This is a genomic window from Micromonospora sp. WMMD1219, assembly GCF_049315215.1.
Lineage (GTDB): Bacteria > Actinomycetota > Actinomycetes > Mycobacteriales > Micromonosporaceae > Micromonospora > Micromonospora tulbaghiae.
In genome coordinates this window covers 6,035,001-6,258,423 of the sequence record NZ_CP186057.1, presented here as the reverse complement: position 1 = coordinate 6,258,423, position 223,423 = coordinate 6,035,001, and the positions used below count along the sequence as shown (strand labels likewise).

The 223,423-nt window shown below is 74.1% G+C and carries 219 protein-coding genes, 2 pseudogenes and 1 riboswitch (2 of these 222 only partly in view); of the genes and pseudogenes, 141 read left to right on the top strand and 80 right to left on the bottom strand.

The features are described from left to right. Nucleotides 1-110 carry the 3' end of a UBP-type zinc finger domain-containing protein gene (locus ACN27C_RS29250; RefSeq protein WP_120570632.1) on the top strand. 148 nt of this gene lie to the left of the window's left edge, so the window shows 110 of its 258 coding nt (coding positions 149-258); the start codon falls outside the window, past its left edge; the stop codon is at nt 108-110. Nucleotide 111: 1 nt separating this feature from the next. On the opposite strand, the gene ACN27C_RS29245 is transcribed toward ACN27C_RS29250, so the two are convergent. Together ACN27C_RS29245 and ACN27C_RS29240 are read right to left on the bottom strand one after the other, a co-directional pair. Continuing rightward, complete coding sequence (locus ACN27C_RS29245) at nt 112-645, bottom strand: GNAT family N-acetyltransferase (protein ID WP_120570631.1); 534 nt, start codon at nt 643-645, stop codon at nt 112-114. Between the two features lie 23 nt (nt 646-668). Beyond that, the gene (locus ACN27C_RS29240; RefSeq protein WP_121684312.1) at nt 669-1,931 is read right to left on the bottom strand and encodes an MFS transporter; all 1,263 of its coding nucleotides are present in this window, start codon (nt 1,929-1,931) and stop codon (nt 669-671) included. Nucleotides 1,932-2,124: 193 nt separating this feature from the next. Here ACN27C_RS29240 and ACN27C_RS29235 point away from each other — a divergent pair, with 193 nt between their 5' ends. Then, on the top strand, nt 2,125-2,652 hold the full coding sequence (locus ACN27C_RS29235; RefSeq protein WP_233585669.1) for a GNAT family N-acetyltransferase: 528 nt from the start codon (nt 2,125-2,127) through the stop codon (nt 2,650-2,652). A 215-nt stretch (nt 2,653-2,867) separates the two neighbouring features. Here the strand turns inward: ACN27C_RS29235 and ACN27C_RS29230 are convergent, their stop codons facing one another. After that, complete coding sequence (locus tag ACN27C_RS29230) at nt 2,868-3,092, bottom strand: hypothetical protein (RefSeq protein ID WP_422749433.1); 225 nt, start codon at nt 3,090-3,092, stop codon at nt 2,868-2,870. Between the two features lie 268 nt (nt 3,093-3,360). Here ACN27C_RS29230 and ACN27C_RS29225 point away from each other — a divergent pair, with 268 nt between their 5' ends. Then, nucleotides 3,361-3,897, top strand: a complete 537-nt coding sequence (locus ACN27C_RS29225) for a DinB family protein (RefSeq protein ID WP_422749431.1) — start codon at nt 3,361-3,363, stop codon at nt 3,895-3,897. A gap of 12 nt (nt 3,898-3,909) precedes the next feature. Here the strand turns inward: ACN27C_RS29225 and ACN27C_RS29220 are convergent, their stop codons facing one another. Both ACN27C_RS29220 and ACN27C_RS29215 read right to left on the bottom strand, forming a co-directional pair. Further along, nucleotides 3,910-4,230 carry a DMT family transporter gene (locus tag ACN27C_RS29220; protein WP_120570628.1) on the bottom strand — a complete coding sequence of 107 codons (321 nt, stop codon included), beginning with the start codon at nt 4,228-4,230 and terminating at the stop codon, nt 3,910-3,912. A gap of 44 nt (nt 4,231-4,274) precedes the next feature. After that, nucleotides 4,275-6,881: a glycoside hydrolase family 9 protein gene (locus tag ACN27C_RS29215; RefSeq protein ID WP_422749428.1), complete on the bottom strand. Its 2,607-nt coding sequence runs from the start codon at nt 6,879-6,881 to the stop codon at nt 4,275-4,277. Between the two features lie 213 nt (nt 6,882-7,094). Here ACN27C_RS29215 and ACN27C_RS29210 point away from each other — a divergent pair, with 213 nt between their 5' ends. After that, complete coding sequence (locus ACN27C_RS29210; RefSeq protein WP_120570626.1) at nt 7,095-7,820, top strand: PP2C family protein-serine/threonine phosphatase; 726 nt, start codon at nt 7,095-7,097, stop codon at nt 7,818-7,820. A gap of 3 nt (nt 7,821-7,823) precedes the next feature. Here the strand turns inward: ACN27C_RS29210 and hrpB are convergent, their stop codons facing one another. Both hrpB and ACN27C_RS29200 read right to left on the bottom strand, forming a co-directional pair. Further along, complete coding sequence (gene hrpB, locus ACN27C_RS29205) at nt 7,824-10,433, bottom strand: ATP-dependent helicase HrpB (RefSeq protein ID WP_422749426.1); 2,610 nt, start codon at nt 10,431-10,433, stop codon at nt 7,824-7,826. A gap of 133 nt (nt 10,434-10,566) precedes the next feature. Further along, nucleotides 10,567-11,388, bottom strand: a complete 822-nt coding sequence (locus tag ACN27C_RS29200; RefSeq protein WP_120570625.1) for a SigB/SigF/SigG family RNA polymerase sigma factor — start codon at nt 11,386-11,388, stop codon at nt 10,567-10,569. A 333-nt stretch (nt 11,389-11,721) separates the two neighbouring features. Here ACN27C_RS29200 and ACN27C_RS29195 point away from each other — a divergent pair, with 333 nt between their 5' ends. Continuing rightward, complete coding sequence (locus ACN27C_RS29195; protein ID WP_422749424.1) at nt 11,722-12,459, top strand: hypothetical protein; 738 nt, start codon at nt 11,722-11,724, stop codon at nt 12,457-12,459. Here the strand turns inward: ACN27C_RS29195 and ACN27C_RS29190 are convergent. Beyond that, a complete protein-coding gene (locus tag ACN27C_RS29190; protein ID WP_422749422.1) occupies nt 12,408-13,997 on the bottom strand; it encodes a phospholipase D family protein in 1,590 nt (529 codons plus the stop codon). The two genes, ACN27C_RS29195 and ACN27C_RS29190, sit on opposite strands and share 52 nt — an antisense overlap. Nucleotides 13,998-14,137: 140 nt before the next feature. Between ACN27C_RS29190 and ACN27C_RS29185 the strand changes: the two genes are divergently transcribed. Then, nucleotides 14,138-14,263, top strand: coding sequence for a hypothetical protein (locus tag ACN27C_RS29185; protein WP_255498982.1), 126 nt, complete (start codon nt 14,138-14,140; stop codon nt 14,261-14,263). A gap of 44 nt (nt 14,264-14,307) precedes the next feature. On the opposite strand, the gene ACN27C_RS29180 is transcribed toward ACN27C_RS29185, so the two are convergent. Both ACN27C_RS29180 and ACN27C_RS29175 read right to left on the bottom strand, forming a co-directional pair. Continuing rightward, nucleotides 14,308-15,294: a pirin family protein gene (locus ACN27C_RS29180; protein WP_120570622.1), complete on the bottom strand. Its 987-nt coding sequence runs from the start codon at nt 15,292-15,294 to the stop codon at nt 14,308-14,310. A gap of 11 nt (nt 15,295-15,305) precedes the next feature. Beyond that, a complete protein-coding gene (locus tag ACN27C_RS29175) occupies nt 15,306-15,788 on the bottom strand; it encodes a MarR family winged helix-turn-helix transcriptional regulator (protein ID WP_073827571.1) in 483 nt (160 codons plus the stop codon). A 113-nt stretch (nt 15,789-15,901) separates the two neighbouring features. Here ACN27C_RS29175 and ACN27C_RS29170 point away from each other — a divergent pair, with 113 nt between their 5' ends. After that, nucleotides 15,902-16,486, top strand: coding sequence for a DUF1684 domain-containing protein (locus tag ACN27C_RS29170; RefSeq protein WP_281578374.1), 585 nt, complete (start codon nt 15,902-15,904; stop codon nt 16,484-16,486). Nucleotides 16,487-16,539: 53 nt separating this feature from the next. On the opposite strand, the gene ACN27C_RS29165 is transcribed toward ACN27C_RS29170, so the two are convergent. Beyond that, complete coding sequence (locus ACN27C_RS29165) at nt 16,540-17,127, bottom strand: general stress protein (RefSeq protein WP_120573859.1); 588 nt, start codon at nt 17,125-17,127, stop codon at nt 16,540-16,542. Nucleotides 17,128-17,238: 111 nt separating this feature from the next. Here ACN27C_RS29165 and ACN27C_RS29160 point away from each other — a divergent pair, with 111 nt between their 5' ends. Together ACN27C_RS29160 and ACN27C_RS29155 are read left to right on the top strand one after the other, a co-directional pair. Then, on the top strand, nt 17,239-19,041 hold the full coding sequence (locus ACN27C_RS29160) for a glycoside hydrolase family 15 protein (protein WP_422749418.1): 1,803 nt from the start codon (nt 17,239-17,241) through the stop codon (nt 19,039-19,041). An 83-nt stretch (nt 19,042-19,124) separates the two neighbouring features. Beyond that, nucleotides 19,125-19,625, top strand: coding sequence for a metallophosphoesterase family protein (locus tag ACN27C_RS29155; protein ID WP_121685429.1), 501 nt, complete (start codon nt 19,125-19,127; stop codon nt 19,623-19,625). Between the two features lie 2 nt (nt 19,626-19,627). Here the strand turns inward: ACN27C_RS29155 and ACN27C_RS29150 are convergent, their stop codons facing one another. Beyond that, nucleotides 19,628-19,852 (bottom strand): DUF3072 domain-containing protein, encoded by a 225-nt coding sequence (locus ACN27C_RS29150; RefSeq protein ID WP_120573858.1) that lies wholly within the window; start codon nt 19,850-19,852, stop codon nt 19,628-19,630. 101 nt (nt 19,853-19,953) lie between these two features. On the opposite strand from ACN27C_RS29150, the gene ACN27C_RS29145 reads away from it, so the two are divergent. Then, nucleotides 19,954-20,892 carry an NAD(P)/FAD-dependent oxidoreductase gene (locus tag ACN27C_RS29145; protein ID WP_422751687.1) on the top strand — a complete coding sequence of 313 codons (939 nt, stop codon included), beginning with the start codon at nt 19,954-19,956 and terminating at the stop codon, nt 20,890-20,892. 10 nt (nt 20,893-20,902) lie between these two features. On the opposite strand, the gene ACN27C_RS29140 is transcribed toward ACN27C_RS29145, so the two are convergent. From ACN27C_RS29140 to ACN27C_RS29130, 3 genes are all read right to left on the bottom strand, one after another. Next, the gene (locus tag ACN27C_RS29140; RefSeq protein ID WP_120570616.1) at nt 20,903-22,192 is read right to left on the bottom strand and encodes a cation:proton antiporter; all 1,290 of its coding nucleotides are present in this window, start codon (nt 22,190-22,192) and stop codon (nt 20,903-20,905) included. A gap of 101 nt (nt 22,193-22,293) precedes the next feature. Continuing rightward, nucleotides 22,294-22,971, bottom strand: coding sequence for an HAD family hydrolase (locus ACN27C_RS29135; RefSeq protein ID WP_357828001.1), 678 nt, complete (start codon nt 22,969-22,971; stop codon nt 22,294-22,296). Between the two features lie 9 nt (nt 22,972-22,980). Next, nucleotides 22,981-25,134 (bottom strand): SpoIIE family protein phosphatase, encoded by a 2,154-nt coding sequence (locus ACN27C_RS29130; RefSeq protein ID WP_422749415.1) that lies wholly within the window; start codon nt 25,132-25,134, stop codon nt 22,981-22,983. Nucleotides 25,135-25,333: 199 nt separating this feature from the next. On the opposite strand from ACN27C_RS29130, the gene ACN27C_RS29125 reads away from it, so the two are divergent. Further along, nucleotides 25,334-26,191 (top strand): mechanosensitive ion channel family protein, encoded by an 858-nt coding sequence (locus ACN27C_RS29125; RefSeq protein WP_358172898.1) that lies wholly within the window; start codon nt 25,334-25,336, stop codon nt 26,189-26,191. 60 nt (nt 26,192-26,251) lie between these two features. Here ACN27C_RS29125 and ACN27C_RS29120 read toward each other — a convergent pair whose 3' ends face one another. Beyond that, nucleotides 26,252-26,614: a DUF6401 family natural product biosynthesis protein gene (locus ACN27C_RS29120; RefSeq protein WP_121685426.1), complete on the bottom strand. Its 363-nt coding sequence runs from the start codon at nt 26,612-26,614 to the stop codon at nt 26,252-26,254. Between the two features lie 163 nt (nt 26,615-26,777). On the opposite strand from ACN27C_RS29120, the gene ACN27C_RS29115 reads away from it, so the two are divergent. Then, complete coding sequence (locus tag ACN27C_RS29115; protein WP_422749412.1) at nt 26,778-27,224, top strand: hypothetical protein; 447 nt, start codon at nt 26,778-26,780, stop codon at nt 27,222-27,224. 1 nt (nt 27,225) lies between these two features. Here the strand turns inward: ACN27C_RS29115 and ACN27C_RS29110 are convergent, their stop codons facing one another. From ACN27C_RS29110 to ACN27C_RS29090, 5 genes are all read right to left on the bottom strand, one after another. Beyond that, nucleotides 27,226-27,438, bottom strand: coding sequence for a hypothetical protein (locus ACN27C_RS29110; protein WP_018784964.1), 213 nt, complete (start codon nt 27,436-27,438; stop codon nt 27,226-27,228). A 163-nt stretch (nt 27,439-27,601) separates the two neighbouring features. Continuing rightward, nucleotides 27,602-27,862 (bottom strand): hypothetical protein, encoded by a 261-nt coding sequence (locus ACN27C_RS29105; protein WP_162959122.1) that lies wholly within the window; start codon nt 27,860-27,862, stop codon nt 27,602-27,604. A gap of 99 nt (nt 27,863-27,961) precedes the next feature. Then, entirely contained in the window at nt 27,962-28,423 is a 462-nt protein-coding gene (locus ACN27C_RS29100; RefSeq protein WP_120570609.1) for an SRPBCC family protein, read from the bottom strand. 56 nt (nt 28,424-28,479) lie between these two features. Further along, nucleotides 28,480-28,896, bottom strand: coding sequence for a DUF2795 domain-containing protein (locus ACN27C_RS29095; RefSeq protein ID WP_120570608.1), 417 nt, complete (start codon nt 28,894-28,896; stop codon nt 28,480-28,482). A 57-nt stretch (nt 28,897-28,953) separates the two neighbouring features. Continuing rightward, entirely contained in the window at nt 28,954-29,985 is a 1,032-nt protein-coding gene (locus tag ACN27C_RS29090; protein ID WP_350816024.1) for a YihY/virulence factor BrkB family protein, read from the bottom strand. A 138-nt stretch (nt 29,986-30,123) separates the two neighbouring features. On the opposite strand from ACN27C_RS29090, the gene ACN27C_RS29085 reads away from it, so the two are divergent. Beyond that, nucleotides 30,124-30,528 (top strand): ChaB family protein, encoded by a 405-nt coding sequence (locus ACN27C_RS29085; protein ID WP_030499864.1) that lies wholly within the window; start codon nt 30,124-30,126, stop codon nt 30,526-30,528. A gap of 73 nt (nt 30,529-30,601) precedes the next feature. On the opposite strand, the gene ACN27C_RS29080 is transcribed toward ACN27C_RS29085, so the two are convergent. Next, a complete protein-coding gene (locus tag ACN27C_RS29080) occupies nt 30,602-32,035 on the bottom strand; it encodes an aldehyde dehydrogenase family protein (RefSeq protein ID WP_350816023.1) in 1,434 nt (477 codons plus the stop codon). Nucleotides 32,036-32,107: 72 nt separating this feature from the next. Between ACN27C_RS29080 and ACN27C_RS29075 the strand changes: the two genes are divergently transcribed. Next, nucleotides 32,108-33,700, top strand: a complete 1,593-nt coding sequence (locus ACN27C_RS29075; protein ID WP_422749408.1) for a phytoene desaturase family protein — start codon at nt 32,108-32,110, stop codon at nt 33,698-33,700. Between the two features lie 380 nt (nt 33,701-34,080). Here the strand turns inward: ACN27C_RS29075 and ACN27C_RS29070 are convergent, their stop codons facing one another. Next, nucleotides 34,081-34,848, bottom strand: a complete 768-nt coding sequence (locus ACN27C_RS29070) for a polyprenol monophosphomannose synthase (protein ID WP_121685420.1) — start codon at nt 34,846-34,848, stop codon at nt 34,081-34,083. 90 nt (nt 34,849-34,938) lie between these two features. Further along, a complete protein-coding gene (locus tag ACN27C_RS29065; protein ID WP_422749406.1) occupies nt 34,939-35,385 on the bottom strand; it encodes an SRPBCC family protein in 447 nt (148 codons plus the stop codon). Nucleotides 35,386-35,568: 183 nt separating this feature from the next. Here ACN27C_RS29065 and ACN27C_RS29060 point away from each other — a divergent pair, with 183 nt between their 5' ends. The 8 genes from ACN27C_RS29060 to ACN27C_RS29025 are packed head-to-tail and all read left to right on the top strand — an operon-like array spanning nt 35,569 to nt 44,286. Beyond that, nucleotides 35,569-37,233 carry an HAD-IIIA family hydrolase gene (locus ACN27C_RS29060; RefSeq protein WP_422749404.1) on the top strand — a complete coding sequence of 555 codons (1,665 nt, stop codon included), beginning with the start codon at nt 35,569-35,571 and terminating at the stop codon, nt 37,231-37,233. Beyond that, nucleotides 37,230-38,204: a glycosyltransferase gene (locus ACN27C_RS29055; protein ID WP_422749402.1), complete on the top strand. Its 975-nt coding sequence runs from the start codon at nt 37,230-37,232 to the stop codon at nt 38,202-38,204. The genes ACN27C_RS29060 and ACN27C_RS29055 overlap by 4 nt, the downstream gene beginning before the upstream one ends. Next, on the top strand, nt 38,189-39,406 hold the full coding sequence (locus ACN27C_RS29050; RefSeq protein WP_422749400.1) for a glycosyltransferase: 1,218 nt from the start codon (nt 38,189-38,191) through the stop codon (nt 39,404-39,406). The genes ACN27C_RS29055 and ACN27C_RS29050 overlap by 16 nt, the downstream gene beginning before the upstream one ends. Continuing rightward, entirely contained in the window at nt 39,406-40,113 is a 708-nt protein-coding gene (locus tag ACN27C_RS29045) for a D-sedoheptulose-7-phosphate isomerase (RefSeq protein WP_120570600.1), read from the top strand. Before ACN27C_RS29050 ends, ACN27C_RS29045 begins: the two co-directional genes overlap by 1 nt. Then, nucleotides 40,110-41,600, top strand: coding sequence for a PfkB family carbohydrate kinase (locus ACN27C_RS29040; RefSeq protein WP_120570599.1), 1,491 nt, complete (start codon nt 40,110-40,112; stop codon nt 41,598-41,600). Before ACN27C_RS29045 ends, ACN27C_RS29040 begins: the two co-directional genes overlap by 4 nt. Nucleotides 41,601-41,655: 55 nt before the next feature. After that, complete coding sequence (locus tag ACN27C_RS29035; RefSeq protein WP_252448598.1) at nt 41,656-42,357, top strand: SDR family oxidoreductase; 702 nt, start codon at nt 41,656-41,658, stop codon at nt 42,355-42,357. Then, nucleotides 42,354-43,313, top strand: coding sequence for a glycosyltransferase family 9 protein (locus tag ACN27C_RS29030; RefSeq protein ID WP_121685413.1), 960 nt, complete (start codon nt 42,354-42,356; stop codon nt 43,311-43,313). The genes ACN27C_RS29035 and ACN27C_RS29030 overlap by 4 nt, the downstream gene beginning before the upstream one ends. Next, the gene (locus tag ACN27C_RS29025) at nt 43,297-44,286 is read left to right on the top strand and encodes a DNA topoisomerase IB (protein WP_120570596.1); all 990 of its coding nucleotides are present in this window, start codon (nt 43,297-43,299) and stop codon (nt 44,284-44,286) included. The genes ACN27C_RS29030 and ACN27C_RS29025 overlap by 17 nt, the downstream gene beginning before the upstream one ends. A 176-nt stretch (nt 44,287-44,462) precedes the next feature. Here ACN27C_RS29025 and ACN27C_RS29020 read toward each other — a convergent pair whose 3' ends face one another. From ACN27C_RS29020 to ACN27C_RS29000, 5 genes are all read right to left on the bottom strand, one after another. Continuing rightward, complete coding sequence (locus ACN27C_RS29020; RefSeq protein WP_422749397.1) at nt 44,463-45,506, bottom strand: helix-turn-helix domain-containing protein; 1,044 nt, start codon at nt 45,504-45,506, stop codon at nt 44,463-44,465. A gap of 124 nt (nt 45,507-45,630) precedes the next feature. After that, nucleotides 45,631-46,134: a hypothetical protein gene (locus tag ACN27C_RS29015; protein WP_121685410.1), complete on the bottom strand. Its 504-nt coding sequence runs from the start codon at nt 46,132-46,134 to the stop codon at nt 45,631-45,633. Between the two features lie 63 nt (nt 46,135-46,197). Beyond that, on the bottom strand, nt 46,198-47,829 hold the full coding sequence (locus tag ACN27C_RS29010; RefSeq protein WP_350816016.1) for a RecQ family ATP-dependent DNA helicase: 1,632 nt from the start codon (nt 47,827-47,829) through the stop codon (nt 46,198-46,200). Between the two features lie 49 nt (nt 47,830-47,878). Continuing rightward, nucleotides 47,879-48,829 carry a TIGR03557 family F420-dependent LLM class oxidoreductase gene (locus ACN27C_RS29005; protein WP_357898880.1) on the bottom strand — a complete coding sequence of 317 codons (951 nt, stop codon included), beginning with the start codon at nt 48,827-48,829 and terminating at the stop codon, nt 47,879-47,881. Nucleotides 48,830-48,944: 115 nt separating this feature from the next. Further along, nucleotides 48,945-49,067, bottom strand: coding sequence for a hypothetical protein (locus ACN27C_RS29000; protein ID WP_422749394.1), 123 nt, complete (start codon nt 49,065-49,067; stop codon nt 48,945-48,947). Between the two features lie 139 nt (nt 49,068-49,206). Here ACN27C_RS29000 and ACN27C_RS28995 point away from each other — a divergent pair, with 139 nt between their 5' ends. After that, nucleotides 49,207-50,706 carry a glycoside hydrolase family 3 protein gene (locus ACN27C_RS28995; RefSeq protein ID WP_120570592.1) on the top strand — a complete coding sequence of 500 codons (1,500 nt, stop codon included), beginning with the start codon at nt 49,207-49,209 and terminating at the stop codon, nt 50,704-50,706. Nucleotides 50,707-50,751: 45 nt separating this feature from the next. On the opposite strand, the gene ACN27C_RS28990 is transcribed toward ACN27C_RS28995, so the two are convergent. After that, a complete protein-coding gene (locus ACN27C_RS28990) occupies nt 50,752-51,039 on the bottom strand; it encodes a GNAT family N-acetyltransferase (RefSeq protein ID WP_393159244.1) in 288 nt (95 codons plus the stop codon). Beyond that, nucleotides 51,036-52,262: a cysteine desulfurase-like protein gene (locus ACN27C_RS28985; protein ID WP_422749391.1), complete on the bottom strand. Its 1,227-nt coding sequence runs from the start codon at nt 52,260-52,262 to the stop codon at nt 51,036-51,038. The genes ACN27C_RS28990 and ACN27C_RS28985 overlap by 4 nt, the downstream gene beginning before the upstream one ends. Nucleotides 52,263-52,360: 98 nt before the next feature. Here ACN27C_RS28985 and ACN27C_RS28980 point away from each other — a divergent pair, with 98 nt between their 5' ends. From ACN27C_RS28980 to ACN27C_RS28950, 7 genes are all read left to right on the top strand, one after another. Then, nucleotides 52,361-52,720 carry a hypothetical protein gene (locus tag ACN27C_RS28980; RefSeq protein WP_121685405.1) on the top strand — a complete coding sequence of 120 codons (360 nt, stop codon included), beginning with the start codon at nt 52,361-52,363 and terminating at the stop codon, nt 52,718-52,720. Between the two features lie 65 nt (nt 52,721-52,785). Then, a complete protein-coding gene (locus ACN27C_RS28975; protein WP_422749389.1) occupies nt 52,786-53,607 on the top strand; it encodes a DUF1206 domain-containing protein in 822 nt (273 codons plus the stop codon). Nucleotides 53,608-53,683: 76 nt separating this feature from the next. Next, nucleotides 53,684-54,880 (top strand): mechanosensitive ion channel family protein, encoded by a 1,197-nt coding sequence (locus tag ACN27C_RS28970; RefSeq protein WP_120570587.1) that lies wholly within the window; start codon nt 53,684-53,686, stop codon nt 54,878-54,880. Nucleotides 54,881-55,120: 240 nt separating this feature from the next. Continuing rightward, nucleotides 55,121-55,555, top strand: a complete 435-nt coding sequence (locus ACN27C_RS28965) for a phage holin family protein (protein ID WP_013285414.1) — start codon at nt 55,121-55,123, stop codon at nt 55,553-55,555. Next, on the top strand, nt 55,552-55,893 hold the full coding sequence (locus ACN27C_RS28960; RefSeq protein WP_013285415.1) for a DUF3618 domain-containing protein: 342 nt from the start codon (nt 55,552-55,554) through the stop codon (nt 55,891-55,893). The genes ACN27C_RS28965 and ACN27C_RS28960 overlap by 4 nt, the downstream gene beginning before the upstream one ends. After that, complete coding sequence (locus tag ACN27C_RS28955; RefSeq protein ID WP_120570586.1) at nt 55,890-56,162, top strand: DUF4235 domain-containing protein; 273 nt, start codon at nt 55,890-55,892, stop codon at nt 56,160-56,162. Before ACN27C_RS28960 ends, ACN27C_RS28955 begins: the two co-directional genes overlap by 4 nt. Nucleotides 56,163-56,450: 288 nt before the next feature. Beyond that, nucleotides 56,451-56,654: a cold-shock protein gene (locus tag ACN27C_RS28950; RefSeq protein ID WP_007075740.1), complete on the top strand. Its 204-nt coding sequence runs from the start codon at nt 56,451-56,453 to the stop codon at nt 56,652-56,654. A gap of 82 nt (nt 56,655-56,736) precedes the next feature. Here ACN27C_RS28950 and ACN27C_RS28945 read toward each other — a convergent pair whose 3' ends face one another. Next, nucleotides 56,737-56,928 carry a hypothetical protein gene (locus tag ACN27C_RS28945; protein WP_120570585.1) on the bottom strand — a complete coding sequence of 64 codons (192 nt, stop codon included), beginning with the start codon at nt 56,926-56,928 and terminating at the stop codon, nt 56,737-56,739. Nucleotides 56,929-57,010: 82 nt separating this feature from the next. Next, entirely contained in the window at nt 57,011-57,994 is a 984-nt protein-coding gene (locus tag ACN27C_RS28940; protein ID WP_120570584.1) for an aldo/keto reductase, read from the bottom strand. A gap of 84 nt (nt 57,995-58,078) precedes the next feature. Between ACN27C_RS28940 and ACN27C_RS28935 the strand changes: the two genes are divergently transcribed. Together ACN27C_RS28935 and ACN27C_RS28930 are read left to right on the top strand one after the other, a co-directional pair. Then, nucleotides 58,079-58,870, top strand: coding sequence for a trans-aconitate 2-methyltransferase (locus ACN27C_RS28935; RefSeq protein WP_120570583.1), 792 nt, complete (start codon nt 58,079-58,081; stop codon nt 58,868-58,870). Then, nucleotides 58,867-59,892 (top strand): adenosine deaminase, encoded by a 1,026-nt coding sequence (locus ACN27C_RS28930; protein WP_120570582.1) that lies wholly within the window; start codon nt 58,867-58,869, stop codon nt 59,890-59,892. Before ACN27C_RS28935 ends, ACN27C_RS28930 begins: the two co-directional genes overlap by 4 nt. Here the strand turns inward: ACN27C_RS28930 and ACN27C_RS28925 are convergent. The 3 genes from ACN27C_RS28925 to ACN27C_RS28915 all read right to left on the bottom strand — a co-directional run bounded on the left by ACN27C_RS28925 (nt 59,849) and on the right by ACN27C_RS28915 (nt 62,463). Continuing rightward, on the bottom strand, nt 59,849-60,124 hold the full coding sequence (locus tag ACN27C_RS28925; RefSeq protein ID WP_162958996.1) for a hypothetical protein: 276 nt from the start codon (nt 60,122-60,124) through the stop codon (nt 59,849-59,851). The two genes, ACN27C_RS28930 and ACN27C_RS28925, sit on opposite strands and share 44 nt — an antisense overlap. A gap of 228 nt (nt 60,125-60,352) precedes the next feature. Next, the gene (locus tag ACN27C_RS28920; protein ID WP_422751686.1) at nt 60,353-61,744 is read right to left on the bottom strand and encodes a HAMP domain-containing sensor histidine kinase; all 1,392 of its coding nucleotides are present in this window, start codon (nt 61,742-61,744) and stop codon (nt 60,353-60,355) included. 29 nt (nt 61,745-61,773) lie between these two features. Beyond that, entirely contained in the window at nt 61,774-62,463 is a 690-nt protein-coding gene (locus tag ACN27C_RS28915) for a response regulator transcription factor (protein WP_013285422.1), read from the bottom strand. A gap of 73 nt (nt 62,464-62,536) precedes the next feature. On the opposite strand from ACN27C_RS28915, the gene ACN27C_RS28910 reads away from it, so the two are divergent. Further along, on the top strand, nt 62,537-63,466 hold the full coding sequence (locus ACN27C_RS28910) for an ADP-ribosylglycohydrolase family protein (RefSeq protein WP_120570579.1): 930 nt from the start codon (nt 62,537-62,539) through the stop codon (nt 63,464-63,466). Between the two features lie 110 nt (nt 63,467-63,576). On the opposite strand, the gene ACN27C_RS28905 is transcribed toward ACN27C_RS28910, so the two are convergent. Continuing rightward, complete coding sequence (locus ACN27C_RS28905) at nt 63,577-64,518, bottom strand: YcnI family protein (protein WP_422749386.1); 942 nt, start codon at nt 64,516-64,518, stop codon at nt 63,577-63,579. 203 nt (nt 64,519-64,721) lie between these two features. Here ACN27C_RS28905 and thrS point away from each other — a divergent pair, with 203 nt between their 5' ends. The 4 genes from thrS to ACN27C_RS28885 all read left to right on the top strand — a co-directional run bounded on the left by thrS (nt 64,722) and on the right by ACN27C_RS28885 (nt 69,339). Further along, on the top strand, nt 64,722-66,740 hold the full coding sequence (gene thrS / locus ACN27C_RS28900) for a threonine--tRNA ligase (protein WP_422749384.1): 2,019 nt from the start codon (nt 64,722-64,724) through the stop codon (nt 66,738-66,740). A gap of 75 nt (nt 66,741-66,815) precedes the next feature. Next, the gene (locus ACN27C_RS28895; protein WP_043325006.1) at nt 66,816-67,376 is read left to right on the top strand and encodes an HIT family protein; all 561 of its coding nucleotides are present in this window, start codon (nt 66,816-66,818) and stop codon (nt 67,374-67,376) included. A 32-nt stretch (nt 67,377-67,408) separates the two neighbouring features. Further along, nucleotides 67,409-68,062, top strand: coding sequence for a CG0192-related protein (locus ACN27C_RS28890; RefSeq protein ID WP_350816008.1), 654 nt, complete (start codon nt 67,409-67,411; stop codon nt 68,060-68,062). 218 nt (nt 68,063-68,280) lie between these two features. Next, nucleotides 68,281-69,339: an aldo/keto reductase gene (locus tag ACN27C_RS28885; RefSeq protein ID WP_252448576.1), complete on the top strand. Its 1,059-nt coding sequence runs from the start codon at nt 68,281-68,283 to the stop codon at nt 69,337-69,339. 142 nt (nt 69,340-69,481) lie between these two features. On the opposite strand, the gene ACN27C_RS28880 is transcribed toward ACN27C_RS28885, so the two are convergent. After that, a complete protein-coding gene (locus ACN27C_RS28880; RefSeq protein ID WP_358172869.1) occupies nt 69,482-71,638 on the bottom strand; it encodes an elongation factor G-like protein EF-G2 in 2,157 nt (718 codons plus the stop codon). A gap of 252 nt (nt 71,639-71,890) precedes the next feature. On the opposite strand from ACN27C_RS28880, the gene pgsA reads away from it, so the two are divergent. The 7 genes from pgsA (at nt 71,891) to ACN27C_RS28845 (ending at nt 77,829) form a co-directional block, all read left to right on the top strand. Next, nucleotides 71,891-72,511 (top strand): phosphatidylinositol phosphate synthase, encoded by a 621-nt coding sequence (pgsA, locus tag ACN27C_RS28875; protein ID WP_120570572.1) that lies wholly within the window; start codon nt 71,891-71,893, stop codon nt 72,509-72,511. Continuing rightward, nucleotides 72,508-73,440: a phosphatidylinositol mannoside acyltransferase gene (locus ACN27C_RS28870; RefSeq protein WP_422749380.1), complete on the top strand. Its 933-nt coding sequence runs from the start codon at nt 72,508-72,510 to the stop codon at nt 73,438-73,440. Before pgsA ends, ACN27C_RS28870 begins: the two co-directional genes overlap by 4 nt. A gap of 8 nt (nt 73,441-73,448) precedes the next feature. Then, nucleotides 73,449-74,609, top strand: coding sequence for a glycosyltransferase family 4 protein (locus ACN27C_RS28865; RefSeq protein WP_422749378.1), 1,161 nt, complete (start codon nt 73,449-73,451; stop codon nt 74,607-74,609). Nucleotides 74,610-74,692: 83 nt separating this feature from the next. Further along, entirely contained in the window at nt 74,693-75,196 is a 504-nt protein-coding gene (locus ACN27C_RS28860; protein ID WP_120570569.1) for a hypothetical protein, read from the top strand. Nucleotides 75,197-75,324: 128 nt separating this feature from the next. After that, nucleotides 75,325-76,236: a pyridoxal 5'-phosphate synthase lyase subunit PdxS gene (pdxS, locus tag ACN27C_RS28855; protein WP_121686013.1), complete on the top strand. Its 912-nt coding sequence runs from the start codon at nt 75,325-75,327 to the stop codon at nt 76,234-76,236. 7 nt (nt 76,237-76,243) lie between these two features. Beyond that, nucleotides 76,244-76,849, top strand: coding sequence for a pyridoxal 5'-phosphate synthase glutaminase subunit PdxT (gene pdxT / locus ACN27C_RS28850; protein ID WP_422749376.1), 606 nt, complete (start codon nt 76,244-76,246; stop codon nt 76,847-76,849). A gap of 230 nt (nt 76,850-77,079) precedes the next feature. Beyond that, nucleotides 77,080-77,829, top strand: coding sequence for a YebC/PmpR family DNA-binding transcriptional regulator (locus ACN27C_RS28845; RefSeq protein ID WP_043324998.1), 750 nt, complete (start codon nt 77,080-77,082; stop codon nt 77,827-77,829). A gap of 68 nt (nt 77,830-77,897) precedes the next feature. Here the strand turns inward: ACN27C_RS28845 and ACN27C_RS28840 are convergent, their stop codons facing one another. The 4 genes from ACN27C_RS28840 to ACN27C_RS28825 form a co-directional block, all read right to left on the bottom strand. After that, nucleotides 77,898-78,959, bottom strand: coding sequence for an ABC transporter permease (locus ACN27C_RS28840; protein ID WP_422749374.1), 1,062 nt, complete (start codon nt 78,957-78,959; stop codon nt 77,898-77,900). Next, entirely contained in the window at nt 78,956-79,849 is an 894-nt protein-coding gene (locus ACN27C_RS28835; protein WP_422749372.1) for an ABC transporter ATP-binding protein, read from the bottom strand. Before ACN27C_RS28835 ends, ACN27C_RS28840 begins: the two co-directional genes overlap by 4 nt. Before the next feature lie 81 nt (nt 79,850-79,930). Further along, entirely contained in the window at nt 79,931-80,608 is a 678-nt protein-coding gene (locus ACN27C_RS28830; protein WP_422749370.1) for a response regulator, read from the bottom strand. Continuing rightward, nucleotides 80,605-81,894, bottom strand: a complete 1,290-nt coding sequence (locus ACN27C_RS28825; RefSeq protein ID WP_422749368.1) for a sensor histidine kinase — start codon at nt 81,892-81,894, stop codon at nt 80,605-80,607. The genes ACN27C_RS28830 and ACN27C_RS28825 overlap by 4 nt, the downstream gene beginning before the upstream one ends. An 87-nt stretch (nt 81,895-81,981) precedes the next feature. Between ACN27C_RS28825 and ACN27C_RS28820 the strand changes: the two genes are divergently transcribed. Next, nucleotides 81,982-82,542, top strand: coding sequence for a GNAT family N-acetyltransferase (locus ACN27C_RS28820; RefSeq protein ID WP_121686008.1), 561 nt, complete (start codon nt 81,982-81,984; stop codon nt 82,540-82,542). Between the two features lie 46 nt (nt 82,543-82,588). Here the strand turns inward: ACN27C_RS28820 and ACN27C_RS28815 are convergent, their stop codons facing one another. Then, the gene (locus tag ACN27C_RS28815) at nt 82,589-83,191 is read right to left on the bottom strand and encodes a hypothetical protein (protein ID WP_121686007.1); all 603 of its coding nucleotides are present in this window, start codon (nt 83,189-83,191) and stop codon (nt 82,589-82,591) included. Between the two features lie 83 nt (nt 83,192-83,274). Between ACN27C_RS28815 and ACN27C_RS28810 the strand changes: the two genes are divergently transcribed. Continuing rightward, entirely contained in the window at nt 83,275-84,684 is a 1,410-nt protein-coding gene (locus ACN27C_RS28810; RefSeq protein ID WP_422749365.1) for a serine/threonine-protein kinase, read from the top strand. A 9-nt stretch (nt 84,685-84,693) separates the two neighbouring features. On the opposite strand, the gene ACN27C_RS28805 is transcribed toward ACN27C_RS28810, so the two are convergent. The 4 genes from ACN27C_RS28805 to ACN27C_RS28790 all read right to left on the bottom strand — a co-directional run bounded on the left by ACN27C_RS28805 (nt 84,694) and on the right by ACN27C_RS28790 (nt 87,249). After that, on the bottom strand, nt 84,694-85,263 hold the full coding sequence (locus tag ACN27C_RS28805) for a hypothetical protein (protein WP_422749363.1): 570 nt from the start codon (nt 85,261-85,263) through the stop codon (nt 84,694-84,696). Continuing rightward, a complete protein-coding gene (locus ACN27C_RS28800) occupies nt 85,256-85,795 on the bottom strand; it encodes an RNA polymerase sigma factor (RefSeq protein WP_120570558.1) in 540 nt (179 codons plus the stop codon). Before ACN27C_RS28800 ends, ACN27C_RS28805 begins: the two co-directional genes overlap by 8 nt. A 171-nt stretch (nt 85,796-85,966) precedes the next feature. After that, the gene (locus ACN27C_RS28795) at nt 85,967-86,911 is read right to left on the bottom strand and encodes a permease prefix domain 1-containing protein (RefSeq protein WP_358192520.1); all 945 of its coding nucleotides are present in this window, start codon (nt 86,909-86,911) and stop codon (nt 85,967-85,969) included. Beyond that, nucleotides 86,908-87,249 (bottom strand): PadR family transcriptional regulator, encoded by a 342-nt coding sequence (locus ACN27C_RS28790; RefSeq protein ID WP_357798466.1) that lies wholly within the window; start codon nt 87,247-87,249, stop codon nt 86,908-86,910. Before ACN27C_RS28790 ends, ACN27C_RS28795 begins: the two co-directional genes overlap by 4 nt. Nucleotides 87,250-87,433: 184 nt before the next feature. Here ACN27C_RS28790 and dnaE point away from each other — a divergent pair, with 184 nt between their 5' ends. Then, nucleotides 87,434-90,967 (top strand): DNA polymerase III subunit alpha, encoded by a 3,534-nt coding sequence (dnaE, locus tag ACN27C_RS28785; RefSeq protein ID WP_120570555.1) that lies wholly within the window; start codon nt 87,434-87,436, stop codon nt 90,965-90,967. Between the two features lie 39 nt (nt 90,968-91,006). On the opposite strand, the gene ACN27C_RS28780 is transcribed toward dnaE, so the two are convergent. Next, nucleotides 91,007-91,957, bottom strand: coding sequence for an N-acetylmuramoyl-L-alanine amidase (locus ACN27C_RS28780; protein WP_422751685.1), 951 nt, complete (start codon nt 91,955-91,957; stop codon nt 91,007-91,009). Between the two features lie 793 nt (nt 91,958-92,750). On the opposite strand from ACN27C_RS28780, the gene ACN27C_RS28775 reads away from it, so the two are divergent. Both ACN27C_RS28775 and ACN27C_RS28770 read left to right on the top strand, forming a co-directional pair. Continuing rightward, a complete protein-coding gene (locus tag ACN27C_RS28775) occupies nt 92,751-93,626 on the top strand; it encodes a DUF2268 domain-containing putative Zn-dependent protease (RefSeq protein ID WP_422749360.1) in 876 nt (291 codons plus the stop codon). Nucleotides 93,627-93,830: 204 nt separating this feature from the next. Next, nucleotides 93,831-94,868 carry an aminotransferase class V-fold PLP-dependent enzyme gene (locus ACN27C_RS28770; RefSeq protein ID WP_422749358.1) on the top strand — a complete coding sequence of 346 codons (1,038 nt, stop codon included), beginning with the start codon at nt 93,831-93,833 and terminating at the stop codon, nt 94,866-94,868. 150 nt (nt 94,869-95,018) lie between these two features. On the opposite strand, the gene ACN27C_RS28765 is transcribed toward ACN27C_RS28770, so the two are convergent. Together ACN27C_RS28765 and ACN27C_RS28760 are read right to left on the bottom strand one after the other, a co-directional pair. After that, nucleotides 95,019-95,468 (bottom strand): peptidoglycan-binding domain-containing protein, encoded by a 450-nt coding sequence (locus tag ACN27C_RS28765; protein ID WP_422749356.1) that lies wholly within the window; start codon nt 95,466-95,468, stop codon nt 95,019-95,021. Between the two features lie 90 nt (nt 95,469-95,558). Continuing rightward, entirely contained in the window at nt 95,559-96,731 is a 1,173-nt protein-coding gene (locus ACN27C_RS28760) for an acyl-CoA dehydrogenase family protein (protein ID WP_120570551.1), read from the bottom strand. A gap of 87 nt (nt 96,732-96,818) precedes the next feature. Between ACN27C_RS28760 and ACN27C_RS28755 the strand changes: the two genes are divergently transcribed. The 4 genes from ACN27C_RS28755 to ACN27C_RS28740 all read left to right on the top strand — a co-directional run bounded on the left by ACN27C_RS28755 (nt 96,819) and on the right by ACN27C_RS28740 (nt 100,761). Continuing rightward, the gene (locus ACN27C_RS28755) at nt 96,819-97,472 is read left to right on the top strand and encodes a TetR/AcrR family transcriptional regulator (RefSeq protein ID WP_121683425.1); all 654 of its coding nucleotides are present in this window, start codon (nt 96,819-96,821) and stop codon (nt 97,470-97,472) included. 45 nt (nt 97,473-97,517) lie between these two features. Further along, nucleotides 97,518-98,960, top strand: a complete 1,443-nt coding sequence (locus tag ACN27C_RS28750; protein WP_422749353.1) for an aldehyde dehydrogenase family protein — start codon at nt 97,518-97,520, stop codon at nt 98,958-98,960. After that, entirely contained in the window at nt 98,957-100,033 is a 1,077-nt protein-coding gene (locus tag ACN27C_RS28745; protein ID WP_364812996.1) for an alcohol dehydrogenase catalytic domain-containing protein, read from the top strand. Before ACN27C_RS28750 ends, ACN27C_RS28745 begins: the two co-directional genes overlap by 4 nt. Nucleotides 100,034-100,122: 89 nt before the next feature. Beyond that, nucleotides 100,123-100,761, top strand: a complete 639-nt coding sequence (locus ACN27C_RS28740; RefSeq protein WP_422749351.1) for a transcriptional regulator — start codon at nt 100,123-100,125, stop codon at nt 100,759-100,761. 77 nt (nt 100,762-100,838) lie between these two features. On the opposite strand, the gene ACN27C_RS28735 is transcribed toward ACN27C_RS28740, so the two are convergent. Beyond that, a complete protein-coding gene (locus ACN27C_RS28735; protein ID WP_120570547.1) occupies nt 100,839-101,396 on the bottom strand; it encodes a TetR/AcrR family transcriptional regulator in 558 nt (185 codons plus the stop codon). Nucleotides 101,397-101,450: 54 nt separating this feature from the next. Here ACN27C_RS28735 and ACN27C_RS28730 point away from each other — a divergent pair, with 54 nt between their 5' ends. From ACN27C_RS28730 to ACN27C_RS28720, 3 genes are all read left to right on the top strand, one after another. Beyond that, nucleotides 101,451-102,512 (top strand): FAD-dependent monooxygenase, encoded by a 1,062-nt coding sequence (locus tag ACN27C_RS28730; RefSeq protein WP_422749349.1) that lies wholly within the window; start codon nt 101,451-101,453, stop codon nt 102,510-102,512. 120 nt (nt 102,513-102,632) lie between these two features. Then, nucleotides 102,633-104,198, top strand: coding sequence for an MFS transporter (locus ACN27C_RS28725; protein ID WP_422749347.1), 1,566 nt, complete (start codon nt 102,633-102,635; stop codon nt 104,196-104,198). Between the two features lie 11 nt (nt 104,199-104,209). Continuing rightward, nucleotides 104,210-104,818: a TetR/AcrR family transcriptional regulator gene (locus tag ACN27C_RS28720; RefSeq protein WP_422749345.1), complete on the top strand. Its 609-nt coding sequence runs from the start codon at nt 104,210-104,212 to the stop codon at nt 104,816-104,818. Nucleotides 104,819-104,842: 24 nt separating this feature from the next. On the opposite strand, the gene ACN27C_RS28715 is transcribed toward ACN27C_RS28720, so the two are convergent. Both ACN27C_RS28715 and ACN27C_RS28710 read right to left on the bottom strand, forming a co-directional pair. Further along, entirely contained in the window at nt 104,843-106,762 is a 1,920-nt protein-coding gene (locus tag ACN27C_RS28715) for a helix-turn-helix domain-containing protein (protein WP_121683421.1), read from the bottom strand. Between the two features lie 14 nt (nt 106,763-106,776). Next, nucleotides 106,777-107,559 (bottom strand): 3-hydroxybutyrate dehydrogenase, encoded by a 783-nt coding sequence (locus tag ACN27C_RS28710; RefSeq protein WP_120570542.1) that lies wholly within the window; start codon nt 107,557-107,559, stop codon nt 106,777-106,779. 184 nt (nt 107,560-107,743) lie between these two features. Between ACN27C_RS28710 and ruvC the strand changes: the two genes are divergently transcribed. From ruvC to ACN27C_RS28670, 8 genes are all read left to right on the top strand, one after another. Then, on the top strand, nt 107,744-108,271 hold the full coding sequence (gene ruvC, locus ACN27C_RS28705; protein WP_422749343.1) for a crossover junction endodeoxyribonuclease RuvC: 528 nt from the start codon (nt 107,744-107,746) through the stop codon (nt 108,269-108,271). Then, nucleotides 108,268-108,870, top strand: a complete 603-nt coding sequence (gene ruvA, locus ACN27C_RS28700; RefSeq protein WP_120570540.1) for a Holliday junction branch migration protein RuvA — start codon at nt 108,268-108,270, stop codon at nt 108,868-108,870. The genes ruvC and ruvA overlap by 4 nt, the downstream gene beginning before the upstream one ends. Further along, the gene (ruvB, locus tag ACN27C_RS28695) at nt 108,867-109,931 is read left to right on the top strand and encodes a Holliday junction branch migration DNA helicase RuvB (RefSeq protein WP_120570539.1); all 1,065 of its coding nucleotides are present in this window, start codon (nt 108,867-108,869) and stop codon (nt 109,929-109,931) included. Before ruvA ends, ruvB begins: the two co-directional genes overlap by 4 nt. A 140-nt stretch (nt 109,932-110,071) precedes the next feature. Continuing rightward, nucleotides 110,072-110,416: a preprotein translocase subunit YajC gene (gene yajC / locus ACN27C_RS28690; protein ID WP_199733067.1), complete on the top strand. Its 345-nt coding sequence runs from the start codon at nt 110,072-110,074 to the stop codon at nt 110,414-110,416. 224 nt (nt 110,417-110,640) lie between these two features. Further along, nucleotides 110,641-112,542, top strand: a complete 1,902-nt coding sequence (gene secD / locus ACN27C_RS28685) for a protein translocase subunit SecD (RefSeq protein ID WP_422749340.1) — start codon at nt 110,641-110,643, stop codon at nt 112,540-112,542. Between the two features lies 1 nt (nt 112,543). Beyond that, nucleotides 112,544-113,731 carry a protein translocase subunit SecF gene (gene secF / locus ACN27C_RS28680; protein WP_120570536.1) on the top strand — a complete coding sequence of 396 codons (1,188 nt, stop codon included), beginning with the start codon at nt 112,544-112,546 and terminating at the stop codon, nt 113,729-113,731. Between the two features lie 97 nt (nt 113,732-113,828). After that, nucleotides 113,829-114,395, top strand: a complete 567-nt coding sequence (locus ACN27C_RS28675) for an adenine phosphoribosyltransferase (protein ID WP_120573853.1) — start codon at nt 113,829-113,831, stop codon at nt 114,393-114,395. A gap of 226 nt (nt 114,396-114,621) precedes the next feature. Further along, nucleotides 114,622-117,093, top strand: coding sequence for a RelA/SpoT family protein (locus tag ACN27C_RS28670; RefSeq protein WP_013285470.1), 2,472 nt, complete (start codon nt 114,622-114,624; stop codon nt 117,091-117,093). A gap of 72 nt (nt 117,094-117,165) precedes the next feature. On the opposite strand, the gene ACN27C_RS28665 is transcribed toward ACN27C_RS28670, so the two are convergent. Both ACN27C_RS28665 and ACN27C_RS28660 read right to left on the bottom strand, forming a co-directional pair. After that, nucleotides 117,166-118,008 (bottom strand): peptidylprolyl isomerase, encoded by an 843-nt coding sequence (locus ACN27C_RS28665; protein WP_121683429.1) that lies wholly within the window; start codon nt 118,006-118,008, stop codon nt 117,166-117,168. Between the two features lie 94 nt (nt 118,009-118,102). Then, nucleotides 118,103-118,972, bottom strand: a complete 870-nt coding sequence (locus tag ACN27C_RS28660) for a peptidylprolyl isomerase (protein ID WP_120570534.1) — start codon at nt 118,970-118,972, stop codon at nt 118,103-118,105. 236 nt (nt 118,973-119,208) lie between these two features. Here ACN27C_RS28660 and ACN27C_RS28655 point away from each other — a divergent pair, with 236 nt between their 5' ends. The 3 genes from ACN27C_RS28655 to ACN27C_RS28645 are packed head-to-tail and all read left to right on the top strand — an operon-like array spanning nt 119,209 to nt 122,299. Then, on the top strand, nt 119,209-119,928 hold the full coding sequence (locus ACN27C_RS28655; protein WP_047892832.1) for an MBL fold metallo-hydrolase: 720 nt from the start codon (nt 119,209-119,211) through the stop codon (nt 119,926-119,928). 40 nt (nt 119,929-119,968) lie between these two features. Then, nucleotides 119,969-121,309, top strand: coding sequence for a histidine--tRNA ligase (gene hisS, locus ACN27C_RS28650; RefSeq protein ID WP_422749336.1), 1,341 nt, complete (start codon nt 119,969-119,971; stop codon nt 121,307-121,309). A gap of 51 nt (nt 121,310-121,360) precedes the next feature. Further along, nucleotides 121,361-122,299 (top strand): acyl-ACP desaturase, encoded by a 939-nt coding sequence (locus ACN27C_RS28645; RefSeq protein ID WP_120570531.1) that lies wholly within the window; start codon nt 121,361-121,363, stop codon nt 122,297-122,299. Nucleotides 122,300-122,410: 111 nt separating this feature from the next. Here ACN27C_RS28645 and ACN27C_RS28640 read toward each other — a convergent pair whose 3' ends face one another. After that, the gene (locus tag ACN27C_RS28640; RefSeq protein WP_350815990.1) at nt 122,411-122,911 is read right to left on the bottom strand and encodes a PaaI family thioesterase; all 501 of its coding nucleotides are present in this window, start codon (nt 122,909-122,911) and stop codon (nt 122,411-122,413) included. Between the two features lie 56 nt (nt 122,912-122,967). Here ACN27C_RS28640 and ACN27C_RS28635 point away from each other — a divergent pair, with 56 nt between their 5' ends. After that, nucleotides 122,968-123,444, top strand: coding sequence for a winged helix-turn-helix transcriptional regulator (locus ACN27C_RS28635; protein ID WP_252448536.1), 477 nt, complete (start codon nt 122,968-122,970; stop codon nt 123,442-123,444). A gap of 201 nt (nt 123,445-123,645) precedes the next feature. Continuing rightward, entirely contained in the window at nt 123,646-124,695 is a 1,050-nt protein-coding gene (locus ACN27C_RS28630; RefSeq protein ID WP_120570529.1) for a S1 family peptidase, read from the top strand. 59 nt (nt 124,696-124,754) lie between these two features. Here ACN27C_RS28630 and ACN27C_RS28625 read toward each other — a convergent pair whose 3' ends face one another. Continuing rightward, a complete protein-coding gene (locus ACN27C_RS28625; RefSeq protein WP_422749333.1) occupies nt 124,755-125,453 on the bottom strand; it encodes a DUF998 domain-containing protein in 699 nt (232 codons plus the stop codon). 151 nt (nt 125,454-125,604) lie between these two features. On the opposite strand from ACN27C_RS28625, the gene aspS reads away from it, so the two are divergent. The 4 genes from aspS to ACN27C_RS28605 all read left to right on the top strand — a co-directional run bounded on the left by aspS (nt 125,605) and on the right by ACN27C_RS28605 (nt 130,309). Beyond that, nucleotides 125,605-127,410 (top strand): aspartate--tRNA ligase, encoded by a 1,806-nt coding sequence (gene aspS / locus ACN27C_RS28620; RefSeq protein ID WP_422751684.1) that lies wholly within the window; start codon nt 125,605-125,607, stop codon nt 127,408-127,410. A gap of 64 nt (nt 127,411-127,474) precedes the next feature. Next, nucleotides 127,475-128,284, top strand: coding sequence for an SDR family oxidoreductase (locus tag ACN27C_RS28615; protein ID WP_422749331.1), 810 nt, complete (start codon nt 127,475-127,477; stop codon nt 128,282-128,284). Nucleotides 128,285-128,345: 61 nt separating this feature from the next. Then, on the top strand, nt 128,346-128,960 hold the full coding sequence (locus ACN27C_RS28610) for a helix-turn-helix domain-containing protein (protein WP_422749330.1): 615 nt from the start codon (nt 128,346-128,348) through the stop codon (nt 128,958-128,960). Next, a complete protein-coding gene (locus ACN27C_RS28605; protein WP_422749328.1) occupies nt 128,957-130,309 on the top strand; it encodes an MFS transporter in 1,353 nt (450 codons plus the stop codon). Before ACN27C_RS28610 ends, ACN27C_RS28605 begins: the two co-directional genes overlap by 4 nt. Nucleotides 130,310-130,404: 95 nt before the next feature. On the opposite strand, the gene ACN27C_RS28600 is transcribed toward ACN27C_RS28605, so the two are convergent. Further along, nucleotides 130,405-131,145 (bottom strand): GNAT family N-acetyltransferase, encoded by a 741-nt coding sequence (locus ACN27C_RS28600; protein ID WP_422749326.1) that lies wholly within the window; start codon nt 131,143-131,145, stop codon nt 130,405-130,407. Between the two features lie 132 nt (nt 131,146-131,277). Between ACN27C_RS28600 and ACN27C_RS28595 the strand changes: the two genes are divergently transcribed. From ACN27C_RS28595 to ACN27C_RS28545, 11 genes are all read left to right on the top strand, one after another. Further along, the gene (locus ACN27C_RS28595; protein WP_013285485.1) at nt 131,278-131,490 is read left to right on the top strand and encodes a hypothetical protein; all 213 of its coding nucleotides are present in this window, start codon (nt 131,278-131,280) and stop codon (nt 131,488-131,490) included. 74 nt (nt 131,491-131,564) lie between these two features. Next, the gene (locus ACN27C_RS28590) at nt 131,565-133,055 is read left to right on the top strand and encodes a replication-associated recombination protein A (RefSeq protein WP_422749323.1); all 1,491 of its coding nucleotides are present in this window, start codon (nt 131,565-131,567) and stop codon (nt 133,053-133,055) included. Between the two features lie 3,077 nt (nt 133,056-136,132). Beyond that, a complete protein-coding gene (locus tag ACN27C_RS28585) occupies nt 136,133-136,750 on the top strand; it encodes a hypothetical protein (protein WP_091424570.1) in 618 nt (205 codons plus the stop codon). 146 nt (nt 136,751-136,896) lie between these two features. Then, entirely contained in the window at nt 136,897-137,358 is a 462-nt protein-coding gene (locus tag ACN27C_RS28580; protein ID WP_422749321.1) for a DUF948 domain-containing protein, read from the top strand. A 32-nt stretch (nt 137,359-137,390) separates the two neighbouring features. Further along, the gene (locus tag ACN27C_RS28575; protein ID WP_013285491.1) at nt 137,391-137,696 is read left to right on the top strand and encodes a hypothetical protein; all 306 of its coding nucleotides are present in this window, start codon (nt 137,391-137,393) and stop codon (nt 137,694-137,696) included. Continuing rightward, complete coding sequence (gene alaS / locus ACN27C_RS28570) at nt 137,693-140,374, top strand: alanine--tRNA ligase (protein ID WP_422749319.1); 2,682 nt, start codon at nt 137,693-137,695, stop codon at nt 140,372-140,374. The genes ACN27C_RS28575 and alaS overlap by 4 nt, the downstream gene beginning before the upstream one ends. Nucleotides 140,375-140,501: 127 nt before the next feature. Continuing rightward, the gene (gene ruvX / locus ACN27C_RS28565) at nt 140,502-140,963 is read left to right on the top strand and encodes a Holliday junction resolvase RuvX (RefSeq protein ID WP_252448521.1); all 462 of its coding nucleotides are present in this window, start codon (nt 140,502-140,504) and stop codon (nt 140,961-140,963) included. Further along, nucleotides 140,960-142,159, top strand: a complete 1,200-nt coding sequence (gene mltG, locus ACN27C_RS28560; RefSeq protein ID WP_120570518.1) for an endolytic transglycosylase MltG — start codon at nt 140,960-140,962, stop codon at nt 142,157-142,159. The genes ruvX and mltG overlap by 4 nt, the downstream gene beginning before the upstream one ends. After that, complete coding sequence (locus ACN27C_RS28555; RefSeq protein WP_422749316.1) at nt 142,159-142,995, top strand: shikimate dehydrogenase; 837 nt, start codon at nt 142,159-142,161, stop codon at nt 142,993-142,995. Before mltG ends, ACN27C_RS28555 begins: the two co-directional genes overlap by 1 nt. 85 nt (nt 142,996-143,080) lie before the next feature. Continuing rightward, nucleotides 143,081-144,259 carry a chorismate synthase gene (gene aroC / locus ACN27C_RS28550; RefSeq protein ID WP_422749314.1) on the top strand — a complete coding sequence of 393 codons (1,179 nt, stop codon included), beginning with the start codon at nt 143,081-143,083 and terminating at the stop codon, nt 144,257-144,259. Between the two features lie 55 nt (nt 144,260-144,314). Further along, a complete protein-coding gene (locus ACN27C_RS28545; RefSeq protein ID WP_091424298.1) occupies nt 144,315-144,824 on the top strand; it encodes a shikimate kinase in 510 nt (169 codons plus the stop codon). A 223-nt stretch (nt 144,825-145,047) separates the two neighbouring features. On the opposite strand, the gene ACN27C_RS28540 is transcribed toward ACN27C_RS28545, so the two are convergent. Then, nucleotides 145,048-145,869, bottom strand: coding sequence for a cytochrome c oxidase assembly protein (locus ACN27C_RS28540; RefSeq protein ID WP_422749311.1), 822 nt, complete (start codon nt 145,867-145,869; stop codon nt 145,048-145,050). After that, on the bottom strand, nt 145,866-146,408 hold the full coding sequence (locus ACN27C_RS28535; protein WP_422749309.1) for a DUF2243 domain-containing protein: 543 nt from the start codon (nt 146,406-146,408) through the stop codon (nt 145,866-145,868). The genes ACN27C_RS28540 and ACN27C_RS28535 overlap by 4 nt, the downstream gene beginning before the upstream one ends. A 92-nt stretch (nt 146,409-146,500) precedes the next feature. Here ACN27C_RS28535 and aroB point away from each other — a divergent pair, with 92 nt between their 5' ends. From aroB to nusB, 4 genes are all read left to right on the top strand, one after another. After that, entirely contained in the window at nt 146,501-147,577 is a 1,077-nt protein-coding gene (gene aroB / locus ACN27C_RS28530; protein WP_120570514.1) for a 3-dehydroquinate synthase, read from the top strand. Beyond that, nucleotides 147,574-148,014 (top strand): type II 3-dehydroquinate dehydratase, encoded by a 441-nt coding sequence (gene aroQ, locus ACN27C_RS28525; RefSeq protein WP_121683044.1) that lies wholly within the window; start codon nt 147,574-147,576, stop codon nt 148,012-148,014. The genes aroB and aroQ overlap by 4 nt, the downstream gene beginning before the upstream one ends. Before the next feature lie 112 nt (nt 148,015-148,126). Then, nucleotides 148,127-148,684 carry an elongation factor P gene (gene efp / locus ACN27C_RS28520; RefSeq protein ID WP_073827682.1) on the top strand — a complete coding sequence of 186 codons (558 nt, stop codon included), beginning with the start codon at nt 148,127-148,129 and terminating at the stop codon, nt 148,682-148,684. Between the two features lie 23 nt (nt 148,685-148,707). After that, the gene (nusB, locus tag ACN27C_RS28515; protein ID WP_199733039.1) at nt 148,708-149,118 is read left to right on the top strand and encodes a transcription antitermination factor NusB; all 411 of its coding nucleotides are present in this window, start codon (nt 148,708-148,710) and stop codon (nt 149,116-149,118) included. Between the two features lie 61 nt (nt 149,119-149,179). Here nusB and ACN27C_RS28510 read toward each other — a convergent pair whose 3' ends face one another. Continuing rightward, nucleotides 149,180-149,668, bottom strand: a complete 489-nt coding sequence (locus ACN27C_RS28510) for a transcriptional regulator (protein ID WP_013285505.1) — start codon at nt 149,666-149,668, stop codon at nt 149,180-149,182. Nucleotides 149,669-149,954: 286 nt separating this feature from the next. Between ACN27C_RS28510 and pyrR the strand changes: the two genes are divergently transcribed. The 20 genes from pyrR (at nt 149,955) to ACN27C_RS28410 (ending at nt 174,277) form a co-directional block, all read left to right on the top strand. Beyond that, nucleotides 149,955-150,536, top strand: a complete 582-nt coding sequence (gene pyrR, locus ACN27C_RS28505) for a bifunctional pyr operon transcriptional regulator/uracil phosphoribosyltransferase PyrR (RefSeq protein WP_422749306.1) — start codon at nt 149,955-149,957, stop codon at nt 150,534-150,536. A 58-nt stretch (nt 150,537-150,594) separates the two neighbouring features. After that, nucleotides 150,595-151,521, top strand: coding sequence for an aspartate carbamoyltransferase catalytic subunit (locus ACN27C_RS28500; RefSeq protein WP_120570510.1), 927 nt, complete (start codon nt 150,595-150,597; stop codon nt 151,519-151,521). Then, the gene (locus tag ACN27C_RS28495; RefSeq protein ID WP_334462583.1) at nt 151,518-152,795 is read left to right on the top strand and encodes a dihydroorotase; all 1,278 of its coding nucleotides are present in this window, start codon (nt 151,518-151,520) and stop codon (nt 152,793-152,795) included. The genes ACN27C_RS28500 and ACN27C_RS28495 overlap by 4 nt, the downstream gene beginning before the upstream one ends. Then, nucleotides 152,792-153,964, top strand: a complete 1,173-nt coding sequence (gene carA, locus ACN27C_RS28490; protein ID WP_355116862.1) for a glutamine-hydrolyzing carbamoyl-phosphate synthase small subunit — start codon at nt 152,792-152,794, stop codon at nt 153,962-153,964. Before ACN27C_RS28495 ends, carA begins: the two co-directional genes overlap by 4 nt. Beyond that, nucleotides 153,957-157,304, top strand: coding sequence for a carbamoyl-phosphate synthase large subunit (carB, locus tag ACN27C_RS28485; protein WP_422749303.1), 3,348 nt, complete (start codon nt 153,957-153,959; stop codon nt 157,302-157,304). Before carA ends, carB begins: the two co-directional genes overlap by 8 nt. Before the next feature lie 112 nt (nt 157,305-157,416). Next, nucleotides 157,417-158,430 (top strand): quinone-dependent dihydroorotate dehydrogenase, encoded by a 1,014-nt coding sequence (locus tag ACN27C_RS28480; RefSeq protein ID WP_422749301.1) that lies wholly within the window; start codon nt 157,417-157,419, stop codon nt 158,428-158,430. A 136-nt stretch (nt 158,431-158,566) separates the two neighbouring features. Beyond that, nucleotides 158,567-159,841 carry an adenosylmethionine--8-amino-7-oxononanoate transaminase gene (locus ACN27C_RS28475; RefSeq protein WP_422749299.1) on the top strand — a complete coding sequence of 425 codons (1,275 nt, stop codon included), beginning with the start codon at nt 158,567-158,569 and terminating at the stop codon, nt 159,839-159,841. 87 nt (nt 159,842-159,928) lie between these two features. Next, on the top strand, nt 159,929-160,768 hold the full coding sequence (gene pyrF / locus ACN27C_RS28470) for an orotidine-5'-phosphate decarboxylase (protein WP_252448505.1): 840 nt from the start codon (nt 159,929-159,931) through the stop codon (nt 160,766-160,768). A gap of 175 nt (nt 160,769-160,943) precedes the next feature. Continuing rightward, entirely contained in the window at nt 160,944-161,261 is a 318-nt protein-coding gene (gene mihF / locus ACN27C_RS28465) for an integration host factor, actinobacterial type (RefSeq protein ID WP_013285515.1), read from the top strand. Between the two features lie 25 nt (nt 161,262-161,286). Then, a complete protein-coding gene (locus ACN27C_RS28460; RefSeq protein WP_120570503.1) occupies nt 161,287-161,838 on the top strand; it encodes a guanylate kinase in 552 nt (183 codons plus the stop codon). A gap of 3 nt (nt 161,839-161,841) precedes the next feature. Beyond that, complete coding sequence (gene rpoZ, locus ACN27C_RS28455; protein ID WP_013285517.1) at nt 161,842-162,108, top strand: DNA-directed RNA polymerase subunit omega; 267 nt, start codon at nt 161,842-161,844, stop codon at nt 162,106-162,108. Between the two features lie 14 nt (nt 162,109-162,122). Beyond that, nucleotides 162,123-163,331 carry a bifunctional phosphopantothenoylcysteine decarboxylase/phosphopantothenate--cysteine ligase CoaBC gene (gene coaBC, locus ACN27C_RS28450; protein WP_422749296.1) on the top strand — a complete coding sequence of 403 codons (1,209 nt, stop codon included), beginning with the start codon at nt 162,123-162,125 and terminating at the stop codon, nt 163,329-163,331. 97 nt (nt 163,332-163,428) lie between these two features. Next, nucleotides 163,429-164,619: a methionine adenosyltransferase gene (metK, locus tag ACN27C_RS28445; RefSeq protein ID WP_422749294.1), complete on the top strand. Its 1,191-nt coding sequence runs from the start codon at nt 163,429-163,431 to the stop codon at nt 164,617-164,619. 59 nt (nt 164,620-164,678) lie between these two features. Continuing rightward, nucleotides 164,679-166,646: a primosomal protein N' gene (locus ACN27C_RS28440; protein ID WP_422749292.1), complete on the top strand. Its 1,968-nt coding sequence runs from the start codon at nt 164,679-164,681 to the stop codon at nt 166,644-166,646. A 225-nt stretch (nt 166,647-166,871) separates the two neighbouring features. Beyond that, nucleotides 166,872-167,852: an AAA family ATPase gene (locus tag ACN27C_RS28435; protein ID WP_120570499.1), complete on the top strand. Its 981-nt coding sequence runs from the start codon at nt 166,872-166,874 to the stop codon at nt 167,850-167,852. Nucleotides 167,853-167,914: 62 nt separating this feature from the next. Continuing rightward, complete coding sequence (locus ACN27C_RS28430; RefSeq protein WP_422749290.1) at nt 167,915-169,210, top strand: cytochrome P450; 1,296 nt, start codon at nt 167,915-167,917, stop codon at nt 169,208-169,210. A gap of 42 nt (nt 169,211-169,252) precedes the next feature. Beyond that, nucleotides 169,253-169,813 carry a peptide deformylase gene (gene def, locus ACN27C_RS28425; protein ID WP_030271057.1) on the top strand — a complete coding sequence of 187 codons (561 nt, stop codon included), beginning with the start codon at nt 169,253-169,255 and terminating at the stop codon, nt 169,811-169,813. A 5-nt stretch (nt 169,814-169,818) separates the two neighbouring features. Continuing rightward, nucleotides 169,819-170,745: a methionyl-tRNA formyltransferase gene (gene fmt / locus ACN27C_RS28420; protein ID WP_120573849.1), complete on the top strand. Its 927-nt coding sequence runs from the start codon at nt 169,819-169,821 to the stop codon at nt 170,743-170,745. Beyond that, nucleotides 170,742-172,292: an RsmB/NOP family class I SAM-dependent RNA methyltransferase gene (locus ACN27C_RS28415; protein ID WP_422749288.1), complete on the top strand. Its 1,551-nt coding sequence runs from the start codon at nt 170,742-170,744 to the stop codon at nt 172,290-172,292. The genes fmt and ACN27C_RS28415 overlap by 4 nt, the downstream gene beginning before the upstream one ends. Nucleotides 172,293-172,528: 236 nt before the next feature. Beyond that, nucleotides 172,529-174,277 carry a M28 family peptidase gene (locus tag ACN27C_RS28410; protein ID WP_422749286.1) on the top strand — a complete coding sequence of 583 codons (1,749 nt, stop codon included), beginning with the start codon at nt 172,529-172,531 and terminating at the stop codon, nt 174,275-174,277. 43 nt (nt 174,278-174,320) lie between these two features. Here the strand turns inward: ACN27C_RS28410 and ACN27C_RS28405 are convergent, their stop codons facing one another. Both ACN27C_RS28405 and ACN27C_RS28400 read right to left on the bottom strand, forming a co-directional pair. Further along, on the bottom strand, nt 174,321-175,211 hold the full coding sequence (locus tag ACN27C_RS28405) for a septum formation family protein (RefSeq protein ID WP_252448497.1): 891 nt from the start codon (nt 175,209-175,211) through the stop codon (nt 174,321-174,323). A 77-nt stretch (nt 175,212-175,288) separates the two neighbouring features. Further along, nucleotides 175,289-176,176: a septum formation family protein gene (locus ACN27C_RS28400; protein WP_121685678.1), complete on the bottom strand. Its 888-nt coding sequence runs from the start codon at nt 176,174-176,176 to the stop codon at nt 175,289-175,291. Nucleotides 176,177-176,437: 261 nt separating this feature from the next. Between ACN27C_RS28400 and rpe the strand changes: the two genes are divergently transcribed. The 7 genes and pseudogenes from rpe (at nt 176,438) to ribH (ending at nt 182,626) form a co-directional block, all read left to right on the top strand. After that, nucleotides 176,438-177,118 (top strand): ribulose-phosphate 3-epimerase, encoded by a 681-nt coding sequence (rpe, locus tag ACN27C_RS28395; RefSeq protein WP_128137820.1) that lies wholly within the window; start codon nt 176,438-176,440, stop codon nt 177,116-177,118. Between the two features lies 1 nt (nt 177,119). Beyond that, nucleotides 177,120-178,076, top strand: a complete 957-nt coding sequence (locus ACN27C_RS28390; protein ID WP_091424366.1) for a response regulator — start codon at nt 177,120-177,122, stop codon at nt 178,074-178,076. 74 nt (nt 178,077-178,150) lie between these two features. Beyond that, nucleotides 178,151-178,323, top strand: a riboswitch (FMN riboswitch). 169 nt (nt 178,324-178,492) lie between these two features. Next, a complete protein-coding gene (gene ribD, locus ACN27C_RS28385) occupies nt 178,493-179,554 on the top strand; it encodes a bifunctional diaminohydroxyphosphoribosylaminopyrimidine deaminase/5-amino-6-(5-phosphoribosylamino)uracil reductase RibD (RefSeq protein WP_422749283.1) in 1,062 nt (353 codons plus the stop codon). Nucleotide 179,555: 1 nt separating this feature from the next. After that, nucleotides 179,556-180,177, top strand: a pseudogene (locus ACN27C_RS28380) (riboflavin synthase); the annotation flags it as partial. Continuing rightward, complete coding sequence (gene pnuC / locus ACN27C_RS28375) at nt 180,167-180,862, top strand: nicotinamide riboside transporter PnuC (RefSeq protein ID WP_013285533.1); 696 nt, start codon at nt 180,167-180,169, stop codon at nt 180,860-180,862. The pseudogene ACN27C_RS28380 and the gene pnuC, both read left to right, overlap by 11 nt. Next, nucleotides 180,859-182,124, top strand: a complete 1,266-nt coding sequence (locus ACN27C_RS28370) for a bifunctional 3,4-dihydroxy-2-butanone-4-phosphate synthase/GTP cyclohydrolase II (protein WP_120573848.1) — start codon at nt 180,859-180,861, stop codon at nt 182,122-182,124. The genes pnuC and ACN27C_RS28370 overlap by 4 nt, the downstream gene beginning before the upstream one ends. Before the next feature lie 4 nt (nt 182,125-182,128). Then, complete coding sequence (ribH, locus tag ACN27C_RS28365; protein ID WP_422749281.1) at nt 182,129-182,626, top strand: 6,7-dimethyl-8-ribityllumazine synthase; 498 nt, start codon at nt 182,129-182,131, stop codon at nt 182,624-182,626. Nucleotides 182,627-182,718: 92 nt separating this feature from the next. Here the strand turns inward: ribH and ACN27C_RS28360 are convergent, their stop codons facing one another. Together ACN27C_RS28360 and ACN27C_RS28355 are read right to left on the bottom strand one after the other, a co-directional pair. Beyond that, complete coding sequence (locus ACN27C_RS28360; protein WP_422749279.1) at nt 182,719-184,200, bottom strand: MFS transporter; 1,482 nt, start codon at nt 184,198-184,200, stop codon at nt 182,719-182,721. Between the two features lie 197 nt (nt 184,201-184,397). Then, nucleotides 184,398-184,583: pseudogene (locus tag ACN27C_RS28355) on the bottom strand (winged helix-turn-helix domain-containing protein); the annotation flags it as partial. 81 nt (nt 184,584-184,664) lie between these two features. Here ACN27C_RS28355 and ACN27C_RS28350 point away from each other — a divergent pair. The 19 genes from ACN27C_RS28350 to argH all read left to right on the top strand — a co-directional run bounded on the left by ACN27C_RS28350 (nt 184,665) and on the right by argH (nt 203,052). Then, a complete protein-coding gene (locus ACN27C_RS28350) occupies nt 184,665-185,357 on the top strand; it encodes an alpha/beta fold hydrolase (protein ID WP_422749277.1) in 693 nt (230 codons plus the stop codon). Nucleotides 185,358-185,403: 46 nt separating this feature from the next. Next, nucleotides 185,404-185,685: a phosphoribosyl-ATP diphosphatase gene (locus tag ACN27C_RS28345; RefSeq protein ID WP_198039659.1), complete on the top strand. Its 282-nt coding sequence runs from the start codon at nt 185,404-185,406 to the stop codon at nt 185,683-185,685. 43 nt (nt 185,686-185,728) lie between these two features. Continuing rightward, entirely contained in the window at nt 185,729-186,574 is an 846-nt protein-coding gene (gene hisG, locus ACN27C_RS28340; protein ID WP_120570489.1) for an ATP phosphoribosyltransferase, read from the top strand. Then, nucleotides 186,571-187,533, top strand: coding sequence for a DMT family transporter (locus ACN27C_RS28335; protein ID WP_358172798.1), 963 nt, complete (start codon nt 186,571-186,573; stop codon nt 187,531-187,533). Before hisG ends, ACN27C_RS28335 begins: the two co-directional genes overlap by 4 nt. Further along, nucleotides 187,530-188,003 (top strand): PH domain-containing protein, encoded by a 474-nt coding sequence (locus ACN27C_RS28330; RefSeq protein WP_422749274.1) that lies wholly within the window; start codon nt 187,530-187,532, stop codon nt 188,001-188,003. Before ACN27C_RS28335 ends, ACN27C_RS28330 begins: the two co-directional genes overlap by 4 nt. Before the next feature lie 325 nt (nt 188,004-188,328). After that, nucleotides 188,329-188,979, top strand: a complete 651-nt coding sequence (gene infC, locus ACN27C_RS28325) for a translation initiation factor IF-3 (RefSeq protein ID WP_120570487.1) — start codon at nt 188,329-188,331, stop codon at nt 188,977-188,979. A 19-nt stretch (nt 188,980-188,998) separates the two neighbouring features. Then, the gene (gene rpmI / locus ACN27C_RS28320; RefSeq protein ID WP_007075851.1) at nt 188,999-189,193 is read left to right on the top strand and encodes a 50S ribosomal protein L35; all 195 of its coding nucleotides are present in this window, start codon (nt 188,999-189,001) and stop codon (nt 189,191-189,193) included. Nucleotides 189,194-189,225: 32 nt separating this feature from the next. Then, nucleotides 189,226-189,618, top strand: a complete 393-nt coding sequence (gene rplT / locus ACN27C_RS28315; protein ID WP_043324928.1) for a 50S ribosomal protein L20 — start codon at nt 189,226-189,228, stop codon at nt 189,616-189,618. A 60-nt stretch (nt 189,619-189,678) separates the two neighbouring features. Continuing rightward, nucleotides 189,679-190,563 carry a TrmH family RNA methyltransferase gene (locus ACN27C_RS28310; protein ID WP_422749271.1) on the top strand — a complete coding sequence of 295 codons (885 nt, stop codon included), beginning with the start codon at nt 189,679-189,681 and terminating at the stop codon, nt 190,561-190,563. 168 nt (nt 190,564-190,731) lie between these two features. After that, entirely contained in the window at nt 190,732-191,793 is a 1,062-nt protein-coding gene (gene pheS / locus ACN27C_RS28305; protein ID WP_013474913.1) for a phenylalanine--tRNA ligase subunit alpha, read from the top strand. A 26-nt stretch (nt 191,794-191,819) separates the two neighbouring features. Beyond that, nucleotides 191,820-194,381: a phenylalanine--tRNA ligase subunit beta gene (locus tag ACN27C_RS28300; RefSeq protein WP_422749269.1), complete on the top strand. Its 2,562-nt coding sequence runs from the start codon at nt 191,820-191,822 to the stop codon at nt 194,379-194,381. A 172-nt stretch (nt 194,382-194,553) separates the two neighbouring features. Then, entirely contained in the window at nt 194,554-195,555 is a 1,002-nt protein-coding gene (gene argC / locus ACN27C_RS28295; protein WP_422749267.1) for an N-acetyl-gamma-glutamyl-phosphate reductase, read from the top strand. Continuing rightward, nucleotides 195,552-196,724, top strand: coding sequence for a bifunctional glutamate N-acetyltransferase/amino-acid acetyltransferase ArgJ (gene argJ / locus ACN27C_RS28290; RefSeq protein WP_121685667.1), 1,173 nt, complete (start codon nt 195,552-195,554; stop codon nt 196,722-196,724). Before argC ends, argJ begins: the two co-directional genes overlap by 4 nt. Before the next feature lie 57 nt (nt 196,725-196,781). Then, nucleotides 196,782-197,669, top strand: coding sequence for an acetylglutamate kinase (argB, locus tag ACN27C_RS28285; protein ID WP_120570481.1), 888 nt, complete (start codon nt 196,782-196,784; stop codon nt 197,667-197,669). Then, on the top strand, nt 197,666-198,940 hold the full coding sequence (locus ACN27C_RS28280; protein WP_422749264.1) for an acetylornithine transaminase: 1,275 nt from the start codon (nt 197,666-197,668) through the stop codon (nt 198,938-198,940). Before argB ends, ACN27C_RS28280 begins: the two co-directional genes overlap by 4 nt. Further along, the gene (argF, locus tag ACN27C_RS28275) at nt 198,937-199,863 is read left to right on the top strand and encodes an ornithine carbamoyltransferase (RefSeq protein WP_121685665.1); all 927 of its coding nucleotides are present in this window, start codon (nt 198,937-198,939) and stop codon (nt 199,861-199,863) included. Before ACN27C_RS28280 ends, argF begins: the two co-directional genes overlap by 4 nt. Then, the gene (locus ACN27C_RS28270) at nt 199,860-200,372 is read left to right on the top strand and encodes an arginine repressor (RefSeq protein WP_013474917.1); all 513 of its coding nucleotides are present in this window, start codon (nt 199,860-199,862) and stop codon (nt 200,370-200,372) included. Before argF ends, ACN27C_RS28270 begins: the two co-directional genes overlap by 4 nt. Continuing rightward, nucleotides 200,369-201,574, top strand: a complete 1,206-nt coding sequence (locus ACN27C_RS28265) for an argininosuccinate synthase (protein ID WP_121685664.1) — start codon at nt 200,369-200,371, stop codon at nt 201,572-201,574. Before ACN27C_RS28270 ends, ACN27C_RS28265 begins: the two co-directional genes overlap by 4 nt. Before the next feature lie 14 nt (nt 201,575-201,588). Further along, nucleotides 201,589-203,052, top strand: a complete 1,464-nt coding sequence (gene argH / locus ACN27C_RS28260; RefSeq protein WP_030271078.1) for an argininosuccinate lyase — start codon at nt 201,589-201,591, stop codon at nt 203,050-203,052. 86 nt (nt 203,053-203,138) lie between these two features. Here the strand turns inward: argH and ACN27C_RS28255 are convergent, their stop codons facing one another. From ACN27C_RS28255 to ACN27C_RS28245, 3 genes are all read right to left on the bottom strand, one after another. Next, nucleotides 203,139-203,492, bottom strand: coding sequence for an MmcQ/YjbR family DNA-binding protein (locus ACN27C_RS28255; protein ID WP_120570476.1), 354 nt, complete (start codon nt 203,490-203,492; stop codon nt 203,139-203,141). A gap of 72 nt (nt 203,493-203,564) precedes the next feature. After that, nucleotides 203,565-203,999 (bottom strand): hypothetical protein, encoded by a 435-nt coding sequence (locus ACN27C_RS28250; protein WP_030271080.1) that lies wholly within the window; start codon nt 203,997-203,999, stop codon nt 203,565-203,567. A 146-nt stretch (nt 204,000-204,145) separates the two neighbouring features. Then, on the bottom strand, nt 204,146-204,784 hold the full coding sequence (locus ACN27C_RS28245; RefSeq protein WP_121685663.1) for a DNA-3-methyladenine glycosylase: 639 nt from the start codon (nt 204,782-204,784) through the stop codon (nt 204,146-204,148). Nucleotides 204,785-204,922: 138 nt separating this feature from the next. Here ACN27C_RS28245 and ACN27C_RS28240 point away from each other — a divergent pair, with 138 nt between their 5' ends. After that, nucleotides 204,923-206,023, top strand: a complete 1,101-nt coding sequence (locus ACN27C_RS28240; RefSeq protein WP_121685662.1) for an LLM class flavin-dependent oxidoreductase — start codon at nt 204,923-204,925, stop codon at nt 206,021-206,023. Next, entirely contained in the window at nt 206,020-206,646 is a 627-nt protein-coding gene (locus tag ACN27C_RS28235) for a CE1759 family FMN reductase (protein ID WP_120570473.1), read from the top strand. The genes ACN27C_RS28240 and ACN27C_RS28235 overlap by 4 nt, the downstream gene beginning before the upstream one ends. 36 nt (nt 206,647-206,682) lie before the next feature. Here the strand turns inward: ACN27C_RS28235 and ACN27C_RS28230 are convergent, their stop codons facing one another. Beyond that, nucleotides 206,683-207,567, bottom strand: coding sequence for a universal stress protein (locus ACN27C_RS28230; RefSeq protein ID WP_121685661.1), 885 nt, complete (start codon nt 207,565-207,567; stop codon nt 206,683-206,685). A gap of 70 nt (nt 207,568-207,637) precedes the next feature. After that, nucleotides 207,638-208,546, bottom strand: coding sequence for a universal stress protein (locus tag ACN27C_RS28225; RefSeq protein WP_121685660.1), 909 nt, complete (start codon nt 208,544-208,546; stop codon nt 207,638-207,640). 157 nt (nt 208,547-208,703) lie between these two features. On the opposite strand from ACN27C_RS28225, the gene ACN27C_RS28220 reads away from it, so the two are divergent. Then, nucleotides 208,704-209,174, top strand: coding sequence for a cyclic nucleotide-binding domain-containing protein (locus tag ACN27C_RS28220; protein WP_120570470.1), 471 nt, complete (start codon nt 208,704-208,706; stop codon nt 209,172-209,174). 3 nt (nt 209,175-209,177) lie between these two features. Here ACN27C_RS28220 and ACN27C_RS28215 read toward each other — a convergent pair whose 3' ends face one another. The 6 genes from ACN27C_RS28215 to ppdK form a co-directional block, all read right to left on the bottom strand. Continuing rightward, on the bottom strand, nt 209,178-209,462 hold the full coding sequence (locus ACN27C_RS28215) for a hypothetical protein (RefSeq protein WP_120570469.1): 285 nt from the start codon (nt 209,460-209,462) through the stop codon (nt 209,178-209,180). A gap of 32 nt (nt 209,463-209,494) precedes the next feature. Further along, the gene (gene pflA, locus ACN27C_RS28210; RefSeq protein WP_120570468.1) at nt 209,495-210,277 is read right to left on the bottom strand and encodes a pyruvate formate-lyase-activating protein; all 783 of its coding nucleotides are present in this window, start codon (nt 210,275-210,277) and stop codon (nt 209,495-209,497) included. Beyond that, complete coding sequence (gene pflB / locus ACN27C_RS28205) at nt 210,274-212,517, bottom strand: formate C-acetyltransferase (RefSeq protein ID WP_422749258.1); 2,244 nt, start codon at nt 212,515-212,517, stop codon at nt 210,274-210,276. The genes pflA and pflB overlap by 4 nt, the downstream gene beginning before the upstream one ends. Before the next feature lie 66 nt (nt 212,518-212,583). Beyond that, the gene (gene adhP, locus ACN27C_RS28200) at nt 212,584-213,594 is read right to left on the bottom strand and encodes an alcohol dehydrogenase AdhP (RefSeq protein WP_422749256.1); all 1,011 of its coding nucleotides are present in this window, start codon (nt 213,592-213,594) and stop codon (nt 212,584-212,586) included. Between the two features lie 168 nt (nt 213,595-213,762). After that, complete coding sequence (locus tag ACN27C_RS28195) at nt 213,763-214,206, bottom strand: hypothetical protein (RefSeq protein WP_357898728.1); 444 nt, start codon at nt 214,204-214,206, stop codon at nt 213,763-213,765. A 12-nt stretch (nt 214,207-214,218) separates the two neighbouring features. After that, nucleotides 214,219-216,879 (bottom strand): pyruvate, phosphate dikinase, encoded by a 2,661-nt coding sequence (gene ppdK / locus ACN27C_RS28190; RefSeq protein ID WP_422749254.1) that lies wholly within the window; start codon nt 216,877-216,879, stop codon nt 214,219-214,221. A gap of 133 nt (nt 216,880-217,012) precedes the next feature. Here ppdK and ACN27C_RS28185 point away from each other — a divergent pair, with 133 nt between their 5' ends. From ACN27C_RS28185 to ACN27C_RS28175, 3 genes are all read left to right on the top strand, one after another. Beyond that, the gene (locus tag ACN27C_RS28185; RefSeq protein ID WP_120570463.1) at nt 217,013-217,516 is read left to right on the top strand and encodes a GNAT family N-acetyltransferase; all 504 of its coding nucleotides are present in this window, start codon (nt 217,013-217,015) and stop codon (nt 217,514-217,516) included. 9 nt (nt 217,517-217,525) lie between these two features. Next, nucleotides 217,526-218,152: a hypothetical protein gene (locus ACN27C_RS28180; protein ID WP_120570462.1), complete on the top strand. Its 627-nt coding sequence runs from the start codon at nt 217,526-217,528 to the stop codon at nt 218,150-218,152. A gap of 144 nt (nt 218,153-218,296) precedes the next feature. Then, entirely contained in the window at nt 218,297-219,652 is a 1,356-nt protein-coding gene (locus ACN27C_RS28175) for a hemolysin family protein (protein WP_121686097.1), read from the top strand. A gap of 79 nt (nt 219,653-219,731) precedes the next feature. On the opposite strand, the gene ACN27C_RS28170 is transcribed toward ACN27C_RS28175, so the two are convergent. Genes ACN27C_RS28170 through ACN27C_RS28155 form a run of 4 tightly spaced genes read right to left on the bottom strand, consistent with a single transcriptional unit; the run spans nt 219,732 to nt 222,094 of the window. After that, nucleotides 219,732-220,049: a PRC-barrel domain containing protein gene (locus ACN27C_RS28170; RefSeq protein ID WP_252448462.1), complete on the bottom strand. Its 318-nt coding sequence runs from the start codon at nt 220,047-220,049 to the stop codon at nt 219,732-219,734. Then, nucleotides 220,036-220,416, bottom strand: coding sequence for a hypothetical protein (locus tag ACN27C_RS28165; RefSeq protein WP_357898719.1), 381 nt, complete (start codon nt 220,414-220,416; stop codon nt 220,036-220,038). The genes ACN27C_RS28170 and ACN27C_RS28165 overlap by 14 nt, the downstream gene beginning before the upstream one ends. After that, entirely contained in the window at nt 220,413-221,663 is a 1,251-nt protein-coding gene (locus tag ACN27C_RS28160; RefSeq protein WP_358172771.1) for an NRAMP family divalent metal transporter, read from the bottom strand. The genes ACN27C_RS28165 and ACN27C_RS28160 overlap by 4 nt, the downstream gene beginning before the upstream one ends. A gap of 47 nt (nt 221,664-221,710) precedes the next feature. Then, nucleotides 221,711-222,094 (bottom strand): PaaI family thioesterase, encoded by a 384-nt coding sequence (locus ACN27C_RS28155; RefSeq protein ID WP_175438812.1) that lies wholly within the window; start codon nt 222,092-222,094, stop codon nt 221,711-221,713. Between the two features lie 108 nt (nt 222,095-222,202). On the opposite strand from ACN27C_RS28155, the gene tyrS reads away from it, so the two are divergent. After that, nucleotides 222,203-223,423: the 5' portion of a tyrosine--tRNA ligase gene (gene tyrS / locus ACN27C_RS28150; RefSeq protein WP_120573845.1), read on the top strand. 63 nt of this gene lie beyond the right edge of the window; the window shows 1,221 of its 1,284 coding nt (coding positions 1-1,221); it begins with the start codon at nt 222,203-222,205; its stop codon lies off the right edge, out of view.

The following is a 223,423-nucleotide window of genomic DNA, read 5'->3' as shown; positions in this document are numbered from 1 at the left end:
CGTACCAGCACGCCACGAAGCACTTCGAGTCCGCGGGGCACCCGGTGATGCGGTCGATCCAGCCGGGGGAGTCGTGGCGCTGGTGCTTCGTGGACGAGGAGATCGGCTGACTCAGCCGACCCGGCGCTCCAGCACCTGCCCGGTCCACGTCGGACGGCCCGGCCGCTCCACCGTGAACGGCTCGGTGGCGGTGAAACCGCAGCTCTCGTAGAACCGCACGAGCGCCCGGTCCGGGCTGCGGAAGCAGTCCACCCGCAGCAGGCCGACGCCGCGCTCGCGGGCCAGCTCCGCCGCGTACGCCAGCAGCCGCGTCCCGACCCCGCGTCCCGCGTACGCCCGGTCGGTGACCAGCAGGTTCACGTACAGCTCCGGTTCGGTGGCCGGCGGCACGTACTCGGTCGCCACGCCCACCACCAGCGCGCCCACCACAGTCGCGTCGATCTCGGCGAGGTGCAGCCCGTCCCCGGCCGCCCACGCGTCGGCCTGGGCGATGCGGCGCGGGTCGATCGACGCCGGCTCGGTGCCCCACTGCTCGGTGCGCCCGCGTTCGGCCAGCCAGGCGGTGGCGCTGTCGAGCAGCCGCAGCAGCGTGGGGGCGTCGCCGGGTCCACCCGGGCGGATGGTGATGCTCTGCTGGTCGGTCATCCCGCCATGCTGCTACACCGGGCTCAGCCGGGCACCCCGGCGGGTCGTGCCTCCGGCACCGGCCGGTCCGCGATCGCCCGGCGGGCCAGCGCCGGGGCGGCCAGCCCGGCGGCGGCGAAGATCCCGCCGAGCACCAGCCAGCCGACCGGACCGCCGCCGAGCACCAGCAGCGTGAGCAGGCCCCGGCCGAGCGCCTGGGCCAGCCCGGCGGCCAGGCCGTCCGCGCCCTGGTAGGCGCCGATCGCATCCGGCGGGGCCAGGTCGTAGGCGAGGCCGGCGCCGGCCGCGCCGTGCCACAGGTCGCCCACCGTCCACACCGCGGTCGCGACGAGCAGCAGGACGACCGCCGGGAGCACCGGCAGGACGCCGGTCACGGCGTACAGCGGTGTCGCCGCCGCGAGCACCAGCCCGGCCCGGCGCAGCTTCCGGGCGGCCGGCGCGGCACGCTCCGCGCCCCGGCTCAGCCGCACCGCGAGCAGCACGGTGAGGACCGTGTTGGCGAGCAGCACCGCCGACACCACAGGCGGTGGCGCGCCGGCCCGGTCCACCGTCCACAGCGGCACGACGAGCACGAGCACCGTCACGTGCGTGCTCAGCACCGCCGACGCGCCGCTGACCGCGAGGAACCGTCCGTCCCGCAGCGGGCCGCCGCGCCTTCGTCCTCCGCCGCGCCGCGTGCCCGGCGTGCGTCGCGCGCCGGCGGCGGCCGGTTGCGGCGGCAGGCGCAGCAGCAGCGCCGCCGAGAGCAGGTAGGTGGCCGCGTTGCCCACCACGAGCACCTGGTACGCCCGGTGCGTGTCCACGGCGAGCGCGATCCCGGCCAGCGCGGTACCGACGGTGATGCCCAGGTTCGCCACCGCGCGCAGCGTGGCGAAGGCGTGCACCCGGCCGTCCGGGCCGCCCACCGCGGCGACGAGCGCCGCCCGGACCGCCAGGTTGCCGGCCGCGAGCAGCGCCTCCGGCACCGCCACCGCCAGGAACGCCGGGAACGAGCCGACCATCAGGTACGCCAGCGCGACGACCGCCTGGCCCACCTGGAGGACGGCCCGGAGCGTACGCGGATCCCACCTGTCGGCCAGCCCGCCCAGCGGCACGCTCGCGCTCAGCCCGACCAGCCCGGCGACTGTCAGCCCGGCACCCACCGAGGTGGCGGAGAGTCCCACGTCCCGGGTCAGATAGAGCGCCCCGCCCGCCAGCCACAGCCCCGCGCCGACGGTGTTGGCCAGCGTGGCGTACGCGAGCGTGCGCAGCGGCCCGGGCGGCGGGAGCGGCGAGACGCGTCCCATCAGCGGGGTCCGGCGAGGGCCATGCGGTCGACGCTAGGACTGTTCCGGCGGGCCCGGAGCCCCGCTCGGGGCGACGCCTGTCACACCGCGAGCCCGCCGGGGCGTCGTCGCCGCTGGTCACCGCCGAGCCACCCGGAGCGCGGTTCGGGAAATCCGCTCGCCCGCCGGTCCCCGCTCTGCCAGGGTCGGCGCCGTGGAGCGCAGCAGGATCGCCCGGGCCGGGGAACTGACCGAGGTGCAGCGGATCGAGGTGGCCTCCGGCGCCCCGTTCCGGGAGATCGGCATGACCCTGGTGGCCGACATGCCACCGCTGCCGGTGGAGGCGCTGGCCGCCGGGCAGCGCGCCGGACGGCTGTGGGTGGCGACCGACCCGGCCGACCGGCCGATCGCGTTCGTACTGGCCGATCTGGTCGACGGCGCGGCGCACGTGCAGCAGCTCAGCGTCGACCCGGCGTACGCCCGGCGTGGCATCGGGCGGCGTCTGCTCGACCGGGTGGCGGAGTGGGCGTCGTCGCAGGGGTTGCCGGCGCTGACGCTGACCACGTTCCGCTCGGTGCCGTGGAACGGGCCCTACTACGTGCGGTGCGGTTTCCGCGAGCTGAGCGGGACGGAGTTGACGGCGGGCCTGATCGAGTTGCTGGCCGCGGAGGCGGCGCTGGGCCTCGACCCGGCCGAGCGGATCGCGATGCGCCGCTCTGTTCCCGCGCGCCTACCCGACTAGCGGTGGGCCCGTCGACCGGGCGTCGCGGCCGTGCCACGTTCGGGTTGATCGGCAACCCGTCCGTCGCGTAGGAGCCAGTCCCACATTCCGGTTCAGGTAGAGCGCACCGCCGGTCAGCCACAGCCCCGTGCCGACCGTGTTGGCGAGGGTTGCGTACGCGCACGTCGCAGAGGCCCGGGCGGCGGGAGCGGCGAGATGCGTCCCATCAGCGCCGTTCAGCGGCCTCCGTGCACGGGGTCGGCCGCGGACGGCCGGACGAACCGGTCCTCATTCCAGCGCCGCAGCACCTGCGCCGGGCGGACGGCCCCGGCGCGGTCCCGGGCGACGCCGAGAAGCAGTGTTCGCAGGTCCGCCGCCGGGAGCGCAGCCAACGCATCGCGGCTGCCGGGCGGCATTGCCGCCCACACCCGATGTTCCGCGTCGCCGCCCACGCGGCTCACGGTCGCGCACCTGCCTGTGCGAGTCCACCGGATTCTCGGCGGAACGGTGACGCGGCCCCCAGGCGCTCGGCGGGGCGGGGCCGCGTCAAGCTCGGCGGCGGCTCCCGCGCCGGAAGGATGAGCTTTCAAGCCTTATGCCTCTCGGTCATATTTATGACTGAGAGGCATAACGGCGGCGGGGCAACTCTTCTCTTCGGGGGCGACACGCCGAGCCCGGGCGGCGCGTTAACCGGTCGACCGCGGGCGTGGGCCGTGCCACGATCGCGCGATGCCTGCCTCCGTGACCGGCCTGCTGCGCTGGCAGTTCGACCTGACCTGGGCGCTCGCCGAGTACCACCTCGACCGGCTGGAGCCGGCGGACTACCTCTGGGAGCCGGCCGCGCTGTGCTGGACCATGCGCCCCGGCCCAGGCCCGGGCGGCGGGTGGCGTCCCGACTGGGCCGACAGCGAGCCGGACCCGGTCCCGGCGCCCACGATCGGGTGGCTGACCTGGCACATCGGCTGGTGGTGGTCGGTCGCGACCGACCACGTGCGGCAGCGCCCGGCGCGGGAACGCGACGACATCCGCTGGCCCGGGCCGGGCGCGGAGACGGTCACCTGGCTGCGGGAGCTGCGGACGGAGTGGGCGGGCGCGCTGGACGCGCTGGCCGAGGACGACCTGGACGGGCCGGCCGCGTACCCCTGGCCCGCCGACGCCGGGCTCACCGTCGCGGACCTGGCCGCGTGGGTGAACGCCGAGCTGATGAAGAACGTGGCCGAGATCGGGCAGCTCCGGTTGCTGCGGGCGGCGGGGCGGCCGGTCTGAGCGGGGGCGCGCTCAGTGCGCGCCGCCGAGGTTGAGCACCACCACCCCGGCGATGACCAGTCCCGCCCCGACCACCTTCGTCACGCTCAGCGGCTCGCCCAGGAACGCCGCGCCGATCGCCATGATGGCGGCGGTGCCGAGGCCGGACCAGACCGCGTACGCGACGCCGACCGGGATGTCCTTCACGGCCAGCGAGAGTAGCCCGAACGCGGACAGGTACGCCACGGCGAGGCCGAGCGTGGGCCAGAGCCGGGTGAAGCCGTCGGTGGCCTTGAGCAGACTGGTGCCGATCACCTCGGCGGTGATCGCGCCGAGCAGGAACAGGTACGCCATCGCAGGACCGTACCCGGTCCTGCGATGGCGCCCGGTCAGCTCGGTCAGGAGACCGTGCAGGCCTTTCCGTTCAGGGTGACCAGCCCCGGATCCGGGTTCGGGAAACGGGACGCGGTGCCGTTGAAGCCGAACGTGGTGCTGGCGCCGGGCGCCAGCTTCGCGTTCCACGACAGGTTCTTCGCGGTGACCGTGGCTCCGCTCTGGCCGAGCTGCGCCGACCAGGCCTGGCTCACCTTCTGGTCGCCGAGGAAGGCCCACCGCAGGTTCCAGCCGTTCACCGCCGTCGTGCCGGTGTTGCGCACCGTCACCTGGGTGGTGAAGCCGGACGGCCAGCTCCCGTGCGTGGTGTAGGTGACCGCGCAGGACGGCGCCGGCACCGCGCCGGCGTCACCCTGGTCGGCCAGGAACGACGCGAGCCACGCCAGCGCCGAGTTCCAGTTGATCGCCACCTCGTTCGTCGCGTACGAGTTGATGTCGTCGACGTAGCAGAACATCGGCGCGCACCCGGCGAGCAGGTTCGCCGCGAACGGGTCCTGGAGCGCGGCGTTCGGACCACCGGCGAGCGAGCCGGCCGGCGGGCGCGGCAGGTCCGGGTTCAGCTGGTGGCCGAAGATCCGGCTGTGCTGGTTGCGGGCGTGCTGCTCGCCCCACCCGGTCACGTACGACATGTTCAGCGCGTTGCGGCCGAACAGGTAGTCGGCGGCCTGCACCGCGCCGTCCCGGTACTTCGCGTCCCGGCTCAGGTCGAACGCGGTGGCCAGCACGATCGCGTTGTTCACCAGGTTGCTGTTGCTGCCCCAGACGTACGCGTCGGCGCTGCCCGGGAACGGCAGCCCGTACGCCTGGCCGGCGATCGTGGCCAGGTAGCTGTCGGCGGCGGCGGTGATGGACTCGCGGATGCGGGTCTTCTCCGCGGCCGGCAGCGTGTTCGGCACGGTGGCCAGGTCCAGGCGGCCCAGCGCGGCGACGCTCTGCCAGCCGAACGCGCCGCTCGGGGCGAACACGTCGGCGGTGTGCAGCGGCGAACCGGTGACGTCGGCCAGGTACGCCTTGTCGCCGGTGGTCAGCCACAGCTCGGCGGCGGCCCAGTAGAACTCGTCGCTGACGTTGGTGTCGTCGTACGCGCCGCCGCCGGTGCTGTCGCTGGCCGGGGCGTAGATCGCCGGGTTCGCCTTGGCCGCCGCGTACGCGGTCTTCGCGGCGGTGCCGCAGCGCGCGGCGAACGCGGCGTCGTACGGGGCGTACAGCCGCTGGCACTGCGCCGCGACGGCGGCCAGGTTCAGCGTGGCGGCGGTGGACGGCGCGTGCAGCTCGCGCGGCTGCGGGTCGTCCTGGGGTGAGAGGGGCAGGCCGGTCCAGTTCCGGTCGTGGATCTTGTGGTGGACCATCCCGGCCAGCGGCTTGCCCGCCGGCACCTGCATGCGCAGCAGGAACTCCAGCTCCCAGCGGGCCTCGTCGAGCACGTCCGGCACGTCGTTGCCGCGCTCGGGCAGCCGCAGCGTGGAGTCGCCCAGGGCGGCGCCGCCGCCGGCGGTCTCGGCGGTCTTGGTCCGCTCGAAGGTGCTCAGCAGCTGGTAGGTGGCGATGCCGCCGTTGACCACGTACTTGCCGTGGTCACCGGCGTCGTACCAGCCGCCGCGCACGTCCAGCGAGTAGTCGCAGACGCCGGGCTGGCACGGCACGTCGGTGTCGCCCTGGTTGGGCTCGACGCCCAGGTGGCCGGCCGGGCGGGCGTACTCCTCGCCGATCAGGTCGCCGTCGATCTCGATGCCGCTGCGCTGGGCGTAGAAGAACTGCAGCGAGTCGGCGCGCAGCCGGTCGTAGAGCGAGCCGGAGATGTCGAACGGGTGGCTGGTCTCGCCGTCCACGGTCAGCGTGTAGCCGGTGCCCGGCTTGCGGTAGGCGGAGAAGTCGACGGTCTGCACGTTCTGCGCCGAGGCGGCGTCGGTGCCGCGCGGCGTGGTCTGCCCGCTGGCGACCACCGCGCCGGCCCCCGACTTGAGCTGCCACGGCAGCGCGTCGGTGGCCTCGGTGACCACAGTCGCGTGCTTCGGCCCGCCGGGCAGGTAGCCGACCTGGTTGACCCGGACCCGGGGACCGGTGTCCGGCTCGTACGGCGGCGCCGGCTCCCCGCCGCGCAGCGACACGTTGTCCAGGCAGAACGTCTGCGCCTGGGCGCTGCCGCCGACCTGGAAGATCAGCTGGGCGGTGGGGTTGTCCGCCGGGGAGGTGAACGTGGTGGTGACGCGCTGGGCGGTGCCGGTGGCTGTGGCGTCGACGCTGGCGTACGTGGTGTAGGGGGCGCTGCCGAGCTGGAGCACCGCCTTGACGGCCGCGCCGGGGGTCGCGGAGACGTCGAAGGACAACTCGTACTCGGCGCCCTGGGTCAGCGGCACCGCGTCCTGGCCGATGCCGGCGTCCCACGGGTTGGCGGTGCCCGCCGCGACGGAGGTGCAGAGCCGGCCGTCGACGACCGCGAGGTCGCCGGTGCCGTACGAGAACCAGGGTGAGACACCGGCGCTGAAGTCGCCGTTGCGGAGTTGTTCGGGGGCGTCCGGCGGCACCTCGGCGCTCGCCGGGCCGGCGGTGAGGCCGGTGAGCGCCAGCGTGGTGGCCGCGAGTGCGGCGAGCCGACGACGGGATCGGGTCACGGAGGTTCCTTCCGTGCTCGGGGGTGGTGGGGGAGACCGGGAGCTGGGAGCGCTCCCAATATCAGCCCGATGTTTCCATCGCGTTCCGCCGCTGTCAATCGATCCGGCCCGATGAGCGCCGCGCGCCCGCGCGCGGTTCGATTCGGCGCGCCACGTACGATGTCAGTGATCTCCTAGAGACATCCGAGCCCTCGACCTGGCAGGCTGCGACCCATGACCCTGAAGCTTCGTTCCGTCGGAGCGAGCGACCGTGGGCTGATCCGCAGCGGTAACCAGGACGCTCAGCACGCGGGCGCCTGGCTGGTCGCGGTCGCCGACGGCATGGGCGGCATGGCGGCCGGCGACCTGGCCAGCCGCATCGCCATCGACGCGGTCGCCCCGCTGGACGTGGAGACGCCGGAGGACGCGCTCGTCGCCGCGCTCCAGGGCGGGATCGAGCTGGCCACCGCGCGGATCCGCCAGGCCGTCGAGGAGGACCCGGAACGCCAGGGCATGGGTACCACGCTCACCGCGCTGCTGTTCGCCCGTACCGGCAGCTGCCTCGCGCTGGCGCACGTCGGCGACTCCCGGGCCTACCTCTACCGCGAGGGCGTGCTCAAGCAGGTCACCCGCGACGACACGTTCGTGCAGATGCTCGTCGACCAGGGCGTCATCACCGCCGAGCAGGCCAGCAGCCACCCACGCCGAGCGGTGGTGACCCAGGCGTTGCAGGGCGACGAGGTCTCCCCGTCGTACGCCACGATGGTGCCCCGGGCCGGTGACCGCTGGCTGCTGTGCAGCGACGGCCTCTCCAACGTGGTCCGCGCGGACACGCTCACCGAGGTGCTCAGCGAGCAGCCGGGACGCGACGCCTGCGCGGCCCGGCTGATCGACCTGGCGCTGCGGGCCGGCGGCCCGGACAACATCACCGTCGTGATCGCCGACGTCGTCGAGGAGTAGCCCTCACCGACGTCGTGGGCTCGCCCGGCGGGTCGGCTCGGCGGTGGTCGGGTCCTCCGGCCAGGGATGGCGCGGGTAGCGCCCGCGCAGCTCCGCCCGCACCTGCGGGTATCCGCTGCGCCAGAACGACGCCAGGTCGGCGGTGACCGCCACCGGCCGCCCGGCGGGGGAGAGCAGGTGCAGCAGCACCGGCACCCGCCCGTCGGCGATGCGCGGCACGTCCCGCCAGCCGAACGTCTCCTGAAGCTTGACGGCCAGCACCGGGGCGGCCGGGTCGGCGTAGTCGACCCGGATCCGCGAGCCGCTGGGCACGTCGAGCCGCTCCGGGGCCAGCTCGTCCAGCCGCGCCGCCTGCCGCCAGTCCAGCAGCCGCCGCAACGCCGCCGTCACGTCCACCCAGCCGAGGTCGGCCCGGCGCCGGGCGCGGGTCAGCTCCGGGCCGAGCCAGACGGGTGCGCCATCCAGCAGCGCCGCGTCGGAGACGTCCGGCCAGTCGTCGCCGAGCGCCTGGCGGCAGAAGGCCAGCCGGCGGCGCAGCCCGGTCGCCTCCGGTGTCCAGCGCAGCAGCCCCGGGCCTTCCTGCCGCAGCCCGTCCAGCAGCGCCGCCGCGACCAGCTCCGGTTCCGGCGCGGTGAGCGGCCGGTCGACCAGCTCGACCGCGCCGAGCCGGACCACCTCGCGGGCCACCACGTCCCCACCGGACCAGGCCACCTCCCGTCCGGCGCGCAGCAGCGCCGTCCCGGCCTCCCGGGCGGTCGCCTCGTCGATCGGCGCGGCCAGCCGCACCCGGGCGGCCGGCGCGCCGGGGGAGCGGTCGGCCACCGCGACGGCCAGCCATGCCGCTCCGGCCAGCCCCGACCCGGGGGCCAGCTCCGCGGCGGTCCCGCCGGCCATCAGGTACGCGGACCCGCCCGGCCGCCGCGCCCGGGCCAGCCGTTCCGGGTACGCCAGCCCGGCGAGCAGCCCCGCGGCCAGATCGTCGGGCAGGCGCTCCCGCTCGTCTCCCGCCGGCCGCCCGGCGTCGCGCCGTTGCGCCGCCCGCCCGGCGGGCGCGCCGGTCTGTCGCCGGTCCGCCGGGCCTGCGGGTGAGCCGGGGCGCTCGTCCGCGCCGTCGGCGGGCAGGGCGGCGCGCAGGCGGCGTACCTCGGTGCGCCACCGGGCGGTGGCGGCCGGGTCGGTGCCGTCCCGCAGCCGCCGCCAGCGGGCGGGCAGGTCGTCCCCCGTGCCGCCCAGCGTGTCCTCGCCGAGGATCGCCACCACCTGGGCGGCCCGTTCGGCGCCGACCCGGGGCGCGCCGTCCAGCAGCGCCCGCGCCAGCCGGGGATGTGTGCCCGCCGCCGCTACCGCCCGCCCCCGCGCGGTGATCCGGCCGTCGTGGTCCACCGCGCCGAGCGTGGTGAGCGTCTCCCGCGCCACCGTCAGCGCGGCCGGCGGCGGCGGGTCCGGCAGCGCCAGCCCGGTGCCGTCCGGTGTGCCCCAGGCGGCCAGCTCCAGCGCGAACCCGGTCAGGTCGGCGGTGGCGATCTCCGGTTCGGGCTGCGGGGCGAGTCGCTCGTGCGTCGCGGCGGACCAGCAGCGGTAGACGGCACCCGGCGCCTCCCGTCCGGCCCGGCCGGCGCGCTGGGTGGCCCCGGCCCGGGACACCGGCACCGTCACCAGCGCGCCCAGCCCTCGGGCCAGGTCGGTGCGCGGCACCCGGCTCAGTCCGGCGTCCACCACGACCCGGACGCCGGGCACGGTCAGGCTGCTCTCGGCCACCGCCGTCGCCAGCACCACGCGCCGCCCGGCGGCCGGGGTGAGCGCCGCGTCCTGGGCCGGGCCGGGCAGTCGTCCGTGCAACGGCAGCACCGCGACCTCGCGCAGGCCGCCCAGCCGACCGGCCACGGCGGCGATCTCGCCGGCGCCAGGCAGGAAGACCAGCACGTCACCGTCGCGTTCGCGCAGCGCCCGGCGCACGGTGGCGGCCACGTGGTCGAGCAGCGCCGGGTCGACCCGGCCGGCGCCGGCCGGGGTCACCGGGCGCGGCGGCGGTGCCCACACCCGCTCGACCGGGTGCAGCGCGGCCTCGGCGCGTACCACGGGGGCGGGGTCGCCGGAGCCGAGCAGCGCCGCGAACCGGTCGGTCTGCGGGGTGGCCGACATCGCCAGCAACCACAGGTCGGGGCGCAGCGTCGCACGGGCCTCGACGCTGAACGCCAGCGCCAGGTCGGCGTCGAGGTGCCGTTCGTGGCACTCGTCGAGCAGTACCGCGTCCACGCCGGGCAGTTCCGGGTCGTGGTGCAGGCGGCGGACCAGCAGGCCGGTGGTGACCACCTCGACCCGGGTACGCGGCCCGGCCCGGCGCTCGCCGCGCACCGCGTACCCGATCCGGCCCCCGACCCGCTCGCCGAGCAGGGCGGCCATCCGGTGCGCGGCGGCGCGGGCGGCCACCCGCCGGGGCTGGGCGATCACCACGCGGCCGGTGACCGCGTCGGCGACCGCGAGCGGCGCGGTGGTGGTCTTGCCGGTGCCCGGCGGTGCCACCAGGACGGCGGCGCCGCGCTCGCGCAGCGCGCCGACGAGCGCCGGCAGGACCGGACGGACCGGCAGGTCGAGCGGGATGTCGGCGAGCACCGACCCACTCTCGCACCGCGCCGCCGGACGGGCCGCGTCGCCCCCGGAACGCGGAACGCCCGGCCGGCGCACCGCCGACCGGGCCGGGTGGGCCGCCGCGCCGGGTCCGCCGACCCGGCCGCCGCCCCCCTTGCTAGTACGTTCCGTCGAGCTGACCGCGCAGCTTGGTCAGGGCCCGGGCCAGCAGCCGGGACACGTGCATCTGCGAGACGCCGATCTGCTCGGCGATCTGCGACTGGGTCAGGTTGCCGTAGAAGCGCAGCGTGAGGATCTTCTGCTCGCGCTGGTCGAGCGTGGCGAGCGCCGGGCCGAGGGCGACCCGCATCTCGGCCAGCTCGAACTCGCCGTCCTCGCCGCCGAGCAGGTCGCCCAGCTCGGTGGCCCGCTCGCCGTCGCCGGTCGGGGTGGACAGCGACACCGCGTTGTACGCGCGGGCGCCCTCCAGACCCTCCAGCACCTCTTCCTCGGTGAGCTTGAGGTGGGCGGCGATGTCGGCGACAGTCGGCGAGCGGCCGAGCGTCTGGAGCAGCGTGCTGTTGGCGTCGGAGATCGCCAGGCGCAGCTCCTGGAGCCGGCGGGGCACCCGGATGTCCCAGGTGCGGTCGCGGAAGTGGCGCTTCAGCTCGCCGATGATGGTGGGGATGGCGTAGCCGGCGAAGTCGACGCCGCGCGACGGGTCGAACTTGTCGATCGCCTTGATCAGGCCGATCGCGGCGGTCTGCGCCAGGTCGTCGTTGGGCTCGCCCCGGCCGCTGTAGCGGTGGGCCAGGTGGTTCGCCAGCGGCAGCCACGCCTCGATGGCACGGTCGCGCAGCGCGGGCCGCGACGGGTGGTCCGCGGGCAGCGCGGCCATCGCGGCGAGCAGGTCGGCGGCGCTGTCGGTGAGCGAGCGGGGGTCGAGCTTCGCGGAGGCGGCCGGCGTGGTCGCCGGGGCGCTGGTCGTGGGAGCGGTCATGGGTGGTCCTCCCTGCACCTCGTCCACGGAAGAAAAAAGACGTGACGCTTAGGTTTAGGTTTCGGTCGTACGTTCGGAAGCCACCATAGCCCGATCGTGCTGCGGAAATCTAGCCGAAAGTACGATGTACTTAAGGTGTAAGCGGCCACGAAAGGTGTGAGCCGGTCGATATCGCGCTCGGTGGGGTGGCGGGCGTCGGCGACCGGTCGGCCCCGGACGTACCCCGACCGGTCAACGTGGAACCCGACAGGCGGCCGAAGTGTCGCCTTTCTGTCGTTGTCCCGCCGACGGGACCGCCCGTACCGTCCGTAGCGACACGTCAACGGAGGCACCGTGCTCGATCCCGCCGCGCCGCAACTCGTCATCAACGCCCGGACGCTGCTGTTCAGCTGGCTCCCGGCGGATCCCCGCGCGGTCGACACGCTGCTGCCCGCGGGTTTGCGCCCGCACCCGCAGCGGCAGGTGTTCGTCAACCAGTACGTGGTCGACGACGAGACGCAGACCTCCGGCTTCGGGGCGTACTCGCTCACCTACCTGGGTGTCTCACTGGCGGACATGGACCCGCCCGACGGCGAGACACCCGGCGGCTGGTGGACGCACTACCTCTCCTCCAGCGAGCGGGTCCGGCGGTACGCCGCCGCGCGAGGCGCGCCGGCCGCCGCCGGAGAGACCCGCCTCGACCTGCGGGGCGATCAGCTCACCGCCGAGACCCGGGCCGCCGACGGCACGCTGCTGATCCGGGTCACCGCCCGGGTCGGGCACACCGGCACCGAGGCGCACATGGGCCACCACCGCTACCTCACCCGCAACGACGGCGAACTGATCGTCACCGACTACCCGTACGTGGCCGAGCCGGTGTCACCGTTCGAGGTCGAGTCGGTGGAGTTCCCGGCCCCGGAGCACCCGGTCCACGCGCTGCGTCCGGCCAACCCGCTGCACGTGTGCTGGGGCTTCTACTCACCGCGCGTGTCGTTCGCGTACCCGGCCCGTCCGAACGTGCCGGACGAGCCGGCCGGCCTTCACCAGGTGCCGGCGCGCCGGGCCCGCAGCGGCCTGCCGTCCGGGTCGTAGACCAGCCGGTACGCGGGCAGCGCCCAGAGCCGCGTACGCCAGGGCAACCGCTCCGGGCGGTGCGGCCGCAACCGGCCCGGCGGACGGGGACCGGCCCGGCCCCCGGCGTGCCAGCGGTCCAGCTCGTCGGCCGCCACGGTGATCGCCGCCACCGCGTCCGCCGGGTCCAGCAGGTCGTCGTCCTGCGCGCCGCCGGGATCGCGGTCCAGGTGCTCGCGCCACAGCCGCAGCCGCAGGTCGCGGGCGAACACGCGGGCGCCGTCGCCCAGCCCGGCCGGATCGGCCGGCGCCCGCTCGTCACGGGTGTCGTCGAGCACCGCGCAGGACAGCTCGCTGTCGTGCGTCCAGGACCGGCGGTTGAAGTTGTCGCTGCCCACGCTGGCCCAGACGTCGTCCACCACGCAGACCTTCGCGTGCACGTACACCGGCGTGCCGTCGTGGTTCTCCACGTCGAACACGTGCACCCGCTCCGGCGCGGCCCGGTGGCACAGTGACAGCGCCTGCTCCCGGCCGACCATGTTCGGCGGCAGCGCGAGCCGGCCGTCCACGTCCGGGTGCCGGGGGACGACCGCCACCAGGTGCAGGTCCGGGTGCTCGTGCAGCGCCTGCGCGAACAGCTCCGCCACCTCGGTCGACCAGAGGTACTGGTCCTCCAGGTAGATCAGCCGCCGGGCCCGGCGTACCGCCTTGGTGTAGCCGCGGGCCACTGTGCGCTCGCCGTCCGGGGCGAACGAGTAGCGGGGCCGCACCGCCGGGTAGGTGCGCAGCACCTGCACGTGGTGCGGCCCGCACGGCGGCGGGTCGGCGGGCTGCTCGGGCAGCGGATCCGGGCGCAGGTCGGAGCCGCGCAGCCGGTCCCGCAGGTACGCCATCGGGTTCTCCGAGTCCAGCGGCATCGGGTCGGTCCACCGCTCCCGGAACGTGGTGTCGAGCGCGCCGACCACCGGCCCGCGCACCGCGAGCTGCACGTCGTGCCAGGGCGGTGTGGGGCCGTACCGGGGGGACATGCCCACCGGCTGCGGGTCGCCGGCGTGGCCGGCGTCGTCGCGGCGGCTGTGACACAGGTCGATGCCACCGGCGAAGGCGATGTCCCGGCTCGGGTCGCCGGGACGGCGCAGCACCACGAGCTTCTGGTGGTGCGAGCCGCCGCGCCGGACCCGCTGGTCGAGCAGCACCTCGCCACCGGCCGCGCGGATCGCCTCGCTGAGGTCGCGGTTCTCCGCCTCGCTGTAGGAGAGCGTGTCGAGGTGGGAGCGCCAGACCAGGCCCTTGACGATCACGCCGCGCTGGGCGGCCCGGGCGAACAACTGCGCCACCGTCGGGCCGTCCGGGCGCATCCGCTCGTCCGGGTCGCCTCGCCAGTCGGTGAAGAACAGGTGGTCACCCGCCGACAGCGACTCCACCTCGCTGACCAGGCGGTCGAAGTACGCGGCACCGTGAATCAGCGGCTCGGCGAGGTTTCCATCGGTCCAGACGGGTAATTCAGAGCCCGGGTTGGCGCGTTCCTGTGCGGTGAGGAACCAGTCCCGCAGAGTCACGTTCCACCCCCCGAGGTCGACGACGTCCTCACACGGTAGGACCCCCGGCAGGGCCCCGCACGTCGAGCAGCAGGTCGGCGTCGGTGCGCGCGTCAGGGGTGCGCCGGACCCCTGGACCGCGAAACCGAGGAGGCACCGACATGCCCGCCGAGACGACGAACACCGTGACCGACCGCGAGCAGGCGGTGGAGGGGGAGCGGGGTGCGCTGGTGGCGGTCCTGTTGATGGTGATCCTCGGGGTGGCCGGGATCTTCGCCGTCTCCTGAGACCGCGGCCGGGCGCCCCGGCGAACCGGGGCGCCCGTGGCAGGTCAGGGCCGGTCGCCCTGGCCGTCGCTGTGCGGCACCCGCCCGGACGGGACCACCCCGAGCCGGCCGGCCTGGAAGTCCTCGACCGCTTGGATCAGCTCGGCCCGGGTGTTCATCACGAACGGGCCGTAGTGCGCCACCGGCTCGCGGATCGGCTGGCCGCCCATCAGGTAGAGCTCCAGCGCCGGTGCGTTGGAGTCCTGCGTCCGGTCGGCGGTGATCCGCAGCGCCTCGCCGGGCCCGTGCACGGCGAGCTGGCCGAGGTGGATCGGCCGCCGGTCGGTGCCGACGGTGCCGCGGCCGGCCAGCACGTACACCAGCGCGTTGAAGTCCGACCGCCACGGCAGGCTCAGCTCGGCGCCGGGCTGCAACGTGACGTGCGCGATGGTGATCGGCGTGTGCGTCGAGCCCGGGCCCCGGTGCCCGGCGACCTCCCCGGCGATGACCCGGATCAGGCCGCCGCCGTCGGGCGTGGTCAGCAGCGCCGACTCCCGGCCGCGGATGTCCTGGTAGCGGGGCGCGCTCATCTTCGCCACCCGGGGCAGGTTGACCCAGAGCTGGAGGCCGTGGAACAGCCCGCCGCTCATCACCAGGTGCTCCGGCGGCGCCTCGATGTGCAACAGGCCGCTGCCGGCCGTCATCCATTGAGTGTCGCCGTCGGTGATGGTGCCGCCGCCACCGGTCGAGTCCTGGTGGTCCATGATCCCGTCGATCATGTAGGTGACCGTCTCGAAGCCGCGGTGCGGGTGCCAGGAGGTGCCCTTCGGCTCACCCGGCGCGTAGTCGACCTCGCCCATCTGGTCGAGGTGGATGAACGGGTCCAGCTCGGTCATCGGCACCCCGGCGAAGGCCCGGCGGACCGGGAAGCCCTCGCCCTCGTACCCGCTGGGCGCGGTGGTGACCCGGCGGACCGCGCGGTATTCGGTCGCCTCACCGAGCTTCGGCAGGCGGGGCAGGACGAGGACGTCGTCGACGGTGATCGCGGGCATCGCGGGACTCCTTACTTGTCGGCCGGGGTGGACGACGCGGTGCGGTCGGCGCGCAGGCGCCGGCCGAGCCGCTCGAAGACCCGGGTGAGGCAGGCGACCTCGGCGTCGTCGAGGTCGTCGATCAGGTGGGCGCGGACGGAGCGCAGGTGGTGCGGCGCGGCCTCGCGCAGGGCCAGCAGGCCGGCCGCGGTCAGCACGGCCTCGCTGCCGCGCCGGTCGGCCGGGCACGCCTCCTTCGCCACCAGGCCGCGCTTCTGCATGGTGGTGACCTGGTAGGTCAGCCGGCTCGGTGAGAACACCAGCCGGTCGGCCAGCTCGCCCATGCGCAGCCGCTGGCCGGGCGCCTCGGAGAGCAGCACCAGCACGTGGTAGTCGGCGAAGCTCAGGTCGCTGTCGGCGCGCAGGTCGTCCTCCAGCCGGGTGAACAGCCGCTGGCTCGACTCGATGTACGCGCGCCAGCAGGCCATCCGCTCCGCGTCCAGGCTCTCCGTCATGGCTCCGAGAGTAGCACTATTTAAAATTTAAACAAGCCCTCCCGACACTGGGGCTTACGCTTCGCCGTGGACCTTCTTCAAACCTGAAGAGACGCCCCGGCTAGGGTCGGGGGATGGACGATCTCGACCTGCTCGACTGGCGGGAGCGGGTGGCCCGGCTCTACCTGTCCGACCTCGACCTGGCCGGGTTCCGGGCCGCGCGCGACGAGCTGTTCCGCACCCACCCGAGCAGCCCGGTGCCGCCCGCCGACCGGCCCGGCTTCACCGGCCTGCGCTGGTACCCGCCCGACCCGTCCGCAGTGGTCGAGGCGCCGCTGCGACCGGCCTCCGGTGAGCTGCGCATCGACACCGGAGGCCCGGACGGCGTGGTCGCGTACCGGCGGGTGGCGGTCGCCGCGACGCCGTGGGGACCGCTGACGCTGTGGTGGATCGAGGCGTACGGTGGCGGGCTGTTCCTGCCGCTGCGCGACGGCACCTGCGGCGACGGCTCGTACGGCGGGGGCCGGTACCTCACCGACACGGTCAAGGGTACGTTCGGCCGCGGCCTGACCGTGCTGCCCGGCGACCGGGTCCGGCTGGACGCCAACTACCTCTACAACCCGAGCTGCGCCTACGACGACAGGTGGGCCTGCCCGCTGGCGCCGCCGGAGAACCGGGTGGACGTGCCGCTGCGGGCCGGTGAGCGGGCGTACCACTGACGCGGCGAGGGAGGACCCCGGCGGGGCCCTCCCTCGATGTCACGTACCGCCGGTCAGCGGGCGGTGGCGCCGGTCGGTGTGAGGTGCATCCGGCTGAGCATCTGCTGGGCCTGACCGGCCAGCTCCGCGTCCACGGTGACCGCGTACTGGGCGGCCCGCAGCGAACTGGCGGACGTGAAGTCACGCTGCCCGCCGCTCATGGCGTGCGCGACCGCGCCGAACACGGCACCCCAGATCGCACCGATCACCAGCCCGACCAGGATCACCGCCAGCCAGTTCCCGGCGGTGAAGATGCCGAACAGCAACCCGATGAACAAACCGAACCAGGCGCCGGTGCCGGCCCCGAGCAGGGCCGCGCGGCCCGTGGTGAGCCGTCCCATCACGGTCTCCACGAGCGTGAGGTCCGTACCGACGATCGAGGTACGTTCCACCGGGAACCGGTTGTCGGCCAGATAGTCCACCACACGCTGGGCGGACGGATAGTCCGGGTACGAGCCGATCGTGACGGTCGGTGCCCCGGCGTGCGGACCGTGCCCGTCCCCGCTCGGCGGGGTCGGACGACCGCCCGGGCCGGACGGGAGGTTGTCGCTGCCCGGCATTCCGGGTTGCCAGGCCGCGGTCGGAGTCGAGGGTCTGGTCATGAGCATCCTCCTTCGTCAACTCGCCGCGTTCCCGCCGCCGGACAGCGGTAACGCGCCGGGCGGCACCGATGTGGCCAGGCATGGCGGCACCCGGGCCGGGTAGCCACAGTCGTGCCGACCCGACGGATCAGCGAGCACGGGTTCCTCGCCGACGGGCGCAGCGCGGCCCTGGTCGACCGGGACGGCGCGGTCAACTGGTGGTGCCCGCCCCGGTTCGACGCGCCGTCGGTGTTCGGGCGCCTGCTCGACGAGGACGCCGGGCACTGGACCATCCGCCCCGAGGGCGCGGCCACCAGCAGCCGGTCCTATCTGGACGACGCGCTGGTGCTGCGTACCGTCTTCACCACGGCGACCGGCGCGGTCGCCGTCACCGACGCGCTGGCGCTGGAGCCCGGCGCGCGCGGTCACGACATCGGGATGCGCTCGCCGCGGGTGCTCGCCCGGCTGGTCGAGGGGCTGACCGGCGAGGTGCCGATGCGCGTCGAGTACGCGCCGCGATTCGAGTACGGCCGCGTCGGCGCCTACCTCACCGAGCGCGACGGGGTGGTGGCCGCCACCGCCGGCGCCTGCCGGCTGGAGCTGCGCGCCGACGTCCCGCTGACCATCGCCGGGGGCGCCGCCACCGGTCGGTTCACCGCCCGCGCCGGCAGCAGGCACCGCTTCACCCTCGGGTACGCCCCGACGTACGCCGGCGCCGAACCGGCGCTGCCCGACGCCGCCGAGGTGGTGGCCGAGACGGTCGCCGGCTGGCACTCATGGTCGGCGCTGCACGACTACCAGGGCGAGTACCGCGACGAGGTGCGGCGCAGCGCGCTCGCGGTGCAGGGCATGACGTACGCGCCCAGCGGCGCCGTGGTCGCGGCGGCCACCACCTCGGTGCCGGAGCGGCTCGGCGGCGACCGCAACTACGACTACCGCTACGTGTGGCTGCGCGACTTCAGCCTCACCCTCCAGGCGCTCTGGCGGGCGGCCTGCCCGGACGAGGCGGACCGGCAGTTCACCTGGGTGGCCCGGGCGATGGGCCGGATCGGCGACGAGCCGGTGCCGATCATGTACGGCGTCGAGGGGGAGCGGGACCTGACCGAGCACGACCTCGACCACCTGGCCGGGTACGAGCACAGCCGGCCGGTGCTCGTCGGCAACGACGCGTGGCGGCAGCGGCAGAACGACGTGCTGGGCGAGGTGCTCGACGCCGCCTGGCTGATGCGGTACTACCTCGACCCCATGTCACCGGAGGTCCGCGACCTGCTGCGGACGCTCGCCGACCAGGCCGAGCGCGGCTGGCACCGGCCCGACGCGGGGATGTGGGAGGGGCGCGGCCCGGAGCGGCACTACGTGTCGTCGAAGGTGGAGTGCTGGACCGCGCTGGACCGGGCGGTCCGGTTCGGTTCCCGCATCGGCGGGCCCGCCGACGTGGCCCGCTGGGCCGCGGCGCGCGACGAGGTGCGGGCGGCGGTGCTCACCCGCGGCTGGAACGAGCGGGTCGGCGCGTACACCGGGGTGTTCGGCTCGGACGACCTGGACGCCTCGGTGCTGGTCATGCCGCTGGTCGGCTTCCTGCCTGCGAGCGACCCGCGGATGCGCGCCACGATGGACGTGCTGGAACGGCGGCTGTCCCGCGACGGGCTGCTGCGGCGCTGGGACGGCGACCCGGCCGGGTTCGTGATCTGCTCGTTCTGGCTGGCCGCGTGCCTCGCCGAGGCGGGCGAACTGGACCGGGCGCGGCGGCTGTTCGAACGCCTCGCCGCCCGCACCAACGACCTCGGCCTGTACGCCGAGCAGATCGACCCGGACAACGGCGAGCAGATGGGCAACTTCCCGCAGGCGTACTCGCACATCGGCCTGATCATCGCCGCCGGCCGCATTACGGACGCCGCCGCCCGCGCAACCGCCAGTTCTTCCCGTCGATCATGAGGTTGGCGGCGAAGTCGATCTCCCTGAGTGCCGCCAACTTCATGATCGACGCGTCGACGGGCGGGGTGGGGGAGGATGAGGGGGTGGATCTCGTGATCATGGCGGACACGCATGTGCCGAAGCGGGCGCGGGACCTTCCGGCGGTGCTGTGGGCGGCCGTGGAGGCCGCGGACGTGGTGGTGCACGCCGGGGACTGGGTGGACGTCGCGCTGCTGGACGCGCTGGAGGAGCGGTCACGCCGGCTGGTCGGGGTGTACGGCAACAACGACGGCCCCGACCTGCGCGCCCGGCTGCCCGAGGTGGCCCGCGTCGAGCTGGACGGCCTGCGGGTCGCCGTGGTGCACGAGACCGGCCCGAAGACCCGCCGCGAGGAGCGCTGCGCCGCCGCGTACGGCGACTGCGACCTGCTCGTCTTCGGGCACTCGCACATCCCCTGGGACAGCGTCGCCCCGGGCGGTCTGCGCCTGCTCAACCCCGGCTCACCCACCGACCGGCGGGCGCAGCCGTACGCCACGTATCTGACCGCGCGGGTGGCGGCGGGGCGGCTCGACCGGGTCGAACTGCACCGCCTGCCCCCGCGCTGACCTCAGCGGCCCCGGCCGGTCTCCGCCTGGAGCTCGTCGATCCGCCGGGACGCCTCGGCCTTGGTCAGGCCCTCCGGCACCGGCTCGCCCGCCTCCTGGGCCAGGGTGTGCAGGTACGACTCCTGGGCGGCGGTGGGCGGCTCGTCGCCGGTGACCCAGTCGTCCGGGTCCTTGACGGCGGCGTCCGGGTTCACGTTCCTGCCGCTGGTGTTGTTGCGGTCGGCCATGTCGATCACCTCTCCTCGAACAGGTGTACCACTACCCCCGGCCCGGCGGGTTCATGCCGCCCGCCGCCTACGATCACCTGGTGACGGCGGACCGGACGGGCGTGGTGGTGGTCGGTGCGGGCATCGCCGGGGTGGCGTGCGCGACCGAGCTGGCGCGGGCCGGTGTGCCGGTACGGGTGCGCGAACGCGCCCGGGTCACCGGCGGGCGGATGGCCAGCAGACGCTTCGACGGCCGCCCGGCCGACCTGGGCGCCGCGTACTTCACAGTCGACGACCCGGACTTCGCCGCCGTGGTGGACCGGTGGCGGGCCGCCGGGCTGGCGCGGGAGTGGACCGACACGCTCGCCGCGTACGGGCCGGGCGGGCGCGAGCAGGTCACCGGCCCGATGCGCTGGGCCGCCCCGCGCGGGCTGCGCTCGCTCGTCGAGCACCTGGCCGGCGACCTGCCGGTGACGCACGACCGGCTGGTGATGACGGTCGAGCCCGGCCCCCGGGTGGACGGCACCGACGCCGAGGCGGTCGTGCTCGCCATGCCCGGCCCGCAGGCCGCGCTGCTGCTGGACCCGGCGCTGGCCGAGGCGACCCGGGCGGTGGCCGCGCAGCGGTGGTCGCCGGCGCTGAGCGGGGTGCTGCACTTCCCGGCCCGCCGCTGGTCGGACTTCCGGGGCGCGTTCGTCAACGACCACCCCGTGCTCGGCCTGGTCTGCGACGACGGCGACCGGCGCGGCGACGGCGCGCCGGTGCTGGTCGCGCACACCACGGCCGAGTTCGCCGCCGGGCACCTGCTCCAGCCCACCGCCGCCCGGCCGGCGATCGAGCAGGCGGTCCGCGACCTGCTCGGACTGCCCGAGCCGGCCGTGTCGGCCCACGTGCACCGCTGGACGTACGCGACCCCGGCCGCGCCCGCCGGGGAGGCGACGTTCCACCTGGACGACGACGGGATCGGCCTGGCCGGCGACGCGTTCGGCCGCCCACGGGTGCAGACCGCCTGGCGTTCCGGCCGGGACCTGGGACGCGCGCTCGCCGCCCGGCTGGCCTGAACGTCCCGGCTCAGCCGGTGGCGCCCACGGGTTGCGCCGCCGAGCCGGCCCGCGTGTCCTCGCCGGTGCGTTCGCCCTCCCGGTCCAGCAACTGCATCACCGGTGTCGCGGCGATGCCGTGCGCCACCACCGACACCACCACCACCAGACCGACGGTGGCCCAGACCAGATCCGCCTGCGGGAAGTCGGTCTTGCTGGTGGCGTACGCCAGGTAGTAGAACGAGCCGACGCCGCGGATGCCGAACAACGAGATCACCCAGTGCTCGGCCGGCTTGCCCGGCGCCCCGCGCAGCGACAGCCACCCGGCCAGCGGCCGGATCACCAGCACCAGGGCCAGCCCGGCCAGCGCCGCCGGCCAGGTCAGCGGCGCGAGCAGCCCGCCGATCACGGCGCCGCCGAACAGCAGCAGCAACAGCACGGTGAGCAGCCGCTCCACCTGCTCGGCGAAGTCGTGCAGCACGGAGTGGAACTCGTGCGTACGCTCGGCGGCCCGGATCGCGCGGGCGGCCACGAACACGGCCAGGAAGCCGTACCCGCCGATCACCTCGACCAGGCCGTACGCGAGGAACGTCGCGGCCAGCGCGAGGAAGCCCTCGGAGTGCTTGGCCAGCCGCAGCTTGCTCGGGGCGCGGAAGAACAGCTTGCCGAGCAGCCAGCCGACGAGCAGCCCGCCGCCCACCCCGGCGGCGAGCTTGTAGAGCACGTCCACGGCGAACCACTCGCCCAGCCAGCCGGACGGCGCGAGCCCGGTGGTGGCGATCGCGATGGCCGCGTACACGAACGGGAAGGCCAGACCGTCGTTCAGGCCCGCCTCGGAGGTGAGCGCGAAGCGCACCTCGTCCTCCGAGTCCTCCACATCGGTCGGTTCGCCCACCTGCACGTCGGAGGCGAGCACCGGGTCGGTGGGCGCGAGCGCCGCGCCGAGCAGCAGCGCGGCGGCCGGCACCAGACCGGCCCACCACCAGCCGAGCAGCGCCACCGCGGCGATGCACAGCGGCATGGCGATCGCCAGCAGCCGCCAGGTCGACGACCAGCGGGCCCAGCTCAGCGGACGGTCGATCTTCAGGCCGGCGCCCATCAGCGCGACGATCACCCCGACCTCGGTGAGGTGTGTGGTCAGCTCCGGCCAGCGCAGCGGGTCCGGTGTGGGCAGACCGGTGGGCAGCACGAACACGAGCATGCCGAGCCCGAGGAACGCGATCGGCATCGACAGCGGCCGTCTCTCCAGGACCCGGGGCAGCACCCCGGCCAGCAGCGCACCGACGCCCAGCAGAGCGAACGCGACATCGACCGGTTCCACGACACCACCCTTCGGTCGCCCGTGGGCCGGGCGGCGGAGTCCAGCAGTGCCCCGAAGCGGGCCCGGCTAAGCCTGCGCGCGCCGGCCGATCGGACGGCCGGTCAGCCGAGCGTCGCGATGGCGCTGTCCGGCAGGGCTTCCAGTAACGCCGCCGGGTCGTCGTAGACCGCCACCGCGCCCGCGCCGGCCAGCTCCGCCCGGCCGGTGCCGCCGCAGGTCAGCCCGATGCAGGGGATGTCCAGCTTGCCGGCGGCGGCCACGTCCCAGACCGAGTCGCCGACGAACACCACCCGCTCGGCGGCCAGCCCCGACTGCTCCAGCGCGGCGACCAGGATGTCCGGCGCGGGCTTGCTCTCCTGCGCGTCGGCCGAGGAGGTGACCGAGTCGATCACGTCGTCCACGTCCAGCGCGGCGCGCAGCGCGGTCACCTCGTGCTCGGCGGCCGAGGTCGCCAGCACCACCCGCAGCCCGCGCTCCGCGCAGGCGCGCAGCAGCTCCCGCGCACCGGGCAACGGCGCCAGCCGCTCCCAGTACTCGGCGTAGAGCGCGTCGTGCGCGTCGCGCAGCCGGCCGTCGGCGTCCCGGTCCCGCTCCGCGCCGAGCAGGTGGTCGAGGAGCTTGTCCGAGCCCATGCCGATGGACCTGTGGATCCGCGCCATCGGCACCCGGTGGTCGGCCTGGCGCAGCGCCTCCCACCAGCTCACCGTGTGCAGGTACGTCGTGTCGACCAGGGTGCCGTCCACGTCGAAGAGGACACCGCGTCGCTTGTCGTCGGCCATGTCCGGCTCCTACCCGGCCGGGGCGTCGCCGACGCGCGGCTCACCCGCCGGAATCAGGATCTCGAACCAGACGGTCGAGCCGCGTACGGTCGGGTCGGTGCCCCAGGCGTCGCTCAGCTCCTCGATCAGGCCGAGTCCCCGGCCCCGGCTGCTGAGCGTGTCGGTCTGCGCCCGGGTGACCTGACCCCGGGTGCCCGAGTCGGCCACCGACACCAGCAGCCGCTCGGCGGAGAGGTCGACCTCGACCCGGGCGGCCGTGCCGGCGTGCAGCAGCGCGTTGGTGGTCAGCTCGCTGGTGCACAGCACCGCCGCGCCGATCACCGCCTCGGGCACCTGCCACTCGCCGAGCTGCGCGGTCATCCAGTGCCGGACCCGGCTCGGCGCGGTCGGCTCGGCCGGCACCTCCATGCTCGCCGACCGGCTGGGGCGTACCGCGTACTCCACCGCGAGCACCGCCACGTCGTCCTCGGTGGCGCCCGGCACCGACGCGGTCGCCACCGCGCACAGCGCGCGCGGATCGCCACCGGACGCCCCCGCCACCGCCGCGCCCAGCCCCGCCATCCCGGCCGCCAGCTCCTGCCAGCGCCGCTCCACCACGCCGTCGCTGTAGAGCAGCAGGGTGTCGCCCGGGCGGAACGGCACGGTGGCGGTACGCGCCCGCCCACCCAGGCCCAGCGGAGGAGCGGGTGGCACGTCCACGAACTCGGCAACCGCCGCGTCGGGCCCGGCGCGGCGGATCAACGGCGCGGGATGACCGGCGCTGGCGAGCGTGATCCGCTCCCGCTCCGCCTCGACCACGCCGAAGACCACTGTCACGAACAGCTCCTGGGTGCCGCCCTCGACGCCGAGGCTGGACACCAGCCGGTCCAGGCCGTCGAGCACCGCGTCCGGGCGGGGGTCGACCAGGGCGAGCGCGCGCAGCGCGGCGCGTACCTGGCCCATCCGGGCGGCGGCCTGCACGTCGTGCCCGGCCACGTCGCCCAGCACCACGCCCAGCGCGCCGGTGGGCAGCAGGAACGCGTCGTAGAAGTCGCCGCCGGCCGCGTTGCCGTCCACGCCCGGGTCGTAGCGGGCGGCGATCCGCAGCCGGGGCAGGTCCGGCAGCCGCTCCGGCAGCATGCTGCGTTGCAGCATCTGGGCGGTGCCGTGCTGGGTCTCGAAGCGGCGGGCCCGCTCGGCGGCCTGGCCGACCAGCTCCGCGGACGCGGTCAGCAGCGCCCGTTCGGCGGGGGACCAGGGACGCGGCGTCCGGTAGCCCACCGTGAGCGAACCCCGCACCACTGTGGTGCGCAGCGGCAGCGCCGCCAGCGCGCTGATCTTCTCGTCGTGCCGGTCCGCCGCGACGCCGCGCAGCGGCTGCCCGTCGGCGATGAACGAGGCCACGCCGCTGCGCGCGGTCACCACCGCCGGCAGCGCCGACTCGGCGGACATCCGGCGCCACAGCGGAGGCAGCCGCTCGTCGGCCTCGTCGAGCAGCTCGCCGCGGATGCGGCGGACCAGTCGCCAGGCGCTGCCCTCGTCCACCGCGAAGGACACCCGGTCGGCGTCGAAGGAGTGCAGGCAGTAGCGCAGCGTCACCCGCGCGACGTCGTCGAGCGTGAGCGTGCCGGCCAGCGCCGCCGCGAAGTCGCTCAGGCTCTGCAACTGCTGGGTCAGCTGGGTGGTCTGCGCCGAGACGGTGAGCACGCCGACGATGCGGCCGGTGGAGTCGCGTACCGGGCAGTGGCCCCGGGTGAACACGGCCGGCTCGGCGGGGCCCTGCCGGTCGGCCGGCAGCACCGCCTCCCGCTGCAGGAACGGCTCACCGTTCCGGTAGACCCGTTCCAGCGCCTCACCGGCGCCCGGGTCGCGCCACACCTCGGCGAACGCCTCGGCCGCCGGCCGGCCCAGCGCGTCCGGGTGCCGGTCGCCGATCAGCTCGGCGTAGCCGTCGTTGTAGAAGACCACCAGGTCGTCGCCGAGGAGCAGGGCCATCGGCACCGGGGAGGCGAGCACCACGTCCGTCACGGCGCGTACCGCGGGGTCCCAGGTGTGCGGGGCGCCCAGCGGCGTGCCGGCCCACGGGTGGGCGGCCCCGGCCGCCTGCCCGCCGACGACGGGATCGGTGGGCGCTCCCGGTGCGGGGGCGGACGGTGTGGGAACCCGACCGACGGTGCCTGGCATGACCGCAGCCTAACCGGAGCGTGGCCGGGGGGTTCCGATCATGCGTCCGTGGCGGGTGCGGGTGCCCGGTGGCGCGGACGTTCGGGCAGGTCAGGGCGGTTCGGTGGGGCATGTCGGGAAATTGCCCCGGTCCGGCCCGGCGTGCTGCCCAGGCCACCGGGTATGCGGGCGGCGCAGTTCACGCGACAGGAGGGACATCATGCCGAAAACCCTCGCGGTCGGGCAGGTCGACATCAGTGCGGCCTGGACCGACTTCTGGAGGTCGGTGCTGCTCTTCGTACCGCGGGCGATCGCGTTCATCGCGATTCTCGTCGTGGGTTGGCTCATCGCCCGAGCCGTCCTCAAAATCGTGGACGCGGCACTGGAACGGGTCGGATTCGACCGCGCCGTCGAGCGCGGCGGCATCAAACGGGCCCTGGAACGCACCAAGTACGACGCCAGCGACATCCTGGCCAAACTGGCCTACTACGCGGTCCTGCTGTTCACCCTGCAGTTCGCCTTCGGGGTGTGGGGACCGAACGCGATCAGCGACCTGATCCGCGGGGTGGTGTCCTGGCTGCCGCGGGCCTTCGTGGCGATCGTGATCGTGGTGATCGCGGCTGCCATCGCCAACGCCGTCCGGGACCTGGTCTCCGGCGCGCTGGGCGGGCTGTCGTACGGCCGCGTGCTGGCCGACGTGACGGCGATCTTCATCCTGGCGCTCGGCGTGATCGCTGCGCTGAACCAGGTGGGCATCGCCACCACGGTGACCACACCGGTGCTGGTGGCGTTCCTCGCCACAGTGGCCGGCATCCTGATCGTCGGTGTCGGTGGTGGTCTGGTCAAGCCGATGCAGGACCGCTGGGACGGGTGGCTGCACCGGGCCTCGGAGGAGTCCCGGGCGTTCCGGGAGCAGCGGCAGGCCCAGCAGGCCGGTCGTGGCGACTACGAACGGCAGCAGGCCGACCGGGGCGGGCAGCCGACGCCGGCCGGACCGCAGCCGATGTCGGGCGCGGGCACGTACCGCTCCGGCGAGGCAGGGGACCAGACGCAGCAGTTCCGTCGGCCGGGCGGCTGACGGCAACGGGTGACGGGGTGTCCGCGGGGCGATCGCGGGCGCCCCGTAGCCGTGTCCGGGTCAGGCCAGGTGACGCGGGTCCAGCCCGCGGGCCAGCAGGCAGACCGCGAGCAGGCGGGTGAGCACCCAGTCCGGCTCGGACCAGTCCACCGGCTCCGTGGGCGGCGTCCACCCGTGCTCCGACGCCGCATCGCGCAGCCCTTCGGCGTACCCGGCGAGCGCCGCCACGGTCAGCGGGCGGCGGTCGCCGTCGAGGCTGTCGCGTACCCCCGCCGCGTGCTGGTCGACCTCGGCGAGCAGCCCGGGGTTGGCGTGGGCCGCGGCGAGGCCGGCGGTGCCGACGGCGGCGGTAAGCGTGGTGAGGGTCGACCGCGCGGCCACCGCCGCGGAGCGGGTCGCGACCCGGTTGTTCGGCACGCGCATGGTGTCCGAGGCTATCGCCGGTCACCGCGGGCCGACCTCGGCCGAGCGGCGGATGCCCGGGTCGTCCGGGGGAGCGGCTGCCTCGTCCGCCGGGATTGAGTCGCCCGTGCGGGGGCAGAAGTCCGGTACGCAGACCACACGATCGGGGTCACGGAGGGACACGATGGGACAGCGGGCCGACGGACCGGACCGGGCACACCGGCACCCGGACGGAGTGAGTGACGCCACGGTCGAGGCGCTGGGCAAGCTCAGCGAGGCCCTGGAGTGCGTCGAGCGGGCCCGCGGCCACCTGTACGAGCTGCACCAGCTCATCGGCCACGCCGACCTGATGCTCGACGACGCGGTGGCGATGTTCCGCTCCGCCGGCCATCCGGCGCTCGCCGAACGGATCGACACGGAACTGCTCGGCCGCAACGTCATCGCCGGGCGCTGGACGTTCCAGATCGTCGAGGACTTCGACGACGGCTACTACGCGCTCTTCCGGGAGCTGGACCGGCAGGCCCGCGACGAGCTGGTCGAGGGCCGGCGGCACCTCTACGAGGCGGAGATGAAGGAGCGGCGCCGCAGCCGGGGGATGCCGGGGCACGAGGCGCGCCCCGGCACACGCTGACTCAGTCGGAGGAGCGTGCTTCGGCCGGGCGGCGGCGGGCGCCGTCGTCGGCGATGATCACGGTCGCGACCATCAGCGCCACCACCAGGCTGAACAGCCAGGAGCTGTCCTCGGTGAACCGGGCGGAGACCGGAGCCTGGATCGCGGCGAGCAGGAAGCCCAGCCAGGCGAGCTTGCGCTGACGGTTGGAGAGGAAACCGGAGCCCTGTTGCATCCCGAAAGTCTTGCGCGCATCGGGGGGAGTGCCGTCAGCCGTTCGGCCGATTCTAGATGGGCTGTCCGTTTTCCCGGCCGTCCGTACCGCACTTTTTGTCGTTTCGGACGAGCATGAATCCGGCGGCTGCGGGCATCGGCACTGATGCCCGCAGCCGGCGGAGTCACATGCTGTCCGGGCCGGTCCGGCCGATCGTCGACGGCCGGTAGGCCCGGTCCGCGTCGGTCATCTCACGGCGCTCGGCCTCGGCGCCCGCGCCCCGGTCCACCGCCTCCGGGCCGTGGCCGAACGCGGCCTCCTCGCCGGCGTCGTTCGCGGTGACGTCGTCGCCCTGGCCGTCCGTGGCCGACCGGGCGACGGCCTGGTCCAGCTCGTGCAGGGGAGTACGGTCCTCGTCGCGCCACTGGCGGTCGTTGTCGGTCATTCCCCTGCGGTACCCGGACCGGATGATCGCAAACGGCCGGGCACGGCGATGGCCGCCGGCATCGCCGGCGGCCATCGAAACTCGGGTACGGGGGATGGATCAGGGGGTCGGCCGGTCGACCGCGCCGCGCCAGGCGCCGGTCTCCTGACCGCGCCGCTCGATGAACTGCTTGAACCGCTCCAGGTCGCCCTTGGCGCGCCGGTCGACCACGCCCAGCTTGTCGCCGGCCTGCTCGACCACGCCGTGCGGCTCGAACTCCATCTGGAGCGTGACCCGGGTGTGCCCCTCGTCGAGGCGGTGGAACGTCACCACGCCCGCCTGCTGGGTGCCGCCGGTGGAGCGCCAGGCCACCCGCTCGTCGGGCAGCTGCTCGGTGATCTCGGCGTCGAACTCGCGCTTCACGCCCGCGATCTCGACGGTCCAGTGGGTCATCGTGTCCGAGAGCTGCCGGACCTCCTGCACACCCTCCATGAAGTGCGGGAACTCCTCGAACTGGGTCCACTGGTCGTACGCGGTCCGGATCGGGACGTCCACGTCCACGTGCTCGGTAACGCCGCTCATGTCGGGGTTCCTCCTGTTCCGCTGGGTGTCTACGTACGGGCCGTGGGCCGGCCCGCTCACCAGCGCGTCGTCTCGTTCCTGTGCCCGAGTGCGGCCCACACCTCGGAGATGGTCTGGTAACGGGTGCCCTCGGGCAGGGTCTCCAGGGCGGCGACGATGTCCGCCGGCGCCTCGTTCTCCCGCGCGTTGGCCAGCAGCGTCTCCCGGTCACCGGGCAGGGCGGTCATGGTGATGAACCGTCCCAGTCGGCTGCGCGCCTCGACGTCCTCGGAGCTCATGCCCTGCGGCGCGCCGCTGCGCAACTCCCCGGCCGGCGCGGTGGTGGCCTCCGGCTGGTCCTCGCCGGCCGGCTCGGGGATCCGGAACTCCTCGGCCCGCGAGCCGCCGGTGCCCGGTCCCTGGACGAGACCGCTGACCTCGCTGCTCATCTGGTCGTCGACCCTGGGCGAGTGCTTGCTGCTGCCACGTTCCATGCCTTGGGAGATGCCCCGGGGGGCCGCCGGTAAACCGGCGCCGGCCGGGGGAGCCGGTCATCCGGGCGGCAACCGGTCGGCCGTCTTCTCCCCGTCCGCCTTCTCCGCCTTGTCCTCGTCGGCCGGGGCACGCGGCGGCAGCACCGGGTCGTCCGGTTCCTCGACCCCGGCCTGCATCGCCCGCCCGCGTTGCAGCTCGGCGTTCACCTGCACGCCGAGCATCAGCGCGCAGTTGGACAGGTAGAGCCACACCAGGAACGCGATGACCGCGCCGAGACTGCCGTACGTCACGTCGTACGAGCCGAAGTTCGCCACGTACAGGCCGAAGCCGAAGGAGGCGAGCACCCAGACCACGAGCGCCAGCGCGCCGCCCGGGGTGAGCCAGCGGAACCGCGGCTGGCGCACGTTCGGGGCGATCCAGAACAGCAGCGACAGCAGCGTCATGGCGACCACCGCGAGCAGCGGCCACTTCGCCACCGACCACGTCGTACGGGCCACCGCGCCGGCGTTCACCAGGTCACCCACCGCGTCGGTGACCGGGCCGCTGACGATCAGCCCGGTGGCGACCACTGCCAGCAGCACCAGCGTCACCGCGGCCATGCCGATCTGCAACGGGCGCAGCCGGTAGAACGGGCGGCCCTCCCGTACCCCGTAGATCGCGTTGGAGGCGCGGGTGAACGCGCCGATGAACCCGGACGCCGACCAGAGCGCGCCGAGCAGACCGAAGCTGAGCAGCACCTTCGCCGAGCCCTGCTGCTCGACCACGTTGCGGACCACGCCCACGAACGCGTCGTTGCCGACCACCGAGCCGGCGCCGATCTCCCGGGCCAGGTCGATCACGGTGTCGACGGTGCGCGGGCCGTCGGAGACCAGGCCGACCAGCGCGACCACCACGATCGTGGACGGGAACAGCGCCAGCACGCCGTAGTAGGTGAGCGCCGCGGCCCAGTCGGCGCAGTTGTCCGTGACGAAACCCTTGCCGCTGCGCACCAGCACACCGCGCCAGGTGCGCCAGTTGAGCTGGCGGATCCGCCGCGGGAGACGCGACCGCGTCCGGCCGCCGACCGTCTGTGGTGTCGTCACGGTCATGTCCGCCTCCTCCAGGCCCCGTCACCGGGCGTGGGCGGGCGGTACCCCCGGGGGGAAATCGACAAACCGGGTGCCGGTTTGCCCGCCGGCCGGGAGGGAACCACACCAGACACCCGATCGAGACTCCAGGAGGACGAGATGCCCGGGCGCGAGGTACTGCCCAGCACGCTGCGGCGCTCCCCGGCGAAGGCGCAGCGGACCTGGGAGAAGACGCACGACTCGGCGGTCGAGACGTACGGCGAGGGGGAGCGGGCGCACCGCACCGCCTTCGCCGCGGTCAAGCACGAGTTCGAGAAGGTGGGCGACCACTGGGAGCCCAAGGGCCGCAAGGGGCCCAGCGACAAGCAGGCCGAGGGCGGCGGCCCGGCCCGGCGCGCGCCGACGGCCGGCGGGGTGGACGCCAACGCCACCAAGGACCACCTCATGGAGGTGGCGAAGAAGCTGGACGTGCGCGGCCGGTCCCGGATGACCAAGCCGGAACTGGTCAAGGCGATCGAGAAGGCCAACAACAACGCGACCCGCAAGGCCCGCGGGGGTCGTTGACCCCTGGGGTACGCGCCGAGCCCGGGACCGATGCGGTCCCGGGCTCGTGTCGTCCGGTCTCAGTCGTACGGTCTCACCAGTGGCCGCCGCCCGGCGCCTCCAGGTGCACTGCCTTCACGGTGCTGAACTCGTCCAGCAGTTCCGGGCCGTACCCGAAGCCCTGCCCGCTGCCCCGGCGCGGCTGGGCCGCGCCACCGGGCGCCCCGCCGAACACGGAGTTGATCTTCACGGTGCCGACCGGCAGCTCCCGCCAGGCGCGCTGGGCGTGGCTCATCGAACCGGTCAGCACGGTGGCGGCCAGGCCGTACGGGGAGTCGGCCGCACAGCGCAACCCCTCGCTGAACGAGTCGACCACCACCACCGGGGCGACCGGCCCGAACGTCTCCTCGCGGACCAGCGCCATGTCGTGGCGGCAGCCCTCGATGACGGTGGCCGGGTAGAACGCGCCGGGCCCGTCCGGCAGCGCACCGCCGGTGCGTACCCGGGCGCCGTCGGCGAGCGCGGCGGTGACCTGCCCGTGTACGTGGTCCCGGTGCCGCCGGTCGACCAGCGGCGCGAGCTGCGTGCCCGGGTCACGGCCGGGGCCCAGGGTGAGCGCCTCGGCGCGCGCCACGAGCGCGTCCAGGAAACCCTCGGCGACGTCGCGGTGCACGTAGATCCGCTCCACCGCCACGCAGATCTGACCGGCGTTGGCGAAGCAGCCGAGCGCCGCCTGTTCGGCCGCCCAGACCGGGTCGACGTCCGCGTCCACCACGAGCGGGTCGCTGCCGCCGTTCTCCAGCAGCACCTTCGCCCCGGTGCGCGCGCCCGCGGCGGCGATCGCCCGGCCGGTGGCACTGGAACCGACGTGGGCGATCACGTCCAGCTCCTGCCCGGCCAGCGCGGCGCCCACCTCGCCGCCGCCGGTGAGCAGCGACAGCACACCGGCCGGCAACGCCGAGTCCAGCGCGCGGGCCAGCAGCCAGCCGGTGGCAGGGGTCCGCTCGCTCGGCTTGTAGACCACCACGTTGCCGGTGACCAGGGCCGCGCCGAGCAGTCCGCAGGACACCGCCACCGGGTCGTTCCACGGGGTGATCGCGGCGACCACGCCACGCGGCTCGGGGGCCATGAAGTCCAGGGCGTCGTGCGCGCCGTGCAGCGTCCGGCCGCCCCGCAGCGGGGCCAGTTCGGCGTACTGTCGCAGCGTGCCGATGGCCGCATCCACCCCGCCCCGCGCGTCGTCGAGCGGCTTGCCCATCTCCGCCGTGGTCGCCTCGGCCAGCTCGCCGGCCGCCGCCTCGACCGCGTCGGCCGCCCGGTGCAGCGCCGCGGCCCGTTCCGCGGGTGCGGTCGCCGCCCACTCCGCCGCCGCGCCCCGGGCCGCCTCCACCGCCTTGGCCACCTCGTCGGCGGTGGCCACCGGCGCCCGCGTCACCGGCGACCCGTCCGCCGGATCGTGGACGACCAGCTCGCCGCCCTCGCCGCCGGCGCCCCACACTCCACCAATGAGCTGCGCAACCGTGTACATGCGGCCATGCTTGCCCCGGCCTGGGCGGGGCAAACGCGTTTCGCCCGGTGAGCGGCCGGGTAGGCGGATCCGATGACCTCCACCGCAGACGCCGTCGTCATCGGGGCCGGGCACAACGGGCTGGTGGCCGCGAACCTGCTCGTGGACGCCGGCTGGGACGTCGAGGTCCTGGAGGCCACCGAGGCGCCCGGCGGGGCCGTCCGCTCCGCGTACGTGACCGCGCCCGGTTACCTCAGCGACCTCTACAGCTCCTTCTACCCGCTCGGCTACGCCTCCCCGGTGCTCGACGGGCTGGACCTGGAACGGCGCGGCCTGTCCTGGACGCACGCGCCGGACGTGCTGGCACACCTGCTGCCCGACGGCCGCGCCGCGGTGGTCAACCGCGACCTGGACGTCACCGCCGCCTCGCTGGAGGCGTTCGCCCCCGGTGACGGGGAGCGCTGGCGGCACGCGTACGCGGACTGGTGCCAGGTCGCCGAGCCGATGCTGCAGACCATCACCACCCCGTTCCCTCCGGTGCGCGGCGGGCTGGGCCTGCTGCGGCAGCTCCGGGTCGGCGGCGCGCTCCGGCTCGGCCGCCGTCTCGTGCTCCCGGTCCGCAAGCTCGGCGCCGAGCTGTTCGAGGGCGAGGGCGGCACCGTGCTGCTGGCCGGTTGCGCCCTGCACACCGACCTGTCCCCGGAGGAGGCCGGCTCCGGCGTCTACGGCTGGCTGCTCGCCATGCTCGGCCAGCAGGTCGGCTGGCCGGTGCCGGTCGGCGGCGCCCAGCGGATCGCCGACGCACTCGTGACCCGTCTGGTCGAGCGGGGCGGGCGGATCACGTACGGCGCCCGGGTCGAGCGGGTGCTCACCGCCCGGGGCCGGGCGATGGGCGTCCGCACCGCCGGCGGCACCGACTGGCGGGCCCGGCGCGCGGTGCTCGCCGACGTGCCGGCGCCGGCGCTCTTCCTCGACCTGGTCGGCGCGGCGGCGCTGCCGCCCCGGATGGTCGAGGACCTGGCGCACTTCAAGTGGGACGGCTCGACGCTCAAGGTCGACTGGGCGCTGTCCGCGCCGGTGCCGTGGAAGAACCGCGACCTGGCCGGCGCCGGCACCGTGCACCTGGGCGCAGACCTCGACGGTCTCACCACGTACGCGGCCGAGCTGGCCCGCGGTGAGCTGCCGCGGGATCCGTTCCTGCTGGTGGGGCAGATGTCGGTGGCCGACCCGAGCCACTCACCGCCCGGCACCGAGTCGCTCTGGTCCTACACCCACCTGCCGTTCCGCCGGAACTGGCGGGCCGAGGAAGTGGCGGGGCACGTGGAGCGGATGGAGGAGGTGCTGGAGGCGGCGGCGCCGGGTTTCCGGGCGTCGATCGTCGGGCGGCACGTGGCCGGCCCGGCCGACCTGGAGGCCGCCGAGCCGAGCCTGGTCGGGGGAGCGCTGGGCGGCGGCACCGCCGCGGCGTACCAGCAGTTGTTCCTGCGGCCGATCCCCGGCCTGGGCCGGGCCGACACCCCGGTGGACCGGCTCTACCTGGCCAGCGCCTCCGCGCATCCCGGCGGCGGCGTCCACGGCGCGCCGGGGGCGAACGCGGCGCGCGCCGCGCTGGCCCGCGACCGGGCCGTCACCGGCGCGGTGTACGCCCGGACGATCGCCGCCGCCCACCGCACCGTCTACCGCTGACCCGACCGCGCCTCCACCCGGATGCCGCCGTAGATCTTGGTACGAAAGTGCCCCTATGGGGGCCGTTTCCTACCAAGATCTACGGGCTGCCCGTGACGGCTGACGGCCGTCCACGATGCGTCACGCTGCGTGTTCGGGGCTGCAGCGACGGTAGGACTGCAACGCCGCCTTTGCTCTGCAGCCGCATACGCATCGGTCACGCACCGTGCCCGCACCGGGAGTCGGGCGGAACGGTGCCGGGAGGTTCGCCCCTGCTCAGGGCCGTGCTGCGCCGATGGCTGCAGAGCAAAGGGGCCGACGGGGGAAGTGACGGGACGACCGCGCCCTCACGCGCGGTGACGATGACGCGGCGTGAGGGCGCGGTGGAGCTGCGGGAGCGTTCAGGTGTCGAGGTTGCGGTGCCGGCTGCGCAGCTTGAACGGCATCAGCGCGCTCTCGATCTTCGTGGCGGTGGTCATCTTCGAGTCGCCGTCGCGGCGCTCCTCGAAGCGGATCGGCACCTCGAGGATCGTGTGACCCAGCTTGGTGGCGAGGTAGTGCATCTCCACCTGGAAGCTGTAGCCGTTGGACTGCACCCGGTCCAGCCCGATCGCGCGCAGCGCGTCGGACCGCCAGATCTTGAAGCCGGCGGTCAGGTCGCGGATGCGTACCCGCAGCAGCGTGTGCACGTACAGGTTCGCCCAGCCGCTGAGCGCGCGCCGGTACAGCGGCCAGTTCTCGTCCAGCTCACCGCCGGGCACGTAACGCGAACCGATGACCACCGAAGCCTGGGTGGACAGCAGCGCGCCGAGCATGCCGGGCAGCGCCTCCGGCGGGTGCGACAGGTCGGCGTCCATCTGCGCGACGAAGTCCGCGCCGTCGTCGAGCGCCCGGCCGATGCCGTCCACGTACGCCCGGCCGAGACCCTCCTTGCCCGGGCGGTGCAGCACCGTCACCCGGTCCGGGTGCTCGATGGCCAGCTTGTCGGCGACCTCGCCGGTACCGTCCGGGGAGTTGTCGTCGGCGACCAGCACCTTCAGCCCCGGCAGCGGCAGCGCGAGGAGGCGCTCGACCAGCACCGGGAGGTTGCCCGCCTCGTTGTAGGTCGGAACGACGACGGTCAGGCGCGCATCCCCCCACGGGGAGGGTAACTGCACGGGTTCGATCATCACGGACATCCTCGGTCAGCCGACAGGTTCACCTGAGAGGGTAGCCAGTCCCTCGCGCGGCAGCCGCACAGACGCCCCGCCACCGATCGATCACCGCTCCGGCTTCTGCCGTGTCGCGATGTCGGACAGGCGGGCCAGCGTCTCCCGGTTGCGCAGGTGCAGCACCAGGTCGTTGAGTTTGGTCCGGACCCATCGCAGCGGCCCGGCGGCGAAGTCCTCGCCGATCGTCACCCGGGTCCGGTCGTCCTGCAGCGGCTCCAGGGCGAACGCCACGATCGCCTCCCCGGCCGGCCACAGCCCGGCGCGCAGCACGAGCCGGTGCGGCGCCTGGCACTCCAGCACCGTCGACTTGTCCTGGAGCGAAAACGGCCAGGGCCCGGCCCGATGGTGCAGGTTGCTGCCGACGCGCGGCCACGTGTCGTCCACGTCCCGCACGTGCGCGGTGCCCACCACCCAGTCGCTGTACGTCCACCCGTCCGCGAGCACCTCGAAGACCTGCTCCGGGGGCGCGTCGATCACCTTCTCCACAACCGCCATCATCGAGCGGTACCCCGGCGCGGGCCGTCGCTAACGGCGATCCGGGTTAGCTTCTCCGGGGCGGCGGGTATCGCCGGACACGGGCCGGTCGTGGCAGGCATGCACCCGGCTGTGCGGCACCGGCGGGGCGGCCAGGCGCCGACGTTGACGTTTACTCCTCGGGGCGTCGGGAACCCGCCGCCCGTGCGACGGGACCAGGAGCGGGATCAGTGCAGGTCAGCCCGGGTTGACCCGGGTGCTGACCGGTTCCCGTCCGGCCTGTACGACGCGGTGCTGCTGGACCGCGACGGCACGCTGGTGGAGGACGTGCCGTACAACGGCGACCCGGAGAAGGTACGGCCGGTGCCCGGCGCCCGGGAGGCGCTGGACCGGTTGCGCGCGGCTGGACTGCGGCTGGCGGTGGTGACGAACCAGTCCGGCCTGGCCCGGGGCTGCTTCACGGCGCACGACCTGCGCCTGGTCAACGCCCGGGTGGAGGAGCTGCTCGGGCCCTTCGACCACTGGGCGATCTGCCCGCACGCGGAGGCCGACGGGTGCGCCTGCCGCAAGCCCGCGCCCGGCCTCGTACACGAAGCCGCCGCCGCGCTCGGGACCACGCCGACCCGGTGCGTGCTGATCGGGGACATCGGCGCGGACACGGCAGCCGCCGCCGCTGCGGGCGCCGCCGCGATCATGGTGCCCACGCCGGCCACCCGGGCCGCCGAGGTGGCTGCCGCGCCCACAGTCGCCGCCGACCTGCCGGACGCGGTGGGCATCGTGCTGGCCCGGATGCGCCTGACGGCGGCGCCGCGGCCCGCGCACCGGTCGCGCCGGGGAACCGTGCTGGTGGTGCGCAGCGACGCGGCGGGCGACGTGCTGGTGACCGGTCCGGGTATCCGGGCGGTAGCGGCCGGCGCGGAGCGCGTGGTGCTGCTGTGCGGGCCGCGCGGCCGGGCCGCCGCCGAGCTGCTGCCGGGCGTCGACGAGATCGTCGAGGCGCCGCTGCCGTGGATCGACGCGCCCGCCCCGCCCGTCGACCCCGACGCGGTGCGCGCGCTGACCGACCGGCTGGCGGCGGTACGCGCCGACGAGGCGGTCGTGTTCACCTCCTTCCACCAGTCCGCGCTGCCCCTTGCCCTGCTGCTGCGCCTGGCCGGCGTGCCCCGGATCAGCGCCATCAGCGACGACTACCCGGGCAGCCTGCTCGACGTGCGCCACCGCGTCCCGGCCGGCGTACCCGAACCCGAACGCGCCCTGTCCCTCGCCGCCGCCGCCGGCTTCGCGCTGCCCGACCACGACGAACCGGCGCTGCGCATCCGCACCGACCGGCTTCCGCCGCCCGCTGCCGACGCCGGGGTGCCCGGCTACGTGGTCCTGCACCCCGGATCCTCGGTGGAGACCCGCGCCTGCCCGGAGGAACTGGCCACCCGCGTGGTCCGGGTGCTCGGCGCCGCCGGTCACCGGGTCGTGGTCACCGGGGGGCCGGACGAGCGGGACCTGACCGCACGCGTCGCCGCGGCGGGCGGCGTCGACCTGGGCGGGCGGACCGGGCTGGACGACCTGGCCGCGGTGATCGCCGGGGCCGGCGCGCTGGTGGTCGGCAACACCGGCCCGGCGCACCTGGCCGCCGCGCTCGGCGTGCCGGTGGTGAGCCTGTTCGCACCCACCGTGCCGTTCGGACAGTGGGGACCGTACCGGGTGCCGACGGTCCGCCTCGGTGACGCGGGCGCCGCGTGCCGGGACACCCGCGCCACGGTCTGCCCGGTGCCCGGGCACCCGTGCCTGTCGGCGGTCGAGCCGGGACGGGTGCTGGAGGCGTTGCGGCTGCTGCGCGTACCGGCGCCGGTGGCGGGCGGGGTGGCCGGATGAACATCCTGCTGTGGCACGTGCACGGCTCCTGGACGACGTCCTTCGTGCACGGCAAGCACCGCTACCTGGTGCCGGTCACCCCGGACCGGGGCCCGTACGGCCTCGGCCGGGCCCGCACCTACCCGTGGCCGGACAGCGCCGTGGAGGTCACCCCCGAGGAGTTGCGCGACACCGACGTGGATTTGGTGATCCTGCAACGCCCGGAGGAGATCGACCTGGCCGCCGAATGGCTCGGCCGCCGGCCCGGCCGCGACGTGCCCGCGATCTACGTCGAGCACAACACGCCCAAGGGCGACGTGCCCGACACCCGGCACCCGATGGCCGACCGCGACGACCTGCTGCTCACCCACGTCACCGCGTTCAACGAACTGTTCTGGGACAACGGCGGCACCAGGACCACAGTGGTCGACCACGGCGTCGTACCGCCCGCCGTCGAGTGGACCGGCGAACTCGACCGCCTCGCCGTGGTGATCAACGAGCCGGTACGCCGCTGTCGGGTCACCGGCACCGACCTGCTCGCCCGGTTCGCCGCGCTGGCGCCGCTGGACGTCTACGGGATGAAGGTGGACGGGCTCGCCGCCCACCTCGGCCTCCCGGAGGACCGGCTGACCAGCCACGACGACGTACCCCAGCACGCCATGCACGCCGAACTCGCCAAACGGCGCGCGTACCTGCACCTGTGCCGCTGGACCTCACTCGGCCTCAGCCTCATCGAGGCCATGACCATGGGCATGCCCGTGGTGGCACTGGCCACCACCGAGGCGGTGGAGGCGGTGCCGCCGGCCGCGGGCGCGCTGTCCACCCGGGTCGACACGCTCGTCGACGCCGCCCGTGGCCTGCTGGACGACAGGGAGTCCGCCCGCCGGGCGGGCGCCGTGGCCCGGGCCGCCGCCCGGGACCGCTACGGCCTGGAGCGATTCCTCGCCGACTGGGACCGGCTGCTGGAGGAGGAAGTATGCGCATCGCGATGATCTCGGAGCATGCCAGCCCGCTCGCCGTCCTCGGCGGGGAGGACGCCGGTGGCCAGAACACGCATGTCGCGGAGCTCTCCGCCGCGCTCGCAGCCGCCGGTCACGACGTGCGTGTCTACACCCGCCTCGACGCGGTGGACCTGCCGGTGAGCGTCCGCACGCCGGACGGGTACGAGGTGGTGCACGTACCGGCCGGGCCGGCCGAACCGGTGGCCAAGGACGACCTGCTGCCGTACATGCCGGCGTTCGGGCAGTGGCTGGCCGACCGGTGGCGCACCGGCGACTGGCAGCCCGAGGTGGTGCACGCGCACTTCTGGATGAGCGGGCTGGCGGGTCTCGCCGCGGCCCGCCGCGCCGGCGTGCCGGTGGTGCAGACGTACCACGCGCTCGGCACCGTGAAGCGCCGCCACCAGGGCGTGCAGGACACCAGCCCACCGGGCCGGGTCGAGCACGAGCGGAAGCTGGGCCGCTCGGTGGACCGGGTGGTCGCCCAGTGCCAGGACGAGGTCGCCGAACTGGTCCGGATGGGCGTGCCCCGGTCCCGGATGACAGTCGTGCCGTCGGGGGTGAACCTGACGACGTTCTCCCCGCTCGGCCCGGTCGCCGACCGCGACGGCGGCCGGGCCCGCATCCTCACCGTCGGCCGGCTGGTCGAGCGCAAGGGCTTCCAGGACGTCATCCGGGCCGTCGCCGAGGTGCCGGACGCCGAGTGCGTGGTGGTCGGCGGGCCGCCGGCCGGGCTGCTGGAGACCGACCCGTACGCGTTGCGCCTGCGCGCGCTGGCCCACTCCCTCGGCGTCGCCGACCGGGTGCGGCTGGTCGGCGCGGTCCCCCGGGAGGAGATGGGCCGCTGGTACCGGTCGGCCGACGTGCTCGTCGCCGCCCCCTGGTACGAGCCGTTCGGGCTCACCCCGCTGGAGGCGATGGCCTGCGGTGTACCGGTGGTCGCGACGGCGGTCGGCGGGCTGATCGACACGGTGGTGGCCGGACGCACCGGCGACCTGGTGCCGCCCCGGGAGCCGGCGGCCCTCGGCGCGGCGATCCGGGGCCTGCTCGGCGACCGGATCCGCCGCTTCGCCTACGCCACCGCCGCGCTGGAGCGGGTCCGCACCCGCTACTCCTGGGCCACCACCGCGGACCGCCTCACCGAGCTGTACGGCGAGGTGGCCACCGTGCGCCGCCCGACCCGGGTGGTCGCCTGATGACGGCCGGGACGCCGGCGGCCGGCGCGACGGTGCTGGAGGACCACCTGAGCCTGCTCGCCGCCGCGCTGCTGCCGCTGCGGGAGGCGGAACAGATGCTGGCCCGCTGGGGTGCGGAACTCGCGCAGCGGCTGGCCGCCGGTGGCCGGTTGCTGGTGGCCGGCAACGGCGGCAGCGCCGCCGAGGCCCAGCACCTCACCGCCGAACTCGTCGGCAAACTCCGCCACGACCGCCAACCCCTGTCCGCCATCGCCCTGCACGCCGAAACCAGCGCCCTCACCGCCATCGCCAACGACTACGGATACGACGAAACCTTCGCCCGACAGGTACGCGCCCACGGCCGACCCCACGACATCCTCCTGCTCCTGTCCACCAGCGGCACCAGCACCAACCTCCTCACCGCCGCCCACGCCGCCCACCAGACCGGACTGCGCTGCTGGGCCTTCACCGGACCCGCACCCAACCCCCTCGCCGACCTCTGCCACGAACACCTGGCGATCGACTCGCCGGACGGGCAGGTGGTGCAGGAACTGCACCTGGTGGCCTCGCACGTGCTCTGCGAGTACGTCGAACTCGCGCTGCCCGCAGCGCTCGCCGCCCGGCCGGCGGCCGGGCCGGTACGCGCCGGTGTCGAGGTCGTCGTCGGCGAGCCGGACCTCACCGAGCCGGACCCGACGGCGCCGGCCGGCCGGGGAGGCCCGGCATGAGGGGACCGGTGGTGGTGCTCGGTGACACGCTGCTGGACCGCGACGTCGAAGGTCTGGTGAACCGGCTCTGCCCGGACTCCCCGGTGCCGGTGCTGGACGAGACCGTATCCGTCGACCGGCCCGGCGGCGCCGGGCTGGCCGCCGTCTTCGCCGCCGCGCAGGGCGCCGAGGTCGCGCTGGTCACCGCCGTCGCCGACGACGCGGGCGGGGCCCGGCTGGGCACGCTGCTCGCCGCCGCCGGGGTCCGGTTGTACGCGCTTCCGCTGGCCGGCGCCACTCCGGAGAAGATCCGGCTGCGGGTGCGCGGACGGGTGCTGCTGCGCCACGACCGGGGCGGGACCGCCGGCGCGCCGGGTCAGCCCAGCGACGCCGTGCTGCGGCTGATCGCCGACGCGTCCGCCGTGCTGGTCAGCGACTACGGCCGGGGCGTGGCCGGGCATCCGGCGCTGCGCGCGGCGCTGGCCGCCACCCGGGCGCCTGTGGTCTGGGATCCGCATCCGCGCGGGCCGGCCGCCGTACCCGGGGTGCACCTGGCCACCCCGAACGAGCCGGAGGCCCGCGAGCTGGCCAAGACGCCGCCGGGCGGCTCCCGCCTGGCCGTCGCGTCCCGCAGCGCGCACGCGTTGCGCCGCCGCTGGCAGGCGCGCGCGGTCGCGGTGACGCTCGGTGGGGACGGCGCGCTGCTCAGCCACGCCGGGTCCACGCCTCTGGTGGTGCCGGCGCCGCCCGCCGAGGGGGACACCTGCGGGGCCGGTGACCGGTTCGCGTCCACCGCGACGTTGGCGCTGGCCCGGGGCGCGCTGGTGTCCGAGGCGGTGCAGGAGGCGGTCGCCGAGGCTTCGGCGTACGTGGCCGGCGGTGGCGTCGCAGCCGCGCTGCCCGCGCCGGTGCGCGCGGTGGCCCCGGCGGTGGTCACCGGTGGCGGGGACCGGATCGGCGCCGGGGCGGCCGGCGAGGTGGTGACCCGGGTACGCGCGGCCGGCGGCACGGTGGTGGCCACCGGCGGCTGCTTCGACCTGCTGCACGCCGGGCACGTCGCGACGCTCCAGGCGGCCCGGCAACTCGGCGACTGCCTGGTGGTCTGCCTCAACTCCGACGCCAGCGTGGCCGGGCTGAAGGGTCCGGAGCGTCCGGTCGTGCCGCAGGGCGACCGGGGACGACTGCTCGCCGCGCTCGGCTGCGTTGACGCGGTGCTGATCTTCGACGAGCCGACCCCGGAGGCGGCGCTGTCCTGGCTGCGCCCGGACATCTGGGTCAAGGGCGGCGACTACGCCAGCGGCGGCGGCCCGGAGACGCTGCCCGAGACGGAGATCCTGGCCCGCTGGGGCGGTCACACGGTGGTCGTGCCGTACCTCGACGGGCGCTCGACCACCGACATGATCGCGGCGGCGCGGGCCGGGCGGGGCAGCGGCGGCTGGCCGGCCGTGCCGGTCGACCCGGCCGAGGCCGCCGCGCAGGTCCGGTCCACGGCGAAGGGAGCACGATGAACGAGCGACGCATCCGACCCGGCGCGGTCGCGCCCGCCGGTGCGACGGTGGCGGCGTGAGCGCCGGCGCGCCCGGAGCCGGGCCGACCGTCCTGGTTACCGGCGGCTCCAGCGGGCTCGGCGCGGCGGTGGTCGCCGCGGTGGCCCGCGCCGGCGGGCGCCCGCTGGTGCTGGACCGGCAGCGCCCCGCCGACGGGGTGCCCTGGGTCGAGTGCGACCTGGCCGACACCCGCGCCGCCGAGGCCGCCACCCGCGACCTCGCGGAACGCTCCGGCGGGCTGGACGCCGTGGTCACCGCCGCCGGGATGGACGTACCCGGGAAGCTGGCCGACATCCCGGCGGAGACCTGGGAGCGGATCGTCACGGTGGACCTGCTCGCCACCGCCGCGGTGATCCGGGCCGCGCTGCCGTGGCTGGAGGCGTCGCGGGGCAGCATCGTCACCGTGGCCTCGACGCTCGGGGTGAAGGCGGTCGGCGACGCGACCGCGTACTGCGCGGCGAAGTTCGGGGTGGTCGGCTTCACCCGCGCGCTCGCCGCCGAACTGGCCGGCGCGGTCGGCGTGACGCTGCTGATCCCCGGCGGGATGCGGACCGCGTTCTTCGACGAGCGGGACGCGCAGTACCGCCCTGGCCCGGACGCGGTGCTCAACGAGCCGGCCGACACCGCCGCCGCCGTCATGTTCGCGCTGTCCCAGCCGGCCGGCTGCGCGGTACGCGAGATGGTGGTCTGCGCCGCGCAGGAGTCCTCGTACCCGTGATCCTGGTGCTGCGGGCGCTCGGGGTCGGCGATCTGGCCACCGCCGTGCCGGCGCTGCGCGGCCTGCGCGCCGGCCTGCCGGGCCGGGAGTTGGTGCTCGCCGCCCCGGCCTGGCTGGCGCCGCTGGCGGAGCTGACCGGGGCGGTCGACCGGGTGCTGCCCACCACCGGGCCGGACCGGATCGCCTGGACCGGCCCGCCGCCCGAGGTGGCGGTCAACCTGCACGGCCGCGGACCGCTGTCGCACCGGGCGCTGGCCGCCGTCCGCCCCGGCCGGCTGCTCGCCCACCGCAACCCGGACGCCGGCCACCCGGACGGCCCGGCCTGGGACGACGACGAGCACGAGGTCCGCCGCTGGTGCCGGCTGCTGCACGCGTACGGGCTGCCGGCCGACCCGGCGGACCTGGCGCTGCGGCGTCCGGCGGTGACCGGCGTACCGGCCGGGGTGACGCTGCTGCACCCGGGCGGCAAGATCCCGGCGAAGCGCTGGCCGGCGGACCGGTTCGCCCGGCTGGCCCGGGAGCTGGCCGCGCGCGGGCACCGGGTGGCGGTCACCGGCTCGCCGGACGAGCGGGCGCTGGCCGAGCGGGTCGCCCGCGACGCCGGGCTGCCGCCGGAGGCGGTGCTGGCCGGCCGGACCGGACTGGCCGAGCTGGCCGCGCTCGTGGCGGGCGCGCGGCTGGTGGTCAGCGGCGACACCGGCGTGGCCCACCTCGCCACCGGCTACGGCACCGCGTCGGTGGTGCTGTTCGGGCCGGTGCCGGCCGCGCACTGGGGCCCACCGCCGGACCGGCCCCGGCACCGGGCGCTGGGTGCGATCGAGCACACCACCGTCAACCGGGATTCGACCGGGTCGGGCCGGGTAGGAACCCACCCGACATTGAATGCCATCGGGATCGACGAGGTGGTGGCTGCGGTGGCCGACGTGGAACGGGTCTCCGGTGCGGTTGCGGCGTAGCGATCCGGGCCGGCCGGGGTACGCGCGCCGGCGGCGTGGCAGGGGCTGGCTGTTCCTCGACCCGGCCGGCGAGCCGGTGCGCGACGCCGGGGAACTGGCCCGGCTGCGCGAGCTGGTGATCCCGCCCGCCTGGCGCGACGTGTGGATCTCGCCGTACCCGAACGGCCACATCCAGGCCACCGGCATCGACGCCGCGGGCCGCAAGCAGTACCTCTACCACCCGCACTGGCGGCGCAAGCGCGACGAGGCCAAGTTCGACCACGTTCTGGAGGTGGCCCACCGGCTGCCCGCGCTGCGCGACCGGGTCACCCACGACCTGTCGCTGCGCGGACTGCGCCGGGAGCGGGTGCTGGCCACCGTCGCCCGGCTGCTCGACATGGGCGCGTTCCGCGTCGGCAGCGACCAGTACGCCACCGGCGACGACCCCACGTTCGGGGTGTCCACGCTGCGTCCCGAGCACGCCCGCTCCCGGGGCGGCTGCGTGGTGTTCGAGTTCCCGGCCAAGGGCGGCATCGACCAGGTCCGCCGGATCGAGGACGCCGAGCTGTGCCGGGTGCTGCTCAACCTGCGCCGCCGCCGGCGCGCCCAGGAGCGGCTGTTCGGCTACTGGGACGGCCGGGCCTGGCGCGACGTGCGCAGCGACGAGGTGAACGACTACCTGCGCGACGCCAGCGGCGGCGAGATGACGGCGAAGGACTTCCGCACCTGGCACGCGACGGTGCTGGCCGCCGCCGAACTGGCCACTGTGGGTCCGCAGCGCTCCGCGACCGCCCGCAAGCGCGCCGTGGCGGCGGTGATGCGTTCGGTGGCCGACCTGCTCGGCAACACCCCGACGGTGGCCCGGACCTCGTACGTGGACCCGCGTGTGGTCGACCTCTACCACGACGGGGTGCTGGCGCCGGTGCAGCCGGAGATGCCGCGCGAGGCGGTGGAGAAGTCGGTGCTGGCGCTGCTGGAGGAGGAGGCCGGCTGACGCCGACCGGCCCCGCCGGTCCTGGGGGGAAGCGCGACGGGGCCGGAAATCTCGGCCGCCGGTGCGGTCCCGGGAGGCCACACCGGGCGGGGCCGCCCGCGGCCGGGACCGCCGCGGGCGCCGCGCCCGGCCCCCCGATATCCGTGGGCCCGCCACGAACGGCACGGGCCCGGGTTTCAGTATGTACGGGACAGGTTGACGGTGGATGCCGTGCTGTTGACGATCCGTGCCGGTTCCAGGTGACGGGTCCGGTACTCCTGAGGTGTCTCGCCCTGCGCCGCCCGGAAGACCCGGCTGAAGTGCGCCTTGTCCCGGAAGCCCCAGCGGGCGGCGACGACCTGGATCGGGCGGTCGCTCAGCGCCGGGTCGGCGAGGTCGCGGCGGCACCGGGCCAGCCGCTCGTCCCGGATGTACGCGGCCACCGTGGTCTCCTCGTCCTCGAAGAGCCGGTGCAGCGAACGCACCGAGATGTGGTGCGCGTCGGCGACCGCGCCCGGATCGAGCGTGGCGTCGCCGAGGTGCTGGCGCACGTACGCGCGTACCTGGGCCTGGAGTGCCCGGCGCCGGACCTCGGTGGGCATCTCGTCCTCAGAGACGAGATTGCGGCCGAGCAGCGTGGCGATCAGGTCGAGACCGACGGCGCCGAGCCGCTCCGCGTCGGCCGCGTGGTACTGCTCGGGGTTCGCGGTGATCCGGGTGAGGAAGTCGGCGACCAGCCCGCCGATGCCCTCGGAGCCGGACATCCGGCCGGCGAACAGGGGAGCGAGCCGGCGGGGCGGCAACGGCAGCGCGTCGTACGGCACCAGGGCCGCGATCGAGCGGGCGAACTCGGGTCCGGCGGGGTCGGCGTGGTGACTGAGTTCGTGCGGCCGGGAGCAGTCGTAGAAGGTGAGGTCGCCGGGGCGGCACCGGGCGCGCTGCCCCGCCTGGTCGGCCTGGCTGGTGCCGCTGAGCGTCAGCGCGAGCATGTAGTAGTCGGGGTCGGAGCGCTGGATCAGTTTCGCGGTGCGCACGCAGTCCACCGACGGGTAGCGGTGGCGGATGAGCTGCATCGGGCCCAGTTCGATGAACTCGGCCCGCGCCACGAAGTCGTCGGCGTGCGCGCTGTACACCCGCAGCGGCGTCGGGGTGCTCGCCATCGTGTCCAGCCATATGCCGAAGCGCTCCCGAGGCGGCAGCGCCCGCGTGTCGAGGACCTGCCGGTGCAGCTTCCCGTCCATCAACGACTCCCCGTGTTCGTCACACCCTGCACAAACAGGACGCCCCACGGGGCCGAAAAGCGACACCCGTGGGGCCGTGACGTCCGTCATTGACGGATCTGCGCACGTTCTGTTAGGAGTCCGTTCAGTCGTTCAGCACCTGGGACAGCCGGTCGCGGAACCGGCGCTCGGAATCGGTCACCGCGTCGCCGCCGAGGCCCAGGATGCCGCCGGTGGAGGCCGCGCCCACCACCTGCTCGGCGATGTCCACCAGCCAGTGCCGGTACGCCCCGGCCTGACCCTCGTCCACCCGTGCGGCGAGCAGCGCGGACGCCTGCCCGGCCCGGGCCAGCACGTCCTCGATCATCGCCTTCGGGTCCTGCGGCGTGAGCACCGGCAGCTCCGCGCCGGTCTCCGGGTCGCCCACCCGGTCGACGACCTCACCGGCCACGGCGGCGACCAGCGGGCTGGCCGACTCCCGGCCGGCGGCGATGGTCTCCAGCCCGGCGGCGTTCTCGGCCATGGTGCGGCGGGTGCCGTCGGACTCGGCGGCGGCCGCCGCGGTGAGCACCGACTGCGGCAGCCCCACAAGCAGTCCCCACTCCTCGTCGGAGACGCCGAACCGGGTGTACGCCGGCTGCTCGATCACGATCAGGCCCCTTTCGCCGTGGTCGTCGTTGTCGACGGGCGCCCCCGCGGCGCCCGGGTCAGGCTAGTCCAGCTCCAGCAGGCCCTGTTCGGACACCACGCGCACGGACAGCGTCTTGTAGCCCACCTCGTCGAAGAGCACGGTCATCCGGTCCTCCTCGTAGCTGAGCACCAGGCCGGCGCCCCACTCCGGGTGGCGGACCTGGCTGTGCACCGGGAACGGCCCGACCGCGCCGTCGCCCGCGACACTGGTGCCGGCGTGGCAGTTGTCGCAGTGCCCGCAGACCTCGTTCATCTGCTCACCGAAGTACGCCAGCAGGGCCTGGCCCCGGCAGCCGGTGGTCTCGGCGAACGCGCGCATCATGTCGGTACGCGACCGGGTCACGGTCTGCTGCCGTTCCGCCTCGGCCAGCGCGGCGCGGCCGGACTCGGCGGCCGCCGGCGCGTACCGGGGTGCGCCGATGCGCTGCTTGGCGCGTGGCTCGGCGGCCCCGATCTGCTCCAGCAGGGACAGGTACTGCCCCAGCTTGCGCGGGCCGAGGCCGGTCAGCTCGCGCAGCTCCTTGCGGTTGCGGGCCTTGCCGCGCAGCACCGCGGCGAGCTCGGTCAGTTCCTTCTCGTCCGGCAGGCCGCCGCTGAAGTAGCGCTGGAGGCCGACGTCCTCGGCGCGCCACAGCAGCAGCACCCGGGCCGGCGAGCCGTCGCGTCCGGCCCGGCCGATCTCCTGGAAGTAGCTGTCCGGCGAGTCGGGCAGCGCCATGTGCACCACCCAGGCGATGTTCGGCTTGTCGATGCCCATGCCGAACGCCGACGTGGCCACCATGATCGGCACCCGGTCGGCCAGGAACGCCTCGTGCAGCTCGTGCCGGGCCGCGGTGGGCATGCCGCCGTGGTAGAAGTCGGCCGGGTAACCGGCGCCGGTGAGCCGCTCGGCCAGCTCCTCGGCCGCCCGGCGGGTCGGCACGTAGATGATGCCGGGCCGCTCGTCGTCGCTCAGCAGCGCGATCAGCCGACGCCACCGGTAGTCCTCGGTCGGGCAGTAGGCCACCTCCAGGAAGAGGTTCGGCCGGTCCAGCCCGGAGACCACCACCTCCGGCTCGCGCAGCCGCAGCCGGGCGATGATGTCGTCGCGTACCGGCGGGGAGGCGGTCGCGGTGAGCGCCACCACGGGTGGCCGGCCCAGGCCGTCGATCAGGTGACCGAGCGCCAGGTAGTCCGGCCGGAAGTCGTGGCCCCACGCCGAGATGCAGTGGGCCTCGTCGATCGCCACCAGCGCCGGCTTCAGCTCGCGGACCTCGGCGAGCCGGTCCGGGTTGCTCAGCGCCTCCGGCGTGATGAACAGGAACTCCGCGCGCCCGGCGCGGATGTCCTCGATCGCCTCGGCCTGCTGGGCGGCGCTCTCGTCCGAGCTGATCCGCACCGCGCGCAGCTCCGGACGCTGCCGTTCGTTGAGCGCGGCGATCTGGTCCTGCTGCAACGCGAGCAGCGGGGAGATCACCACCGTCGGGCCGGGGATCAGGCTGGCCGGGATCTGGTAGATCGCCGACTTGCCGGCGCCGGTGGGCAGCACCACCAGGGCGTCGCGGCGCTTCATCACGGCGCGCATGGCGGCGAGTTGGTTGGGCCGCAGCGCGGTCCAGCCGAACAGGTTCCGCGCCGCCCGGCGCAGGCTGGAGGAGTGCGTGGTCAGTTTCATCAAGCGCCTCAGCTACCCCCGGTGATCCCGCGCGAAACCGTCCGGCCCGTCACCGGAGCCGGGGCAGGACCTCGCGCTGGTAGAGGTCGAACAGGCCCTGCCAGTGCGGGCCGGTGTTCGCCACGTAGACCTCGTCGAAGCCGGCCTTGGCGTACTCGTCGATCATCTCCAGGTGGGCGTCGGCGTCCCGGCCGCAGACGAACGCCTCCCGCACCTGCTCGGGCCGGACCAGTTCGGCGGCCTGCTCGAAGTGCCGGGGGGAGGGGAGCACCTGGGACAGCTCGCCCGGCACGCCCGCGTTGGGCCAGCGCTCGTACGCGATCCGCGCGCCCTCGTCGGCGGTGTCGGCGTACGCCGCCTTGAACCCGCCCTGGCACGGCTTGTCGCCGCCGCCGGACTCGCGGAACCGGCGCACCATGTCGGCGTCGGGCATGGTGCTGACGTAGCCGTCGCCGATCCGGCCGGCCAGCTCGATCGACTTCGGGCCGAACCCGGAGACGTAGATCGGCGGGGGAGTGTCCGGCCGGGTGTAGATGCGGGCGTGCTCGACCGTGTAGTGCTTGCCGTGGTGGTTGACGAACTCGCCGCGCCACAGCTCGCGGATCACCTCGACCGCCTCCTCCAGCATCTCCAGCCGTACGTCGGTCTGCGGCCAGGCGTCGCCGAAGATGTGCTCGTTGAGCGCCTCGCCGGTGCCCACGCCGAGCACGAAGCGGCCCTCGTGCAGCACCGCGCTGGTGGCCGCCGCCTGCGCGATGACGGCCGGGTGGATGCGCATGGTCGGGCAGGTGACAGCAGTGGTCACCGGGAGCCGGCAGACCTGGCTGAGCGCGCCGATGGTGGACCAGACGAACGGGCTCTGGCCCTGGGCGTCGACCCACGGGTGGTAGTGGTCGGAGATCCACAGTGCCTCGAAGCCGGCCTGCTCGGCGCCGCGCGCCTGGGCCAGCAGCTCCGCCGGGGTGTACTCCTCGCTGGACAGGAAGTAGCCGATCTTCATGGTGTGTGCCCTCTCCGCGGTGACCGGCGGGTCCGCCGGTGCCCGGACGCCTCCGTCGTGTCCGGACAGGGCAAGCCCTACCCCCGGCGGGCGGCTCCAACCCGGCGGCGCGGGATCAGCGGCGGAACATGGCCCGGATCGCGATCAGCAGGAACAGGCCGCCGACCACCAGGCCGAGCAGGCGTACGCCGGGGATGTCGGCGGCGCTGGTGGCGTCGGCGAGCGGCAGAGGGGGCATGTGGGAACTCTCCCACGGGCCGTCCCGGTGCGCCAGCGGCTAACAGTAAGGATTGTTGACTATTTAGCTGCGCGGTGTGACCATGTCAGCACCCGCCGGCCCTGGCGGGTCCGTGGGGGAGACGGGGGTACGACAGCACATGAGCGAGCGGACCGTGGGATCGACCGGAGACCTGGCGGCGCTCGCCGCCGCCGTCCTGCAACCGGGGTTCGTCGGCACCACACCGCCGCCGTGGGTGTGCCGCTGGCTCGGCGAGGGCCTCGGCTCGGTCGTCCTGTTCGCCCGCAACGTCGTCGACCACGAGCAGGTCGCCACGCTCACCGCGAACCTGCGCGCCGAGCGGCCCGACGTCATCGTGGCGATCGACGAGGAAGCCGGCGACGTCACCCGGATCGAGTCCGCCCGGGGCAGCTCCCGTCCCGGCAACTACGCGCTCGGCGCGGTCGACGACCCGGCCCTGACCGAGGAGGTCGCCCGCGACCTCGGCGCCGAACTGGCGGCCGTCGGCGTGACGCTCGACTACGCCCCGGACGCCGACGTCAACTCCAACCCGGCCAACCCGGTCATCGGGGTGCGCTCCTTCGGCGCCGACCCGGACCTGGTCGCCCGGCACACCGCCGCCTGGGTACGCGGCCTGCAGTCCGGCGGCGTCGCGGCCTGCGCCAAGCACTTCCCCGGGCACGGCGACACCCGGGTCGACTCGCACCACGACCTGCCCCGCATCGGCGGCGACCGGGCCCGCCTCGACGCGGTCGAGCTGGCCCCGTTCCGCGCCGCCGTGGCGGCCGGGGCGCAGGCGGTGATGACCGGTCACCTGCTGGTGCCGGCGCTCGACCCGGAGCTGCCCGCCACGCTCAGCCCGCGCGTGCTCGGCGGCCTGCTGCGCGAGGAGATGGGCTTCGGCGGCGTGGTGGTCACCGACGCGGTGGAGATGCGCGCGGTCGCCGACCGGTACGGCTTCACCGGCGCCGCGGTGCGCGCGCTGGTGGCCGGCGCGGACGCGATCTGCGTGGGCGGGGAACGGGCGACCGAGGCCGACGCCCGCGAGCTGCGCGACGCCATCGTCGCGGCGGTGATCAGCGGGGAGCTGCCCGAGGAACGCCTCGCCGAGGCGGCCAAGCGGGTCGGTCAGCTCGCCGCGTGGAGCGTCGCCGCCCGCGCCCGCCGGGTCGCCGGCCCGCCGTCCGCCGACGGCTCACCGATCGGGCTGACAGCCGCCCGCCGCGCGGTACGGGTCACCGGCGACGCCGGGCTGCTGCCGCTGACCGGCCCGGCCCACGTGGTGGAGTTCGCTCCGCCGCGCAACATCGCCATCGGCGAGGAGACGCCGTGGGGCATCGCCGCGCCGCTGACCCACCTGGCGCCCGGCACCACCACCGCCCGCTACGCCGCCGACGCCGTACCGGCCGACCCGGGCGCGACGCCCGCCGGCCGGCCGCTGGTGCTCGTGGTACGCGACCTGCACCGCCACGACTGGATGCGGGATGCGGTACGCCGGGCACTCGCCGCCCGCCCGGACGCGGTGGTGGTCGAGCTGGGCGTGCCCGAGCTGGTCACCGGCGCGGTGCACCTGGCCACCCACGGCGCCACCGCCGCCGCGGCGCGAGCCGCCGCCGAGGTGCTGACCGGGGCGCGCTGACTCCCGGCCCGGCCGGGTGGGGAGGTCCCCCGGCCGGGCCGGGCCTCACGGCTTGTCGACCACCAGGTCGGCGTACTCCGGGTGGCGCTCGATGAACGAGGCCACGAACGGGCACTGCGGCACCACCCGGCCGCCCCGGGCGCGGACCTGGTCCAGCGCGCCCCGGACCAGCGCGGCCCCGACGCCCTGACCCTGGAACCGGTCGTCGACCTCGGTGTGCGTGAAGACGAGCGTCTCGCCCCGGAGCGTGTACGCGGTGAACCCGGCCAGCGCGTCGTCCACCAGGATCTCGAAACGGCGCTTCGCGGCGTTCTCCTCGACCAGAAAACTCACCGGATCATTCTCCCTCCGGGCCCGGCCAGCCGGTCCAGTTCGGCCAGCAGCCGGTCCACCTCGTCGACTGTGTTGTAGTGGTAGACGCTCGCCCGCACCGCGCCGCCGCTGCCCCGCAGGCCCATGCCCTCGAAGTACTCGTAGGCGTAGTAGTCGCCGTGCGACAGGCACAGGCCCGCCTCGCCCAGCGCCGCCGCGGTCTGCGCCGGGGTCGCTCCGGCCACCCGGAACGACACGGTCGGGCAGCGCCGCGCCGGTGCGCCGTACACGGTCACGAACGGGCGATCGGCCAGCCCGGCGACCAGCCGGTCGAAGACCGCCTCCTCGTGCGCCTGCGCGGCGGCCAGGCCGGCGCGTACCCGCTCCCGCCGGTCGCCGGTCGCGGCCGGATCCAGACCGGCCAGGTGGTCCACCGCGGCGGTCACGCCGGCCAGCAGCGGGAAGCTCGGCGTGCCGTACTCGAACCGGTCCGGCACCCCGTCGGCGGAGGGGAGCAGCTTCGCCGGGCGCAGCGCCTCCCAGCGCGCCGGGTCGGCGACCATCGCCGCCAGGTGCGGCCCGGACCACTTGTACGCGCTCGTCACCAGGAAGTCCGCGCCGAGCGAGGCCGCATCGGTCGGGCCGTGCGGCACCGAGTGCACGCCGTCCACGCACACCAGCGCCCCGGCGGCGTGCGCGGTCTTGGCGATCGCCGCCACGTCCGGCACGGTGCCGATCGCGTTGCTGCCGGCGGTCACCGCGACCAGCCGGGTGCGCTCGGTGACCAGGTCGGCGTACTGGCCGGCGGGCAGCTCGCCGGTCGCCGGGTCGAACTCGGCCCAGCGCACGGTGGCGCAGGCCGCCTGCGCGGCCTGCACCCACGGGCGGACGTTCGCGTCGTGGTCCAGCCGGGACACCACCACCTCGTCGCCCGGACGCCAGCCGGCGCCGAGCGTCCGGGCCAGCGTGTACGTCAGCGCCGTCGCGCTCGGCCCGAGCACCACGCCCGACGGCTGCGCGCCGAGCAGGTCGGCGACGGCGGCCCGCGCCCCGGCGACCAGATCCAGCGCCCGGCGGCCGGGCAGGAACGCGGTGCTGCGGTTGCCCGTCGCGGCGCGCATCGCCCCGGCCACCGCCTCGACCACGGCGGCGGCGGTCTGGGTGCCCCCGGCGCCGTCGAAGTGGGCGAATCCCTCGCCCAGGGCAGGGTAGGCGGCCCGGACCCGGGCGACGTCGAAAGCCATTCCGGAACCCTAGCGCGCACCTCGGACACCCCGCCCGGCGTGGCCGTCCCGCGCTCGCCCGCGGGACGCTGTGGAACGGGCCGCCTATCCTTGGGCGGGTGACGATCCGACGCGCCACCTCCGCCCCCGCCCGCCGCGCCGCCGGTCTGCTCGCCGGCCTCGCCCTCGGCGCCGCACTGCTCGCCGGATGCAGCTCCGAGGGCGCCGAGACCGACTGCGGCCTCGACGCCTGCACGATCACCTTCGACCGCGGCGTGGACGCCAGCGCCCGGATCCTCGGCGTCGAGGCGAAGCTGATCGGCGCCGACGGCGACCAGGTCACGGTCGAGGTCGCCGGGGAACAGCTCTCGCTCACGGTGGGCCAGCAGGCCACCGAGGTCGCCGGCTTCCAGGTCAGCCTGGACAGCGTCAACGAGCAGCAGGTGGTGGTGCGGGTCGCGCGCGACCTCAGCGCCTGATCCGTTTCGGCCGTCCCGGCGGGCGGCGACGTTTGGAAAATCGCCCGCCGGGAGATTGAGGGCTCATGTCTCTCACCCGGAACGCCGGAGCCACCGCCGCCCAGGCTCGAAACAGCCGGTGGCTCGAACTGTTGACCCGTGCCGGCTTCATCGGTTACGGAATCGTGCACCTCCTCCTCGCCTGGCTGGCGCTGCAGATCGCCTTCGGCCGCTCGGGCGAGGAGGGAAACCAGAACGGCGCGCTGCGCACCCTCGGTGAACAGCCGCTCGGGAAGTTCCTCCTGATCGCGATGGCGGTCGGCCTGTTCGCCATGGCGATCTGGCAGGCCTTCGAGGCGATCTCCGGCCACGTGTCCAAGACCGGCAAGGAGCGACTGTTCGAACGGATCGCCTCGGTGGTCCGGGTCGTCGTCTTCGTCTGGCTCGGCTGGACCGCGATCAAGGTCTTCCAGGACGCCAGCTCCAACGCCTCGGACCAGCAGCAGCAGCTCTCCGAGAAGCTGATGGCCTCCGACGGCGGCCGGTGGCTGGTCGGGCTGGCCGGCCTCGCGCTCGCCGGGCTCGGCATCGGCATGGTGATCTACGGCCTGAAGAAGAAGTTCGAGCGCAACCTCAAGACCGGCGAGATGAGCCCGAAGACCCGGCAGCTCACCCGTCGGCTCGGCATGGCCGGGTACGCCGCCCGGGGTGCCGTGTTCGCCGTCGCCGGCGTGCTGGTCGTGGTCGCCGCCGTCAACTACGACCCGGAGAAGGCGCGTGGCCTCGACGCCGCGCTGCGGACGCTGCGCGACCAGGCGTACGGGCCGTGGCTGCTGGCGCTCATGGCGCTCGGCATCGCCGCGTTCGGTGTCTACTGCTTCTTCCAGTCCCGGTACCGCAAGGTCTGATCCTGGTCGATACCCGGGCCGCCGGGCACCATTGGGCCTTTGCCCGATGCCCGCCCGTCGGAGGGAGAGAGAGTTCGTGCAGAGTTACGTCGTGACCGTCGCCGCCGCGCTCGCCGCGGCGGCGATCGCGTTGGTGCTGGCCCAGGTGGTGCACCGGGTCACCCGCCGTCTCGGCCGCCGCTCGCTGCTGATGACCGAGCTGACCGAGCACGCGCACCGCGCGTTCCAGGTCGCGGTCACGGTGGCCGCGGTGCAGTTCGCGGTCCGGTTCACCACCGCGTACGCGGTCGGCAGCCCGTGGCGGCAGTTCGTCCTGCACACGCTCGTGCTGGCGACGATCGCCGCCGCCGCCTGGCTGGTGGCCTCGCTGCTGGTCGTGGCGGAGGACACCGCGCTGGCCCGGTTCCGGGTCGACGTGCCGAACAACAGGCACGCCCGCCGGGTGCGTACGCAGGTGGTGCTGCTGCGCCGGCTCACCATCGCGGTGATCGTGATCCTCACGGTCGGCGTGATGCTGATGACGTTCCCGGCGGTACGCGGCGTCGGCGCCGGTGTGCTGACCTCCGCCGGTGTGATCGCCGCGGTCGCCGCGCTGGCCGCGCAGAGCCTGCTCGCCAACGTCTTCGCCGGTCTCCAGCTCGCGTTCAGCGACGCGGTACGCCTGGACGACGTGGTGGTGGTCGAGGGGGAGTGGGGCCGGATCGAGGAGCTGACGCTCAGCTACGTGGTGGTGCAGATCTGGGACGACCGCCGGCTGATCCTGCCCACCTCGTACTTCACCAGCCGGCCGTTCCAGAACTGGACCCGCACCGAGGCGGCGGTGCTCGGCACCGCCGAGTTCGAGCTGGACTGGGCCGTCCCGGTGCAGGCGATGCGGGAGGAGCTGCGGCGGCTGTGCGAGGGCACCGAGCTGTGGGACGGCCGGGTCTGCGTGCTCCAGGTGACCGACGCGACCGGCGGCATGGTCAAGGTCCGCGCGCTGGTCAGCGCCGCCGACGCGGGCAGCCTGTGGGATCTGCGGTGCCTGGTCCGCGAGCACCTGGTGACCTGGGTACGCGACCAGCGCCCGACCGCCCTGCCCCGGCTGCGCGCCGAGGTCGGCGACACCACCGGCCCGCTGCCCTGGCAGACGGTGCAGCCGCGCCGCCCGGTACGCCGCCCGGCCGGCACCGAGGCGCCCGACGACGCGCGTGTCTTCGGCGGCAGCGACGACGGCGAGGCCCGCAGCGAGGTGTTCGTGGGCCGGGAGGAGCACGCCGAGGCGCGTCGCTGACCCCGTACCCCGATCGGAGCCCCCGGCCGCCCACGGCGCCGGGGGTTCGGCGCGTTCGGGCGGCTTTCCGGCCGGACGGGTTTGGCCGGGCGATTGCGGGGGACGTGGTGCGCACGCCCCGGATCCGGTGCCCGGCACCGGGTTGCGGCGGCGCGCGGCCGGGCGGACCGGCCGCGCCGCGCAGGATTGACGGGCGGCGACTCCGGGCATACAGCGCGGTGATGACGAAAGGAGGACAGCATGGCTGACGTCGCGAGTCGCAGCACGTCGCGGACCGGGAGCGAACCGTCCACCGCCGAACTGGTACAGCGCGCCACCGAGCAGGTCACCCGCCTGGTGCGGGACGAACTGGCCCTGGCCCGTGCGGAGCTGACCCAGAAGGGCAAGCACGCCGGGATCGGGATCGGTCTGTTCGGCGGCGGCGGGGTGATGGCGCTCTACGGCGCCGGTGCCCTGGTCGCCACCGTGATCCTGCTGCTGGCGCTTGTCATGCCGGCGTGGCTGGCCGCCCTGATCGTGGCGGTGGCGCTGTTCCTGCTCGCCGGGATCCTGGCGCTGGTGGGCAAGAAGCAGGTCAGCCGTGCCGTCCCGCCGGTGCCCCAGGCGGCGGTCCGCAGCGTCCGGGCGGACGTCGACACGGTCACCGCCGCGGTGAAGGACGGGAGGCGGGCATGACCGGTAACGGGACCGGGGACGTGGCGGCGCTCCGGGAGGAGATCCGCCGGACCCGGGTGGAGCTCGGTGAGACGATGGAGCTGCTCGCGGCCAGGGCCGATCCGAAGGCGCTGGTGCGGCACTCCGCCGAGGCGGCGAAGGCGCGGATGCGTGAGCAGGCGTCGCTGACCGCGGCCCGGGTGCGCGGGCGGGCGGCGGAGCGGGCCCGGCTGGTCCGGGCGCAGGCGTACGAGAAGGGTGAGGCGGTCGGGCGCAACCCGTTGCCGTGGGCGGCCATCGCGGCCGGCGCGCTGGTGACCGCGGTGGTGCTGGTGATCGTCCGAGGGAGGCGCAGGTGAGCGGGAAGATCGGCAAGGCGGCGTACAGGCCGGTGGGGGTGCTGCTCGGCCTGGCCGCCGGTACCGTCGCCGGCGCGATCTTCCGCCAGGTCTGGAAGGTGACGGCGGGCGACGGCGAGGCGCCGAGCGCGACCGACGAGGACCGCCGCTGGGGCGAGGTGCTCGCCGCCGCGGCCCTGCAGGGTGCCATCTTCGCGGTGGTGCGGGCCGCCGTCGACCGGGGCGGAGCGGTGGGCGTACGCCGGTTGACCGGTCGCTGGCCGGACTGAGGTAAAGGCCGGAAAGGCCCCTTTCCCGAGCGTGGGAAAGGGGCCTTTCGCATGGCTCCGGCGGGGCCGCGTAGCGCCGTCCGCGCGACCTTCAGGTCACATGTCGGAGAATTTCGTCCGCTAGGCTGTGCGAAGTTTTTGCGTACGTGGTTTGCTGTCTCACGCTGTTGAGAGACGCGTGGGTTGAGAGAAGTCTCCTGCATGGGGGGCCGCCTCAGGCGCCGCTGCTCGAAAACGGCCAATCGGCCGCACGGCGTGCTCGGCCGCCAGTTTTAGAAGGAGATACACATGGCGCAGGGAACCGTGAAGTGGTTCAACGCTGACAAGGGCTTCGGCTTCATCACCGTCGACGGCGGGGGTGCTGACGTGTTCGTCCACTTCTCGGCCATCCAGACCAGCGGCTACCGCACGCTGGAGGAGAACCAGCGGGTGGAGTTCGAGATCGCCCAGGGTCAGAAGGGTCCGCAGGCCGAGCAGGTCCGCCCCATCTGAGTCTCACCGCACCGGCCGCGCCGGCCGGTGCCGGAAGCCCCGCATCCCGCACGGGAGGCGGGGCTTCACCGTGCCCGGCGCCTCAGCGGCGCCGCGCCCGCATGCCCCACCAGAGCCCGGCCAGTCCGATCAGGACGAGCACCGGACCGGCCGCCGCCCAGATCCGCTGGTCGCTCATGACGCTGCCCTCGACGTACCCGAGGCCCAGCACCGTCCACAGCGCACCGAGCACCACGGCGAGCAGGCCCAGGGTGAGCCGGAACCAACCCCTCATCGTTCCCCCTCCGACGACGACAGTCCCGCTCCAGCATGCCCGCCGCCGCCGGCGCCCGGCGGCGCCGCGCCCGCCGGCCGGCTCACCACCGGTCGTGCACCTGCGGGCGGATCAGCTCGTCGTAGGTGGCCCGCACCGCGGCCAGCTCCACCTCGGTCAGTGCCGGCTGCCCGGCCGCCTCGGCGTTGCGCCGCGCCTGCTCGGGGGAGCGGGCGCCGGGGATCACCACAGTCACGCCGGGCTGGTCGAGGACCCACCGCAGCGCGAACTGCGCCATCGTACGGTCGTCGCCGACCAGCGGCGCGAGCCGGCGCACCGCGGCCAGGCCGCTGTCGTAGTCGACGCCGGAGAACGTCTCGCCCACGTCGAACGACTCGCCGTGCCGGTTGAACGTGCGGTGGTCGTTCGCCGGGAACGTGGTGTTCTCGTCGTACCGGCCGGAGAGCAGGCCGCTCGCCAGGGGCACCCGGGCGATGATCCCGACCCCGGCCGCTGCGGCGGCGGGCAGCACCTGCTCCAAGGGCTTGTGCCGGACCGCGTTGAGGATGATCTGCACGCTGGCGACACCGGGCCGGGCGATGGCGGTGAGCGCCTGGTCGCAGGTCTCCACGCTGACGCCGTACCCGGCCACGCGGCCCTCGTCGACGAGCGTGTCCAGCGCGTCGAAGACCCGGTCGTCGGCGAAGACGGCGGTGGGCGGGCAGTGCAGCTGCACCAGGTCGAGCGTGTCGACGCCGAGGTTGGCCCGGGACCGGTCGGTCCAGGCCCGGAAGTTCTCCGGCGTGTACGCCTCCGGCGTCTGCTCCACCCGGCGGCCCATCTTGGTCGCCACGGTGAGCCCGTGCCCGGGGCGGGAGCGCAGGAACCGGCCGATCAGCGCCTCGCTGCGGCCGTCGCCGTACACGTCGGCGGTGTCCAGGAAGGTGACGCCCGCGTCGACGGCGGCGGCGAGCACGGCGAGCGCGTCGTCCTCGCTGACCTCGCCCCAGTCCGCGCCGAGCTGCCACGCGCCGAGTCCGATGATGCCGACGTGCCGGCCGAGCCGGTCGAAGCTGCGCTGTTCCACCCGGTCGAGCCTAGTGAGCCGCTTGCCGTGGCGCGCGGCGGGCCGTACGGTCTAACAAGACGTACGTACGGTTTGGAGGCTGTCATGTGGGATCCACGCACCTACCTGCGCTACGGCGACGAGCGGTCCCGGCCGTTCCACGACCTGCTGGCCCGCGTCGGCGCCGAGCACCCGCGCGCCGTGGTCGACCTCGGCTGCGGCCCCGGCACCCTCACCGCCACGCTCGCCGGCCGCTGGCCCGCCAGCCGGGTCACCGGCCTCGACTCCTCCCCGGAGATGATCGACCGGGCGGGCGCCGAGGGCGGTCCGGTCACCTACGCGGTCGGCGACGTCCGCGACTGGCGACCGGAGCCGGACGTGGACGTGCTGGTCGGCAACGCCGTGCTCCAGTGGGTGCCGGAACACCGCGACCTGCTCCGCCGCTGGGCACACGCGTTGCCGACGGGCGCGTGGATGGCGTTCCAGGTGCCCGGCAACTTCGACGCGCCCTCGCACCGGCTGCTGCGCTCCGTCGCCGCGGGGGACCGGTGGCGCGACGCGCTCGCCGGAGAGCTGCGCGAGGCACCGGTCGACGAGCCGGTCGGCTACGCCACGCTGCTGACCGACGCGGGCTGCGCGGTCGACGCCTGGGAGACTACGTACGTGCATCTGCTGCCCGCCGCCGGCGCCGACCACCCGGTGCTGGCCTGGATGGAGGGCACCGCGCTGCGCCCGGTCCGCGCCGCGCTGGACGCCGCCGGCTGGGCCGCCTTCCGCGCCGAGCTGGGGGTACGGCTCGCGCAGGCGTACCCGGTGCGGCATGGTCAGGTGTACTTCCCGTTCCGCCGGATCTTCATGGTGGCCCGCACCGGCGCCCGCGCAGAGGAGAACTCGTGACCGACCTGCCCACCTTCATCGCCGGACTGCCCAAGGTGGAGCTGCACGTGCACCACGTCGGCTCGGCCTCGCCCCGGATCGTCGCCGAGCTGGCCGCCCGGCACGAGGGGCGCAGCCCCGTCCCGGCCGACCCGGAGGCGCTCGCCGACTACTTCGCGTTCCGCGACTTCGCCCACTTCATCGAGGTCTACCTCAGCGTGGTGGACCTGATCCGCGACGCCGACGACGTCTGGCTGCTCACCCACGAGGTCGCCCGGGAGCTGGCCCGCCAGCAGGTCCGCTACGCCGAGCTGACCGTCACGCCGTACTCGCACGTCAACCGCGGCATCCCGGCGCCGGCGTTCTGCGAGGCGATCGAGGACGCCCGCAAGCGCGCCGAGGCCGACTTCGGCATCGCGCTGCGCTGGTGCTTCGACATCCCCGGCGAGGCCGGCCTGCCCGCCGCCGAGCAGACGCTGCGGATCGCGCTCGACGAACGACCCGACGGGCTGATCAGCTTCGGCCTCGGCGGCCCCGAGATCGGGGTGCCCCGGCCGCAGTTCAAGCCCTGGTTCGACCAGGCCCGGGCGGCCGGGCTGCGCTCGGTGCCGCACGCCGGCGAGACCACCGGCCCGGAGACGATCTGGGACGCGCTGCGCGAGCTGGGCGCCGAGCGGATCGGCCACGGCATCTCCGCCGCGCAGGACCCGGCGCTGCTGGCCCACCTCGCCGAGCGGCGCATCCCGCTGGAGATCTCCCCGACGTCCAACGTGCGCACCCGGGCCGTACCGAGCCTGGACGCGCACCCGCTGCCGCGGCTGGTCGAGGCCGGCGTGCCGGTCAGCATCAACTCCGACGACCCGCCGATGTTCGGCACCACGCTCAACGACGAGTACGCGGTGGCCGCCCGGCTGCTGCGACTCGGCCCGGACGGGGTGGCCGCGCTGGCCCGCGACGCCGTCGCCGCGGCGTTCCTGGCACCGGCCGAGCAGGCCCGGATCACCGCCGAGATCGACGCGTACCTGGGGAGCGCGGCGGGCTGAGCGGCCGTACGGGCGCCGGCCGCCGGGACATCCGGGGCGGCCGGCGCCGCACGGTCAGCATCAGCCCGGCCAGCGCCAGCGCGGTGAGCGCGGCGGCGGGACCGGGCGCGACGGGCGCGGGCCGGACGGGACCGTGCGCGAGCACCGGGTCCTGCCACACCGCGAGCGTGAGCGCGATACCCAGGCCGATGACGGCGGCCCAGCGGAGCAGACGACTGACGGCCGGTGGCATGACGGTCACCTCGCGCCCGGGATCGACGGGAGAGCGCGCGCGACGGGAGCGAGGTGTGGGGGGACCGGACTCCCGCCGCGCGCATGATCCGTCGGCCGGAAGGTCTTACGGGGCGTCCCGGCCGACGGAACTGATGGGTTCTGTCAACGATCCTGGCAGTTCACGCCGGTTTCGCGGCCGTCGTTAAACCACCTTTAAGGAGAACTTGCGCCCGTACACAGCCACGGGTCAGCGCGGGCGCGGCCAGCGCCGCCCCGGACGCGGCTCGCGTGCCTCCCGGGCCATCCGCCCGACCAGCCCGAACCGGTTCACCGGCCGGGGTGCCGCGTCCGGGTCGGCCAGCAGCATCACCACGCTCGCGCCGCCGAGCCGGGCCCGGTCGATGCTCACCGAACCGTTCGCCTGCAACGCGACCCGCTTGGCGATGTCCAGCCCGAGCCCGGTGGAGCCCTTGTCGCTCTCGCCCCGGCGCAACGCCCGGTCCGGGTCGGCGATGCCCGGCCCGGCGTCGTCGATGCGGATCGCCACCCAGCCGTCCCGGCGACTCACCGCCACCTCGAACGCGGTGCCCTGCGGTGTGTACCGGAACACGTTGCCGATCACCGCGTCCAGCGCGGCGGCCAGCTCGGCGCGGGGCACCGGCGCCGGGATGCGCAACTGCGCCCCGACCACCCGGTGCGGCCGGTTCTGGTCCCCGGCCAGTGCCGACCAGAAGACCATCCGGTCCCGGACCACCTCGCTCACGTCGCACGACGCAGGCGCCGACTCCTGGGCGACCGCCTTGCGGGTCGTCTTGATGAGCTGGTCGACCTCGCCCTCCAGCGTGACGATCGCCTGCCGGATACGCCGGATGCCGCGCCGCCGGTCCAGTTCCGCCTCGCTGAACGTGCCGATGCTCGTGTCGTCGGACTCCAGCGCCTCGGCGTCCAGCCGCAGCGCGGTCAGCGGCGTACGCAGCCGGTGCGACAGGTCGGCGACCAGTTCGTGCTCGTCGGCGCGCAGCGCCACCAGCCGTTCGGTCATCCGGTTGAACGCGTGCCCGGCCTCGGCCAGCTCACGTGGGCCGGTCGGCTCGACCCGTACCCCCAGCTCGCCGTCGCCCACCGCGAGCGCCGCCTTGACCAGGTCGCCGGTGGCGTCCACGGCCCGGGCCGCCACCCGGTCGACCACCGCGACCGCCGCGCCGACCAGCGCCAGGCCGATCGCGAGCAGCAGCAGCCACCGCCCGCCGCCGCCGGAGTCGAGCACCTCGTCGGGGACGAAGACCTCCACCACCGCGACCCGGTCACCGAGCACCACCGGGTCCAGCCGCAGCACCCCGCCGTCCACCTCGGTCACCACCGAACGCCGCTGCGCGGCGGCGTCGGCGAGCACCCGCGGGTTCGCGCGGCCGGCCGACTCGTCCGCGCCGATGCCGTGCACCACCGGTCGCTTGGCCGGATCGTCGCCGGCCGCGGCGGCCACCGCCCGCTCGATCGTCGCGGTGTCCGTGCTGACCGCCAGCGCGCCGGTCACCAGCGCGGCCCGGCGCGCGGCGTCGGCCAGCTCCGCCTCCCGGGTCCGGTCGGCGAGGGTGAGCCCGAGCGGGATGAGGAAGGCGAGCGCGATCAGGCCGCACAGGCCGGCGGTGAGCCCGGCGAGCGTGAGCCTCAGTCCGGCGCCACCAGCCGGAAGCCGACCCCCCGCACGGTGCGCAGGTAGCGCGGCTTCGCCGCGGACTCGCCCATTTTGCGGCGGAGCCAGTACAGGTGAACGTCGATGGTCTGGTCCTCGCCGACCGATGGCTGCCGCCATACCTCCTCCAAGAGTTCCCGCCGGGACACTACCCGGCCGGGACGTGCGGCGAGATACGCCAGCAGGTCGAATTCCTTGCGGGTCAGGGCCAGCGCCTCCCCGTCCAGCACCGCGCTGCGCTCGCCCACGTCGACGCGCAGGCCGCCGACCGTGTGCACGGCCGGCGCGACGGTACGGCTGGCCCGGCCCGCCCGGCGCAGCACAGTGGTGATCCGGGCGTCCAGGTGCGCACCGGTGAACGGCTTGACCATGTAGTCGTCCGCACCGGCGCGCAGCAGCCGTACCACCGACTGCTCGTCGTCACGGGCGGTGGCGATGATGATCGGCACGTCGGTGATGCCGCGCAGCATGCGCAGCGCGTCCGAGCCGTCCAGGTCGGGCAGGCCGAGGTCGAGCACCACCAGATCCGGTGTCTCCGCGGCGACCCGGCGCAGCGCGTCCAGCGCGGTGCCGACCGCGTGCACCGCGTGCCCCCGGTCGGTCAGCGATCGCAGCATGGCGCCGCGCACGACGTGGTCGTCTTCGACCAGCAGGACGGTTGCCACGTCAGCACCGTACTCGGCGTGGCAAGCCGGTCGCGTTGCGGCGGTCCGGCCAACCGGGCAAGCTGGGACGGCGATGACGTTCACGCTCTTCCCCGACACCCGCCTCACGCTCGCCCGCGACGCGCTGGCCGGCCTGTCGGTGGGCGACGCCCTCGGTTCCCAGTTCTTCGTTCCCGGCCGGCACCCGGACGACCTCGCCGCCGGGCGGCTGCCCGCGCCGCCGTGGGAGTGGACCGACGACACCGAGATGGCCTGCTCGGTGGTGGCCGAGCTGGCCGCCGCGGGCCGCATCGACCGGGACCGGCTGGCGCTGGCGTTCGCGCAGCGCTGCGAGCCGTACCGCGGGTACGGGCCGGGCGCGGTGACGGTGCTGCGGCTGATCCGCACGGGCACGCCGTGGCCGGTGGCCGCCGCGTCCGCGTTCGACGGGCAGGGCTCCTGCGGCAACGGCGCCGCCATGCGCGTCGCGCCGCTCGGCGCCTGGCACGCCGACTCCACCCGCCGCGCCGCCGAGCAGGCCCGTGCCTCGGCCGAGGTGACCCACGCCCACCCGGAGGGCGTCGCCGGTGCGGTGGCTGTCGCGGTGGCCGCCTCGCTCGCCGCCCGCGCCCGCCTCGACGGCGGCCGGCCCGACCCGGCCCGGTTGCTCACCGCCGTCGCCGGGGCGCTCGACCCGGCCGGTGAGGTGCACCGGGGGGTACGCCGGGCCGCCGCGCTGCTCGGTCACTCCGCCGCCGCGGCGGCCGACGCGCTCGGCAACGGCTCCCGGGTGACCGCGCAGGACACCGTGCCGTTCACGCTCTGGGTGGCCGCCACGCTGCTGCACGACTACCCCGCCGCGATCCGCGCCTGCGTCGAGGCGGGCGGCGACGTGGACACCACGGCCGCCATCGTGGGCGGGATCGTGGCCGCGTACACCGGGGTCGGCGCGCCGGGTGGTGTGCCGGAGGGCTGGCTGACCGCCCGCGAGCCGCTCCCCACCTGGCTCCCCACCCCCGCCTGACCGCCCGCCCTCCCTCGCCGGCCGTGGTGGTCGTGGGTACGCGCGCCGGTTCGGGGAAGTGGCGGGGTCGGCGGCGGAGGGATGCAGCCACCTCGGCGAGGTGGAGTCGATCATGCGTTCCGGCGCGCACCACCAGCGGGGACGGGCTCGACGGTCGCGGGGGTGTCGGGGGCGGGGGCCGGCTCGGGGGAGCCGGAGCGGGGGTCCGTGTCCGGACGTCCGGTGGCGGCGGGCTCGTCGGGGGAAGGGCTGTCGTCGGGCGGGAGGGTCATGGTGTCGCGCCGGCGACGGCTGAGCAGCCAGCCGATCGCCGCGCCACCGGCCAGCCCGGCGAGCAGGCCGCCGCCCAGCAGCAGGTCCGCGCTCGGCCCGTCGTCGGCCGCACCGGCCGCCGGTGCCGTGCCGCCCACCGCACCGCCCTGCGCCCCGCCGGCAGCGCCGGGGCCGCCCGCCGCGCCGTGACCGCCGTGCGCGCCGCCGTTCGTCCCGGCGCCGCCGTCGTGCGTCACGGTGCCCGGCAGCGGCGGCAGCAGCTCGACCGTCGGCGCCGGGTGCGCGCCACCCGCCGGGTCCGCCCACCGGACCACTGTGCCGTCGTCGTACGTCTGCACGACTGTGAACGTGAGCCGGTCGGTGGCGGGCATCGGTCCCATGCCCAGCGGCAGCCGGGCCGGCCCGGTGCCGGTGCCGGGCATCCGCAGCCAGCTCACCGCGTGGGTCACCTGGTTCAGCTCGGCCGCGTGCATGCCGGGGACGGGCTGGTCGAGCGTGCGGGTGGTGATGGTCGGCGCCCAGTCCGGCACCGACAGCGGGTACACCTCGCCGATCGGGGCGTCGGCCGGCATGGTCAGCTCGATCCGGGTGGTCCGCGTGCCGGGCCTGTCCGCGGGCACCAGCACCGCGAGTTCGATCGCGTCGCCCTGGCGTACCTGGGCGGGCGAGGTCGTGACCGTCACCCCGGCCGCGTTCGCCGCGCCCGGCCAGCCCACCGCCCCGGCGAGTACGGCCGTCAGCAACGCAGCCGCCCACCGGCCCTGACGGGTCATCCTCATGGTCGTCCCCATCCTCGTCGACTGGGGTCGGCACCGGCTCCGGCCCCACCTGGTAGTTCGGGCGGCGGGGCGAAAAGGTTCAACCCGGCACGGAACTCGCCGGGAACGGGCACCGGCGTCGGCGGCGGTCCGGGTCCGGGCGACCGATAGCATCGCAGGGGCCGGTCACCGGCCCTTCCGTACCGTCGACGACAGGAGTCACCGTGTCCGCACCCCGTACCCCCGTCGTGGCCGACCCCGTCGTCGTCGCCGCCGGGACCACGGCGGCCGACGCGGTGGCCGCGGCCGGCCTGCCGATGAGCGGGCCGAAGGCGATCGTGGTGGTCCGCGATCCGCAGGGCCAGCTCCGCGACCTGGACTGGCGCCCGGCCGAGGACGTCGCCGTCGAGCCGGTCACCCTGGACAGCCCGGACGGGCTGAACGTGCTGCGCCACTCCACCGCCCACGTGCTGGCCCAGGCGGTGCAGGACGTCTTCCCGGACGCCAAGCTCGGCATCGGCCCGCCGATCGAGAACGGCTTCTACTACGACTTCGGCGTCGACAAGCCGTTCCAGCCGGACGACCTGGCCAAGCTCGAGAAGCGCATGCAGGAGATCGTCAAGTCCGGCCAGCGGTTCCGCCGCCGCCGGTTCGCCGACCTGGACGAGGCCCGGGCCGAGCTGGCCGCCGAGCCGTTCAAGCTGGAGCTGATCGACGTCAAGGGGGAGGGGCTGGACTCCTCCGAGGTGATGGAGGTGGGCGGCGGCGAGCTGACCATCTACGACAACCTCGCCGCCAACGAGGACAAGGTCTGCTGGTCGGACCTGTGCCGCGGCCCGCACCTGCCGAACACCCGGCTGATCGGCGCGTTCAAGCTGATGCGCTCGGCCGCCGCGTACTGGCGCGGGTCGGAGCGCAACCCGCAGCTCCAGCGCGTCTACGGCACCGCGTGGCCGACCCGGGACGAGCTCAAGGCGTACCTGAAGCTGCTGGAGGAGGCCGCCCGCCGCGACCACCGCAAGCTCGGCGCGGACCTCGACCTGTTCAGCTTCCCCGACGAGATCGGGTCCGGCCTGCCGGTCTTCCACCCCAAGGGCGGCGTGCTCAAGCGCGTGATGGAGGACTACGTCCGGGCGCGCCACATCGAGGAGGGCTTCGACTACGTCGGCACCCCGCACATCTCCAAGGAAGGTCTCTTCCACACCTCGGGACACCTGCCCTACTACAAGGACACGATGTTCCCGCCGATGGAGATGGAGGGCAGCGACTACTACCTCAAGGCCATGAACTGCCCGATGCACAACCTGATCTACCGGTCGCGCGGGCGGTCCTACCGGCAGCTCCCGCTGCGGCTGTTCGAGTTCGGGTCGGTCTACCGGTACGAGAAGTCGGGCGTCATCCACGGCCTGACCCGGGTGCGCGGCTTCACCCAGGACGACTCGCACTCCTACTGCACGAAGGAGCAGGCGCCGGCCGAGATCAAGCACCTGCTCGGCTTCGTGCTCAGCCTGCTGCGCGACTTCGGCATCGACGACTTCTACCTGGAGCTGTCGACCCGCGACGACTCCCGGCCGGACAAGTTCGTCGGCTCCGACTCCGACTGGGCGACCGCCACCGCCGTGCTGGAGCAGTGCGCGCTGGAGACCGGCCTGGAACTGGTGCCGGACCCGGGCGGCGCGGCGTTCTACGGCCCGAAGATCTCCGTGCAGGCCAAGGACGCGATCGGCCGTACCTGGCAGATGTCGACCATCCAGTACGACTTCAACCAGCCCAAGGGCTTCGGGCTGGAGTACCAGGCCGCCGACGGCACCCGGCAGCAGCCGGTGATGATCCACTGCGCGAAGTTCGGGTCGATCGAGCGGTTCATCGGCGTGCTCACCGAGCACTACGCGGGCGCGTTCCCGGCCTGGCTGGCGCCGGTGCAGGTGGTCGGCATCCCGATCCGCGACGAGCACGGCGACTACCTGGTCGACTTCGCCGCGACGCTGCGCCGGCACGGCATCCGGGCCGAGGTCGACCTGGGCGACGATCGGATGCAGAAGAAGATCCGCAACGCGCAGCAGCAGAAGATCCCGTTCATGGTGATCGCCGGTGACGACGACGTGGCCGCCGGCACCGTCTCGTTCCGCTACCGGGACGGCTCGCAGCGCAACGGCGTACCGATCGACGAGGCGGTGGCGCACGTCCGTGAGGTGGTGGAGTCGCGTACCAACGCCGGCCCCACCGCCACCGCCGCCGAGTAGGCGGTCCGCCGACCGCGCCGCCCGGGCGGCGGCGCGGTTCGGCGGCGGTCCGGCCCGGATCGTAGGATCGCCTGTGTGACAGGGGCGGAGCGGGACACCGGGTACGGCGGCGACAACGGTCTGGCGGACGGGCTGGACCGGCTCTGGACGCCGCACCGGATGACCTACATCTCCGGCGAGGACCGGCCCGAGGGCGGCTACGAGAAGCCGGCCGGCTGCCCGTTCTGCCTGGCACCCGGGCTGCCGGCCGAGGAGAGCCTGGTGGTGGCCCGGGGTGAGCACGTCTTCGCGGTGCTCAACCTCTACCCGTACAACCCCGGCCACCTGCTGGTCTGCCCCTACCGGCACGTGGCCGACTACACCGAGCTGGACGAGCCGGAGACGGTCGAGCTGGCCGCGTTCACCAAGGCCGCCATGCGGGTGGTCCGGCACGTCTCCAGCGCGCACGGCTTCAACCTGGGCATGAACCAGGGCGGCGTGGCCGGCGCGGGCATCGCCGCGCACCTGCACCAGCACGTGGTGCCGCGCTGGGGCGGCGACGCCAACTTCATGCCGGTGATCGGCCGGACGAAGGTGCTGCCGCAACTGCTCGCCGACACCCGGGAACTGCTCGCCAAGGCGTGGGCGGCGGCCTGACGGCGGCCCGTTCCGACAGTACGATCTTGCGCATGGCCCTCCTGCACCGCGCGGAACTGCGCCCCTCGAAACTGGAGCTGCTCGTACCCTGGCTGCCCGGCCGGTCCTGGTTCGCCGGCGAGGCGGGCGCGGAGGTCACGCGCGTCGCGGCGTACCGGTTCGACGACCCGGCCGGTGAGGTCGGCGTCGAGACGCTGCTCGTGCGCGCCGGTGACGGCCCGGTGCTCCAGGTGCCGCTGACCTACCGGGGCGCGCCGCTGGACGGGGCGGACGACTTCTTCGTGGGCCTCGTCGAGCACTCGGTGCTCGGCCGCCGCTGGGTGTACGACGCCTGCGGCGACCCGGTGTACCCGCCGCTGCTGGCCGCCGCCGTGCTCGCCGACGCCGGTCAGGCCGAGGAGTACTTCGAGGTCGACGGGAAGCGCGAGGTGCGCCCGGCGAGCATGACGCTGACGGGGAGCCGCACCGGCCGTCCGGTCCCGGCCGGTCCGGTGTCGGCCGGTCCGGTGTCAGCGGCTTCGGCTCCGGCTGGCCCGGTCGACGGCGGCGTGACGGTGGTCCGGGTGGGGGACGTCGAGCTGGCGGTGGTCCGGCGGCCCGTCCCGGCCGACGTGCCGGCGGCGGGCGGGCTCACCGGTGCGTGGCCGGGCCAGGACGAGCCGGTGCTGCTGGCCCACGCCCGCTGACGGACCGCGTTGAGGCAGCGGCCCGGCGGCCCGGCGGCCCGGGCGCCCGCACGCGGACGGCCCGGCCGACGGCGCGGGCCGGGCCGGTCGTCCCTCCGGCCGGGACGAATTCCGCCCCACCACGCCTGTTCCCGTTCGGCGTCACGGGGCGTGACCGTGGCCGGGCTCGTGGGCTACGAACCGGCCCGCGCTCCCCGGGAAGGTGACAGGATGCGGCGGTGGCAGTCGACACACGACAGTTGGGGCGCAGCGGCATCGAGGTGAGCGCCCTCGGCATGGGGTGCTGGGCGATCGGCGGCCCGTGGGCCGAGGGCGCCCGGCCGCTGGGCTGGGGCCGGGTCGACGACGACGAGTCGGTACGCGCCGTCCGCCGCGCACTCGACCTGGGCGTCACGCTGTTCGACACCGCCGACACGTACGGCGCCGGGCACGGCGAGCGGGTGCTCGGGCGGGCGCTCGCCGGCCGGCGCGACGAGGCGGTGATCGCCACGAAGTTCGGCTACACGTTCGACGAGCGCACCCGGCAGGCCACCGGGGAGAACGCCTCCCCGCACCACCTGCGCCGGGCCGTGACCGACTCGCTGCGACGGCTGGGCACCGACCGCATCGACCTCTACCAACTGCACCTCGGCGACCTGCCGCTGCCCCGGGCCGAGGCGCTCGTCGGCACGCTCGACGACCTGGTCGGCGCCGGCCTGATCCGGTCGTACGGGTGGAGCACCGACCGGGCCGACCGGGCTGCCGCCTTCGCCCAGGTCGCCCGCGGCGCCGCCGCCGTGCAGCACGCGCTGTCGGTGCTCCGGGACGCCCCGGCCATGCTCGACGCCTGCGACAAGCACGACCTGGCCAGCCTGGCCCGGGGGCCGCTCGGGATGGGTCTGCTCACCGGCAAGTACACGCCGGAGTCCACGCTGCCCCGCGACGACGTACGCGGACTCGGGCCGACCTGGCTGGAGTGGTTCCGCAGCGGCCGGCCCGCCCCGGAGTGGCTGCGCCGGGTCGCCGCCGTGCGCGACGCGCTCACCGCCGACGGGCGCACCCTCGCGCAGGGGGCGATCGGGTGGATCTGGGCGCGCAGCGACCGGGCCGTGCCGATCCCCGGCGCCCGGACGGTCGCGCAGGTCGAGGAGAACGCGGCCGCGCTGGCCCGGGGCCCGCTCGCCCCGGACCACTTCGCCGAGGTGGAGCGGCAGTTGGCGGCGGTACGTTCGGCGGCCCTCCGCGACGCCGACCGCCCCCACTGGCCGATGCCCCCCGTCCCCGCCGTCCGCCCCTGACCGAAGGCCGCCCCCCGGACCCGCCCCCGCCTCTCGGCGTCGATCTTGCGGTTGCGGCCCTTGGGATGACCGGAATGCGCACCTTGTTAGGGCCGCAAGTGCAAGATCGCGGGAGCGAGGGGGTCAGGGGAGGGAGGGCGGGTCAGCGGGTTGTGGACTCCTTGCGGGCCTGGTCGGCCAGGTGGGCCGGCATGGGCTCGTGGCGGGCGAACTCGCGCCGGAACGTGCCGGTGCCGGCCGTCATCGAGCGCAGCTCGACGGCGTACCGCAGCAACTCGGTCGCGGGCACCTCGGCGCGGACCAGCGTGCGGCCCTCGGCGTCCGGGTCCGGCTCGGTACCGAGCACCCGGCCGCGCCGCCCGGACAGGTCGCCCATCACCGCGCCGACCGACGCGTCCGGCACCCGTACGGTGATCTCGTCGACCGGTTCCAGCAGCGCCGGCTGGCCCTTCTCGGCGGCGTCGCGCAGCGCCAGCGCGCCGGCGGTCTGGAACGCCGCGTCGGAGGAGTCGACGCTGTGCGCCTTGCCGTCGACGAGCGTCACCCGCAGGTCCACCACCGGGTAGCCGGCGACCAGGCCGCGTTCCATCTGCGCCCGGACGCCCTTCTCCACCGACGGGATGTAGTTGTGCGGGACCGCGCCGCCGACCACCCGGTCGACGAACTCGAAGCCGGCGCCCCGGGGCAGCGGCTCCACCTCGATGTCGCAGACCGCGTACTGGCCGTGGCCGCCGGACTGCTTGACGTGCCGGCCGTGCCCGCGCGCGGCGGCGGTGAACGTCTCGCGCAGCGGCACCCGGACCGGCTCGGTGTCCAGCTCGACGCCGCCGCCGCGCAGCCGGTCGAGCACCACGTCGGCGTGCGCCTCGCCCATGCACCAGAGCACCAGCTGGTGGGTCTCCGCGTTGCGTTCGAGCCGCAGCGTCGGGTCGCCGGCGACCAGCCGGGACAGGTTGCGGGCCAGCGCGTCCTCGTCGGCCCGGCTGCGCGCCACGATCGCCACCGGCAGCAGCGGCTCCGGCATCTCCCAGGGCGCGATGAGCAGCGGGTCGTCCTTGGCCGAGATGGTGTCGCCGGTCTCGGCGCTGCCCGACTTGGTGATCGCGCACAGGTCACCGGCGACGCAGGCGGGCACCTCGCGCAGCGTCGCGCCGAGCGGGCTGTAGACGTGGCCGACCCGCTCGTCGGCGTCGTGGTCCGGGTGGCCGCGCTCGGCCATGCCGTGGCCGGACACGTGGATCACCTGGTCGGGGCGGAGCGTGCCGGAGAAGACGCGGACCAGCGAGACCCGTCCGACGTGCCGGTCGACTGTCGTCTTGACCACCTCGGCGACGAGCGGGCCGTCCGGGTCGCAGGTCAGCGGCGGGCGGGGCGAGCCGTCCACGCCGGTCACCGCGGGCAGGTCGTGCTCCAGCGGCGACGGGAACGCCGCGACCAGGCCGTCGAGCAGCGCGTCCAGGCCGACGCCGGTCTCCGCGCAGACCGGCACCACGGGGTAGAAGTGGCCGCGGGCGACGGCCGTCTCCAGGTCGGTGATCAGCACCTCGGGGTCGATCTCCTCGCCGCCGAGGTAGCGGTCCATCAGGGTCTCGTCCTCGCTCTCCGCGATGATCCCCTCGATCAGCTCGTCGCGGGACTCCTGGATGGCCGGCAGGTGCTCCGGGTCCGGCTCGCGTACCGCCGCCGGCAGCCCGTCGGAGTAGTCGTACACCCGGCGGGTGATCAGCCCCATCAGGCCGGCCACCGACTCGCCGTCGTCGCCGAGCATGGGCAGGTAGAGCGGGAGCACGTTGTCGCCGAAGACGCGCTGGCACAGCGCCACCGCCTCGTCGAAGTCGGCGCGCGGGTGGTCCAGCCGGGAGACGGCGACCGCCCGGGGCATGTCGACGGCGGCGCACTCCTCCCACAGGGCGGCGGTGGCGGCGTCCATCCCGTCCACGGCGGAGACCACGAACAGCGCCGCGTCGGCGGCCCGCAGACCGGCGCGCAGCTCGCCGACGAAGTCGCCGTACCCCGGGGTGTCCAGCAGGTTGACCTTGACGTCGCGGTGCATCAGCGGGGCGCAGGCCAGGCTCACCGAGCGCTGCTGGCGTACGGCGGCGGGGTCGTGGTCGCAGACGGTGGTGCCCTCGGTGACGGCGCCGGCCCGGCCGATCGTGCCACCGGCGGCCAGCAGCGCCTCGACGAGTGTGGTCTTGCCGGCGCCGGAGTGCCCGACGAGCACCACGTTGCGAACCCTGCCGGGCTCGGTCACCACCGGCGCGCCGCCGGTGACACCCTTCTCGTTCTTCTGCGCCATCGCGGCGCACCTCCCTCAACCGGTGGTGGTGGCGACCGCCGCGGGCGACGGGGGAGCGGACCCGGGACGGGCGCCGCGGCGATATCTTCCGGTGATCTCCTGCTGGACGGGAACGCGGACCGGTGATCCGGTGAACTGGCTCACCTCCTGGCTCGATCTCACACCCGCACGGGTGCCCGCACAAGGGCCGCCGGGCGGGTCGTACGCCCGGCTGTGTCCCCGGCGGTTGCGGGCCGTTATCGTGGGACCGCCATGGCGAAGATCTTCCAAGTGACGGCCCGCGCGGGCATGACCCGCGTCGTGGAGCCGATCGCCCGCGCGCTGCTGCGTGCGGGCGTGTCCCCCAATGCGGTCACCGTGACCGGAACCGTCGGCGTGCTCGTCGGCGCGCTCGGCTTCGGCGCGCGCGGCCATCTGGTCGCCGGCGCGCTGATCGTCACGGTCTTCGCTCTCACCGACCTGCTCGACGGCACGATGGCGCGGATGAGCGGCGGGTCCACCCGGTTCGGGGCGTTCCTCGACTCGAGCATGGACCGGGTCGCCGACAGCGCGGTGTTCGGCGCGGTCGCGTACTGGCTGGCCACCGAGCACGACTACTCGGGCGTGGCGGCGGCGCTGATCTGCCTGGCCGCGGGCGGGCTGGTCTCCTACGTCAAGGCCCGCGCCGAGGGCCTCGGGATGACCTGCAACGTGGGCATCGCCGAGCGCACCGAGCGGCTGCTCATCGTCGGCGTCGGCGGTCTGCTCACCGGCGTCGGCGTCGATCCGGCCCTGGAGATCGCGCTCTGGCTGCTCGCCGCCGTCTCGATCTTCACGGTGGGTCAGCGGATGGCCCACGTGTACCGCCAGGCCCAGCGGGTCGGCGCCGAGTGAACCTGACCGAGGCGGGCTTCGTCGCGGGCTGGCGCCTGGTCCGGGCGCTGCCCCGGCCCGTCGCGGCGGCGGCCTTCCGGATGGGCGCCGACCGCGCCCACCGCAAGGACGGCGGGGGTACGCGCCGGCTGCGCGCCAACCTGCGCCGGGTGGTCGGCCCGGAGATGCCGGACGCGGAACTGGACGCGCTGGTGCGCGACGGGCTGCGCTCGTACGCCCGGTACTGGATGGAGGCGTTCCGGCTGCCCGGCCTGAGCCGCACGGACATCCTCGCCGGGTTCCGCCTCGACGGGCAGGAACTGCTCGACGCCGACGTGGCGGCCGGGCGGGGCGCCGTGGTGGCGCTGCCGCACGCCGGCAACTGGGACGCCGCAGGCGCCTGGGTGGCGGCCACCGGCTGGCCGATGACCACGGTGGCGGAGCGGCTGCCGGACGGCGTCTACGAGCGGTTCGTCGGGTTCCGGGAAGGGCTGGGCATGGAGATCCTGCCCAACACCGGCGGCCCGCGTCCCGCGTTCGACGTGCTGGTGGACCGGCTGCGCGCCGGATACGTGGTGCCGCTGCTGGCCGACCGGGACCTGTCCGCGCGCGGCGTGGAGGTGGACTTCTTCGGCGGCCGGACCCGGATGCCGGCCGGTCCCGCGCTGCTGGCGATCCGTACCGGCGCCCCGCTCTACGTGGCCTCGATGTGGTACGAACCGGACGCGGCGTGCGCCTCGATCGAGGGCCCGCTGCCGCTGCCGGACCCGGACAGCGCGCCGCTCGACGAGCGGGTGCGCGCGGTGACGCAGCGGATTGCCGACGGTCTGGCGGCGGGCATCGCCCGGCATCCGCAAGACTGGCACATGTTGCAGCGGATGTGGCTGGACCAGGGCCGGGACGGTACGCCCACGTCGGCGCAGCCACCGGCCACCACCGGGACGGTCTAGGGGGCGCAGTGCGTATCGGCATCGTGTGCCCGTACTCGTTCGACGTGCCGGGCGGCGTGCAGAACCACGTCATGGACCTGGCCGAGGCGCTGCTCGGGCTCGGCCACGAGGTGAGCGTGCTGGCGCCCGCCGACGAGGACTCGGCGCTGCCGCCGTACGTGGTGTCGGCGGGCCGGGCGGTGCCGCTGCCGTACAACGGGTCGGTGGCCCGGATCGCGTTCGGCCCGGTCTCCGTCGCCCGGGTGCGGCGCTGGATCACCCGCGGCGACTTCGACGTGCTGCACGTGCACGAGCCGCTGACGCCGAGCCTGTCGATGCTGGCTGTGCTCTGCGCCCGCGGCCCGGTGGTGGCGACCTTCCACACCGCGATGACCCGCTCCCGGGTGCTGTCGGCCGCGCAGGGCGTGCTCCAGATCGTGCTGGAGCGCATCACCGCCCGGATCGCGGTCAGCGCGCTGGCCCGCAAGGTGCAGGTCGAGCACATGGACGGCGGCGCGGTGGAGATCCCCAACGGGGTGGCGGTGGCGAAGTTCGCCGGGGTGCCGCCGCTGCCGGGCTGGCCGGGGGAGTGCGCCCCGGGCACCGGGGGGACGCTGGGGTTCCTGGGCCGTTTCACCGAGCCGCGCAAGGGCTTCCCGATCCTGCGGGACGCGTTCGTCGCGCTGGCGGCGCACCGGCCCGGGCTGCGCCTGCTGGTCGCCGGGCCGGGCGACGCGGACGAGCTGTACGGGCGGTTCCCGGCCGGCCTGCGTGACCGGGTCACGTTCCTCGGCCTGGTCTCCGAGGCGGACAAGGCGCGCATGCTGCGCAGCGTGCACCTCTACGTCGCACCGAACACCGGAGGGGAGTCCTTCGGGATGATCCTCACCGAGGCGCTCGCCGCCGGCACCACGGTGGTCGCGAGCGACCTGGACGCGTTCCGCCGGGTGCTCGACGGCGGGCGGGCCGGACGGCTGTTCCCGACCGGCGACGCGGCGGCGCTGGGCGCCGCGCTGTCCGAACTGCTCGACGACGACGGCCGCCGCGCCGGGCTCACCGCCTGCGGCGACCAGGTGGTGGCGAATTTCGACTGGCCCGTGGTTGCCCGCCGCGTTCTGGAGGTATACGCAGCCGCGATCGAGGCCACCGACGGCCGGGTCATGGACCAGGAGTGGGCGGGTCTGGGCTGACCGCTGTGGCCGCTGCGGCCGCTGTGACGAGCGCGTCGACCGGTGCACCGCGCCGGCCGGCCGGGATGAGGAGCAGCACTACGATGCCGGGCATGTGGTGGGTGGTGGGCGCGGTCGCGGTGCTCGGGCTGCTCTCGGCGTACCTGATCTGGACCTCCGGCCGCGTGCAGCGGCTGCAGGTCCGCGCGGACTCGGCGGCCCGCGCGCTCGACGCGCACCTGCTGCGCCGCGCGGCCGCCGCCGCGGTCCTGGCCGAGCAGCGGTACGGCGTGGAGCTGTACGCCGCCGCCCGGATCGCGCTGGACGCCGCTCCGGAGGAGCGCGAGGCGGCCGAGAACGACCTGACCCGGCAGTTGCGCGGGGTGCGGCTGGACCCGGACGACCCGGCGTGCGCGGCGGTGATCGCGGCCAGCCGGCGGCTGGCGCTGGCCCGGCAGGTGCACACCGACCTGGTCCGGGACGCCCGCTCGGCGCGGGGGCGTCCGGTGGTACGGCTGTTCCGGATGGGGCGCGGCCGGGAGTGGCCGCGCTACTTCGACATCGACGATCCCACGCTGGCCTCGCACGCGGACGTGACCACGGGCTGATCGCCACCGGCCGTGACGGGGGCCACACGGCAGGCCACCGGGGGTTCGATTGGCGCTCGGATCGGCGTCGCGCCGGTCGTAGCATTCCTGCGCAGTCACCTCCCGAGCACGCCGAGGAGCGATGTCCCGTGTCTGAATCCGCAGCCCCGACCACCGCCACCGCCGTCGGCACCGCCCGCGTCAAGCGCGGCATGGCCGAGATGCTCAAGGGCGGTGTGATCATGGACGTGGTCACCCCCGAGCAGGCGAAGATCGCCGAGGACGCCGGCGCTGTCGCCGTGATGGCCCTGGAGCGCGTACCGGCCGACATCCGCGCGCAGGGCGGCGTGTCCCGGATGAGCGACCCGGACATGATCGACGGCATCATCGCGGCCGTCTCGATCCCGGTGATGGCCAAGGCCCGCATCGGCCACTTCGTCGAGGCGCAGATCCTCCAGGCGCTCGGCGTCGACTACGTCGACGAGTCCGAGGTGCTGACCCCGGCCGACTACGCCAACCACATCGACAAGTGGGCGTTCACCGTGCCGTTCGTGTGCGGGGCGACGAACCTGGGCGAGGCGTTGCGCCGGATCACCGAGGGCGCCGCGATGATCCGCTCGAAGGGCGAGGCGGGCACCGGGGACGTCTCCAACGCGACCACGCACATGCGCAAGATCCGGCAGGAGATCCGCCGCCTCCAGTCGCTGCCCGACGACGAGCTGTACGTCGCGGCCAAGGAGCTCCAGGCCCCGTACGAGCTGGTCAAGGAGGTCGCCGAGCAGGGCAAGCTGCCGGTCGTGCTGTTCACCGCCGGCGGCATCGCGACCCCTGCGGACGCGGCCATGATGATGCAGCTCGGCGCCGAGGGCGTCTTCGTCGGCTCGGGCATCTTCAAGTCCGGCAACCCGGCCCAGCGGGCCGCCGCGATCGTCAAGGCGACCACGTTCCACGACGACCCGGACGTGCTCGCCAAGGTCTCCCGCGGCCTCGGCGAGGCGATGGTCGGCATCAACGTCGACGAGATCCCCCAGCCGCACCGGCTCGCCGAGCGCGGCTGGTGAGCCGGGCGTGACGGGACCCGTGATCGGCGTGCTCGCCCTCCAGGGCGACGTACGCGAGCACGTCGCCGCGCTGGCCGGTGCGGGCGCCGACGCCCGGCCGGTGCGGCGGCCGGGCGAGCTGGACGCGGTCGACGGCCTGGTGGTGCCCGGCGGCGAGTCGACCACGATCAGCAAGCTGGTGGACATCTTCGAGATGCGCGAGCCGATCGACAAGCGGATCGCCGCCGGCATGCCGGTCTACGGCTCCTGCGCCGGCCTGATCATGCTGGCGGCCGAGGTGCTGGACGGCCGCCCCGACCAGCGCGGTTTCACCGGCGTCGACATGACGGTGCGGCGCAACGCGTTCGGCCGCCAGGTCGACTCGTTCGAGGCGCCGGTGGCGCTCAGCGGCGTCGACGGCGGCCCGTTCCACGCGGTGTTCATCAGGGCGCCCTGGGTGGAGCGCGTCGGCCCGGACGTGGAGGTGCTCGGCCGGGTGACCGAGGGCCCGGCCGCGGACCGGATCGTCGCGGTGCGGCAGGGCAACCTGCTGGCCACGTCGTTCCACCCCGAGCTGACCGGCGACCTGCGGCTGCACCGCCACTTCGTGGAGCTGGTCCGGGCCGTCGCCTGAGCGGCCGGTCCGTCCCCGGTTGTGCCGGTTCGGGTGGGCCGGGACGGGCCGCTGCCGTGCGGCGCGTGACAGTGCCCCGGCTCCCGCCGGTAGGATTGCGGAGATTCGGCAGGGCCATCAGCCCGCCGCGGCTCCCAGCGAAGATCACGGCACCTCGACGTGCGCCGCCTTGGGAGCGGGGCGTGTGCGGTGCGGTCGATGCAGACGGCGGGTAGCAACGGAGGTAACAGATGTCCGGCCACTCAAAGTGGGCGACGACCAAGCACAAGAAGGCGGTCATCGACGCCAAGCGCGGCAAGATGTTCGCCAAGCTGATCAAGAACGTCGAGGTGGCGGCCCGTACCGGCGGCGGCGACCCGGCCGGCAACCCGACTCTCTACGACGCCATCCAGAAGGCGAAGAAGAACTCGGTCCCGAACGACAACATCGACCGCGCGGTCAAGCGCGGCTCCGGCCTGGAGGCCGGCGGCGCCGACTGGCAGACGATCATGTACGAGGGTTACGGCCCGAACGGCGTGGCGATGCTGATCGAGTGCCTCACCGACAACCGCAACCGTGCCGCCACCGAGGTGCGTACCGCGCTGACCCGCAACGGCGGCTCGCTGGCCGACGCGGGCTCGGTGTCGTACATGTTCTCCCGCAAGGGCGTGGTGATCGTCCCCAAGGGCGGCACGACCGAGGACGACGTGATGATGGCGGTGCTCGACGCCGGCGCCGAGGAGGTCAACGACCTCGGTGAGGCGTACGAGGTGGTCTCCGAGCCGGGTGACCTGATCGCGGTCCGCACCGCGCTGCAGGACGCCGGCATCGAGTACGAGTCGGCCGAGTCCTCCCTCATCCCCAGCGTGAACGTGCCGCTGGACGAGGAGGGCGCGCGCAAGATCTTCAAGCTGATCGACGTGCTGGAGGACTGCGACGACGTGCAGAACGTCTACGCCAACTTCGACGTCTCCGACGAGGTGATGGCCGCGGTCGGCTGACCCCGGCCCGAACGCGCCGAGCGCCGGCACCCCGCTACGGGGTGGCCGGCGCTCGGCGTATCGCCCGGTCAGCCGATCGGCTCGCGCTGCCGCCACGCCGCCCGCACCGAGGTCCGCCCGTTGGTGCGCAGCAGCGAGCCCTCGTAGACGCGCGCCCCGGCGAGCAGGAACCCGGCCGCCGCGAGCAGCAGCAGCGCCAGCGACACGAACGGCTCCCACGTCGCCGCGTCGCCGGCGAACAGCCGCACCGGCATCGCGGTGGGCGAGGAGATCGGCAGGTACGACAGGATCCGCATCGCGGCGGCGTTGTCGTTGAGGAACACCACGGCGAAGAACGGCGCCATCACCGCGAGCTGCACCGGCGTGGACGCCCCGGCGATGTCCTCCTGCCGGTTCACCAGCGCCCCGGCGGCCGCCCACATCGCCGCGAGCAGCAGGAAGCCGCACAGGAAGAACGGCACGAACCAGCCGACCGCCGGCGCGATCAGGCCCAGCAGGTCACCGCCGCCGGTCAGGCGCATCCCGATCAGCGCGGCGGCCGCGATCAGGGTGATCTGCCCCAGCGCCAGCGCGCCCGCGGCGAGGATCTTGCCGGCCAGCAGCGCCCGGGCCGGCACGGCGGCGACCAGGATCTCCACGATCCGGGTCTGCTTCTCCTCGGTGACGCTCTGCGCGATCTGCAACCCGAACGTCTGCGACATGAAGAAGAAGACGAACGCGAACGCGAACGGCACCAGGTAGGCGACGAGCGGGTCCACCGCGTCCGGGTCCAGCAGCTTCACCTGCGGTGCCGCGCTGAGCGCGGAGACCACGTCGTCCGGGGCCCGCTCGTCGGCGACCACGACCGGACCGGTCACCACCGCGGCGTCCGCGTCGCCGTCGCGTACCGCCTGCTCGGCGGCGCCGTCGTCGGCGACCAGCATGACGTCCAGCCCGGCCGCGCGCAGCGGTTCGGCGCCGGCGGCGGTCACCGCCACTGTGGACGGGCCGCTGCTCAGCATCGCCGGCACCACTGTGGCGACGACGGCGAGCAGCAGGAAGATCAGCGTGCTGTAGAGGAACGTCTTGTCGCGGACCTTGACCTTGATCTCGCGAGCGGCGACCAGCCGGGCGGCCTGAAACGTGTTCACTGGTTGACCTCTCGGAAGATCTCGGCGAGGGACGGGGTGACCGGGCCGAAGGCGCGCACCGAACCGCGGGTCAGCGCCGCGCGCAGCACCGACTGGTCGTCGGCGGGCGGGTCCACCTCGAACACGGCGCGCGCGCCGTCGAGGTCGACCAGCCGCACGCCGGGCTGGTCCCGCAGCCAGCCGGCGTCGCCGTCGACCACGAGCGAGAACCGGGGCAGCGTGTACGCGGCGCGCAACTCCTCGCGGGCGCCGGCGGCCCGGATCGTGCCGCCCGCGATGAGCACCAGGTCGTCGCAGAGCCGCTCCACCACGTCGAGCTGGTGGCTGGAGAACAACACCGGCGCGCCGGCGGCGGCGCGTTCCCGCAGCACGGCGACCACCATGTCGACGGCGAGCGGATCGAGCCCGGAGAACGGCTCGTCCAGGATCAGCACCTCCGGGTCGTGCACCAGCGCGGCGGCGATCTGCGCGCGCTGCTGGTTGCCGAGCGACAGCGTCTCCAGCAGGTCGTCGGCCCGCTCGCCGAGACCGACCCGCTCCAGCAGCGCGTCGGTACGCCGGCGTGCCCCGGCGGCGTCCAGCCCGTACAGGCGGCCGAGGTGGACCACCTGCTCGCGGGGCGTCATCTTCGGGTAGAGGCCGCGTTCCTCGGGCATGTAGCCGAACCGGGCCCGGGCCTCGCGGCTGAGCGGCTGCCCCCGCCACGTCACCTGGCCCGCGTCCGGGGCGAGCACGCCGAGGATGATCCGCATGGTGGTGGTCTTGCCGGCGCCGTTGCCGCCGACGAATCCGGTCATGCGCCCGGCGGTCACGTCGAAGGAGACGTCTTTGAGCACCTGACGGCCGCCGAAGCTGCGGTCGACGCCGTCGAGGCGGAGCACGCTGGTCATGATCCCGACGCTACGGCCGGTCCTCACCCCCGTCGTCCCACCACGGAGCGATCACGGGGTCCGTCGCACGGCGGACGGGCGTCATCCGCCGGGTCGCACCACCCCGTGCTCGTACGCGAACACCACCGCCTGCACCCGGTCGCGCAGCCCGAGCTTGGCCAGCACGCGGCTGACGTGGGTCTTCACCGTCGCCTCGCCGACGCGCAGGGCGTCCGCGATCTCGGCGTTGCTCGCACCGCTCGCGACCAGCTCCAGCACCTCCCGCTCACGCGGGGTCAGATCCGCCGTCGCCGCGTCGTGGCGGGGGTCCGGCGGCGCCGCGCCGGGACGGGCGAACGTGGAGATCACCCGCCGGGTGAGCGCCGGCGCGATGAGTCCCTCGCCGCGCGCCACCACCCGGACCGCCTCGACCAGATCCTCCGGCGTGCCGTTCTTGAGCAGGAAGCCGCTCGCCCCGGCGCGCAACGCGGCGAACAGGTAGTCGTCCCTGTCGAACGTGGTGAGGATCAGCACCGCCGGTCCGCCCGGCGTCGTGTCGCCGGTGATCCGGCGGGTGGCCTCCAGCCCGTCGAGGACCGGCATCTCCACGTCCATCAGCACCACGTCCGGCCGCAGCGCGGGCGCCATCGACACGGCGCGCTGCCCGTCGGCGGCCTCGCCGACCACCTCGATGTCGTCCTCGACCTCCAGGATCACCCGGAAACCGGTCCGGACCAGGTGCTGGTCGTCGACGAGCAGCACCCGCACCGGCGCGCTCACGCGGCCCGCCCGGCGGCCTCGACCGGCAGCGGCATGCGGGCCCGGACCCGGAACCCGCCGCCGGGGCGCGGCCCGGCCTCCACCTCACCGCCGTGCGCGGCGACCCGTTCCCGCATGCCGATCAGGCCCAGCCCGGCCCCGGCCGCCGGCTCGCCGCCCTGTCCGTCGTCGCTCACGTCGATCTCCAGTTCCCTCGCCAGATAGCGGATCCGCACGTCCAGCGTGGTGGCGTGGGCGTGCTTGACCACGTTCGTCACCGCCTCCTGCACGATCCGGTACGCCGCCTGCGACACCGAGCGGGGCAGCGGCGCCGGTTCCCCGTACACCCCGAGTTCGGCCCGCAGCCCGGTGTCCCGGGCCCGGTCGACGAGCGCGGCGACCTGGTCGATGCCGGCGGTGTCCTCCGGGGCGGCGGCCGCGCCGGCCGCGGCGTCCGGGTCGCGCAGCACGCCGAGCATCCGGCGCAGCTCGTCGACCGACGTGCGGGCCGTCTCCTCGATCGCGGCCAGGGCGGTCCGCGCCTTGTCCCGGTCCCGGTCGAACACGCGCCGGCACGCGGCGGCCTGCACGCCCATCACCGACACGTGGTGGGCGACCACGTCGTGCAGCTCGCGGGCGATGCGGACCCGCTCGCCCATCACCGCGCGCTCGCGCGCCTCGACCTGCGAGCGGCGCAGTTGCTCGGCCTGCTCCCGCAGTTCGTACCGGCGGCGCGCGGCCACCCAGGCGGTCTGCCCGGAGTAGTAGGCGAACCCGAAGAACAGCACGTTGTAGAGCACGCCGTTGACCACGGCGGCGAGCACCGGCGGCACCGGGCCGGCGGCGTCGGCGAAGGAGGCAGCGGAGATCTGGTCGGCCCGCAGCGCGAGGGACAGCGCGAGCCAGCCGAACATCGCCGCGATGATCCCGGCCCGCAGCCGCCCGGCCAGCCGCCGGTCGGTGCCCCACGCGCCGAGCGTGAACAGGGCGGCGAACAGCGCGCCCGACGGCAGCTGCGCCAGCGGGACCGCCCGCGCCTGCCCGGCGACGAAGGCGACGGCGACGATCACCGCGACGGTGGCGGGCCACCGCCGCCGCACGGCCAGCGGGGCGGTCACCGCGACGGTCCACCAGACCTGCTCGGCCACGCTCGGCGGCGGCCCGAGCAGGAAGGCCCCGGTGCTGTACGCCAGGGTCAGCTCGAACAGGGCCAGCACGGTGACCGCGAGCCCGACCCAGAGGTCGGCGCGGTACTGCGCGGCCGTGGGAGCCGGCCGGCGCCAAGCGGTGGTGGGTGCGGTGCTCACCGTAAGACCATGCCACCGGCCGGGCCGCCGTGGTGCCCGGGGCGTAATCGGGTGGGCCGGACGACAGCCGCGACGTAGCCTGCCGGGGTGTTCGTACCCGATCTGCCGATACGCACCGAGCGGCTGCTGCTGCGCGCCTTCACCGCCGGTGACCTGGCGGTGCTCCGGGACTACCGGGGCCGCCCGGAGGTCACCCGGTTCCTCTACCACGAGCCGTACGACGACGCCGCCGCCCGCGCGGCGATCGACCGGCTGGTCCGGCGGACCGCGCTGCGCGCTCCCGGCGACGTGCTCAACCTGGCGGTGACGCTGGCGGACACCGGCGAGTTCGTCGGCGACGTGCTGCTGAGCTGGACCAGCGGGGAGCACCGGCAGGGCGAGATCGGGTACGTGGCGCACCCGGCGCACACCGGCCGGGGGTACGTCACCGAGGCGGCCCGGGAGATGCTGCGCGTCGGATTCGAAGGGCTGGGGCTGCACCGGATCGTCGGCCGGCTGGACGCCCGCAACACCGCCTCGGCCCGGGTGCTGGAGCGGCTGGGCATGCGCCGGGAGGCGCACCTGCGGGAGAACGAGTTCGTCAAGGGGGAGTGGACCGACGAGGTGGTCTACGCGCTGCTGGCCCGCGAGTGGCGGGCGGCGGCCTGAGCGACGGCGGAGGCGGGCCCGGCGCGACGGCCGGGCCCGCCAACCCTCAGCAGCAGCAGCCCTGCCGGAACGACCGCTCGACGTACGACGCCAGACCGGCGGAGTAGAAGCCGACCCCGGGCCGGATCGGGTGGTCGCTGAACAGCTCGACCCGCGACCCGAACCGGACCAGGTACGCCTCGGCGTCACCCGCGTCGTTGCGGATCATGCTGCCGCGCGGCCCGTAGATGCGCTCCAGCTCGGCGAAGGACATCCCGACCGACCCGCCGGCCGGGGAGCGCGGCGGGGCGGTGGCCGTGCCCACCGAGACGAGCCGGCCGTCCCGGAAGGTCAGCATGATCGCCCCGGCCCAGGAGCCGGTGACGCCGGCGTGCACGATTCCGGGACAGCCCGGCGCGGTCCAGTCGATCAGCCCGGCCGCGACGAGCCGGTCCAGCCGGACGCCGATCCGGTACGGCCCGGCGCCACGGACGCTGAGCACCTCGTTCTCCGCGATGGTCGACCGGACGCGGGCCGGCGTGCCGTCGCCGTGGCACGCGGTCGCCGGGTGCGCGGGCGCGGCGGCGGCGGCCGGCGCGCCGGCGGTGACCGGGACGGTCCCGGCCAGCGCCAGCAGACCGGCGAGGATGGTGGACGGGAGACGGTTCATGGCGGATCTCCTTCGGTCGGGTTCTCCTGTCCAGTTGGTCTCCGGCCGGCCCGGTTCGGTTCGGTGGATCGTCTACCGTCGACGTGACGGCGGCCGTGGTGGCGGTCCCGGAGGTGATGCGGATGATCACGCCGGCGCGGATCGGGGCGTACCGGGTGGAGCGTCTGCTCGGGACGGGGTCCTTCGCCACGGTCTGGCTCGCGTACGACCCGGCCCTGGCCGACCGGGTGGCGGTCAAGGTCCTGGCCGAGAACTGGAGCCACGACCTGCGGGTGCGGGAACGGTTCCTCGACGAGGCGCGGCTGCTGCGGCGGCTGGACGACGACCGCCTGGTCCGGGTGCACGCCGTGGGGGAGTTGCCCGACGGCCGCCCGTACGCCGTGCTGGCCTGGGCGGACGGCGGCAGCCTGCGGGACCGGCTGGCCCGCGGTCCGCTGCCGGTGGGACGGGCGCTGACGGTGCTCGACGAGATCGCTGCGGGAGTGGCGGTGCTGCACCGGCACCGGGTGGTGCACCGTGACCTCACGCCGAGCAACGTCCTGTTCCACTCGGCGCCCGGCGGCGACCGGGTGCTCGTCGCCGACCTCGGGCTGGCCAAGGCGCTCGCCTCCGCCTCCGGGCTGACCGCGCGGGCCGGCACGCCCGGCTACATGGCACCCGAGCAGGACGATCCGCTCGCCGTGGTCGACACCCGCGCCGACGTGTTCGGGCTGGGCCGCCTCGGGCTGCGGCTGCTCGGCCGGGAACGTCCGCCGGGCGGTGCGGCCGACGGCCGGACGGCCGGCTCGCGGCTGCGTGCCGGGGTGCCCGCTGCGGTGGACACGGTGCTGCGGACCGCCACCGCCGTGCGCCCCGCCGACCGCTACCCGGACGCGGACGCGTTCCGGCAGGCGCTGCGGCGCGCGGTGGCAGGCGTGCCCACGGGTGACGACGCGCGGCGCGCATCCCGGCCACGCTTGCTCCCCGCCGTGGCGGCGGTCGCGGTGGCGCTCGCCGTCGCCGCAACGTGTGCGGCGGACGCGGTCCGCCCCGCCCCGGCCGGTGCGGTGGGCCGCAGCGGGCCGCTGACAGTGGTCCTGCCGGCCGGCTGGCGGGCCGAGGGGACCGGCTGGGCGGGACGGTACGGCGACGACGGCGACCTCGAACCGGCGCTGGTGATCTCCCCGGACCCGGAGGGCTGGGCGGCCGACCCGGCGCTGCCCGGCGCGTTCGTCGGCCTCTCCACCGGTGCGGAGGGCCGGGCCGGTCCGGCGGCCTTCCTCGCCGGACGGGCCCACGGGGACTGTGCCGCGGCTGCGCCACGTCGCAGCCGGCCGGGGGGCGTGGAGTGGACGGTCGTCACGTACACCTGCCCCACCGGCCGCCCGGTGATCGTCGAGGCGGCCGCGCCTGCCACCGGCCGGGCCGGTCTGCTCTACGTCCAGCTCGTGCCGCCGCCGGACGTGGGCGCGGACTTCGTCGACCGCGTGCTCGCCGGGGTGCGGGCCGGGTAGGCGGCGCGGTCAGACCACCACCACGGTCATCGGGTACGCGCGGCCGTCCTGCGGGACGGTGACCACCACCGTGCCGGTGCGCACGAACCGGATGTCCACCACACCGGCCTCGTAGCTGCGCGAGACCAGGCCCTCCCGGTCCACTGTGACCTCACCCGGCCCGATCCCTATGATGCGCAGGATCCCGCCGGCGGCGAAGCAGAGGGACTTCAGCAGCGCCAGCTCGGTCTCGGCGAGCACCAGGTCGTAGCGGACCGGGCCGAAGCACGCGGGCGGGGCCGTGGTGCGTACCGACGGGGCGGGCCGGGTGGCCGGGGGCACGACCGGCGGTCGTGACCGCGTACCCGGGCTCGCCGGCGCGGCCCTCGACGGTGCCGGGACCGGGGTGCTCGCGCCCCGCGGAGCCGGGGTGGGGCCGGGCGGGGTCGCGGCGGTGGGTGGCGCGATGGCGACGGCGCTGGTCACCGCCGGCCGTACCGGCAGCGGCGAGACCGGACGGTCGGCGCAGGCGGGCGCCCCGGCGAGGGCGACGAGGGCGACGATCGCGAGGCGGCGCCGGCGGCGGGCCGGGTCACGCATCGGACAGCCGCGCCCGGAGCTGCCGGCGGGCCTCGTGGATGCGGGACTTCACGGTCCCCTCCGGCACGTCGAGCAGGCCGGCGATCTCCCGGTAGCTCAGCCCGAGCACGTCGCGCAGGGTCACCGCCTCGGCGAGGTCCGGCGGGACCGCGTCGAGCGCGTCGAGCAGGTCGAGCCGGGTGCCGGCGACCACGCTGGTCCGGCGCGGGTCGGGCCGGTCCGGCAGCGGGACGCCGCCGGCCTCCCGCTGCCACCGTCGCCGCAACGTGCGGTAGGTGGAGCGGGCCCGGTTGGCGGTGACCCGGTAGAGCCAGGTGTCGAACGACGAGCGGCCCTCGAACCCGGTGATCCCGTGGGCGAGCGCGAGCAGAGCGTCCTGGCAGGCCTCCTCGGCGTCCTGCCGGTGGGGCAGCAGCCGGGCGCACTGTCGCAGCACCTCCGGCCGTACGGCGGCCAGCAGGGCGTCGAGGGCCTCGCGGTCGCCGCGTGCCGCCGACCGGGCCAGCTCGTCCGTGCCGTCGGGGAGGGGCATCAGGGCGTCCCAGTGCTCGCCGGTGGTCCTGCCACCAGGCTATGCCCCGGGAGGCGGTGCCGCCCCGGCTGAGTCGGGCAGCCGACGGCGTCCCGCCCCGGCGCCGACGGCACCGGGGCGAGAAGGGGATCCGGTCCGGCGGCCTCTCGGCCGCCGGACCGGAGCCGTGCGTCAGCGGGCGGCGCGGGCGGCCTTGACCGCGCTGTCGGCCACGTCCCAGATCGTGACGAGCACGACCACCGCGGCGGCCACCCGGGCGACCTGGTCCGTGCCGCCCTCGCGCAGCCAGGCGAACCGGTCGACCATCTCCGGGTTGAGCAACCGGTCGGTGGCGAGCAGCCAGAGCACCGGGGCGGCGAAGGCCACGCCGAGCACCGCGTTGACCGCCACCAGCGGCCAGGTCCACCGCCCGGACCGGTACTTCGCGATCTCCAGGCCGACGGTGGCCAGCAGCACCACGATCAGGGCCGGCAGCCAGAAGCTCCAGAGAGCCGGGTCGAGCACCGCCATCCGGGAACCGTCGTCGGTGGTCCAGCGCTGGAAGTGCTGACCGATCAGGCCACCGACGGTGGCGAGCAGGAACACCACCGAGGCGATGCTGTCGGAGTGGCTGATCTGCCGCTCCCGGGTCTCCTCGGGGAGCTGGTCGACGGTCCACTCGGGCAGGCCGAGCGGGGTCCGGGTGCGTTCCAGCACGGCGAACACCAGCGTGACCCAGAACGCGATCTGCACCGCCGTCTGCATCGCCGCGACGACGGCCGCCCCGATCGCCGCACCCGGCTCGCCGTCGACGAGCGCCTTGGTGACGCCGGCGAGCACGCCGACGATCGCCGGGATCCAGGTGAGCAGCAGCCGCAGCAACCGCCACCACATCAGGAAGTAGCGTGGGCCGATGAGCTGCAGCGTGCGGTCGCTGTAACGGGCCGCGAGCTGCTCGGGGTTGCCCAGCTCGGTGAGCACCTCGCGCTCGGCGGAGGCGTGGTCCTGTCCGCCGGAGGTCCGGTCGTCGATCATGTCGGCGATGGAGCCGCGCAGCTCCTCGGCGAGTTCCAGGCGGCGCTGCGCGGGCACGGAACGCATGGTGGCGGCGACGTAACGGTCGGTCAGGGAACTCATCGTTCCGCTCCTTCGATCAGTTCGGTGACGGACGACCGCACCGCGGTCATGTCGTCGAGCAGGCGGTTCAGGACGTCCTGGCCGTCGTCGCTGGTCCGGTAGAACTTGCGCGGCCGGCTCTCCTCGGTGTTCCACTCGCTGATCAGCAGGCCCTGGTCCTCCAGCCGGCGCAGCAGCGGGTAGAGCGTGTTGGCGTCGACCGCGAAGCCGTGCGCGGCCAGCCGTTGCAGCAGTGCGTATCCGTAGTCGGGACGGCGTAGGGCGACCAGGCTGGCCACCACGACAGTGCCGCGTCGTAGCTCCTGGAGGTGGGTCCGGAGGACCTCTTCGCTGACCATGTCCAACACGATAGTGTGTGTCACACACCACTGCAATAGAGAAGAACATCGCGTGGCGTACGCCAGCCGGTCGGAGAGACCCGGGCCACCCTCGGCGCGGACGGTGGAGCCCGCACGATCACCTCGGTAGGGTGGGTCGGTCGACTCCGACGCAGCTTGATCCACAACCCGGGGGGCGCCACGCATGGGCGATTCGTTCGCGCATCTGCACGTACACACCGAGTACTCGATGCTCGACGGGGCGGCCCGGCTCAAGGACCTCTTCGCCGAGGCGGCGCGACTCGGCATGCCGGCGGTGGCGATCACCGACCACGGCAACATGCACGGCGCGAACGACTTCTACAAGCAGGCCATGGACGCCGGGGTGAAGCCCATCCTCGGCGTCGAGGCGTACGTCGCGCCGGAGTCGCGCTTCCACAAGGCGCGGGTCAAGTGGGGCCGCCCCGAGCAGAAGAGCGACGACGTCTCCGGCAACGGCGCGATCACCCACATGACCATGTGGGCGAAGAACCGCGACGGCCTGCACAACCTGTTCAAGCTCAACTCGCGCGCCTCCATGGAGGGCCACTACGTGAAGTGGCCCCGGATGGACATGGAGCTGATCGCCGAGCACGCCGAGGGCATCATGGCCACCACCGGCTGCCCGTCCGGCGCGGTGCAGACCCGGCTGCGGCTGGGCCAGTTCGACGAGGCGCTCAAGGTCGCCGCCGCGTACCAGGACATCTTCGGCAAGGACAACTACTTCCTGGAGATCATGGACCACGGCCTCGACATCGAGCGCCGGGTCCGCGAGGGGCTCACCGAGATCGCCCGCAAGCTCGACATCCCGCCGGTGGTCACCAACGACTCGCACTACACCCACGAGGCGCAGGCCGAGGCGCACGACGTGCTGCTCTGCGTGCAGACCGGCAGCAACGTCGCCGACCCGAACCGGTTCCGCTTCGAGGGCGGCGGCTACTTCGTCAAGTCCGCCGACCAGATGCGCGCCGTCGACTCCTCCGAGCTGTGGCAGCAGGGCTGCCGCAACACGCTGCTGGTGGCCGAGAAGGTCGACCCGGCGGGCATGTTCACGTTCCACAACCTGATGCCGCGGTTCCCGATCCCCGAGGGCGAGACCGAGGAGTCCTGGTTCCGCAAGGAGACCTTCGCCGGGCTCAAGCGCCGCTTCCCCGACGGCATCCCCGAGGGCCACGTCGTCCAGGCCGAGTACGAACTGGGCGTCATCATCCAGATGGGCTTCCCGTCGTACTTCCTCGTGGTCGCCGACTTCATCCAGTGGGCCAAGAGCCAGGGCATCGCGGTCGGCCCCGGGCGTGGTTCGGCGGCCGGCTCGCTCGTGGCGTACGCGCTGGGCATCACCGACCTCGACCCGATCCCGCACGGCCTGATCTTCGAGCGGTTCCTCAACCCCGAGCGCGTCTCCATGCCGGATGTCGACATCGACTTCGACGAGCGCCGGCGCGGTGAGGTCATCAAGTACGTGACCGACAAGTGGGGCGAGGACAAGGTCGCGCAGATCGCCACGTTCGGCACGATCAAGGCGAAGGCCGCGATCAAGGACTCGGCCCGGGTGCTCGGCTACCCGTACGCGGTCGGCGACCGGATCACCAAGGCCATGCCCCCGGCGGTGATGGGCAAGGACATCCCGCTGTCCGGCATCTTCGACCCGAAGCACCCCCGCTACGCCGAGGCGGGCGAGATCCGCGGCCTCTACGAGTCCGACCCGGACGTCAAGAAGGTCATCGAGACCGCCAAGGGCATCGAGGGCCTGATCCGGCAGACCGGTGTGCACGCCGCCGGCGTCATCATGTCCGCCGAGCCGATCATCGAGCACATCCCGCTGATGCGGCGCGACTCCGACGGCGTCATCATCACGCAGTTCGACTACCCGACCTGCGAGTCGCTCGGGCTGCTGAAGATGGACTTCCTCGGCCTGCGCAACCTGACGATCATCGACGACGCGGTGAAGAACATCCAGCTCAACCACGGCCGGGAGCTGGACCTGCTCGGCCTGCCGCTGGACGACAAGCAGGCGTACGAGCTGCTGGCCCGCGGCGACACGCTCGGTGTGTTCCAGCTCGACGGCGGGCCGATGCGCTCACTGCTGCGGCTGATGAAGCCGGACAACTTCGAGGACATCTCCGCCGTCCTGGCGCTCTACCGGCCCGGCCCGATGGGCGTGGACTCGCACACCAACTACGCGCTGCGCAAGAACGGGCTCCAGGAGATCACCCCGATCCACCCGGAGCTGGAGGAGCCGCTGCGCGAGATCCTCGCGCCCACCTACGGCCTGATCGTCTACCAGGAGCAGGTGCAGCGCGCCGCGCAGATCCTCGCCGGCTACACGCTCGGCCAGGCCGACCTGCTGCGCCGGGCGATGGGCAAGAAGAAGAAGGAGATCCTCGACAAGGAGTTCATCCCGTTCCGGGACGGCTGCCGCGAGCGCGGCTACTCCGACGAGGCCATCCAGGCCGTGTGGGACGTGCTGGTGCCGTTCGCCGGCTACGCGTTCAACAAGGCGCACTCCGCCGCGTACGGCCTGGTCTCCTACTGGACCGCGTACCTCAAGGCGCACTACCCGGCCGAGTACATGGCCGCCTTGCTCACCTCGGTCGGTGACGACAAGGACAAGATGGCCATGTATCTGTCCGAGTGCCGCCGCATGCGCATCCAGGTGCTCCCGCCGGACGTGAACACCTCGGCCGGGCCGTTCACGCCGGTCGGCAAGGAGATCCGCTTCGGTCTCGGCGCGGTGCGCAACGTCGGCGCGAACGTGGTCGCCTCGATCATGCGGTGCCGGGAGGAGAAGGGCGACTACGCCGACTTCTACGACTTCCTGTCCAAGGTCGACGCGGTGGTCTGCAACAAGAAGACCATCGAATCGCTGATCAAGGCCGGGGCGTTCGACTCGCTCAAGCACCCGCGCAAGGGCCTGCTCGCCGTGCACGCCGACGCCATCGACGCGTACGCCGACGTCAAGCGCAAGGAGGCGGTCGGCCAGTACGACCTGTTCGGCGCCGGCTTCGGCGAGGCGGAGACCGGCGGCACCACCACGGTCATGCCGGTCATCGGCGAGGGGGAGTGGGACAAGCGCGACAAGCTCGCGTTCGAGCGCGAGATGCTCGGCCTGTACGTCTCCGACCACCCGCTGTTCGGCCTGGAACACGTGCTCGGGGCGGCCGCCGACACCACGATCGCCGCGCTGTCCGAGGAGGGCACCGTGCCCGACGGCGCGGTGGTCACGCTGGCCGGCATCCTCTCCGGCGTGCAGCGCCGGGTCACCAAACAGGGCCGGGCGTGGGCGTCGGCGACGCTCGAAGACCTCGCCGGCGGCGTGGAGACGCTGTTCTTCCCGAACACGTACGAGGTGATCGGGCAGTACATCGCCGAGGACGCCATCGTGGTGGTCAAGGGCCGGGTCGACCGGCGCGACGACACCCCGCGCATCATGGCGATGGACATGTCCATGCCGGACGTCACCAGCAACCCGGCCAACAAGCCGGTCACGCTGACCATCCCGGTGCACCGCTGCACGCCGCCGCTGGTGGAACGGCTCAAGGAGACGCTCGTGCTGCACCCCGGCGACACCGAGGTGCACGTCAAGCTGCTCAACGGCGGCAAGGTCACCACGCTGCGCCTCGGCCCGTTCCGGGTCGCGCCCACCACCGCGCTGATGGGTGACCTGAAGAGCGTCCTCGGCCCGGCCAACGTGAGCTGACCGGGCCGAGCGCCTCCGGCGCGACGCCGGGACGTACCGCTAGACGCGGGTGACGCGGATGGCGTCGGCGATCACGTACCCGGTGCTGCCGGACCACCGGCTGACACCCACCTTGTTGGCGTCCCCGGCGGCCAGGGTGAAGGTGCCCAGCGAGCGCCACGCGCCGCCGTTCGCCGTCTGGTTCACCGAGACCGTCTGGTTGCCGCTCGTCGTCGCGACGATGTACGGCGTGGACGTGTTGTAGCCGGCCACTGCCGGATACCAGACCTCCACCCGGTAGGTGGCTGTCGCCGGGATGTTCACCTTGTACCAGGCGGTGTCGCTGGCCGCGACGGGGTTGGCGTACCGGTAGTCGGCGCCGTAGCGCTGCGCCGAGTACGTCGAGGTGCTCCAGTTGGCGCTCGCGGTGAACCGGCCGGCGGTGGTGTTGTCCACGACGGTCGACCAGGCGGTCGGCGGGGGTGTGGTGCCGCCGGTGACGAGCTGCATGTAGTAGGTCCAGTTCCAGTTCGAACCCGGGTCGGTGTGCGTCGCGCCCGGCACCTGGTTGTGCCCGATGATGTTTGTGCGGGTCTTCGGGATGCCGTACTTGTCGCACAGGTACCGGGTCAGCGCCGCCGACGACCGGTACATCGCGTCGGTGTACCAGGAGGCGTTGTCGACGTACCCCTCGTGCTCGATGCCGATCGACTGGGTGTTGTAGGTCCAGTTGCCGGCGTGCCAGGCGATGTCCTTGTCCCGCACCATCTGCGTCACCGCGCCGTCGGAGGAGCGGAGCAGGTAGTGCGCGCTGGTGCCGGCGGCGGCGTTCTGGAACCAGCTGATCGAGCCGGCGTAGCTGCCCTGCATGGTGTGGATGACGATGTAGTTGATCGGGTACGCCGACTCGCGGCTGGAGACCGTGTAGTTGGACGAGTTGGCCGGCACCCAGGCCGCCGGGCCGTAGTCGGTGCTCAGGGTGCCGAAGTCGCCGGTGCCCAGCGGCGCCACGTCGGCGTACCGCCCCCGCTGGGGCGCGACCGGGCGGCCGTCCACGCTGACCTCGCCGCCGGCCGTGGTCGCGATGAAGCCCCGGGCGAGCAGGTCGTACACGGAGTCGGCGTACAGCCGGGCGGTGGCCGCGTCCGCCGAGCCGCCGTAGCGGGCGATCGGGCCGTACCACTGGTTGACGTCGTCGCGCTGCGCCGGGGTCAACCCGGCCTCGTCGGCGTAGGAGCGCAGAACCGCCGCCGCGCCGGCCACGTTCGCCGCGTCCCGGGTACGCAGTTCGGCGCGGTCCAGCCGGGTCCGGCGCGCGGCCTCGTCGAGCGTGCGCACCTTCGGGTTGCTGGTCAGGTGCATCACGCCGTATCCGCCGGAGGCGCTGGGCTCGCCGCCGTGACCGTCCAGGCGGGTCTCGGCGTACCCGAGCGCGGCGAGCAGGTCGCGCGGCACGTCGGAGCCGGCGGCGGCCCGGTCGAAGGCGGCGGCGAGCGGTTGCGCGCCGTGCTGTGGCGCGGCCTGGGCCGGCTGGCCGGTCAGGCCGATCATGAGGATCAGGGCGCCGCCGAGCAGGTGGCTCATCCGACGCGAGGGTCTCCGAATCGTCACAGGCACTCCTCGTCCACTACAGGGGGGCGACTGCGCTCACGTCGCCGGTTCGCCGCACCCTATAGCGTGACGTTTGTCTATGTCGATACCTTGCATTAACGCTCTCTTTGATGAAGACTTCCTTCAGATGCGGGGCCGGCCCCGTACCGTCGCGGTCTTGCCCGGCGCGCCACGGCCGGGCAGCATCGTGCGGATGCCGCCCACCGACCTGCTACGGATCCGCGACCTGGTGCCCGACTTCCTCGCCTGCGCCGGCCGCGGCGCGCCGGAACTCCTGGCCTCCCGTTACCCGGCCGGGCATCCGGACGTGGCGCGGGCGCTGCGCCGCGACGGTGACTGGTCCGACGCCGCCCGGGTGGCCGCCGTCCTGGACGGGCTCCGCGACCGCGCCGCCGACCTGGCGGCACGAGCCGAGACGGTACGCGTGGCGCTGCCCCACGGCGTCGCGGCGGTGGCCGACGCACTGGGCTGGTCCGGCGACGGCGGGCCGGTCGAGTGCGTCGTGCTGGTCGGGCTGAACCAGGCCAACGGCTGGGCCGGCGAGCTGAACGGCAGATACGCGCTCTTCCTCGCCGTGGAACAACTCGGGCCGCCGGAGGACCTCGACCTGCTGGTGCGGCACGAGGCCGCGCACGTGGTGCACGACCGCCGCGCCGCGATCCGCGACTGGCCCGAGTGCGGGGTGGCGAACGCGCTGTTCACCGAAGGGCTCGCCACCCAGGTCACCGCGGAACTCGACGCCGGACGGCCGGACGAGGCGTGCCTCTGGTTCGGCCGCCCCGGCCACCGCCCCTGGCTCGACGAGTGCCGCCGCCGGTGGCCGGAGATCCTGCGCCGGGTACGCGCCGACCTCGACGCCACCGACGCCGAGCACCACGCCCCGTACTTCCTGATGCGGGACTCGCCGCTCGCCGGCGACCTGCCCAAACGGTGCGGCTACCTGGTCGGCCTGACCGCGGTACGGCGCCTGCGCCGCCACCACACCCTGCGCGACCTGGCCACCTGGTCCTTGCCGAGGGTGCGATCGGAGATGGCCGCCGCCCTGACCGACCTCCCCCCACCCCCCTGACGCCCCACCCCGGCCCACCCCCCGTTCCGCTGCGCGATCTTGCAGTTTCGGCCCTGCGTTTTGCGGCTTTGCACCAATTGCCGGGGCCGAGAGTGCAAGATCGCGGGGCATGGGAGCCGGGGAGCGGGGGTCGGGGCGAGGGCGGGGCCACGGGGGTGGGATTGGCGGTGTCGGGGTGGGGGAGGGGGTGGCTAGCGTCGGGCCATGGAGCTGGAGCAGGCGCAGAAGTTGTGGCAGCCCGAGCCGGGCTGGTTGAACACGGCCACCTATGGACTGCCGCCGGAGCCGGTGTGGGACGCCGTGCAGCGGGTGCTCGCCGACTGGCGGACCGGGCGGGTGTCGTTCGAGGTGTGGGAGGAGTCGGTGGACCGCTCCCGGGCCGCCTTCGCGCGGCTGACCGGTGTGGACGTCGCCGACGTGAGCGTCGGCGCCAGCGCGTCGCAACTCGTCGCGCCGATCGCGGCCGGGCTGCCGGCGGGCGCGACCGTGGTGGTGCCCGAGACCGAGTTCACCTCGATCCTGTTCCCGTGGCTGGTCCAGCAGGAGCGCGGCGTGCGGGTACGCACCGTGCCGCTGGCCGGCCTGGTCGACGCGATCGACGCCGACACGGACCTGGTGGCGTTCAGCGTGGTGCAGTCCGCCGACGGCACTGTGACTCCGTACGACGAGATCGTCGCGGCGGCCCGGGCGCACGGCGCGTTCGTGGTGGCCGACGCGACGCAGGCGTGCGGGTGGCTGCCGTTCGCGGCGGACCGGGCCGACGCGGTGGTGGTGGCGGCGTACAAGTGGTTGATGGCGCCGCGGGGCTCGGCCTTCGCCTACCTGGCCCCGGCGCTGCGCGAGCGGATGCGCCCGGACGCGGCCGGGTGGTACGCCGGAAGCGACCCGCACGCCTCCTACTACGGACCGCCGCTACGCCTGGCCGGCGACGCCCGGCGTTTCGACATCTCCCCGGCCTGGATGAGCTACGCCGGGGCGGCTCCGGCGCTGGAACTGCTCGCCGACCTGGACCCGGAGGCGGTGCGCGCGTACGACGTGGGGCTGGCCAACCGGTTCCTGGCCGGGCTGGGCCGGCCGCCCGGCGACAGCGCGATCGTCACGGTGGACGTGCCGGACGCGCAGGAGCGGCTGGCCCGGGCGGGGGTGCGCGCGGCGGTACGGGCCGGCCGGGTCCGCGCCTCGTTCCACCTCTACACGACCGAGGCGGACGTGGACCGGGCGGTCGAGGCCCTGACCGGCTGACCCCGCAACCGGAGAGCGGCCGGGAGCGGCCCGAAGGCGGCGAGAACGGCCGGCGCGTCACTGCGCGCCGGCCGTCCCGAACCGCTCAGCAGACGTCGAAGGTCGCGGACGTGTAGGAGAGCAGTTTCCATCCGCGGTCCGGGCCGAGGGTCATGTCCCACCTGCCGTCGGTCCGGCGACCGAGCTGGAAGTAGTCGGTGGTTCCGTCGTAGGCGTACCAGCCCTCGCCCTCCAGACGACGAGCCGGGTGGCCGCCCGGGACAGGGTCCTGGCCCCGACGACGCCGTCGGCGACGAGGCCCCGGGCGCTCTGCCACCGCTTCGTGGCCGCCGTCGTCTGCGGCCCGAACCGGCAGTCGACGTCGGAGTGGGTGAGGTAGCCGTCGGCCCACAGGATCATCTGCCACATGGCGACGACGTTGCTGTACGAGCGTGTCGACGCCGAGATCGGGCCCTCGTCGCCCCAGTCGTCCCGCCAGTCGCCGGAACCCGTGATGTACCCCTGACTCACGCTCGCCGAGGCCGGTGCGGCCGAGACCGCGAGGACTCCGAGCATGGCGGCGGCCGTCGTGAGCGCGACGGCCGTGATTCGAGTACGCATGTGCATCTCCTCCGGCTGGTGGTGCCTTTGCCGGGGACACACCTGGCGCCCGTAGCCGGTTGCGCAGAGTCAGAGTCGGGACACAACGCGTCAGGCCAGGTGGCCGCCGATCTTCGTGTACCCGCGCAGCAGGTCGCGGGAGATGATCAGCCGCTGCATCTCGTCGGTGCCCTCGAAGATCCGGTACAGCCGGACCTGCCGGTACCAGCGTTCGATCGGCAGCTCACGGGTGTAGCCCATGCCGCCGTGGATCTGGAGCACCCGGTCCACCACGCGGTTGACCATGCCGGCGCCGTAGAGCTTGCCCATCGAGGAGGCGTGCCGGGGGTCGAGGCCCTGGTCGACCGTCCAGGCCGAGCGCAGGATCAGCCAGCGGGCCGCCTCCAGCTCGGTCTCCGAGTCGGCGATCATCCACTGGATGGCCTGGTTGGTGCCGATCGGCGCGCCGAACGTCTCGCGCGTGTTGGCGTGGTCGATCGCCATCTGGAGGACTCGTTCGGCGATGCCGACGGCGTGCGACGGAATGGTGTAGCGGCCCTTGCCGATCCACTCCATGCCGAGCGTGAAGCCCTGCCCGATCTCGCCGAGGATGTTGCGGTGCGGCACCCGTACGCCGTCGAAGATCAGCGAGGCCGGGCCGCCCTCGCCCATGGTCTGGATGAACTCGGACCGCCAGCCCATCGCGCGGTCCACCAGGAACGCGGTCGCGCCGCCGCGGCGGGCGCCCTTCTCCGGGTCGGTCACCGCGACCACGATGGCGAAGTCGGCGTCGTTGCCGTTGGTGATGAACGTCTTCTCGCCGTCGAGGACCCAGTCGTCGCCGTCGCGGCGGGCGCGCAGCTTGATGTTCGCCGCGTCGGAGCCCGCGCCGGGCTCGGTGATGGCGAAGCAGGAGATCCGTTCGCCCTCGATGGTGGGGATCAGGAACTCGCGCTTCTGCTCCTCGGTGGCGTGGAACAGGATGTTGTCGGCCTCGCCGCCGAAGCGGAACGGCACGAAGCTGCGGCCCAGCTCGGTCCAGATCAGCGACTGCATCACCGCGGGCAGGGCCATGCCGCCGTACTCCTCGGGCGTGGCCAGCCCCCAGAAGCCGAACTTCTTCGCCTTGAGCTGGAGTTCGCGCAGCTCGGAGCGGTCCAGGCCGGGCTGGTGGGCGCGCTCGCGGCGCAACACCTCCGCCTCCAGCGGCATCACCTCCCGCGTGACGAACGTGCGAACGGTGTCCCGGATCGCGCGTTCCTCGTCGGACAGTGCGAAGTCCACGGTGCCCCCTCAGGTCGACTGCCTATAAACTAGCGCTGGAAGTTTTCCCGCGTCCAGACCCGATGTCGAAAGGAGGATGATGACCAGGTGCCCCGACCCCGACAGGCCCTGCTCACCCGCGACCGGATCGTCGAGACCGCGCTGGCGCTGATCGACGCCGACGGGCTGGACGCGCTCTCGACCCGGCGGCTCGCCGCCGCGCTGGGCGTCCGCGGCCCTTCGCTCTACAACCACTTCGCCACCAAGGAGGAGATCCTCGACGCGGTGGCCGACGGCGTCGCGGCGACTGTCGACATCGGCGTCTTCGAGGAGCACGACTGGCTCGACGCGCTCGGCCGCTGGGCGCGCTCGTACCGGGCCGCGCTGGCCGCGCACCCGAACATCGTGCCGTACCTGGCGCAGGGGCCGGGCCGCCGTCCCGCCGCGCTCGCCATGGCCGACGCGGTCTACGGCTCACTGGTCCGGGCCGGCTGGCCGCCCGCGCGGGCCACCCACATCGGCGCCGCGATGCGCTACTTCGTGGCCGGGTCCGCGCTCGGCTCGTTCGCCCGCGGCTTCGTCGAGGACCCGTCGCTCTACGCCGCGCACCCGCACCTCAACCAGGCCCACCGCCTCGCCGGCCATCAGCGCAGCGTGGACGAGGGGGCGTTCGCGCTCGGCCTGGACGCGCTGCTGCACGGGCTGGCCGCCGAGTACGCGGCCACCGTCGCCCCGCTGGAACGGGTCGGCGGTCCGGAGTAGCGTCGAAACTCCCACCGCTAGTTTCCACCGCCCCCGAAGGACGCCATGGATCTCGCCGCCGCCCCGCCCGCCCTGCTGACACGCCGCCACCTGCACGTCGCCGGTGACTGGGTCGACCCGTCGTCGGACGACACCATCCCGGTGGAGAACCCGGCCACCGCGAGCATCGTCGGCGAGGTGCCCGCCGGCACGCCCGCCGACGTGGACCGCGCGGTCGCCGCCGCCCGCGCCGCGTTCCCCGGCTGGGCCGCCACCGCGCCCGAGCAGCGGGCCGCGCACCTGGATCGGCTGCACACCGCGCTCGCCGCCCGCGCCGACGAGATCGCCCGCACGGTGGCGACCGAGCTGGGCACCCCGCTCAAGCTCGCCACGCGCGTCCAGGCCGGCCTGCCCCTGACAGTGCTGCGGACCATGGTCGACCTGGCCGCCCGCCCGGCCGCCGAGCACACGGTCGGCAACTCGCTCGTGGTCCGGGAGCCGGTCGGCGTGGTCGGGGCGATCACCCCGTGGAACTACCCGCTGCACCAGGTGGTCGCCAAGGTCGCGCCCGCGCTCGCCGCCGGGTGCACAGTGGTGCTGAAGCCGAGCGAGCTGACGCCGCTGACCGCGTACCTGCTGTTCGACGCGATCACCGACGCCGGCCTGCCGCCCGGCGTGGTGAACCTGGTGCCCGGCACCGGCCCGGTGGTCGGCGAGGCGCTCGCCGCGCACCCCGACGTCGACCTGGTCTCGTTCACCGGCTCCACCGCCACCGGCCGGCGCATCGCCCACCTGGCCGCCGAGCGGATCGCCCGGGTGTCGCTGGAACTCGGCGGCAAGTCGGCGAACGTCGTCCTGGCCGACGCCGACCTGCCCACCGCGGTCAAGGTCGGCGTGGGCAACGCGCTGCTGAACTCCGGGCAGACCTGCACCGCCTGGACCCGGATGCTCGTGCACCGCGACCGCTACGCCGAGGCGCTGGACCTGGTCGCGGCGGCGGTGGCCGGCTACCGGCTCGGCGACCCGTTCGACCCGGCCACCCGGCTCGGCCCGCTGGCCTCCGCCGCGCAGGCCCAGCGGGTACGCGACCACGTCGACCGGGCGCTCGCCGACGGCGCCCGGCTCGTCGCCGGTGGCCCGGACGCGCCACTGCCGCCGCAGGGGCACTTCGTGGCGCCCACCGTGTTCGCCGACGTGCACCCGGACAGCGCGCTCGCCCAGGAGGAGGTGTTCGGGCCGGTGCTCGCGGTGATCCCGTTCGCCGACACCGACGAGGCGGTCGCCATCGCCAACAACTCCCGGTACGGGCTGGCCGGCGCGGTCTGGTCGGCCGACGAGGAGGCGGCGCTGGCAGTGGCGCGGCGGATGCGTACCGGCCAGGTGGACGTCAACGGCGGCGCGTTCAACCCGCTCGCCCCGTTCGGCGGCTACAAGCAGTCCGGCCTCGGCCGGGAGCTGGGCGCGTACGGCGTGGAGGAGTTCACCGAGGTGAAGGCGATCCAGCGATGAGGGCGCTCGTGGTGCGCGGCCGGGGCGAGACACCGGCGGTCGAGGACGTACGGCTGCCCGCGCCCGGCCCGGGTGAGCTGCGGGTACGCATCCGCGCCGCCGGCATCTGCCACTCCGACCTGGCCATGGTGGACGGCACGCTGGCGCCCGCGTACCCGCTGGTGCTGGGGCACGAGGCCACGGGCGTGGTGGCCGAGGCCGGGCCCGGCACGACGCTCGCGGTCGGCACGCCCGTGGTGCTCAACTGGGCGCCGGCCTGCCGGGAGTGCTGGCACTGCCGGCACGGCGAGCCGTGGCTCTGCGCCGCCAACCCCAACCCGTCGACACCCCGGGGCGAGACGGCCGCCGGCGAGCCGCTTCAGGTCACGCTCGGGCTCGGCGCGCTCGCCGAGGAGGTGGTGGTGCCGCAGCGCGCCGCCGTGCCGGTGCCGGCCGGACTGCCGCCGGAGCAGGCCGCGGTGCTGGGCTGCGCGGTGCTCACCGGCGTCGGCGCGGTCCGCAACACCGCGCGGGTCGCACCCGGCGAGTCGGTGGCGGTGATCGGGCTCGGCGGGGTGGGCCTGGCCGTGCTGACCGCCGCGCGGCGGGCCGGCGCGTCGCCGATCCTCGCCGTGGACGTGGTGGAGGCCAAGCGGGACCTGGCGCTCGCCGCCGGGGCCACCGACTTCCTCCGCTCGGACGACCGGCTGGGCAAGGAGATCCGGGTCCGCACCGAGGGACGCGGCGTGGACCACGCGTTCGAGTGTGTCGGCCGGTCCGCCACCATCCGCGCCGCCTGGCGGGCGACGCGGCGCGGGGGAGCGGTCACCGTGGTCGGCATGGGCGGCAAGGACGACATGCTCAGCCTCTCCGCGCTGGACATCTTCCACTCCGCGCGCACGCTGCGCTCCTCGGTGTACGGCTCGACCGACCCGGACCGGGAGGTGCCGGAGCTGGCCGAGGCGCTCGCCGCCGGTGACCTGGACCTGGGGCCGCTGGTGAGCGGCACGGTGCCGCTGGCCGAGGCGCCCGCCGCGCTGGAGCGGCTGGCCCGCGGCGAGGGCGCCCGCTGGGTGGTCACCTTCCCGGACTGATCCGGCTCGGCCGGATTCGCCGGTGGCGCATCCGGATCGGGCCGTGCGGACGAACCCCTGGGTAGGAGAGCTACCCGGGGGTACGTCCGTTGCTGACCGAGAACATGCCGACCTGGGCCGCCGAGACGGCCCGCAAACGGCTGACCGCCGCCGCCGAGGACCTGGACGACAACCGGGTCGCCGGGCTGGTGCTCGACCTGGCCGCCGAGGCCGGGGTGGTGCCCGCCTGGGAACAGGTCTGCCTGCCGCTGCTGGGCACGCTGCGCGGCGACAGCGCCGCCGAGATCGCCGTCGAGCACGCCCTCTCCGAGGGGGTACGCGTCGGCCTGGACGTGTTCGGCCGTGAGCCGTCCCGGCCGCTTCCCGCCCAGGGCGTGCTGCTCGCCGGCGCCGAGCACGAGACGCACTGCCTCGGGCTGCACGCCCTCGCCGCGGCGCTGCGCGAACGTGGCCGGGGCGCGCTGCACCTCGGCCCGGCGCTGCCCTGGTCCGCGCTGGCCAGCGCGGTGGTCCGGGTCCGCCCGCGGGTGGTGGTGGTCTGGTCGCAGTCGCCGCTGACGGGCCGCGCGTACCGCCTGGTCCGTCTGCGGCGGGACCTGCCCGGGGTACGCGTGCTCGCCGCCGGTCCGGGGTGGATCGAGCCGTTCCCGCCCTCGTCGGCCGTGCCGCGTCGCCTCACCACCCTCGGTGAGGCGACGCTGGCCTGCCTGGCCGGAGGCGGCGCCTGACGCCAGGGCGCCTGACCGGCCCGCGCCTGGCGCCGGCTGCCTGTGGGCCCGCCTGACGCCCGCCGCCTGGCATCCGGTCAGCCGGCGCGGAGGCCGCGCAGCAGCGTGGCGACGGCGGCCTCCGGGTCGAAGCCGTCATCGGGGGAGGCGAGCTGGTTGCTCAGCAGCCCGTCGACGAGCGCCAGCAGCATCCGGAAGTGGGCGGGCGGATCGGCCGAGCCGAGCGTGGCGAGCAGCGGCTCGCCCCAGCCGGCCAGCCGTGCCCGGGCGGCCTCGATCGCCGGGCGCAGGTCGGGCCGCACTGCCGCCTCGACGAACAGCGCGTACCGGGCCAGGGTGACCACCCGCTGCTGGTCGGTGAACTCCCGGATCAGCCGGCCGACCACGGCGGCGAACGCGGCGACGTCGCCCGGCGGCAGGTCCGCGGCGAGCCGTTGCCAGGCCGCCGTCTCCACCTCGACCAGCCGGTCGAAGACGCCGGTGACCAGCGCCTCCCGGGTGCGGAACCGGTTGGACGCCGAGCCTTCGGGCAGGCCCGCCTCCGCGTCCACGGCCCGGTGGGTGAGCTGCCGCGGCCCTCCGGTGCCGAGCACCCGGATGGCGGCGTCGAGCAGGAGCTGCCGGCGATCGGTCACCCGGTCAGACTACAGCCGTAGTGTGGCCGACTACATCTGTAGTACGGTGACCGCATGGGCGGACACGCGGTCGTGGTCGGGGGCGGCATCGGCGGGCTCGCGGCGGGCATCGGCCTGCGCGCGGCGGGCTGGGAGGTGACGGTCCTGGAGCGGTCGGCCGCGTTGCCGCACAGCGGCACCGGGCTCGGCATCTGGCCCGCCGCGATGCGCGCCCTGGACGCCCTCGGCGTCGGCGACGAGGTGCGCCGCCGGGGCAGCCGTCAGGCCGGCGGGTCGATCCGGCGTCCCGACGGCAGCCGGATCGCCACCGTCGACGTCGAGCGGCTGGAACGCCGGCACGGCGAGCCGGTGCACCTGGTCACCCGGCCGGTGCTGCTCACCGTCCTGGCCGGCGCGCTGCCCGGCCCGGCGCTGCGCCTCGGCGCGCCGGTGACCGACCCGGGGTCGCTGCTCGACGCGTACGACCTGGTGGTGGGCGCGGACGGGATCAACAGCGTGGTGCGGGCGGCGATGTACGGGCAGCGGTACCCGCTGCGCTACGCGGGCGCGGTGGCCTGGCGCGGCGTGGTCGACATGGACCTGGCCGAGGGGGGCGAGACCTGGGGGCGGGGGCGCAAGTTCGGGCTGACCCCGGCCGGGCCGGGCCGCACCAACTGGTACGCCGCGGTGCGGCTGCCCGAGGGGCACCCGGCGCCGCCGGACGACCGGGCCGAACTGCGCCGCCTCTTCGGCGACTGGCATTCGCCGGTGCCGGAGGTGCTCGACGCGCTCACCCCGGAGGGGATCCTGCGGCACGAGATCCGCGACCTGACGCCGCTGCCGTCGTACGTGTCCGGCCGGACGGCGCTGCTCGGCGACGCCGCGCACGCGATGACCCCGGACCTCGGGCAGGGCGCCTGCCAGGCGCTGATCGACGCGGTCACGCTCGCCGACTGCGTACGCGACGCCGGGGACGTGCCGGCCGCGCTGCGCGCGTACGACGGGCGACGCCGGCGGCCCACGCAGCGGATCGCGGCCGGCGCGCGGTGGGCCGGGCGGCTGTCCGGCGTGCGGCGGCTGCTGCCGGTACGGGACGCGCTGCTGCGGCTGGCGCTGGCGGCCGGCCCGCCCGCGTGACCTGAGACACATCCGATACGAACCCGTTCCGTATCGAAACCGGCTCACCTACGCTCGGCAACGTTACGAGTCTGGCCCGTATCGTATTTCGAACGCGGGTGAACCGGGGGGAGAACGGCAGTGGAATCGCACGAGAACACCGGACACCCGAGGAGGTGGGCGATCCTCGGCGTGCTGGTGATCAGCCTCCTGGTGGTCGTCCTCGACAACACCATCCTCAACGTCGCGCTGCGCACCCTGGCCGACCCGGTGCACGGCCTCGGTGCCACCCAGGGCGAGCTGGAGTGGGCGATCAACTCCTACACGCTCGTCTTCGCCGGACTGCTGTTCACCTTCGGCGTGCTCGGTGACCGGCTCGGCCGCCGCCGCTTCCTGATCCTCGGGCTGGCGCTGTTCGGCCTGTCCTCGCTGCTGTCCGCGTACGCGCAGGACCCGGGCCAGCTCATCGCGGCCCGCGCGCTGATGGGCGTCGGCGGCGCGGCCATCATGCCGGTGACACTCTCGATCATCTCCAACGTCTTCGACCCGCGCGAGCGCGCCAAGGCGATCGGCGTCTGGGCCGGCGCGGTCGGCCTCGCGGTGGCGATCGGACCGGTGCTCGGCGGCGCGCTGCTGGAGCACTTCTGGTGGGGCTCGGTCTTCCTGATCAACGTGCCCGTGGTGGCGCTCGGCGTGGTGCTCGTCGCGGCCCTGGTCCCCGAGTCGCGCGACCCGAAGCCCGGCCGGGTCGACCTGCTCGGCGTGCTGCTCTCGGTGGTCGGCCTGGTCGCGCTCACCTACGGCATCATCGACGGCGGCGAGCACGGCTTCGGTCGCCCGCAGGTGTGGGTCGCGGTGCTCGGCGGTCTCGCGGTGCTCGGCTGGTTCGTCGCCCACGAGCTGCGCAGCGACCACCCGTCGCTGGACGTACGGCTGTTCCGGGTGCCCCGCTTCGCCGCCCCGGTGGCCCTGGTCGGGCTGGTCTTCTTCGCCGCCATGGGCGTGATGTTCTTCGGCGCGTTCTACCTCCAGCTCGTCCGCGGCTACAGCCCGCTGGAGAGCGGCCTGCTGTTCCTGCCGTTCGCCGCGGCCCAGCTCATCTTCGCGCCGCGCAGCGCGGCGATGGTCCGCCGCTACGGCGGCCGGGCGGTCGCCGCCGTCGGGCTGCTGCTCACCACTGTGGCGCTCGCCGCGTTCGTCTTCATCGACGCGGACACCCCGATCTGGATCTTCTCGGCGCTCGGTTTCCTCCAGGGCGCCGGGATGGCCAACATCATGCCGCCGGCCACCGAGTCGATCATGTCCTCGCTGCCCCGGGAGAAGGCCGGCGTCGGTTCCGCAGTCAGCAACACCGTGCGCCAGGTGGCCGGCGCGCTCGGCGTGGCGGTGCTCGGCTCGGTGCTCTCCGCCGTCTACCGCGACCAGGTCGGCCCGGCGGTGGCGGCCCTGCCCGCCCCGGTGCGCGACGCGGCCCGCGAGTCGGTCTCCGGGGCGTACGCGGTCGCCGGCCGGCTCGGCCCCGACGCGCCGCGGCTGATCGACGCGGCGAACGACTCGTTCGTCTCGGCCATGCACTGGGCGGCGGGCGCCTCAGCGGTGGTGGCCGCGCTCGGCATCGTGATCGTGCTGCGCTGGATGCCGGGCCGGCCGGTCGTCGCCCCCGACGCGACGCCGGTCACCGACCGGGAGTTGGCCGGTACCGCGTAGGTTCGTGGACAATGTCTGACATGACTTCCACGGCGGATGCTCCGCGGTCGCCCGGGCGACCGCGGAGCACCCGCGCGGACGAGGCGATCGTCGACGCCACCCTCGACCTGCTGGCCGAGGGCAGCACCATAGAGTCGCTGTCCATCGAGGCGATCGCGGCCCGCGCCGGCGTCGGCAAGGCCACCATCTACCGCCGCTGGCCGGGCAAGGACGCGTTGCTGCTGGACGCGTTGCGCACGCTCAAGGGGCCCGCGCCCCGCACCGCCGGGCGCTCCGTCCGCGACGACCTGGTGCTGCTCGTCGGCGCCGTGGGCCAGCACGCCGACCCCCGGGTCCGCAAGATCATGCCCTGCCTGGTGCCCGAGGTGAACCGCAGCTCGGCCCACCGACAGGCGTACGAGGCGATCGTCGAGCCCCGGCGCGCGGCGCTGCGCGAGGTGCTGCGCCGCGGGATCGAGCAGGGCGAGCTGCGCGACGACCTCGACGTCGAGGTGACCATGTCGCTGCTCACCGCGCCGATGCTCACCCAGCGGATGCTGCGCTGGCACCCCGAGCGTGACGAGCGGATGCTGCCCGAGCGGATCGTGGACACGGTCCTGGACGGCCTGCGCGTGCGCTGATCCCGGGTCGCCGTGCCCGGCCGCTCAGCGGCCGGGCGTGCGCAGGCGGTGCAGGCGCAGCGCGAGCTGCACCTCCAGCGCCCGCTCCGGCCGCTGCCAGTCCGCGCCGAGCAGGTGCCCGACCCGCTCCAGCCGCTGGGTGACCGTGTTCACGTGCACGTGCAGCTGCTCGGCGGCGCGGGCCAGGCTGCCGCCCACCCCGAAGTACGCCTCCAGCGTCTTCACCAGCGCGGTGCCCCGCCGGGCGTCGTAGTCCAGCACCGGCCCCACCGTGGTGGCGAGGAACCGGGCCACGTCCCGGTCCCCGGCGTCACCGACCGCGCCCAGCAGCAGCCCGACGAACCCCAGCTCGGCGGTGCTCGCTCCCTGCCCGGCCCGGCCCAGCGCGCCGAGCGCGGACAGGCAGCGCTCCGCCTCGGCGAACGTGACGGCCAGCGACGCCGGACCGGTCGACGGCCCGCTCGCCCCGGCGGTCACCGGCCGGCCGGTCACCCGGGACAGGTCCCGCGCCACCGCGCGTGCCGCACCACCGGCGTCGTGGCCCGGCAGCATCAGCACCACCCGCCCGTCGCGCGCCGCGGCCAGGCCACCCCGGGTCGAGGCGTACGTGGTGGCCCAGGACAGCACCCGCTGCCGGGCCGAGCCGGTCTCGGCGAACGCGTCGTCGCCGACCGCGACCAGCACGTGCGGGGCGTCCAGGTCCACCCCGATCCGGCGGGCCCGTGCCCGCAGCGCGTCGGCGTCGCGCAGCGGCCGGGCGATCAGGTCGTCCAGCAGCTCGCCGCGGACCCGTCCCTCCGCCTCGGCCACGGTCCGGCGGAACAGCAGCAGCAACGCGGTCACCAGCGCGGCGCGTTCCAGGATCCGCTGGTCGGCGTCGACCAGCTCGTCGTCCGGGCGCAGCACCAGCGCGCCCAGGTTCTCCGCACCGGCCACCACCGCCGCGTACCAGAGCGGGCCCCGGCGCACGCTGCGCCCCTCCGTACGCGACGCGGCCACCGCCTCCACGATGTCGGCCCGGTCCGGCTCCTCGATCTCGCCGACCCGGGCCAGCCGTCGGCCCTCGGCGTCCAGCGCCAGCAGCGCGCCGCCGAGCACCTCGGTGACCGCCGCCGCCACGTCCTCCATCCCGCCGCCGCGCACCACCAGCGCGGTCATCCGGTCGTGCGCGGCGGCGGCGCGCTCCACGGAGCTGCTGTGCGCCCGGATGGTGCTGTTCGCCGCCGACAGCTCCGCCAGCGCCGCACGGGTCTCGGCGAGCAGCCGCGCGGTGTCGATCGCGACCGCCGCGTGCGCCGCGAGGGAGACCAGCAGCGACACCTCCTCGCGGGCGAACGGCCGGGCCGAGCGGTTCGCCGCGTACAGCACGCCGATCACGCTGGACCCCAGCCGCAGCGGCACGCCGAGGATGGCCACCAGGCCCTCCTCGCCCACCCCGCCGTCGATCTCCCCGGTGTGCCGGAACCGCTCGTCCTCCTGGTAGTTCGAGGTGACGTACGGCGTGCCGGTCTGCGCGACCAGCCCGCCCAGCCCGTCGCCCAGCTCCAGCCGCAGCCGCTGGAACCGGGCCGAGATCGAGCCGTCGGTGACCCGCATGTACGTGTCGCCGCGCTCGTCGTCGTTGAGCGTCATGTACGCCACGTCGGTGCCGAGCAGGATCCGCGCCCGGTGCACGATCGCGCGCAGCACGTCGTCCAGGTCGCGCAGCCCGGCCAGGTCGCTCGCGGTGTCGTACAGGCCGGACAGCTCGGTCTCCCGGCGGCGCCGGCGGGCCAGCAGCGCCCGTACCCGCAGCGCCACCACCTTCGCCTGCTCCAGCTCGGCCAGCCGTTCGGCGGGCAGGCCGGCGGCGCGCGCGGCCACCAGCGGGCCCTCGAACTCGACCGCGGCGGCCTCGCGCGCCAGCAGCTCCAGGAACTCGACCGGCGACGACATGACCGACATTGTGCGCGGGGCCACTAGTTCGCCGTCCAGCCCCCGTCGAGGGCGATCGAGGTGCCGGTGAGGAACGCGGCGGGCGGCGAGCACAGATACGCCACCAGTTCGGCCACCTCCGCCGGCTCGATCAGCCGCTTGATCGCCGCCCGGGCCAGCATGATCTTCTCGACCACCTCGTCCTCGCCGATGCCGTGGGTGGCCGCCTGGTCGGCGATCTGGCTCTCCACCAGCGCGGTGCGCACGTACGCCGGGTTGATGCAGTTGGCTGTGACACCGTGCGCGGCGCCCTCCAGCGCGACCACCTTGGACAGGCCCTCCAGCGCGTGCTTGGCCGAGACGTACGCCGACTTGAACGGCGAGGCGCGCAGCCCGTGCACCGAGGAGATGTTCACGATCCGGCCCCAGCCGTTCGCGTACATCCGGGGCAGCGCGCGGCGGATCAGCAGGAACGGCGCCTCCACCATCACCCGCTGGATGTACTCGAAGCGCTCGACCGGGAAGTCCTGCACCGGCGCGACGTGTTGCAGCCCGGCGTTGTTGACCACGATGTCGGCGTCGACGTCGAGCGCGTCCACCGCCGCCGGGTCGGCCAGGTCGATCCCGACGGCCCGGCCGCCGGTCTCGGCGGCCACCGCCTGGGCCGCCGCCACGTCGCGGTCCAGCACCACCACCGCCGCGCCGGCCGCCGCCAGGCGCAGGGCGCAGGCCCGCCCGATGCCGCCGCCACCACCTGTGACCAGCGCGGTGCGACCGGTCAGGTCGACGTGTACGACGTGGGGGACCGCCACGGGTTCTGCCGTCATGGCGCATGAACGTACGAGCCGGGTGCCCCGCGGCACATGGGGCGGCGGCACATACTCCACCGCCCGCGTGTGTGGTGCGCCGCGTCACCGCCTGCGCCCGGCGTGTCCGCCCGCCCCGCCGTCGGCGCGCACCAGTAGGGTGTGTCGAACACACGTACTGCTGGCGGCTCGGGGAGGAGGCGGCGTGCGCGTGCTGGGCGTCGACCCGGGGCTGACCCGGTGCGGGGTCGGCGTGGTCGAGGGCGTGCCGGGCCGCCCCTGCACGCTCGTGGCCTACTACGTGGTCTACACCGACCCCGAGGACGACCTCGCGCTGCGCCTGCTGCACCTGGACCGCTCGCTCACCGGCCTGGTCGCCGAGCACCGGCCGGACGCGGTCGCGGTGGAGCGCGTGTTCAGCCAGCACAACGTCCGGACCGTGATGGGCACCGCCCAGGCCAGCGGCGTCGCGGTGCTCGCCGGGGCCCGGGCCGGGCTGCCGGTGACGACGTACACGCCGAGCGAGGTGAAGGCGGCGGTGACCGGCTCCGGCCAGGCCGACAAGAAGCAGATGACCACCATGGTCACCCGGCTGCTGCGGCTGCCCGAGCCGCCGAAGCCGGCCGACGCCGCCGACGCCCTGGCGCTGGCCATCTGCCACGTGTGGCGCGGCGGCACGCGGTCCAAGCTGGCCGCGGCCGCGCAACAGGCCCGACGAGGAGGGGCGCGATGATCGCGAGCGTACGCGGCACGGTGACCGCCACCGGCCCGGATCACGCGGTGGTGGAGGTGGGTGGCATCGGCCTGGCCGTGCAGTGCGCCCCCGGCACGCTCGCCGACCTCCGCGTGGGCCAGCCCGCCCGGCTCGCCACCAGCCTGGTGGTCCGGGAGGACTCGCTCACCCTCTACGGCTTCGCCGACGACGACGCCAAGCAGCTGTTCGAGCTGCTCCAGACCGCCAGCGGGGTCGGTCCCCGGCTGGCCCAGGCGGTGCTCGCCGTGCACACGCCGGACGCGGTCCGCAAGGCCATCGCCAACGCCGACACCGCCGCGCTGACCCGGGTGCCGGGCATCGGCAAGAAGGGCGCCGAGCGGCTGGTGCTGGAGCTGCGCGACCGGGTCGGCCCGGTGCCGGTGGGCGCCGACGGCGCGGCCGGGGTGACCGCCGGCGCCTGGCCGGAGCAGGTCCGCCAGGCGCTCGTCGGGCTCGGCTGGACGGCGGGCCAGGCCGAGCAGGCGGTGGCCGCGGTGGCGGAGACCGTCGACGGCGAGACCCCGCCGGTGCCGGTGCTGCTCAAGCAGGCCATCCGCCTCCTGGGCCGGACCCGATGACCGGAGAGAACCTGGTCTCGGCGTACGTGGACGACGCCGAGCGGGACGCCGAGGCGAGCGTCCGCCCGAAGCGGCTCGACGAGTTCATCGCCCAGCACCGCGTCCGCGACCAGCTCGACCTGCTGTTGCAGGGCGCGATGCGGCGTGGCTCCCCGCCCGACCACATCCTCCTGTCGGGCCCGCCTGGCCTCGGCAAGACGACCCTGGCCAACATCGTCGCCGCCGAGCTGGGCACCGGGATCCGGGTGACCAGCGGCCCGGCCATCGAGCGCTCCGGCGACCTGGCCGCGATCCTGACCAGCCTCGCCGAGGGCGACGTGCTGTTCATCGACGAGATCCACCGGATCGCCAAGCCGGCCGAGGAGCTGCTCTACAGCGCCATGGAGGACTTCCGGGTCGACGTGGTGGTCGGCAAGGGGCCGGGCGCCACCGCCATCCCGCTCGACGTGGAGCCGTTCACGCTCGTCGGCGCCACCACCCGGTCCGGCCTGCTGACCGGCCCGATGCGCGACCGGTTCGGCTTCGTCGCGCACCTCGACTTCTACGCGCCGGCCGACCTGGAGACGCTGCTGCACCGGTCGGCCCGGATCCTCGGGGTGCCGATCACCGCGGACGGCGCGGCGGAGGTCGCCGGCCGGTCCCGGGGCACCCCGCGTATCGCGAACCGGCTGCTGCGCCGCGTCCGCGACTACGCCGAGGTCCGCGCCGACGGCGTGGTCACGCTGGAGACGGCGCGGGCCGCGCTGACCGTCTACGACGTGGACGCGCTGGGCCTGGACCGGCTCGACCGGGCGGTGCTGACCGCGCTCGTCGACTCGTTCCGGGGCGGCCCGGTGGGCCTGTCCACGCTCGCCGTGGCGGTGGGCGAGCAGCCGGACACGGTCGAGGAGGTCTGCGAGCCGTTCCTGGTCCGGGCCGGGCTGCTGGCCCGGACGCCGCGCGGGCGGGTGGCCACCGAGGCCGCCTGGCGCCATCTGGGCCGTACGCCCCCGAATGGTACATTTGGTGCGGATGCCCCTCCGGGGCCCGATCTGTTCTCGGTGCAGACCGACCAGCCGTGATCCGTTCGTGATCTGTGCCGCATTCGGTCTTCTCAGGAGCAGGGACTAGACTTCGCCGCGGTTTGTACAGGACGTGAGAATCCGCTTCCACTGCGGCGCCCTCCGGCGCCGGGGTGGAGGCCAACCGGAAGGTCTACACCGTGCTTTACGCAGCAGCGAGTGGCGGGGGAGCCGGCAGTCTGACGCCGATCCTCATGATCGCTCTGCTTTTCGTCGTCATGTACTTCATGATGATCCGTCCGCAGCAGAAGCGCCGCCGCGAGGCCGAGCAGATGCAGGCCGCTCTCGCCCCGGGCGACGAGGTGGTCACCATCGGCGGCCTGCACGGCACGGTCACCGCGGTCGAGGACGAGACGGTCCTGCTCGAGGTCGCCCCGGGCGTGCAGACCCGGTACGCCCGTCCCGCCGTCGCGCGCGTGATCAAGCGCTCCGAGGCGCCGGCCGCCGAGACGATCACCGAGGAAGCCGAGCCGGTCAAGGAGTGACCACCCGTCCCGGACGGGGCAGCGGATTCATCCGTACAAGTGGATAGTTGGGGTCGGCGCGCGGCGCCGGCATCCGGCCGGGCCGTGCGGCGCCCCCGCGCCGCGCTCCAGCCGGCGTGCCGTCCTCCGGTGCCGACCCGCCGGAGCAGTCGGGCGGACACCCCCGGCCCGACAGTTGTCGCCGCCGTGGAAGCGGCGCGACCGTACAGGGAGACAGGACAGCCGTGGCACCACCTCAGGGACAGATGCGGCCCGGACGGCAGCTCGCCGTGCTCGGGCTCATCTTCGTCGTCCTCTATCTATTGGTGTTCTTCTCGGGCGGCGCCAGCGGTGGCTGGAAGGACCGGTTGGAGCCGCGGCTCGGCCTGGACCTCGTCGGCGGCACCCGGCTGACGCTCGAGGCCACCAACACGGTGGACGGCAAGCCCCCGACCGCCGACAACCTCGAGGAGGCCCGGCAGATCATCGAGAGCCGGGTCAACGCGTACGGCGTGGCCGAGGCCGAGGTGGTCACCGAGGGCAACCGCAACATCGTCATCTCCCTGCCCGGCCAGAACCGCGACCTCACCGACGTCGGTGAGGCCGCCGAGCTGCGCTTCCGCAAGGTGCTCAAGGCCACCGACGGCAGCGGCGCCGCGGCCGCTCCCGCGCCGACGCCCAGCGCCACCCCGTCCGGAGCCGCCACCCCGTCGGGCAGCGCGTCGCCGAAGGCGAGCACGAACCCCAAGGTGAGCGGGTCGCCGAGCGCCGGCGGCCAGGGCGGCATGGCCCCCACGCCGAGCGCCAGCGCCTCCGCGTCCCCGTCGGCCTCGCCGAGCGCCGCCGCGCCGAGCCCGAGCGCCAGCGCCGAGCCGGTGCCACAGAGCATCGAGCAGCAGCGCAAGGCCGTCGAGCAGAAGGTCGGCGCGGCCGCCTGGGCCGCCGCCTCGGGCCTGCAGGCCCCGGCGGACCTGACCACCGACCCGTCGCTGGCGGACAAGCTCAAGCCCTTCGGCGCGCTCACCCCGCAGGAGATCGCCGTCCTGCCGGTGGAGATGCAGTTCAACGTCCCGACCATCACCTGCGCCCAGCTCGACAAGCGGCCCGCCGCCTCGATCAAGGACGAGAAGCAGAAGGCGGTCGCCTGCGAGTCCGGCGCGAAGTACCTGCTGGACGTGGCGAAGGTGCTCGGCACCGACGTGAAGAACGCCTCCGCCCAGCTCGACCAGACCAGCTCCTGGGTGGTCAGCCTCAACTTCACCGGCGGCGGCCAGGAGAAGTGGACCGCGCTGACCCGCGAGGCGTTCAACAACGAGGGCCAGGCCTGCGACCAGACCGCGCTCGGCCAGGACGGCAAGTGCCGGGTCGCCGTGGTGCTGGACAACGAGATCGTCTCGTCCCCGGAGATCCAGGGCGTGCTGACCGGTGACTCGCAGATCACCGGCAGCTTCGACAACAAGGCCGCGAACGCGCTCGCCAGCCAGCTGCGCTACGGCGCGCTGCCGGTGACGTTCGAGCCGCAGGAGCAGCAGAACGTCACCGCGACGCTCGGCGACAGCCACCTCAAGGCGGGTCTGCTGGCGGCCGGCATCGGCATGCTGCTGGTCATCATCTACTCGTTCTTCTACTACCGGCTGCTCGGCTCGGTCATCTTCCTGAGCCTGGTGCTCTCCGCGCTGCTGGTGTTCGGCGCGCTCGTGGTGCTCGGCCGGTCGATCGGCTTCACGCTCACGCTCGCCGGCATCGCCGGCATGATCGTCTCGCTGGGCGTCGCGGCGGACTCGTTCGTCATCTACTTCGAACGACTGAAAGACGAGATCCGGGAGGGCCGCAGTCCACGCAGCGCGGTGCCGCGCGCCTGGATCCGGGCCCGCCGGACGATCATCTCGGCCAACGCCATCACGCTGATGTCGGCAGTAGTGCTCTACATCGTGTCCGTCGGCGCGGTGAAGGGCTTCGCCTTCGCGCTCGGCCTGGCGACCGTGCTCGACCTGGTCGTCGTGTTCCTCTTCCGCCACCCGATCATGACGATGTTCGCCCGTACCCGGGCGTTCCTGTCGCCGCGGGTCAGCGGTCTGGGCCGGGCGTTGCCGGCCCGGTCGGCCGAGCCGGGCAACGCCCGCAACCCGCGTGTGAAGGAGGCCTGAGATGGCTAAGAGCGGTCTGGCCGCCCGGCTCTACCGGGGTGAGGCGGATCTCAACATCGTCGGGCGGCGCAAGCTGTGGTTCGGCGTGGCCGGCGTGCTCGTGCTGATCGCCGTGCTGAGTCTCGCGATCAGCGGCTTCAAGCTGGGCATCGAGTTCGCGGGCGGCAACTCGTTCCAGGTGCCGGCCAGCGTCGGCACGCTGGACCAGGCCGAGCGGACCGTCGACGACGTGCTGGCCGACGAGGCGCCGGGCGTCGAGGTGGTCAGCGCGCAGAAGGTCGGCGGCACCAGCGGCGAGTTCTACGAGATGCGCACCGGCCAGCTCTCCGCCGAGCAGGCCAATGCGGCCAAGACCGCGATGGCGCAGGAGTTCGGCATCCCGGCCGACCAGATCAGCGGCAGCCAGGTCTCCGAGGCCTGGGGCAGCCAGGTCACCTCGCGCGCCTTCCTCGGCCTGGTGATCTTCATCGCGGTGGTGTCGATCTACCTGGTGCTGCGCTTCGAGTGGCGGATGGCGGCCGCCGCGATCGTCTCGCTGCTGACCAACCTGGCCCTGACCGCCGGCATCTACTCGATCGTCGGCTTCGAGGTCACCCCGTCGACGATCATCGGCTTCCTCACGATCCTGGGCTTCGCGCTCTACGACGTGGTGGTGGTCTTCGACAAGGTGCAGGAGAACACGCGCGGCATCACCGCGAACAACAACGTCACCTACGGCGAGGCGTCCAACCTGGCGCTCAACCAGAGCCTCATGCGGTCGCTGAACACCTCGGTGGTGGCGCTGCTGCCGGTCGGCGGCCTGCTCTTCATCGGCGCCGGCCTGCTCGGCGCGGGCACGCTGAAGGACCTCGGCCTGGTGCTGTTCGTCGGTATGGCGGTGGCGTTCCTGACCTCGATCTTGCTGGCCACGCCGCTGCTGGTGCTGCTGAAGAACATGGACCCGCGGATCAGCGCCCACAACAAGCGGGTGCTGTCCCGCCGGGCCGCGCTCGCCCGGGGCGAGATCACGCCGAAGGGCCCGCGTACCGCAGCGCCGGCCGCCGACGCGCCGATCGACCCGGACGCGGCCGCGCTGGCCGGCGCCGCACCCAAGGTGGGCGCCCGGCCCGCGGGCAAGCGCCCCAGCGGCGCCCGCGGCGGCCGTCCCGCCGGTGGCGGCGGCAACCGGCCCGGCGGCAAGCGCCGCTGACCGCAGGGCCGGACGGAATCGGTCCGACGGCGTCCGTCATGCTGATGTCACGGCATGACGGACGCCGTCGTCGTTTCGAGAGGACATGGGACGCACCGTGACGGAGACCCACACCGCAGGGGTACGCGGAGACAGCGGCCCGGAGGTCGCCCAGCTCGTCGCCAGCCGGCTGCTGGACGTGCCGGACTTCCCCAAGCCGGGTGTCGTGTTCAAGGACCTGATGCCGCTGTTCGCCGACGGTGAGGCGTTCCGGGCGGTGATCGACGGCATCATCGCGTACCACGGGCGGGACTCGTTCGACACGGTCGCCGGCATCGAGGCGCGCGGGTTCGTGCTGGCGGCGGCGGTCGCGTACGCCACCGGTGTCGGCGTGGTGCCGGTGCGCAAGGCCGGCAAGCTGCCCCGGGCCACCCACTCGGCCTCCTACGCGCTGGAGTACGGCGAGGCGACGCTGGAGGTGCACCAGGACGCGTTCACCGCCGGTCACCGGGTGCTGGTGCTCGACGACGTGCTCGCCACCGGCGGGACCGCCGAGGCCACGCTCGACCTGGTGGAACGGGCCGGCGGGACGGTGGCCGGGTTCACCGTGCTGCTGGAGCTGGGCTTCCTCGAGGGCCGCAAGCGGCTGGCGCAGCGCCCGGTCCATGCCCTGTTGACCGTTTGACCGGGCCGGACCGTCGGGCCGGTCGGCGCCGACCGTCCGGGGGAGCGGTGGCGTACCCTGCGTACGGGTAGCATTGCCCTTTGCCCGGCCCGGCCGAGATCTCCGGGGCGGCGAAGGCGCCGGGGCCCGGCCCCGGCGACCGCGTGGAACAACACCGGCCCCCGGGCCGGTTGAACCAGACGTCGGCCGGACGGCCGGCGCATCCCGGCGAGCGGTGAGGAGGCCGGTGTCCCACGATGTCGTCCCTCCGGTGGAGGGCACGGTGCACCCGACAGGCGACGCGGACGGCTCGGTGACCGAGCGCAGCGGCAACCCGCCGGCCCGGGCGACCGGCGCCACCGGCGGCGCGTCCGACGCGACGGCCGACGGCGGGGCGGTCGTGGTGCCGTTCCCGACCGAGGGTTCCACCGAGTCCACGCCCGGCAGCGGTTTCGCCCTCTCCAACGCGCCCACCGGCCGGCGGGTACGCGCCCGGCTGGCCCGGTTCAACGCGCCCTGGCAGACCTCGCAGGTCAGCGAGGTGCTGGAACCGCTGATCGCGACGCACCGGGAGAACCACCCCAAGGCCGACGCGCGGCTGCTCCAGCGCGCCTTCGACACGGCCGCGCGGTGGCACTCGGGGCAGTACCGCAAGTCCGGCGACCCCTACATCACGCACCCGCTCGCGGTGGCGACCATCCTGGCGAACCTGGGCATGGACACCACCACGCTGGTCGCGGCGCTGCTGCACGACACCATCGAGGACACGGAATACACGCTCGACCAGATGCGCGCCGACTTCGGCGGTGAGGTCGCGCTGCTCGTCGACGGCGTCACCAAGCTCGACAAGGTCAAGCTCGGCGACGCGGCGAAGGCCGAGACCATCCGCAAGATGGTCGTCGCGATGGCGAAGGACCCCCGGGTCCTGGTGATCAAGCTGGCCGACCGGCTGCACAACATGCGGACCCTGACCTTCCTGCCCCGCCCGAAGCAGGAGCAGAAGGCCAAGGAGACGCTGGAGATCCTGGCCCCGCTGGCGCACCGCCTCGGTATGAACACGATCAAGTGGGAGCTGGAGGATCTCGCCTTCGGCACGCTGTTCCCGAAGCGGTTCGAGGAGATCAACCGGCTGATCGGGGAGCACCAGCCGCAGCGCGAGGCGCTGCTGCGCCAGGTGACCCAGAAGGTGTCCACCGACCTGAAGGCCGCCAAGATCAAGGCGGAGACGACCGGGCGGCCGAAGCACCTCTACTCGATCTACCAGAAGATGATCGTGCGGGGGCGCGACTTCAACGACATCTACGACCTGGTGGGCGTGCGGATCCTGGTCGACACGGTTCGTGACTGCTACGCGGCGCTGGGGGTCATCCACGCCAACTGGCAGCCGGTGCCGGGCCGGTTCAAGGACTACATCGCCATGCCCAAGTTCAACATGTACCAGTCGTTGCACACGACTGTCATCGGGCCCACCGGCAAGCCGGTGGAGATGCAGATCCGCACGTACGCGATGCACCGCACCGCCGAGTTCGGCATCGCCGCGCACTGGAAGTACAAGGAGCACAAGGGCACCCCGGTGGTGGGCCCGCCGGCGCACATCGACGAGATGACCTGGCTGCGGCAGCTGCTGGACTGGCAGCGCGAGGCGGCCGACCCGAGCGAGTTCCTGGACGCGCTGCGGTTCGACCTGTCCAGCCAGGAGGTGTACGTCTTCACGCCCAAGGGCGACGTCATCCCGCTGCCGACCGGGTCGACGCCTGTGGACTTCGCGTACGCGGTGCACACCGAGGTCGGGCACAAGTGCATCGGGGCGCGGGTCAACGGCAAGCTGGTGCCGCTGGAGTCGACGCTGTCCAACGGCGACGTGATCGAGATCTTCACGTCGAAGTCCGACACGGCCGGTCCCACGCAGGACTGGCTGGGCTTCGTCAAGAGCCCGCGGGCCCGTACGAAGATCCGCCAGTACTTCAACAAGGAGCGGCGCGAGGAGGCGATCGAGGCCGGCAAGGACGCGATCGTCAAGGCGATGCGCAAGCAGGGCATGCCGCTGCAGCGGATGCTCACCTCGGACGCGCTGATGGCGATCGCCCGGGACCTGCACCTGGCTGACGTGGCCTCGCTGTACGCGGCGGTCGGCGACAGCCAGGTCTCCGCGCAGTCGGTCGTGCAGAAGCTGATGGCGTCCTACGGCGGCGAGGAGGGCGCGGCGGAGGACATCGCCGAGACCGCCGTCGCCACCCGGCCGCCGCGCAGCCGGCAGAGCAGCGCCGACCCGGGCGTGGTGGTCCGCGGCGTCAGCGACGTCTGGATCAAGCTGGCCCGCTGCTGCACGCCCGTACCGCCGGACTCGGTGTTCGGGTTCGTCACCCGCTCCGGCGGGGTCAGCGTGCACCGGGACGACTGCGCCAACGCCGAGGACCTGCGCGCCCAGCCCGAGCGGGTGGTCGAGGTGAGCTGGAAGCTCACGTCCGCCTCCACGTTCCTGGTCGCCATCCAGGTCGAGGCGCTGGACCGGCACAAGCTGCTCGCCGACGTGACGCGGGTGCTCTCCGAGGAGCGGGTCAACATCCTCTCCGCGACCGTCACCACCACCCGCGACCGGGTGGCGGTGAGCCGGTTCAGCTTCGAGATGGCCGACCCGAAGCACCTCGGCCACCTGCTGGCCGCCGTGCGGAAGGTCGACGGCGTGTTCGACGCGTACCGGGTCACCTCGGGGGCCTGACCCACAGGCGCACGCGAAAGCGCCCGCCGGCTGCGATCAGCCGGCGGGCGCTTCGTCGTCGTGCGGGTGCGGTCAGCCGCCCTCGACCGGGCTCATCGTCACCTTGGTCATGGTGATCTCCTTCTTCGGGTGACCACCGCCGGCCTGCTTGGCGAACGCGCCGTCGTCACCGGCCGTGGCGACCTGCTTCACCACGTCCATGCCACCGGTGATGGTGCCCAGCACCGTGTAGTTCGGGTCGAGCGGCGAGTCGCCGTACACGATGAAGAACTGGCTGCCGGTGCTGCCCGGCTGGCCGGAGTTGGCCATCGCGATGACACCCTCCGGGTACGGCGGGCGCTTGTCGGTGGGGAGGTTCTCCTCGGCCAGGTTGTACGACGGGCCGCCGGTGCCGTCGGTGTCCCGCCAGCCCTTGCCGGTGGCGCTCGGGTCGCCGCACTGGAGCACCTTGATGCCCTCGGTGACCAGCCGGTGGCACTTGGTGTTGTCGAAGAAGCCCTTGCTGGCCAGGTGCGTGAAGCTGCCGGCGGTGCAGGGCACCTTGGCGCGGTCGATCTTGGCGGTGATCGGGCCCAGGTTGGTGTCGATCGTCATCGTCTGGGAGCCCTTGCCGGCCTGCTGGGCCGGCGGCAGGCCGACGTCCTTGATCTGCGGTGGCCGGCCCTCCTTGGGCACCTCCGTGTACGCGCACTGCACAGCGTCGGCTCCGGCGGCGGTGCCGCCCTGCTTCTCGTCGTCGTCGCCGAGCGCGGCGACGAGCCAGACCGTGCCGGCCACGACGAGCACCAGCACCGCCGCGGCCCCGACGATCGCCTGGGTCTGCCGGCGCTTGCGGGCCCGGCCGGCCCGTTCCGCCATCTCCCGCTCGAGCTTGGCCCGCGCCGCCGCGCGCTGGCGGTCTCTGGTGGACGTCACGGTCACTCCTCACCTGCTGCGTATGGGGTCGGCGCGCGCGCCGCCGGGTCACGTGTGGGTCACCGGCGGCGGGCCGCCGGATCGGGTTGTCGGGTCAGCCCGCGCTGGCGCTGGGCGAGGGCGCGGGGCTTTCGGCCGGCGCCGCGCCGGGCTCGCCGACTGTGACGCTCTGGACCAGCACCTGCGTCTTCGGCTTGACCTTGGCGCCGTTGCCATTGTCCACCGTCGGCATGGCGCCGATCTTCTCCACCACGTCGAGCCCGCCGGTGACCTTGCCGACCACCGAGTAGGCCGGCTTGGCCGGGCTGGCGTCCTTGAAGAAGATCAGGAACTGGCTGCTGTTGCTGCCGGGCGGGTTGCCGATCATGGCGACCGTGCCCTTCGGGTACGTCGGGGCCTGCCCGGGCGCCGGCGAGGCCGACGGGCTGGGCTCCGCCGCTGCCGGGACGTTCTCGTCGTAGAACGAGTAGGTCGGGCCGCCGAGCCCGGTGCCGGTCGGGTCACCGCAGCGCAGCGCGCCCTCGGCGGTGATCTCGTGGCAGGTGGTGTTGTCGAAGAACGACCGGCCGGCCAGGTAGCTCAGGCTCGCCGCGCCGCACGGTGCGTCGGTCTGGTCCAGCTCGACGGTGATCGGCCCACCCTGGTTGGTGGTGATCGTCATCGGGCGGGTGCCCGAGGTCGGCAGGCCCGTGGTGGGCGGCTGGCCGACGTCCTTGAGGTTGGTGTTGACGGCACCGTCCTCCGCGGTCCAGAGGCAGACGTCCTCGGCGGCCTTCTTCTCCGGCTCGGAGTCGAACGCGCCGAGTGCCCAGGCCGACCCGGCCACGATCAGCACGAGCACCACCGCGGCACCCACACCGGCCCGGATCTGCCGGCGGCGCTTCGCGACCGCCGCCCGCCGGGCGAGCTGCCGGTCGAGCTTGGCGCGCGCCAGTTTGCGCTGCCGGTCCCTGCTGGAAGCCACGTGCGCTCCCCTTCCTCTGCCTGATCGCCGCCGGCGCCGGGCGCCGTCCGCCGTTCCGATCGGGGTGCGCCACGCCACACGCCCGCCAGAGTGTACGGGTAGCGACTGTGAAAGTGGTGTACGAGGTCCGGTCATCTCAGCCCGGCCGGGGCGGACGGGGCCGGTGGCGGACGGAATCCGTTCGCCGCTGCGACTAGGCTGCAGGCAGACGACGACCGGACGGAAAGGGGAGCGACGTGCTCGTGGCCGGCTTTCCCGCGGACGCCTTCGGCACCAACTGCTATGTGGTGGCGACCGGGCCGGGGGAGCAGTGCGTGGTGGTCGACCCCGGCATCGGGGTGCTCGACCGGCTCGACGCCGTGCTCGCCGAGCATCGCCTGCACCCGGCCGCCGTGCTGCTCACCCACGGCCACCTGGACCACACCTTCTCTGTCGCCCCGGTCTGCGGCGCGCGGGGCATCCCGGCCTACGTCCACCCGGACGACCGGGAGCTGCTGGCCGACCCGAGCAAGGCGTTGTCGATGGACCTGACCCAGCTGTTCGGCGGCCGGCTGCCGTACGCCGAGCCGGACGACGTGGCCGAGCTGACCGACGGCGCGACGCTGTCGCTGGCCGGGTTGGAGATCACCGTCGACCACGCCCCCGGCCATACCGGCGGGTCGGTGCTGTTCCGGTTGCCCGGCGCCGGCTCGCCCTGGGAGGCGGAGCAGATCTGCCTCTCCGGTGACGTGCTGTTCGCCGGCTCGATCGGCCGCACCGACCTGCCGGGCGGCAGCATGCCCCGGATGCTGTCCAGCCTGCGGGAGAAGGTGCTCCCGCTGGCCGACGACACGGTCGTCCTGCCCGGCCACGGCCCCGCGACCACGATCGGCCGCGAGCGCGCGACCAACCCGTACCTCGTCGAGGTGGCGGGCACCGGCGGCGCGCGCCCGGCCGCGCCCACCCGAGGCCTCTAGACCCTCACCCGCGCCCGCGCGGGTTCTCAAGGAGTTCGTGATGAGCAAGCCCACGCCCATTTCCGGCTTCCCCGAGTGGACGCCGGCGCAGCGGATGATCGAGCAGTTCGTGCTCGACCGGATCCGCGCCACGTTCGAGCTGTACGGCTTCGCCCCGCTGGAGACCCGTTCGGTCGAGCCGTTGGACCAGCTCCTGCGCAAGGGGGAGACCTCCAAGGAGGTCTACCTGCTGCGCCGGTTGCAGGCCGACACCGACGGTCCGGCCGGTGACGACGCGCTCGGCCTGCACTTCGACCTGACCGTGCCGTTCGCCCGCTACGTGCTGGAGAACGCCGGCAAGCTCCAGTTCCCGTTCCGCCGCTACCAGATCCAGAAGGTGTGGCGGGGTGAGCGCCCGCAGGAGGGCCGCTATCGGGAGTTCCTCCAGGCCGACATCGACATCGTCGACCGGGACACCCTGCCGGCCCACTACGAGGCCGAGATGCCGCTGGTCATCGGTGACGCGCTGCGGTCGCTGCCGATCCCGCCGGTGCGTATCCAGGTCAACAACCGCAAGATCTGCGAGGGGTTCTACCGGGGCGTCGGGCTGACCGACACGGAGGCGGCGCTGCGCGCCGTCGACAAGCTCGACAAGATCGGCCCGGCCGGGGTGACGGAACTGCTGGCGAGCACCGCCGGGGCGAGCGAGGCGCAGGCCAAGGCCGTGCTGTCGCTGGCCGAGATCTCCGCGCCGGACGCCTCCTTCGCCGACGCGGTGCGCGGCCTCGGGGTGAGCGACCCGCTGCTGGACGAGGGCGTCGCGGAGCTGACCGCCGTGGTGGAGACCGCCGCCGCGCACGCGCCCGGCCTCTGCGTGGCCGACCTGCGCATCGCGCGGGGCCTGGACTACTACACGGGTACGGTCTACGAGACGCAGATGATCGGCTACGAGCGGTTCGGCTCGATCTGCTCCGGCGGCCGGTACGACAACCTGGCCAGCTCCGGCAACGTCCGGTTCCCCGGCGTGGGCATCTCGATCGGCGTGACCCGGCTGCTCGGCCTGTTGTTCGGCGCGGAGGCGCTGTCGGTGTCCCGTTCGGTGCCGACCTGCGTGCTGGTGGCCGTGACCGCCGAGGAGGACCGGGCGGCCAGCGACGCGGTCGCGGCGGCGCTGCGGTCGCGGGGTGTGCCCACCGAGGTGTCCCCGTCGGCGGCCAAGTTCGGCAAGCAGATCCGGTACGCCGAGCGGCGCGGCATCCCGTACGTCTGGTTCCCCGGCGCGGACGGCGACGAGGTCAAGGACATCCGTTCCGGCGAGCAGGTGCCGGCCGTGGCGGGGGAGTGGACGCCACCCCGGGCGGACCTGAAGCCGCTGGTCGGCCCGGCGGGCACTGGCGTCTGAAGACGTTTCGACCTACGGTGGCGTAAGTTACGCCACCGTAGGGAGAACGTCGTGACCGTGCTCAGCCAGACCGCTCTGCTCACCGAACTCGAGCCGGTGGTCGAGAAGAACCTCGACCGCCACCTGTCGTTGGCCAAGGAGTGGTTCCCGCACGAGTACGTGCCGTGGAGCGAGGGCCGCACCTTCGACGGCCCGCTGGGCGGCGAGGCGTGGTCGCCGGAGGACTCGACGCTGCCCGAGGTGGCCCGGACCGCGCTGATCGTCAACCTGCTCACCGAGGACAACCTGCCGTCGTACCACCACGAGATCGCCACGCTGTTCGGGCGCGACGGCGCGTGGGGCACCTGGGTCCACCGGTGGACGGCGGAGGAGGGGCGGCACGGCACGGCGATCCGCGACTACCTCACTGTGACGCGGGCGGTGGACCCGGTGGCGCTGGAGCGGGCCCGCATGGTGCACATGTCGGCCGGTTACCAGAACGTGCACGACCAGGAGATGCTGCACTCGCTGGCGTACGTGTCGTTCCAGGAGCTGGCCACCCGCATCTCGCACCGGAACACGGGCCGGGCCACCGGCGACCCGATGTGCGAGGCGCTGCTGGCACGGGTCGCCGCGGACGAGAACCTGCACATGGTCTTCTACCGCAACCTGCTCGGCGCGGCGTTCGAGCTGGCCCCGTCGCAGGCGATGCGTGCCGTCGCCGACGTGCTCGCCAACTTCCAGATGCCGGGTGTCGGCATCGACGGCTTCGCCCGCAAGTCGGTGGCGATCGCGCTGGCCGGGATCTACGACCTGCGCCAGCACCGCGACGAGGTGGTGATGCCGGTGCTGCGCCAGTGGAACCTGTTCGACGTGACCGGCCTGAACGCCGACGGCGAGGCCGCCCGCGACCAGATCGCCGCCCACCTGGACACCCTGGAGACCCAGGCGTCCCGCTTCGAGGAGCGCCGAGCCGCCCGAGCCGCCCGCGTCTCCGCCCGCACCGCCTGACCCCCGCCCCTCCCGCTCGCCCGCGCGATCTTGCACTTACGGCCCCCGCGAATGCCGCGAAACCGGCGCTGCGGGGGCCGCAACTGCAAGATCGCGCGGGATCAGGGGGGGTCAGGGGAGGGGGAAGATGAGGCAGGTCGAGGTGGCGTGGGCTACCAGGCGGTTGGCGGGGTCCGTGAGGCGGGCCTCGGCCAGGGCGGTACGGCGGCCCCGCTGGAGCACCGTGCCCTCGCAGCGCAGCAGGCCGGTGTCGACTGTGACCGGGCGCAGGAACTTCACGTTGAGGTCCAGCGACGTGTAGCCGACGCCGGCCGGCAGCGTGGTGTGCACGGCGCACGCCGCGGCGGTGTCCAGCAGCGTGGAGAGGACGCCGCCGTGCACGGTGCCGAGCGGGTTGTAGTGGAACTCCTGCGGCAGCAGTTCGACCGCCACGCGCCCCTCCTCGGCCTCCATCCGGGACATGTCGACGAGGTGCATGATCGGCGGCGCGGCCAGCTCCCCGGCGATCATCGCCTGCATCAGTTCCAGGCCGCTGCGCCGGCCCAGGTGTGCGGCGCCGGCCGCCGGGTCGGACCAGGTGAACGTACGGGTGCGCTCCTGCGTCTGCGTCATGGACTCAGCCTCGCAGCGCGTTGCTGAGTCTGTCAATCAGACCTAGCCTGGTCGGCATGAGACCCGCGGCACTGGACTGGTCGGTGGAGAACTGCACCATCGCGCGCGCCATGGAGGTCCTCGGCGAGCGGTGGACCCTCGTCGTGCTGCGCGAGGTCTTCAACGGCGTACGCCGGTTCGACGACATGCGGGTGCGTACCGGCATCCCGCGCCAGGTGCTGACCAACCGGCTCGCCATGCTCGTCGAGCGCGGCGTGCTGCGCCGGGAGCCGTACCGCGAGCCGGGCAGCCGGCCGCGCCACGAGTACCGGCTCACCGAGATGGGGCTGGACCTGTGGCCGGTGCTCGTCGCGGTGCTCGGGTGGGGTGACCGCTACCTGGCCGACCCGGAGGGCTCGCCGCTGAGCGTCGCGCACCGCGACTGCGGCGCCGAGGTCCGGGTCGCGTTGCGGTGCGCCGAGGGGCACGAGATCACCGAGGCGCGCGACGTGCTGCCCCGCCCGGGCCCGGGCGCCCGCCGCCGCGCACCCTGACCCGCTCTGACAGATGATGTCGATGTTGTTGCTTCGGCGTTACACCGGGCGCTGGTGCGAATCCGGGCAAAGCCATGTCTTGCTTACGATCTTAAATGTGTGAATACTTTGGGCACCCGGGCGGTTTCCCCAGGTCGCCCGGGTTGTCCTCGGGCGCGCCCCCATGACAGCGCCCGTTCACCCCCATTCGGAGGTTGTTACATGCGACCCACGAGGTCCACGCTCCGCCGCGCCGCCGCAGTCGCCGTCGCCGGCACCCTGGTCACCGGCTCGCTGCTCGGCGCCCCCGCGCAGGCCGCCCCCACGGCCCTCTCGCCGGACGCCGCCGCCACCCTCGTCGAGAAGCTCGGCGCCCGCGCGGCCGGCACGTACGCCGACGCCAGCGGCAAGATGGTCGTCACGGTGACCGACACCGCCACCGCCCGCCAGGTGCGCGACGCCGGCGCCATCCCGAAGATCGTGGCGCGCGGCGCGGACAAGCTCAACGCCGCCACCAGCGAGCTGGAGCGCTCCGCCAAGATCCCCGGCACCGCCTGGTGGACCGACCCGGCCACGAACCAGGTCGTCGTCTCCGTCGACAGCACCGTCACCGGCGCCAAGCTGGAGCGGGTCAAGGCCGCCGCCGCCCGTCACAACGGCGCGATCCGCATCGAGGCCGAGGCCGGCGTGCTGAGCACCCGGATCTCCGGCGGCCAGGCGATCTACGCCGGCGGCGGGGGTCGCTGCTCGCTCGGGTTCAACGTCCGCAGCGGCTCGACCTACTACTTCCTCACCGCGGGCCACTGCACCAACATCTCGTCGAGCTGGTACAGCAACTCCGCGCAGACCAGCCTGCTCGGCACCCGGACCGGCACCAGCTTCCCGGGCAACGACTACGGCATCGTCCGGCACAACAACTCGGCCAACGCGGCCGGCAACGTCTCGCTCTACAACGGCAGCTTCCAGGACATCACCTCGGCCGGCAACGCGTACGTCGGCCAGTCCGTCCGCCGTTCCGGCAGCACCACCGGCCTGCGCAGCGGCAGCGTCAGCGCGCTCAACGCGACCGTGAACTACGCCGAGGGCAGCGTCTCCGGCCTCATCCGCACCAACGTCTGCGCCGAGCCGGGCGACAGCGGCGGCTCGCTGTTCGCCGGCACCGTCGCGCTCGGCCTCACCTCCGGTGGTAGCGGCAACTGCCGCACCGGTGGCACCACCTACTTCCAGCCGGTCACCGAGGCCCTCAGCCGCTACGGCGTGAGCGTCTTCTGATCCACGCACTCCCACGAACGGGCCGCCGGGTGACCGGCGGCCCGTTCCGCGTACCCGTCTCAGGCGCCCGCCCCGAGGCGGCCCGGACCGACCGGCGGGCCGTCCGGCCGGGGCGGCTCCGACGGCCGGGCCGTCCAGTGCCGGTGGGCCCGCCGGGCGGACAGCACCGCGGCCAGCGGCCAGAGCGTCACCGCGAGCGCGGCCACCCGCTCGGCCAGCCCGGTCCGGGAGCCGCCCGTCACCTCGGCCACCGACCAGCCGAACAACGCCAGCAGCACCGCCGTGACGGCCAGCGCCACCGGCCGGCGGAACGCCCACGGCGGCCGGCCCGCCGGGGAGGCGGCCACCGCACGCGGCACCCTGCGGGGCAGGCGCAGCGCCGTGCCGGCCGGCCACAGCGCCAGCGCGAGCACCGCCACGGTGGCCACCACGCCGTGCGCCGGGGAGCCGCCCACCTGCGGCCGGGGGAACGCGATGAGCGCGACGGTGGCCACCCCGCCGACCGCGAGCAGGAAGCGGCTGGGCAGCCCGGCGGCGTGCAGCGCGGCGGCGGTGGCGCAGTAGCAGCAGCCGAGCAGCACGAGCGCGCCGCCCATCAGCCACGGATCGGTCGCGCCCTCGCCGGCCAGTTCGCTGATCGTGTCCCGCACCGGGTCGTACCCCGGCCCCTGGCGGGCGCCCGCCACCGTCCAGCCCACCACCAGCAGTGCGGGCGCGGCGGCCGCGGTGGCCACGGCCCAGGTCGGTACGGCACGCACCCGGCCACGGTAGACCGCCGGACCCGGCCCGCACGGCGCTTTGGCCACGCACCCGGGGCGGCCCGGCTCGACGGGTGCCGGGGAGCGGGCCCGCCCGTCCTGACAGAATGCGGGGGAGCAGTGAGTGGACCAGATTGAGGAGACGCCAGCCGTGATCCGTACCCACAATGCCGGAAGCCTGCGCGCCGCGGACGCCGGCTCGACGGTGACGCTTGCCGGGTGGGTGGCCCGCCGGCGCGACCACGGCGGTGTCATCTTCGTCGACCTGCGTGACGCCTCCGGCGTCGTGCAGGTGGTCTTCCGCGAGGAGGACGCGCACGCGCTGCGCAACGAGTTCTGCGTCAAGGTCACCGGCGAGGTGACCCGCCGCCCGGAGGGCAACGAGAACCCGGACCTGCCCACCGGCGAGGTCGAGGTGACAGCGACCGCGCTGGAGGTGCTCTCCGAGGCCGCGCCGCTGCCGCTGCCGGTGGACGACCAGATCGAGGCCGGCGACGACATCCGGCTCAAGTACCGCTACCTGGACCTGCGCCGGGGCGGCCCGGCCAAGGCCATGCGGCTGCGCTCGCGGGCCAACCAGATCGCCCGCGGCGTGCTGCACGAGCGGGACTTCCTGGAGATCGAGACGCCGACGCTGACCCGCTCCACCCCGGAGGGTGCGCGCGACTTCCTGGTGCCGGTGCGCCTGCAGCCCGGTAGCTGGTACGCGTTGCCGCAGTCGCCGCAGCTGTTCAAGCAGCTGCTGATGGTCGGCGGCATGGAGCGGTACTACCAGATCGCCCGCTGCTACCGCGACGAGGACTTCCGCGCCGACCGGCAGCCGGAGTTCACCCAGCTCGACATCGAGATGTCGTTCGTCACCGAGGACGACGTGATCGACCTGGGCGAGGCGATCGTCTCGGCGCTGTGGAAGGACCTCGCCGGCTACGAGATCTCCCGGCCGATCCCGCGCATCACCTGGCACGACGCCATGTCCCGGTACGGCTCGGACAAGCCGGACCTGCGCTACGGCGTGGAGCTGACCGAGCTGACCGACTACCTGCGCGGCACCGAGTTCCGGGTGTTCGCCGGCGCGATCGACGCGGGCGGCTACGTCGGCGCGGTGGTCATGCCCGGCGGCGCCTCGCAGACCCGCAAGGAGCTGGACGGCTGGCAGGACTGGGCCAAGGCGCGCGGCGCGCGCGGCCTGGCATACGTGGTGCTGGACGCCGAGACCGGCGAGCCGCGCGGCCCGGTGGCGAAGAACCTGTCCGAGGCGCACCTGTCCGGCCTGGCCGACGCGGTCGGCGCGAAGCCCGGCGACGCGATCTTCTTCGCCGCGAGCACGAACACCCGCGAGGCGCAGGAGCTGCTCGGCGCCGCCCGGATCGAGATCGCCAAGCGGTCGAACCTGGTCGACGAGAGCGCCTGGGCGTTCTGCTGGGTCGTGGACGCGCCGATGTTCGAACGCACGGACGACGGCGGCTGGACCGCCGTGCACCACCCCTTCACCTCGCCGAACGCCGAGTGGGTGGACCGGTTCGAGGAGGCACCGGACCGGGCGCTGGCCTACGCGTACGACATCGTCTGCAACGGCAACGAGATCGGCGGCGGCTCGATCCGTATCCACCGGGGCGACGTGCAGCAGCGGGTGTTCGACCTGCTCGGCATCACCGCCGACGAGGCGCAGGACAAGTTCGGCTTCCTGCTGGAGGCGTTCAAGTACGGCGCTCCGCCGCACGGCGGCATCGCGTTCGGCTGGGACCGGGTCTGCATGCTGCTGGCCGGCGCGGACTCGATCCGCGAGGTGATCGCGTTCCCGAAGACCCGGGGCGGCTTCGACCCGCTGACCGGCGCGCCCACCCCGATCACCGGGCAGCAGCGCGCCGAGGCCGGCATCGACGCCAAGCCGAAGGCGCCGGCCGGCCCGCACGCCGGCACCGCCGGCCCGGCCGCCCCGGTGGCCGACCCCACCTGATCCTCGCCTCGTCGAAAGGCCCGCGTCATGATGACGCGGGCCTTTTCGATCTTCAGGGGGACTGATGCACCTGCTCGTGGTGGGAGCCGGCGGCTTCCTCGGCGCCGAGGTGTGCCGGCAGGCGGTCGCCGCCGGGCACCGGGTCACCGGCACGTACCACCGCGCCGCCGTCACGGTGCCGGGCGTCGCGCCGCACCGGCTCGACGTGACCGACCGGGCCGCCGTGCGTGAGCTGCTGATTCGGGTACGCCCCGACGCGGTCGTCGCCACCCCCTACCGGTACGACGACTGGGCGGTCACGGCGGACGGGGCGGCCCACATCGCGGTAGCCGCCGCCGAGGTGGGCGCCCGGCTGGTGCACCTGTCCAGCGACGCGCTGCACGCCGGGCGGCCCACGCCGTACGCGGACGAGGACGTGCCCACGCCGCTGCACCCATACGGGGCGGCGAAGGCGGCGGCGGAGACGGCCGTGCGGGCGGTGGATCCGGCCGCGGCGGTGGTGCGGACCTCGCTGATCGTGGGGGAGGGCAGCAAGCAGATCCAGCTCTGCCGGGACGCGCTGGCCGGGCGGGCCACGCTGTTCACCGACGAGCTGCGCTGCCCGGTGCACGTCGCCGACCTCGCCGCCGCGGTGCTGGAGCTGGTGCCGGGCGACTACGCCGGGCTGCTCAACGTGGCCGGGCCGGACGCGGTGAGCCGCGCCGAGCTGGGGCTGCTGGTGGCCCGGCACGACGGGGCGGACGCGGGCGGGCTGCGGACGACCACCATCGCCGCCGCCGGGCTGCACCGGCCGGGCGAGGTGGTGCTGGACTCCACCCGTGCGGCGGGGATGCTGCGGACCCGGCTGCGGGGCGTCGCCGAGCTGTACGGCTAGGTGCACAGATTCTTTGCAAGCATCTTGTGCATGGAAAGTGTGCACAGATATTGTGCATCTCATGGAGGAGAACAAGGAACGCGCCGTACGGATCGACCACCGCCAGGTCCGCGCGCTGGCCCAGCCGCTGCGCATGCGGCTGATCGGGGCACTGCGCGTGGTGGGCCCGTCCACCGCCACCGCCCTGGCCGAGATGCTCGGCACCAACAGCGGCGCGACCAGCTACCACCTGCGCCAACTCGCCGACGTCGGGCTCGTGGTCGAGGACCCCGACCTCGGCACCGGCCGGCAGCGCTACTGGCGGGCCGCGCACGACGTCACCAGCTGGGAATCCAGCGACTTCGACGACGACCCCGACTCGCGGGCCGCCATCGAGTGGCTGGAAGCCGACTACGTCCGGTTCTTCGCCGGGCACGCCGAACGCTGGTTCGCCCAGCGGCACCAGTGGGAGCCGGCCTGGCGCGACGCGTTCGGCATGGGCGACTTCTTCATGCGCATCCCGGTCTCCCGCCTCGAAGCGATCAAGGAAGAGGTCTTCGCGCTCTTCGAGCGGCACCGCGACGAGACCGACCCGGACGACCCCGACGCCGAGACGGTCCAGCTCTACCTCGCCGCCCTCCCGATGGACGCGGCGTTCCCGCGGCCCACCCCGCCGTCCACCGAGGAGAAGCCGTGACCACGCTGTCCGTACGCCAGATCCGGTTGCGCTACCTCACGCTGTACGGCCTGCGCTGGCTGCCCAGCGGCCTGCTCATGCCGGTGATGATCCTGCTGATGCAGGAGCGCGGGCTCACGCTCGCCCAGATCGGCCTGGTCGCCACCGCGCAGGGCCTCGTCGTGCTGGCGCTGGAACTGCCCACCGGCGGCTTCGCCGACGCGCTGGGCCGCAAGCCGGTGCTGGTCGCCGCCTGGGTGCTCGGCCTGGGCTCGCTGGCGCTGATGGCGGTGGCCGACTCGTTCTGGATGTTCTTCCTGGTCTGGGCCTTGCAGGGCGTCTACCGGGCGCTCGACAGCGGCCCGATGGAATCCTGGTACGTCGACGCCACGCTCGCCGTCGACCCGAAGGCCGAGTACGAGCGCGGCCTCGGCTGGGCCGGCACCGTGATCGGTGTCGCGATCGGCGCGGGCGCGCTGCTCAGCGGCGGCCTGGTCGCGCTCGGCCCGGTCGGCCCGGTCAGCGCGCTGGCCCTGCCGGTGATCGTCGCCGCCGTGCTCCAGGCCGTCTCCATCGTGGCGCTGCTGGCGCTGATGGCGGAGCGGCGGCCCGCGTCCGGCCCGGCCGCGCTGCGCGCCTCGGTGGTCGACGCGCCCCGCATGGTCGGGCAGGCCGTCGGGCTGCTGCGCCGCAACCGGGTGCTGGCGGCCCTGGTCGCCGTCGAGCTGTTCTGGGGCTTCGGCATGGTCACCTTCGAGTCGCTGCTCCCGGTGCGCCTCGCCGAGGTGCTCGGTGACCCGGACCGCGCGGCGGCACTGCTCGGCCCCGCCGGCACGGCGGCCTGGCTCGCCAACGCCGCCGGTGCCGCGCTCACCCCGTTCCTGCTGCGCCACCTCGGCGCCGCCCCGGCCGCCGCGCTGATGCGCATCCTCCAGGGCGTGACGGTGGTCGGCATGGGCCTGCTGGCCGGTCCGGTCGGCATCCTCATCGCGTACCTGGCCTGCTACACCGTGCACGGCGCGTCGAATCCGCTGCACATGGGACTGTTGCACCGGCAGGTCGACGGCCCGTACCGGACCAGCGTGCTGTCGCTCAACTCGATGGCCGCCCAGCCGGCCGGCGCGCTCGGCGCGGTGACGCTGACCGCGCTGGCCGACGCCACGAGCGTCGGCGTCGCCATGATCGTCGGCGGGGTGGTGCTCGCCGTGGCCGCGCCGCTCTACCTGCCGGCCTGGCGCGCCGCCCGCCGTACCCCGCAGGACGTCACAGTGGAACCGGAGGCGGCGGCCGGCCCCGGCCACTCCGGCCTGGCGCCCGAGCCGGCCGGCCCGTCCCTCGACGCCGCCGCAGCCCCCGCCGGCCGGGACTGACCCCGGCGCGATCCGCCGGGACCGGACGAGATCCTGGTACGCGAGCGCCCCTGTGCGGGCCGTTCCGTACCAGGATCTCGGCGTGGGAGGCTGCGTCAGGCGAGCCGGATCGACGTGCGGCGTTCGGCGGCGGTGAAGCCGAGCCGGCGGTAGAGCCGGATCGCGCCCACGTTGTCCGGGTACACGCCCAGTGCCACGGCGTCGTACCGGTCGAACAGGGCACACGTCATCCCGGCGGTCAGCGCCGCGCCCAGCCCCCGGCCGCGATGCCCGGGCGCGACCGTCAGCCCGGCCAGGAAGCCGATGTCGCCCCGGCTGCGATCGGCGCCGCAGGCGAGCAGGCGGTCACCGTCGCGGATGCCGTACCAGCCGACGATGCCCGGATCGCCCGGCCGGGAGGTGGTGCTCGGGAACGCCTCCTCGATCAGCGCGGCAAGCGCGGGACGGTCGGCCCCGGTCAGGCGTACCACCCGCTCCTGCTCCGGCTGCCGCGGCGGCGGCGCGGTGGTCCAGAGGAAGTCCCACTCGGTGAGCCGGGCCACCGGCAGCCGCGCGGCCACCTCGTCCGGATCGGCGTGGGACAGGTTGATCGACTGACCGGCCCGCAGCGTCCCGTCCGCCCGGTGGGCGGCGAAGACGTCGAGTGCCGGGCCGGGTGCGCCGACCGCGCCGCCGGCCGACCACTCGCCCGGCGGGAGCAGCCACCCCACCGCGCCGCCGTGCCGCCATCCGCGTACGGCCTCGTCGCGCCGCAGCGCGTGCCGGGCGAACGGGTGACGGCGGGCCGCGGCCAGCACCCCCTCCCGCTCCGTCAGCGACTCGTCGAGCGTGATCATTCCGCCAGCGTACGAGCATCCCTGCTGGTACCGAGGGCCGAGGCACCTCCTGTTCCACGGTGGAGATTGACGAACAGACCGATTGGGTACATCCGTCGCCGACCTGCTGGGAACCCCCACCGGAGGAACGACATGCTCGCCATTCTCGCGGCCATCGTGTTCGGTTTCGCGCTGCTGCTCGACTTCATGAACACCGACCTCGGCGCGCCCGATCTGTTCAGCACCACGACGCTCATGCTCATCGGCTTCCTGCTGCTCTCGCTCTACCTGGCCGGCGTCGGCTCCGGCCCGCGCGGCGGCGGTGGCGGCCGGTGGTACCGGGGCCGGCGGCCGGGTCGCGGCTGACCGGAAAAGACCACCCGGGCCGGGGCGGCGGCGCGATTCCGGCGTCGTCGGCCCGGCCCGGTACTGTTCTCGTGATGGAATCGGACGCCCTCTTCACCCTCGGCGAGCCGGCCGGCGCACCCGCGGGCGCGGGCGGCGCCGACGGCTTCACCGACACCCGGGCGGACTCGCCCCTGCCGGTGCGGATGCGCCCGGCGGGCATCGACGAGCTGGTCGGGCAGGAGCACCTGCTCGCGCCGGGAGCGCCGCTGCGTCAGCTGGTCGAGGGCGCGGCGCCGATGTCGGTGATCCTCTGGGGTCCGCCGGGCAGCGGCAAGACCACCATCGCCCACCTCGTGGCCCGGGCCACCGACCGGCGGTTCGTGGCGATGTCCGCGCTGACCGCGGGCGTGAAGGACGTGCGCGCCGTGATCGACACCGCCCGGCGGCAACGCCGGTCCGGCGGCCCGCCCACAGTGCTGTTCATCGACGAGGTGCACCGGTTCAGCAAGACCCAGCAGGACTCGCTTCTCGCCGCCGTCGAGGACCGGACGGTCACGCTGCTGGCGGCGACCACGGAGAACCCGTACTTCTCGGTCATCTCGCCCCTGCTGTCGCGCTGCGTGCTGCTCACCCTCCAGGCCCTGGACGACGACGACGTACGCGGGCTGCTGCGCCGCGCGGTCGCCGACGAGCGCGGGCTCGGCGGCGCGCTGGTCCTGGCGCAGGAGGCGGAGGACCACCTGGTCCGGCTCGCCGGGGGCGACGTGCGCAAGGCGCTCACCGCGCTGGAGGCGGCGGCGGCCACCGCTACCGCGCTCGGCACCGGCCGGATCGACCTCGCAGTGGCCGAACAGGCGGTCGACGTGGCGGCGGTGCGATACGACCGCGACGGCGACGCCCACTACGACGTGACGAGCGCGTTCATCAAGAGCATGCGCGGCTCGGACGTGGACGCGTCACTGCACTGGCTGGCCCGGATGCTGGTGGCCGGTGAGGACGCCCGGTTCATCGCCCGCCGGTTGGTGATCTTCGCCAGTGAGGACGTCGGCATGGCCGATCCCACCGCGCTGACAGTGGCCACCGCGGCCGCCCACGCGGTCGAGTACGTGGGCCTGCCGGAGGCGCAGCTCAACCTGGCCCAGGCGGTCATCCACCTGGCCACCGCGCCGAAGTCGAACTCGGCCACCACAGCGATCGGCGCCGCCGTCGCCGACGTACGCGCGGGTCGGGGCGGTCCGGTGCCGCGCGGGCTGCGCGACGCCCACTACTCCGGCGCGCGGGGCCTCGGTCACGGCCGCGGCTACCGCTACCCGCACGACGACCACCGGGGGGTGGTCACCCAGCAGTACGCTCCGGACGACCTCGTCGGAACCGACTACTACCAGCCCAGCGGGCACGGCGCGGAGCGGGCGGTGGCCACCCGGCTGCCGCTGCTGCGCCGGATCGTGCGCGGGCTGCCGGCTCCGGCGACCCGGGCGGAGGCCGGCGCCCCGGCCGCCGCGAACGGGGCCCGGGTGGGGGGCGGCGAGCAGGCCAGCGGGGCGAGTGAGGGCGGCAGCGACGCCGCCGAGGGGGGTCAGTAGTGATGGCGCGTGGTCCGGAGCGGCCGGCGGACGGCCCCGACGAGCGGCGCGACCCGCGGGGCAAGGGCCGCCGGTGGGGACGGGGCCGGGCCGAGCCCGAGCTGGACCCGACCGTCGTCGGCGAGGAACTCGGCTGGATCGACGACCTGCGTACCGCCAAGCAGCAGGGCGGTGAACTCGGACCGGACGGGGGCGCCCCCGCGCCGCGCCCCGGCGCCGACCCGTCCTGGCCGGACGGCGAGCCGGCCCGGCCACCCCGCCCGGCCGCCGCGCCGGGTCCGGGCCCCGGCGTGCCGCCCGCCGGCCGGCAGGCTCCGCGGCCCCCGGCACCGGGCACCCAGCCGCCCTCGACCGGCCAGCCGGTTCCGCCGCCGTCACCCGCCGGCCGGCCCGGCACTCCGTCGGCAGGTGCACCCCCGGCTCCCGGCCGGCCCGTTCCGCCGTCGGCCGCCGCGCCCCCGGCTCCCGGCCGACCGGTTCCGCCGCCGGCCGCCGCGCCGCAGGCTCCCGGCCGGCCCCATCCGGGCGGGCCCGCTCCGGCCGGCCGCACCGACCCGACGATGCCGCCCGTGACCGGCCGTCCCGGCCCGGCCGCGCCCCCGGCCGCCGGGCGTCCCGGCGGGCCGGTCACCGGACGACCCGGTACCGACCTGCCCCCGGCTCCCGGCCGACCGGGCGTCGACACGCCTCCGCCTGCCGGACGGTCCCGGGTGGACACCGCCCCGCCGTCCGGCCGGCCCGGCGTGGACATGCCTCCGGCTCCCGGGCGCCCGCCCGCGGACACGCCGCCGGGGGTCCGCCCGCCGGTCGTGGACGCGCCCTCCGGCGGTGGCCGTCCCGGCCCGGAGACGCCGCCCGGTGGTGGCCGGCCCGGTCCGCGTCCGCCGGTCATGCGCCGCCCCGACACGCCCGGTCCGGCCGCGCCGCCGGTGCGCCCCGGCGGTCCCGAGACCGGTGCCCCGCGCCGGGCCGCCGACGGCCCGTGGCCCGGCGGCCCCGAAGCCGGCGCCCCGCACCGCCCCGTCGACGGTCCGTGGCCCGGCGTGCCCGAGGCACCCCGTCCCGCGGACGCGCCGTACCGCCGCCGCGTGGACGGACCCACCGGCCAGCAGCCACCCGTGGCCGGCACCCGCGTCCCGCCCGCCCCACCGACCTCCGGCCGGGCACCCGCCGACCCGGGCCGGCCGCCTGTCGACGGTGACACCCGGGTACCGCCGACGCCGCGCGGCCGGCACGGATCCGGACCCGAGGTTCCGCACCAGGCCGATCCGACGATCGCGCCGCCGCCCGTCGGCCGACGCGCCCGGGCGGACGACACCGCCGGCATCCAGCCGGTCTCCGGTGGTGCCCGCCGGGCCCGCGCCGAGGACACCGACGCCGTCCAGCCGCTCCCCGGTGGAGCACGCCGGGCACGGCCCGACGACGTGGCACCCGGCACCCAGCCGGTGTCCGGTGCGGGCCGCCGGGTCCGTCCCGACGACGTTCCGCCCGGCACCCGGCCGGTGTCCGGTGCGGGCCGCCGGGCCCGTGCCGACGACGTTCCGCCCGGTGCCCGGCCCGTCTCCGGTGCGGGCCGTCGCGCCGCGCCGGAAGGTGCCGTACCCGGCGGGCCGGCCGGACGGGCCGTACCGGACGCCGCCCCGGTCTCCGGCGGCGGCCGACGCGCCCGGCACGACGAGCCCACCGGCGGGCACCACGTGTCCGCGCCCGGCGGCGAATCCGCAACCGTGCCCACGCCGGGCGCCGGCCGCCGGGCCGCCCCGGAACGCCCCCCGGTCGTCCCGCGCAGCGGAAACGCGCCGGACCTGCCGGGCGCGCCCGTGTCCGGCACTCCGGCGACCGGCCCGACCCCGCCCGCCGGCCGCCGCGGCACGCCCGCCGGCCGCGGTGCCGCACCCGACGTACCCGGCGGCCGCCGGGCCGCGCCCGATGCCGCCGGTGGCCGCCGGGCCGCTCCCGACGAGCCGGTCGGTCCCGGCGTCGGCGTCGAGACGCCCGGTCGCCGGGCCGCGCGTGACGACGCCGGTGAGCCGCGGCCGCAACGGCCCGACCGGCCCGCGGACTGGCTGCGGCAGGCCGGTCGCACGCCGCACACCGACCCGGCCATGCCGGTCACCCGCCGCCCGGCCGGACCTCCGGCCGAGGAGCCGTCCGGCCGTCCCGGTGGGCCCGCCGGCCGGGCCGGCGTCGCGGTTCCGCCGGTGCGTCCCGAGCCGGGTACGCCGTCCCCGCGCCCCGGACAGCCCGGCCCCGACGTGCCGGCGCGCGCCGAACCGGCGGGCCGCCCCGGCCAGCCCGGTCCGGCCGTGCCCCCGGCCCGGTCCCAGCCGTCCGACCCGTCGCGCGGTGGGCCCGGTCCGGCCCGCGGCGCGGCGCGCCCCGGTGTCGCGCCCGCTCCCGGCCCGGCCGGTCCGGGTCCGCGCGGCGACCTCGATCGCACGGGCGGGATTCCCGCGGGTGGTGGCCGTCCCGGTGGTGCTCCGACGGGTCCGGCCGGCCCGGCCCGCCCGGGTCCGCGTGGCGACCTCGATCGCACGGGCGGGATTCCCGCCGACGGTGGCCGCCCCGGTGGCGGCCCGGCGGGTCCGGCCGGTCCCGGTCCGCGTGGCGACGTCGAGCGCACCGGTGGGATGCCGGTCGGTGCCGGCCGCCCCGGTGGCGGTCCGGCCGGACCCGGTGGCGACGGACGCGGGATGGCACGCCCCGACGACACCCGGCCCGGTGCCGGGCCCCGTCCGCCGGTGGCACCCGGCGCCCGAGGGCCGGCAGGCGACGGCCCGGTGCCGCCCGGCGCGCCGGTGACCGCCCGCGCGGCAGCCGGTGTGGCCCGCCCGGTCGCGCCGGACGAGCGGAGCGCCGGACGTGCGACGCCACCCGGACCGGAGCCGGACCGGCCCGGACCGGGCAACGCGGCGACACCGGCGACGGCCCGCGCGGCTGTGGTCGTACCCCCGGGGGAGCCCGCGGGGCCACGGCCCGCAGCGGGCGCCGCGCCACGGCCCGGCGGTCCCGGACCGGACGACAGCGGCGCGGAGGCCGGGGGCCTGCGCGGCGCCCGGTCCGAGCTGCGCCGGCAGATGCGCGAGCGCACCCGGCTGCGGCTGGGCATCCTCGCCCTGGTCAGCCTCGTGCTGCTCGGCGCGGTGCCGCTGTACTTCGGGATGCGGACGCTCAGCCGCGACCCGGTCTTCGACACCCTCGACGCGCTCGCCGTGCCCGCCTGGGCGCAGAGCAACACCGTCGACAACGTCAGCGGCAGCCGCTGGTGCCTCCAGGACTGCCGCCTGCGTGAACGTTCCGTCGAGTCGGAGCAGGGGTGGAAGGAGACCGTCGCGGTCTACGAGAAGGCGCTGACCGGGGACGGGTGGCGGCGCTGGAAGGTCGACCGCTGCCCGGACGAGAAGGTCCCGGGTAGCTACACCTGCTGGCGCCGGGACGAACTGACGCTCGATCTGTGGGTACGCGACCGCACCTGCACGCCCCCGCCGGTGGACGGCGCGCCCGCGCCGACCGCACCGGCCACGCCCGCAGCGGCGGAGTGCACCGGCTCGTTGGTGTCGGTGAAGGTGCGCAACGCGATCGACGACGAGCGCACCGGACCGACACCGACCACCGATCCGTCACTCACCGGTGAGGATCCGTACCCGACCCTGACCGACGACCCGCTGGGCGAGGCGACCCCCTCACCGTCGTGAGCCGACTTTCATCACGGACGGTAGGGTCTGGGGCTGGCACGCCCGTCCGCGCCCGGTGACCGGGTCGGCGTGGCGCGAAGTGGGTAGGTACGGTCGCGCGTTCCGGGGCGTCGGGTCCCGGGACACTGCTTGAGGAGGACGTGCGCGTGAACGGTAGCGAGGTCGCTTGGCTGGTCCTGGCCGGCGCGTTCCTGATGCTGGTGCTCGTGCTGGCGGTGCCGATCCTGCGGCTGCGGCACACCGTGGACGCGACGACGCGCATGATCAACGAGCTCAACGACCGCACTGCGCCGCTGCTCGGCGACGTGAACGCCACTGTGAAGAACGTCAACGTGGCGCTGGAGCAGGTGCAGACTTCGCTGGACGGGGTGAACCTGCAGCTCGCCAAGGTGGACACCATGACCAGCCACGCGCAGAACGTCACCGCGAACGTGGCGAACCTGGCCACCGTGGTCTCCGCCGCCGCCGCGAACCCGCTGGTCAAGGTGGCCGCGTTCGGGTACGGCGTGCGCCGGGCCGCCTCCGCCCGCCGGCACGCCGAGACCGAGCGCGAGGTGCGCGACACCATCAAGCAGCAGCGTCGCGCCGCCAAGCGCGGCAACCGCTGACCCCGACCGGCGTACGCGGGAAGGATGAGAACATGAGGCGGTTGTTCTGGCTGGGCATCGGGCTGGCCGTGGGCGTCCTGGTGGTGCGCAAGGCCACCCGGACCGCGCAGGCGTACACCCCGGCCGGCATCGCCAGCGGGCTGTCCGAGTCCGCCGGCGGTCTGGTCGAGTCGCTGCGGGCGTTCGTGGACGACGTCCGGGTCGGCATGGCCGAGCGTGAGCAGGAGATCCACGAGGCCTTCGCCCGCGGCGAGGTGTACGACGACCAGTTCGCCGAGCTGCGGGAGGATCCGCGGATCGGTGACCGAGAGATTTTCCCGGAGGACCACCAGCGATGAAGACGGCGGAGATCAAGCGGCGGTTCCTCGCCCACTTCGAGGCGAACGGGCACACCGTGGTGCCGTCCGCTCCGCTGCCCGCCATCAGCGACCCGAACCTGCTGTTCATCAACGCGGGCATGGTGCAGTTCGTGCCCTACTTCCTGGGCCAGCAGACCCCGCCGTACGCGCGGGCGACGAGCGTGCAGAAGTGCATCCGGACGCCGGACATCGACGAGGTCGGCAAGACCAGCCGGCACGGCACGTTCTTCCAGATGAACGGCAACTTCTCCTTCGGTGACTACTTCAAGTCCGGCGCGATCCCGCTCGCCTGGGACCTGGCCACCAAGCCGGTCGAGGCGGGCGGCTTCGGGCTGGACCCGGAGCGGATCTGGGCCACCGTCTACCTGGACGACGACGAGGCGTACGACATCTGGCGCGCCACCGGCGTGCCGGCCGAGCGGATCGTGCGCCGGGGCAAGGCCGACAACTTCTGGTCGATGGGCATCCCCGGCCCGTGCGGCCCGTGCTCCGAGCTGTACTACGACCGCGGCCCGGCCTACGGCCGCGAGGGTGGTCCGGAGGTCGACGAGGACCGCTACCTGGAGTTCTGGAACCTCGTCTTCATGCAGTTCGAGCGCGGTCCGGGCGTCGGCAAGGAGGACTTCCCGATCCTCGGCGACCTGCCGGCGAAGAACATCGACACCGGCATGGGCCTGGAGCGGATGGCCTCGCTGCTGCAGGGCGTGGACAACCTCTACGAGATCGACGAGGTCAAGCCGATCCTGGACCGGGCCGCCGAGCTGACCGGCAAGCGCTACGGCGTGCACTCCGGCCACGCGGCGAACGAGTCGCACCCGGACGACGTACGGCTCCGGGTGATCGCCGACCACGTGCGCACCTCGCTGATGCTCATCGGCGACGGCGTGACCCCGTCGAACGAGGGCCGGGGTTACGTGCTGCGGCGGATCATGCGCCGGGCGATCCGGGCGGTGCGGCTGCTCGGCTACCAGGACCGGGCGCTGCCGGAACTGCTGCCGGTGGCCCGCGACTGCATGGCGCCGTCGTACCCGGAGCTGGCCGAGGACTTCGGCCGGATCTCCCAGTACGCGTACGCCGAGGAGGACGCGTTCCTGGCCACGCTGCGCGCCGGCACCACGATCCTGGACACCGCCATCGCCGAGACCAAGTCGGCCGGCAAGGCGGCGCTCTCCGGTGACAAGGCGTTCCAGCTGCACGACACGTACGGCTTCCCGATCGACCTGACCCTGGAGATCGCGGCCGAGCAGGGCTTGCAGGTCGACGCGGAGGGCTTCCGCCGGCTGATGGCCGACCAGCGCAGCCGGGCCAAGGCCGACGCGCAGGCGCGCAAGACCGGGCACACCGACGTGTCGGCGTACCGGTCGGTGCTCGACGGCGGCGGGCCGGTGGAGTTCACCGGCTACACCGAGCTGAGCCGGGAGTCCCGGGTCCGCGCGCTGCTGTCCGGCGGCGCCGCCGTGTCGGCGGCTGTCGAGGGGGACACGATCGAGCTGGTGCTCGACACCACCCCGTTCTACGCCGAGGGCGGCGGCCAGCAGCCCGACCAGGGGCTCATCACCGTCGGCGGCGGCCAGGTCGAGGTCTTCGACGTGCAGCAGCCGGTGCCCGGCCTGATCGTGCACCGGGCCAAGGTGGTGCGCGGCGAGGTGCGCTCCGGCGAGACCGGGTACGCCGAGATCGACGTGTCCCGCCGCCGGGCCATCTCCCGCTCGCACACGGCGACGCACCTGGTGCACCAGACGATGCGCAACTTCCTCGGCGAGTCGGCGACCCAGGCGGGTTCGCTCAACGCGCCGGGCCGGCTGCGGTTCGACTTCAACACCCCGACGGGTGTGGCGCCGAGCGTGCTGCACGACGTCGAGCAGCAGGTCAACGAGGTGCTGCTGGCCGACCTGGAGGTGCACGCGTTCGTCACCAGCCAGGAGGAGGCCCGCCGGATCGGGGCGATGGCCCTGTTCGGCGAGAAGTACGGCGAGCGGGTCCGGGTCGTCGAGGTCGGCGACTACGCCCGTGAGCTGTGCGGCGGCACGCACGTGGCCCGCTCCGCCCAGCTCGGCCTGGTGAAGATCCTCTCCGAGGCGTCGGTGGGTTCCGGAGTACGCCGGATCGAGGCGCTCGTCGGCATGGACGCGTTCGGCTTCCTGGCCCGCGAGCACCTGCTGGTGTCCCGGCTGGCCGAGCTGTTCCGGGTGCCGGGGGAGCAGGTCGCCGACCGGGTGGAGCAGACCGTCACCCAGCTGCGCGACGCGGAGAAGGAACTGGAGAAGCTGCGCGCCCAGCTCGTGCTCGGCGGGGCCGGTGCCCTGGCGGCGCAGGCGAAGGACGTGCGCGGCGTCGCGTACGTCGGCACCGAGGCGCCGGAGGGTGCGGCGGCCAACGACGTGCGGACCCTCGCCCAGGAGATCCGGGGCCGGATCGACGCGGCCCGCCCGGCGGTGGTCGCGGTGGCCGCCCGGGCCAACGGCAAGGCGTCTCTCGTGGTGGCTGTCAACCAGGCCGCCCGGGGCCGGGGCCTGAGCGCGAAGGACCTGGTCAAGGCCGCGTTCTCCGGCCGGGGCGGCGGCAGCGACGACCTTGCCCAGGGCGGCGGGCTGCCCGCGACGGAGGCGCCGAACCTGCTGGTCACCGTCGAGCGGGCGGTCGCCGACGCGGCATGAGCGAACGCACCGAGCGGAGCGAGGGCCGTGAGGGCATGCCCAGCCGGCACGGCATGAGCGCAACGATCGACGCCAGGGCGGGCCACCCGGTCCGCCCTGGCCCGTACCGGCGGGGAGGTGTCCGCTCGTGACCGAGCTGTCCCGTGGCGTCCGGCTGGGTGTCGACGTCGGTCAGGTCCGGGTGGGGGTGGCCCGCTGTGATCCGCACGGCATCCTCGCCACGCCGCTGGTCACACTGGCCCGCGATCTGACGGCCGAACCGGACGCGGTGCCCGCCGACATGGCCGAGCTGGTCCGGCTCGCCGCCGAGCACGAGGCGGTGGGGATCGTGGTCGGGCTGCCGGTCAACCTCGCCGGAAAACACGGCCCCGCGGCGGTGAACGTATCAGCATATGCCAGCCGTTTGGCTGATGTAATGAGGCCGATTCCGGTGACGCTGACGGACGAGAGGATGTCTACCGTCGTCGCGAGTCGTAGGCTGGCCGAACGGGGCGTCCGGGGAAAGCGCCAACGAGCGGTGGTCGACCAGGCTGCCGCGGTGGAGATTCTGCAGAGCTGGCTGGACGCACAGCGGAGGCGGACGCAATGATCGACGATCTTGATCTGGGGTTCGACGAGCCGGACAGGGGGGAGAAGGGCCGGCACCGGCGCGGCGCGGTGCGCCGGCGCCAGGGCAAGTCCGGCGGCGGCCGGGGCAAGACCCTTCTCGCACTCGCGCTCGCGCTGGTCCTGCTGGGCGGCATCGGCGGCGGCGCGTTCTACGGCTTCGACCGGGTCCAGAACTACTTCGTCACGCCCGACTACGACGGCTCCGGCACGGGCGAGGTGACAGTCGAGATCAAGCAGGGCGCGCTGATCGCCGACATGGCCGACGCGCTCGTCGCCGCCGACGTGGTGAAGAGCACCAAGGCGTTCATCGAGGCCGCCGAGGAGAACTCGCGCAGCAAGAACATCCAGCCCGGCACGTACAAGCTGCGCAAGCAGATGAGCGGTGACGCGGCGGTCGTGGCGCTGCTGGACCTCAAGAACAAGATCGTCAACGGGATCACCATCCCCGAGGGGCTCACCGCGAAGACGGTCTACAAGCGGCTCTCCGAGAAGACCGACATCCCGGTCAAGGACTTCGAGGCCGCGGCGAAGGACCCGGAGGCGCTCGGCGTCCCGGACTGGTGGTTCAAGCGCTCCGACGGCAAGAAGGTCAAGCCGTCGGTCGAGGGATTCCTGTTCCCGGACACCTACGAGATCCCGCCGAAGGCGACCGCCGAGACGGTGCTCAAGCTGATGGTGGACAACTTCCTCACCGTCACCTCCGGCATGCAGTACGCCGAGAAGGTGCAGAAGGACCGCGGCGGCATCACCCCGTACGAGGCGCTGATCGTCGCGTCGCTCGCGCAGGCCGAGGCCGGCAACAAGGCCGACCTGGGCAAGGTCGCCCGGGTCGCGTACAACCGGGTCTTCGGGGAGTTCCCCTGCAACTGCCTGGAGATGGACGTCACCGTCAACTACTACCTGGAGCTGACCGGGCAGAAGACCAAGGCGTCCAAGGACATGACCGCCGCCGAGCTGGACGACCCGAAGAACCCGTACAACCGCAAGCTGCGCGGGCTGGTCCCGTCGCCGATCAACAACCCGGGCAAGGAGGCGCTGGAGGGCGCGCTGAGCCCGCCGCCGGGCAAGTGGCTCTACTTCGTGGCGATCAGCAAGGACGGCCGCTCCGCGTTCGCCGAGACCTACGACGAGCAGCTGCGCAACGAGCGGAAGGCCAAGGAGGCCGGGATCATCTGATGGGCGATCCCCGCCGCGCCGCTGTTGTCGGCAAGCCGATCGCCCACTCGCTCTCCCCGGTGATCCACACCGCCGGGTACGCGGCGGCCGAGCTGACCGGCTGGTCGTACACCCGGATCGAAGCCGGCGCCGACGACCTGCCCGGCCTGGTCGCGGGCCTGGGCCCGGAGTGGGCCGGGCTGTCGGTGACCATGCCCGGCAAGGAGGCGGCGCTCGCGCTGGCCGACGAGGTCTCGCCGGTCGCCGCCGCGGTCGGCGCCGCCAACACGTTGGTACGCCGGCCCGACGGCACCTGGTACGCCGACAACACCGACGTCACCGGCATGGTCGAGGTGCTCACCGGTGCCGGCTGCGTGGCCGGGGCGGTCGTCACCGTGCTCGGCGCGGGCGGCACGGCCCGGGCGGCGATCGCGGCGGCGGCCCGGATCGGGGCCGCGGAGGTGACAGTGGTGGCCCGCCGCCCGGAGGCGGTCGACGAGCTGCGCCCGGTCGCGGCGGCGGCCGGCGTGCCACTGGCGGGCGCCGAGTGGGACGGCGCGCCCGCCCACGCCCGCGCCGACCTGGTGATCTCCACAGTTCCCAAGGGCGTCGCCGACCCGCTCGCCGACAACTTCGACTGGAGGCCCGAGTCCGTCTTCTTCGACGTGGTCTACGACCCGTGGCCCACACCGCTCGCGGCGGCGGCGCTCGCCGCCGGATGCCGGGTCGTCTCCGGGCTGGACCTGCTGCTGGCCCAGGCGTTCGGCCAGTTCGAGCAGTTCACCGGCGTCACCGCGCCACGCGCCGCGATGGCCGACGCCCTGGCACGGGAACGGGCCGGCGCCGGATCGGTGTGACCGGCGCGCGGACGGGCCCGTCCGCAGGGCGGGACGCGGCGGGCGGCGTACGCCGGTGACCACCGGGCGTGACAGACTGACCGTCGTGTTGCGCTGGCTGACTGCAGGTGAATCGCACGGACCCGCCCTCGTCGCGATGCTGGAGGGCGTACCCGCCGGCATCGAGGTGACCACCGGGGAGATCTCCGGCGAACTGGCCCGGCGCCGGCTCGGCTACGGCCGGGGCGCCCGGATGTCGTTCGAGCAGGACGAGGTCGAGATCATCGGCGGGCTCCGGCACGGCGTGACGCTGGGCAGCCCGGTGGCGATCCGGGTCGGCAACTCCGAGTGGCCCAAGTGGCGCACCGTGATGGCCGCCGACCCGGTCGACCCGGAGGAGCTGGCGAGCCAGGCCCGCAACGCGCCGCTGACCCGTCCCCGCCCGGGTCACGCCGACCTGGCCGGCATGCAGAAGTACGGGCACACCGACGCCCGGCCGATCCTGGAACGCGCCAGCGCCCGGGAGACCGCCGCCCGGGTCGCGGTGGGCACCGTCGCCAAGGCGCTCGTGCGTCAGGCGCTCGGCGTCGAGATCGTCTCCCACGTGGTCGAGCTGGGTCCGGTGGCGGTCAAGCCGGGTCTGCGCCCCACCCCGGAGAATGCCGCGCGCATCGACGCCGACCCGCTGCGCTGCCTCGACGCCGAGGCCAGCGCCCGGATGGTCGCCGAGGTCGACGCCGCGAAGAAGGCCGCCGACACGCTCGGTGGCGTGGTCGAGGTGCTCGCGTACGGGGTACCGCCGGGCCTGGGCAGCCACGTGCAGTGGGACCGCAAGCTCGACGCCCGCCTCGCCACCGCGCTCATGTCCATCCAGGCGATCAAGGGTGTGGAGATCGGCGACGGCTGGCAGCAGGCGCGTTCCCGCGGCTCCGAGGCGCACGACGAGATCGTGCCCACCGCGACCGGGGTGCGGCGGATCACCGACCGGGCCGGTGGCCTGGAGGGCGGCATCACCACGGGTGAGCCGCTGCGGGTGAAGGCGGCCATGAAGCCGATCTCGTCGCTGAACCGGGCGCTCGCGACGATCGACGTGACCACCGGCGAGCCGGCCACCGCCATCAACCAGCGCTCGGACGTGTGCGCGGTGCCGGCGGCAGCGGTGGTGGCCGAGGCGATGGTCGCGCTGGTGCTGGCCGAGGCGGCGGTGGAGAAGTTCGGTGGCGACTCAGTCGTCGAGATGCGCCGCAACCTGGCCGGTTACCTCGACAGCCTGGTGGTCCGGTGAGCGCGAGGAACGCAGCGCAGCGGAGTCCCGCAGTCGCGAACGAGAGGTGGCAACGATGAGCACCCGGCCGGTCTGCGTGCTGGTCGGTGCGCCCGGCTCCGGCAAGACCACAGTCGGCACGGCGCTCGCCGAGGCGCTCGGCGTCGGCTTCCGGGACACCGACGCCGACATCGAGAACCTCGCCGGCAAGCCGATCCCGGAGATCTTCGTGGACGAGGGGGAGGAGCACTTCCGTACCCTCGAACGGGCCGCCGTGGCGGCGGCGCTCGCGTCGCACGCGGGTGTGCTCGCGCTCGGCGGCGGCGCGGTCCTGGCCGAGGAGAACCGGGCCGCGCTGATCGGCCACACGGTGGTGCACCTGTCGGTGGAGCTGCCCGACGCGCTCAAGCGGGTCGGTCTCGGCGCCGGCCGGCCGCTGCTCGCGCTGAACCCGCGCGCCACGCTCAAGCACCTGATGGACCAGCGCCGCCCGCTCTACGCCGAGGTGGCGACCGCGACTGTGGTCACCGACGGGCGTACGCCGCAGGAGCTGGCCGCGGAGATCGCCGCACTGCTCAAGCCCTGACCCACCCCGCTGGGTCAGGTTGCCGCGGTGGAACACCGTGGGTTTCTCCCGAGCGTTATGGCACCCATGGCGTTCCAGCCGGCGTCCATGACGCCGGTGGGTGGAACGCCATATGTGCCTCCCGAGGGTTGTGGCACCCGTGGTGTTCCAGTCGGCGTGGGTGCCGTCGGCGGGTGGAACGCCATGGGCGAGTGAGAAGGCGTGCCGGCGCGAGGGTGGACGGTCAGGCGTTGGCCGCAGCGGTCCCGGCCGTCCGGCGTCCGGCCCGGCGGCGAGAGCTCCGCGCCCGGCGGCGAGGGCTCCGCTCCGGTCGCCAGGTGGCGAGCAGCGCCAGCGCCAGCGCGATCTCGGCCAGGTCGCCGAGGTAGTACATGAGCGTGGCACCGGCCCGCAGCTCGGCGGCGGTGGCGGGCACGTCGACGAACAGCCCGGCGTAGAGCAGTTGGGCGATGGTGGCGTGCGCGGCCACCCCGAACCCGATCACCACCAGCCGGACCGGTACGCGGGGGCGGTGCGGTCCCGGATCCGGACCGGCGATCGACCAGGCGAACAGGCAGCCGCTGAGCAGGAAGTGCAGGTTCACCAGCGTGTGCAGGGCCGGGCTGTCCAGGGTGGCCCGGTACAGCGGGGTGAGGTAGAGCAGCCAGAGCCCGCCCGCGGTGAGCAGCAGCCCGGTCACCGGGTGGCCGAGCACCCGCGCGACCGGATGCCGCAGCAGGTGGACCAGCCTCCGGCCGGTACGCCGGTCCAGCGTGCGCAGCAGCAGTGTGACCGGGGCGCCGAGCACCAGCGCCAGCGGCGCGAGCATGCCGATCAGCAGGTGCTGCCACATGTGCCCGACGAAGTCCCCGGCCGGCCACAGCAGCCCGGCGGTCAGCAGCAGCGCGCCCAGCCCGAAGCTCGCGGTGCGGGCGTGTGGCCAGCCCGGCCCGCCGGGGTCGCGCAGCCGCAGCGCGGCGGCCAGGTACGCCCAGAACAACGCCACCGGGATCAGCGCGGTGGCCGGGAAGCCCCCGGCGGCGTGCCCGGCGTGGGCCACTGTCACCGGCGCTCCGGCGCGCAGAGGTCGACGGCGCGGGCGCGGCGCTGGATCGCCCAGCCCACAGCGATCAGCACCACGCCGAGGGCGAGGAACCCGAGGTCCCACCAGAGCTGGTTCGGGCCGCTGCGCACGTGGTGGATGCCGAGCAATTGGTGGTCGATGACGCCCTCGACCAGGTTGAACAGGCCCCAGCCGATGAGCGCCCAGCCCCACAGCATCGGCGAGCGCCACAGCCGGCCCCGGGAGTGGGTGACACGGGAGTAGAGCAGGGCCAGGCCGGTCAGCACCGCCACCCAGGTGACCACGTGGAACAGGCCGTCCCACAGCGTGTTCATCTGCAATCCGGGCACCGTGTCCACCGGGTACTCCCGGACGCCGATCCGGTCGCTGCCGGTGCTGCTGAGCAGGTGGTGCCACTGGAGGACCTGGTGCAGGACGATGCCGTCGACGAAGCCGCCGAGCCCGACGCCGAGGATCGTGGCGGGCAGCCGGATGCTCGTCGCGGACTCCGGGCGGGTCGTGTGTGCCGTCGTCTCACTCATTCCGGCCGCCCTACCCGCCCTGCGGCCGGGCAAACACCCAGCCAGTGGACAACGGCCGCGCGGGGGCGGCGCGCTGGACTAGGCTGCCCGCGATGGACGAGGTGACCCGGATCCCGGTCGGCGGCGAGCGGCCGTACGACGTGCTCGTGGGACGTGACCTGCTGGACCCGCCGCCCCGGCTGCTGCCCGGTGCCGAGCGGGTGGCCTTCCTGCACGCGCCGCCGCTCAAGGCGCTCGCCGACAAGCTCGCCGACGGCGTCCGCGAGGGCGGCGTGACGCCACTGCTGATCGAGGTGCCGGACGCGGAGGCGGGCAAGCACGTCGACGTGGCGGCGGCCTGCTGGGACCGCCTCGGCGACGCCGGGTTCACCCGTACCGACGCGGTGGTCGGGGTGGGCGGCGGCGCGGTCACCGACCTGGCCGGGTTCGTCGCGGCCACCTGGCTGCGCGGCGTGCGCTGGGTGCCGGTCGCGACGTCGCTGCTCGGCATGGTCGACGCCGCCGTGGGCGGCAAGACCGGCATCAACACGGCCGCCGGCAAGAACCTGGTCGGCGCGTTCCACCCGCCGGCCGGCGTGCTGGCCGACCTGGCGACGCTGGACAGCCTGCCCCCGGCCGACCTGGCCGCCGGGATGGCCGAGGTGGTCAAGTGCGGGTTCATCGCCGACCCGGTCATCCTCGACCTGGTGGAGCGGGATCCGGCCGCCGCGCTGGACCCGGCCGGGCCGGTGCTGCGGGAACTGGTCGAGCGCGCGGTCCGCGTGAAGGCCGACGTGGTCGCCGGGGACCTGCGCGAGTCCGGGGTACGCGAGGTGCTGAACTACGGGCACACGCTGGCGCACGCGATCGAGAAGGTGGAGGGCTACCGCTGGCGGCACGGTCACGCCGTGGCGGTCGGCCTGGTCTACGCCGCCACGCTGGCCCGGCTCGCCGGCCGGCTCGACGCGGCCGACGCGGAGCGGCACCGCCGGGTGCTGGCCGCGCTCGACCTGCCCACCGGCTACCGGGCCGACGCCTGGCCGGAGCTGCTGGCCGCGATGCGGGTGGACAAGAAGGCCCGGGGCAGCCGGCTGCGGTTCGTGGTGCTCGACGGCCTGGCCCGCCCGGCGATCCTGGAGGCGCCGCCGGACGACCTGCTCGCCGCCGCGTACGCGGAGATCAGCTCGTGAGGGTGTACGTGCTGAACGGGCCGAACCTGGGCCGGCTCGGCACCCGCCAGGTCGACGTGTACGGGGTGACCAGCTACGCCCAGCTCGTGGCCGACTGCGAGCGGCACGGCCGGGAGCTGGGCCTGGACGTGGTGGTCCGGCAGACCGACGCCGAGCACGAGATGCTCGCCTGGTTGCACGAGGCGGCCGACGAGGCGGCGGCGGTGGTGCTCAACCCGGCCGCCTGGTCGCACTACTCGATCGCGGTGCGGGACGCCTGCGCCATGCTGCGCGGCCCGCTGGTCGAGGTGCACATCTCCAACATCCACGCCCGGGAGGAGTTCCGGCACCACTCGGTGGTCTCCGCGGTGGCCACCGGGGTGATCTGCGGCCTGGGCGTGGACGGCTACCGGCTGGCGCTGCACCACCTGGCCGCCCGGCTCGTCGCAGGCGCCTGAGCCGGTCCCGCCCGGCGGCGCTCCTGCCCGGTCCGTTCCGTGGCGCGAGTCCGATTCGACAGGGCGAGTAGACTTGGACGGTCTGTCCGCCAATTGATGATCAAGGCAGGAAATGGCCACCACCAACGACCTGAAGAACGGCCTGGTACTCAACCTGGACGGCGAGCTGTGGGCCGTCGTCGAGTTCCAGCACGTCAAGCCCGGTAAGGGTGGTGCCTTCGTGCGCACCACGCTGAAGAACGTGCTGTCCGGCAAGGTGGTCGACAAGACCTTCAACGCGGGCACCAAGGTCGAGACCGCGACCGTGGACAAGCGCACCATGCAATACCTCTACGCCGACGGCGAGGACTACGTCTTCATGGATCTGGAGACGTTCGACCAGATCACCGTCCCCGGCGCCACCGTCGGCGAGGCCGCCAACTACCTCCTCCCCGAGGCCGAGGCGACCGTCGCCACCCACGAGAGCGTGCCGCTGTACATCGAGCTGCCGACCTCGGTCGTGCTCGAGGTCACCTACACCGAGCCGGGCCTGCAGGGCGACCGGTCGACCGGCGGCAACAAGCCGGCCACCGTCGAGACGGGCGCGACCGTGCAGGTGCCGCTGTTCATCACCACCGGTGAGAAGATCAAGGTCGACACCCGCGACGGCCGTTACCTCGGCCGAGCCTGATGGCCGAGGGCCCCAAGCAGCAGATGCCGGCGCGCCGCAAGGCGCGCAAGCGGGCGCTGGACGTGCTCTTCGAGGCCGATCTGCGGGACCGCCCGCCGGTCGAGGTGCTCGCCGGTTACCTGGAACGGATCGAGCAGCCCCGCCCCGACCACCTCGGCTACGCGGTCGGGCTGGTCGAGGGCGTGGCGGCGCACCTCGACCGGATCGACGAGACGATCGCCAGCTACGCCGAGGGGTGGACGCTGGAGCGCATGCCGGTGGTCGACCGCAACCTGGCCCGGATCGCCGTGTACGAGCTGCTCTACGTCGACGAGATCGACGACGCGGTGGCGATCAGCGAGGCCGTGGAGCTGGCCCGGCAGATGTCGACCGACGACTCGCCCCGCTTCCTCAACGGCATCCTCGGCCGGATCGCCGAGTACGCCTCGCGCTGACGCGCCACGACGACGAAGGGCCCGTGCCGGTAGGCACGGGCCCTTTCGGTCGTACGGGGTGTCAGGACGCGAAGAACGCCCGCGGGTCGGCGACCAGCACGCCGTGCTCGGTCAGCCGCTCGATCAGGCCCGACGGCGAGGCGTCGTAGACGATCGCGAGGGCGCGCAGGTCGTCGGCGCGGATCGAGAGCACCCGGCCGTTGTAGTCGCCGCGCTGCTGCTGGATGGCGCGCGCGTAGCGGGCCACGTACGCGAGGTCCTCGGAGGCCTCGTCGTAGAGCCGCTCCAGGTCCAGGACGATCTTGCTGGTGGGCTCGTGACGCACCCCGCTGCCGTCGGGCAGCAGCTCCGAGACGGGAACGCGGTAGAAGTCGGCCAGCTCCGCCAGGCGGGACACGGTGACGGCGCGGTCGCCGCGCTCGTACGAGCCGACCACCACGGCCTTCCACCGCCCGTTCGACTTCTCCTCCACCCCCTGCAGGGACAGGCCCTGCTGCTGGCGGATGGAGCGCAGGCGGGCGCCCAGCGACTTGGCGTATTCAGAGGGCATTCGGACACTCCCAGTGCTGTTCGGGTTCCCCGAGCTATCGCTACGGAGCGTGACGGTACGGGGATTGCGACATGTGGTCAAGTGTTGCCGTCCACCGGGTCCGGCACCCACGTGTGGCTTGTCCCCATTTCTCCGGGCTGACCAGCAGGTCAGGACCGGCGGCGGGCGGCCCGGTGACCGCTGGTAACGTGGCGTGAAGCCCCGGTCCGGGCCCCGCGCGGGCCTGCCGGAGCCGACCAGACGTCCTTTAACGACCCGTCCCGTGAGGCGGGGAAGGAGGTCCGCCGTGGCCTACCCACCGGCTGCCCATTCGTCGCCGCCGCGACAACCCTCGGTGAAGGTGATCCTCGCCGCAGCGGACGTGTCGCGGGTGGTCGACCGCATCGCCCACCAGATCCTGGAGAAGACCCAGGGCGCCGCCGACACCGTGCTGCTCGGCATCCCCACCCGGGGTGTGCCGCTGGCCCACCGCCTCGCGGACCGGATCAGCACCTTCGAGGACGTCGCAGTCCCGGTCGGCGTGCTCGACATCACGCTCTACCGCGACGACCTGCGCCGGCACGCCACCCGCGCGGTCGGCCCGACCGACCTGCCCACCGGCGGGATCGACGGCAAGCGGGTGATCCTCGTCGACGACGTGCTGTTCTCCGGCCGCACCGTGCGGGCCGCGCTGGACGCGCTCAGCGACGTCGGCCGGCCGGCGTCCGTGCAGCTCGCGGTCCTGGTCGACCGCGGCCACCGGCAGCTGCCGATCCGCGCCGACTACGTCGGCAAGAACATCCCCACCGCGCTGGCCGAGAACGTCAAGGTCACCCTCGCCGAGACCGACGGCGCCGACGAGGTACGGCTGTACGGAGGATCCCTGTGAGCGCGAGGAGCGCAGCGAAGCGGAGCCCCGCAGTCGCGAACGAAAGGCGGCGACACGCATGATCCGGCACCTGCTCTCCGGCGCTGACCTGGACGCCGGCACCGCCACCCTGGTCCTGGACACCGCCGCGGAGATGGCGACGGTGGCCGGTCGCGAGGTCAAGAAGCTGCCCGCGCTGCGCGGGCGCACAGTGGTCAACCTCTTCTACGAGGACTCCACCCGCACCCGGATCTCGTTCGAGGCGGCGGCCAAGCGGCTCAGCGCCGATGTGATCAACTTTTCCGCCAAGGGCTCCAGCGTGGCCAAGGGGGAGAGCCTGAAGGACACCGCGCTCACGCTCCAGGCGATGGGCGCGGACGCGGTCGTCGTCCGGCACCCCGCCTCCGGCGCCCCGCACCGGCTCGCCGAGTGGGTGGACGGGTCGGTGGTCAACGCCGGTGACGGCACCCACGAGCACCCCACCCAGGCGCTGCTCGACGCGTACACGATGCGGTCCCGGCTGGGCCGGCTCGACGGCCTGCACGTGGCGATCGTCGGCGACGTGCTGCACTCCCGGGTGGCCCGCTCCAACGTGCTGCTGCTGTCCACGCTCGGCGCGAAGGTCACCCTGGTCGGCCCGCCCACGCTCATCCCGGTCGACATCGCCGCTGCCCTGGCGCCCGGCACCGACGTCTGTTACGACCTCGACGCCGTTCTCCCGGATGTGGACGTGGTGATGATGCTGCGGGTGCAACGTGAGCGGATGGGTGACTCCTACTTCCCGTCGGCCCGCGAGTACGCCCGCCGCTACGGGCTCGACGGCCCGCGCATGCGCCGGCTGCCCGAGCACGCGATCGTCATGCACCCCGGCCCGATGAACCGGGGCATGGAGATCACGCCCGAGGTGGCCGACTCGCCCCGCTCCACCATCGTCGAACAGGTCGCCAACGGGGTCTCCGTGCGGATGGCCGTGCTCTACCTGCTGCTCGGAGGGAACAACCGGTGACCGCGTACCTCATCACAGGCGTCAGCATCGTCGGCGGCGAGCCGACCGACCTGCTCATCCGCGACGGCGTGGTGGCCGGGACGGGCCGCGGGCTCGCCGCGGACGACGCCACAGTCGTCGACGCGACCGGTCTGGTCGCGCTGCCCGGCCTGGTCGACCTGCACACCCACCTGCGCGAGCCCGGCCGGGAGGACGCCGAGACGGTCGAGTCCGGTTCCCGGGCGGCGGCACTCGGCGGCTACACGGCGGTGTGCGCGATGGCGAACACCTCCCCGGTCGCGGACACCGCGGGCGTGGTGGAGCAGGTCTGGCGCCTCGGCCGGGAGGCCGGCCTGGTCGACGTGCAGCCGATCGGGGCGGTCACGGTCGGGCTGGCCGGCGAGCGCCTGGCCGAGCTGGGCGCGATGGCCGACTCGGCCGCCGGGGTGCGGATCTTCTCCGACGACGGGCACTGCGTGTCCGACCCGCGGCTGATGCGCCGGGCGCTGGAGTACGTCAAGGCGTTCGACGGCGTGATCGCCCAGCACGCCGAGGAGCCCCGGCTGACCGAGGGCGCGCAGATGCACGAGGGCGAGGTGTCCACCCGCCTCGGCCTGACCGGCTGGCCGGCCGTCGCCGAGGAGGCGATCATCGCCCGGGACGTGCTGCTGGCCGAGCACGTCGGCAGCCGCCTGCACGTCTGCCACGTCTCCACCGCCGGCAGCGTCGAGGTGCTGCGCCAGGCCAAGGCGCGCGGGGTACGCGTCACCGCCGAGGTGACGCCGCACCACCTGCTGCTGACCGACGCCAAGGCGGAGAGTTACGACCCGGTCTTCAAGGTCAACCCGCCGCTGCGTACCGCCGCCGACATCGCCGCGCTGCGGGAGGCGCTGGCCGAGGGCGTGATCGACATCATCGCCACCGACCACGCGCCGCACGCCGTGGAGGACAAGGAGTGCGAGTGGGCGTACGCCCGGCCGGGCATGCTCGGCCTGGAGACGGCGCTGTCGATCGCGCTCGACGTGTTCGGCCCCCGCTGGGACCTGATCGCCGAGCGGATGTCCCGCACGCCGGCCCGGATCGCCGGGCTCGCCGGGCACGGCCTCGACCCGGCACCCGGCGTACCGGCCAACCTGACCCTGGTCGACCCGGCCGCCCGCCGCGTCATCGAACCGGCGGAGCTGGCCAGCCGTAGTCGCAACACCCCGTACGCCCGCATGACGCTGCCGGGTCGCATCGTGGCGACCTTCCTGCGCGGCGAGCCGACGGTCCTGGACGGAAAGGCAGTTAAGTGAAGAGACGTCCTGCGATTCTCGTCCTGGAGGACGGGCGCACGTTCCACGGCGAGGCGTACGGCAGCGTCGGGGAGACCTTCGGCGAGGCGGTCTTCAACACCGGCATGACCGGCTACCAGGAGACGCTCACCGACCCCTCGTACCACCGGCAGGTGGTGGTGCAGACCGCGCCGCACATCGGCAACACCGGCGTCAACGGCGAGGACGACGAGTCCGACCGGATCTGGGTGGCCGGGTACGTGGTGCGCGACCCGGCCCGGATCAGCTCCAACTGGCGGGCCGGTGGCGGCCTGGAGGACCGGCTCGCCGCCGAGGGCGTCGTCGGCATCAGCGGGGTGGACACCCGGGCGCTGACCCGGCACCTGCGCGAGCGCGGCGCGATGCGGGTCGGCATCTCCAGCGTCGAGGACGACCCGGCGGCCCTGCTGGAGCGGGTGCGCCGCTCGCCGCAGATGGTCGGCGCGAACCTGTCCGACGAGGTGACCACCGCCAAGCCGTACGTCGTGCAGGCGCAGGGCGAGCACCGGTTCACGGTGGCCGCGGTGGACCTGGGCATCAAGCGCAACGTGCCGCGGCGGCTCGCCGCCCGCGGCGTCACCACCCACGTGCTGCCCGCCGGGTCGACGATCGAGGACCTGCTCGCCACCGGCGCGGACGCGGTCTTCTTCTCGCCCGGCCCGGGCGACCCGGCGACCGCCGACGGCCCGGTGGCACTGGCCCGGGAGGTGCTGACCCGGCGGATCCCGCTGTTCGGCATCTGCTTCGGCAGCCAGATCCTCGGCCGGGCGCTGGGCTTCGGCACCTACAAGCTGGGGTACGGCCACCGCGGCATCAACCAGCCGGTGCTCGACCGGGCCACCGGCAAGGTCGAGGTGACGAGCCACAACCACGGCTTCGCGGTGCAGGTGCCGGGTGCCGGGGACGGCGCCGTGGTGCCGGATCAGGTGATCCAGACCGAGTTCGGCGGTGTCCAGGTTTCTCACGTCTGCCTCAATGACAACGTGGTCGAGGGGCTGCGGGCCGTGGACGTGCCCGCCTTCACCGTCCAGTACCACCCGGAGGCGGCGGCCGGTCCGCACGACGCGGACTACCTCTTCGACCGTTTCGCCGAGTTGATCGAAGGCCGTGGCTTCGACCGGCAGCAGAGTGAAGGCGGCAAGAATGCCTAAGCGGACCGACCTCAAGCACGTCCTGGTGATCGGCTCCGGGCCGATCGTGATCGGACAGGCCTGCGAGTTCGACTACTCCGGCACCCAGGCCTGCCGGGTGCTGCGCAGCGAGGGGATCCGGGTCAGCCTGGTCAACTCCAACCCGGCGACGATCATGACGGATCCGGAGTTCGCCGACGCCACGTACGTCGAGCCGATCACCCCGGAGTTCGTCGAGCTGGTCATCGCCAAGGAGCGCCCCGACGCGCTGCTGCCGACGCTCGGCGGGCAGACCGCGCTGAACACCGCCGTCGCCCTGCACGAGGCGGGCGTGCTGGAGAAGTACGGCGTCGAGCTGATCGGCGCCAACATCGAGGCGATCAACCGGGGCGAGGACCGGCAGCTGTTCAAGGAGATCGTCGCGAAGGCCGGCGTACGGCTGGGCCTGGCGGATCCGTCCGCGCTGGTGCCGCGGTCGCGGGTCTGCCACTCGATGGACGAGGTCCGCGAGACGGTCGCCGAGCTGGGCCTGCCGGTGGTCATCCGGCCGTCGTTCACCATGGGCGGCCTCGGTTCCGGCATGGCGCACACCGACGAGGACCTGGAGCGCATCGCCGGCGCGGGCCTGGCGGCCAGCCCGGTGCACGAGGTGCTCATCGAGGAGAGCGTGCTCGGCTGGAAGGAGTACGAGCTCGAACTGATGCGCGACCGCCACGACAACGTGGTGGTGGTCTGCTCGATCGAGAACGTCGACCCGATGGGCGTGCACACCGGCGACAGCGTCACCGTCGCCCCGTCGATGACGCTCACCGACCGGGAGTACCAGCGGCTGCGTGACCTCGGCATCGCGGTGCTGCGCGAGGTCGGTGTGGACACCGGCGGCTGCAACATCCAGTTCGCGGTGAACCCGGCCGACGGCCGGATCGTCGTGATCGAGATGAACCCGCGCGTGTCGCGTTCCTCGGCGCTGGCGTCGAAGGCCACCGGCTTCCCGATCGCGAAGATCGCCGCGAAGCTCGCCATCGGCTACACGCTCGACGAGATCCCCAACGACATCACGCTGAAGACGCCTGCGGCGTTCGAGCCGACGCTCGACTACGTGGTGGTGAAGATCCCCCGGTTCGCGTTCGAGAAGTTCCCCGGCGCGGACCCGGAGCTGACCACCACGATGAAGTCGGTGGGCGAGGCGATGAGCCTGGGCCGCAACTTCACCGAGGCGCTGAACAAGGCGATGCGCTCGATGGAGACCAAGGCGTCCGGCTTCTGGACCGTGCCGGACCCCGACGGCGCGACCAGGGAGAACACGCTGGCGGCGCTGCGCACGCCGCACGACGGCCGGCTCTACACCGTCGAGCGGGCGCTGCGCCTCGGCGCGTCGATCGCCGAGGTGTCCGAGGCGTCCGGCGGTATGGACCCGTGGTTCCTGGACCAGATCGCCTCGCTGGTCGAGCTGCGCGCCGAGATCGTGGACGCGCCGGTGCTCGACGCCGGTCTGCTGCGCCGGGCCAAGCGGGCCGGCCTGTCCGACCGGCAGCTCGCCGCGCTGCGTCCCGAGCTGGCCGCCGAGGACGGCGTCCGCACGCTGCGGCACCGGCTCGGCGTCCGGCCGGTCTACAAGACGGTGGACACCTGCGCGGCCGAGTTCGAGGCGACCACGCCGTACCACTACTCGACGTACGACTCGGAGACCGAGGTGGCGCCCTCGGCCCGGCCGAAGGTGCTCATCCTGGGCTCCGGGCCTAACCGGATCGGGCAGGGCATCGAGTTCGACTACTCGTGCGTGCACGCCGTACAAGCTCTCCGGGACGTGGACTACGAGACCGTGATGGTCAACTGCAATCCGGAGACCGTCTCCACCGACTACGACACCGCGGACCGGCTCTACTTCGAGCCGCTGACGTTCGAGGACGTGCTGGAGGTCTGGCACGCCGAGGACACCTCGGGCAAGGAGGCGGGCGGCCCCGGCGTCATCGGGGTGGTCGTGCAGCTCGGCGGGCAGACCCCGCTCGGCCTGGCCCAGCGGCTCAAGAACGCCGGCGTGCCGATCGTCGGCACCTCCCCGGAGTCGATCCACCTGGCCGAGGAGCGCGGCGCGTTCGGCGCGGTGCTGGCCCGGGCCGGGCTGCGCGCGCCCGCGCACGGCATGGCCACCTCGTACGACGAGGCGAAGACGATCGCCGACGAGATCGGGTACCCGGTGCTGGTCCGCCCCTCGTACGTCCTCGGCGGGCGCGGCATGGAGATCGTGTACGACGACGCCACGCTGCGCGACTACATCGGCCGGGCCACCGCCATCTCGCCGGACCGCCCGGTGCTGGTGGACCGGTTCCTGGACGACGCCATCGAGATCGACGTGGACGCGCTCGTGGACGCCGACGGCGACGTCTACCTGGGCGGCGTGATGGAGCACATCGAGGAGGCCGGCATCCACTCCGGCGACTCGTCCTGCGCGCTGCCGCCGATCACGCTGGCCGGCTCGCACCTGGCCCAGGTGCGGCACTACACCGAGCAGATCGCCCGCGGCGTCGGGGTGCGCGGCCTGCTCAACGTCCAGTACGCGTTGCAGGGCGACATGCTCTACGTGCTGGAGGCCAACCCGCGCGCCTCCCGGACCGTACCGTTCGTCTCGAAGGCCACGGCGGTGCCGCTGGCCAAGGCGGCGGCCCGGATCGCGCTCGGCGCCACCATCGCGCAGCTGCGCGCCGAGGGGATGCTGCCGCCCACCGGCGACGGCGGCACCATGCCGGCCGACGCGCCGATCGCGGTCAAGGAGGCGGTGCTGCCGTTCAAGCGGTTCCGCACGCCGTCCGGCAAGGGCATCGACGTGCTGCTCGGCCCGGAGATGAAGTCCACCGGCGAGGTGATGGGCATCGACACCGGCTTCGGTCAGGCGTTCGCCAAGTCGCAGGCCGCCGCGTACGGGTCGCTGCCGACCGCCGGGAAGATCTTCGTCTCGGTCGCCAACCGGGACAAGCGCGGCATGATCTTCCCGATCAAGCGCCTGGCCGATTTGGGCTTCGAGATCGTGGCCACCACCGGCACGGCCGAGGTGCTGCGCCGGCACGGCATCGCCTGCGAGCAGATCCGCAAGCACTACGAGTCGGGTGAGGGCGCGGACGCGGTCTCGCTGATCCTCGGCGGGGACGTGGCGCTGGTGGTGAACACGCCGCAGGGCTCCGGGGCGAGCGCCCGTTCCGACGGGTACGAGATCCGCAGTGCGGCGGTGAGCGCCGACATCCCGTGCGTCACCACGGTGCCCGGCGCGGCCGCCGCCGTCATGGGCATCGAGGCCCGCATCAACGGTGACCTGAAGGTCCGCCCGCTGCAGGACCTCCACGCCGCCCTCCGGGCGGGCGAGTGACCCCCCGCCCCACTGCGTCGATCATGAGGTTGGCGGCGGATATGGAGATCCACATCGCCGCCAACCTCATGATCAACGGGGAGATCGGGCGGGCCGGGCGGGGGGCCGGGGCATGATCTTCGAGAAGGTGGTGCGGCCCCGGCTGTTCTCGCTCGCGGGTGGGGACGCGGAGGGGGCGCACGAGTGGACGCTGGAGCGGCTGGCCGCGGTGTCGCGGCAGCCGGCCGTGCTCGCCGCGCTGCGCGCGGCGTACTTCCGGTCGGCGCCGCGCACCGTGTTCGGGGTGCGCTTCCCCAACCCGCTCGGGCTGGCGGCCGGCATGGACAAGAACGGACTCGCGTTGCCGGCCTGGCCGGCGCTCGGCTTCGGCTTCGTCGAGGTCGGCACCGTGACCGCGCACGCCCAGCCGGGCAACCCCCGGCCCCGGCTGTTCCGGCTGCGCGACAGCGAAGCGGTGATCAACCGGATGGGCTTCAACAACGCGGGCGCGGCGGCGCTCGCGGACCGGCTGGCCGCGTTGCCGCGCCCGCTCGGCGTGCCCCTGGGCATCTCGCTCGGCAAGTCCAAGGTGACCCCGCTGGACGAGGCGGTCGAGGACTACCTCGCCTCCTACCGGGCGCTCAAGGAGCACGGCGACTACTTCGCGGTGAACGTGTCCTCACCGAACACTCCCGGACTGCGGTCGCTTCAGGACCGGTCCCATCTGGACGCGTTGCTCGCCGCGCTGGTGGGGGAGAAGCCGGTGCTGGTGAAGATCGCCCCGGACCTGACCGAGCCGGCCGTGGCCGAGCTGCTGGAGGTGTGCCTCGACCGGGGTGCGGCCGGGATCATCGCCACCAACACCACGCTCGCCCGTGACGGGCTCGCCCCGGCCGACCGGGGGCGCGCCGCCGAGGCCGGTGGGCTGTCCGGCCGGCCGCTCACCGCCCGGGCCCGGGAGATGGTCGCCTTCGTGCACCGGGAGACCGGCGGCCTGCTGCCGGTGATCGGCGTGGGCGGCATCCTGCACCCGGACGACGCCACCCGCATGTTCGACGCCGGCGCCGCCCTGCTCCAGCTCTACACCGGCTTCATCTACCGAGGCCCCGCCCTGACGAGAGCCATAACCCGGACCACCCGACCCTGACCCACCCACCCTCTCGCACCTGCGCGATCTTGCACTTCCGGCCCCGGCACACCGCCTCATTCCGGGCGCGGCCGGGGCGGCAACTGCAAGATCGCGGGGGAGAGAGGGGGAGGGGAGCGGGGGCGAAGGAGGAGACGTGACGCCTGAGGAGATCCTGGAGGCCGACCGGCGGCACGTGTGGCATCCGTACACCGCCATGCCTTCCGCCAGTGCGCCGTACGTCGTCGACAGCGCGGAGGGGGTGCGGCTGCGGCTCGCCGACGGGCGGGAGCTGGTCGACGGCATGTCGTCGTGGTGGGCGGCGATCCACGGCTACCGGCACCCGGTGCTCGATGCCGCGGTGACCGACCAGCTCGGGCGGATGAGCCACGTGATGTTCGGCGGGCTCACCCACGAGCCCGCCGTACGCCTGGCACGCACGCTCGTCGAGCTGACCCCGGACGGCCTGGAACACGTCTTCCTGGCCGACTCCGGCTCGGTGAGCGTCGAGGTGGCGGTGAAGATGTGCCTGCAGTACCAGCGGGCGCTGGGACGCCCGCAGCGCCGCCGGCTGGGCACCTGGCGGGGCGGCTACCACGGCGACACGTTCCACCCGATGAGCGTGTGCGACCCGGAGGGCGGCATGCACCACCTCTGGGGCGACGTGCTGCCCCGGCAGGTGTTCGCGCCGGTGCCGCCGCCCGGGTTCGACGCGGCGCCGGACCCGGGGTACGAGGCGGCGCTGGTGGAGGCGGTCGAGCGGCACGCCGGCGAGCTGGCCGCGGTGATCGTGGAGCCGGTGGTCCAGGGCGCCGGCGGGATGCGGTTCCACCACCCGCACTACCTGCGCGTGCTGCGCGAGGTGACCCGCAGGCACGGCATCCTGCTGGTGTTCGACGAGATCGCCACCGGCTTCGGCCGGACCGGGCGCATGTTCGCCGCCGAGCACGCCGCCGTCACCCCGGACGTGCTCTGCGTCGGCAAGGCGCTCACCGGCGGGTACCTGACGCTCGCCGCGGCGCTGTGCACGCCCGAGGTGGCGCGCGCGATCTCCGCCGGCGGGGTGCTGGCGCACGGGCCGACGTTCATGGGCAACCCGCTCGCCTGCGCCGTCGCCAACGCCTCCCTGGACCTGCTGCGGGCCGGGGACTGGGCGGGACGGGTGGCGGGCATCGCCGAGGGCCTGCGGGCCGGCCTGGCGCCGTTGCGGGACGCGCCCGGTGTGGCCGACGTACGCGTGCTCGGCGCGATCGGGGTGGTGCAGCTCGACCACGAGGTGGACCTGCCCCGGGCGACCGCCGCCGCGGTGGCCGAGGGGGTGTGGCTGCGCCCGTTCCGGGATCTCGTCTACACGATGCCGCCGTACGTCTGCGACGCCGCGGACGTGGCGCGGATCGCGGCCGGGGTGGCCGCGGCGGTCAAGGCCGGCTGACCCCGGCCGAGTTCCACAGGGCGCGACGGGAGGCCCGTCGCCGGACACGCCAGGCGGCCCGGAGCCGCCGGGAGAGGGAGAGACGCGATGGAGACGTTCGGCGCCCGTCTGCACCGGGCCGTGGCGGAACGAGGGCCGCTCTGCGTGGGGATCGACCCGCACCCCGGGTTGCTGACCGCCTGGGGCCTGTCCGACGACGTGGCGGGCCTGGAGCGGTTCTGCGCCACTGTGGTGGAGGCGATCGGCGACCGGGTCGCCGTGGTCAAGCCGCAGTCGGCGTTCTTCGAGCGCTTCGGCGCCCGGGGTGTGGGTGTGCTTGAGTCAACTATCCGACAGTTGCGAGATTTGGGAGCGCTCACTCTGCTTGACGTCAAGCGTGGTGACATCGGCTCGACGGTCGCCGCGTACGCCTCGGCGTACCTCGATCCATCCAGCCCTCTGTATGTCGATGCGGTCACCGCGAGCCCCTACCTGGGAGTAGGTTCGCTCGCCCCGATGTTCTCCACCGCCGCCGAGCACGGTGGCGGGGTCTTCGTCCTGGCGCTCACCTCCAACCCGGAGGGTGCCTCCGTGCAGCGCGCCGTGGGTGCCGACGGGCGCACCGTCGCGCAGACCGTGATCGACGAGATTTCCCAGCTCAACCGGGGTGCGGAGCCGCTCGGCAGCTTCGGTCTGGTGGTCGGCGCGACGGTCGGTGAGACGGGTCACGATCTGGACTCGGTCAACGGTCCGCTGCTCGCGCCGGGGCTGGGCGCGCAGGGCGGAACGCCCGCCGGGTTGCGCACCGTGTTCGGCGCCGCGCTGCCGTCGGTGCTTCCCTCGTACTCCCGGGAGGTGCTCGGCGCGGGCCCCGACCCGGCCGACCTGCGGGCCGCCACCGAGCGGGTGCTGGCCGACTGCCGGGCCGCCCTGGGCACGGCGGACTGACTGACGGCTCGGTCACTTTGGGTTGATCATCGCGCGCCCACGTTGCCGAAATCTCCGTTGACCGCTAGTTTTCCCCGCGCTGGGAACCACGGACCCCTTTGGTTGCCAGCGACACCACGTTTCACAGATGCGGTGGGGCGCTCAGCCCGCCGTACTAGGGACCTGAGGAGAACTGGTGCCGCTCCCGTCACTGACCCCCGAGCAGCGCGCTGCCGCGCTGGAGAAGGCCGCGGAGATCCGCAAGGCCCGCGCTGAGCTGAAGGAGCAGCTCAAGCAGGGCAAGACCACCCTCGCCACCGTCCTCGAGCGGGCCGAGTCCGACGACGTCGTGGGCAAGCTGAAGGTTTCGGCCGTGCTCCAGGCGATGCCGGGCATCGGCAAGATCCGGGCCACCCAGATCATGGAGAAGCTCAAGATCGCGGACAGCCGTCGCCTGCGCGGCCTCGGCGAGCAGCAGCGCAAGGCTCTGCTCGGAGAGTTCGCCGCCAACTGAACGGCCCGCCGTGTAGAAACAAGCGGTGAGCACGGATGACGAGGCGCGCTCGGCGGCTCGGCTCACTGTCCTGTCCGGTCCCTCCGGGGCCGGCCGGAGCAGTGTCGTCGAGGCGGTCCGGGCGCGCCTTGCGTCTGTCTGGGTGCCGGTGGTCGCCACCACCCGCCCACCCCGTCCGGACGAGCGCGACGGCGTGGACCGCGTCTTCCTCGACGCGCCGGGCTTCGACCGGCTGATCGCCGCCGGGGAGCTGCTGGAGTGGTGCCGGATCGGGCCGTACCGCCGGGGGGTGCCCCGGGCCGAGGTGCGGGCGCGGCTCGCCGAGGGGCGGCCGGTGCTGCTGCCGCTGGACCTGGCCGGCGCGCTGGCGGTACGGGCGGCGGCGCCCGGCGCCCGGCTGGTGCTGCTCGCGCCGCCGGCGTACCGGGCCGACCCGGACGTGGCGGCCGTCTTCGCCCACGCCGTGGCACACGACCACACCGAGCGCGCCGCGGCCGAGCTGGTAGGATTGCTCGGTTCGTCCTTCCTGGCTCCGGCCCGACCGCCCGCGGGCGGCGCACGAGACGCAGAGGTTTAATTCGTGGGATCCATCGCCACCAACCCCGAGGGCATCACCAACCCGCCGATCGACGAGCTGCTCGAGAAGACCACCTCGAAGTACGCGCTGGTCATCTTCGCCGCCAAGCGCGCCCGTCAGGTCAACGCCTACTACAGCCAGCTCGGTGAGGGCCTCCTGGAGTACGTCGGCCCGCTGGTGGAGACCACCCCGCAGGAGAAGCCGCTCTCCATCGCCATGCGCGAGATCAACGCGGGCCTGCTCACCGCCGAGCCGACCGACCAGCCGTAACCGCGCCCGCGCCGATGCCCGCCGAGATCGTCCTCGGGGTCGGCGGCGGCATCGCCGCCTACAAGGCGTGTGAGCTGCTCCGGCTCTTCACCGAGTCGGGTCACCGGGTCCGGGTGGTGCCGACCGCCTCGGCGCTCCGCTTCGTCGGGGCGCCGACCTGGGCGGCCCTGTCCGGCCGGCCGGTCGCCGACGACGTCTGGTCCGACGTGCACGAGGTGCCGCACGTGCGGCTCGGGCAGCACGCCGACCTGGTCGTGGTCGCACCGGCCACCGCCGACCTGCTCGCCAAGGCCGCCCACGGCCTCGCCGACGACCTGCTCACCAACACGCTGCTGACCGCGCGCTGCCCGGTGCTGCTGGCCCCGGCCATGCACACCGAGATGTGGGAGCACCCGGCCACTGTCGCGAACGTGGCCACGCTGCGTTCGCGGGGCGTCCGCGTGATCGAGCCCGCAGTGGGCCGGCTCACCGGGCGGGACACCGGCAAGGGCCGGCTGCCCGACCCGGCGGAGATCTTCGCGGTGGCCCGCCGGGCGCTGGCCCGCGGCGCCGAGGCCGAGGCCGACCTGGCCGGCCGGCACGTGGTGGTCACCGCCGGGGGCACCCGCGAGCCGCTGGACCCGGTCCGGTTCCTGGGCAACCGGTCGTCCGGCAAGCAGGGGTACGCGTTCGCCCGCGCCGCCGTGGCCCGGGGCGCCCGGGTCACGCTCGTCGCGGCCAACGTGGCGCTGCCCGACCCGGCCGGGGCGGACCTGGTCCGGGTGGGCACCACCGAGGAGCTGCGCGACGCGACGCTCGCGGCGGCCACCGGCGCGGACGCCGTGGTGATGGCCGCCGCGCCCGCCGACTTCCGGCCGGCCAGCTACGCCACCGGGAAGATCAAGAAGTCCGACGACGGGGTCGCGCCCGCCATCGAGCTGGTCACCAACCCGGACATCGCCGTGGAGCTGGGGCGGCGTCGCCGGCCCGGGCAGGTGCTGGTGATCTTCGCGGCGGAGACCGACGACGCGGAGGCCAACGGCCGGGCCAAGCTGGCCCGCAAGGGGGCCGACATGATCGTGGTCAACGAGGTCGGCGTGGACAAGGTCTTCGGCGCCGACACCAACGCGGCCACCGTGATCGGCGCCGACGGCGCCGTGCACCGGTTGCCGGAGCAACCCAAGGAGGCCCTGGCCGACGCCGTCTGGGACCTCGTCTGTCAGCGGTTGCCGTCGCGTTCCTGACGGTTGGTCGACCCGCGTTCGTCGGGTCGCGGCGGAACGATGATGACTAAACTGCCGCCGAGCGACCTTTAAAAGTCTTCACATGCTTAGGAGTGCCGTGACACGTCTCTTCACGTCCGAATCGGTCACGGAGGGCCACCCGGACAAGATCGCCGACCAGATCAGTGACGGCATTCTCGACGCGCTGCTCGCCCAGGACCCGCACAGCCGGGTCGCGGTGGAGACGTTGATCACCACCGGCCAGGTGCACGTGGCCGGCGAGGTGACCACCAAGGCGTACGCCGACATCCCGACGATCGTCCGCGAGACCATCCTCGGGATCGGCTACGACTCGTCGAAGAAGGGCTTCGACGGCGCGTCCTGCGGCGTCAGCGTGTCCATCGGCGCCCAGTCGCCGGACATCGCCCAGGGCGTCGACAACGCCTTCGAGCTGCGTACCGGTGGGTCGGAGAGCGCGCTGGACGCGCAGGGCGCCGGTGACCAGGGCATGATGTTCGGCTTCGCCTGCTCCGAGACGCCCGAGCTGATGCCGCTGCCGATCGCGCTGGCGCACCGGCTGGCCCGCCGGCTCGCCGCGGTCCGCAAGGACGGCACGATCCCGTACCTGCGGCCGGACGGCAAGACCCAGGTCACCATCGAGTACGACGGGCTGCGCCCGGTCCGGCTCGACACCGTCGTGGTGTCCAGCCAGCACGCGGCGGACATCTCGCTGGAGTCGCTGCTCACCCCGGACATCCGGGACCACGTCATCGCCCCGGAGCTGGAGGGCCTCGGTCTGGAGACCGATGGCTACCGGCTGCTGGTGAACCCGACCGGGCGGTTCGAGATCGGCGGCCCGATGGGTGACGCCGGCCTGACCGGCCGGAAGATCATCGTGGACACGTACGGCGGGTACGCCCGGCACGGCGGCGGCGCGTTCTCCGGCAAGGACCCGTCGAAGGTCGACCGGTCGGCCGCGTACGCGATGCGCTGGGTGGCCAAGAACGTGGTCGCCGCCGGGCTGGCCGAGCGGTGCGAGGCGCAGGTCGCGTACGCGATCGGCAAGGCGCACCCGGTGAGCCTGTTCATCGAGACGTTCGGCACCGAGACCGTGCCGGTCGCCTCGATCGAGAAGGCCGTGGCCGAGGTGTTCGACCTGCGTCCGGCCGCCATCATCCGGGACCTGCACCTGCTGCGCCCGATCTACCAGCAGACCGCCGCGTACGGCCACTTCGGCCGGGAGCTGCCGGAGCTGACCTGGGAGGGCACCGACCGGGCCGCCGACCTCAAGTCGGCCGCGGGAGCCTGACCGCCACCACGCGCCGCGACCGGCGACCCGCACAGGGGTCGCCGGTCGCGCGCGTCTGCGTGGACGTGCCGCTGCCCCACCTCGACCGCCCCTTCGACTACCTGGTGCCGGAGGCGCTCGACGCCGACGCCCGGCCGGGTGTACGCGTGAAGGTGCGGTTCGCCGGCCAGCTCGTCGACGGCTGGCTGCTGGAGCGCGCCGAGGCGTCCGAGCACCCGAAGCTGGCGTACCTGGAGAAGGTCGTGTCCCCGGTGCCGGTGCTCTCCCCGGAGGTGGCCCGGCTGGCCCGCGCGGTGGCCGACAGGTACGCCGGCAGCCTCGCCGACGTGCTCCGGCTGGCCGTGCCGCCCCGGCACGCCCGCGCCGAGAAGGCCGTCACGGCGGCGGACGCGCCACCGTCCGCCGACGCCGACGCCGACGCCGACGCCGACGCCGACGCCGACGCCGACGCCCGGGTGGGCGGTCGGGCGGAGGTGGACCCGCGCGGCTGGCGGGACTACCCGGCCGGGCCGGCGCTGCTGCGCGCGCTCACCGACGGCAAGCCGGCCCGCGCGGTCTGGTCGGCGCTGCCGGGGGAGGACTGGGCCGACCGGTACGCCGACGCGGTCGCCGCCACGGTGGCCGGCGGCCGGGGCGCCGTGGTCGTGGTGGCCGACGCCCGTGACCTGGACCGCCTCGACGCCGCCCTGACCGCCGTGCTCGGCGCGGGACGGCACGTCCGGCTCACCGCCGCCGACGGCCCGGCCCGCCGCTACCGGGCCTTCCTCACCGCCCGGACGGGCGAGGTGGACGTGGTCGTCGGCACCCGGGCCGCGATGTTCGCCCCGGTGCGGCGGCTCGGCCTGGTGGCGATCTGGGACGACGGCGACGACCTGCACGCCGAACCGCGCGCGCCCTACCCGCACGCCCGGGACGTGCTGCTCACCCGGGCGCAGCTCGGCGACGTGGCCGCCCTGGTCGGCGGCTACGCGCGTACCGCCGAGGCGCAACTGCTGGTGGAGACCGGCTGGGCGCGCGAGGTGGTGGCCGACCGGGCGGTGGTGCGCGCGCGTACCCCGGCCATGGCGCCCACCGGCGACGACCCGCAACTGGCCCGCGATCCCGGCGCCGCCTCGGCGCGGCTGCCGAGCCTGGCCTGGACCACCGCCCGGGACGCGCTGCGCGCGGACCTGCCGGTGCTGGTGCAGGTGCCGCGCCGGGGGTACGTGCCGTCGGTGGCCTGCGCCGACTGCCGCGCCCCGGCCCGCTGCCCGCACTGCGCCGGCCCGCTCGCGCTGCCGTCGGCACAGGGCACGCCCGCCTGCCGCTGGTGCGGCCGGGTGGCCGCCGCGTACGCCTGCCCGGAGTGCGGCGGGCGGCGGCTGCGCGCCTCGGTGACCGGCGCCCGGCGGACCGCCGAGGAGCTGGGCCGGGCGTTCCCCGGTGTGCCGGTGCGGACGTCGGGGCGGGAGGAGGTGCTGGCGGGCGTGCCGGGCGGGGCCGGGCTGGTGATCGCCACGCCGGGCGCCGAGCCGGTCGCCGAGGGCGGCTACGGCGCGGTGCTGCTGCTCGACTCGTGGGCGCTGCTGACCCGGGCCGACCTGCGGGCCGGCGAGGAGGCGCTGCGCCGCTGGATGGCCGCCGCCGCCCTGGCCCGGCCCGGTACGGCCGGCGGCCGGGTGGTGGTGGTCGCCGACGGCGCGCTGGCCCCGGTGCAGGCGTTGCTGCGCTGGGACTCCGCCTGGTTCGCCGCCCGGGAACTGGCCGAGCGGCGGGAGCTGGGCTTCCCTCCGGCGGTACGGATGGCGAGCGTCACCGGCGTGGCCGAGGCGGTGGCCGACCTGCTCGCCGGCGCCCGGCTGCCGGGCGACGCCGAGGTGCTCGGCCCGGTGCCGGCCGAGGAGGGCCGGGAACGGATGCTGGTACGCGTGCCCCGGTCCCGGGCCGCCGCGATGGCCGAGGCGCTGCACGCCGCCGCCGGGCAGCGCAGCGCCCGCAAGGCGGCCGACCCGGTACGCCTCCAGGTCGATCCGCTCACCCTGTTCTGATCGGACGCGACCGCGTGACGGTGCGCACGCGCGCCCTCGCGCACGGTCGTGAGCTGGGGTTTGCCGCACACCTGGTCCGGCAATCGAGTAGCGGGCGGTGATAGCATCGCCCGTCATGCCCAGCCGCGCGGTTTCCCCGCGCGGGACGCGGCGCGGCGGGTGCCAGAGCACGTCGGGCCGACACTCGATGTCGTCAGTCAGCCGGTGAGCAGGGGTGGACCAGTCGTGACCGTTCGTCAGTCGATCGTCTTCAACGGTGACCTCGGCAGTGGCAAGAGCACCGTCTCGGTCGAGATCGCCAAGCGGCTCGGGCTGCGCCGGGTCAGCGTCGGTGACCTCTACCGCCAGATGGCCCAGGAGCGGCAGATGACCGCCCTCCAGCTCAACCTGCACGCCGAGCTGGACCAGGCCGTCGACGGCTACGTCGACCAGCTCCAGCGCGACATCGCCGCCTCCGGCGAGTCCCTGGTCATGGACTCCCGCCTGGCCTGGCACTTCTTCACCGACGCGCTCAAGGTGCACATGATCACCGAGCCGACCGAGGCGGCCCGGCGGGTGCTGGCCCGCCCGTCCGGTCCGGCCGAGAGCTACACCTCGCTGGAGGAGGCGCGGGCCAAGCTGCGCGAGCGCAGCGAGAGCGAGCGCGGCCGGTTCATCGTCCGGTACGGCGTCGACAAGGCCCGGCTGCGCAACTACGACCTGGTCTGCGACACCACCCGGGCCAACCCGGAGCAGGTCATCCAGCACGTCATCGACGTCTACGAGGGCCGCCTGGGCGCGGACGTGCTGCGCGCCGGCCAGCCGTTGCTGCTGCTCGACCCGACGCGGGTGTACCCCACCGAGGACGTGTCGACGCTGCGCGGCCTCTGGGACGCCGACGCCGCCGCCGAGGCGGCCGGAAGCGGCGAGGAGCCGGAGCCGCTGAGCATCGGCTACACCGGCGAGTACTTCTTCGTCGTGGACGGGCACCGCCGGCTCAGCGCGGCGGTGCGCGCCGGGCTGCCGATGGTCCCGGCCCGGCTGGTCGCCGAGGTGGAGGAGCCGGTGGTCGGCGGGATCAGCGCGCTCGACTTCTTCACCGCGCAGGCCCGCCCGGGCCTGATCCACGACTGGGAGGACGCGCACGGCATCACGCTGCCGCTGCCGGAGCACGCGCTGCTCGGCGGCGGCCCGGTGCTCGCCGGGGAGCCGGGCGCCGGCGCCTGACCGCCGGGGGACACCGCCACCTCACCGGCACGGGTTCACCCGATCCGGCGGGCCGGAGCATGATGAAGGCCTCCGATGCCTGGGGAGGCGGAATCGTGGATCCCACCGACGCGCTCGCGCTGCTGATGTCCCCCGAGGGTCGTCTCGACCCCTATCCGACGTACGAGCGGCTGCGCGCGCACGGCCCGGTGGTCCAGGCCGGGCCGGTCTTCTACGTGGTCACCGGCTACGCGGAGGCCGACGCGATCCTGCGCGACGCCCGGTTCGGTGTGATGGACGACGCGCTGCGCGACCAGTTCATGCCCGGCTGGCGGGAGAGCCCGGCGGTGCTGTCGATCTCCCGGTCGATGCTCCGCACCAACCCGCCCGACCACAGCCGGATGCGGCGGCTGGCCGCGGGCGCGTTCACCCCGCGCCGGATCGCCGCCATGCGCGACGTGGTGCGGGCACAGGCCGACGAGCTGGTCGACGCGATGCTCGCCGCCGACGGGCCGGTCGACTTCATGGCCGCGTTCGCGTACCCCCTGCCGGTCGGGGTGATCTGCGCGCTGCTCGGCGTGCCGGCGGCGGACCGGCCGCTGTTCCGGCGCTGGGCCACCGACCTGACCGGCGTGCTCGAACCGGAGATCACCGCCGACGAGCTGGCGGTGGCCGACCGGGGCGCGGCCGAGCTGCGGAGCTACTTCACCGAGCTGGTGGCGGCCCGCCGCCGGGCCCCGGCCGACGACCTCACCACCGCGCTGGTCCAGGCCCACGACGGCGGTGACCGGCTCTCCGGCGACGAGTTGCTGGCCAACCTGATAGTGCTGCTGGTGGCCGGTTTCGAGACCACCACCAACCTGCTCGGCAACGGCCTGGTGGCGCTGCTGGACCACCCGGACGCCGCGGCGGCGCTGCGCGAGCGGCCCGACCTGGCGCCCGCCTACGTCGACGAGCTGCTGCGCTACGACTCGCCGGTGCAGCTCACCTCGCGGATGAGCACCGCGCCGTCCCGGTACGGCGACGTCGACCTACCGCCGGAGAGCTGGGTCATCGTGCTGCTCGGCGCGGCCAACCGCGATCCCCGCCGCTATCCGGATCCGGCCCGCTTCGACCCGTGGCGGGCGCAGATCGCGCCGCTGTCCTTCGGCGCCGGGCCGCACTACTGCCTCGGCGCGGCGCTGGCCCGGCTGGAGGCGCAGGTGGCGTTCCCGCTGCTGCTGCGCCGGCTGCCCGGGCTGGCGGTGGCGGGCCGGCCCGAGCGGCGGGTCCGGCTCACCCTGCGTGGTCACGCCACGCTGCCGGTGCGTGTGGGGCGGGAGGCGGCCCCGGTCACCGTTCCCGGTACGCCACCCGGGGCGGCCGGGCCGACTCCGTAGACTGGACGCGCATCGTTCGACCCAGACAAGGAGCCACGCCGAGTGACCGTCCAGCCCATCCGTCTGTTCGGCGATCCGGTGCTGCGCACGCCGGCCGACCCGGTCGTCGACTTCGACGCCGAGCTGCGCAAGCTGATCGCCGACCTGACCGACACGATGCGCGAGCAGAGCGGCGCCGGCCTGGCCGCGCCGCAGCTCGGGGTGGGCCTGCGGGTGTTCACCTTCGACGTCGACGACGTCCTCGGTCACCTGGTCAACCCGGTGCTGGAGTTTCCCGACGAGGAGGAACAGGACGGCCCGGAGGGCTGCCTGTCCATCCCCGGGCTCTACTTCGACACCAAGCGCCGGCAGAACGTGATCGCCAAGGGCTTCAACGGCTACGGCGACCCGCTGCAGATCGTCGGCACCGGCCTGATGGCCCGCTGCGTGCAGCACGAGACCGACCACCTCGACGGCGTCCTCTTCGTCGACCGGCTCGACGCGGCCGGCCGCAAGGAGGCCATGAAGGCGATCCGCCAGGCCGAGTGGTACGACCAGGCCGCCCCGCCCACCGTCAAGCTCAGCCCGCACGCCGCCGGCAACCCGTTCGGCCTGGGGCGGTGACCCGGATGCGCCTGGTCTTCGCCGGCACGCCGGCTGTCGCCGTACCGGCCCTGGACGCGATCGCCGCCTCCGGGCACGAGCTGCTCGCCGTGGTCACCCGCCCCGACGCCCCGGCCGGCCGGGGGCGGGGACTGGTCCGCTCGCCGGTCGGCGCGTGGGCCGACGCGCACGGCGTCGAGGTGCTCACCCCGGCCCGCCCGCGTGAGCCGGAGTTCCTCGACCGGCTGCGCGAGCTGGCGCCGGACTGCGTACCGGTGGTCGCCTACGGCGCGCTGGTGCCGCCGGTGGCGCTGGAGATCCCCCGGCACGGCTGGATCAACCTGCACTTCTCGCTGCTGCCCGCCTGGCGCGGCGCCGCGCCGGTGCAGCACGCCGTGCTGCACGGCGACGAGCTGACCGGGGCCAGCGTCTTCGAGCTGGAGGAAGGGCTGGACACCGGCCCGGTCTACGGTACCGTCACCGACGAGATCCGTCCCGCCGACACCTCCGGTGACCTGCTGGAGCGGCTCGCGCACTCCGGCGCCGGGCTGCTGGTCGCGGTCCTCGACGCGATCGGCGCCGGCACCGCCCGGGCCGTGCCGCAGCCCGCCGACGGGGTCTCGCTCGCCCCGAAGCTCACCGTCGAGGACGCCCGGGTCCGCTGGGGCGACCCCGCGTTCGCGGTGGACCGGCGCATCCGTGCCTGCACGCCCGCGCCCGGCCCGTGGACCACGTTCCGCGACGATCGGGTCAAGCTCGGCCCGGTCACCCCGCTGGCCGACGGCCCGGAGCTGAAGCCGGGGGAGCTGCACGTGGAGAAGTCCGGCGTGCTCGTCGGCACCGCCACCACGCCGGTGCGCCTCGGCGAGGTGCGCGCCGCCGGCAAGAAGGCCATGCCCGCCGGCGACTGGGCGCGCGGCGCCCGGGTCACCGCCGGCGAGGTGTTCGCGTGACGGGGCCGTCGCGCCCGGACCGGCCCGCCGAGGGCGAGCGTCCCCGGGGGTACGCGCGTGAGCACGCCGACCGGCCCGGCGCGGATCGGCGTGGCGCAGACCGTTCCGGTGGGGACCGGCGTGGCGGAGACCGCTTCGGCGGAGACCGTTCCGGTGGGGACCGGCGCGGTGGGCGCCGTCCGGTCCGTCCGGCCGTGGACCTGCCCCGGCAGATCGCGTACGAGGCGATCGCGGCGGTGCACCGCGACGACGCGTACGCCAACCTGGTGCTCCCGGCGATGCTGCGCGAGGCCGGGCTGACCGGCCGGGACGCCGCGTTCGCCACCGAGCTGACCTACGGCACGCTGCGGCACACCGGCACGCTCGACGCGATCGTCACCGACGCGGCCGGGCGGGACGTGCAGCGCATCGACCCGCCGGTGCGCGACGCGCTGCGGCTCGGGGCGTACCAGATCCTGCACACCCGGGTGCCCGCGCACGCCGCGGTGTCCTCGACCGTGGACCTGGTCCGGTCGGTGGGGCCGGGCGCCACCGGGTTCGCCAACGCGGTGCTGCGGGAGATCACCAGCCGCGACGCCGACGCCTGGGTGGCGAAGATCGCCCCGGCCGAGGAGACGGACCCGATCGGGCACCTCGCGCTGGCGTACAGCCATCCGCAGTGGATCGTGCGGTCGTTCGCCGAGGCGCTCGGCGGCGACATGGGGGAGACGACCCGGCTGCTCATCGAGGACAACGAGCGCCCGCCGGTGCACCTGTGCGCCCGGCCCGGTCTGGCCGATCCGGTGGCGCTCGCCGACGAGGTGGGCGGCGCACCCGGCGCGTTCTCGCCGTACGCGGTCTACCTGCCCGGCGGCGCGCCGGGTGACCTGCCGGCGGTGGCCGACGGCCGCGCGCACGTGCAGGACGAGGGTTCCCAGCTGGTGGCGGACGCGCTGGCGGCGGCGCCGCTGGACGGGCCGGACGGCCGGTGGCTGGACCTGTGCGCCGGCCCGGGCGGCAAGTCCGGCCTGCTCGGCGCGCTCGCCGCGACCCGTGGCGCGCGGCTGACCGCGGTCGAGGTGGCCGAGCACCGGGCGCGGCTGGTCGAACAGGCCACCCGCGGGTTGCCGGTGACGGTGCTGAACACCGACGGGCGCACCGTGGGCAGTGACCCGAAGCTGCCGGAGGAGCACTTCGACCGGGTGCTCGTGGACGCGCCGTGCACCGGGCTGGGCGCGCTGCGCCGCCGCCCGGAGTCGCGGTGGCGTCGCCAGCCGTCGGATCTGCCGCCGCTGACCCGGTTGCAGCGGGAACTGCTCACCGCGGCGCTACGGGCGGCCCGGCCGGGTGGCCTGGTGGCGTACGTGACGTGCTCGCCGCACGTGGTGGAGACGCACGTGACGGTGACCGAGGCGGCCCGGCGGTGCGGTTTCGGCGTCGACTTCGTCGACGCGCGGCCGCTGCTGCCGGCCGGCATGCCGGGTCTGGGTGACGGCCCCACGGTGCAGCTCTGGCCGCACCGTCACGGCACCGACGCCATGTTCCTGGCGGTCCTCCGCCGGGTCTGACCCACCTCCCTCCGCAGTCGATCAAGGAGTTCGTGTCCCCGGGGCCACCGTGCCCGGGCACGAACTCCTTGATCGTCATGCGGCGAAATGGGGAGGGATGGAGCGTGTGCGGCATCCCGGTGGGGGGAGGGGGCCGGTGGGATGTGACAGCCCGTTGACTCTGCGATCGATACATGTAACTGTTCCGATCACCGGTCCCGGCACCCCCGCCCGCCGAACCCCCACGAGGAGTCTCCATGAGACGCAGAACGCCGACCACGAGCCTCGCGCTCGCCCTCGTCGCCACCCTGACGACGGCGAGCCTGGCCGGCACCGCCTCCGCCGCGCCCGCTCCGGCCCCCGCCCCCGCCCCGGCCGCCGCCGCGCTCGCCGCGCCGGACGTCTCCCTGAGCAACATCCAGGCCCACCTCACCCAGTTCAACTCCATCGCCACCAGCAACGGCGGCAACCGGCGCTCCGGCTCGGCCGGCTACACGGCGTCGGTCAACTACGTCAAGGGCAAGCTCCAGGCCGCCGGCTACACGGTCACCGAGCAGAACTGCTCCACCTGCACCTACCCGGGCAACAACCTGATCGCCGAGTGGCCGCAGGGCCCCTCCGACCAGGTCGTCATGTTCGGCGCGCACCTGGACGGCGTCGCCGCCGGCCCCGGCATCAACGACAACGCCTCCGGCTCGTCGGTGCTGCTGGAGAACGCGCTGGTGCTGGCCGCGCAGAACCCGACCATGACCAAGCGGGTCCGGTTCGCCTGGTGGAACGGCGAGGAGCAGGGCCTCCAGGGCTCCAAGCACTACGTCAACCAGCTCAGCTCCACCCAGCGCGGCTACATCAAGGGCTACTACAACTTCGACATGGTGGGCTCGCCCAACGGCGGCTACTTCATCAACCGGATCACCTCGGCCACCGCCGCGCCGTTGAAGGCGTACTGGGACTCGTTCGGCATCTCGCCGGAGGAGAACACCGAGGGGCAGGGCCGCTCCGACGACTACTCGTTCGCCAACGCCGGCATCCAGACCTCCGGCTACGCGGCCGGCGCCAGCTACACCAAGAGCTCGGCGCAGGCCAGCAAGTGGGGCGGCACCGCGGGCGCGGCGTACGACGGGTGCTACCACCGCTCCTGCGACAACACCAGCAACATCAACACGACCATCCTCAACCGGGCCGCGGACGGCGTCGCGTACGCGATCTGGCAGCTCGCGGTCGGCGGCGGCACCCCGACCAACGACTTCTCCGTCTCGGTGAGCCCCACCTCCGGCAGCGTCGCCCGGGGCGGCTCCACCACCGCCACCGTCGGCACCGCCACCACCGCCGGCAGCGCGCAGACCGTGGCGCTGTCCGCCAGCGGCGCCCCGAGCGGCGTGTCGGTGAGTTTCAGCCCGTCGTCGGTCACCTCGGGCGGCTCGTCCACCATGACCGTCACCGCCTCGTCGACGGCCACCACCGGCACGTTCACGCTCACCGTGACCGGCGCCGGCTCGGCCACCCGCACCGCCAGCTACACGCTCACCGTGACCGGCGGGAGCGGCGGCTGCACCGGCGGCCAGCTCATCGGCAACAGCAGCTTCGAGTCCGGCACCACGCCGTGGACGGCCAGCTCCGGCGTGATCACCAACAGCTCCAGCCAGGCGGCCCGCACCGGGTCGTACAAGGCGTGGATGAACGGGTACGGCTCCTCGCGTACCGACACGCTGTCCCAGTCGGTCACGCTGCCGGCCGGGTGCAGCAGCTACACGTTCTCGTTCTGGCTGCACATCGACACGGCTGAGACGACCAGCTCGACCGCGTACGACAAGCTGACCGTGCAGGTCGGCTCGACCACGCTGGCCACGTACTCGAACCTGAACAAGGCCACCGGCTACACCCAGCGCACCTTCAACCTGGCCGCGTACGCGGGTCAGACGGTCACGCTGAAGTGGACCGGCGTCGAGGACTCCTCGCTGCAGACCAGCTTCGTCGTGGACGACGTGACGCTGCAGGTCGGCTGAGCGGTCCCGGGCGGGGTGGGCGCCGGCCCGCCCCGCCCGGGTCTCAGGTGATCGGCAGCGCCTTGGCGCCCGCGCCCTTGACCGACCGGGTCAGCGAACGCTCGGAGACCCACAGGAAACACTGCACGCCCCGGTCGCCGTCCCGCCACTGCTCCTCGAACGGGTGGTAGATGATGGTGCCGGCCCGGTACTGCATGTTGCCGTCGTTCGGCAGCTTCGCGTACTTGGCGATCAGGCCGCGGCACGCCTTGTGCGTGCGCAGCGGCGTGCGCTCGAACTCGGCGTAGCTGATGTCCGGCGCCTGGTACACGCCGACGAACTCGGCGTGGTGCCGGGAGGTGCAGGCCACCGGCCGCATCGCCTGCACCTCGTCCTTGCTCAGCTTCGGGTTGAAACAGCCGAACGCGAGCTTGGAGCCGGGCTTCAAGGCGCCCCGCAGGCTGCCGGTGCGCTGGGCCACAGCGCCCTCGTCCAGGTCGGTGATCTCGGCGACGTCGCAGCGGTACCAGCGGGCCCCGCCGGACCACGCGAGCGCCGAGGGAAAGACCACCGCCAGGCGCAGCCGCCCGCCGCGCCAGTCCGCGCCGACGGCCCGGGTGACCTGCCGGGCGCAGTCGGCGTGCGCGGCGCGCATCCCGGCCGAGCCGGTACGCGGCGGCGCGGAACGCTCCGCCTCCGCGCCGGTCATCGTGCCCACGTGCAGCGTCTCGGTGCGGTGCGGGGCGGCGCAGTCGACCGGCTGGTAGCCGCTGAGGTAGCCGACGTCGGCGACGGTGGGGTGACAGGCGCCGGACTTCGGCACGAAACCGACCGGCGCGGCGAACGCGGGCCAGTCGTCGACCAGGTCGCGGTCCACTCCGGCCGGCGCGGCACAGCCGCCGAGCGCCAGCGCCAGCGCCGCGCCCACGGTGACCGCCACCCGCCATCGCCGCATCCCGACCGACCTCCCCCGCGCATCCGGCGCCACCCGGTCGACCGGTACGCCTCGGCGGTGCAGCATACGGCAGCGGCTCAGGTGACCGGGAGTCCCTCGGGCCCGGCGCCGCGCACCGAGCGGTTCAGCTTGCGGTCGTCACTCCACAGGAAACAGCGCACGCCCCGGTCGCCCTCCTCCCACTCCCGCTGCGACGGCGGGTAGAAGATGGATCCGGCCCGGTACGGCAGTTCGGCGTTGTCCGGCACCTCGGCGAACGCGGCGATGAGCGTCATGCAGCGCCGGTGCGTGGCGGGCGCGCCCCGGGTGAACTCGGCCCAGCTCATGTCGCCTTCCTCGTACACGCCGACGAACTCGGCCCGGTGTGGTTCGGTGCACAGCACCGGGGCCATGTAGTTGAGGTTCTGGCCGATCAGCTTCGGGTCGAAGCACCTGTGCACCAGCGGGTTGTCGCCGACGAGCGCGCCGCGCAGGCTGCCGACCCGGTTGACCGGGCGGGTGTTGTCGATGCTGTCGGTCTCGGCCAAGTCGCAGCGGAACCAGCGGGCGCCGGACGTCCAGGCGGTGACGGTGGGCAGCGCGATGTTCAGGGTCAGCCGGGCGGCGTGCCAGTCCCCGCCGATCATCTCCCGGGCCCGCTGGTCGCACTCGGCGCGCGCGGTCCGCAGCGCCGGTGAGCCCGGTTCCGGGCGTACGCCCTGCGCCGCCGGCCCGCTGAACCGGCCGACGTGCACGGTCTCGGCCAGGTGGCTGCCCGCGCAGTTCACCGTCTCGTACGTCGCGGCGGCCACCACTGTGCTCAGCCGGGGCAGGCACGCCTCGGTCGCCGGGACGAACAGCTGCGGCACCGGCAGCGCCGCCCAGTCGTCGATCAGGTCGCCGTCGGCCCGGTGTGTCTGAGCGCATCCGGCGAGCACCGCAGTCACGGCGCCGGCCAGCGCGAGCACGTGGAGCCACCGTCGCATCGTCCGCCCCTTCCGGGAGAGATGACAGCCGGTCGCCACAGGCCCGACCGGCGTCCCCCGCGCCCGGGCGTGCAGCATACGTGACCGTCCCTGTAGGAGTTTCGTCATCTTTCAATCGATCGGCCAGTCACCGGCGACTATTCGTGCCGATTTTCTCTCCGGACGGCCGGATGGTGCACCACCGGTGAATGGGGCATCACCACCTGTCACTCCGGGAGACGTGCCGCGACCTCCGGATCACCGCGTTCGTACACTGGCCCGGTGACCGTACCGCCGCCGATCGTCGCGCCGAGCATCCTGGCCGCCGATTTCGCCCGCCTCGCCGACGAGGTCCGTGCCGTGGAGCCCGCCGCCGACTGGCTGCACGTCGACGTCATGGACAACCACTTCGTGCCCAACCTGACCATCGGACTGCCGGTGGTGCAGAGCCTGCGCGCCGTCACCGGGATCCCGTTCGACGTGCACCTGATGATCGAGGATCCGCGCCGCTGGGCGCCCGGGTACGCCGACGCCGGGGCGTACAACGTCACGTTCCACGCCGAGGCGTGCGACGACCCGGTGGCGCTGGCGAAGGACCTGCGCTCGGCCGGGGCGAAGGCGGGGCTGGCGATCGACCGGGACACCCCGATCGAGCCGTACCTGGAGCTGCTGCCGAGCTTCGACACGCTGCTGATCATGACGATCAAGGCCGGCTTCGGCGGCCAGCGTTTCCTGCCGCAGCTGCTGGACAAGGTGCGCGCGGCCCGCCGGCACGTCGACAGCGGGCACCTGGAGCTGCGCATCGAGGTCGACGGCGGCATCGCCGCGGACACCATCGAGCAGGCCGCCGCGGCCGGCGCCGACGCGTTCGTCGCGGGCACCGCCGTCTACGGCGCCGACGATCCCGCGGAGGCGGTACGCCGCCTGCGGGGCCTGGCGGAACGCGCGATGACCGGGGCCTGAGATGGACCCCGCCGGCGAGCGACCCGACGTGATCCTCGTCGTCGACGACGACGAGGACATCGCCCGCTTCGTCGAGTTCAACCTGCGCCTGCACGGCTTCGAGGTGCTGCACGCCGCCGACGGCCAGGAGGCGCTGGAGATCATCGAGCGGCAGCGGCCCGACCTCGCGGTGGTCGACCTGATGATGCCGCGCATCGACGGGCTGGAACTGACCCGGCGGCTGCGCGCCGACCCGATGACCTCCGCCCTGCCGGTGATCATGCTCACCGCCAAGGGGATGACCCAGGACAAGGTCAACGGGCTCAGCGTCGGCGCGGACGACTACCTGGTCAAACCGTTCGACACGCTGGAACTGGTGGCCCGGGTCAACTCCACGCTGCGGCGCAACAAGGAGTTCCGGGAGGTCTCGCCGCTGACCGGGCTGCCCGGCAACAGCCGGATCCGGCGGGAGATCAGCGACCGGGTGCGCAACGGCGTCGACTACGCCGTCGGCTACATCGACATCGACCGGTTCAAGAGCGTCAACGACCGGTACGGCTTCGTGCGCGGCGACGAGTTCATCTCGGCGCTGGCCCGCAGCCTGCACCGGGCGGTGGTGTCGATCGGGCTGCCGCCGGCGTTCCTCGGCCACGTCGGCGGTGACGACTTCGTCATCGTCTGCACCCCCGGTCAGGTCCGGCCGCTGACCAGCCGGGCCGTCGTCGACTTCGAGAAGGCCGCGGACGCGCTCTACGACGCGACCGACCGGGAACGCGGCTTCGTGGAGCTGAAGGACCGGCGCGGCAACATCCGCCGCGCCGCGCTCGTCACGCTCTCCATCGGTGTGTCGCTGTCCGATTCCGGCAAGCGGTTCACCGATCCGCTGGAGGCGATCGCGGTGGCCTCGGAGATGAAGACGGTGGCCAAGAGCCAGCCCGGCTCGTACGTGGCGGTGGACCGCCGGCGCGGCGTCACCTGAGGCGGTCCTGTGAGGTAGCTCGCCTCTGTGGCGCGCGCCCGGGCGGAACGTGTAAGACTTCCCGTATACCCACCACGCGCTGGCGGGGCTCGGTGAAATTCCGAACCGGCGGTGATCCACGGTCCGACCGTGGTAAGCCCGCGACCCGGACGGCTTCGGCCGGACGGTGGACCTGGTGAGAATCCGGGGCCGACGGTTGGGGTGCGGCTCGTCCGCCCCCAGAAAGTCCGGATGGGAGACAGCGCGCGGAACGGGGGAGGCCCCTGCCGGCCGCTGAGCACCCTCAGCCGCCGCGTGGGCTCCCCGGGGTCGGCGTCGCCGTCCCCGGGTTCTCCGCCGCCGCGTGTCCGCGGCTTTCGTGGCCGTTGCTCCCGAACCTGCCCGCGCGCGACCGGCGAGCGGGAGGACAGGCGGCCATGGCGAGCGTCTCCGTCGACGAGGCGATGCGTCGTGCCATCGAACTGGCCGCGCGCGGCCTCGGCACCACGAGCCCCAACCCGGTGGTCGGCTGCGTGCTGCTCGACACCGACGGCGAGGTCGTCGGCGAGGGCTTCCACGCGTACGCCGGCGGCCCGCACGCGGAGATCGTCGCGCTGGCGCAGGCCGGCACGCGCGCCCGCGGCGGCACCGCGGTGGTCACCCTGGAGCCCTGCGACCACACCGGCCGCACCGGCCCGTGCAGCCACGCGCTCATCGCCGCCGGGGTGTCCCGCGTGGTGATCGCCGTGCCCGACCCCAACCCGGTCGCCTCCGGCGGCGCGGCCACGCTGCGCGCCGCCGGGGTCCAGGTGGCCCTGGGGGTACGCGCGCAGGAGGCCGAGGCCGGCAACGTGGCCTGGCTGACCTCGATGCGCCGCGGCTGGCCGTACGTGATCTGGAAGTACGCGGCCACGCTCGACGGGCGTTCCGCCGCCGCCGACGGCACCAGCATGTGGATCACCTCCGAGGCGGCCCGGATCGACGTGCACGCGCTGCGCGGCACCGTCGACGCGGTGCTCGCCGGGGTGGGCACCGTGCTCACCGACGACCCCCGGCTGACCGCCCGCAACCTGCGCGACGGCACCATGGCCATCCGGCAGCCGCTGCGGGTGGTGGTGGACAGCTCGGGGCGTACCCCGGCCGACGCCCGGGTCCGCGACGGCGCCGCGCGCACGTGGATCGCCACCGCCGCGGAGGTCGGCGCCGGGCCGGACGGCCGGGTCGACCTGCCGGCGCTGCTCGCGGAGCTGCACCACCGGGGCGTGCGGGCCGCGCTGCTGGAGGGCGGGCCGACGCTGGCCGGCGCGTTCCTCGCCGCCGGCCTGGTCGACAGGATCGTCGGGTACGTCGCGCCGAAGCTGCTCGGCGCCGGCCCGACCGCGCTGCTCGACGCGGGCGTGAGCACCATCGCCGACGCCATCGATCTGGAGATCACCGACGTTACGCGGGTCGGTCCCGACCTGCGGATCACCGCGCTGCCCCGGAAGAGGGAGGGCTGACATGTTCACCGGCATCGTCGAGGAACTGGGCGAGATCGTCCGGAGCACCGAGACCGGCGACGACTCCGCGCTGGTCGCCATCCGCGGCCCGCTCGTCACCTCGGACGCCCGGCACGGCGACTCGATCGCCGTCAACGGCGTCTGCCTCACAGTGGTCGACGTCGACGGCGGCGTGTTCACCGCCGACGTGATGGGCGAGACGCTGCGCCGCACCGCGCTCGGCGCGCTGCGCCCCGGCGACCCGGTCAACCTCGAACGGGCCGCCGCACTCAACAGCCGTCTCGGCGGGCACCTGGTGCAGGGCCACGTCGACGGCGTCGGCGAGATCGTCGCCCGGGAGCCCGCCGCGCAGTGGGAGACCGTGCGGTTCCGGCTGCCCGCCGGGCTGGCCCGGTACGTGGTGGAGAAGGGCTCGATCACCGTCGACGGCGTGTCGCTCACAGTCGCCGAGGCGGGCGACGACTGGTTCTCGGTCGGCCTGATCCCCACCACGCTGAAACTCACCGTGCTCGGCACGAAGCGGATCGGCGACCCGGTCAACCTGGAGGTCGACGTGCTGGCCAAGTACGTCGAGCGGCTGCTCGGCGACCGCGGCGCGGGGGGTGCCCGGTGATGGGCCCGCTCGGCTGGCTGCTCGACGCCCAGGTGCACGTGGCCGGCTCGCCGGTGCTGGTCCGGGAGATCGTCGGCAACGTCTTCGGGCTCGGCTCGGCGCTGCTCGGGCTGCGCCGCGTGGTCTGGGCCTGGCCGGTCGGCATGATCGGCAACGCGCTGCTGTTCACCGTGTTCCTCGGCGGTGTCTTCGTCACCCCGCAGGCGCACGACCTCTACGGCCAGGCCGGCCGGCAGGTCTTCTTCTTCGCCGTCAGCGTGTACGGCTGGTGGCGCTGGTCGCGCAACCGGCGTGCCGGTGGCGGGGAGGAGCCGGCCGTGGTGCCGCGCTGGGCCACCTGGCCGGAGCGGCTCGGCCTGCTCGTGGCCGCCGCCGTCGGCACCGCCGCCGCGTACCCGGTGCTCGCCGCGCTCGGCTCGTGGGGGCCGCTGCCGGACGCCTGGATCCTGGTCGGCAGCCTGCTCGCCACGTACGGCATGGCCCGCGGCTGGGTCGAGTTCTGGCTGATCTGGATCGCCGTCGACGCGGTCGGCGTACCGCTGCTGCTGCGCGGCGGCTTCTACCCGTCGGCCGCCATGTACCTGGTCTACGGCGCGTTCTGCGCCGCCGGCCTGTACAGCTGGTGGCGCACCTCCCGGGCCGTCGCGACCGCGCCCGCCCCGATCCCGGCGACGTACTCGGAGGCCGTGGCATGAGCACGTTCGGATCGATCGAGCAGGCGGTGGCGGACATCGCCGCCGGGCGTCCGGTGGTCGTGGTCGACGACGAGGACCGGGAGAACGAGGGCGACCTGATCTTCGCGGCCGAGCTGGCCACGCCGGAGCTGGTCGCGTTCATGGTCCGCTACACGTCCGGCTACATCTGCGTGCCGCTGACCGAGGACGAGTGCGACCGGCTGGACCTGCCGCCGATGCACCACACCAACCAGGACCGGCGCGGCACCGCGTACACGGTGACTGTGGACGCGCGGGAGGGTGTCAGCACCGGCATCTCGGCCGCCGACCGGTCGCACACCATCCGGCTGCTCGCCGACGCCGCGACCGGCCCGACCGACCTGGCCCGGCCCGGTCACGTGGTGCCGCTGCGCGCCCGTGCCGGCGGGGTGCTGCGCCGCCCCGGGCACACCGAGGCGGCGGTGGACCTGACCCGGCTGGCCGGGCTGCGCCCGGCCGGGGTGCTCTGCGAGCTGGTGAACGACGACGGCACCATGATGCGCCTGCCGGACCTGGAGAAGTTCTGCGCCGAGCACGGGCTGACGCTGGTCACCATCGCGGACCTGATCGCCTACCGGCGGCGTACCGAGAAGCAGGTCGAGCTGGCCGCCGAGGCGCGTATGCCCACCCCGTACGGCGTGTTCCGGGCGCTCGGCTACCGCGCCGAGCACGACCCGGCCGAGCACGTCGCGCTGGTCATGGGCGACCTCGGCGACGGGCGGGACGTGCTGGTGCGGGTGCACTCCGAGTGCCTCACCGGCGACGTGTTCGGCTCGCTGCGGTGCGACTGCGGGCCGCAGCTGCAGGCCGCGCTGGCGCGGGTCGCCGCGGAGGGGCGCGGCGTGGTCCTCTACGTGCGCGGGCACGAGGGCCGGGGCATCGGCCTGCTGCACAAGCTCCAGGCGTACCAGCTCCAGGACCAGGGCCGCGACACCGTGGACGCGAACCTCGACCTCGGGCTGCCGGCCGACGCCCGCGACTACGGCACCGGTGCGCAGATCCTCTACGACCTGGGCGTCCGGACGATGCGGCTGCTGACGAACAACCCGGCCAAGCGGGCCGGCCTGGAGGGGTACGGCCTCACCGTGACCGGCCGGGAGGGGCTGCCGGTGCGGTCCAACCCGGAGAACGTGCGCTATCTGCGCACCAAGCGGGACCGGATGGGCCACCTGCTGGACGGACTGGACGAGGTGACCGAGGCGCCGATGGGCCGCCCGGTCGCCGGTGACGAGATCGGAGCGTAGGGCGATGGCGGGTTTCGGTGAGCCGGGCGTGACCGCGGTGGACGCCGCCGGGATGACGGTCGGCGTGGTGGCCGCCCGGTGGCACGGCGACCTGACCGACCACATGACCGAGCGGGCGGTGGCCGCCGCGCAGGCCTGCGGGGCGCGGGCCGTGGTGGCCCGGGTGGCCGGCTCGGTGGAGCTGCCGGTGGTGGCCCAGGCGATGGCCCGCCGCTTCGACGTGGTGGTCGCGCTCGGCGTGGTGGTACGCGGCGCGACGGCACACTTCGACTACGTCTGCCAGTCGGTCACCGAAGGGCTGACCCGGGTGGCGCTGGACGAGGGCAAGCCGGTGGCGCACGGGGTGCTGACCGTGGACACCATCGAGCAGGCCCGGGACCGGGCCGGGCTGCCCGGCTCGGCCGAGGACAAGGGCTGGTCGGCGACGGTGGCCGCGCTGGACGCGGCCCTGGCCGTCCGCGCCCTGGACGCCGGCTCCGCCCACCGCGTCGGCTTCGCCTGACCCACCGATCACCCCAGGAGCGCGCCCCCTCCCCACCACTCCGTCGATCATGAAGTTGACGGGGACAGAAGGGACGGCGGTTGCCGCCAACTTCATGATCGACGCGCGGCGGGACGCTGTGTGCCGCCGGGCAGGAGTGCGGGGGAGAGGTGTCCGGGGAGGGCGGGTGCTATCGGCGTGCTGAGGTGGCGGCCGGTGAGCAGGTAGGCGGCGGCAATCGTCAGTCCGGCTCCGATCGCGCCGTAGAGCAGCCGGTAGTCGACGAGGCCGACCATCAGGGCGCCCGCGCCGATCGCCGCCGCCTGGGGACCGCCGGCCACCGCGTCCAGCGCGGCCGAGGCCCGTCCGACCAGCTCCGGCGCGGTACGCCGCTGCACAAGCGTCATGACCGCCACCATGGCGACCGGCAGGCCCAGCCCGATCAGGACGCTCGCCGCCACGGCCAGCCCGAGGGCCGGGCGGGTCAGTGCCACGCTGGCCAGCGCGACGCAGGACACCGCGAGCGCCATCGCGCCCAGCTCGCCGAGACGGCGGACCAGTGCCGCCGAGGCGACGCCGCCGACCAGGCCGCCGACACCCTGCAACGACACCAGCACACCGAGGAAGGCCGGCTCCCGCCCGAGCCCCTGGTCGACGTACGCGAACCAGAGCGTCTCGCCGAACCCCAGGCCGACCGACGCGGCCACGGTCGCCACCAGGGCGCGACGCAGCGCCGGCTCGCCGAGCAGGTGACGGATGCCGGCGACCAGTTCGCCGCGTCCGCCGTGGGCCGTGCCCGCCGGAACCCGGCCCGGGTGCGCGTCGCCGCCGCAGTCCCCTTCGACCGGCGCCGGTCGCAGCCCCAGTCCGGCCACCGCGGCCAGGATGAAACCGACGGCGCAGGCCCCGGCCAGCGCCGGGCCGCCGAGCACCACGAACAGGCCGGCGCCGAGCAGCGGACCGGCCAGCCGAAGGCCCTGCTTGACGGTCTGCGTCGCGCCGTTCGCGTCGGGTAGCAGCGCGCCGGGGACCAGTTCCTGCACGAGCGCGGTGACCGTCGCGCCCAGCGCGAGGTAGGACAGGCCGTATCCGGCGGCGACCGTGTAGACCACCCAGAGCCGGCTGTCGTCGTGCACGGTGAGCAGCGGCAGCAGCAGTACGGCAGTGCCGGCGTTGAGCATCACGAACAGCCTCCGCCGGGGCACGCGGTCGACGACCCAGCCGACCAGCGGCGCGAGCACCATCGGCGCGGTCAGTGCCACGAAGGTGGCACCGGCCAGCCCGTCCGAGCCGGTCATCTGTTTCACCCACACCGCCAGTGCCAGCAGCAGCACCGACTCGGCGACCAGGCTCACGGTCAGCGCGGCGAAGAACAGCCGGAAGTCGGGCCGGCGCAGCAGGGCCCTCACCGCTCCACCTCCGGTACGCCCCACGCCATCAGGCGGACCGGGCGGGACCCGGGTGGTCGAGCGGCCGGATCCTCCAGCCGGTCGAGGTGGCGGGCGAACAGCGCTCGGAGCTCGTCGCGGAGCCCGGCCAGTTCCTCGGCGGTGTACCAGCCGATGAACTGGTTGAAGAAGCCGGCGTCCCGCCATTTGGCGGGCTCCTGCCGGCGGGCCGCCATCCAGTCCCAGAGCTTGCGGTACTCCAGATCGAGCAGCACCCGGGCGGCGGCGTCGCCGGCCCGGGCCAGTTCGGGGCTCTCGTCGCCGTCGCCCCATCGGTGCCCGTCGGTGACCATCCGCCAGGGACGCTGCCGGCCGGTCCCTCCGCCCGCCTCGGTGACGAAGCCGTACTTGGCGAGCTGGCGCAGGTGCCAGGAGCAGTTGGCCGGGCTCTCGTCGACCCGCTCGGCCACCTCGGTGGCGGTCAGCGGGCCGTACAGGCCGACGGCGTTGAGGATGCGCAGGCGCAGGGGGTGGGCGAACGCGCGGAGCGTCTCCACGTCGGTGATCTCGCGAGGATGTTGCTCGGTCATATCGAAAGACTACTTTGAAAAGGGTGCTTTCGAAAGAAGTGCTTTGAAAGAATCCTCGACGTGCCGTGGTTGACTGCTGCGGTGACGGAGATCGGGTACGCGGACCTGCCAGGGCTGCGGATGGCGTACCGGAGCTGGGGCCGGGCCGGCGGCCGCCCGCTCGTGGCACTGCACGGCGGCACGGGATCGGGGGAGAGCTGGGCCACGCTCGCGGCGGCGCTCGGCGCCACCACCCGCACGTACGCCCCCGACCTGCGCGGCTACGGCGCCACCGGGCCGGCCTCGGCGTACTCGCTGGAACTGGTCCGCGACGACGTGCGAGGGCTGCTCGACGCGCTGGAGCTCCCCCGGGTCACGGTGCTGGGGCACTCCTCGGGGGCGGTGGCGGCCCACCTGCTCGCCCGCGCGTATCCGGATCGGGTGGCGGCGCTGGTGCTCGTCGAACCTCCGCCACCGGTGCCGCTCGGCCTGCGGCTGCCACCCCGGCCGGACGGACCGCTGCCCTACGACTGGGCCGCCCGCGAAGCGTTCGTCGCCGAACTCAACGCCCCGCCGCCCACCTGGTGGGAGGGGTTGGCGGAGATCACCGCGCCGACCCTGGTGGTGGCCGGCGGTCCCGCCAGCCACCTCCCGCAGCACGAGCTGGCGCGGATGGCGGCCCGGATCCCCGCCGCCCGCCTGGTCGTCGTCGAAGGCGGGCACGCGGTGCCGGCCGCCCGCCCCGCCGAGTTCGCCACCGCGGTCCGGGACTTCCTTGCCGCGCTCCCCGGGTGAGCCGGACGACGCGGGTGGACCCGGTGGGCGCGCTCACCCGGGGCGGCTGGAAGAATCGCCTTCCGTGAAGACGTTCGAGGAGTTGTTCGCCGAGCTGCAGGCCAAGGCCGCCGCCGGCACCCCGGGCTCGGGCACGGTCGAGGCGCTCGCCAAGGGCGTGCACTTCATCGGCAAGAAGGTCGTCGAGGAGGCGGCCGAGTCGTGGATGGCCGCCGAGCACGAGGGCCCGGAGCGGGCCGCCGAGGAGATCTCCCAGCTGCTCTACCAGGCGCAGGTGCTGATGCTCGCCACCGGCCTGGAACTGAAGGACGTCTACCGACATCTGTGAGTGCCCGTCCGCTGATCATCCGATCGAACGAAGGAGCACTCCCATGCTGCGTGTCGCAGTACCCAACAAGGGCGCCCTGGCCGAGTCGGCCGCCGGGATGCTGCGCGAGGCGGGCTACCGCCAGCGCACCGACCCGAAGGACCTGGTCTGCCGGGACGAACCCAACGACATCGAGTTCTTCTACCTGCGTCCCAAGGACATCGCCACCTACGTCGGCTCCGGTGACCTGGACGTCGGCATCACCGGCCGCGACCTGCTGATCGACTCCGGCGCGCCGGCCGAGGAGGTGGTCGACCTCAACTTCGGGCGGGCCACGTTCCGGTTCGCCGCCCGGCCCGACGACGTCGCCTCCGTCCAGCAGCTCGGCGGGCACCGCATCGCCACCGCGTACCCGGGTCTGGTCGAGCGGCACCTGGCCGAGCTGGGCGTCAAGGCCGACGTGATCCGCCTGGACGGCGCGGTGGAGAACGCCATCCGCCTCGGCGTGGCCGACGTCGTCGCCGACGTGGTGGAGACCGGCGCGACGCTGCGCCAGGCCGGCCTGGTGGTCTTCGGCGAGCCGCTGCTGCGCTCCTCGGCGGTGCTGGTCCGCCGCGCCGGCGCGACCGGCGGCGCGCAGCAGGAGCAGCTGCAGCGCCGGCTGCACGGCGTCCTGGTCGCCCGCCGGTACGTGATGCTCGCCTACGACGTGCCGGCCGGCCTGCTCGACCGGGCCAGCTCGCTGACCCCGGGCATCGAGTCGCCGACGGTCTCGCCGCTGCACCGGGAGGGCTGGGTCGCGGTGCAGGCGATGGTGCTCCGCGACGACGTGCACCGGATCATGGACGAGCTGTACGAGCTGGGCGCCCGCGCGATCCTGGTCACCAACATCCACGCCTGCCGGCTGTGAGGCCGCTGCCGCTCCCGGCCGCGCTGGCCGTGGTCGTGGCCGGCGGCGTGGCCTCGGCCGCCCAGGGCGCGGTCAACGCCGAGATGGGGGAGCGGACCGGCGCCCCGGTCCTCGGCGCGGTGGTCAACAACCTCGGCGGCTGCCTGCTGGTGCTGGCCGGGATCGTGGCGCTGCCCTCGATGCGCGCCGGGCTGGCCGGGCTGCGCCGCTCCGGCCTGCCGTGGTGGACGTACCTCGGCGGGGTGGGCGGCGCGGTGATCGTGCTGGTCGCGCCGGTGGTGGTGCCGGTGCTCGGGGTGGCGGTGTTCACGATCGCCCAGGTGGCCGGCGGCAGCCTCGGCGGCCTCGCGGTGGACCGGGCCGGGCTGGCCGCCACCGGTCGGATGCCGCTCACGGTGCCCCGGGTCGGCGGGGCGGTGCTCGGCGTCGGCGCTGTCGCCCTCGCCCAGCTCGGCCGCCCGATCGGTGACCTGGCGGTCGGGCTGGTGCTGCTCTGCGTCCTGGGCGGGCTGGCGGTGGCCGGGCAGTCCGCGCTCAACGGCCGGGTCGCCGCCTCGGTCGGCCCGGCCGCCGGCCTCGCCGTCAACTTCGCGGTCAGCACCGTGGTGATCGGCGCGGTCGCGGCGCTCACCGGCGCGCTCGCGAGCCAGCCCCGCTGGCCTGCCCAGTGGTGGCTCTACCTCGGTGGCCTGCTCGGCGTCGGGATCGTGCTCTCGCTGCTGGTCGGGGTACGCGCCGCCGGGGTGCTGCGGACCGGCCTGGCGCTGGTGGCCGGGCAGCTCGGCGGCGCGCTGCTGCTCGACCTCGTACTGCCCGGCGGCCCCGGTGTCCGGCTGCCGGTGCTGGCCGGCGCCCTGCTCACGCTGCTCGCCGTGGTGGTCACCAGCCTGCGCCGGCGCGGCCCGGACCGTGTGGCGGCCGAAGGCGCGCCCGAACCGGATGGCAGACTGGTCGGGTGAGCGATTCCGTGGTGACCGTGCGACCCCGCCGCGTCCGGGTCGTCTGCTGGGCCTCGGCCGTCACGCTGATCGTGGTGTTCAGCCTCGTCGCGACGTCGCTGACCGGCGCCACCGGCAACGGCTACGGCACGTTCCAGCGCGGCGACCAGTTCGCCATGATCGGCCTGGGCGTCTTCGGCGCGCTGGGCTTCCTGCTGTTCACCCGCCCCCGCGTGATCGCCGACGCCAAGGGCCTCCGGGTGCGCAACGTGTTCAGCTCGTACGAGCTGCCGTGGGAGGTCGTCCGTGGTGTCCGGTTCGACCGGGGCGCCCCGTGGGCCAGCCTGGAGCTGCACGACGACGACCTGCTGCCGATGGTCGCGTTGCAGGCCGCCGACAAGGAGAGCGCCGTCGAGGCGGTCCGCGCGCTGCGCCGCCTGCACCAGGCGCACCTGGCGGCGCTGTCTGCCGGCCAGTCGGCACCCCGCTGACCAGCGAGCCCGGTTTGGGCGGGCCTGGGCCGAGGGTGTAGTGTTGCGGAGTCGACCAGACTGCCCCCGTCCCTGACGCGCGGGCGGTCGAGAAGCGGAGCGCCCGCTCCCACCCGAGTCGCCGCCACGGTGGCCGGGTCCGGTCCCCGGTTTCGGGCACGTCCCGACGCCGGATGCGCGATCCTGTGATCGTGCCGACCGGTCGAGTGGGCCCTGGCATACGCCGGGGCCTTCTGCTTTCCGGGTCGGCTCCCACCCGGGAGCCCACGGAGTCGGCACCGTAGGAGACTCGACTCGAGGAGGCCCCATCAGCGTCGAACCACGCGTGAACGAGCAGATCCGGGCACGTGAGGTCCGACTGGTCGGCCCTGAGGGTGAGCAGGTGGGCATCGTCCCGCTTGAGCGCGCCCTGCAGCTGGCCGCGGACGTCGACCTGGACCTGGTCGAGGTTGCGCCGATGGCGCGCCCGCCGGTGTGCAAGCTCATGGACTTCGGCAAGTTCAAGTACGAGAGCGCACTCAAGGCGCGCGAAGCGCGGCGTAACCAGCAGCAGACCGTCATCAAGGAGATGAAGCTCCGGCCGAAGATCGACCCGCACGACTACGAGACCAAGAAGGGTCACGTGGTGCGGTTCCTCAAGGCCGGCGACAAGGTCAAGGTGACGATCATGTTCCGCGGTCGCGAGCAGAGCCGCCCGGAGCTGGGTTATCGGCTCCTGCGCCGGCTCGAGTCCGAGATCACGGACCTGGGATACGTCGAGGCCGCGCCGAAGCAGGACGGCCGAAACATGATCATGGTTCTCGCTCCGCACCGGGCCGTGAAGGCCTCCGCGGTCGCCGCCACGGCGTCCCGCGGTGGACCGCGCGACCGGGCTGCGGAGGAATCGGCCGCTCCGGCGACCGGCGAGACCCCGGCGGCCGGCGAGACCGCAGCAGCCGGTGAGACCGGCACGACCGCTGAGACCAGCGGCCAGTAACAGGGGAGAAGACGTTCCAATGCCGAAGATGAAGAGCCACACGGGTATGGGCAAGCGGGTCAAGGTGACCGGCAAGGGCAAGATCGTTGCCCAGCAGGCCGGCCTTCGCCACAACCTGGAGAAGAAGCCCAGCACCCAGACCCGTCGGCTGACCGGCACCGTCGAGCTGGCCAAGGCCGACACCAAGCGCATCAAGAAGCTGCTCGGCCGCTGACGCGAGCCACCTGAACCGAAGAAGGAGTTGAGATGGCACGCGTCAAGCGGGCTGTGAACGCCCAGAAGAAGCGTCGTACCCTGCTGGAGACCGCGAGTGGTTACCGCGGTCAGCGCTCCCGGCTGTACCGCAAGGCCAAGGAGCAGGTGCTGCACTCGATGCAGTACTCCTACCGGGACCGTCGCGACCGCAAGGGCGACTTCCGGCAGCTCTGGATCCAGCGGATCAACGCCGGCGCCCGGGCCAACGGCCTGACCTACAACCGCCTGATCCAGGGCCTGCGCCTGGCCGGCATCGAGGTCGACCGGAAGATCCTGGCCGACATGGCCGTCAACGACGCCGCCTCGTTCGCGGCGATCGTCGAGCTGGCCCGCGCCGCCGTGGCGGCCGAGGGCACCGGTGGCGCCGCGGCTCAGGCCGCCTGACCCACCTGTATGCGGCCCCGGCCGCTGGACCCACCCGTACGGCAGATCGAGGCGTCTCCCATGCAGTCACAGTCGCAGGGGAGGCGCCTCGACGCCGTTCCCGGACCGTTCACCCCGCGTACCCCGAGGGTCGTGGCGGCCCGCCGGTTGCAGCGCCGGCGCGACCGCGACCAGGCCGGCCGGTTCCTGGCCGAGGGGCCGCAGGCGGTCCGGGAGGCGCTCGCCCGCACCGGCACCGTGGTCGAGCTGTTCGGCACCCCGGCGGCGCTCGACCGGTACGCCGATCTCGCCGCCGCTGCCGCCCGGGCCGACGTGCCGGTCTCCGAGGTGACCGACGACGCGCTCGCGGCGCTCACCGAGACGGTCGCACCGCAGGGCCTGGTGGCGGTGTGCCGGCACCTCGACGTACCCCTGGAGCAGGCCCTCGCGCACGGGCCGCGACTGGTAGCGGTGCTCGCCGGGATCCGCGACCCGGGCAACGCCGGCACCGTGCTGCGCACCGCCGACGCGGCCGGTGCGGGCGCGGTGGTCTTCGCCGGCGAGGCGGTCGACCCCTACAACGGCAAGTGCGTGCGGGCCTCCGCCGGCAGCCTCTTCCACGTCGACGTGGTGCGCGCCGCCGACCCGCTCGCCGCCGTCGAGGCGCTGCGGGCCGCCGGCCTGGAGATCCTGGCCACCACCGGGTACGGCGACAGCGACCTGGACGACCTCGCCGACGCAGGACGGCTGGCTGCCCCCACCGCGTGGCTGTTCGGCTCGGAGGCGCACGGCCTGCCCGAGGAGCTGACCGGCGCCGCCGACGCCCGGGTCCGGGTGCCGCTGCACGGACGCGCGGAGAGCCTGAACCTGGCTGCGGCGGCCGCCGTCTGCCTGTATTCTTCCGCCAGAGCACAGCGTGCCCCCAGGGCCACGCACGACACAGCAGGGGAGTCCGCCTCGTCATGAACGCGCCACGGCGTTCGTTTAGCCAGCCCGCCGGTGTCGGCGGGCGGCGGGCCTGACCCTTCCCCCTGCACGACTCCCCACCGGCGGGCTGCGGCGAAGCCGCGCGTCCGTAGACTCGCCTAGCCACCCGCGAGGGTCGGCGCCGCCGTGAGGGAGTGCCCGTTCACCATGAGCTACCGCAACGATCCGTACGACCCGAAGCAGGTCGCCCTGCTCGACCCGGACGCCCTGGCCGGAGCAGTGGCCGACGCCGAGAAGGCGTTCGCCGAGGCCGCCGACCCGGACGCGCTCACCGCGCTGCGCCCCGCGCACCTCGGTGACCGGTCCCCGGTGTCGCTGGCGCGCCGGGAGATCGGCGCGCTGCCGCCGGCCGCGAAGGCCGACGCCGGCAAGCGGGTCAACGAGGCCCGCCGGGCCATCGAGTCCGCGTACGCCGCCCGGCAGGAGATCCTGGACCGGGAACGGGCCGCGCGGGTGCTGGTCGAGGAGCGGGTCGACGTGACCCTGCCGTACGACCGCCGGCCGCGCGGCGCCCGCCACCCGCTGAGCGTGCTGATGGAGCAGATCAGTGACCTGTTCATCGGCATGGGCTACGAGGTGGCCGAGGGCCCCGAGGTCGAGCTGGAGTGGACCAACTTCGACGCGCTGAACATCCCGGCCGACCACCCGGCGCGCGGCCTGATGGACACGTTCCACATCGCACCCGAAGGCAGTGGCCTGGTGCTGCGTACCCACACCTCGCCGGTGCAGGCGCGCACCATGCTCAGCCGCAAGCCGCCGATCTACGTGGTGGTGCCCGGTCGGGTCTACCGCACCGACGAGCTGGACGCCACCCACGCGCCCGTCTTCCACCAGGTCGAGGGCCTCGTGGTGGACAAGGGCATCACCATGGCGCACCTGCGCGGCACGCTCGACCACTTCGCCCGGGCCATGTTCGGCGAGGGCGCGAAGACGCGCTGGCGGCCGCACTACTTCCCGTTCACCGAGCCGTCGGCCGAGTTCGACGTGTGGTTCCCGGAGCACCGGGACGGTCCGCAGTGGGTCGAGTGGGGCGGCTGCGGCATGGTCAACCCGCGGGTGCTGCGCGCCTGCGGCATCGACCCGGAGGTCTACTCCGGATTCGCGTTCGGCATGGGCATCGACCGGACCGTGATGGTCCGGCACGGCGTCAGTGACATGCGGGACATGGCCGAGGGCGACGTGCGGTTCACCCGCGCGTTCGGCGCCTGAGCTACGGGAACGGTGGTTTAACAGTCATGCGAGTCTCTGTCAGTTGGCTGCGGGAGTACGTGGACCTGCCGGCCGACCTGCCCACCGGCGACCTGGAGCAGGCGCTGGTCGACCTCGGTATCGAGGTCGAGTCCGTGGTGGACCTGCGCGAGTCGGTCACCGGCCCGCTGGTCGTCGGCGAGGTCCTGGAGATCGAGGAGCTGACCGGCTTCAAGAAGCCGATCCGCTTCTGCCGGGTCGACGTCGGCGCCGCGAACGGCACCGGTGAGCCGCAGGAGATCGTCTGCGGGGCGCGTAACTTCGCCGTGGGCGACAAGGTCGTGGTGATCCTCCCCGGCGGTGTGCTGCCCGGCGGGTTCGCGATCGGCGCGCGCAAGACGTACGGGCGCAACTCCCACGGCATGATCTGCTCGGCGCAGGAGCTGGGGCTCGGCGACGACCACTCGGGCATCGTCGTGCTGCCCGAGGACGTCAAGGCCCAGCCCGGCGACGACGCCCGGCCCGTCGTCGGCCTGGACGACGTCGTGGTCGAGATGGAGATCACCCCGGACCGCGGGTACGCGCTGAGCGTGCGCGGCATCGCCCGGGAGCTGTCGCACGCGCTCGGCGTGCCGTTCCGCGACCCGGCCGACGCGCCCGCGCCCGGCGCGACCGCCGAACCGGCGTACCCGGTGGAGGTCCGCGACCCGGTCGGCTGCGACCGGTTCGCGGCGCGGATGGTGCGCGGCGTCGACCCGACCGTCGAGACGCCCGGCTGGATGCGGCAGCGCCTCACCGTGGCCGGGGTGCGCAGCATCTCGCTCGCCGTCGACATCACCAACTACCTGATGCTCGAACTCGGCCAGCCGATGCACGCCTTCGACGCGGACCGGATCGCCGGCACGCTCGTGGTGCGCCGCGCCGAGGCGGGGGAGAAGCTGACCACGCTGGACGGGGTGAGCCGTTCCCTGTCCGCCGAGGACCTGGTCATCTGCGACGACACCGGTCCGATCTCGCTGGCCGCGGTGATGGGCGGCGAGACCAGCGAGGTGCTCGCGTCCACCACGAACGTGCTGTTCGAAGCGGCGCACTGGGATCCGGCCACCGTCGGCCGTACCGCGCGACGGCACAAGCTGTTCAGCGAGGCCGCCAAGCGGTGGGAGCGCGGTGTCGACCCGGCGCTGCCGCCCGTCGCGCTGGAGAAGGCGGTCCGGCTGCTCACCGACCTGGCCGGCGGCACGGCCGGCGAGGAGGTGCTCGACATCGACCACGTCGCGCCGCGTCCGCCTGTCACGCTGCCGGTGGACCTGCCGTCGCGGCGCGTCGGCGTGACCTATTCGCCGGACCGGGTGGTGGAGCTGCTGGAGCAGGTCGGCTGCACCGTCACCCGCGGCACCGACCGGCTCGCCGAGGACCCGGGCGCCGTCGGCACGGCCGGGGTCGGCCCGGGCGCCGGTGCCGGTGAGGTGCTGACCGTCACGCCGCCGAGCTGGCGGCCCGACCTGACCGACCCGGCCGACCTGGTGGAGGAGGTGGTACGCCTCGACGGCTACGACCGCGTGCCGTCGGTGCTGCCCACCGCGCCGCCCGGCCGGGGCCTGACCTGGCAGCAGCAGCGCCGCCGGGCCGTCGCCCGCTCGCTCGCCGAGCGCGGCTACGTCGAGGTGCTGGCGCAGCCGTTCGTCGCGCCGGAACTGGTCGACCAGCTCGGCCTGCCCGCCGACGACCCGCGCCGCCCCGCGGTACGGCTGGCGAACCCGCTGTCGGAGGAGGAGCCGCTGCTGCGCACCACGCTGCTCGGCCCGCTGCTCGGCATCGTCAAGCGCAACGTCGGCCGGGGCCAGCGGGACGTGGCGATCTACGAGATCGGCACCGTCTTCCACCCGCGTCCCGGTGCCGGCACCCCGCCCGCGATGGGCGTGGACCGGCGGCCCACCGACGAGGAGTTCGCCGCCGCCGACGCGGTCGTTCCCGCCCAGCCCCGGCACGTCGCGGTGGCGCTCACCGGCGAGATCGAACCGGCCGGCTGGTGGGGCGCGGGCCGCACGGCCGGCTGGGCGGACGCCGTCGAGGCGGGCCGGGCAGTGCTCGACGCCGCCGGGATCCCCGCCGACCGGATGACGGTACGGGCCGGCGAGCGGGCGCCCTGGCACCCGGGCCGCTGCGCCGAACTGGTGGTGGACGACGTGGTCGTCGGCCACGCCGGTGAGCTGCACCCGGCCGTGCTGGCCGCGCTGGAGCTGCCCCGGCGTACCAGCGCCATGGAACTGGACCTGGACGCGCTGCCCGCCGCCCCGCTGGCGGCCGGCCCGACCATCTCCACGTTCCCGCCGGCGCTGATCGACGTGGCGCTGGTGGTGGACGACGCGGTGCCGGCGGCCGACGTGCGGGCGGCGCTGGTCGAGGGCGCGGGCGCGCTGCTGGAGGACGTCCGCCTGTTCGACGTCTACACCTCCGAGCAGCTCGGCGAGGGACGTAAGTCGCTGGCGTACAAGCTGACGTTCCGCGCCCCGGACCGGACCCTCGCGGGCGAGGAGGCGGTGGCCGCGCGCGACGCGGCGGTGGCGGTAGCCGCCGAGCGTTTCGGCGCCACCCTGCGCGGCGCATGAAAGGAGGGGCCCCCTCTTAACGCCTCCGGTAGAGGAGGGGGCCCCTTTTAACACGCCGGCTCACGCGAGCCGCTGGTGAACGTCATCTCATGGCTATGCAACGCGCCGTATGACCTTGCGGTGGCGCTGCCCCGACCGGTACTCTTCTCTGCATAGTCATGCGGAGGTGGGTATGGGCATTCGGGTTGCTGTTGCCGGGGCGAGTGGGTACGCCGGGGGCGAACTGCTGCGCCTGCTCGCCGGTCACCCCGAGTTCGAGCTGATCGCCGCCACCGCGCACAGCCAGGCCGGTCAGCCCGTCACCGCCGTACACCCGCACCTCGCCGGCCTCGACCTGGTGTTCGCCGCCACCGAACCGGCGACCCTCGCCGACGCGGACCTGGTCTTCCTGGCCCTGCCGCACGGGCAGTCCGCGGCGCTCGCCGCGGCGCTGCCCGACCCGGTCAAGGTGGTCGACCTCGGCGCTGACCACCGGCTGCGCGACGCCGGCGCCTGGTCCCGCTACTACGGCGGCGAGCACGTCGGCGCCTGGACCTACGGGCTGCCCGAGCTGCCCGGCCAGCGGGCCGAGATCGCCGCCGCGACGCGGGTCGCCAGCACCGGCTGCTACGCGGTGGCGACCACGCTGGCACTCGCCCCGCTGATCGCCGCCGGCGCGGTACGCCCCGACGACGTGGTGGTGGTCGCCGCCTCCGGCACCTCCGGCGCGGGCCGGGCCGCAAAGGCCCACCTGCTCGGCAGCGAAGTGATGGGCGACCTGACCCCCTACAAGGTGGGCGCGCACCAGCACGTGCCGGAGATCAAGCAGGCCACCGGCGCGACCGGCCTGTCCTTCACCCCGGTGCTCGCGCCGATGCCCCGGGGCATCCTGGCCACAGTCACCGCGGTGCCCACCGGCGACGCCGACCCGCGCGCGGTGCTGGCCGCCGCGTACGCCGACGCGCCGTTCGTGCACGTGCTGCCCGAGGGGGCGTGGCCGCATACCGCCGCGACCGCCGGCTCGAACTCCTGCCACCTCCAGGCGACTGTGGACGTCGACTCGGGGCGGGTGATCGTGGTCAGCGCGATCGACAACCTCGGCAAGGGCGCGGCCGGTCAGGCCGTGCAGAACGCCAACCTGATGGTGGGTCTCCCGGAGACCACCGGTCTGTCCGTGTTTGGAGTGGCCCCGTGAGCGTCACCGTCCCCCGAGGGTTCCGCGCCGCAGGTGTCGCGGCCGGACTGAAGTCCTCCGGCGCCGCCGACGTCGCCCTCGTGATCAACGACGGCCCGGACGCCGGTGTGGCCGGTGTGTTCACCGCCAACCGGGTCAAGGCCGCGCCGGTGCTGTGGAGCCAGCAGGTCGTGCACGGCGGCGTCGTGCGCGCCGTGGTGCTCAACTCCGGCGGCGCGAACGCCTGCACCGGACCGGCCGGCTTCCAGGACACCCACGCCACCGCCGAGCACACCGCCGCCGCGATCACCGCGGCGAACGCCCGGCTCATCGTCGGCGCGGGCGAGGTCGCGGTCTGCTCGACCGGCCTGATCGGCGAGCGGCTGCCGATGGACAAGCTGCTTCCCGGCGTACGCGAGGCGGTGCGCGGCCTGTCCCGTGACGGCGGCCCGGCCGCGGCCGAAGCGATCATGACCACCGACACCCGGCCCAAGACGACCGTGGCGCAGGGTACGGGCTGGACCGTCGGCGGCATGGCCAAGGGCGCGGGCATGCTCGCCCCGGCCATGGCCACCATGCTCTGCGTGCTCACCACCGACGCGGTCGCCGGGCCGGACGCCCTGGACGCCGCGCTGCGCGCCGCCACCCGGATCACGTTCGACCGGATCGACTCCGACGGCTGCATGTCCACCAACGACACGGTGCTGCTGCTGGCCAGCGGCGCCTCCGGCATCGAACCGACCGCCGAGGAGCTGACCGCCGCGGTCACCGCCGCCTGCCACGACCTGGCCCAGCAGCTCCTGGCCGACGCCGAGGGCGCGACCAAGGAGGTCGCGATCGAGGTGGTCGGCGCGGCGAGCGAGGACGACGCGGTCGAGGTGGGCCGCACGGTGGCCCGCAACAACCTGGTGAAGACCGCGCTGTTCGGCAACGACCCGAACTGGGGCCGGATCCTCGCCGCGGTCGGCACCACCGCGGCCGTGTTCGAACCGGACGCCGTGGACGTCGCGGTCAACGGCATCTGGGTGTGCCGGGGCGGCGCCGCCGCCGAGGACCGCGCCAAGGTGGACCTCACCGGTCGCGGCGTGACGGTCCGCATCGACCTGCACGCCGGCGCCGACGCCGCCACCATCTGGACCAACGACCTTTCGCACGCGTACGTCCACGAGAACTCGGCTTACTCCACGTGAGCGCGAGGAACGCAGCGAAGCGGAGTCCCGCAGTCGCGAACGAAAGGCGGGCTCAGCATGAATCTTTCCGCTGACCTCACCCGGGCACAGGCCAAGGCCGCCACGCTGATCGAGGCGCTGCCCTGGCTGGCCCGTTTCTCCGGCGCCACGGTCGTGGTCAAGTACGGCGGCAACGCCATGGTCGACCCCGAACTCCAGCGGGCGTTCGCCGCCGACATGGTGTTCCTGCGCTACGCGGGCCTCAAGCCGGTCGTGGTGCACGGCGGCGGCCCGCAGATCTCCGCCATGCTCGGCCGCCTCGGCATCGCCAGCGAGTTCCGGGGCGGCCTGCGGGTCACCACCCCGGAGGCGATGGACGTGGTCCGGATGGTCCTGGTCGGTCAGGTCGGCCGGGAACTGGTCGGGCTGATCAACGCGCACGGCCCGTACGCGGTCGGCCTCTCCGGTGAGGACGCCGGGCTGTTCACCGCCGTGCGCCGTCCCGCGTACGTGGACGGGGAACCGGTCGACGTGGGCCAGGTCGGCGACGTGGAGTCGGTGAACGTCTCGGCGGTGACCGACCTGATCGAGGCCGGCCGGATCCCGGTCATCTCGACAGTCGCGCCGGACGCCGACGGGGTGCTGCACAACCTCAACGCGGACACCGCCGCCGCCGCGCTCGCCGTGGCGCTGGACGCCCGCAAGCTCGTCGTGCTGACCGACGTGCCGGGCCTGTACGCCGACTGGCCGGACACGTCCAGCCTGGTCAGCGAGATCACCGCGGACGACCTGGCGAAGCTGCTGCCGTCCCTGGAGTCGGGCATGGTCCCGAAGATGGAGGCCTGCCTGCGGGCGGTGCGCGGGGGAGTACCGGCCGCGCACGTCGTCGACGGCCGAGTCGCCCACTCCACGCTGCTGGAAGTGTTCACGTCGGAGGGCTTCGGAACCATGGTGATCGAGTCATGAGCACGCTGGTGCAGCGGTGGAACGCCACCATGATGGACAACTACGGCACGCCGCCGCTGGCGCTCGTCTCCGGCTCCGGCGCCGTCGTGGTCGACGAGACCGGCCGGGAGTACGTCGACCTGCTCGGCGGCATCGCCGTCAACGCGCTCGGCCACGCCCACCCGGCGGTGGTGGCCGCCGTCAGCAAGCAGGTCGCGACGCTCGGGCACGTGTCCAACCTGTTCGTCGCCGAGCCGCCGGTGGCGCTGGCCGAGCTGCTGCTGGCGCTGGCCGGCCGCCCCGGCCGGGTGTTCTTCGCCAACTCCGGCGCGGAGGCCAACGAGGCCGCGTTCAAGCTGTCCCGGCTCACCGGCCGCCGGCACGTGGTCGCCACCCACGGCGGCTTCCACGGCCGGACCATGGGCGCGCTGGCGCTGACCGGGCAGCCCGCCAAGGCCGACCCGTTCCGCCCGCTGCCCGGCGACGTGACCCACGTGCCGTTCGGCGACGCCGACGCGCTGGCCGAGGCCGTCACCGACGACACCGCCATGCTGATCATCGAGCCGATCCAGGGCGAGAACGGCGTGGTCGTCCCGCCGCCCGGCTACCTGGCCGCGGCCCGGCGGATCACCGCCGCGCACGGCGCGCTGCTGGTGCTCGACGAGGTGCAGACCGGCGTCGGCCGCACCGGTCACTGGTTCGCCCACCAGGCCGAGGGCGTCGAGCCGGACGTGATCACGCTCGCCAAGGGCCTCGGCGGCGGGCTGCCGCTGGGCGCCTGCCTGGCCTTCGGCCGGGCCGCCGACCTGCTCACTCCCGGATCGCACGGCACCACGTTCGGCGGCAACCCGATCAGCTGCGCCGCCGCGCTCGCCGTCGTCTCCACGATCGCCCACGAGGGCCTGCTCGACCACGTCAAGCGCGTCGGCGAGCGCCTGCGGCGCGGCGTCGAGGCGCTCGGGCACCCGCTGGTCCGCGAGGTACGCGGCGCCGGGCTGCTGCTCGGCATCGTGCTCGACCAGCCGGTCTCCGCCGCGGCCGCGGCGGCGCTGCGCGAGGCGGGCTTCCTGGTCAACCCGGTGCAGCCGGACGTGGTCCGGCTCGCCCCGCCGCTGATCCTCACCGCGGCGCAGGCCGACGCGTTCCTCGCCGCGCTGCCGGCCGCGCTGTCCGCCGCCGTTCCCACCGGCACCGCCGCACCCGCCGAGGCCGCCGCGCCGGGCCCTCCCGCCGCCGCGACCGCAGGCACCGCCGCGACCGACGCCACGACCCCGACGGAGGCTCCCGCATGATCCGCCACTTCCTGCGCGACGACGACCTCACGCCCGCCGAGCAGGCCGCCGTGCTCGACCTCGCCGCCCGGATGAAGGCCGACCGGTACGGGCACCAGCCGCTGGCCGGGCCGAAGTCGGTGGCGGTGCTGTTCGACAAGCAGAGCCTGCGCACCCGGATCTCGTTCGACGTGGGCATCGCCGAGCTGGGCGGGCACCCGCTCGTGGTGGACACCCAGGTCACCCACTTCGGCCGGGGCGAGACGCTCGGCGACGCCGGCCGGGTGCTGTCCCGCTACGTCGCCGCGATCGTGCTGCGCACCCACGGCGACGACCGGATCGCCGAGGTCGCCGCGCACGCCACGGTGCCGGTGGTCAACGCGCTCACCGACACGTACCACCCCTGCCAGCTGCTGGCCGACCTGCTCACCGTGCGGGAACGCTTCGGCGGCACCGCCGGGCGGATCCTCACGTACGTGGGCGACGCGGCGAACAACATGGCCCACTCGTACCTGCTGGCCGGCGCGACCGCCGGGATGCACGTGCGGATCGCCGGGCCGGACGGGTTCCAGCCGGACCCGGAGATCGTGGCCCGCGCCGAGAAGATCGCCGCCACCACCGGCGGTTCGGTGCAGCTGTTCACCGACCCGGCCGAGGCGGTACGCGGCGCGCACGTGATCGCCACCGACACGTGGACGTCGATGGGGCAGGAGGGCGACGGGCTGGACCGGATCACCCCGTTCCTGCCGTACCAGGTCAACGCCGAGCTGCTCGGCCGCGCCGACGCCGACGTGATCGTGCTGCACTGCCTGCCCGCCCACCGCGGCGAGGAGATCACCGACGAGGCGCTCGACGGCCCGCACAGCGCGGTGTTCGACCAGGCGGAGAATCGGCTGCACGCCCAGAAGGCGCTGCTGACGTTTCTCCTGGAGGAATCCGCATGACCGCTCCGCTGACCCGCGCCGCGCGGCACGCCCGCATCGTCGAGCTGATCCGCGACACCCCCATCCACTCGCAGACCGAGCTGGCCGACCTGCTCGCCGGGGACGGCATCCAGGTCACCCAGGCCACGCTGTCGCGCGACCTGAAGGAACTGGGAGCGGTGACCGCGCGGGGCGGCGACGGGCGGGGCGTCTACCTGATCCCGGAGGACGGGCACCGGCCGCTGCGCGACGCCGAGGGCGCGCCGGCCCGGCTGGTCCGGTTGCTGCGTGAGCTGCTCAACGGTGTCGACTCCAGCGGCAACATCGCGGTGCTGCGCACCCCGCCGGGTGCGGCGCAGTACCTCGCCAGCGCGCTGGACCGGGCCGGCCTGTCCGAGATCGTCGGCACCATCGCCGGCGACGACACCATCCTCGTCGTGGCCCGCGAGGCCGACGGTGGGGCCGCGCTGGGTGAGCGGCTCGCCGCCTGGGCCCGCCGCGACGACACAGCCGAAGGGGGCACCTCGTGACCGAGCGGGTCGTGCTGGCGTACTCCGGGGGCCTGGACACCTCGGTCGCCATCCCGTACCTGGCCGAGCGGACCGGCGCGGAGGTCGTCGCGGTCGCTGTCGACGTCGGCCAGGGCGGCGAGGACATGACAGTGATCCGGCAGCGCGCGCTCGACTGTGGCGCCGTCGAGTCCGAGGTGGTCGACGCCCGCGACGAGTTCGCCGCCGACTACTGCCTGCCGGCGATCCGGGCCAACGCCCTCTACATGGACCGCTACCCGCTGGTGTCCGCGCTGTCCCGGCCGCTGATCGTCAAGCACCTGGTCGCGGCGGCGCGTGCCCACGGCGGCACGATCGTGTCGCACGGCTGCACCGGCAAGGGCAACGACCAGGTCCGGTTCGAGGTCGGCCTGGCCGCGCTCGCGCCCGACCTGAAGGTCGTCGCCCCGGCCCGGGACTTCGCCTGGACCCGGGACAAGGCCATCGCGTTCGCCGAGGAGAGGGGCCTGCCGATCGACGTGTCGGCGAAGTCGCCGTACTCGATCGACCAGAACCTGTGGGGCCGGGCCGTGGAGACGGGTTTCCTGGAGGACATCTGGAACGCCCCGGTCGAGGACCTCTACGCGTACACCGAGGACCCGGCCTCGGAACGCGACCCGGACGACGTGGTGATCACGTTCGACGGCGGTGTCCCGGTCGCGATCGACGGCGAGACGGTCACCCCGTACCAGGCGATCCGGGAGCTGAACCGGCGGGCCGGGGCGCACGGCGTGGGCCGGCTGGACATGGTCGAGGACCGGCTGGTCGGCATCAAGAGCCGCGAGGTGTACGAGGCGCCCGGCGCGCTCGCCCTGATCACCGCCCACCAGGAGCTGGAGGCGGTGACAGTCGAGCGGGATCTCGCCCGGTTCAAGCGCGGCGTCGACCAGCGCTGGGGAGAGCTGGTCTACGACGGGCTCTGGTTCTCGCCGCTGAAGCGGTCGCTGGACGCGTTCATCGACGACGCCCAGCGGCACGTCACGGGTGAGGTACGGCTGCGCCTGCACGGCGGCCGGGCGGCGGTGACCGGCCGGCGCTCGGAGGCGAGCCTCTACGACTTCGGCCTGGCCACCTACGACACCGGCGACACGTTCGACCAGTCGCTGGCGAAGGGATTCGTGCAACTGTGGGGACTGCCCAGCAAGATGGCCGCGCAACGGGACGCCCGGATGGGAGGGGCCTGATGGGGAGCACCACAATGGGTGGGGTGGACGACAAGAGCCTGACCGAGAACAGCGCCCCCGCCAACCGGACGAGCCTCTGGGGCGGCCGGTTCGCCGGCGGTCCCGCCGAGGCGCTCGCGCGGCTGTCGGTGAGCGTCCAGTTCGACTGGCGCCTCGCCCCGTACGACATCGCCGGTTCCCGCGCGCACGCCCGGGTCCTCGCCGGCGCCGGCCTGCTCGACCCGGACGAACTGGGCCGGATGCTGGCCGCGCTGGACGACCTGGAGGCGGCGTGCGCCTCCGGCGCGTTCCGCCCGACAGTCGACGACGAGGACGTGCACACCGCGCTGGAGCGCGGCCTGCTGGAACGCCTCGGCAGCCTCGGCGGCAAGCTGCGCGCCGGCCGGTCCCGCAACGACCAGGTCGCCACCGACCTGCGGCTCTACCTGCGCGACCACGCCCGCGGCGTGGCGGCCCGGCTGGTCGAGCTGGCCGAGGCCCTGGTGGAGCAGGCGGAGCGGCACGTGGACACCGCCGCGCCGGGCATGACCCACCTGCAGCACGCCCAGCCGGTGACGTTCGGGCACTGGCTGCTGGCTCACGTGCAGCCGCTGCTGCGCGACCTGGAACGGATGCGCGACTGGGACGAGCGGACCGCGATCAGCCCGCTCGGCGCGGGCGCGCTGGCCGGCTCGGGGCTGCCGCTGGACCCGGTGGCGGTCGCCAAGGAGCTGGGTTTCCGCACCTCGTTCGCCAACTCGATGGACGCGGTCGCGGACCGCGACTTCGTCGCCGAGTTCCTGTTCGTCACTGCCATGATCGGCGTGCACCTGTCCCGCCTCGGCGAGGAGGTGGTGCTCTGGACGTCGCAGGAGTTCGGCTGGGTCGAGCTGGACGACGCCTTCGCCACCGGCTCGTCGATCATGCCGCAGAAGAAGAACGCGGACATCGCCGAGCTGGCCCGGGGCAAGTCCGGCCGGCTGGTCGGCGGCCTGATGAGCGTGCTCACCATGCTCAAGGGCCTGCCCATGACGTACGACCGGGACATGCAGGAGGACAAGGAGCCGGCGTTCGACGCGGTCGACACGCTGGAGCTGCTGCTGCCCGCGCTGGCCGGAATGATCTCCACGATGACGGTCCGGGTGGACCGGCTGGTCGCGAGCGCCCCGTCGGGCTTCTCGCTCGCCACCGAGGTCGCCGACTGGCTGGTCCGGCGCAACGTGCCGTTCCGCGACGCGCACGAGATCACCGGCAAGCTGGTGGCGCTCTGCGCGGCCCGCGACTGCGCACTGGACGAGGTGTCCGACGCCGACCTGGCCGCGGTCAGCGAGCACCTGGACCCGTCGGTACGCGACGTGCTCTCGGTGCGCTCGGCGCTGGCCGCCCGCATCACGCCCGGCTCCACCGGCCCCGGTCCGGTCGCCGACCAGCTCGCCGCCGCGGCGGACAAGCTGACCGGCTGGCGCGAGTGGGCCGCCGAGCGGGTCGTCCCCCGCTGACCTTCACGGCTGCGCGCAGATCTTGGTACGGAACGGGCCCCTGTGTGGGCGCCTCCGTACCAGGATCTGCGGGCCGCGCTTCCCGGTCAGCCGGTGGGCCGCTCGCGTTTGGGCAGCTTCGCGACCACCGCGTCGTACGAACCGTCGACCGCTTCGATCAGCTCGTCGTCGGGGATGCCGCCGGAGAGCCGCAGCGTGTTCCAGCCCGACCGGCCGATGTAGGGGGAGGGGCGCGCGTCGTCGGGGAACCGGTGCAGCCACTCGTCGGCCACCTCCCGGGACGGCCCGCACTTCACCCCGAGCCGCGCCTCACCCTCCGGGGAGCCGAGGAACGCGAAGATCCGGCTGCCCACCTTCACCACCTCGTCGCCCTCCCACGGCCGGTCGAGCCAGGCTCCCGGCTTGGCCAGGCAGTAGGCCAGCATCTCCTCGCGCGTCATCGCGTCCTCCCGTGCCGTCGTCCGGCACAGTCTCGCCCGCCGCTGTGACAGCCCGCGTCGCCCGGCCGCCGGTCAGTCGCCGGTGCCGGTGCGGACGGTGAGCCGCTCGTAGCGCTGCCGGGCCGCCTGGGCGCTGCCCAGCCCCAGCCCGAAGGCGATCGCCTGCCAGGTCATGCCCCGGCCGCGGGCCACCTGCAACAGGCCGGCCTCCAGCGCGTCCACCTCGGCCCGCACGTGCGGGATCAGCGTCAGCGCGGCCATCAGGTCGGCCTGGTCGACGGGCTCCTCGCCCTCGTCCAGCTCGGCGCCACCGGCGAGCGCCATCACCAGCGTGGCCGCCTCGTAGGCGTCGGGCACGTCGGGGTGGGCATAACGCCTGCGGCGGGAGTTGGTGCCGGCGTGCCGCTCGGCGATCCGCAGCAGCGCCGCGTAGTTGCGGTGGGCCCGGGCCTGGGCAGCATCCGGAGCGGTGAACGGGTCGTTGTCCACGGTGACCATGCCGTCCATCCCACACCTAAGAATGGCCTGTTGTCAACACCCTGTTGAAAGTCATTCGTGCAAAGGGTCGTGCGCTCAGGGCGTGGTGAGAAGACGGCGCGTCATGCCACCACAGACGCGCCGCGGGGTGTTCCGGGTTGCCCGGAACGGCCGATTCAGGCCGGTGAGTTCCGCACCGGGGCCGTCGGGCCGGGCCGACGGCGTGGGACGTGCCGCCGGTAGACGCTGACGCTCGGCTCGTCCGCCAGCCAGAACCGCCACGGCAGGTCGTGCGCGGCGGCCACCCCGACTCGCGGCCCGGCGACGATCCGTGCCGGGTCGACCGGGTTCGCCGGTGGCGTCAGCAGCAGCGGGCCGCTGCCGTCGATCGCCGAGGTGCCGTTCGCCTCCCGCCCGAGCCCGAGCGCGGTGACCAGCCGGGCCGGTCCGCGGGCCAGCTCCCGGTCGGTGGCGCGCGGCCGGCGTTCGCGGGCGATCTCGACGCCGTCGACCACCTCGCCCGCGCGCAGCAGCACCGCCGCCGCCTCGCCGTCGCGACCGCAGACGATGTTGGCGCACCAGTGCATGCCGAACACGAAGTACACGTACACGTGCCCGGCGGGCCCGAACATGACTCTGTTGCGCGGCGTCGGCCCGCGGTGGGCGTGCGACGCCGGGTCCTCGCCGGTGCCCGCGTACGCCTCGACCTCGGTGAGCCGGACGGTGACGCCGCCGGCCGACACGGTCCAGCCGAGCAGCGTCCGCGCGGTGTCGGCGATCCGGGCGGCCGATGCGTCGAGCCAGGGGTATGTCATCGCGGCAAGGGTAGTCGGTGGGTGGCGCGTGATCCGGGCCACGCCGGGGTGGGCAGCCACCGGAATAGTTGACTCGTCAAATATGTTGTGAGGAGCGATCCCGGGCGACCGGTCCGGACCCCACGCGAGGAGCTGGTCATGCAGTTCGGAGTCTTCACCGTCGGTGACGTCACCGTCGACCCCACGAACGGGCGGCTGCCGTCCGAGCGTGAGCGGATCAAGGCCATGACCGCCATCGCGCTCAAGGCCGAGGAGGTCGGCCTGGACGTCTTCGCCACCGGCGAGCACCACAACCCGCCGTTCGTGCCGTCGTCGCCGACCACCATGCTCGGCTGGATCGCCGCGCGCACCGAACGGCTGCTGCTGTCGACCTCGACCACGCTGATCACCACGAACGACCCGGTGAAGATCGCCGAGGACTACGCGATGCTCCAGCACCTGGCCGACGGCCGGGTGGACCTGATGATGGGCCGCGGCAACACCGGCCCGGTCTACCCGTGGTTCGGGCAGGACATCCGCAACGGCATCCCGCTGGCCATCGAGAACTACGACCTGCTGCACCGGCTGTGGCGCGAGGACGTGGTCGACTGGAAGGGCCGCTTCCGTACGCCGTTGCAGTCGTTCACCTCGACCCCGCGCCCGCTCGACGGCGTGCCGCCGTTCGTCTGGCACGGCTCGATCCGCAGCCCGGAGATCGCCGAGCAGGCCGCGTACTACGGTGACGGCTTCTTCGCCAACCACATCTTCTGGCCGAAGGAGCACACGCAGCGGATGGTCGGCCTCTATCGGGAGCGGTTCGCGCACTACGGCCACGGCTCGCCGGACCAGGCGATCGTCGGCCTCGGCGGGCAGGTGTTCATGCGCCGCAACTCCCAGGACGCGGTACGCGAGTTCCGCCCCTACTTCGACAACGCCCCCGTCTACGGGCACGGCCCGTCGCTGGAGGAGTTCACCCGCGAGACGCCGCTGACAGTGGGCAGCCCGCAGCAGGTCATCGACCGGACGCTGGGCTTCCGCGAGTACGTCGGCGACTACCAGCGACAGCTGTTCCTCATGGACCACGCCGGACTGCCGCTGAAGACCGTGCTGGAGCAGCTCGACCTGCTGGGCGAGGAGGTGGTGCCGGTGCTGCGCAAGGAGTTCGACTCGATGCGTCCCCCGCACGTGCCCGAGGCGCCCACCCACGCGAGCCTGCTGGCCGCCCGCGACGCCGCCCCGGCCGCCGGGGAGCAGCGATGACCGGCCGTACCCTGGCGGTCGTCTCGGCCGGTCTCGGCCAGCCGTCGTCCACCCGCCTGCTCGCCGACCAGCTCGCCGCGGCCGCCCGCGACGAGCTGGCCGGCCGCGGCGCGACGGTGGAACTGCGCGTGGTCGAACTGCGCGAGCACGCCCACGACGTGGTGAACCACCTGCTCACCGGCTTCGCACCGGCCGCGCTGCGGCGCACGCTCGACGAGGTGGCCGCCGCCGACGGGCTGATCGCGGTGACGCCGATCTTCAACGCGTCGTACAACGGGCTGTTCAAGTCGTTCTTCGACGTGGTCGACCGGGACGCGCTGGCCGGCAAGCCGGTGCTGCTCGGGGCGACCGGCGGCACCGCCCGGCACTCGCTGGCGCTGGAGCACGCGGTCCGGCCCATGTTCACGTACCTGCGGGCGGCGACACTGCCCACGGCGGTGTTCGCCGCGCCGGAGGACTGGGCCGGCGACGACGGCGACAGCGCGCTGCGGTCCCGGATCCGCCGGGCCGGGGCCGAACTGGCCGAGCAGGTGGACCGCCGTCCGCCCGCGACCGGCCCGGCCGACCCGTTCGCGCTCACCACCGACTTCGCCGACCTGCTCGCCGGCCGCGACCCGTCCTGACGCCTGGCGGACCGGACCGGCTGGCCGCGCGGGGCGTCAGTCGTCGGCCGGCTCGGGCCGGTGGGCGACGAGCACCGGGCAGTGGGAGTGCTGCACCAGCGCCTGGCTGACCGAGCCGAGCAGCAGCCCGGCGAAGCCGCCCCGGCCCCGGGAACCGACCACCACGAGCGCCGCCTCGCCGCTGGCCTCCCGGAGCGCCGTCTCCGGCGAGGCGGCGGTCACGGCACGCTCCGTCACGCGCAGGCCCGGGTGCGCCGCCCGGACCCGGGCCGCGGCCTCGGCCAGCAGCCCGGCCGCCTCGGCCTGCTCGGCGGTGGACGCCTCCGCCGCGACCTCCGGCGCCACCGCGCCGCGTTCCGGCGAGCGGACGTGCATCAGCACCAGCTCCGCGTCGCGCCGCTCGGCCTCGTCCGCCGCCAGCTCGATCGCGTACGCGGCCGAGTCGGAACCGTCCACGCCGACCAGCACCGGACCGTCCACCGGGATCGGTTGCTCCTCGGGCCGGACGATCAGCACCGGGCAGTGCCCATGCTGCGCGAGCTGCCCGCTGACCGAGCCGAGCAGCAGGCCGGCGAAACCGCCCACGCCCCGGCTGCCCACCACGACCAGCTCGGCGCGGCGGGACTCCTCGACCATCGTGGCGCCCGGACCGCCGGCGACCTGGCGCACCTGCACCCGCAGGCCCGGGTGCCGCTCGGCCAGGTCGGCGGCGACCGACTCCAGCATCTTCTCCGACTCCGCGGTGGGCGCCGGCACCCCCAGGTCGTACGGGTTGAGCGGCACGCCGTAGCCCAGTGGGTGCAGGTAGCCGTGCACCAGCAGCAGCGGCCGGGAACGGGCGACGGCGGTCGCGGCGGCCAGGTCGGCGGCGGCCAGGCTGGACGGCGATCCGTCCACTCCCACCACGACGGGTCGGTTCATCAGGTGCTTTCCCTCCGGTCGGCTCAGGCCATTGTGGCGCTACCGGCCCCGTCCGGGCCGGGGAACCGGCTCAGTGGGTCCGGCCGCCCCGGTGCCGGACGACGGCCAGCGGGCTGTGGCAGTGGTGCAGCACGGCATGGCTCACCGAGCCGAGCAGCAGCGCACCGAGGCTACCGCGACCGTGCGCGCCGACCACCGTCAGCTGCGCGCCGACGGACTCCTCGACGAGCACCCGGGACGGCGTGGCGGCGGCGACCAGCTTCGGCCGTACCGTGACCTCCGGGTAGCGCTCGGCCCAGCCGGCGACCGCCTCGGCCAGCACCCGCTGCTCGTCGGCGCGCAGCTCCTGCGGGTCGTACGCCAGCGGCACGACGTCGCCGAACGCCTCCCGGTAGGTCACCGGCTGCGGGTAGAGCCAGGTGTGCACCACGACCAGTTCGGCGCCGCGCGCCGCGGCCTCGGCGAACGCGAACCCGACCGCCTCGTCGGACAGCGCGGAGCCGTCCACGCCGACCACCACCGGACCGTCGGCGCGGGCCTCACCACGGGCGACGAGCACCGGGCAGTCCGCGCGGGCGGAGAGCTGCACCGCGGCGGAGCCGACCAGCAGTTCGGCGAAGCCGCCGAGTCCCCGGTGACCCAGCACGAGCAGCGCGGCGTCGCGGCTCTCCCGCAGCAGCACCGCGACCGGCCCGCCGTCGACCACCGCCCCGGTCACCGCCAGGTCCGCGTCGACCTTGCGGGCCTCGTCCACCGCCTCCTCGACCAGCTTCTCGGCCTCCTGGCGCAGCTCGACGTCGGGCAGCACCGGGGCGACCATGCCCAGCGGCGTGCCGACCAGCGGCCAGAGGAACGCGTTCACCACCCGCAGCGGCCGGTGCCGCAGCACCGCCTCGCGTGCGGCCAGCCGTACCGCGTCCAGCGCGGACGGGGAGCCGTCCACACCCACCACGACGGGGGCACCGGTTCTGTCGGTCATCACGTCCTCCTTCGGTTCCCCCTCAGCCTGCGCCGACGGCTCCCACCCGGGCAGAGTCGATCCGCCCGGCCCGGCCGGGACCATCGGCCCCTACCGGCCGGGACGACGGCGGGGTGAAATGGAACCAGTGCTCCCTCCTGTCGACCCTGGAGGCGCGATGACCCCGCTGGAGATGCTCCGCGTCCACCCCTTCCTGGCCGGGCTGCCCGACGAGTGGCTGCCCCGGCTCACCGGCTACGCCCGCCCGGTGGTCTGGCATCCCGGGCACCGGCTGTTCCGCGCCGGCCAGCAGGCCGACCGCTTCTGGCTGGTCCGCGGCGGCCAGGTGGCGCTCGACTTCCCGGTGCCGGGTCGCGGCGACGTGGGCATCGAGACGATCGGGCCGGGCGGGGTGCTCGGCTGGTCCTGGCTGTTCCCGCCGTACCGCTGGCAGTTCGGCGCGGTCGCCACCCAGCGCAGCACCGCCGTGGAACTCGACGCCGACGGGGTACGCCGGCTGATGGAGTCCGACGACACGCTCGGCCGTCAGCTCACCACCCGGTTCATGAGCGTGGTGGTCGACCGGCTCCAGGCGTCCCGGGTGCGGCTGCTCGACCTCTACGGCTACCCGACGGCGGCGGCGAGCTAGGGCTCAGCGGTCGCGGACGACCAGCTCGTCCACCTCGAGGCGGCCGATGCGCAGTTCGCGGATCACCGCGCGGCGCACGGCGAGCCGGCCGATCACGAGCGAGCCCACCGCCACGGCGCCGAGCGCGAACGCGCCGAAGGCGATCGCGCCGATCGCGGTCGCACCCAGGGCTCGTGCACCTGTCGCGCCCGCGCCGGTGGCCTGCGCGCCGACGGCCCGCGCCCCGGTGGCCTGCGCGCCGGTCGCGCCCAGGGCGCGGATACGTGCGGTCGGAAGCAGGTTCGGCATGCCCCGATCGTAGTGCGCCGCGGCGGGACCGGTCAGGTGACGGTGAGGCCGCGGGCGGCGAACTGCCCGCGTACCCGGGTCAGCAGGTCGGCATCCGGCGGCTCGGTGTCGGCCAGCGGGAAGGTCAACCCCAGCTCGGCGTACTTGTGCGCGCCGAGCCGGTGGAACGGCAGCACCTCGACGCGCTGCACCGTGGCCAGCCCGGCGGCGACGTCGGCCACCCGTTCCACCTCGTCGACCGCGTCGGTCAGGCCGGGCACCAGCACGTACCGGATCCAGATCGGCGTACCCCGGTCGGCCAGCCGTTGCGCGAAGCGCAGCGTCGGCGCGAGCCGGCCGGTGCCGGTGACCCGGCGGTACGTCTGCGGGTTGCCCGCCTTGACGTCGAGCAGCACCAGGTCGGTGGCGTCCAGCAGCGCGTCGTCGGCGCGGACGCCGAGGAAGCCGGAGGTGTCCAGCGCGGTGTGCAGGCCGAGGTCGTGGCAGCGGCGCAGCAGCTCGCCGGTGAACGCCGGCTGCAGCAGTGGCTCCCCGCCGCTCACGGTGACGCCGCCGCCCGCGACCTGGATGAACCGGCGGTACCGGGTGGCGAGCGTGACCATCTCGTCCACCGTCCGGCGCCGGCCGCTGCGGCCGTACCAGGTGTCCGGGCTGTGGCAGTAGCGGCAGCGCAGCGGGCAGCCGGCCAGGAACACCACGAACCGGGTGCCCGGCCCGTCCACCCCGACCGAGGTGTCCCACGAGTGCACCGCGCCGGTGACGGCACCCGGCGCCGCCGGAGTCACCTCCGGCGGCGCGGGCGGGCGGCCGTTCACAGCGACCCGTGGAAGGTCCGCGACACCACGTCGCGCTGCTGCTCCGGCGTGAGCCGGACGAAGTTCACCGCGTACCCGGAGACCCGGACGGTGAGCTGCGGGTACCGCTCCGGGTGCGCCATCGCGTCCAGCAGCGTGGCCCGGTCCAGCACGTTGACGTTGAGGTGGAACCCGCCGGCGTCGGCGTAGCCGTCGAGCACCCCGGCCAGGTTCGCGATCCGCTCGTCGCGGGTGTGGCCCAGTCCGTCCGGCGTGACGGTGCCGGTCAGCGAGATGCCGTCGCGGGCCGCGTCGTACGGCAGCTTCGCCACCGACAGCGCCGAGGCGACCAGGCCGTGCGTGTCGCGCCCGTTCATCGGGTTCGCCCCCGGCGCGAACGGCTCACCGGCGCGCCGGCCGTCCGGCGTGTTGCCGGTGTGCTTGCCGTACACGACGTTCGAGGTGATGGTGAGCACCGACATGGTCAGCTCCGCGTCGCGGTACGTGCGCTGCCGGCGCAGCTTCTCCGCGAACGTCTCGACCAGCCACACCGCGATCTCGTCGGCCCGGTCGTCGTCGTTGCCGTACGTCGGGAACTCGCCCTCGACCGCGTAGTCGACGGCCAGGCCGGTGGCGTCGCGCAGCACCTTCACCCGGCCGTACCGGATGGCCGACAGGCTGTCCACGGCGACCGACAGCCCGGCGATGCCGGTGGCCATGAACCGGCGCACCGGGTGGTCGTGCAGCGCCATCTCCAGCCGCTCGTAGGCGTACCTGTCGTGCTGGTGGTGGATTACGTTCAGCGCGTCGACGTACGTCTGCGCGAGCCAGTCCAGCGTCCGGTCGTACGCGGCCAGCACCTCGTCGTAGTCGAGCGTCTCGCCGCCCACCGGTGCGGCCGGCGGGGCCACCTGCGTGCCGGTGAGCTCGTCCCGGCCGCCGTTGATCGCGTACAGCAGCGCCTTCGCCAGGTTCGCGCGGGCGCCGAAGAACTGCATGTCCCGGCCGACCCGCATGGCGGACACGCAGCAGGCGATCGCGGTGTCGTCGTCGTACGCCGGGCGGATCAGCTCGTCGTTCTCGTACTGGATGGCGCTGGTGTCCAGCGACACCTGGGCGCAGAACCGCTTGAACCCCTCGGGCAGGCGCGGCGACCAGAGCACAGTGAGGTTCGGCTCCGGCGCCGGGCCGAGGTTGTAGAGCGTCTGGAGGTAGCGGAACGCGGTGCGGGTGACCAGCGGCCGGCCGTCCGCGCCCATCCCGCCGAGCGACTCGGTGACCCAGGTGGGGTCGCCGGAGAACAGCTGGTCGTACTCGGGGGTGCGCAGGAAGCGGATGATCCGCAGCTTGATCACGAAGTCGTCGATCAGCTCCTGCGCGCCGCTCTCGTCCAGCCGCCCCTCGGCGATGTCCCGCCGCAGGTACGCGTCGACGAACCCGGCGGTGCGGCCGAGCGACATCGCGGCGCCGTTCTGCTCCTTCGTGGCGGCCAGGTAGGCGAAGTAGAGCCACTGGATCGCCTGCGCGCCGGTGGCCGCCGGGCGGGAGATGTCGAAGCCGTACGAGGCGGCCATCTCCCTCAGCTCACCGAGCGCGCGGATCTGCTCGGCCAGTTCCTCCCGGTCGCGGATCACGTCGTCGGTGCTGCGCCGGTCGTCCAGCGCCGCCTTGAGCGCGCGGCGCTCCTCGACCAGCCGGTCCACGCCGTACAGCGCCACCCGGCGGTAGTCGCCGATGATCCGCCCGCGCCCGTACGCGTCGGGCAGCCCGGTGATGACGTGCGAGCGCCGCGCCGCCAGCACGTTCGCCGGGTACGCGTCGAACACCGCGTCGTTGTGCGTGCGCCGGTACCGGGTGAAGATCTCGTGCACGCGCGGGTCCGGTTCGCGCCCGTACGCGCGCAGCGCCGTCTCCACCATCCGCAGCCCGCCGGCCGGCATGATCGCCCGCCGCAGCGGCGCGTCGGTCTGCAACCCGACGATCAGCTCCCGCTCCCGGTCGATGTAGCCAGGGGCGTGCGAGGTGATCGTCGACGGGGTGGCCGCGTCGACGTCGTACACGCCGCGCCGCCGCTCCTCGCCGAACATCTCCCGCAGCCGGTCCCACACGGCGAGCGTGCGCGGCGTCGGCCCGGTGAGGAACGACGCGTCCCCGGTGTACGGCTCGTGGTTGTGGCGGACGAAGTCGGCCACGTCGACTGTCTCCTGCCACGCTCCGGCGTGGAATCCGCGCCAGGGGGCCAGGGGTTCGGTGGCGGTCATGTCGGTCCCTCTCCGGGCGTCGGCGGTGGCCCGGTCCCCGCCGGGTGCGGGGACCGGGGGCGGGGGTCAGGGCTGGAGCACGAGCCGGGCGGCGACCCGGCCGGCGAGGACGTCGTCCACCGCGTCGTTGATGTCGTCGAGCTTGCGGGTCTGGTAGACGACCCGGGTGCGGCCGGCGGCGTGCAGCGCGAAGACCTCGGCCAGGTCGGCGCGGGTGCCGACGATCGAGCCGAGCACCGTGATGCCCTTGAGCACCGTCTCGAAGACGGGCAGGGTGATCGCGTTGTCGGCCGGCAGCGACACCAGCACCAGCCGGCCGCCGCGGCGCAGCGAGCGGTGGGCCTGCTCGATCACCCGGGGGCTCGCGGCCAGCACGATCGCCACGTCCACGCCGCCCAGCTCGGTGATCCGCTCGACCGGGTCGGTGGTGGCGGCGTCGACGGTGTGCGCCGCGCCCAGCGACGTGGCCAGCTCCAGCTTCTCGGCGGTCACGTCCACCGCGACCGTCTCGGCGCCGAAGATCTGCGCGTACTGCTGCGCGAGGTGGCCCAGGCCGCCGATGCCGAAGATCGCCACCCGCTCGCCCGGCCGCACCCCGGCGACCTTGACGGCCTTGTACGTGGTGACGCCCGCGCAGGTCAGCGGCGCGGCCTCGAACGGGTCCACGCCGTCGGGCACGCGGACCGCGTAGCGGGCCGAGGCCACCGCGTACTCGGCGTGCGCGCCGTCGATGCTGTAGCCGGTGTTGCGCTGCGACTCGCACAGCGTCTCCCAGCCGGTCACGCAGTACGAGCAGGTGCCGCAGGCCCAGCCGAGCCAGGGCAGCGCGACCCGGTCGCCGACGGCGTGCTCGGTGACGCCGGGGCCGACCTGCTCGACCAGGCCGACGCCCTCGTGACCGGGGACGAACGGCGGGGTGGGCTTCACCGGCCACTCGCCGCGGGCGGCGTGGATGTCGGTGTGGCAGAGTCCGCTGGCTTCGACGCGGACCAGGATCTCGCCCGGGCCGGCCTCCGGCACGGGACGCTCGGTGATCTCCATCGGACGGTCGAACGCGGTGACGACACTGGCGCGCATCGGGGGCCTCCCTCGGTCTCGTTCTCACCCTCAGCGTCGTCGGTCCGGGCGCTGCCGGGCAGGGGCGCAGGACCGCGGTGACCCGGGACCAACGGCCCCCTCCCGGGCGGGCGGGGGAACGGCGGTACGGCCGCCGGTGACGTGCCGGCGGCCGTACCCCGGTGGTGGTCAGCGGTCGACGACCAGGCGGCGGGCCCGCAGCAGGCGCGCCCACCAGGGCCGGTGGTCCGGGCGCAGCCGCGGCGCCGGCACGCCGCGCAGGCTGACCCAGCCGCCCGGCCCCATGGTGACGGTGCCGACCGACGGCGGTCGGCGCCGCGACCACACCGCGACGGCGGCGGTGAGCGCCGCGACCGCGAACGCGCCGGTGGCGGCGGCGACGAGCTGGTCGGGTTCGACCACGCGCCGGTAGCGGACCCGGCCGCCGGCCGCGACGAACACGCCGACCGGGCGGCCGTCGCGGTGCACCGGCACCAGCGCGGCGTCCCCGGGCAGCTCCAGCACCGGGCCGACGGCTCCGGCCGGCGCGGGGGCGGGCGTCGCGGCCTTCGGCGGCGCCGGGCGGGGGAGCGGCGTGACAGCCGGTCCGGTCGGGTTGAAGATGGCGGTCATGACGCTGCCCTCCTAGCGGGAGTCGGACTTCTCGGTGCGGGCCTCGACCGCGGCGCGGCCGGCGGCCAGCCGCGCCACCGGCACCCGGTACGGCGAGCAGGAGACGTAGTCGAGCCCGGCCGCGGCGAAGAACCCGATCGAGTCCGGGTCGCCGCCGTGCTCGCCGCACACCCCGACGGTCAGGTCCGGCCGGGCCGCCCGCCCCTCGGCGACGGCGAGCCGGACCAGCCGGCCCACCCCGGTGGCGTCGATGCTCTCGAACGGCGACACCGGGAAGATCCCCCGTTCCAGGTACGTGGAGAAGAACGCCCCTTCCACGTCGTCCCGGGAGAATGCCCAGGTCATCTGCGTCAGGTCGTTGGTGCCGAAGGAGAAGAACCGCGCCTCGGCGGCGATGTCCCCGGCGGTCAGCGCCGCCCGGGGCGTCTCGATCATGGTGCCGATCGGAATCTCCGGTGCGTCCGGCACCTCGGCCAGCACCCGCCGCGCCTCGTCCGCCACCGCGGCGAGTTCCCGCACGTCACCGACCAGCGGCACCATGATCTCCGGGCGCGGGTCACCGCCGGCCCGGACCCGCTGCGCGGCCGCCTCGGCCAGCGCCCGCACCTGCATCGCGAACAGGCCCGGCACCACCAGCCCGAGCCGTACGCCCCGCAGCCCCAGCATCGGATTCGTCTCGTGCATCCGCCGCACCGCCGCCAGCAGCACGCCGTCGTGGCCCGGTTCCTCGCCGCGCGCCTGCGCGCCCGCCACCCGGGCGGTCAGCTCGGCCAGCGGAGGCAGGAACTCGTGCAGCGGCGGGTCGAGCAGCCGGACGGTGACCGGCAGCCCGTCCATCGCGGTGAGCAGCCCGAGGAAGTCGGCGCGCTGCAACGGCAGCAGTTCGTCCAGCACAGCGCCCACCTCGGCCGGGCTCTCGGCCAGGATCAGCCGCTCGACCAGTTCCCGGCGCTCCCCGAGGAACATGTGCTCGGTGCGGCACAGCCCGATCCCTTCGGCGCCCAGCTCGCGGGCGCGCCGCGCGTCGTCCGGGGTGTCCGCGTTGGCGTGGACGCCGAGCGCGCGTACCGCGTCGGCGTGCCCGAGCAGCCGGTGCACGGCGGCGACCAGCGGGTCGGACTCCGGCCGCAGCTCACCGGTCAGGTACCGGGCCACCGGGGACGGCTGCACCGGCACCTCGCCGAGCCAGATCCGCCCGCTGGTGCCGTCGATCGAGATCACGTCGCCGGCGCGCACCACCTGCTCGCCGACTGTGAACTCGCCGCGCTCGACGTCGATGGCCAGCGCCTCGGCCCCGCACACGCAGGTCCGGCCCATGCCCCGGGCCACCACCGCGGCGTGCGAGGTCTTCCCGCCGCGCGAGGTCAGCACCCCGGCCGCGGCGATCATGCCGGGCAGGTCGTCCGGGTTGGTCTCCGGCCGGACCAGGATCACCGGTCCGTCGGCCGCCGCCGCGGCGGCCGAGTCGAACACCACCCGCCCGACCGCGGCGCCGGGCGAGGCGCCGACGCCGACCGCGAGCGGCTCGGGCGCGCCGGCGGCGTCGAAGGCCGGGAACATGAGCTGGGCGAGCTGCGCCCCGTTGACCCGGGTCAGTGCCTCGTCGGCCGTGATCAGGCCCTCCTCGGCCAACTGCGCGGCGATCACGAACGCCGCCGCCGCGGTGCGCTTGCCGACCCGGGTCTGGAGCATCCACAGCCGGCCGCGCTCGATGGTGAACTCGACGTCGCACAGGTCGCGGTAGTGCCGCTCCAACGTCGCCATGATCTCCCGCAGCCGGTGGAAACTCGCCGGGTCCAGCCGCTCCAGCTCGGTCAGCGGCACCGTGTTGCGGATGCCCGCCACCACGTCCTCGCCCTGCGCGTCGGTCAGGTAGTCCCCGTACACGCCGGGGGCGCCGGTGGCCGGGTCGCGGGTGAACGCCACCCCGGTGCCGGAGTCCGGGCCGAGGTTGCCGAACACCATCGCCATCACGTTGACGGCGGTGCCCAGGTCGTCCGGGATGCGCTCCTGCCGCCGGTAGATCCGGGCCCGCTCCGAGTGCCAGGACTCGAACACCGCGCGCACGGCCAGGAACAGCTGCTCGTGCGGGGCCTGCGGGAAGTCGTGCCCGACGTGCCGGGCGAAGATCTTCTTGTACGTCTCGACCAGGTCGCGCAACTGCCCGGCGCCCGGACCGTCCGGCCCGGCGGTGGCCCGCAGCGCGGCCAGCTCGTGCTCGAACTCCTCGGCCGGGATGCCGTGCACGGTCCGGCCGAACATCTGGATCAGCCGCCGGTACGAGTCCCAGGCGAACCGCTCGTCGCCGGTGCGGGCGGCCAGCCCGGCCACCGTGGTGTCGTTGAGCCCGATGTCGAGGATCGTCTCCATCATCCCCGGCATCGAGTACCGGCCGCCGGAGCGCACCGCCAGGAGCAGCGGGTCACGCGGGTCGCCCAGCCACCGGTCCAGCCGCGCCTCCACCTCCCGCAGGTGCGCGTTGATCTCCTCGTACAGGCCGTCCGGCGGCGCCCCGGTGGCCAGGTACGCCCGGCACGCGTCGGTGGTGACGGTGAACCCGGGCGGCACCGGCAACCCGAGCCGGGTCATCTCGGCGAGGTTCGCGCCCTTGCCGCCGAGCAGGTCGGCCCGGCTGCGGTCACCCTCGATGAAGTCGTAGACGTACTTCGACATGGTCCGGCCTCCTCGACTGCGTCGTTCCACCTCCTTGGTAACCGGGGCGGCCGGCGGCGCGGCAGGGCCGGACGGGACACACACCGGGCCGGAGGTCCCGACCGTGTCGGAGGGTGCCCGTATCGTTCCGGCCGTGACAGACGAGGTGCTGCTCCGCCCGGTGCGCGACGACGACCTGCCCGCCTTCTTCGCCCACGAGCAGGATCCGCAGGCGAACTGGATGGCCGCGTTCGGCCCGAAGGATCCGTCCGACCGGGCCGCGTTCGACGCGCACTGGGCGCGCATCCGCGCCGACGAGCGGATCGTGAACCGCGCCGTCATCGCCGACGGCCGGCTGGTCGGGCGGGTGGCGGCGTTCCCGGTCGGCGAGCAGACCGAGGTCAGCTACTGGATCGACGCGGCGCACTGGGGGCGCGGCCACGCCACCGCCGCGCTGCGCGCGCTGCTGCGGGAGGTGCCGCACCGGCCGCTGCACGCCCGCGCCGCCAAGGACAACGCCGCCTCGCTCGCGGTGCTGCGCAAGTGCGGCTTCGTCGTGGTCGGCGAGGACTCGGGGTACGCCCCGGCGCGCGGCACCGAGGTCGAGGAGTACGTGCTGGAGCTGCCCGCCGAGGGGTCTGACCAGGCAGACCGTTAGTCTCCCCGGGTGAACTGGCTGGAACTCGTCGGCTGGGCCGGCTCCGCGCTGCTGGTCTGGTCCCTGCTGCAGACCCGGATCCTGCGGCTGCGCGCGCTCAACCTGGTCGGCTGCCTCATCCTGATCGGCTACAACACCGCCGTGCAGGTCTGGCCGATGGTCGGGCTGAACGTCGTGCTCGCCGTGATCAACGTCTGGTACCTGCGCAAGCTGCTCGCCACCCGGCACGACGAGCAGACCTACCAGGTGGTCGAGGTGGGCACCGGCGACGCGTTCCTGGCCCACACGCTGCGGGTGCACGCCGCCGACATCGCCCGGTTCAACCCGGGCTTCCACTGGGACCCGGCCGCCGCCGACCGCTCGGCGTTCCTCGTGGTACGCGCCGACGAGGTGGTCGGCGTGATGCTCTCGCACGCCGAACCGGGCGGGGTGGCCCAGATCGACCTGGACTACGTGACCCCGCCGTTCCGCGACTTCACGCCGGGGGAGTTCGTCTACCGGCGCAGCCGCCTGTTCACCGACCGGGGTTTCCGCCGGGTGGTCAGCCCGCCCGGCATGATCGCCCCCTACTACCACCGGCTCGGGTTCCGCCCCGAGGGCGGCGCGTACGTGCTCGACCTGCCCGTACCGGCCTGAGCCCCGGCTCCGGTGGGTCACGCCGGGGCCGGTCATGATTCGGCGGCGGTCCCGCGGGGCAACAGAGGGCCACGCCGACCGGATCTGCCGGCCGGCGAGTCGGCCATCGGCCGACCCGGATCGGGCCGAGGGAGATAACCGGTCGTGCAGAGCTACTGGAGCCAGCTTGCCCTGGTCGGTGTGCTGGTGATCCTCAACGCGGTGTTCGCCGGCAGCGAGATGGCCCTGGTCTCCCTGCGGGACAGCCAGGTGCAGCGGCTGGAGCGCAGCAGCCGCGGCGGACGGACCCTCGCCCGCCTCGCGAAGGACCCGAACCGGTTCCTGGCCACGATCCAGATCGGCATCACACTCGCCGGGTTCCTCGCCTCCGCCGCCGCCGCGGTGTCCCTGGCCAAGCCGCTCGTCCCGCTGCTGGGCGTCTTCGGCAACGCCGCCGAGACGGTCGCCATCGTCGCTGTCACGCTGGTGCTCACGTTCGTCACGCTCGTCTTCGGTGAGCTGGCCCCGAAGCGGATCGCCATGCAGTCGGCCGAGCGGTGGGCGCTGCTGGTGGCCCGCCCGCTGGACGTGCTGTCCAGCATCACCCGGCCCGCCGTCTGGCTGCTGGGCGCGACCACCGACCTGGTGGTACGCCTGTTCGGCCTGGACCCGAAGGCCGAGCCGGACGAGATCGGCCCGGACGAGCTGCGCGACATCGTGGCCGGCAACCACGGCTTCACCAAGGAACAGCGCACGATCATCGCCGGTGCGGTGGAGATCGCCGACCGGCAGTTGCGGGCTGTGCTCGTACCCCGGTTGCAGGTCTTCACGCTCGACAGCGGCACCACGGCGGAGGCCGCCCGGCTCGTCCTCGCGGCGACCGGCCACTCCCGGGCGCCGGTGGTGCGCCACGGCGGCCTGGACGAGGCGGTGGGCGTGATCCACCTGCGGGACCTGGTCGGCGTCTCGGACGACCGGCCGGTCGACGAGATCGCCCGCCCGCCGATGCTGCTGCCCGACTCCCTGCCGGTGGTCGACGCGCTGCGCCAGTTCAAGGCCGAACGCCAGCACATCGCGCTCGTGGTCGACGAGCGCGGCGCGGTCGACGGGATCGTGACGCTGGAGGACATCCTGGAGGAGATCGTCGGCGAGATCTACGACGAGACCGACCGGGACCTGCGCGCCGTGCGCACCGAGGCCGACGGCACGCTGGTGCTGCCCGGCACGTTCCCGGTGCACGACCTGACCGACCTCGGCGTGGAGCTGCCGAACCGGCCCGCCGGCGACTACACCACTGTCGCCGGGCTGGTGCTGATCTGCCTCGGGCACATCCCGACGGTGGCGGGGGAGCAGGTGACCGTGGACGGCTGGGAGCTGGCGGTGGCCGACGTCGACCAGCGGGCCATCACCGAGGTGCACGTCCGCCGCCGCGGCCGCCACGACGGCTCCCCGGACGGCGACATCACCGACGACGCCGCCGACCCGGCCGACACGCCGGAACTGGACGACGCCCGCCGCTGACCGGCGCCCGGCGCGCGCTTCACCGGCGCTCGGCTCACCGGTGCTCGGCTCAGCGGGGCTCGGCTCAGCGGAGCTCGGCTCAGCGGCGCCCGGCGGGCGGGCCGAACGGGAAGCCGGGCACCGGCGGGAGCAGCTGCACCGCGTCGGCGGGCAGCTGACGGGTGCTCCGCCCGACCAGCCGGGCGATGATCCGCAGCAGCCACGGCCCGGACGGGTGCAGCTCCGGGCCGATCAGCCGGCTGATCACCCGGGTCCACCAGTGCCCGGCGACGATCACATCGGTGATCCGCAGCCGGTCCGGCGGCCACCCGCCGCGCACCACCACGTCCACCACCCGGCCCAGCCGCCGCCCGTGCAGGTCGTACGCGGTGCGGCCGAGCAGCTCACCCGCTCGCACGGCCGGACCCCGGGATGCGCTCGATCAGGTGCCGGCGCAGCCACGCCTCCACCGGTGACGGCGGCAGGTCCGCCGCCGGGCAGCGCAGCCGCACCGCGCTGTCCACGCGGGCGACCTCGGCCAGCGGTACGCGCAACGGCGGCACCGGCGGGTCGTCGGTGAACCGGTCCGCCACCGCCACCAGCAGCCGCCCGACCCGCCCGCCGATCCGCTCGCCGAGCGCGCCCTGCCCGGTGAGCAGGGCGTCCACGTACGGGAAGCCCTCGTCGTCGACCGCGAACGCGATGTCGTCGACGCGCCCGACCAGCCGCCCGTCCACGTCGACGATCTGCCGGTCGAGCAACCGCTTGGCGAGCTGAACCCTCATCGCCCCATCCCCGTCATGATCGCCAGTGGGATCGCCGCCACCGAGGCCGCCACGATGAGCAGCAGGAACACCGCGCCGAGCAGGTTCGTCCACCGCCCGTTGACCCGGTCGCCGAGATACCCGCGGTCGTTGGCGACCACCAGGATCGGCAGGTAGGTCAGTGGCAGCACCACCGCGCTCAGCACCAGCATGTACTCGGTCAGCCGCACCGGGTCCACAGTCGTCATCAGCATCACCACACCGAGCAGCAGACCGACGAGCAGCACGCTGTGGAACCGGGCCGCCTCCCGGGGACGGACCCGCTTGCCCCACTGCCACCCGAAGTACTGCGCCGCCGCGTACGCCGCCGACAGCCCGGTCTCCAGCGCCGCGCCGAACGTCACCGCGAAGAACGCCAGCACCGCGGCGGCCAGTCCGGCGCCACCGAGCGCGGTCGCCACCGGCCGCGCCACCTCGTCCAGCGTGCTCAACGATGCCCCGGACGGGTGGTAGGCCACCGTCGCGACGGCGATCAGCGACAACGCCAGGAACCCGCCCACCGGGAAGCCGATCAGCACGTTCGAGCGGGCCCGCGCCAGGTCCGCCGCGCTCCACCGCTCCTCGACGCCGCCGGAGGAGAAGAAGAACACCTCGTACGGGCTCACAGTCGAGGCGAACAGCGCCACCGCCACGAACCAGTACAGCGGCCAGCCGTGTCCGGCCGAGCTGACCTGCCACACGCCCTGCCCGAGTTCCGGCCAGTCCGTCGGCAGCGCCACCAGCGCCACCGCGAACACCAGCAGCGACAGCCCGGCCAGCCCGAAGATCCGCTCCATCAGCTCGAACCGCAGCCGCCACAGCACCAGCCAGACGGCCAGCGCGGCGAGCGGCACCCAGAACAGGTGGCTCAGCCGGGTCGCCAGTTGCAGCGCCAGCGCAACTCCGCCCAGCTCCGCGGCGAGCGTGACGACAGTGACCAGCCACGACGCGACCAGGTTGAGCAGCGCCACCCGCGGCCCGAGCCGCTCCCGGACCAGGTCGAACACCGCCCGTCCGCTCACCGCCGCGATCCGGCCGGCCATTTCCGCGTACGCGCAGATGCCGACCACCCCGACCAGCAGCACCCAGGTGTGGGCCATGCCGAACAGCGCGCCGGCCTGACTGGCCGCCACCAGGTCACCGATGTCGACGAAGCCGCCGACGGCCGACAGCACGCCGAGCGTGGCGGCGAACAGCTTCCTCACGTCGGGCCGGGCGCGGACGTCCACACCGAGGCGACGATATCGCCGTCAGCGCCCGGTTTCGGGCGAATGCGTCAGGCGGCGGTGAGGTTCTGCAGCCGCACCTGACCGCGGGCCACCAGCCGGCCGTCGGCGTCGGTGATCTCCACGAGCCAGAGCTGCTGGCTGCGGCCCCGGTGCACCGGCGTGCCGACAGCGGTCAGCTCCCCGTCACGCACCGCGCGCAGGAAGTCGGTCTGGTTCGACACCCCGACGACGTTGCCCTTGTCGCCCAGCCAGAGCGCGCCGCCGATGCTCGCCGCCGTCTCCACCACCGAGCAGTAGACGCCGCCGTGCTGGATCCCGTACGGCTGGTGCAGCTCCGGGCGCACCTTCCAGCGGATCACCACCCGGTCCCCGCTGACCTCGTCGAACGTCAGGCCCAGCAGGGCCACGAAGCCACCGGTCAGGTTCGGCATGTCCACCGCGGTTCCTCCTCGCGTTCGACGGGCGCCGCCAGCCTAGTCGCCGCCACGTCGGCAAACCCGGTACGGGCCGGGCCCGGGAATGGGGGAGAATCGGTGACCGTGACCGACAGCAACCTCCCGCAGGGGCGGGACTCCCTGACCGAAGACCTGCTGTGGCGGGGCCTGATCCAGGACTCGACCGGCCTCGACGACCTGCGCGAGCTGCTCGACGCCGGACCGGCCACGTTCTACGTGGGCTTCGACCCGACCGCCCCGAGCCTGCACGCCGGCCACCTCATGCAGGTCCTCACCGCGCGCCGGCTCCAGCTCGCCGGGCACCGTCCGCTGCTGCTGGTCGGCGGCGCCACCGGCCAGATCGGCGACCCGAAGGAGAGCGCCGAGCGCACGCTCAACTCGCCCGAGGTGGTCGCCGGCTGGGTGGAGCGCATTCGCGAGCAGCTCTCGCCGTTCGTCACGTACACCGGGGAGAACGCGGCCCAACTGGTCAACAACCTGGACTGGACCGGCGAGATGTCGGTGGTGGAGTTCCTCCGGGACGTCGGCAAGCACTTCCCGGTGAACAAGATGCTCGCGCGCGAGGTGGTCAGGGCGCGGCTGGAGACGGGCATCAGCTTCACCGAGTTCAGCTACCAACTGCTGCAGGCGAACGACTTCTTCGAGCTGCACCGCCGGCACGGCTGCCAGCTCCAGTACGGCGGCTCCGACCAGTGGGGGAACATCACCGCCGGCGTGGACTACGTCCGGCGGCGCGGCGCCGGGCCGGTGGAGGCGTTCACCACGCCGCTGGTCACCAAGTCCGACGGCACCAAGTTCGGCAAGACCGAAGGCGGCGCGGTCTGGCTCGACCCGCAGATGACCAGCCCGTACGCCTTCTACCAGTTCTGGGTCAACGCCGACGACCGGGACGTCAGCCGCTACCTGCGGTACTTCAGCTTCCGCTCCCGCGAGGAGCTGGAGGAGCTGGAGAAGGCCACCGCGGAGCGGCCGCAGGCGCGCCTGGCCCAGCGGGCGCTCGCCGAGGAGCTGACCACGCTCGTGCACGGCGAGCGGGAGATGGCCCAGGCGGTGGCCGCGAGCCAGGCGCTGTTCGGCCGCGGCTCGCTCGACGAGCTGTCCCCGGAGACGCTGCGCGCCGCGCTGACCGAGGCCGGCCTGGTGCACCTCGACGAGCTGCCGGACGTGGCCGGCCTGCTCAAGGAGTCGGGCCTGGTGCCGAGCATGAAGGAGGCCCGGCGGGTGATCGCCGAGGGCGGCGCGTACGTCAACAACACCCGGATCTCCGAGGTGGACGCCACCGTCTCGGCGGACGACCTGCTGCAC

What these genes read in the sequence shown, in the direction of transcription:
- ACN27C_RS29245 (WP_120570631.1), bottom strand. Translation starts at nt 645, where the DNA reads ATGACCGACCAGCAGAGCATCACCATCCGCCCGGGTGGACCCGGCGAC.
- ACN27C_RS29240 (WP_121684312.1), bottom strand. Translation starts at nt 1,931, where the DNA reads ATGGGACGCGTCTCGCCGCTCCCGCCGCCCGGGCCGCTGCGCACGCTC.
- ACN27C_RS29225 (WP_422749431.1), top strand. Translation starts at nt 3,361, where the DNA reads ATGCCTGCCTCCGTGACCGGCCTGCTGCGCTGGCAGTTCGACCTGACC.
- ACN27C_RS29220 (WP_120570628.1), bottom strand. Translation starts at nt 4,230, where the DNA reads ATGGCGTACCTGTTCCTGCTCGGCGCGATCACCGCCGAGGTGATCGGC.
- ACN27C_RS29210 (WP_120570626.1), top strand. Translation starts at nt 7,095, where the DNA reads ATGACCCTGAAGCTTCGTTCCGTCGGAGCGAGCGACCGTGGGCTGATC.
- ACN27C_RS29200 (WP_120570625.1), bottom strand. Translation starts at nt 11,388, where the DNA reads ATGACCGCTCCCACGACCAGCGCCCCGGCGACCACGCCGGCCGCCTCC.
- ACN27C_RS29185 (WP_255498982.1), top strand. Translation starts at nt 14,138, where the DNA reads ATGCCCGCCGAGACGACGAACACCGTGACCGACCGCGAGCAGGCGGTG.
- ACN27C_RS29180 (WP_120570622.1), bottom strand. Translation starts at nt 15,294, where the DNA reads ATGCCCGCGATCACCGTCGACGACGTCCTCGTCCTGCCCCGCCTGCCG.
- ACN27C_RS29175 (WP_073827571.1), bottom strand. Translation starts at nt 15,788, where the DNA reads ATGACGGAGAGCCTGGACGCGGAGCGGATGGCCTGCTGGCGCGCGTAC.
- ACN27C_RS29170 (WP_281578374.1), top strand. Translation starts at nt 15,902, where the DNA reads ATGGACGATCTCGACCTGCTCGACTGGCGGGAGCGGGTGGCCCGGCTC.
- ACN27C_RS29165 (WP_120573859.1), bottom strand. Translation starts at nt 17,127, where the DNA reads ATGACCAGACCCTCGACTCCGACCGCGGCCTGGCAACCCGGAATGCCG.
- ACN27C_RS29150 (WP_120573858.1), bottom strand. Translation starts at nt 19,852, where the DNA reads ATGGCCGACCGCAACAACACCAGCGGCAGGAACGTGAACCCGGACGCC.
- ACN27C_RS29135 (WP_357828001.1), bottom strand. Translation starts at nt 22,971, where the DNA reads ATGGCCGACGACAAGCGACGCGGTGTCCTCTTCGACGTGGACGGCACC.
- ACN27C_RS29130 (WP_422749415.1), bottom strand. Translation starts at nt 25,134, where the DNA reads ATGCCAGGCACCGTCGGTCGGGTTCCCACACCGTCCGCCCCCGCACCG.
- ACN27C_RS29125 (WP_358172898.1), top strand. Translation starts at nt 25,334, where the DNA reads ATGCCGAAAACCCTCGCGGTCGGGCAGGTCGACATCAGTGCGGCCTGG.
- ACN27C_RS29120 (WP_121685426.1), bottom strand. Translation starts at nt 26,614, where the DNA reads ATGCGCGTGCCGAACAACCGGGTCGCGACCCGCTCCGCGGCGGTGGCC.
- ACN27C_RS29115 (WP_422749412.1), top strand. Translation starts at nt 26,778, where the DNA reads ATGGGACAGCGGGCCGACGGACCGGACCGGGCACACCGGCACCCGGAC.
- ACN27C_RS29110 (WP_018784964.1), bottom strand. Translation starts at nt 27,438, where the DNA reads ATGCAACAGGGCTCCGGTTTCCTCTCCAACCGTCAGCGCAAGCTCGCC.
- ACN27C_RS29105 (WP_162959122.1), bottom strand. Translation starts at nt 27,862, where the DNA reads ATGACCGACAACGACCGCCAGTGGCGCGACGAGGACCGTACTCCCCTG.
- ACN27C_RS29100 (WP_120570609.1), bottom strand. Translation starts at nt 28,423, where the DNA reads ATGAGCGGCGTTACCGAGCACGTGGACGTGGACGTCCCGATCCGGACC.
- ACN27C_RS29095 (WP_120570608.1), bottom strand. Translation starts at nt 28,896, where the DNA reads ATGGAACGTGGCAGCAGCAAGCACTCGCCCAGGGTCGACGACCAGATG.
- ACN27C_RS29090 (WP_350816024.1), bottom strand. Translation starts at nt 29,985, where the DNA reads ATGACCGTGACGACACCACAGACGGTCGGCGGCCGGACGCGGTCGCGT.
- ACN27C_RS29085 (WP_030499864.1), top strand. Translation starts at nt 30,124, where the DNA reads ATGCCCGGGCGCGAGGTACTGCCCAGCACGCTGCGGCGCTCCCCGGCG.
- ACN27C_RS29080 (WP_350816023.1), bottom strand. Translation starts at nt 32,035, where the DNA reads ATGTACACGGTTGCGCAGCTCATTGGTGGAGTGTGGGGCGCCGGCGGC.
- ACN27C_RS29075 (WP_422749408.1), top strand. Translation starts at nt 32,108, where the DNA reads ATGACCTCCACCGCAGACGCCGTCGTCATCGGGGCCGGGCACAACGGG.
- ACN27C_RS29070 (WP_121685420.1), bottom strand. Translation starts at nt 34,848, where the DNA reads ATGATCGAACCCGTGCAGTTACCCTCCCCGTGGGGGGATGCGCGCCTG.
- ACN27C_RS29065 (WP_422749406.1), bottom strand. Translation starts at nt 35,385, where the DNA reads ATGGCGGTTGTGGAGAAGGTGATCGACGCGCCCCCGGAGCAGGTCTTC.
- ACN27C_RS29055 (WP_422749402.1), top strand. Translation starts at nt 37,230, where the DNA reads ATGAACATCCTGCTGTGGCACGTGCACGGCTCCTGGACGACGTCCTTC.
- ACN27C_RS29050 (WP_422749400.1), top strand. Translation starts at nt 38,189, where the DNA reads ATGCGCATCGCGATGATCTCGGAGCATGCCAGCCCGCTCGCCGTCCTC.
- ACN27C_RS29045 (WP_120570600.1), top strand. Translation starts at nt 39,406, where the DNA reads ATGACGGCCGGGACGCCGGCGGCCGGCGCGACGGTGCTGGAGGACCAC.
- ACN27C_RS29040 (WP_120570599.1), top strand. Translation starts at nt 40,110, where the DNA reads ATGAGGGGACCGGTGGTGGTGCTCGGTGACACGCTGCTGGACCGCGAC.
- ACN27C_RS29020 (WP_422749397.1), bottom strand. Translation starts at nt 45,506, where the DNA reads ATGGACGGGAAGCTGCACCGGCAGGTCCTCGACACGCGGGCGCTGCCG.
- ACN27C_RS29010 (WP_350816016.1), bottom strand. Translation starts at nt 47,829, where the DNA reads ATGAAACTGACCACGCACTCCTCCAGCCTGCGCCGGGCGGCGCGGAAC.
- ACN27C_RS29005 (WP_357898880.1), bottom strand. Translation starts at nt 48,829, where the DNA reads ATGAAGATCGGCTACTTCCTGTCCAGCGAGGAGTACACCCCGGCGGAG.
- ACN27C_RS29000 (WP_422749394.1), bottom strand. Translation starts at nt 49,067, where the DNA reads ATGCCCCCTCTGCCGCTCGCCGACGCCACCAGCGCCGCCGACATCCCC.
- ACN27C_RS28995 (WP_120570592.1), top strand. Translation starts at nt 49,207, where the DNA reads ATGAGCGAGCGGACCGTGGGATCGACCGGAGACCTGGCGGCGCTCGCC.
- ACN27C_RS28985 (WP_422749391.1), bottom strand. Translation starts at nt 52,262, where the DNA reads ATGGCTTTCGACGTCGCCCGGGTCCGGGCCGCCTACCCTGCCCTGGGC.
- ACN27C_RS28975 (WP_422749389.1), top strand. Translation starts at nt 52,786, where the DNA reads ATGTCTCTCACCCGGAACGCCGGAGCCACCGCCGCCCAGGCTCGAAAC.
- ACN27C_RS28965 (WP_013285414.1), top strand. Translation starts at nt 55,121, where the DNA reads ATGGCTGACGTCGCGAGTCGCAGCACGTCGCGGACCGGGAGCGAACCG.
- ACN27C_RS28960 (WP_013285415.1), top strand. Translation starts at nt 55,552, where the DNA reads ATGACCGGTAACGGGACCGGGGACGTGGCGGCGCTCCGGGAGGAGATC.
- ACN27C_RS28950 (WP_007075740.1), top strand. Translation starts at nt 56,451, where the DNA reads ATGGCGCAGGGAACCGTGAAGTGGTTCAACGCTGACAAGGGCTTCGGC.
- ACN27C_RS28945 (WP_120570585.1), bottom strand. Translation starts at nt 56,928, where the DNA reads ATGAGGGGTTGGTTCCGGCTCACCCTGGGCCTGCTCGCCGTGGTGCTC.
- ACN27C_RS28935 (WP_120570583.1), top strand. Translation starts at nt 58,079, where the DNA reads ATGTGGGATCCACGCACCTACCTGCGCTACGGCGACGAGCGGTCCCGG.
- ACN27C_RS28925 (WP_162958996.1), bottom strand. Translation starts at nt 60,124, where the DNA reads ATGCCACCGGCCGTCAGTCGTCTGCTCCGCTGGGCCGCCGTCATCGGC.
- ACN27C_RS28910 (WP_120570579.1), top strand. Translation starts at nt 62,537, where the DNA reads ATGACGTTCACGCTCTTCCCCGACACCCGCCTCACGCTCGCCCGCGAC.
- ACN27C_RS28905 (WP_422749386.1), bottom strand. Translation starts at nt 64,518, where the DNA reads ATGAGGATGACCCGTCAGGGCCGGTGGGCGGCTGCGTTGCTGACGGCC.
- ACN27C_RS28890 (WP_350816008.1), top strand. Translation starts at nt 67,409, where the DNA reads ATGGCCCTCCTGCACCGCGCGGAACTGCGCCCCTCGAAACTGGAGCTG.
- ACN27C_RS28880 (WP_358172869.1), bottom strand. Translation starts at nt 71,638, where the DNA reads ATGGCGCAGAAGAACGAGAAGGGTGTCACCGGCGGCGCGCCGGTGGTG.
- pgsA (WP_120570572.1), top strand. Translation starts at nt 71,891, where the DNA reads ATGGCGAAGATCTTCCAAGTGACGGCCCGCGCGGGCATGACCCGCGTC.
- ACN27C_RS28860 (WP_120570569.1), top strand. Translation starts at nt 74,693, where the DNA reads ATGCCGGGCATGTGGTGGGTGGTGGGCGCGGTCGCGGTGCTCGGGCTG.
- ACN27C_RS28845 (WP_043324998.1), top strand. Translation starts at nt 77,080, where the DNA reads ATGTCCGGCCACTCAAAGTGGGCGACGACCAAGCACAAGAAGGCGGTC.
- ACN27C_RS28835 (WP_422749372.1), bottom strand. Translation starts at nt 79,849, where the DNA reads ATGACCAGCGTGCTCCGCCTCGACGGCGTCGACCGCAGCTTCGGCGGC.
- ACN27C_RS28815 (WP_121686007.1), bottom strand. Translation starts at nt 83,191, where the DNA reads ATGAACCGTCTCCCGTCCACCATCCTCGCCGGTCTGCTGGCGCTGGCC.
- ACN27C_RS28805 (WP_422749363.1), bottom strand. Translation starts at nt 85,263, where the DNA reads ATGCGTGACCCGGCCCGCCGCCGGCGCCGCCTCGCGATCGTCGCCCTC.
- ACN27C_RS28800 (WP_120570558.1), bottom strand. Translation starts at nt 85,795, where the DNA reads ATGCCCCTCCCCGACGGCACGGACGAGCTGGCCCGGTCGGCGGCACGC.
- ACN27C_RS28795 (WP_358192520.1), bottom strand. Translation starts at nt 86,911, where the DNA reads ATGAGTTCCCTGACCGACCGTTACGTCGCCGCCACCATGCGTTCCGTG.
- ACN27C_RS28790 (WP_357798466.1), bottom strand. Translation starts at nt 87,249, where the DNA reads ATGGTCAGCGAAGAGGTCCTCCGGACCCACCTCCAGGAGCTACGACGC.
- dnaE (WP_120570555.1), top strand. Translation starts at nt 87,434, where the DNA reads ATGGGCGATTCGTTCGCGCATCTGCACGTACACACCGAGTACTCGATG.
- ACN27C_RS28775 (WP_422749360.1), top strand. Translation starts at nt 92,751, where the DNA reads ATGCCGCCCACCGACCTGCTACGGATCCGCGACCTGGTGCCCGACTTC.
- ACN27C_RS28770 (WP_422749358.1), top strand. Translation starts at nt 93,831, where the DNA reads ATGGAGCTGGAGCAGGCGCAGAAGTTGTGGCAGCCCGAGCCGGGCTGG.
- ACN27C_RS28765 (WP_422749356.1), bottom strand. Translation starts at nt 95,468, where the DNA reads ATGCGTACTCGAATCACGGCCGTCGCGCTCACGACGGCCGCCGCCATG.
- ACN27C_RS28750 (WP_422749353.1), top strand. Translation starts at nt 97,518, where the DNA reads ATGGATCTCGCCGCCGCCCCGCCCGCCCTGCTGACACGCCGCCACCTG.
- ACN27C_RS28745 (WP_364812996.1), top strand. Translation starts at nt 98,957, where the DNA reads ATGAGGGCGCTCGTGGTGCGCGGCCGGGGCGAGACACCGGCGGTCGAG.
- ACN27C_RS28730 (WP_422749349.1), top strand. Translation starts at nt 101,451, where the DNA reads ATGGGCGGACACGCGGTCGTGGTCGGGGGCGGCATCGGCGGGCTCGCG.
- ACN27C_RS28720 (WP_422749345.1), top strand. Translation starts at nt 104,210, where the DNA reads ATGTCTGACATGACTTCCACGGCGGATGCTCCGCGGTCGCCCGGGCGA.
- ACN27C_RS28715 (WP_121683421.1), bottom strand. Translation starts at nt 106,762, where the DNA reads ATGTCGGTCATGTCGTCGCCGGTCGAGTTCCTGGAGCTGCTGGCGCGC.
- ACN27C_RS28710 (WP_120570542.1), bottom strand. Translation starts at nt 107,559, where the DNA reads ATGACGGCAGAACCCGTGGCGGTCCCCCACGTCGTACACGTCGACCTG.
- ruvA (WP_120570540.1), top strand. Translation starts at nt 108,268, where the DNA reads ATGATCGCGAGCGTACGCGGCACGGTGACCGCCACCGGCCCGGATCAC.
- ruvB (WP_120570539.1), top strand. Translation starts at nt 108,867, where the DNA reads ATGACCGGAGAGAACCTGGTCTCGGCGTACGTGGACGACGCCGAGCGG.
- secF (WP_120570536.1), top strand. Translation starts at nt 112,544, where the DNA reads ATGGCTAAGAGCGGTCTGGCCGCCCGGCTCTACCGGGGTGAGGCGGAT.
- hisS (WP_422749336.1), top strand. Translation starts at nt 119,969, where the DNA reads ATGAGCAAGCCCACGCCCATTTCCGGCTTCCCCGAGTGGACGCCGGCG.
- ACN27C_RS28640 (WP_350815990.1), bottom strand. Translation starts at nt 122,911, where the DNA reads ATGACGCAGACGCAGGAGCGCACCCGTACGTTCACCTGGTCCGACCCG.
- ACN27C_RS28635 (WP_252448536.1), top strand. Translation starts at nt 122,968, where the DNA reads ATGAGACCCGCGGCACTGGACTGGTCGGTGGAGAACTGCACCATCGCG.
- ACN27C_RS28630 (WP_120570529.1), top strand. Translation starts at nt 123,646, where the DNA reads ATGCGACCCACGAGGTCCACGCTCCGCCGCGCCGCCGCAGTCGCCGTC.
- ACN27C_RS28615 (WP_422749331.1), top strand. Translation starts at nt 127,475, where the DNA reads ATGCACCTGCTCGTGGTGGGAGCCGGCGGCTTCCTCGGCGCCGAGGTG.
- ACN27C_RS28610 (WP_422749330.1), top strand. Translation starts at nt 128,346, where the DNA reads ATGGAGGAGAACAAGGAACGCGCCGTACGGATCGACCACCGCCAGGTC.
- ACN27C_RS28600 (WP_422749326.1), bottom strand. Translation starts at nt 131,145, where the DNA reads ATGATCACGCTCGACGAGTCGCTGACGGAGCGGGAGGGGGTGCTGGCC.
- ACN27C_RS28595 (WP_013285485.1), top strand. Translation starts at nt 131,278, where the DNA reads ATGCTCGCCATTCTCGCGGCCATCGTGTTCGGTTTCGCGCTGCTGCTC.
- ACN27C_RS28590 (WP_422749323.1), top strand. Translation starts at nt 131,565, where the DNA reads ATGGAATCGGACGCCCTCTTCACCCTCGGCGAGCCGGCCGGCGCACCC.
- ACN27C_RS28585 (WP_091424570.1), top strand. Translation starts at nt 136,133, where the DNA reads ATGCGCGAGCGCACCCGGCTGCGGCTGGGCATCCTCGCCCTGGTCAGC.
- ACN27C_RS28575 (WP_013285491.1), top strand. Translation starts at nt 137,391, where the DNA reads ATGAGGCGGTTGTTCTGGCTGGGCATCGGGCTGGCCGTGGGCGTCCTG.
- alaS (WP_422749319.1), top strand. Translation starts at nt 137,693, where the DNA reads ATGAAGACGGCGGAGATCAAGCGGCGGTTCCTCGCCCACTTCGAGGCG.
- mltG (WP_120570518.1), top strand. Translation starts at nt 140,960, where the DNA reads ATGATCGACGATCTTGATCTGGGGTTCGACGAGCCGGACAGGGGGGAG.
- ACN27C_RS28555 (WP_422749316.1), top strand. Translation starts at nt 142,159, where the DNA reads ATGGGCGATCCCCGCCGCGCCGCTGTTGTCGGCAAGCCGATCGCCCAC.
- ACN27C_RS28545 (WP_091424298.1), top strand. Translation starts at nt 144,315, where the DNA reads ATGAGCACCCGGCCGGTCTGCGTGCTGGTCGGTGCGCCCGGCTCCGGC.
- ACN27C_RS28535 (WP_422749309.1), bottom strand. Translation starts at nt 146,408, where the DNA reads ATGAGTGAGACGACGGCACACACGACCCGCCCGGAGTCCGCGACGAGC.
- aroB (WP_120570514.1), top strand. Translation starts at nt 146,501, where the DNA reads ATGGACGAGGTGACCCGGATCCCGGTCGGCGGCGAGCGGCCGTACGAC.
- efp (WP_073827682.1), top strand. Translation starts at nt 148,127, where the DNA reads ATGGCCACCACCAACGACCTGAAGAACGGCCTGGTACTCAACCTGGAC.
- nusB (WP_199733039.1), top strand. Translation starts at nt 148,708, where the DNA reads ATGCCGGCGCGCCGCAAGGCGCGCAAGCGGGCGCTGGACGTGCTCTTC.
- ACN27C_RS28510 (WP_013285505.1), bottom strand. Translation starts at nt 149,668, where the DNA reads ATGCCCTCTGAATACGCCAAGTCGCTGGGCGCCCGCCTGCGCTCCATC.
- ACN27C_RS28500 (WP_120570510.1), top strand. Translation starts at nt 150,595, where the DNA reads ATGATCCGGCACCTGCTCTCCGGCGCTGACCTGGACGCCGGCACCGCC.
- carB (WP_422749303.1), top strand. Translation starts at nt 153,957, where the DNA reads ATGCCTAAGCGGACCGACCTCAAGCACGTCCTGGTGATCGGCTCCGGG.
- ACN27C_RS28480 (WP_422749301.1), top strand. Translation starts at nt 157,417, where the DNA reads ATGATCTTCGAGAAGGTGGTGCGGCCCCGGCTGTTCTCGCTCGCGGGT.
- pyrF (WP_252448505.1), top strand. Translation starts at nt 159,929, where the DNA reads ATGGAGACGTTCGGCGCCCGTCTGCACCGGGCCGTGGCGGAACGAGGG.
- coaBC (WP_422749296.1), top strand. Translation starts at nt 162,123, where the DNA reads ATGCCCGCCGAGATCGTCCTCGGGGTCGGCGGCGGCATCGCCGCCTAC.
- ACN27C_RS28430 (WP_422749290.1), top strand. Translation starts at nt 167,915, where the DNA reads ATGAAGGCCTCCGATGCCTGGGGAGGCGGAATCGTGGATCCCACCGAC.
- fmt (WP_120573849.1), top strand. Translation starts at nt 169,819, where the DNA reads ATGCGCCTGGTCTTCGCCGGCACGCCGGCTGTCGCCGTACCGGCCCTG.
- ACN27C_RS28410 (WP_422749286.1), top strand. Translation starts at nt 172,529, where the DNA reads ATGAGACGCAGAACGCCGACCACGAGCCTCGCGCTCGCCCTCGTCGCC.
- ACN27C_RS28405 (WP_252448497.1), bottom strand. Translation starts at nt 175,211, where the DNA reads ATGCGGCGATGGCGGGTGGCGGTCACCGTGGGCGCGGCGCTGGCGCTG.
- ACN27C_RS28400 (WP_121685678.1), bottom strand. Translation starts at nt 176,176, where the DNA reads ATGCGACGGTGGCTCCACGTGCTCGCGCTGGCCGGCGCCGTGACTGCG.
- ACN27C_RS28390 (WP_091424366.1), top strand. Translation starts at nt 177,120, where the DNA reads ATGGACCCCGCCGGCGAGCGACCCGACGTGATCCTCGTCGTCGACGAC.
- ribD (WP_422749283.1), top strand. Translation starts at nt 178,493, where the DNA reads ATGGCGAGCGTCTCCGTCGACGAGGCGATGCGTCGTGCCATCGAACTG.
- pnuC (WP_013285533.1), top strand. Translation starts at nt 180,167, where the DNA reads ATGGGCCCGCTCGGCTGGCTGCTCGACGCCCAGGTGCACGTGGCCGGC.
- ACN27C_RS28370 (WP_120573848.1), top strand. Translation starts at nt 180,859, where the DNA reads ATGAGCACGTTCGGATCGATCGAGCAGGCGGTGGCGGACATCGCCGCC.
- ribH (WP_422749281.1), top strand. Translation starts at nt 182,129, where the DNA reads ATGGCGGGTTTCGGTGAGCCGGGCGTGACCGCGGTGGACGCCGCCGGG.
- ACN27C_RS28360 (WP_422749279.1), bottom strand. Translation starts at nt 184,200, where the DNA reads ATGGCGGGACGCCGGCTTCTTCAACCAGTTCATCGGCTGGTACACCGC.
- hisG (WP_120570489.1), top strand. Translation starts at nt 185,729, where the DNA reads ATGCTGCGTGTCGCAGTACCCAACAAGGGCGCCCTGGCCGAGTCGGCC.
- rpmI (WP_007075851.1), top strand. Translation starts at nt 188,999, where the DNA reads ATGCCGAAGATGAAGAGCCACACGGGTATGGGCAAGCGGGTCAAGGTG.
- rplT (WP_043324928.1), top strand. Translation starts at nt 189,226, where the DNA reads ATGGCACGCGTCAAGCGGGCTGTGAACGCCCAGAAGAAGCGTCGTACC.
- ACN27C_RS28310 (WP_422749271.1), top strand. Translation starts at nt 189,679, where the DNA reads ATGCAGTCACAGTCGCAGGGGAGGCGCCTCGACGCCGTTCCCGGACCG.
- pheS (WP_013474913.1), top strand. Translation starts at nt 190,732, where the DNA reads ATGAGCTACCGCAACGATCCGTACGACCCGAAGCAGGTCGCCCTGCTC.
- ACN27C_RS28300 (WP_422749269.1), top strand. Translation starts at nt 191,820, where the DNA reads ATGCGAGTCTCTGTCAGTTGGCTGCGGGAGTACGTGGACCTGCCGGCC.
- argC (WP_422749267.1), top strand. Translation starts at nt 194,554, where the DNA reads ATGGGCATTCGGGTTGCTGTTGCCGGGGCGAGTGGGTACGCCGGGGGC.
- argB (WP_120570481.1), top strand. Translation starts at nt 196,782, where the DNA reads ATGAATCTTTCCGCTGACCTCACCCGGGCACAGGCCAAGGCCGCCACG.
- ACN27C_RS28280 (WP_422749264.1), top strand. Translation starts at nt 197,666, where the DNA reads ATGAGCACGCTGGTGCAGCGGTGGAACGCCACCATGATGGACAACTAC.
- argF (WP_121685665.1), top strand. Translation starts at nt 198,937, where the DNA reads ATGATCCGCCACTTCCTGCGCGACGACGACCTCACGCCCGCCGAGCAG.
- ACN27C_RS28270 (WP_013474917.1), top strand. Translation starts at nt 199,860, where the DNA reads ATGACCGCTCCGCTGACCCGCGCCGCGCGGCACGCCCGCATCGTCGAG.
- argH (WP_030271078.1), top strand. Translation starts at nt 201,589, where the DNA reads ATGGGTGGGGTGGACGACAAGAGCCTGACCGAGAACAGCGCCCCCGCC.
- ACN27C_RS28255 (WP_120570476.1), bottom strand. Translation starts at nt 203,492, where the DNA reads ATGACGCGCGAGGAGATGCTGGCCTACTGCCTGGCCAAGCCGGGAGCC.
- ACN27C_RS28250 (WP_030271080.1), bottom strand. Translation starts at nt 203,999, where the DNA reads ATGGACGGCATGGTCACCGTGGACAACGACCCGTTCACCGCTCCGGAT.
- ACN27C_RS28245 (WP_121685663.1), bottom strand. Translation starts at nt 204,784, where the DNA reads ATGACATACCCCTGGCTCGACGCATCGGCCGCCCGGATCGCCGACACC.
- ACN27C_RS28240 (WP_121685662.1), top strand. Translation starts at nt 204,923, where the DNA reads ATGCAGTTCGGAGTCTTCACCGTCGGTGACGTCACCGTCGACCCCACG.
- ACN27C_RS28235 (WP_120570473.1), top strand. Translation starts at nt 206,020, where the DNA reads ATGACCGGCCGTACCCTGGCGGTCGTCTCGGCCGGTCTCGGCCAGCCG.
- ACN27C_RS28230 (WP_121685661.1), bottom strand. Translation starts at nt 207,567, where the DNA reads ATGAACCGACCCGTCGTGGTGGGAGTGGACGGATCGCCGTCCAGCCTG.
- ACN27C_RS28225 (WP_121685660.1), bottom strand. Translation starts at nt 208,546, where the DNA reads ATGACCGACAGAACCGGTGCCCCCGTCGTGGTGGGTGTGGACGGCTCC.
- ACN27C_RS28220 (WP_120570470.1), top strand. Translation starts at nt 208,704, where the DNA reads ATGACCCCGCTGGAGATGCTCCGCGTCCACCCCTTCCTGGCCGGGCTG.
- ACN27C_RS28215 (WP_120570469.1), bottom strand. Translation starts at nt 209,462, where the DNA reads ATGCCGAACCTGCTTCCGACCGCACGTATCCGCGCCCTGGGCGCGACC.
- pflB (WP_422749258.1), bottom strand. Translation starts at nt 212,517, where the DNA reads ATGACCGCCACCGAACCCCTGGCCCCCTGGCGCGGATTCCACGCCGGA.
- adhP (WP_422749256.1), bottom strand. Translation starts at nt 213,594, where the DNA reads ATGCGCGCCAGTGTCGTCACCGCGTTCGACCGTCCGATGGAGATCACC.
- ACN27C_RS28195 (WP_357898728.1), bottom strand. Translation starts at nt 214,206, where the DNA reads ATGACCGCCATCTTCAACCCGACCGGACCGGCTGTCACGCCGCTCCCC.
- ppdK (WP_422749254.1), bottom strand. Translation starts at nt 216,879, where the DNA reads ATGTCGAAGTACGTCTACGACTTCATCGAGGGTGACCGCAGCCGGGCC.
- ACN27C_RS28165 (WP_357898719.1), bottom strand. Translation starts at nt 220,416, where the DNA reads ATGAGGGTTCAGCTCGCCAAGCGGTTGCTCGACCGGCAGATCGTCGAC.
- ACN27C_RS28155 (WP_175438812.1), bottom strand. Translation starts at nt 222,094, where the DNA reads ATGCCGAACCTGACCGGTGGCTTCGTGGCCCTGCTGGGCCTGACGTTC.